Source organism: Aurantiacibacter sp. MUD61, assembly GCF_027912455.1.
In the GTDB taxonomy this organism is placed as follows: domain Bacteria; phylum Pseudomonadota; class Alphaproteobacteria; order Sphingomonadales; family Sphingomonadaceae; genus Alteraurantiacibacter.
Genome location: NZ_CP115446.1, coordinates 1,988,720 through 2,213,640 on the forward strand (window position 1 = coordinate 1,988,720; position 224,921 = coordinate 2,213,640).

Below are 224,921 nucleotides of genomic sequence, written 5' to 3' on the forward strand. Positions count from 1 at the left end.
AATCGAGACATCCGGACCGTTCTGGACATAATGCGGCGACATCACCGGCACATAGACCCCTTCCGACGGGCCAAGCTTGAACGGCAAGCCGGCGCGTTCGTGATTGCGATGCCACGGCAGTTCGCGCGGCCCACCACGATGGTATGCTTCGTGGCTCTTGTCCGACGCAAAGCGCCTGTCGCCAGCGGGATAGACCGTCATCGTCTTCGTGCCGCGCAACTGCATCAGTATGTTGTGCTCCGGATCGAAATGCAGCGGCGTGACGGCATCGGGGCTGGAGATGAAAATATAGGCTTGCGGCGTCAGCAGCGGGCCGGTGCGCTCTTCGATCGTGGGCCGCAATTCCTCCAGAAGTTCGCTCAGAAGGCTGGCAAAGGGTTTCTTCTGCTCGACATTTTTCAGCACGGCCCAGCTTTTGGTCGTGTCGATATTGCGGATGGTGTCGCCAATGGACAGGCCATTGCCTTCGGGCTTTCCATCGACGCCATACGGCAGATCACCGCGGTTATATTCGACACTCTCTTCAGGCAGAGATTCTGCCAGAAGCGCGATCTTGTCAATTTCCAGCAAGGGATGATCGATCAGATTGTGTTCAATCTTGAGCGCGCCCTCAGGATAGGATGTGGCGAGAAAGCTCTGCACGGCCGAGGGGAAGATCCGCCTTCCGCCAAGTTGTCGCCCATGAAAATTCGTATACTGGCGCGTCATGTAATCCCCCCGGACGCGGCGCCAGCTTCGAGCCGGACCGTTTGCGCAAATGTCATCTGGCGCAATGAGCCCCCGATCGCAATCGAATATCGTGCAATCGACCGGCGCTCGCGCCAGAGATGATTGATCATCGGGTGGTCGGGTGCCGCACAAGAGTCCATCCAGTCAATCTTTGAATTGTAAAGAATTTCCAGATTCTCGTGCTGCAAAAGCACGCCGGGGGAATAGCGCGCATACTCTTCGTCGAATGTGGTCTTGAATGAAAAACCGCCGGGCGGCGTGAGGAAGTTCGCCAGCATCGCAATCGCGCGGCCATCGAGGCGCAGTGTGAGGCATTCGAGCCTTCCGCGCCGGGCGGCACCGGAAAGCGCGCGTCGGAACATCCGCTCGGTACGGCGATCGCTGGCGAGGGCGGATTGCTGCGAGCCTTTCCATCCGCGCGCTTCCAGCTCGAGAAATTCCTGGCACCAGTCGCCGAGGGTGTCGCTGTCGGTCAGGCGAGTGGCTTCCAGCTTGCCGAGTTCGCCGAGGCGACGGTGCTGGCGGCGCAACTCTTTGCGTTTCTTGGTCGAGAGTGCGTTTGCATAATACTCCTCTGGCCCAAGCGAGCTCGCCAGCATCGCGCGTTCTTCGTGCATCACTTTGGCTGCAGGGCGATCCTGCGCAGCGACAGTCTCCGCCAGAGCCGCGTGCAGGGGACCCTCGGTCGGCATGTGGACCAGATGCAGGAAAAGGGAGAGGCGCGGGGTCCTGTCCGCCCAAGCGAGCAGATGTTCCCAAAATGCTTTTTCAAATCCGCGCGCCACAAGCGGTGCGCCGAGGAAGCAATTGTCATGTGTCCAACCGCGAATGTTGGGCAGCGGGTATCCGTAATACTTGCGATCGCGGTGGAGCGGCATCAGGCCGACGAGCCCGCCATTCGCCTCCAGCGTGAAAATCATCACACTGCCCTGCGGATCGAATTGCTCCAGTACCGGGAGCAGGAACCAGCTTTCGTAGAAAGGATTGGGCTCGCTCGCCCAGCTCGCCAGCATGTCCCACGCAGCAACCCGGTCACCCCGGTCAAGATCGCGCCAGTCGCGTACGCGGGCAGTCAGTGCGCTTTGCGGAAATTCTGCGGTTTTCGGGCGCGGGTTAGCAATCGCTCCGCCAAGGGGCCTTTGCGTATCCGTGAAGGGGAAAACCTTACCCAATCCGTTTGTTAACCTGCGCTAGCTTTGCCCGGTTTGGGCGAGGCTCGTTCTAGGAGGCAGGGGGACAAAGATTGGCTAAGGCAATGGGTAAACAAAACCCTGCCAGGCGCGAACCTGGCAGGGCTGTGTTAACCAATATTGGCTGGTGGGATCAGGCGGCTCCGTGTCCGGCCAGTGCCGCGAGCAGCAGCAGCGCGACAATATTGGTGATCTTAATCATCGGGTTAACGGCAGGGCCGGCAGTATCTTTGTAAGGATCGCCAACCGTATCGCCGGTCACTGCGGCCTTGTGGGCTTCAGAGCCCTTGCCGCCGTGATTGCCGTCTTCGATATATTTCTTCGCATTATCCCATGCGCCGCCACCGGCGGTCATCGAGAGCGCGACGAAAATACCGCCAATGATCACGCCGAGCAGCAAAGCGCCAACTGCTGCAAACGCGTTTTCCTGACCTGCAAGAAGCAGGATCGAGAAATAGACGACGATTGGAGCGAGCAGGGGCAGCATCGAAGGAATGATCATCTCCTTGATAGCAGCCTTGGTCACCAGATCGACCGTCCTTGCGTAGTTCGGCTTGGAGGTACCGGCCATGATGCCCGGATCGTTCTTGAACTGATCACGCACATCGACAACCACGTCGCCCGCAGCGCGGCCCACGGCGGTCATGCCCATCGCACCGAAGAGGTACGGGAGCAGTGCGCCGAGCAGAAGGCCGACAATGACGTATGGGTTCTCGAGGCTGAAATCGACGTCAGCATCCGGGAACAGCTTCGCCAAATCGGTCGTGTATGCCGCGAACAGCACCAGCGCGCCGAGCCCCGCCGAACCAATGGCATAACCCTTGGTCACAGCCTTGGTGGTATTGCCGACCGCATCGAGCAGGTCGGTCTTTTCCCGAACGCTGTCATCGAGGCCGGACATTTCGGCGATACCGCCGGCATTGTCCGTCACGGGACCGTAGGCATCGAGAGCGACGACCATGCCAGCGAGAGCCAGCATTGCAGTTGCCGCATAGGCGATACCCATAAGGCCAGCGAGCTGGAAGGTGGCGATGATACCGGCAACGATGACGATCGTCGGCAGCGCCGTCGATTCAAGGCTGATGGCGAGACCCTGGATGACATTGGTGCCGTGGCCCGTTTCCGAACTCTTGGCGATCGAGCGGACCGGGCGGTAATTCGTGCCGGTGTAATACTCGGTGATCCAGATGATGAGGCCGGTGATGGCAAGGCCGATGAGCGAGCACCAAAACAGGTCCATGCCGGTAAAGCCGGTGATCTGTTCTGCGGTGCCTTCTTCCGCCAGCGGAGCACCCGGGTCCACACCCGCCACAGCCGCACCGATTTCCGTACCCATGCCGCCCAGCGCATAGCTGATGACGAAATAGATGAGCGGAATGGCGAGAACGGCCGAGACGATGAAGCCCTTGTACATCGCGCCCATGACATTCGTGCCGCCCTTGGAGAGCTTGACGAAATAGGTGCCGATGATGCTGGTGACGATGCACGCACCGCCGATCAGCAGCGGCAGCGCCATCATGGGCAGCAGCAGATCGCCCAAGACCTCGCTGAAAAGTAGCGCTGTCAGGACCATCGTGACGCCCACGGTCACCACGTAGGTTTCAAACAGGTCGGCGGCCATACCGGCGCAGTCGCCGACATTGTCGCCCACGTTGTCGGCGATGGTCGCCGGATTGCGGGGATCGTCTTCCGGGATACCGGCTTCGACCTTGCCGACCAGGTCGGCACCGACGTCTGCGGCCTTGGTGAAAATACCACCGCCAAGGCGCGCGAAGATCGAGATCAGCGAAGCACCGAAGGCGAGGCCGACGAGGCCGTAAACAACTTCATCGCTGTCTGCCGCAAATCCGGCCGTTGCGACGAGCACATAGAAGAACACGGCGATTGCCAGCAGCGCGAGGCCAGCCACCAGCATGCCGGTGATGGCGCCAGCGCGGAAAGCGATGGTGAGGCCCTGCTGCAGGCCTTTCTCAGCCGCAGCAGCGGTCCGCACGTTGGCGCGCACCGAAATGTTCATGCCGATATATCCGGCAACGCCCGACAGGATAGCACCGATCAGGAAGCCGATTGCCGGAACGAGACCGAGAAAAACGCCGACCAGGATTGCCACCACTACACCCACGATACCGATCGTGGTGTACTGGCGGTTCAGATAGGCCTGTGCGCCTTCCTGAATGGCTCCGGCGATTTCCTGCATCTTTTCGTTGCCGGCAGATGCGCCAAGCACCTGTCGGCTGGTAATAAAGCCGTACACGACGGCAAGCGCACCAAGCGCAATACTTATGAGAACGAGTTCCATGACCCCGTTATCCCCTCTCTCCAAAATGAAACGACCCGGTTTGCCCGGGTTCGTGTGGAAAGCAGGATTAACGAGCTTGAACCTTTCTACAAGCGTAAATGCGGGGTTTTGCCGCCTTTGAAAGCGACACCCCTGTTATTCGTGCAAATATCCGAGGCCTTCTGCGTTCACCAGCGGCTCTCCATCCAGAAACAGCGGCGCGAAACCGCGTGGCTCGACAGCGCCGATGCAGGTGGCGGGCACGGGAGGCAAAGTGCCATCGGGCAGGGTGAAGAGCAGTTCGTAATCATCGCCCCAGCGCAAGGCATCATCGCGCCGATCAACTTCGGCGACAGGCACCTTGGCGCTATCTATGGCGAAACTGACATTGCTCGCCTCTGCCATGCGGAATGCGTCGAGCAGTAGGCCGTCCGAGATATCCATCATGGCGTTGGCAAGCGGCGCGAGGTCAATGCCTTCCATCACGCGCGCCATCGGGCGGGCATAGGCGGTGTCATCGCCGTCTGTCCCGTCGCGCAGCGCTTCAAAGCCGAGCATCGCCGCGCCGAGAGTGCCGGTTACGAAGATAGCGTCGCCGATACGCGCGCCTGCGCGGGAAGGAACCGGGGTACGGTTCGCGCGGCCAATCGCGGTCAGGCCGAAGGCGCGCGGCGCATCGCCGGACACGGTATCGCCTCCGAGCAAAGGAACGCCGTAGTGCGAAAGCACTTCTTCCAGCCCTTCGACAAAGCGCGCGTCGTCTCCGCCGAGCATGTGTCCCAAGACTACGCCCAGCGGTTCCGCACCTTTCGCGGCAAGATCGGAGAGATTGGTCGCAACCAGCTTCCACGCGACATCGGCCATGTCCTGCTGCGGAAGGAAGTGTCGCCCCTCCACGAGCATGTCATGGGTGATGATCAGCGTTTCGGAGCCGACCTTCAGGACCGCGGTATCATCGGCAAGTCCGCGCGCACCCTCGTGCAGGGGAAGCTGGCGCAGCGCTGCGATAAAGTCCGCCTCGTTCAATCCCGAACGTCCTTTGCCACGGCATCGAGAATGCCGTTTACGAATTTCGCCTCACGCTCATCGAAGAATGCATGGGCGACATCGACATACTCGCTGATCGCCGTGGCCTTGGGCACATCGGCGCGCGCCATCAGCTCATAGGCGCCGCAGCGCAGGATTTGCAGCATCGTCTTGTCAAGGCGGGCGAGCGTCCAGCCCTCGGCCAGTTTCTCGGTCAGCTTCTCGTCGATTTCGTCCTGCCGCGCGGCGACGCCGGACACCACATCGTCGAAAAAGTCGACTTCAGCATCTTCATACTGGTCCTCTTCGATTTCCTGTCCAAGCCGATGCTGGTGAAATTCATCGAGCAGCTTGGCGAGCGCGGTCTTTTCCATGTGCCGCTGGTAGAGCGCCTGCACGGCGGCAAGACGCGCGGCGGAGCGCTGACGGGAACGGGAGGATGCGGTCATTTCAAACGTACTTTCACACTGGCGGCATGGGCAGGAAGCCCTTCAATATCGGCGAGGATGGCCGCGGCCGGACCGATCGCAGCGAGCGCATCGGCGTCGGCTTCGAGGAAGCTGGTGCGCTTCATGAAATCGAGAACGGACAGACCGCTGGCAAAGCGCGCACGGCGACCTGTCGGCAACACGTGGTTCGGCCCGGCAACATAATCGCCGACAGCTTCCGGCGTGTGACGGCCGAGGAAAGCGCTTCCGGCATGGCGAATCCTGGCGAAGAAGGTGTCGGGTTCATCGACCATCAGTTCGATATGCTCGGCAGCCAGGCGATTGGCGAGCGGCGGTGCATCGCGCAGCAAATCTTCCACCACGATCAGCACGCCGTGATCGTCCCAGCTCTTGCGCGCGGTTTCCTTGGTGGAAAGCTGCGCGCAAAGGACATCGACGGCATCTTCCACCATTTCGGCAAAGGTGGCATCGTCGGTGATCAGAATGCTCTGCGAGGTCGGGTCGTGTTCGGCCTGGCTCAGCAGGTCGGCTGCCACCCAATCGGGATCGGACTTGTTATCGGAGATGACGAGGATTTCGCTCGGCCCGGCGACCATGTCGATGCCGACCACGCCGTAAAGCTGGCGCTTCGCCTCTGCCACCCAAGCGTTGCCGGGGCCGGTGATGACATCGACGGGACGGATTTTCTCGGTGCCATAGGCCATCGCGCCAACGGCATGGGCACCGCCGACACGCCAGATTTCATCGATTTCGCACAGATGGGCAGCGGCCAGTACCATGTCGTTGACTTGGCCATTGGGCGTCGGTGTGCAGACGACCATCCGCTCAACGCCCGCGACCTTTGCAGGGATCGCATTCATGAGCAGGCTGGACGGGTAGGCCGCGCGGCCACCCGGAACATAGAGCCCTGCCGCCTCGACAGGAAACCACTTCGCGCCCAGCCGCACATTGGCATCGTCGCGGAAATCCCGGTCCTGGGGCAATTGCCCTTCGTGATAGGCGCGAATTCGGCTTGCGGCGAGTTCAAGCGCGCCGCGCGCTTCATCGCTGAGCGCGTCAAAAGCGGCGGCGCAGCGGTCCTTGCCGATCGACCACGTTTCCGGGTCATCGGTCAGCGCATATTTGTCGAACCGCATGGTGAGATTGCGAAGGGTGTTGTCGCCATCGCGGCGCACTTCGGCGAGGATTTCCTGCACATCGCGCGCCACGCCCGCGTCGCTTTCGCGCCGGTCGCTCACAATGCGCGCGAACTTTGCCTCGAAATCGTCAGCTGTGGAGGACAGGCGCTGCATCACGCGGCATCCTTCATCATTGCGAGCCGGAAGCGCTCGACCAGAGCAGCGACGCGCGGGTCTTTCTTCAGCGCCGCGCGATTGACGATCAGGCGGCTGGTGACCTGCATGATCTCCTGCTTCTCGACGAGGCCATTCGACTTCAGCGTCTGGCCAGTGGAGACAAGGTCGACGATCCGCCCGGCAAGCCCGCTATAGGGAGCAAGCTCCATCGCACCGTTCAGCTTGATGCATTCGGCCTGGATGCCCTGCCGCTCGAAATGGCGGCTGGTGATATTGGGGTATTTGGTCGCCACGCGCAGATGGCTGGCATTGCCATATTTGTATTCGACCGGCTCTTTCGGCTCCGCGACCGATAGGCGGCACGCCCCGATGCCGAGATCGACCGGAGCATAGAGCTCCGAATAGTCGAATTCCTCGATGACGTCGGAACCAACAATGCCTGCCTGCGCTGCACCGAAAGCAACGAAGGTGGCGACGTCGAAAGCACGCACGCGGAAAATGCGCATGTCACCGCTGGTATCGGCAAAGCTGAGTGAGCGGTCTTTCTTGTCGTGAAAGGCCGCTTCGGGCACAACGCCCGCGCGTTCCATCAGCGGCACCGCTTCTTCGAGAATGCGGCCCTTGGGAACAGCGAAAATCAGCGGTCCGAGATCGGGTGTGGCACTGGCGTTTGTCATCGCCGCGCGATGTAGGGGCAAGCAGGGCAAAGGGCAATGTATATGGCCGCAGCAAAAGGCAGTGATGGCGCGATTATGGAAATCAGCAGTGTAGAAGAAGCGATTGCGTGGCAGGCCGACCATGCCGATGAAGCAGGCGCGCCCAACACTGCCCGCATGGTTCGCGCCCTCCTCGCGGTGCTGCAGACCGACACGACAATTGCGCGGCGGCTGGGCAGTTGGCACGGTCTTACGCTGGAAGACGCGGTGCCCTTGCGCATCGCTGCAGGTTTTCACTGGCTGTTTCTTACCGGCGAAGAGCCGCGGCTGGGCGAGATCTACCAAGGTTTGATGACCGATCAGGGGCAGGTGGATGCGCTGGTTTCAGAGACCGCACAGAAATTCGATCACGTATTGCTGCCATGGTTCGACAGCCCTCCGCAGACCAATGAAGCGGGCCGTTCTGCCAGCGTGATGGCGGCATTGATGTGGTTATCGGGAAAGCTCGGCCCCAAATTCGCGCTGCACGAAATCGGCGCGAGCGCTGGCATCAACACGATGATGGGACGCTTCGCCTTCGGCCTTGGCGGCGTGCAGGCTGGGCCTTCGCTCGGCTCGCTCAAGCTGGTGCCTGAATGGCGCGGTGATGCGCCGCCCGCCAATCCCGTCGAGATCGTCGATGCGAAGGGCTGCGATGTCGCGCCGGTGGACCTGACCGATGAAGCGCAGGCGCTACGCCTGAAAGCCTATATCTGGCCAGAGGCGACCGAGCGGATGGCGCGGCTCGACACGGCAATTTCGCTTGCGGAGCGGATGCCGCCAGAGATTGCGCGGCAGGATGCGGGTGCATTCGTGACAGAAATGCTCGCCGCCCCGCAGGATGAAGGCATCACCCGCGTGCTGTTCCACACGATCATGTGGCAATATCTGCCTGAGGTAACGCGCGAGGCGATTACGCAGGCTATGGAAGAGGCGGGATCGGCTGCGACGGCGGAAAAGCCGCTGGCGTGGATCAGCTTGGAAACCAATCGCAAGACTTTCCGCCACGAATTGCGCGTGCGCTATTGGCCAGGCGGCGAAGGGACCAATTTGCTGGCGGAGGCGCACCCACATGGCGCGTGGGTGGAGTGGAAGGGCTAACCCCCGAGGAATTCGTCCAGCGCGGCGTTCACCGGCTCCGGAGCTTCCCACGGAATGAAATGACCCGCGCCTTCGACGCGCGCGATAGTCAAATCCTGCACCCAGTCGTCCAGCCTATCCAGATTGGCCGGTAGCAGCGCTTCATCGCCCGTGCCCCAGATGACCAGCGTCGGGAGGGTCAGCGGCGGGAAGGGCGGATCGCTGTAGCCCTTGGGCAGGCCGAAGGGCTCTTCCATCGGCGGCACGGCGATACCGCTCGCGCGGTACCAATTCAGCATGGCAAAGGCATTGTCCGGATTGGCCCACTGCGCCGCCAGTTTAGCCATTTCTTCCGGCGCGTAAGCCGGGCGGTTTTCCCAGCTGAGCGCGCTCTGCAACAATCCGACAAGACCGGCTTCGCGGATTACGCCGTCATGCGCAGGATCGCGGAAGGTCCGCATATACTGGCTGGCAGCGCGCTGCGCCTCGTCTTCGAACAGCAGGCGCTGGAAGATCGCGGGATGCGGCGCATTGGCGATCACGAGCCGCTCGACAACGCCCATCGCCTGGCCGAATGCGGCAACGCCCCAAGCGAGCGCGCCGCCCCAATCATGGCCAATGATCGTGAATTTCGCGACGCCCAGCTCCTTCGCGAGCGCAAAGATATCGCCGATCAGCGATTGCGCGTCGTAATGTTCCACGCCTTCGGGCTTCGACGAATTGCCGTAGCCGCGCTGATCCGGCGCGATGCAGCGAAAACTGGTGTTGAGATGCTCGATCTGATGCCGCCACGTGCGGTGGTTTTCCGGGAAACCGTGCAGGAAGATGAGCGCAGGCGCATCTTCCGGGCCGCTATCCCAGACATCCAGCGTGATACCGTTCGGGAGCTTGACTGGCGTCAGATCGGACATGCTCACACTCCTTCGCTGGGGATGCCAAGCAGTTCGATCGTGAACAGAAGCGTTGCGCCGCCGGGAATGGGCCCGCGCCCCTGCAGTCCGTAGGCGCTGGTCGCGGGGATGACGATTTCCGCCGTATCGCCCACGCCCATGTATGGAATGGCGATCTGCCATCCGGTGATGAGGCGGGACAGCGGGAAGGTGGCGGGCTCGCCGCGCTCGACCGAACTGTCGAACACCTCGCCGTCAGGAAAGGTGCCTGTGTAATGGATGGTAATCTCGTCAGAGACTTCAGGCGCGGGGCCGGAGCCATCGCCTGCAGTGCGCCGAAACATCACGCCGCCATCGAGCCGATACCAGCCATCTTCAGCCGAAAGCGAATGCAGGGCCTGTTGCTGTGCGTTGTGCCATTCGATCGTTCCCGGGGAGCCGGGTACGGGCGCGGCAGATGTATCCTGCGCGATGGCGGGGTTGGCGATGAAAAGGGCGGCGATGGGGAGCAATGCGTTTTTCATGGCCCCCTTCATAACCAATTCTGGACCTAGGGATAGCTCACAGTTTTGGGCTCGCCATCGGGCAGGGGAATCCATTCCGCATCATCACCCGGCACCTTGGCGAAGCGGCCTTCGCGCCAGTCTTCCTTGGCCTGATTGATACGTTCGCGATCGCTGCTGACGAAGTTCCACCACACATGGCGCTTGGTCTGGAAAGCTTCTCCGCCAAGCAGCATCGCACGCGCGCCGCTGCGGCTCGAAAGCGTCATCGCCTCGCCGGGTTTGAGCACGACGAGATCGTAAAGCTTCAAGGCTTGACCATCGAGCGAGGCGTCGCCGCCGACAAGCATCACCGCGCGTTCGTCGGCCTCCGCATCGATGGGGATTGAGCCGCCTTCCTGTAGCACGATCTCGGCGTAAATGGTCTCGGCGTGGCAAGTGGTGGAGGCCCGCTCGCCCCACAGCTCGCCCATGATGATGCAGGCACGCGCGCCATCGCCATCGATCCACGGCAAATCGCTCACTGCTTCGAAAGCCGGGTTGATTTCTTCCTTGCCATCGGGAAGCGCGAGCCAGGTCTGCATGCCGTAGAGTGAAGGACCCTTCTCACGCTCGACCATAGGGCTGCGCTCGGAATGAACGATGCCCGTTCCGGCAGTCATCAAGTTCACCGTACCCGGTCGAATAGTCGAAAACGTACCGAGGCTATCGCGATGGTCGATCGCACCATCAAACAGCCATGTTACGGTCGCGAGATTGATATGCGGGTGCGGACGCACATCCATGCCGCTGCCCAGATCGAGCTGGGCCGGACCAAACTGGTCGACGAACACGAAGGGGCCGACCATGCGGCATTCCTTGCTCGGCACAGCGCGGCGAACGGTAAATTCGCCAAGGTCATGAGAAACGGGCGTGACGGTCTTGATAATGCTCATGCCCAATCAAGCCCCTACTGCTCGTCCAGTTCCTCATAATGGCGGAAGATGCCGTCTTCGTTGAAATCCATCCGCTGTTCGCTGGCGAGGTACTCGGCGAGCCCTTCTATCTCGGGCACTGCGCCCTGCAGACCTTCGAGATAAGTCCACGTTCCCTGCATTTCCTTCATGTAATTGGGGAACATATAATCCAGCCCCTCCATGATCTGGAACAGGCTGGTGTCGACATGGCTGGGCTGCTGGCCAAGGGTGAACGGGCCGCCATTGGCAGCGATCGCGTTGTCGAAATGGATCAGGTATTTGGGGATGCGCTGGGCGCGGAAATAGCCGGCCTTCTCAAAAGCTGAGTCCATCTGATCAGCATAATAGAGTTCGCTCGCGATGGGATGGTGGACGCTGTGCACTTCCTCCACGAAATCGGCGATGTCGAGCTGGAGCTGGAGCAATTGCAGGTCGGTTTCCATCTCGCCCGAACCATGCCCCTCCTTGTCGGAGAGATATTGCAGGATCAGCGGGGTCTGGCCGATCGTGACATCACCATCGACGATGTAAGGCGGGGCGAAGGGGCGGATGCCCTCAAGGCCATGCATATGCTCGACCAGCGCATCGGCGCTCTGTTCGCGCGCCATGTCGGTGTAGTCGATCTGGAAAGCCTCGCAAAACAGGCGGATGAATTCGCCGCGACCGGGGATGTTCGGCCAATACCACAGCTCAACGCTCATGGCGCTTCTCCCCCTGGGGCTTCACCTGGCGCATAGCATTTCATGGCAAAGGCGTGGACCCGCTCGCCCGGAATATTGCCCAGGGCGGCCAGCACCATGCGCTGGCGGGCGAGGCGGTTCTTGCCTTCGAATTCGGGGCTTTCCACGATGACTGTGAAATGGCTTTCGCCGCTGCCGTCATCGCCCGAGTGGCCCGCGTGATGCGCGCTATCGTTGATGACTTCGAGCCGTGTGGGCTTGAGAGCATGGGTAAGGAGCTGGGTGATTTCGTTTGCAACTGGTCCGGTCATGCGGACCAAATTGGGGGTTTCCAACAGCCGGTGCAATCCCCATTTGTGGGCGCTCATGCGAAACGAGAGATTTCACGGCCGGTATGAGAGCGAGGGAAGGGTGTGCGAGCATCCCACCTGCCGCGAACCCGGAGAATTCCGCGCACCCGGCGGGGCCGGCAACTCATTTGACGGTCCGGGCGAATGGCGCTGGTTCTGCCTCGAGCATGTGCGCGAGTTCAATGCCGGATACGACTGGTTCGAAGGAATGAGCGCGGACGAGATTTACAGGGCGCAGGCCCCCGGCTCGGGCTGGCAGACAGAATCCCCGGCATTTAAACCCACCGCGGGTGTCGATGGCATGCCGCGCTGGGCTGACTTTGCCGATCCACTCGACGCGATCGGCGCGCGGGCGGGGGACATCAAGCGCGCCGCAGCCGGGCGCAAGCATGAGAATTTCAGCCGTTTCACCCCGCGAGAGCGCGAGGCCCTGCAAATCATGGGGCTTGGACCGAAGACGGACAGGCCGGAACTTCGCCGTCGCTATTCGGCACTGGTCCGGCGCTATCACCCCGATCGCAACGGCGGAGACCGCGCGCATGAGGCGCGGCTGCAGCGCGTGGTCGAGGCCTATCAGCTGCTGCGGCGCGCAGCGGCTTTCGCCTGATCTATCCGCGCGGTTTTTGCTGGAACGCCCAGCGCATCGTGCCGCCCAGCGCCCCGGTGACAAGCTTTGACGGCAGGGCCGAAAGGCCCGGCGCATCGAGATCGAGCATGGTGCGCGCAAAGGGCGGCAGAAGCGATACTGCCGCATTCGCCATAAACGGCTGGATCGTGCCCGCTGCACCCGGCGGGCGATGCTCCAGCACCAGTTCGGCGACTTCGCGCGCTTGCGGCGTCGCGCGCAGGTCAGACCGCAAGGTGCGGAACACCGCTTGTGCCTCGGCCTTCGTTTCCGGCACCGGATCGGCGCCAAGTTTACGCGCGATTAAAGCAAACTGCCGGAAATACTCGTCCTGTTCGGAAAGCGGCATTTCCGGCCGGACATGGACGAGCCATGCTTCGAGAAACATCAGCGCTTCGGTGACATGCACCCAGGCCAGCGTGCGCGGGTTGCTCGCTTCATAGGCGGACCCATCGGGAAGCGTGCCTGTCACCTTCGAATGAATACGATTGACCCGCGCAATCGCCGCCTCCGCATCATCACGGTGGCCGTAAGTCGTCACCGCGATGAAGCGCGCTGTGCGGCGAAGGCGGCCGTGCATGTTCTCACGAAAATTGGAAAAATCGAGCACGCCTTGCAGCGCATGTGGATGGAGCATCTGCAACAACAGCGCGGACATCCCGCCCACCATCATGCTGACGAGATCGGCATGCACCATGCGAATGGGCGTATTGGCGGCGAAGAACGCTTCATCGGAAGGGGGGATCGGCGCTTCGCCTTTGGACGCGTCGTTGAACGCCGCGCGCACTCGCTCGACCAGCTTCAGCCGGGTAAATTCGACCGGATCGGGGAAAGGGCGGCGCGCCATATCTTCAATTTAGGCGCATTGCCGCCGAATGCGAGTGCCCTAAAGGTCAGGCGGGTTCATCGCAGCGGCATAGGTCGGGCGCGAACGCAGCCGCTCCTGATAGGCCTTGAAGCTATCGCGCTCTGCCAGGGTTCCGAAGGTGATCCCCCAGTCGACCTGTGCGCCAACATAGACATCCGCCATGGTGAAGCGGTCACCGCAAACATAATCGTGTGATTTGAACCACGCATCGAGTGTGTCGACCACACGATCGTAGCTTCCGAAACCTGCGGTCATCTGCTCCTTGGCACTCTTGGGCTCCCAGCCAAGCGCTCTATTGGTGATTGCGGCTTCCGCCGGGCCCGATGCGAAGAACAGCCAGCGGAAATAGTCAGCCTTCTCTTCGGGCCGAGGTAGAAGGTCCGGCGCATCCATTTCCGCCAGATAATGGCAAATCGCTGCAGCCTCGGTCACCACATGGTCATGGCCTTGGTGGTGGTGAATGATCGTCGGCAACTTGCCCATGGGATTGGCATCGAGCAGCCACTGCGGCTTCTTCTCCCACTCGACCATAACAAGCTCCGGCTCAACGCCAGCCTCGGCGAAAGCCCATTTGGCAATCATCGCCCGGCTCATCGGGTTGAAGAAAAGCGTGTAGCTGCTCACTGTTTGTCTCCCGGCGATCCGATGATGGAGAACATCGCACCCTGCGGGTCCATCGCATTGATACACATGTCACCGCCGGGCACTTCCATGGGGCCGTTGAGGATCTCGCCGCCCCTGTCTTTCACATAGTCGGCAGCGGCGTGAATGTCCGGCACGCGGAAATAGAATGTCCACATCGAGACCGGCATCGCCGGTGGCCGGGCCATCATGCCGCCGAACATGAAATCGCGATCCGCACCGCACTTCAGCATGTCGTAAGTACCCATCGGTCCCATATTCATCGTCTCTGCTACGCTCCAGCCGAACTGGTTGCTGTAGAAGGATATCTCGGCTGCTTTGTCGCCCGCCATCAACTCGTTCCATGCGCAATGGCCCACTTTCGGTTCGTGCGTTGAGAAAGCGTGGCTTTCCTCACCTGACTGGTCATCGATAATGTAATAGAATGCGCCTTCGGGATCGTGCAGCATGGCAAACGGGCCGACGCCCGGCACTTCATTGCCTTCCATCAGCACAGTCGCGCCCGAAGCGCGGGCTTTCTCGAGAGCTGCGGGCACATCGTCCACGCGGATATAGCCAACCCAGGCCGGGCGTGCGCCATGTTCGACCATGGGCGGCGTAAGCTGAAGCTGACCACCGATCTGCGCCTCACCAGCCGAGAACATCCGATAATCGACGCCGTCTTGTCCGGATTCCGCATAATTCCAGCCGAGCAGCCCCGAATAGAAGTCCTGCGCCGCGTCCGCATCGCTGGTCATCAATTCATACCAGACAAAATCGCCGTGTTGGTTGGCCATCACTCTTCCCCTCTATGGCATAGCGCCGAGTCCCGTGGGAACGTTACGTGAACAAATGTAATCGGTCAATTCTTCGCGCGACGCGTGAGGGGCTGGGGACCAGCGCGAGCGGCCTCCCACCTCTACCGTCACAATACCTTGTTGCAGCGCACCTCTCGCGCGTCTAGGCACGCTCGCGAGATGAATGAGATGACAAACAGCACCGAAACCGGAACCACCGTGATGGCCGCGCCCGACACCGAAGTCGATGTGCGCGAGACCTTTGGCATCGATATCGACATGAAAGTGCAGGCCTTTTCCAAGGCCGATGAACGCGTGCCCGATACCGACGAAAGCTACGTTTTCGATCCGGACACGACGCTGGCGATCCTGGCTGGCTTTGCCCACAATCGCCGCGTGATGATCCAGGGGTATCACGGCACGGGTAAGTCGACTCACATCGAACAGGTTGCCGCCCGCCTCAACTGGCCGACTGTTCGCATTAATCTCGACGCGCATATCAGCCGTATCGATCTTATCGGCCGCGATGCCATTGTGCTGCGTGACGGCTTGCAGGTGACTGAATTCCGCGAAGGCCTTCTGCCGTGGGCTTTGCAGCATCCAGTCGCATTGGTGTTCGACGAATATGACGCTGGCCGACCGGACGTGATGTTCGTGATCCAGCGTGTGCTGGAACAGGCGGGCAAGCTGACTTTGCTCGACCAGAACCGCGTGATCCGCCCGGACCCGCATTTCCGCCTCTTCGCGACCGCCAACACCGTCGGTCTCGGCGATACCAGCGGCCTTTATCACGGCACGCAGGCGATCAACCAGGGCCAGATGGACCGCTGGAATATCGTGGTCGGCCTGAATTACCTGCCTGCCGAAACCGAGCGCGAGATCGTGGGCGCGAAAACGACGCTGGGTGCGGATCTGGTGGCGGATATGATCCGCGTGGCAGACCTCAGCCGTCAGGGCTTCATGAACGGCGATATCTCAACCGTGATGAGCCCGCGTACGGTGATCACCTGGGCGCAGAACACCGAAATCTTCGGCGATCCTGGCTTTGCCTTCCGGCTCAGCTTTCTCAACAAGTGTGATGAGGCAGAGCGGATGCTGGTCGCAGAATATTACCAGCGCGTATTCGGCACCGAATTGCCTGAAAGCGTCGTCTCCAAAGACTGAGGCGTTCCCCGCCGATGCGGGTAAATCCCGGCGTGCCCCTTGCGCGCCGGATGCGGTCGTGTAGCACTCTGCGCTCAATACCAATTGCGCAGATGGGCATCGCGATTCCTATGAAAAAACTGACTGTTCTGGCCACTTTGGCTGCATCATTGCTGGCAACGCCGCTCGCCGCGCAGGACGCGCTTTCCGATCGCGCGACGCTGGAGAATGATGTTCGCATCCTTGCCGATGATGACATGGAAGGGCGCGAAGCGGGCACTCCCGGATATGATCGCGCTGCGGAGTATGTCGCCGGACGTTTTGCCGATATCGGCCTGCAGCCGGGCGGGGATGACGGCAGCTGGTATCAGAATTTCGAGCTGGTCCGCGTCCGTCAGGCGCGCGACACCAGCGTTGCCATCGTCGATGCGGACGGCAATTCGCGCAAAGTGGATTACGGCACGGATATTGTCGGCGGCGGCCTGCCCAATGCGGGTAGTGGCCGATTTGAAGCCGAAATGGTCTTCGTCGGCTATGGCTATGACCGGCCCGACCTTGGCTTTGACGATATGTCGGGTGTCGATCTGGAGGGCAAGATTGCCCTTTGGGTTTATGGTTCGCCCGAAGGCCTCGATCCGCTCGAAACGCGCATCCTGCAAAATCAGGCAACCGCGCGCCTTGCAGAGCGCGGTGCGATCGGTGCGATCATGCTGTGGACGCCCGAACTTTCGTCGCGCATTCCCTTTGAACGTGGCGCGCCATTCTTTGCTGGCGTGGGTGGGCTGACCTGGCTCGGCCCGGATGGTGTACCGGGTCATCTGGTTGAAGGCCCGCAGGTCTCGCTCGTGGCATCGGAAGAACTGTCGCGTGCCTTGCTCGAAGGTGAGCAGATTTCCATCGATGAAGTGTCCGCATCGCAGGCCAATGGCATGACGCCGCTGCCGAGCTTTGAAATTGGATCGCGCGCACGGATCAGCTTCGCCAATGAAATCGAGCCCGCGCTCGAAACCTCCAATGTCATCGGCATGCTGCCCGGTACCGATCCGGCGCTGGCAGACCAATATGTTGTGGTGACCGCTCACCTCGATCACGAAGGCATTTCGCGCTATCCGACCGAGGATGGGGACCGCATCTTCAATGGTGCGATGGACAATGCGACCGGCGTCTCGGCGTTGATGGAAATGGCCCGATTGATGCGCGCAGAGCCGGGCCGTCGCCCGCTGCTGTTTGTCGCGCTTGGCGCAGAAGAACTGGGCCTGATCGGATCATCCTACCACGCTGCAAATCCCGGCTTGGAGCAGGGCGAATTGGTGGCGAATGTGAACGTCGACATGCCTGTGCTCACATGGCCCTTCAGCGACATTGTGGCCTTTGGTTCGGACCGATCCAACCTCGGCCCGCATGTCGCATCTGCGGTGAGCGAATACGGTCTAGAACTCGTCCCCGATCCGAATCCGGGTGAGGCATTCTTCTTCCGTTCGGACCAGTATTCCTATGTCGAGCGCGGCATCCCGGCTGTCTATGTGGAGCTCGGCTTCGGCAACGATGGGGAGGCTGCGCAGACGTCCTTCCTTTCGACCCATTACCACCAGCCTTCGGACGAAGCCGATTTGATCGAGTATGAGCAGCTCGGCCGCTTTACCGACATCGCTTATCTGGTGCTGCGCAATGTCTCCAACATGGATGCACGCCCCGGCTGGCTGCCGGAAGAGTATTTCGGTCGGGCTTTCGGCGGGCATATCGCAGAAGGCGAATAGTCGCGGATCAGGGTGCATTCAGCTTCGTCCGTCGATGGATCACGCTTCCGCTGGACGGGGTTGCTAAAGAGAATGGCCAGAAACTGCTCGCAATTGCTGTATTGCATCGCTAATACAGTTCAGTGATGGGTATGTTTCGAAAGCTGTTTGCGCGGAGCGAGCCGGAAGACCGCTGGTCAGAGCGCGATCTCGCGCTGGAAAATGCGCCGTGGAGCCCTCTGCACGGGCTGGACGATGATGACGATTTTCTGGCCCGATATGACGATCGTGGCTTTACCCGTCCCCAGCGGAAATACAGCCAGGGGTGGCGGCGGATCATTCCGTCGCGCTGGCAGGACAAGAGCTGGTTGTGGTGGATCAGCCGATGGACGGCGGCGTTCCTTGCAGTTTTCATCCTGCTGGTCGGTTATCTCGCGATCACCGCACCGCTTTCCAAAAGCCTCGAGCCGATCGCGCCGCCGCAGATCACGCTGCTCGCCGCTGACGGCACGCCGATCGCGCGCAACGGCGCGGTGGTGGATGAGCCGGTGCAGGTATCGGAGCTGCCCGACCATGTGATCGAGCCGTTCCTCGCGATCGAAGACAGGCGCTTCTATTCGCACTGGGGTGTCGATCCGCGCGGCATTGGTCGCGCGGTCTTCACCGGCGTGGGCGGTGGATCGACCATCACCCAGCAGCTGGCAAAATTCACGTTTCTCACCCCCGAACAGACTTTGACCCGCAAGGCACGAGAGGCGCTGATTGCATTCTGGCTGGAGGCTTGGCTGACGAAGGATGAGATCCTCGAACGCTATCTCTCCAACGCCTATTTCGGCGACAATATGTACGGCATTCGCGCTGCCAGCCTGCATTACTTCTATCGCCATCCGGAGAATTTGCGGCCCGAACAGGCAGCGATGCTGGCCGGGCTGTTGCAAGCACCAAGCCGCCTCGCTCCCACTCGCAATCCGGACCTTGCCGCCGCGCGATATGGGCTCGTGAAGAATGCCATGGTCGCGGCGGGGTATCTGACGCAGGAAGAGGCCGATGCAATGGCAGTGCCCACGCTCGATGTGCGCACGCGCAACGATCTGCCGACAGGTACCTATTTCGCCGACTGGGCGCTGCCTGAAGCGCGCGAGATTTCCGGCATGTCCTATTCGCGCGAAACGTTGACCACTACGCTGGATTCGCGGCTCCAGAACATCGCACGGCGCGTTGTGGAGCGGGCGCCATTGGGAGAAGCGCAGGTCGCGCTCGTGGCCATGCGCACAAATGGCGAAGTCGTGGCGATGATCGGCGGGCGCGATTATTCGGAAAGTCCCTTCAACCGTGCGACGCAGGCGCGCCGCCAGCCCGGATCGACTTTCAAACTATTCGTGTATCTCTCCGCCCTGCGCGCCGGGTGGAGCCCAGGCGATACGATCGCGAACACGGAGTTTACTTCGGGCAGCTACCAGCCGGGGAATTCCAACGACCGGTATTCCGAAGTGATCACGTTGCGCGATGCCTTTGCGCAAAGCTCCAATGTCGCAGCCGTGCGCCTGTTCAACGAAGTGGGCAGTGAAGCCGTAATCGAAACCGCGCGCGAGCTTGGCATCACCACGCCCTTGCCCGATGGCGATCCGTCGCTGGCGCTGGGAACGTCGACCATGAGCCTCCTGGAACTTACTGCCGCCTATGCCGGGGTGGCAGGCAATTCCTTCCCTGTGAGCCCACGCGCTTTTCCGCAGGAGGAAGAAGGATGGTTTGAATGGCTGACGAATGGCCGTGGCAGCCTCAACGCCAGCGATCATGAGGATATGCAGGACATGCTGCGCGCCGCCATCAACGATGGCACGGGTAGGGCGGCTACACTGTCGGTTGCCAACTACGGCAAGACCGGCACCACGCAGAACAACCGCGATGCGCTGTTCGTCGGCTATGCAGGCGATCTGGTGGTCGGCGTGTGGATCGGGAACGATGACAATTCGCCGCTCGATGGCGTGACGGGCGGCGGACTGCCCGCACGCATCTGGCGCGATTTCATGCGCGGCGCGCTGGGCGCAGAGGCAGCTCCGCCCCGCGCTACGCCTTCGCCCGATCCCAGTGGGCCGGTGGAACCGCTGGACGTGCCCAATCTCGAAGACATTCCGATGGGCGAGCGCAGCCGCCTGTCGATCCGCGACGGCGAAGCTGTGTTCTCGACCGATGTCGAAGGCGTGCCGCTACAGATCGGTGTGCGCGATGGCGAATTGACGCTGGACGTGGATGAGGAAGCCGCCCAGCGCAGGCTGGAGGAGGCTAGCGGCCAACCTTCCGGGCAGGAGCGCTAACTCGCCTCGCTGTCGTTCTCTTCCGGTGACTGCTTTGTCCGGGGCAGCAATTCCAGCACAATGACCATCGCGGTCCACACGGCGAAAGTCGCCTGCAATTTGGGTGGCACCGCTATGGTGGCCATCTCAAGCATGGTCGGCAGCGCGGCCACCACGATAATAGCCATAACGCCGTAGAACAGTTTGTATACGCTTGAACCAAGATACAGGATGATCACGACAAGCGTAGCCGATACCAACAAAAGCAGCGCGAAATCATAGTTTTCCAGCGAGGTGCTGTCCGCCAGCACAAAGCCCAGCACCGCCCCGAAAACGACATTCAGCCCGCGAATATTCGCATGGTATTCTTCCTCCGTCACGGCGGAGGTCATGGGGATGTGATACCATTTCGGCTTGGATGGCGTCTTAGCCATGGGGGGTCACCAGATATTTCTCGCCCGTCTTCATCTGCGCATAATCCATGATGGCATCCTTGGTGAGCATTTCTTCCAGCCCGACACGCTCTTTGTAAGAGCTGGCGAAGGTGGTTGTCAGCCCCTGCTGCACACGCTGGCGCAGGCGCATCATGGTTTCCATGTCGCAGCTGCCGAGGAATGGGGTGAGCAGCCAGCCGGATACCGTCCAGCCGAAGCCGTAGCTGGGCGTAAGGATCGTGGGCGAGAGATCGAGGCGGCCGTAGATGTACATCTTCTTCGCCTGATTGGAGCCGTAGCGGCTGTATTCGGTCATTTTCGACGCCGCGACGCGCTCCATGGCGCGCAGGCAGGTGTCGGTCGTCTTGCCGCCGCCGATGGGATCATAGCCAAGGTATGCGCCGGTGTCGGAAATCGCGGAGGCCAGCTGCTTTTCGAAATCGTCCTCGGACGAGTTCACCACTTGGCTGGCACCAATGCCTTTCAGCAGGTCCACCTGTTCCTGCTTGCGCACGATATTGACCAGACCCATGCCGTCTTCCTGGCAAATCCGATTGAGCATCTGGCCAAGGTTGGATGCAGCAGCCGCATGGATGATCGCATCGTGACCTTCGCGCTTGGCGGTTTCGACAAAACCCAATGCGGTCAGTGGGTTGACGAAGGAACTTGCGCCTTCCTCTGCTGAGTGATCGCCCAGCGGCAGGCACATCATCGCATCGGCCAGCGCATATTCGCCATAGGCATGGCCGGGAACGCAGGAAACGCGCTGACCCATCAGTGCCTGCGCCATCTCGCCGTCGCCCGCAGCGATGACTGTGCCGGCGCCTTCATTGCCAACCGTCTGCGGCTTGTCATGTCGCGCCGCTTGGGTAGCGGCCATGCGCGGATCCATCTGCGCCACGATCTTGCCGGGCGAGTAGTCGGCATTTTCGAGGTCGACCCCGGTGATCATCAGCGCAAGATCGGAGGGATTGATCGGCGCCGCCTCCATCTTGACGAGCACCTGATTGCCGGTCGGTGCGGGGAATTCCTTTTCCTCCAGCGCCAAAGTCAGCGTTCCGTCGGAAGTGAGTGTCGATTTGAGCTGGCGTCCGGTGGTCATGTCTTTCTCCTAATTCTCGTTTGGCCTAATTCTCGTCTGGATATTGTGCGGCTACGAAATAGAGGCCTTCGGGCGGGGCGTTCAGGCCCAATGCCGAGCGATCTTTTGCCTCCAACGCCTCGGCCACCTGTTGGGTCCGCCATTGCCCCTGGCCGACAAGCGCCAGCGTGCCAACCATGGAGCGGACCTGATGATGCAGGAAACTGCGCGCGGCGGCACGGATAATCACGGCATCACCTTCACGCGTCACATCGAGCTTGTCGAGCGTTTTGACCGGGCTGGCGGACTGGCAGTGAGCACTGCGAAAAGTCGTGAAGTCGTGGTTCCCCACCAGCAGCTGCGCCGCCTCATGCATGGCATCGCTGTCCAGATCGCGGGCGATGTGCCAGGCGCGGCCCTTTTCGATCGTGAGCGGCGCGCGGCGATTGCGGATGCGATATTCGTAAGAACGGCCAGTGCAGGAAAAGCGCGCATGCCAGTCATCGGCTTTCTCCTCGCAGCCGATGATTGCGATGGGATCAGGGCGAAGCTTCGCATTGAGCGCCTCCATCAGCCGGAATGGCGCGATGTCCTTCGCGATATCTACATGGCTGCGCATCGCGAGTGCATGCACGCCGCTATCGGTGCGACCGGCGCTGTGCAGCGTTACATCCTCGCCGGTGACCGCATGGGCCGCTTCCTCGATCGCTTGCTGTACCGATGGCGAATGCTGCTGCCGCTGCAGTCCGCAGAACGGCCCGCCGTCAAATTCGATAGTCAGCGCAAAGCGGGTCACGAAAGCTGCGTCCCCTCACGCACGGGATTGCCGCGCAGGAATTGCTCGCGGCCCATGGTCGGCTTGCCAGCCTTTTGCAGCGTGACGGGGCGCAAGGCACCGTGCCCGCAAGCGATGGTCATTTTGTCGTCGATCAGAGTGCCGGGTTTGCCCGATGCATCGACCACTTCGGTCCGCAGCAATTTGACGCGGACATTGTTCAATTCAAACCAGGCACCGGGGAAGGGGGCAAACGCGCGGACATTGCGCTCGATATCCTCGGCCGGCTGGGCGAAGTAGATCCGCGCCTCGGCCTTTTCGATTTTGGGCGCATAGGTCGCGAGGCTGTCGTCCTGCTCCTCAGGCTTCAATTCATCGAGACGAGAGAGAGCCTCGACCATCAGCCGCGCACCCATTTTCGCCAGTTCATCGTGCAATTCGCCGGTCGTCTTGCAATCGATTGGCGTGCATTCTTTCAGCAGCATGGGGCCTGTATCGAGGCCCGCTTCCATCTGCATGATGGTGATGCCTGTTTCCTCATCGCCCGCCTGGATCGCCCGGTGGATCGGGGCGGCGCCGCGCCAGCGCGGCAGCAGGGAGCCGTGGACATTGAGACAGCCGTGCTTAGGCGCATCCAGCACCGCTTGCGGCAGGATCATTCCATAGGCGGCAACCACCGCCACATCCGCGCCAAGCGCGGCCAGAGCTTCCTGCTCCTCCGCACCCTTAAGACTGGTCGGGTTGCGCACTTCGATGCCCAGTTTTTCGGCCCGCGCGTGGACGGGGGAAGGGCGCTCCTGCTTGCCGCGGCCAGAACGGCGCGGCGGCTGTGAGTAGACCGCGACCACATCATGCCCCGCCTCCACCAGCGCTTCGAGCACCGGCAAGGCAAAATCGGGCGTTCCCATGAAGATTATTTTCATCGCAAAAGCCCCTAACCGTTCACCCTGAGCTTGTCGAAGGGTCGTTCTTTCTTATTTCACGCGGTGAAAAGGAAAAGCGATGCTTCGACAAGCTCAGCATGAGCGGATAGTGAGACAAAATGGCCTCCACCGAAATCGAAAATCTGGCAGCAGCCTTGGCACGGCTTCCCGGGCTCGGACCGCGATCCGCGCGGCGGGCGGTGCTTTGGCTGGTCAAACACCGTGAGACGGCCTTGAAGCAGGTTCTGGATGCTCTGGGCGCCGTTCAGGACAAGCTCGTCGAATGCGACACCTGCGGCAATGTCGACACGCAAAATCCCTGCACGATCTGCGCCGACCCGCGCCGCGATGCGAAAAGCATTTGCGTGGTGGAGGATGTCGCGGACCTGTGGGCGCTTGACCGCGCGCGGCTGTTCACCGGCAAATACCACGTGTTGGGCGGGAGGCTTTCCGCGCTTGACGGCGTGCGGCCAGAAGACCTGACTATCGACCAGCTGCTCGGCCGCGTGGCAGAAGGCGGTGTGGACGAAGTCGTCCTTGCAATGAATGCGACGCTCGAAGGGCAAACGACCGCCCATTATATCGCTGAGAAGCTCGAAGATCGCCCCGTTCGGATCACCCAGCTCGCCCACGGTCTACCGGTCGGCGGGGAGCTGGATTACCTCGACGAGGGAACGCTTGCGCAGGCGCTGCGGGCAAGGAGGCCGTTGGGTTAGCCCACCCCGCTGCGACTAGCTCGCTGCGCTCGGCAAGTCTCGCTCCCCTCCCGCAGGCGGGAGGGGGTGGGGGTGGGCCGGCAACGTTGAATACTTCGTTCAGCGGAACTATATCTCACCCCATGGCTATCAGAGAAATCCTTGAAGCGCCGGATCCCCGGCTCAAAACCGTGTCCAAGCCCGTCGAGACTTTCGATGCGGAGCTTAAGACGCTCGTCGATGACATGTTCGAAACTATGTATGCAGCGCATGGGATTGGCCTCGCAGCGATCCAGGTGGGCGAACCCATTCGCCTGCTCGTGATCGACCTGCAGGAAGAGGACAAGGACGCAGAGCCTGTCGAATGCGAGCATGACGGCACGAAGCACACCCACCAGCCGGTCATTAATGACCCGCGCATTTTCGTGAATCCGGAAATCCTCGATCCCAGCGACGACATGGGCACCTATCAGGAAGGCTGCCTGTCGGTCCCCGATATCTATGCCGATGTGGAGCGCCCGTCCCGCTGCCGCGTGCGCTATCAGGATCTCGACGGCAACCAACATGAGGAAGAAATGTCCGGCATGCTGGCCACCTGCATCCAGCATGAAATGGACCATCTGAATGGCATCCTCTTCATCGATCACCTCAGCCGCCTGAAGCGGTCAATGGCATTGAAGAAGCTGAAGAAGATGCGCGAAGCCGCGTGAAGGGACCGCTGAGCCTGCGAAGGGCTGCGCTCGCCGGCGTTATCTATGCAGTGGTGATGTGCATCTGGCGCTATGTCAGCTCTGATGACACGCTGGACGAGCTGAGCGTCAAATTCGCGGTCTATTTCGTGTTCTTCACGACCGGCTTCTGGATACTCTACAACCTCTTTGCCACGTGGAAATCGCGCGGCGAGGATTGAAACGAAAAAGGGCCGCTCCATCGGGTGCGGCCCTTTTCCTTTATCAAGTGTCGGCTTGTCACCCAGCGCCGGTCACCTGCGGGCGGACTTTGGGGATCAGCGCGAAGGCGAGCAGGTAAAGCGCACCCACCACGATCAGCAGGTTGTTGTAACCAGTGAACAGCGCGGCATACTCCAGGCACCCGCCAAGGATCGTGCCGAGCAGGTTCACTGCAAAGGCACTGCGCGTATCGCCGCTTTCACGGAAGCGCTTGGAGAAGGCCACATTCGCGATGAAAATCGGAATGAAGGCCAGCAGCACCGCAGCCACGACGCGCGGCCAGAACGGCATGGCGAGCAGCCATTCTTCAGGGATGAAGAACGCAGCCAGCAGTGATGCGAGCATCGCTGCATAGCACCAGCCGATCGGCGGGGTCTTGAACTTGCGGGTGTATTCGACTGCCGCCAGCACCACGATCAGCACGCCGCCGAACACCAGTGCATTCACGAACCATGTCGTGCCGAACAGCAGAGCGAAAGTGGCGATGTTTTTCGTTTCCAGCAGCATGAAAGCCGCGCCCATGAAGAACAGGTCTGCATAGGGCCGCATTTCCTTCAGCGGACCGCCGAGCGTGCGCACGGTGATCAGCGAAGCGAGCAGGATCAGCCCCAGCGTCACGATGTAGAGCGGCGGGAAGTTATCACCTTTGAAGTAGATGAAAGGCGAATTGTCATTGGCAGGCTGCATGTCGGCTTCGGCGCTGACAGGCTGCCACACGCCCTGACACGCCTGGTCAGCAGGAGTCAGTCCCACAGTGATGACAGCCTGTTGGTCATCGAACGTGTCGACACAGGGCGCATGGCCGAAAGCCGCAGCGGTTGTGTTGGCCAGACGGTCGATCAGCCAGTCTTCGCGATAATAATTGTACATCGCAAAGGTGCCGCCGGGATTGAGGCGATTGCGAACCGATTGCATGGCCTCTTCGGTGAACAGGAAGCTCTCCAGGCGGATCTGCGATGCACCGTTTACCAGCGTCAGGCTGTCCGGCAGGGCGAACAGGATGAAATCGTAGGTTTTGTCGGTGCCTTCCAGGAATGCGCGCCCATCGTTGATATGCCGCGTGACGCGCGGATCCTGATAGGGGCGATCGATATTCTGTTCGATCCCGACTTCCATGATACGCGGATCGATATCGACAGCGTCGACACTGCGCGCACCACTATCGAGCGCAATTGCCAGGTCCGAGCCCGATCCGGCCCCCACGATCAGAACATCGCCAAGCTCTGCAGACGCCCGACGCTCGTAAGGAGTGAAATAGATGTCGTATTGCATCGCCCGCCGAAGCTCGAGCGGAGCCATGATCTGGTGGGGTACGCCATTGGCGCGGATATTGACCACGCCATCGATTGGGGGATCGGAATCGAGCGTCTGGATCTTGTAATAGGGCGACCAGCTTATGTTCTCATCGGTGCTCTCATTGAACAGGATCACCAGCAGCGGCAGCGTCCAAGCCACCGTCGCAAGGCGGCGCTTCTTTTCCGACAGGGCGACGTAAAGCACGCCCGCAAGCATGCCCCAGACGAGGCTAGGTGCATGCATGAAGCTGAGCGCTGAAAAGGCGACGATGCCTGCGAGTGAACCGATCAGGTCCCAGCGATAGGCTTTAAGGGCAGGCAGCTTGGCAAAGCAGCGGCCTACCAGCTCCGCAGGGCCAGCCAGGATGACGGCGACGAGGCAAAATATCAGCGGCAGGGCGAGCCATGCAGGCGGTCCGCCCAGTTCCAGCGCGGTCCAGTAGAGTATCTCTCCGCCCTCATGCTGGATGCTCATCGGGTAACGGATCACGCCGACGGTCAGCAGGGTGAGCAGCGGCAGCGACCACGGCCAGATCGACCAGCTCTTGCGGCTGATCAGGAAGCCCGCACCGATGCCGAGAAAGCTGCCCAGCAGCACGAAATTGGAGAAGTAGGAAAGGTGGATCACATTCGATCCGAGCCATCGGATCAGCGCCAGCTCCACAAACAGCATCAGCGTGGCCGACGCGACCAGCCGCGTGGCAACTCTGCCCTCACTATCGGTGCGATGGCTTGTCTGCGATGCTTTCTCCGGCGCGTCGGTCAGAGCGGCCGGATTGTTTTCTGCAATGTCCACGTAGACGTCCCCTGTAACTCGATCAGGCCGAGCTACAGGGGACGCGTTAAAAAGGTTTTAACCATAAGAGCCGCGCTTCGAGGCGGCTTTGCACGGGTTTGATCAGGCGGTCGCTGCGTCGACCATGCCGTCCAGCGCCTTCATGCAATCTTCCATGCATTCGCGGCACATTTTCTCGCAGCGGCGGCAGTGATCGTTGTCGTGCTTGGCGCATTCCTCGGCGCAGACCTTGCAGGCGATGATGCAGGCTTCAAGCAGCGATTTGATGACGACAGTGTTGCCGTGCGTGCGGCGGGCGGCAACGGTGCTGACGGCCTGGCAGATGTCCGAGCAATCCGAGCATTTGCGGATGCATTCCGACATATCGCCGGTTTCGGCATTGCACGCATCGGCGCAGGAATTGCAGATCGCCGCGCAATACATGGCATATTTCACCGCCTGCGCCAGCTGCTCGTTGTAATCGTCACCCACACTGGGATGCTCGCTAATCATTTCCTTGATCGACATGGCTTTTCTCCTTGGTTGCCAGATCAGCGAACGGGGCGGGGGATTGGTTCCGACTGGGGATAACTTCGATGTTGGGTTGCGAGCGGCGCCTACAAAGAGAAGTTTATCTAGTCGGGAATTTTTTGGAGCGACCCCGAATCGAATAAATCCTTAGCTGGAACTGTAACTTTGCGACGTGACGGCATCCCTCTACCAGCCACAAGAAGCTGGCGAGACATAACCGGATCAAGCCAACGGCAGACAGCGACGGTATCGAATAGCTCGGTAGATACGGAGAATGACCATGCCTTACTGGCGTGTAAGAATCCGTGCGCGTTGCGAAGGTTGGTACTGGGAATGCCGTGATCCAAATGGCAATTTCATTTGCAGTTCACCCATTAGCTTTGCGCATCGGTGGCAGGCGGTTCAAAATTTCGAGCGAATGTTCGCGGATCATTGGGCCACAAACGACTCTCGTGAAATAGACGAGGCGCGAACAGGTACTGATTGGGGATGTGAGCTTTAGCTCATGTCCCTTTTCAGGGAGAACTCGAATGCAAATTGAATATATCGTACTCATCTCTGTCACGATCGCGCTGGTAATCGGCGCTGGCCTCGGCTGGTTCTTTGGATCGCGACCCGTGGCCGATTGGAAAGCCCGCCATGCCGAACGCGATGCGGAGGCGAAGGCGCTGGATGAGAAATTCCGCAAGGCGATTGTCGATCTGGAGAACGCCACTGTTCGTGCGGAACGCGCGGACGGGCTCGAAAAGCGGCTGGATGAAGCGCGCGAAGAGCTTACCGGGCTGAAGGCTCAGGCGGCAGGTTTTGCCGAGCAGAAACGTTTGCTCGAAGAAAGCCGTGAGAAGCTGCTGAAGGAATTCGAGAACACCGGCGCTGCGGTTCTGGGCAAGGCTCAGGAGGCATTCCTCGCCCGGGCGAACGAACGCTTCGCCCATTCGGAAAAGGCCAGTGCGGAGAAGCTTTCGACGCTCCTGAAGCCCGTCGATGATCGGCTGAAGAAATATGAGGCCCAGGTCGAGCAATTGGAAGCCAAGCGCGTCGATGCCTTCGGCCAATTGACTGGCCTTATCGAGAATATGCGGCGCGGGCAGGAAGAGGTGCGGCGCGAGGCGCAGCGTCTCGGTAACTCGCTCACCAATGCTCCCAAGGCGCGCGGGCGCTGGGGAGAGCGGGCGCTGCAGAATGTGCTCGAGCAGTGCGGCCTGTCCGAACATACCGATTTCCAGCTGGAGCAGTCGGTCGATACCGAAGGCGGGAGGCTGCGGCCCGATGCCATCGTGCATGTGCCGGGGCAGAAGAAACTGGTGATCGATGCCAAGGTCTCGCTCAACGCCTATCAGGCCGCGTTCGAGGCGGATGACGAGGATGAGCGCGCACGGCAGATGGGCCTGCATGCGAAGTCGATGCGCAACCACGTGCAGACGCTGGGTGCCAAAAGCTACCAAAGCCAGTTCGACGATGCACCCGACTATGTGGTGATGTTCGTGCCGGGTGAGCACTTCGTAGCCGCCGCGTTGGAAGCCGATCCAGAGCTGTGGGATTTCGCCTTCAAGAACGGCGTGCTGCTCGCCACGCCGACCAATCTGGTCGCCATCGCCCGAACCGTCGCGCAGGTCTGGCGGCAGGACAAGATGGCCGCCGAAGCGCAGGAAATCGGCAAGATGGGCGCAGAGCTCTACGACCGGCTCCGCGTGGCTGCCGAACACATGAAGCGCGTCGGTGGCGGGCTCGAAACGGCGGTCAGCAATTACAACAAATTTGTCGGCAGCTTCGAACGCAACGTCCTCACGTCAGGCAAGCGCATGGCCGAAAAGGGTCTCGAAATTTCCAAGGAAATCGAAGACGTCCCGCTCGTCGAAGGCGCGCCGCGCTATACGGCGGAAGACATTTCGGAGGATGATCCCGCACTGCTGTTGCAGGGCGATGGTGAGAAGAAATAAGCGGCGGCTTCTGCCAAACTAGCGATCAAGACTCGCAAGCACTTCGTAGCCGAGCACCGCTGCCGCCACCGCAGCATTCAGGCTGTCGGCGCGCCCCTTCATCGGCATGGTGACACGCAGATCGCAGGCCGCTTCATAGGCTTCGGGCAGGCCTTGGGACTCGTTCCCCACCATCACAAAGCACGGCGCAGCATAGGGTGCTTCGCGATAGGGCACGGCATCGCGCAATGACGCGGCCACCAGTTGCCCTTCACCTTCGCGCAGCCAGTTGTGGAATTCACTCCACGGTGCGCGAGCGATGTTTTGTGTGAATATGGCGCCCATGCTGGCGCGAACGGCCTCCACACTGAAGGGATCGGCGCAATCGTCGATCAGGATCAAGCCGCCTGCGCCGATTGCATCGCCTGTACGCAGCATCGTGCCGAGATTGCCAGGGTCGCGCAGCGCTTGCGCCACCAGCCAGATTTTCGCGCTGGTCCGGTCCAGTGCGCCCAGCGACGTATCGAACTCGGCAAAGACGCCGGCCACGCTTTGCGGATTGTCCTTACCGGTGATTTTGCCGAGAATGTCGGGGCTGGTGGTGATCACCTCCCCACCGGCGCTTTCGACGGCGTTTTCCAGCGCGCTGAGCAGCGGATGGTCATCGCGCCGCTCTGCCATCACCAGCACTTCGGGCACACGCCCGCTTTCGCGCGCATCGGTGAGCAATCGCAGGCCTTCGGCGAGGAATTTGCCCTCGCGCTTGCGATGCTTCTTCTCGCGCAGGCTGCGCAGATATTTGACGGTGGCATTGGAAAAGCCGGTGATGTGCTTGCGCATGGCGCTTCTACTCGCCGCGCGGGCGGCGCTCCATTCAGTCTTCGCCGAAGCCGGTTTCCACCAGCTCGACAAGCTCGGCGAGCCGTGCTTCGGCATTTTCTCCCTCGACGGAGAGAACGACGGTATCGCCCTTGGCCGCGCCCAGCATCATCAGGCCGAGGATCGAGGTGCCGAGCGCATCATTGCCATCCTTGGCAACTTTGACCGTGCTGCCTTCCATCTCCGCCGCTGCGGCGACGAATTTGGCGCTGGCACGGGCGTGCAGGCCGCGCTTGTTGACGATCAGGACTTCCTTGCTGTTGCCGCTCAACCCCAAAAACCCCTTTCAGGCATCCTGGCCGAGAAACTCGGATGCCATCGTAATGTAATTGCGCCCCGCATCGCGCGCCGCTTCGGCTGCCGCCGCCAAAGGCATTTCCTTGCGTGCACCGGCGAGGCGGATCAGCATCGGCAGATTGATGCCGGCGATTACTTCAGTCTTGCCCGGTTGCAGCAGCGAAATCGCGAGATTGGAGGGCGTGCCGCCGAACAGATCGGTCAGCAGGATCGCGCCTTTTCCGGAATCGACGGTCTTGATAGCCTTGGCGATATCCGCACGGCGCAGCTCCATATCGTCATTGGGGCCGATGCAGATGGTGGCGACGCCTTCCTGCTGCCCCACCACATGTTCCATGGCGGCAACAAATTCATCGGCCAGCTGGCCGTGCGTCACGAGTATGATCCCGATCATCGACGATTAAAGCTCTTACGGGGCGACCAGCTTATTTGCGGAAACATCACACTCATCACGATTGCTGCGTGCCTTCTACCAGTTCCGCAGCGCGGGACCCCAGATTGCGATGCAGGACCGTGGGCGAAAAGCCGCCCTCGCGCAAGACCTGCGCCATTTTCTCAGCCGTGTAGACGCTACGGTGTCTCCCTCCGGTACAGCCGAAGGCGATGTTGACGTAGGCCTTGCCTTGCTCGGCATAGCGCGGGAGGAGTTCCAGCAGCAGCGATTTGATCTTGTCGAAGGTGGAGGCGAAAACCGCGCTCTTCTCGATGAAATCGCCGACATCGCTGTCTAGCCCAGTCTGCTCTTTCAGGCCCGGCTCCCAATGTGGATTGTCGAGATAGCGCATGTCGAACACCAGATCGGCTGTGGGCGGCTTGCCGCGCGCAAAGCCGAAGCTGGAGACGGTGACCGTCATTTCGGTCGGCGCGGTTTGCGCAAATTGATCGCGAATCGTCTGCTTCAGATCGTTGACCGTGAAATCGGTCGTGTCGATCAGCACATCGGCCCAGCGCCGTAGCGGTGCGAGCAGTTCGCGCTCCGCCGCGATGCCGGATACGACCGGCAAATCCTGCGCCAGAAAATGGCGCCGCCGTGTCTCGTTGAAGCGGCGTTCCAGCTCATTGCCCGCGCAATCGAGGAAAAGCGTGGTGATCGGAATATCATCGTCTTCAAGCCAACCTTTGACCTGTTCGATGACATCCTCCGGCACGAAACCGCGTGTACGGCAGTCAAACCCGATAGCGAGCGAAAACGGCTCATTGTCATGGCCCACCAGCCTATCGAGCAGGCGGATGGGGAAATTGTCGATCGACTCCCAGCCTAGGTCCTCCAGCTCGCGAAGGGCGGTGGATTTGCCGGCTCCCAGCATGCCGGTGACCAGCAGGATTCGTTGCGGCTTGGGACGGGTAGGATCAGCCATGATGTGCGATGTGCGCCTTCATTCTGCAAAAGGGAACACTAAACCTTAGGCGGTATCGGGGATTTGCCCGTAAATCTCGAGCGCAGCTTCGGCGCGCAAGGGCAGGGCGGGGGTGTCCGGATAGAGATCGACCTGCGGCACCGGCTCGCCCAGCAGCAGCGCCTCATTGGTCCCCAAAGGCAGTCGCTCGGCCTCAGCGGTCAGATGGATCACGATAGAAATGGGCGCGCTGGTGGTCGGCACTTCCAGCAGGCCGACATTACGGATTTCGATCAGACCTTCGGTATTGGGCGGGGGCGAGGCGACGATCCGGCCATTGTCCTTGGTCAGAACGACCCCGTCATCGCCAACGAGCTCCGCCCCGCGATCAAGGAGGGCGAGTGCCAGGCTCGATTTTCCGCTGCCCGGTTCTCCGGTAATCAGCATGCCGCGCCCGCGCATCGAAATGCAGCTTACATTGGCCATCACATCAGTCATGATCGTGTGTCGTCATCCTTCAGGCAGCAGGGAGTTCGAGCATCAGGCGAGCGCCGCCGAGCTCGCCGCTCTCATCATCTACGCTGAGCGATCCGTCATGCGCCTCGGCAATAGTGCGACCGATGGCGAGCCCAAGCCCGCTGTGATCGCCGAAAGTCTCCGCATCGGGGCGGTGCGAGTGGAAGCGCCGGAAGACTTTCTCTCGTTCGTTTTCGGGGATGCCCGGCCCTTCATCGCACACGCTGGCCTGCACGCGGCCTTCGCTGTGGCGTATCTCCACAAGGATGCGCCCACCATCGGGCGAGAAGGATATGGCGTTGTCGAGCAGGTTTTCGGCAATCCGTTCCAGCCGGATGGGCACGCCCATGACGGTCGCCCGCTCACTGGGACAGCGCATTTCAATCGAGCAGCCGCTCGCTTCGCCGCGATCCTTTTTGCGCGCGACGACATTCGCGAAGAGGTCACACAAATCGACCGGCTCGAAAGTCGCGCGGCTCAGCTCTGCATCGATGCGGCTGGCTTCGGAAATTTCGGTGACGAGGCGATCGATGCGGCGCACATCATGCGCGGCGACATCGACCAACTGCGCTCGCAACTCCGGATCCTCAACCTTGCGCAGGCTTTCGGTCGCGCTCCGTAGGGAAGCGAGCGGGTTCTTGATCTCATGCGCGACATCGGCGGCGAAGGTTTCCACGGCATCGATCCGCTGGCGAAGTGTTGCGGTCATATCGGAAACGGCACGGGCGAGCAGGCCGATTTCATCGCCACGCTCCTGCATGCGCGGCACTTCGATGTCGCGCTCGCGGCCCAATCTCACGCGCTGGGTCGATTGCACCAGCCGCCGAAGCGGTTCGATGATTGTGTTCGCGAGGTAGAGCGAGAGGATGGTGGAGACCACCAGCGCCAGCAGGATGATCGTCATGAGACTGGTGCGCGCCGCGCGCACGGCCTGGGTGATATCGACGGCATTGCGCGTGGTGAGCAGGCTGGCGCCGTTCACACCCACCGGCGCGGCGGCGTTGATCACCGGCGTGCCATCGGGCGCACGGCGGAGTTCGATCTGCGATAGGCCCTGTTGCCGCACACGGGCGAGTTCAGGCCAGCTGTCTGCCATTGTGTCGGCAGGCTCTGCATAGGCTGGCGGGGAGGGCGCGCCCACCACGATATTGACCGCATCGTCGGTCCAGCGGGCGAGATCTTCGAAGAATGGTTCGGCGACCGGGTCGTCAAAAGTGAAGCTGGGCTCGTCCAGCGCAAAGCTGTCTGCAACCAGCGCGCCCGAGGCATCGTACATGCGCAGCCGCATGCGCTGCTCGCGCCCGATCTGGCTGAGAAGCGCCTCTTGCCGTTCCACCGTCGCCCCTGCCAGCGCCTCAGCCGTGATCTGCGCTTCGATGCGGGCGAGCTTGAAGCGTTCGTCGAGCAACTGGCGGCGGTAGGAGTCGAGAAAGAACAGACTTCCCGCCAGCACCAGCAGCGGAATGAGGTTCACCATAAGAATGCGCGTGGTGAGCGAAACGCCAAGCGGGAAGGCGAGCCGTTCGAAACGCGAAGATGCCTGATCGGTATCAGCCATGATCAGCCATCGGAAAAGCTGTATCCCGCGCCATACAGCGTTTCGATCGCGCCGAACTCCGGGTCTGCCTTGCGGAATTTCCGGCGCAGCCGCTTGATGTGAGAATCGACCGTGCGATCATCGACGAAGATATCGTCAGGATAGGCGGCATCCATCAGCTGGTTGCGGCTTTTGATGACGCCAGGACGCTGGGCGAGCGCTTCCAGGATCAGGAATTCAGTCACCGTCAGGCTGACGGGATCGCCCTGCCACGTCACCTGGTGGCGCGCCGGGTCCATGACCAATCGGCCGCGCACCATCATGCCGTTCTCTGGTGTCGCGGTGGTAGTAGAGCCCTCGCTCGCAGGCTCCAGCGGAGCGGCACGGCGCAGGATGGTGCGAATGCGGGCGAGGAGCAGTCGCTGGCTGAACGGCTTGGCGATATAATCATCCGCGCCCATGGCGAGGCCAGCTTCTTCGTCGGCTTCCTGATCCTTGCTGGTGAGGAAGATCACCGGCAGGTCCGATGTCGCGCGCAGTTTCTGCAGCAATTCCATCCCGTCCATGCGCGGCATCTTGATGTCGAATACGGCCAGATCAGGCGGATTGCTCTGCAAGGCCGCGAGCGCCGCTTCGCCATCCGAATATACCCGTGTGGCATAACCTTCTGCCTGCAGGGCGATGGAAAGCGTGGTCAGGATATTGCGATCATCATCCACCAGAGCGATGACCCGCTGGCTCGCTTCACCTTGCGCGTCGCCACCTAGCGCAGCCTCGCCAACGGGTGGGGTTTCTGCATTGTCCTGATCTGGATGCGTCATTGCGTGCCTCTCTTGCGATGGGCCTAACTTTTCGCTGGCCGATAGACAACTTTCTTGCGCCTGCACGCATGGGAAAACCCGGATTTCGTATATGTGAACGATAACAATGCGGACATGCCGGGTGATCGGCATCCGCGTAAATTGACGCAGGCCTTTTCGGCTCCTATGCGGACCCTCAACCGCTTACGCATACGAATGCGCAGCTTTCCGGATTCGCCCTATATTGAGGAGCTTAGACTTGTCCGTTTCGCTTTCCGTGCCGCTGTCCCAACAGGGCATAGCCACTTCCGCCACGATCCACGCCAATCTCGGCACGCCCGCTCTGGTCGAGCATGCGATTGCCAATGGCGAAGGCCGCCTCGCCAAGCAGGGGCCGCTGGTGGTGGAAACCGGCAAGCACACCGGCCGCAGTGCGAAGGACAAGTTCATCGTCCGCGATGGCGAGACCGAGGACACCGTATGGTGGGATAACAATGCCAGCATGAGCCCCGAGCATTTCGCCAAACTAAAGGAAGACTTCATGGCGGCGCTGGGTGAAAAGGACACGCTTTACGTCGCCGATCTGTTCGGCGGCAGCCAGCCGGAGCATCGCGTCAAAGTGCGCGTGATCAACGAATTCGCCTGGCACAACATGTTCATTCGCACGATGCTGTGCCGTCCCACGGCAGAAGAACTGGACGGTTTTACGCCCGAATACACGGTGATCGACCTGCCGAGCTTCAAAGCCAATCCGGACCGCCACGGCACTCGCAGCGAGACTGTGGTTGCGGTGAACCTGTCAGAAAAGCTGATCCTAATTGGCGGCACGCAATATGCGGGCGAAATGAAGAAGAGCGTTTTCGGCATTCTCAACTATTTGCTGCCGGTGAAGGGCGTGATGCCGATGCACTGTTCGGCAAATACCGGCCCAGACGGCAAGACGGCGGTGTTCTTCGGCCTGTCCGGTACGGGTAAAACGACGCTGAGTGCCGATGCCAGCCGCACGCTGATCGGCGATGACGAGCATGGCTGGAGCGATCAGGCGGTCTTCAACTTCGAGGGCGGCTGCTATGCCAAGATGATCCGCCTGTGCGAAGAGGCCGAGCCGGAAATCTTCGCCACCACACGCATGTTCGGCACAGTGCTGGAAAATGTGGTTATGGACCCGGATACGCGCGAGCTCGATTTTGATGACAACTCGCTCGCCGAAAACAGCCGCGGTGCATACCCAATCGATTTCATTCCCAACACTTCGGAAGAAAATCTGGGACCGGTCCCAAGCAATGTCATCATGCTGACTGCCGATGCTTTCGGTGTGCTGCCTCCGATCGCGCGGCTGACGCCCGACCAGGCCATGTATCACTTCCTGTCGGGCTACACCGCGAAAGTGGCGGGCACCGAAATCGGCGTAACCGAGCCTGAGGCAACCTTCAGCACGTGCTTCGGCGCGCCTTTCATGCCGCGTCATCCCAGCGTCTACGGCAATCTGCTGAAAGAGCGCATCGCCAAGGGCGGTGTGCAGTGCTGGCTGCTCAACACCGGCTGGACCGGCGGCAAATACGGCGTAGGCAATCGCATGCCCATCAAGGCGACGCGCGCGCTTTTGAATGCTGCGCTCGACGGCAAGATGGACGATGTCGAATACCGCAAGGATGCGAATTTCGGCTTCGAAGTGCCGGTGAGCGTGCCTGCTCTCGAGGAAGCGGGCATCGATCAGGGCATTCTCGATCCGCGCAGCACCTGGACCGACAAGGACGAATATGATCGCACCGCCGAAAAGCTGGTGCAGCTCTTCGTCGACAATTTCGAGCCCTTCGCAGCCCATGTCGATGAGAGCGTCCGTCAGGCCGCTCCGCAACACGCATAGGGGCCTGCATAGACGCGGCGCGACACAATTTTACAGTTGGAGAGGAGGGCCCCGTTCGGTTTATGCCGGACGGGGCCTTTTTCTTGCAACTTTCATCCGCTAGCCTTGTTCTGTTTTCGGATACGCAATTGCACAGGAGAGAGTACGATGAGCATTTTCGACCAGATCAAGAACATGGCCCACAACCACCCGACGGTTAAAAACATGGCGGACAAGCTGGGCATCGATCAGGAAACCGCAGAAAAGGCCATCGCCGCGCTCACCGAAGGCCATCAGGCCGAAGGCGACACGGTGGATGTTGCTGCCGACAAGAGCGGCATCGACAAGGGGATTTTGAGCCAGGTTATGGAGCATGTCGGTGGTGAAGGATCGCTCAACGGCTTCATGCAGATGCTGGACAAGGATCACGATGGCAATCCGCTGAACGATGTTGCCGGCATGGCGGGCAAACTGTTCGGGAAGAACTAAGCCATGAGCCTTGCACAGATCCTGCAGCAGACCGGCGTCATCGATAGCATGGCGCGTGAACTCAATATCGATGAACAAACCGCGCGTGCTGGCGCCGGCGCGCTATTGCCCGCAATCGTCGCCGGGATGGGGCGCAGCTCGACTTCGGGCGGCGGCTCCGATCCGCTCGGAGGATTGGGCGGTCTGGCAGGAGCTGTGCTGGGCGGTTCTGGTGGAGGGGGCGGCCTACTCGACATGGTGCTGGGCCAGCAGCCTACGCCAACGCAGCCGGGTAACGACATTCTCGGCAACATCTTCGGTTCGAAAGATGTGAGCCGGTCGGTGGCAGGCGAAGTCGCGGCGGTCACCGGGCTCGATGAAGGTCTGCTGAAACGCATGCTTCCCATCCTCGCGATGGCGGTCGTCGGATATATGACCCGGCAGGCGAGCGAAGGCGCTCCCGCTTCCCAGAGTGGCGGGCTTGGCGGCATCCTCGGTTCGATCGTCGGCGGTCTCGCCCGGCGATAGGGCTTCATCCGGCAGACAGTCGGACCGTGCGAAGGGGCGGCTATGACAAACTGGTTCAAGCATGTGTCCGCTCCCGCAGCGCTGGTGGCAGCTTTCGCCATGGGGGCCTGTGCGCCGCTGGCTGCGCAGACCGAACCCGTTGCTGCCACTCCCGCCGCGGTCGCAGAACAGGCCGTGCCTGCGGATCCGATCGAGTTGGGCATTGAGGTGGTCGCCGAATATCCGCACGATGCCGCCGCATTTACGCAGGGCCTGCTGTGGCACGACGGGTATTTGTATGAGAGCACCGGGCGGCTCGGCACGTCGCAAGTCCGCAAGGTCGATCTCGAGACCGGCAACGTCCTTGCGGCGAGCGACATTCCGGCCGACCAATTTGGCGAAGGGCTGACCGCTTGGAACGATCAGCTTGTCAGCCTGACCTGGACGCATGGCATCGTCCACCGCTGGAACATCGCCGATCTGTCACTGATAGAAAGCACGGATGGCTTCCCTTACGAATTCTGGGGCCTGACGACGCTGGGTGATCAGCTCGTCTTTTCCGATGGCTCTTCTACCCTGCGCTTCGTCAATGCCGAGACCTTCGCGGTCGAACGCGAATTGGACGTGGAGTTTTTCGGCGAGCCCCTGGAAGATATCAACGAGCTGGAAGTGATGGGCGGGCTGATCTGGGCGAATGTCTGGTTCACGCGCTACATCGCCGGCATCGACCCGGAGACCGGACAAGTCGTGCAATGGGCAAATCTGCGCGAAATCACCGATCGCATCACCATGTCAGAGCAGGGCGCTGTCCTGAACGGCATCGCCTACGATGAGGACAACGATCGCCTGTTCGTGACCGGCAAATTATGGCCGAGCCTGTTCGAAATCAGGCTGGTTCCGCTATCGCAAATCGGCGAAGTTATTGCCGAAAGTGAGGACGGCGAAATCGCGCTCCCGTAACACCGGCTTTAGCTGCCTGCGCTCCGCACATAGCGCTCCACATTGGCAGCAAGCACATCGAGCGGTGCGTTGCCGCCTTCGACCACTGCCATGTTGAAATCGCGCAAGTCATAGGCTCCGCCAAGAGCCGCGCGCGCCATTTCGCGTTGGCGCAGGATTTCTAGCTTGCCGACCATGTAACCGGTCGCCTGACCCGGCCAGCTGCAATAGCGGTCGATCTCATTGGTCGTTTCGGCCACGCCCACGCCGCTATTGGTATGGAAATAGTCGATCGCCTGCTGGCGACCCCAACCCTGCGCATGCAGGCCCGTGTCCACGACCAGCCGGATCGCGCGGTAAGCCGCTGCCTGATGATAGCCCAGCCGCCAAGCCGGATTGTCGCTGTAAGCGCCCATCTCGTCGCCCAATTGCTCGGCATAAAGCGCCCAGCCTTCGCTGAATGCGTTGAAGGCGAGGATCGCACGGATCAGCGGTAGCTGGTTCGAATATTCGCCTTCCCACACATGGCCGGGAATGGCTTCATGATGGGTGAGAGTGACCAGATCATATGTGCGGTGCAGATCGGTATCGCGCAGATTGATCCAGAAGGTGCCGGGGCGCGAGCCGTCGACGGCAGGTGCGCCGCCATAGGCTGTGGGAGCACCCAGTTCCTCATTGGGCGGAATGCGCTTCACCTGTACCGCGGGGTCGACAACGCGGGCAAAGGCGCGCGGCATTTCACCGCGGATCCATTCGATGCGGTCTTCAAGGAAGCTGATGATTTCCGCGCGGCCGGCATCGCCCTCTGCAAATTTGAAGCGGTCATCCTGCGATAGTTGGATCATACGCTGACCGGGGTTGCCCTCGGTATAGCCAAGATCGCGGAGGATCGGGTCCATTTCGGAATGGATGTCTGCCAGGGTATCCATGCCCAGCTGATGGATTTCTGCAGGCGACATATTGGTGGTGGTGCTGGATTTGAGGCTCCAGCGATACCACTCGTCGCCCTCCGGCTGCGCATCCATGCCCGGCGCGCTGCCCGCCATGCCGCGCTGGAGGCGCAATTCGGCGAGCTGGCGTTCCAGCGCTGCGGCGACATCGGTCGTAACGATGGCATTGGCGCGGTCCTGCCAGCTTCCGGCGATCCCTTCCTCAGCCGTCCGGCGGACGAGGGATTCGACCAGAGAGCCCCCCTGCATCGCGTCTGTCAGCTGGCGCTGCATTTGATCGAGCGCGCGGTCGAGCAGGAAGTCGGGCGGCACAACGCCCATTTCGCGGCCCGCCTGCATCCGCTCGAGCTCACCTTGAAGCACGCCCGGATATTCTTCGAGCCGCGCGATATAGGCTTCCGCATCGGCCTCGTCGCGGATCGGATGGTCGCTATCGAGCGCACGGGGAAGGTCGATATAGGCACCGACATTCTGGATCACCGGATAGGGCGCGGTGCGCCAGCTGCCTACGGGAATATCGCCATAGGGAAGTGCGAGGCCCTCCAGCGCGGTTTCATAGGCGCTCTCGACGACTTCGAAGCTGGTGCGTGTCGCCGGATCGAGCCCGCCTTTCGGGAAGGCACGGGCACGTTCCAGATCGGCGGCAAGCGTCGCCGCCTTCGCATTTTGCCCAGCTTGCGAGGCATCACCCAACTGGCTACGCAGCGCAGCGTGCTCACCAGTATCGACGCCAAGGCTGCTGGCCCGCAAAGGCTCGTGGCGCAGCAGGTTCCATGCAAAATCGTCGAGCAGTGCCTGCCCGGCGGCCTCTCCAGCTGCGGGAGTGGTCCCGGCAATCGTGCCAGTGGCACATCCGGGAAGCACGGTGAGGGCAGTGGAAGCGCCCAGCGCCCCTATGAACTGGCGGCGGGAAAGCGAAGCGTCGATGGGATTTTTCATGGGGCAATTGGTCGCGCAAGCAAGTGCTTCCGTCAAGCCATAGCAAAGGCTAGGGAAAGCCCATGTTCGATATCGTCATGTCCGTCATCGTTTTGGCAGCCGTCGCGCTGGTGGCAGGAGCCGTAGCCTTGCTGCGCCGGGGCAATCGCAAGCAGGGCATGCTGATGCTGCTGCTGGCCGGAGTGATGGTGGCGAATGTGGCGATCTGGTTGATCCCGACGGCAAGCGGCGACACCCTTGCGGATGCCGCCGCCAGCTCCGGCGATTAGGCCTGTCGGTCCGGACGACCCGTTCGCGGAGCTTCGGGTAGGCCGTTGGAGAGAGCCTATTCCGGGATCTGCCAGGTCACGACGCCTGTGTAGGTGCCCACCACTTCCTCGCCGCGATTATTGGTCGCCGGATTGAAGCGCGCGCGGCGCTCGATCAGGCTGCAGGTCGAACGGTCGAGCGAGCTGTGACCAGTGCTCGAAGTGATTTCGCAGGCATCGACGCGGCCATCGCTGCCGATGACGAGACGGTAGCGCGCCGTCCCCTCATTCCCACGCCGCAGATCGCGCCCCGAATAATCATTCGCGGTGATCCAGCTGCTCATATTGTTGCGCGGCACCGGAGCTGCGGGCGTGAATGCAGGCGGCGGTGGCGGCGGGGACTCCGCCACAACCGGGGCTCTGACCGGCGGATCGACCGGAACGCGCGTGGTGATCGGCGGCAATGTGAAGTCCGGCTCCGTCACCTGAACCGGGTTGTTGGAGGGGATCTCGATCGGCGGCATGGGGGCTGCCGGCGGAGTGCTGGGCACCACCGCATCTGTCGGTACCGGCTCAGGCGTCGGCGGGGGTGGTGGCGGATCGATCGGGATGAGCACCCCTTCCACGCCGTCATCCTTATCGACGATCGCCGTCGTGACAGCGAGACCGGCGACAAGACCGAACCCGATCAGGGCGTGGATACCAATTACCGAGGCGGCGGCTTTTGCGCGCTCTGCCGGGGAAACGGTTGCGTTTGCATAAGACATGAGGCTCTCCTCTTCCTGAGTCATGTTATACTATAACGTCACAAAAAAAGAGAGAAGTCAAGGCCATGCCACATTGGCTGCAATCGCGCGGGCAGACTAGGGCGGGCAACGCATGCCGCACGCAAAGCAAAACGCGCTCCCGCCTTGGCAGGAGCGCGCTTGGTTTCTACGCCGTGATTGGCGAGACGATCAGGTGATCGGGCAGCTCGGATCGAGGCGGAAGTCGAGGTAATTGTCGACCGACTTCATCAGCTCTTCCTGCTCGTTCTCGAAGAAGTGATTGGCGCGCGGAATCTCATCGTGGTGGATGGTGATGTGCTTCTGCGTACGGAGCTTGTCGACGAGCTTCTGCACGGCCTGCGGCTGCACCACCGTGTCTGCCGTGCCCTGCACAAAAATGCCCGAAGCGGGGCAGGGCGCAAGGAAGCTGAAATCATACATGTTCGCCGGCGGCGCAATCGAGATGAAGCCGCGGATTTCCGGGCGACGCATCAGCAGCTGCATGCCGATCAGCGCGCCAAAGCTCACACCGGCAACCCAGGTCACCTGCGCTTCCGGGTGGATCTGCTGCACCCAGTCGAGCGCGCTTGCGGCATCGGAAAGCTCGCCAATGCCATTGTCAAAACTGCCCTGACTGCGGCCGACACCGCGGAAGTTGAAACGGAGCGTGGCGAAACCACGGTTGACGAAAGTCTTGTACAGCCGCTGCACAATCCGGTCATTCATGGTGCCGCCGCCCTGCGAATGCGGGTGCAGGATCATGGCGACGGGCGCGCGCGGGCGCGGACCGGGAGAGAAACGACCTTCAAGACGGCCTTCGGGGCCGGGAAAAATGACGTGCGGCATGGGCGGGTTGGGCCTTCGCAAGAATGGTTGAAGCGCGCGCACTGGCGCTGCGCAAGTGGGCGGCTATATAGGCATTATGCGCGAATTCGCAATCATTCTCGAAGGGTGCGTCCGTATATGAGCCGCATCTATCTGGACCACGCCGCCACCAGTCCGCTCCGCCCCGAAGCCAGGGCCGCCATGGAAGAGGGTTTTGCCATCTGGGCAAACCCGTCTTCGCCCCATGCGGAAGGGCGCAAAGCCAAGGCCGCGCTGGAGGATGCCCGCGAACGGTGCAAGGCCGCACTTGGCTGGGATGGCGAGCTGATTTTTACCAGCGGCGCGAGTGAGGCAGCGCGGATCGCTTTCGATAATGCTGATGTGATGCACGAGGCGGTGAGCGCGATTGAGCATGACGCTATCCACGGCTTCGTGAAAGAGCGCGCCGTTGCCGAAATTCCGGTAGGGAATGATGGCCAAGTCAACTTGACGTCCGTGGCACAAGAGGCCGGACCATCCGCCATTGCAGGCGAGGTGGTCGAGAACCGGTCACTCATTGCGGTTCAACACGTCAACTCCGAAACGGGCACAATGCAAAACATCGCGCAAGTTGCCGAGGTGGTTCACGGTTCCGGCGGTCTCCTTCTCGTCGATTGTGCGCAAAGTGCGGGCAAGATGGAGATTCCGAAAGAGGCGGACATGGTCATTGTGGGCGCTCACAAATTTGGCGGTCCAATCGGGATTGGCGCATTGCTAGTCAAAGAATTCAATATGCTCACACCGTCCGGTGGGCATGAGCGCGGCTATCGGCGTGGGACGGAGAATATGCCTGCTGCGCTAGGAATGGCAGCAGCTTTGGAGGCAGATCCCTGGCCGAATTTGGATTTCTCTCATATCAGCCGGTTTGGGGAGAGGTACGAAGAGCAGCAGCCTGCCACCGGGCAAAGTCATGCGCATCACATTCTTGCACTTGAGCATCCCACCATGTCCGCGCAGGCGCTCCTTATTCGCCTCGATGCGATGGGTTTTGCCGTTTCGGCAGGCAGCGCCTGTTCTTCGGGCACGCTCAAGAAGAGCCGTGTGCTCGATGCCTTCGGTGTGGATGACGATACCGCGAGCCGCACAATCCGCGTTTCTCTAGGCTGGAACACCACGCCAGAGGAGCTCGATGCCTTTGCGGAAGCGTGGAAGAGCCTGTCCTAGATCGTCATTGCGAGGAGCCGCCAGGCGACGTGGCAATCCAGCTCCCAGCACAAAGAATGTCGTGGACATCGGGACTGGATTGCATCCGACGGATCAGGTCCGGGGTCGCAATGACGGGGAGAGGGTATTAAGGGGCTTCACATGATCTATCTTGACAACCAGGCGACGACGCCGCTGGCGCCCGAAGCGCGCGATGCGATGCTGCAATGGCTGGACGGGCCTGATGGGTCGGGCTTTGCCAATCCGCATTCGCCGCACCGCATGGGACGGCAGGCGGCGGCTGCGATCGAGCTGGCGCGCGAGCAGGTGGCTGGCCTGCTGCCACCGGGCGGAACCGTCCATTTCACCGGCAGTGCGTGCGAGGCGATCAATCTGGCTATGCGCGGCGCACCGGGTGACGGACCGATTTCGGTCAGCGCTATCGAGCACGCAGCCGTGTGGGACACAGCGAGAGCGCTTGGCAAACGTCACGTCCTGAATGTCGCCGCCAATGGCCAGTGCAACACCAATCAGGATGTGCCTCAAGGCACCAAGCTGGTCTGCGTGATGCAGGTGAACAATGAAATCGGCACGATCCAGCCGACGGTCGAATGGCACCGCAAGGCTAGGTCAGAAAACGCGCTTTTCCTGTGCGATGCGGTGCAAAGCTACGGCAAGATGGAAGTCACCGGCGCGGATATGATCGCCATTTCGGCTCACAAGATTTACGGGCCGAAAGGCATCGGCGCGCTTTGGGTGCGAAACGGGTTGGAACTCGATCCGCAGATCACCGGCGGGCTGCAAGAAGGGGTGCGCTCGGGAACGCTGTCTACCGCTCTGGTCGCAGGCTTCGGGGCAGCGGCTGCCGAGGCAAAGGACCGGATGGAACAGGATGCCGAGCATGCCGAGGAACTCTGGCAAGTGGCCCGCGACATGTTCCAGGACAATTGGGCGCTCAATGGCGATGAAGACACGCGGCTGCACAGCAATCTGAACATCCGGCGCAAGGGCCTCGATGTGAGCCGCTTGATGAGCGATTGCCGCAATGTGATGTTTTCCGCAGGCTCGGCATGCGCCAGCGGATCGGGCAAGCCCAGCCATGTGCTGAAAGCCATTGGCCTCTCCGATGAACAGGCGAAATCCTCTATCCGCATCGGCTGGGGCCGCTATACGACGCGCAGCGAGCTGGAGGATGGTGTGCAGCAAATTCTCGATGCGGCGAACGCCCAGTGAAAGTGACATTCATCACCCGCGACGGCGACAAGGTCCAGGCGGAAGCTTCGGCTGGCGACCGGCTCCTCGAAGTCGGGCAGGCGGCGGGCATGCCGCTCGAAGGAACCTGCGAAGGCCAGATGGCCTGTTCGACCTGCCATGTCATCGTGGCGCGCGATTGGTTCGGCAAATTGCCCGAGGCGGTGGAGGAAGAAGAGGACATGCTCGATCTCGCCTCCGATGTGCAGGCCACCAGCCGCCTGTCCTGCCAGATCGTGCTGACCGAGGAACTGGACGGGCTGACCATCCAAATCCCCGATGACAGCGTGAATGCGCAGGGCTTTTAGGGAAGGAATGTCGCCGTGCGCGAGGGGGTAAAGCGGCTGGTTTCTTCCAGCTGGTTCGAGAAATTCATCATCGCGGTCATCGTGATCAATGCGATCGGGCTGGGACTGGAAACTTCGCCCGCGATCATGAGCCGGTTCGGCGATATCGTCTCTATCCTGGACCGGATCGCGCTCGCCATCTTCGTGGTGGAACTGGCGCTCAAGATGTTCGCTTATCGCTTCGCCTTCTTCAAGAATGGCTGGAATATCTTCGACCTGGTGATCGTAGGCGCGGCGCTGTTTCCGGCCTCTGCCGAATTCTCCGTCCTGCGTGCGTTGCGCATCCTGCGTGCATTACGGCTCGTGTCCGTCGTACCGAGTATGCGCAAGGTCATCGCCGGACTGTTCCGCGCGATCCCCAGTATCGGCACGGTCATCGTGATGCTGCTGCTGCTGTTCTACATCAGCGCGGTGATGGCGACCAAGCTGTTCGGCGAAGCTTTCCCGGACTGGTTCGGCGACCTCGGCCTTTCGCTCTATTCGCTGTTCCAGATCATGACGCTGGAAAGCTGGAGCATGGGCATCGTGCGCCCGGTGATGGAAGTCTACCCTTACGCCTGGGCCTTCTTCGTGCCCTTTATCCTGCTCACCAGCTTCATCGTCCTCAACCTCTTCATCGGTGTGATCGTCAACGCTATGAGCGAGGCGACCGATGAAGAAGCGCACAGCGAGCGCGAGATGATCCTCGGCGAATTGCGGGGCCTGAAGGACGAGCTTGCCGGAATGCGAAAGGACATGGACGCAAATCGCACTCCCCTTAGCTAGATCGAGCCGCTCTTGGCTCGTGCCCCGCTACCTCGCCTCGTCCATTCGCACTTCGCGTTCGCGCGAGAGATAGGCGGGCACGGGTTCATGGCCCGCTGCTGCGTCCATCTCAGAGATCTTTGCCAGCATGAATTCACGCATCCGGCAGTGCATGTCCCAGCCGCATTTCGGGTCTGAAGCGCGCGCCATGAAGCGAACGATCATGGCTTTGGCATTCTGCGATATCACTTCGACGACGGCATCTTCCGGATCGATCACGTCTTCATCATTCTCGACAAAATCGCAGAAAACCGGCCGCAGGGCTTCGATATCGGCGCGGTTATCCAGTTCCAGTTCGACATGGACCATCAGGCTCGGATCCTGTTTCGTCCAGTTCTCGAAACTTTCGCTGGTAAAGGCGCTGACCGGCGCGATTACGCGGCGCTCGTCCCAAGTGCGCAGGCGTAAATGGGTGAAGCCGATTTTCTCGACGTAACACCACTGGCCGTCGAAATAGACGGCATCGCCGATGCGTGCGGTCTGTGCGAACGCGATCTGAACGCTCGACATGATGTCGCCCAGCACTTTGCGCGCGGCAAAAACAAGGACGAGGCCGAGAACGCCTGCAGACGCCATGATCGAAAAGCCGAGCGTGTCGGAAATATTGCTCGCTACCAGCACGAAGCCCGCCCCTGCCAGCAGGATGATCGCGGTGACGATCCGGCGAATGGCGCTCATTTTCGTGTAGAAATTGCGATCCGGATTGTTTTCGGGCGCTTCGAGCTTTTCGGTCCTGCGATTGGTCGCAAAATCGAACAGGGCTTCGATAACGGAGAGCATGATCCCGATTAGGGCCGCGATGATCAGGATCAGCTGCAGCGGGTCGAGCACGTCGCGAACCGGGCCGGAGAGCCGGAAAAATGTTGCGCGCACCAGAGCGAAAGTTCCGGCGAACGCCAGTAACGTCGCAGGCAGGTGGATGGCCTCGAGTACCCCATAGAGCTTGGATTCCTCATCCAGCTGTGAACGCCACCGGTCGATCGCCTTGTAAGTGAGCGCAGCGGCGAGCGCGGCGGCAAGGAGGATCAGCGGCAGGGCGATGATTTCCCACCAGGCGAGCGTCCAGAACGCCTGTTGGCGGAGGGCCGCGGGAAGCGCCTCTTCAAATCGTGTCGGTCCATAGGTCTCGTAAAGACCGCTCACACTGGCTACGCTCTGCCGACTGAATACCCAGACCGGTTCTGCGCCGGGAGCCTGCACCCGCGCGATGCGGATGGAGTAGGGGCGTCCGTCGGTGGAAAGGCTTGCGATCGCGATAGATCGGCGTGGCTCACCTGCCATCGGATTTTCGGAACTGGACTGCGTATCTACGGCATCGGGCCTGTCCGACAGCCCGGCCCAATCGATCTGCACCGAACGATGCATGAGATCATAAAGCTGTGCTGTGATTTCCTGCCGGTCCGCATCGGGCACATCGGTGAAATCAAGCGCGGCGGAGGCGTCGTTCCACCGCCGCTCCTCGCCTGCAGCCATGAAGCTCTCCACCATGCCCCGCGGCGTTTCGAGATCGAGTGACGATGTGCTGCCGCCGTTTTCGAGTTGCTCGACCTGGAACACGTAAGGCTCTGATCCTTGCGCGACAGAGCGCTCTTCCTGCGCCGCAACCGGCGAAAGGATACCGAGGAAAAAGACAAGAATGGCGGCAAGAGCGAAAAATGCGCCGCGGACGAAGACGGGATATCGGGAAGCAGTCATATTCTGGCCAATGCATGGACATAGCCAAAGGTCCGCATTCGCAGGGAAAAAGCCGCGACGCCGCCAATCGAACGGCCTGTCGAGTTGTGTGACGAGGCTATTCCGAACCGTCGGAGAACTACACCTTTCGCTCTGCTCGCTGTTTCAGATCATGAGCCCGAATTGCAGTGCATTATCGTCCTGCCGCCTCTATGCCTGCGTTGCTTCAGAAGAGCGTTCATTGGAGACGGACTTTCGAGCCTCTCTCCATCGCCGCGTGCGTCGCCACAGCCACCGTAAGCCAAGGATAAACGCGGTAATCGGTATCAGGGCCACGGCGACGTAGATCAGCGCAGCGATAGTGACGCCAAGGGTGGTGGATATCGCCCCAAAGGCATTGGCGATCGGAGCCCAGAAGCCGACATTGTATTCGCCAAGCTGCGGATCATACTCGATCGAGACGCTCGAATAGGCGACGCGATTGCGCATATTCTGGAGCCGCGATGCGGCTGCATCGATCTCTTCGTTTACCTCTGCAACACCACGTTCGGCCTGAACAAGATCGTTCACCGAACCCTGGCGATTGCGCAGCACTCCCATGAGCCGATCGCGGAGTTCCGTGCGTGCTTCAAGCCGCGCTTCAGTATCGGTAATATCGTCGGTCAGGTCCTCGCCTGAAATGGCAAAGGATATCTGTTCGGCATCGAGATCGTCTCCGGCAGCGGTAAGCGCCTCGCCGAATTCCTCCGCCCGATCTGCGACGACCTGCATACGCACCCGGCCATAGGCGTAATCGCCATTTCCCGATTGCGACAGCGAGATGACCCGGCATCCTTCCTCGAAAGACGAGCACAGCGCGCGGTGCCGTTCCTGCAGCACAGGGAGTTCTTCGGCGCTGACCTGAAAACCCCAGGAATAGGAATAGGCAATCTGAGTGTCTGGCGCAGACTGCGTATCTTCGCCGATTGTGGATCTCGCAGCTTGTTCCGCTGCGGTGCGTGCGGCATCCGCGCCCGATCCGATCAGGACGGGTTCCTCCATCGCCTGCGCAAAGCCGAATTCTGTCTGCGGAGCCTCTTCGGAATAATTGTCCCACTCCATCTCTTCCACTTGCTGGCGGGCAGAGCGTTCTTCTGCGCACCCGGCAGCAAGAAGCAGGGCAGCGGCAGGAAGAAATAGGTGTATTCTCATGTGTTTCCCCTCGCGCGGAAACATGCTGGAGCGGCGGTGCAGCGTCAAGGCGGGAATGCCTTGGCATTTGCAAGGAGGTTGAGGCCGCTGCGCAAAAGAAACGCAGCGGCTTCAAACCGTTACGCCTCGATCGCTTCGCTCTGCAATCTGCGCTTGGCCAGCCGCGCGGCGTAGACAACACCGCCGATCGGAATGGCTACAGTCGCCAGCAGGATCGCCAGAGCGAGCATATAGCCGAGGATCGTCCCGATGGCGCCAACGGCTGAGGCAACCGGCGAGAGGAAATCGCTGCTGGGTGCAGTTGCGCTGGAATAGGTGATGTTGATGCGGGTGTAGGCGACGCGCTGGCGCATTTCCTCCAGCCAGCTGCGCGCCCGGTCGATCTCCTCATTGATCTGCGCGACCGAGCGTTCGGCTTCAACAAGCTCTTCCACGCTGCCATTGCGGGTGCGCAGCACTTCCATCATCCGGTCGCGTAGCAGGATGCGGCTGCGCAGCCGGGCTTCGGTATCGACCATGTTGCGGGTGAGGTCTTCGCCGGTGATTGCGGAGGACACCTGCTCGCCGCCAGCGGTTTCTGCGGCGCCGCCCAGCCGTGCGCCAAACGCGCGCGCCTGATCGGCGACCACGGCGAGTTCCAGTCGGCCGGTTGCATAATCATCGTCCGTATAGCCGGACTGGCTCTGGGACACGATCTGGCAGGTGTAGGGGCCAGCGGCTTCGCACATGTCGGCATGGCGATCCTGGAGATCGGCAATCCCCTCAGCTTCCAGCCGGAAACCGTAGTCATAGACATACGCCATGCGCGGAAGGTTCACCGGGATATCCGGGCGCGCCTGGATCGCGGAATCGACGCTGTCCTCTGCCGCTACTTCGGCGCTCGCTTCGCTATCGGCGAAGACGCTTTCGGTGGCGGAAGCGTCTTCATACGACTCGCCCATTTCCGCCGTTTCGGCGTAATCTGCATCCTGACTGCATGCCGCTAGGGCAAGGCAACTTGCTGGAATACCTAGATAAAAACCTCTCCGTCTCATTTTGGCCTCCTTTTTGCCATAATTTGGCCATAATTGAGGCAGTTTGTGGCAAAAGGCAAGCGGCAACACGTTCCGTGCATTTCCGCCTAAGCGGAAGGGATGGCGTAAGTATCTGCTTTGTCGAGTTTTTATTGGTATTGAGCGCGGGGTCTTGGAGCAGTTCCAGAGCGCGCACGAAAAAGCCCCGCCGCCATTCGATCTGGCGACGGGGCTCTGGTGAACGAAGCAATTCGATCAGAAGGGCAGGACTATCCCCGCATAGGCGCTCAACGCCTGACGATCTTCGCGCGCGAATTCGGCCGCTGCCCCGGCGCGGATCGACACGGGGCCGATGGTGCCCGTTATGCCCGCTGCGACCTCGCCATAATCGCGGTCGCCATAGGCATAGCTGGAGCTGTAGGAGACAGGCGCTCCCGTCGGCGTGACGGTGAAAGCGATCGGATCATCCTGAAACTCGCGGACATAGCTCAGCCGCGCGAAGAAACCGGTTCCCGACGCGAGCGGGGCAGAAGCCACCAGACCGGCACGACCGGTCAGGCTTTCATACTCCAGTCCGTCCATCGCAAGCGATGTGGAGAAGCCGCCATCTTCGGTGAAGCCGTCGACTTCCACACGCTCATAAGCAACGCCGATTTCCGGGCCGATGCGCACAGGTGCATTCACGAGGTCGAAGCCGATGGCACCGCGCACACCGAGCAGGTCTGTATCTGTCTCGCTGGTCTGACGGCGCAATGCCGGGCCGAGAGGGATCACGCGTTCCAGCTCAACATCTCCCTGGCCGTAGGTGACATCTGCCATGGCGCGAACCGGGCCGAATGCCGCGCGCGCATATCCGCTGAGCGTCCATGTGTCGCTGTCCAGGTTGGCAAAATCGCCGCGCCCCGCAATTCTGCCATCACCGCTGCGGTAGCCAGCGACCACGCCGAGACCGAGACCCGCAGGCGTATCGTAAGCCACGCCGATGCTACCGCTCACCGCATCCTGCTGCAGGCTGCCGGCGCCGTTTTCGTCAATCCGGTCATAGGCGGCCTGTCCGAAGAAGGAGATGCCGCCATTGGGGTTCATGCCGTTTCGCTGCGCACCTTCATATTGCACCCGCTGATTACGGATCGCGCGCTGCCCTTCGCGGGCGATCACGCCGGGTAGGGTGAAACCGGAAAACAGGCTGGCCATCGCCTGACCCTGAATTTCCTGCGTGATGCCTGCGGGGTGGACATCGTCTGCCAGCAGATAAGTCCGGTTGGCATTGGGCTCGACAAAATCTTCCGGCCCGCATGACAGTGAGGAGCCGGTGCAGGCGGTATCGGTGATGTTGTTGATGCCATAGGTGGCGGGGCTGGCGACGATTTCATTGAACAGCAGCGCGGTGTCGAAAAACAGCACGTTGGATCCGTTCGCAGCCAACGCAGCCTTGTACGTGTCGTTGAAGAGGTCGAGCCCGGGGCTGTCGGACTGGATGGCGAGTGTCACGATGCGCTGCGCGCCTGCATCTTCCAGTCGCCGAACCTGGTCGGCCAGCGCATTGGCCGCATCGGTCAGGATGCTGGGATCGGTGCCGCCGCCGGTCAGGAAGTTGAAGTAATCATTGCCGCCACCCTGGATGTATACGACATCGTTCGGGCCGAAGGTGCCGCCAGCTGCCAGAAAATTGTCGATCTGTGTCGCCACAGGAATTGCCAGCGGCGAAAGGGCGTTCGGCAGAGCGACGCGCGCGCCGCCAATCCCGTAATTCGTCCCGCCCGTGGTGTAGACCGGATCGAGATCGTAGCCGAGCAGCGCGGCGAGTACCTCAGGCGCGACCGGATCGGGGTTAGTGGTGAAGCTGCCTTCGCCCGGGGAAGGGGGAAGAATTGCAGGTAATAGCCACCGTCCGAAAGACTGTCTCCGAACACGATAACGCGTTCAGGATTGGCGCCGGCCTCTTCCTGTGCGGCTGCCTGCGTGGCCAGGCCGGGGCTGAGAGCAAGCGCTGCAGCCAGCGCCACGCGCGACACGATTTTCTTCATTTTTCCTCCCGATGGTATTTTATATACCTTTGACAAACCGCGTTAAAAACGGGAATTCAAATCTGCGGTATTTAACCGCTAGCGGCAAGAGAAAAGTCGTTTTTGGCTACCAAATTGTCATGGCCGGGGGCCGACATGATAAGGGCCCCGCGATCGTTCTGACCGCGAAGCCCTTGAATCACCGTTGAAAAACGGTTTGTTCTACCTTTGCTCAGGCATCTTCGAGCGACTTTTCATTCGCCAGCTGCGCTTCAAGCTGCTTGACCAGCTCTGCCGTGAATGCCGGAATATCGTCCGGATTACGGCTGGTGATCAAGTTACCATCGACGGCAGCTTCCTGATCGACGACGTTACCGCCTGCGTTCTTGAGGTCGGTGCGAACGCTCGGCCAGCTGGTGACGGTCTTGCCATCCACAAGTCCTGCTTCGATCAGCATCCACGGTGCGTGGCAAATTGCGGCGATCGGCTTGTTCTCTGTAGCGAAATCACGGACCAGCTTTACGGCCTTGTCATTCATGCGCAAAATATCGGGGTTGATCTGGCCGCCTGGCAGCACGAGTGCGTCGAATGTGTCGGTCGTTGCTTCGTCCAGTGTCAGGTCTACATCGACCGGATCGCCCCACTCACCGTCGGAAAAGCCGCGGATCTGCCCGTCTTCGGGGCTGACGACGACCGTTTCGTAACCTGCCTTTTCAAGGCGTGATTTGGGTTCTTCCAGTTCCGACTGCTCGAAACCGTTGGTGGCGAGGATCATAATACGTTGGCTCATCTGATGTGTTCCTTTCGCGTGTTTGCGTTTGAATATGTAACGACTGGGGAAACGCCTTCGTTCCGCGCTGTCCGATGAGCTGAGGCGGTGATAGGGCGGATCGTATGTCCGAAATTGACGACAATCCCGATTCTGAAAAAGGCATCACGCGCGAACCGTTCGAAAGCGCGCTGTCAGAGCGCTATCTTGTCTATGCGCTATCCACGATTACCGCGCGTTCGCTGCCCGATTTGCGCGATGGTCTGAAGCCGGTTCACCGCCGCCTGCTCTGGACGATGCGGCAGCTGCGCCTGTCTCCGGACAACGCCTTCAAGAAGAGCGCCCGCGTCGTTGGCGATGTCATCGGCAAGTATCACCCGCATGGCGATGTCGCGGTTTACGATGCGATGGTCCGCCTCGCGCAGGACTGGACGCTGCGCTATCCGCTGGTGGAGGGACAGGGCAACTTCGGCAATATCGACGGGGATAATGCCGCCGCCTATCGTTACACCGAGGCTCGTCTGACGCGCACCGCGATGCAGCTGATGGCGGGGCTGGATGAAGGCACCGTCGAATTCGTCCCGACCTACAATGGCGAAGAGCAGGAACCGGAGCTCATGCCCGGCCTGTTCCCCAATCTCCTCGCCAACGGCGCGAGCGGGATCGCGGTGGGCATGGCCACCAATATTCCCAGCCATAATGTTGCCGAGATTCTCGATGCGGCAGAGCTGGTCCTGTTTAACAAGGACGTCACGCACGAAGAGCTGATGGGCGTGTTCCACGGCCCGGACTTTGCCACCGGCGGCCTGATCGTGGACGGGCCGGATGCGATCTCCAAGGCTTATGAAACCGGTCGTGGTAGTTTCCGGGTGCGCGGGCGTTTCCACGCCGCAGAAGCGGATAATGCAGAAGATCGCGATGCCGGGATCGAGCGCCAGAAGGGCGGCGGATACCAGCTCGTCATCTCGGAAATTCCCTATCAGGTGCCCAAGGGCAAGCTCATCGAGCAGATCGCGCAGGCGATTGCCGATAAGAAGCTGCCGATCCTCGACGATGTGCGCGACGAAAGCGACGAAAACATCCGTATCGTGCTTGTCCCGCGCAGCCGCAATGTCGATCCCGACCTGCTGAAGGAAAGCGTCTACAAGCTCACCGATCTGGAAACGCGTTTCGGCCTCAACATGAACGTGCTCGATCACACGCGCACGCCGATGGTGATGGGACTGAAGGAATTCCTGTCGAACTGGATCGTCCACCAGATCGAGATCCTGCAAAAGCGCACGCAGCACCGTCTGGACAAGATTGCCGATCGACTTGAACTGCTCGAAGGCTACATCATTGCCTTCCTCAACCTCGACCGGGTGATCGAAATCATCCGTTACGAGGATGATCCCAAGGCCGAGCTGATGGCCGAGTTCAAGCTGACCGATCGACAGGCCGAAGCGATCCTCAACATGCGGCTGCGCAGTCTGCGCAAGCTGGAAGAAATGGCGCTGCGGACCGAAAAGGACGAGCTGCTCAAGGAACAGGAGGAGCTACAAAAGCTGCTCGACAGTCCCGCTCGCCAGAAAACGCGCCTAAAGAAAGACATGGCCGCGCTGCGCAAGGAATATGCACCGGACACCGCCTTGGGTGCCCGCCGCACGACCATCACCGATGAGGCGCCTGCGGTCGAATTCGATCCGAACGCCATGATCGAGAAAGAGCCTGTCACTGTCATTCTCAGCCAGAAGGGCTGGGTGCGCGGCGCGAAGGGCCATGTCGATTTCGGCAAGGATGGTGCGGGCGATTTCAAGTATAAGGAAGGCGATGGTCCGGCCTTTGCCGTCCATTGCCAGACGACCGACCGCGTGCTGCTCGCCTGCGATGACGGACGCTTCTTCACACTGGGCGCGGACAAGCTGCCCGGTGCGCGCGGCTTCGGCGAACCGCTGCGCAACACGCTCGATATCGAGGCCTCGGCCAAGATCATCGCGGTCATCGTGCATGAGAAGGACAAGCAGGTCCTGCTCGCCAGCACGCTGGGCAAAGGCTTTGTCGCAGTGACGGACGAACTGCTCGCCGAAACGCGTAAAGGTCGACAGGTGGTAAACCTCAAAGGCGATGCCGTCCTGACGGTCGCTCGCCCAATCGCGGCCGAGCACGATCATGTTGCCGTGGTGGGTGAGAATCGCAAGCTGGTGGTCTTTGCGCTCGAAGAAATGCCGGTGATGAGCCGCGGGCAGGGCGTCATGCTCCAGCGCTACCGCGACGGAGGCCTCTCCGATGCGACGACCTTCACTTTGGAAGAGGGGCTAAGCTGGGCCATGGGCGGCGACACCGGTCGCACTCGCACCGAAAACGAGATTGGCATGTGGAAAGTCGCGCGCGGCGCCGCTGGCAGGTTACCGCCGCAGGGATTTCCTAAAACGAATAGGTTTTAGGAATGTTTGTTTTTCGCTCACGCCTCCGCGTGAGCGTCCTCGCTAGATGCGCAGACAAGCTGCGCCCGCTGCGGGCGGCCGTTCGGCCTTGCCCTCGGCTGGTCGCCGAGCGTGCTCCGCGACACCGTAGTCAGGAAGCGCCGGGATCGAGAGCGACCAGCGACCGACCTAGGGCGAATGCCCGCCCGCAGCGGGCGCGTAGCGGAGCGAAGCGCGTCTAGCGAGGACGAAGCCGCGGATGCGGCTTCGCAAAACAACAACTCCAAAGAAAAACCCGGCGGATCGCTCCGCCGGGTTCTTCAATTCGATAAGCTGAAAAAGCTTAGCCAGCCTGCGCTTCGAGAGCGGCCATGATGTCGGCGTGGTTGGCGAGCACGATCAGTGCGCCTTCAGCGTCCAGCGCGAACAGGTTGAGCGGCAGTGCGATGCGCTCTTCACCGTCGGCGAGAAGAACGGCATCTTCGCCCACTTCTTCGATCACGCCGAGCGTCTGTGCGTCAGCGGTGGCAACGGCGGTGCCCGGAACCAGAGCGGCGGCAAGCGCTGCTTCAGCTTCGGCAACGATCTGGCCGTAGGCGGTTTCGAGTTCGGCCTTGGTGGTGTTCAGCGTCCACACTCCATCGGTTTCGGCGAAAGCATCGGTGCCCAGCGGAACCTGATAGGTGCCGGTGTTCACAACCACGGTGGTGCCGTCGTTCTGCTCGACAGTGCCGATCACGGCATCATCATTGCCCACGATGTCGGTGCCGACGTCCTGAGCCATGGCGGGGGTGGAAAAAGCGATTGCTGCAGCTGCGGCAGCGAAAGCGATACGCATAAAAGTTTCCCTTCATTCGGACGACGTGCGAACGCCGTCCGGCTATTAAAATTCGTCCGACCGGATTGCTCCGATAAATGCCGGATTGTTCAAGCGGGTGGCACACCCCGATGGGGGTAGACACTCTGCACGCCCAAAGGCGCGCTCCCGTTAACAAAGGTAATAGACGATACCTTCTGAATGTTCCCTGACCAATTTCGTGACTGATTTCAACCTATATGCCGCACATGCGAACAGGTGGGATTCAGCGCGAAAGCTCTTCATCCAGCAATGCGTCGACACGATCGGCGGATGGGAAACCCTCGGCAATCCAGCGCCGTTCGACCGCCTGGAGAATGCGCGCGACTTCCGGCCCTGCGCCCACGCCGCGCGCCACAATTGCGCCGCCTTTCAGAGGAAATTCAGGAACTTCCCAATCGTCCAGCGGGGCGGGGGAAACACCGTTCAGAAGCAAGAGATCGCGCGCCTGATCGTCCCCCTCGCGATAGGCGAGGGCGCGCACGGCAGCGGCGTCTGGCGACCAGTCCGGAAGCCCGTCAGCCAGACGCGCGAGCGTTTTGCGATTTGCGTTGGAAAGACGCAGACGTGCGGCGACCTGTTCTGCCAGCTTGCGATCGGGGGGCAAAAGCGCAGCAAGTCGGCGCAAAGGATCGCCAACCGCCTTTTGCGCATTTTCGAACGCAATCAGGGTTTCGAGACGATCGATTTGCTCCGCTCCCGTTTCGGGCAGAACCTCGGCCAGCACTCCGCGATCATACATGCGGTGCACTGTGTCTGACGGGTCGGGCAAAGCCAGCAGGGCGAGCATTTCCATCGCCACCCGTTCGCGGCTGAGGCCTTTCAGAGTGGAGGCGAGCTCGGCGCAGGCGTTCTCCGCTTCCTCATCCAGAGCTGCGCCGAAGCGAGCCTGGAACCGGTAATATCGCAGGATGCGTAGGTGATCCTCGCGGATGCGCTCGCGTGCATCGCCGATAAATCGCACCCGCCGGTCCGCCAGATCCTCCAGCCCGCCGAAGTAATCGGAGATTTCCAGCGTATCGGGATGGGCGAACAGCGCATTGATGGTGAAATCGCGCCGCGCAGCGTCATCCTTCCATTCGCTGGCAAAGGCTACGGTCGCACGGCGGCCATCGGTCGCCACGTCCTTGCGCAGCGTCGTGATTTCGACATTGCCTTCGGGCAGCACTGCGGTGACTGTTCCGTGATCGATGCCGGTGGGAATGGGCTTGATCCCTGCCGCTTTAAGCGTTTCCATCACGGCATCGGGCAGCAACGTGGTCGCGGCATCGACATCGCGCACATCTGCGCCCAGCAGCGTATCGCGCACCGCGCCGCCCACCCAGCGCATATTCTCCGCGCCGATCACGCTGACGAGCTGCGCGAGGTCTTCGCGCTGTGTCCAGTCTGCTGCGGGCAGCTTAGTCACCGATCAATTCCTCCCACGCCAGCCGATGCGACAGATTTGCGATAATCCCGGCGGTAATGCCCCAGATGCGATGACCCTCCCATGTGATTTCGGTGTAGGGCAATTCATGCCCGCCAAACAGGCCGGTCTTGGCGACATGATTGCGCCGATCGAGCACGTAGCGAAGCGGCGCTTCGAACCAGCCATCGACTTCGCGCGGGTCAGGAGTGATTTCCAGATCATGCGGGACGAGGCCGAGCACCGGGGTGAGGTTGAAGCCGGTCCCCGTCATGAAGCGATGGCCCGCGCCGACCACGCGCACGGATGACGGCGGAATGGCTAGCTCCTCCTCCGCTTCGCGCAGGGCAGCGGCGATAACGTCCTCACCATCTTCCAGCTTGCCGCCGGGGAAGGACACCTGCCCCGGATGTGCAGCCATGGTCTTGGGGCGATGCGTCAGCAGCAGGCCGGGCTCATCGCGATCAGTCACGGCCATCAGCACCGCCGCATCGCGGGGTTCGCGGGTCACCCACGCGCTATCGTCGCGAATGCCTTCGATGCCGATATGCTCGGTTTGCCCGAACAAATGCGTCAGGCGATCGAAAAGTGCGCTCATTCTGGAAGCAGCGAGAAGCTCTCGCCTTTACTCGTGACTGTGGTGCCATCGCCCTGGGCAAGTGCGATTCCGGCCAATTGCAACCATGTGGAACGATCGATCCGCGCTTCGCAGCCATGCCGATATGCCAGGTAGATGGCAGGCGTCTCCAGATCGCCCGATGCGCGCAAGGGGTGGTTGGGCCCGGCCAGAATCGTCTCATCGATATTGATCCTGAAGGCGAGAACTTCGCCATCAATCTCCTTGCAGTCGACCGCCATAAAGGCTGCGTCCTCAACCTCTATTTCCTGCTTGTAGTGGGGCGTGACGAGGAAATAGCGCCCGTCTTCCTCACGCCGCAGCAGGCTGGCAAAGGCGCGGACCATCGCGTGGCGCGTGATGCGGCCGCCATCGTGATACCAAGTGCCGTCATCGGCGATGCGCATCTTGCTGTGATCGGTTTCGGGTGGATCCCATTCATCGATTGGCGGCAATTTGTGCGACGCGCTCAGCTCGGCGATTTCGGCCAGAGACAGGCCTGCAAGATCGGGAGGAGGAGTGTAAGGCATCTGGCGACAAGCGATGCCAGAGAGTGTCAGCCAATCCAAGGCCCAAGCGTGCCCTTATCGGGCAATATCGCCGGATTCGTGGCCCGCACCAGCAGGCGATGCTGTTCATAGGGCCCGGGTACGGACCAGTCCTTCGTCGGCGCGGCGGTGAAACCGAAGCGACCGTAATAGTCCGGATCGCCAATCATGACCTGCGGAAGATTGGCACCTTCATCCATCGCCTGCGTCATCGCGGCGATCAGGGCGATCCCAAAACCTTCATTCTGCCTTTCGGGCACAACGGCAACCGGGCCAACCATCAGCATCGGATGCCGGCGGCCTTGCGGATCGGTAAGCGCCACGGGCCACACCTGGATGGTGCCGACCAGCATTTCCTTATCGTCGAGCGCGGCGAAGCTGAGTGCGGGAAGCCAATCGATCCCCTCGCGCACCTTGTATGCGGTCCGGCCGTGGCGATCCGGGCCAAAGGCACGGTCGAGCAATTGCTCGATCATATCGGCGGGCACCGCTTCGAGCGGGATCAGCTTGGCATTGTCACGCATAACCGGCGCGCCGATAGGGGCACATGCGGGCGAGCGCAAATGTTTCGCGAGAAAACGGTTGGAATGTGCCGACTGCGGGGGCGAGTTGGAGCTCAGCCTTCCGGCGTCAGCCTCAGCAGGCGGCCATTCTCGCCATCTTCGATCACCCAGATCGCGCCATCGGGAGCGATGGCGATATCGCGCAGGCGGTTGGGGAAGGCATAGCGCGCTGCCTCATCGGCGCTGTTCGCGCCTGCATTCACGGTAACGCGGCTTATCGATTGGGTGCGCAGATTTGCGATAAGCAAATGGCCGTTCCAGTCGGCGAACATTGGGCCTTCGTAGAATTGCATGCCGCCCGGCGCGATTACCGGGGTCCAGTAGATTGCAGGCTTGGCAAAGCCATCATCTTCCGTGTGGTCGGGGATGGGGTCGCCATTGTAATTCTCGCCGTAGGAGCGCGTTGGCCAGCCGTAATTGTTGCCCGCTTCGACAAGGTTCAGCTCGTCGCCGCCAGCGGGGCCATGCTCCAGCTCCCACAGATTGCCTTGGCTATCGAAATCGAGACCGAGCAGATTGCGCTGGCCATAAGTCCAGATCTGGTCCTGCGGCGATCCCTGTCCGGCGAACGGGTTGCCCGCTGCGGGCGTACCATCGAGATTCAGGCGCACGATCGTGCCGAGATTGTTCGAGAGGTCCTGCGCCGGTGTCTGTTCCTGACGGTCACCGCTGGAAATGAACAGATATTGGCCATCGGGAGAGAAGGCCATGCGGTGCGAATAGTGCCCGCGGCGCTCTCCGCCACGGCTCTGCTGCCAGATTTCGGTCAGGCCTTCGACACGGCACTGCGTATCGCTGTCACAAACCAGCGTCCCGCGACCGACCGCAGCGCCGGTCAGATCATCGCCCATGTCCTTCGCCCAGCTGATGTAAATGGTATTGCTGGTCGCGTAGTCAGGGGCAAAGGCAATCGCGCCAAGGCCACCTTGGCCTTCGTAAACGACATCGGGCATTCCGGAGACATCACCGAACGAGCCTGTCGAAGGATTGAAGAACGTCATTGTGCCTGACTGTTGGGTTATGAACAGATTGCCCGTAGTCGGCTCAAAGGCGAGTGCCCAAGGGTTGGTCAACTCGCCGAAGCTCTCTGCCGCGAAGGGTGAGGGGCTCTGCAATTCCACCATTTCACCAGCTACGATAGCACTGGAAGAGGATGCGGAAGGCGCGGGAGTTTCCCCCGATTGCGCGCCCGAGCAACTTGCGAGCAGAATGGCGAGTGGGGATAGGGCGGATGCGAGGAGATGCTTTGTCATGCTGTCAGGAACGCCTTCTGCCGATTTTTGTGCCCGCCTGGGCAAAAATCCGCTGGTCGCTGGCGTGGACGAGGCCGGGCGCGGCCCTTTGGCAGGACCTGTCGTCGCTGCCGCGGTGGTCCTGTGCGAGCCTGTGCCCGAGGGCGTGAACGATTCCAAAAAGCTCTCCGCCAAGGCGCGCGCCGCCGCCGAAACGCGCATCCGTGAAACCTGCGCCTATGGCATCGGCGTAGTCGATGTTGAGACTATCGATCAGCTCAATATCTTCGGCGCGACAATGCTCGCGATGAGCCTCGCGATGGAGCGCTTGTGCGAGGAGCTGGGTGAAAGCGGTCTCCACACGCTGATCGACGGTAATCTGACGCCAGAGGGTCGCTGCACCCGCTGGCGCTGGCCTGCGACACCCATCGTTGGCGGGGACGGCAAAGAGGCCTGCATCGGCGCTGCCAGTATCATCGCCAAGGAGTATCGTGATCGCCTCATGCTGGAGGCGGCGAAGCGCCATCCGCACTATGGCTGGGAGCGAAACAAGGGCTATGGATCGAAGGAACATATGGAAGCACTGCGCGTCCATGGTCCAACACCTTTCCACCGGAGGTCTTTCGCCCCGGTGGCGCAAATGGAATTGAGCCTCTAGACCGCCGCCATGTTCATTCTCATTGCAAGCATTATCGGCGGTCTTGTCGCGCTGTTCGTCGGCGGGGAATTGCTGGTGCGCGGGGCGGTTTCGATTGCCGAGCGGCTGGGGCTTTCACACCTGGTGACCGGCATCGTGATCGTCGGCGCGGCAACTTCCATGCCCGAAATGGTCGCCAGCGTTGAGGCCGCATTGCGGGATTCGCCCGGTATCGCATGGGGCAATGTCGTCGGCTCCAATCTTGCCAATTCGCTGCTGATCCTCGGCGCGACCGCGCTGGTTGCGCCCATCGCCCTGCACGGCGTGGGTAAGCGCGATGCGGTGGTGGCGCTAGCGGCAACGGCGCTGCTTTACGCACTCACCATCTGGCAGGGCGCAAGCCCGTGGATCGGCGCGGCGCTGCTGGCTTTGCTCGTCGTTTATGTCGTGTGGCGCGTGAAGCATCCGCCAGAGAACCTTGATGACGACGACTCACCGCCGCCGCTGGGCCTGCTGCTTGCCATTGCACTGTTCGCAGGCGGTGTCGGTATCCTGATCGTGGGTGGGCAATTGCTGGTTGCAGGCTCGATCGAGCTGGCGCAGCTTGCCGGCGTCTCCGACGCGGTGATTGGTCTCACCATCGTTGCCGTCGGCACATCCTTGCCCGAACTTGCCGCATCGCTCGCTGCCGCGCTGAAGGGCAGGGCGGAGATGGCGGTCGGCAATGTCGTTGGCTCCAATATCTATAACATCCTGCTGATCGGCGGCGCGACGATGAGCATCGCACCGCTGCCGATCTCGGCGGAGCTGATCGATATCGAGATGCCGGTGCTGCTCGCATCGGCTGTGTTCCTGCTGCTGCTGTGCCGCTATTTCAGGAACATCAGCCGCTGGATGGGCGTCGCTCTGCTCGGCGCATTTGCCGCGAATACGGCGCTCGTTTTCGCCTGATCCGGAACGGGGTGCACCGCCAGCGCATTGCCTAGGCATATCCCTCCCAAATGGAGCCTATGGCCACATGACCGATTTCACTTTCGCAGACATTCCCGAACAGACCGGCAAGACGACTATCGTCACCGGGTCCAACACCGGTATCGGTTTCGAGATCGCCCGCCACCTTGCACGCAAGGGCGCCCGAGTGATCCTCGCCTGCCGCGATGGTGACAAGGCGGCCGAAGCGGCAAACGAAATGAAGGAAGGGCCGGAGCGGCTGGAGGTGGACACGCTGCACCTCGATCTCGCCAATATCGCGTCGGTGCGCGAAGCCGCCGAAACCGCGCAGAAAGAAAAGCAGATCGACCTGCTGATCAACAATGCCGGCGTGATGATGCCGCCGCTTTCCCACGCCACCGCCGGGACGGAGCTGCAATTCGCGGTCAACCACCTCGGCCACTTCGCTTTCACCGCGCTGCTGCTTGGCAAGCTGGCGGAAAACGGCGGAGGCCGCGTCGTCACGCAGTCGAGCATTGCGCACAAGAGCGGCGATATCGACTTCGACAATCTCGACGCGAGCAATGGCTATGCGAAGAGCCCGTTCTATTCGCAGAGCAAGCTGGCAAACCTGCTGTTCGCGCTGGAACTGGACCGCCGCCTGCGCGCGGCCAATTCACCAGTCGCTTCGATTGCCTGCCACCCCGGTGTCGCCGCGTCCGAGTTGACGCGTCACCTGAAGGGCGGGGCATTCTTCCAGCCGATCATGAAAGTTGTGCTCAACACGTCCGAGCAGGGCGCATTGCCCGCCTTGCAAGCGGCGACCGATCCCAACGCGGAAGGCGGCGACTACCTCGGCCCGCGCGGCCTGATGGAAGCGCGCGGCAATACCTCCGGCCGCGCATACAAAAGCGAGCGTGCCCGCGATGAAGCCCTGGCCAAGCGCCTGTGGGAGAAATCCGAAGAGCTGACCGGGATCAATTTCTCGGTCTGACAGCGGGTTGCGGCCGATCAGCCGAACGCACCGGCTTTCAGCTGGTCGATATATCCGCCTGCAAAGGCTTCCAGCTGCGCCGGGTCCGATGGCAGGCCGCCCTGTTCATCCGATGCGCCGCCAAGCTCGTCCCTGCTGTTCACGCGGGGGAAGGGCTCTGGCGGCACCTGCACGCCGAGAAATTCGCATAGCGGTTCCCAACCTTCCTTAGGATGGAACACCAGCAGCCGTTCTGCGGGGATGGTGTCGATCACACTCTGGTTATGGCGCGCATACCAATCGGTCATGAACGCGCGGTCGTGCACCCTGTCCCCATAGGGCTTCAGGTAGGTGCCTTTGAACATGCGCATCAGCGGGCTGCCCTCGAGCGAGCCGAGCATGCGTTCTGACATGATGGTCTCGCTGACGGAATCGAACCAGCTTTCGGGATCGCGCACCGTCAGCAGCACCTTTGCATCGGGGTAGTATTCGGCCAGTTCCCGCCAGTATGAGCTTGCCGGAAAATCGGTGGTGGAATGAAAGCCTTCGAAGATCGAGTCCCAATCGGGATTACCGTCGGCGACGTCCTGCCACAGCGCGATATTGCGGCTCGCATGGCGGAAAACCTCTGCCATGTGATAGCACGGCCCGAAGCCGAGATGCTCCAGCGCGAACTTAGTGGAAAACGTCGCAGTGCGCCCCGGACCGGCGCCAATTACCTTCAATGCCATCGAAAATTCCCCCCTTTGGCCTGCAAAATCCGCAGGCGAGTCCTTGCGGCCACACCCCATCATATCGAGTCCTTCGCTGTTGGACAGACTCAATATCTTGTGGCGGACTCGTTTCGTTCTCCCCAAAGCCTTGGGGCTTGCGATAAATTTGCCGCTTGACCCCGGACTCCTGCGGACTCTACCCCCTGTGGATAAGTAGAGGGGAACCTTGTGGGCCAATTGACGAAAATCCGCTCGCCTAAGGCGAAAACGCGCACTCCGACGGTCGATCAGGCCGCGGTCCGTGCGTCCCTGCCGCTGGGCCAGATCCTGGCGGGCGACTGCGTGGAGGAGATGCGCAAGCTGCCCGACGCGAGCATCGATCTCGTCTTTGCCGATCCGCCCTACAACCTGCAATTGGGCGGCGATCTCAACCGCCCCGATGGCAGCCATGTCGATGCGGTGACGGATGATTGGGACCAGTTCGACAGCTTCCAGATTTATGACAATTTCACAAGGGATTGGCTGACGGAGTGCAGGCGCGTCCTGAAGCCCGATGGCGCGCTATGGGTGATCGGCAGCTATCACAATATCTACCGCGTTGGCGCGATCCTGCAGGACCTCGGCTTCTGGATCCTGAACGACATTGTGTGGCGCAAGACCAACCCGATGCCGAACTTCCGCGGCACCCGCTTCACCAATGCGCATGAGACGCTGCTGTGGTGCTCGCAGGGCGAGAAATCCAAATATCACTTCAACTACCGCGCGATGAAAACGCTCAATGATGAGCTGCAGATGCGTTCGGACTGGACCTTCCCGATCTGCTCTGGCGGCGAGCGTTTGAAGGACGAGGCGGGCCACAAGGCGCACCCGACGCAGAAGCCCGAGGCGCTGCTCTACCGCGTGCTGCTGGCAACCACCGAGAAGGGCGACGTCGTACTCGACCCGTTCTTCGGCACCGGCACCACCGGCGCGATCGCCAAGCGCCTTGGCCGCGAATGGATCGGCTGCGAACGCGAGGCGGATTACCGCAAGGTCGCCACCGCACGCATCGAGAAGGAACTGCCGCTCGATGAAAGCGCGCTCACCACGATGCAAAGCCGCAAGACCCAGCCGCGCGTGGCCTTCGGCGCAGTGGTGGAAGCAGGACTGCTCAAACCCGGCACCGAAATCTTCGACAAGAAGCGCCGTTGGAAAGCGACCGTACGCGCGGATGGCTCCATCGAATGCGTCCATTCGACAGGCTCAGGACAGGTCAAGGAAGTGGGCTCAATCCACGGCGTCGGCAAGACGATCCAGGACGCACCCAGCTGCAACGGCTGGACCTTCTGGCACTATGAGGCTGGCGGCGAAGTGAAGCCGATTGATGCGGCAAGAGGGCTGTATCTGCTGGCGAGCGAGGATTGAGTTTATTGGGTTTCGCTGCTCCAAGTTCGCCTAGAAATAATCGGAAGCTCAAGAAGCGTCGGCTGCTGTGGCATAAGCCCTCGACTCCATTTGCTTCCCGGAATGCTGGATCGTAAATTTCGCTCCAAGTAGGTTCTTCGCCTGGCATCGAGACCTTCCCACCAGCTTGGTTTCACAAAAAGATTCTCGCTGGTGTCAAAGCCGAATTGAATTAGCACTGAAGCCAATTGATGGTCAGGAACCTGATGGAGCGAACTTATGAAATCTCGATTAGGCTCTTTGGCGTCGATCCATCCAAAAATGGCGCATGTCTTTCCGTTGATCGGGAGTATGTTGAAACCCATCATAGCTAAGGAACCTGCAGGAGCGTCCAGACTTTGAAGATTCCTCCCTTGGAAGTCGTATTCTGGCAGAAAAACGCCTGAAGTGGAAATGGGAAGAAGGCCGTCGAATTGTATAAACGACCATTCGAGTGAGCTAAAGTCTCCGTTTAATAGGCTAGTGTCCCAATCTCGCTTGAACCTGCGGTGCTCATCATACCCTAAGGATAGACCAAAGATACCAGCTGCGATTTCTTGTTGACTTTCACACTGCTGTTCAAATTCTAGACCTCGATCAATGTGGTCCCTTGCAAATTCAAGCGTCTTAATTGCCACCATTTTCATATAAATTTCAAAGCTCAAAGCTCTATAACTTAGTAGAAAAGCTACATTGCGATTTGGCTCTTTTGCGGTTTCTGCTGGTTTGAACGTTTCACTGTCATGATGTGAGCAGAAGCCGTAAAAGGTCGAAGCAAGATTAATTCCAATGCTGGTCAGACCACCAGAGATATCACGGGGGTCATCATTTCGACCCGATAGTATGTGGTTTTGTTCTGCTAGCACCGCGAGACCGGTACGTTTTTGAATTGTGTGCGCTGCTGAGAAGACACTCGAACATTTTTCTTCTGCTTCTGGGTGAAAGCAAAGCTTTGTTTTCTTCGCCTCTCGATAAAATTGTGAGAAGATAGCGCTAAGTGGAAGTGGTTTCATTTGAGCGCGTCTAAGGTGGCAATTCTTCCATTTCCGACCAGATTTGCACCAGCACAACTCATTTCTTCCCATTGATCGTTTCGGCTCGAGAGGCCGAAACCGACTAAGCGGGGTATCTCCGAATGGCATGGTTTTCTCACTTCACTTAAAAAGAACTCAAACAACTTTTTGATTAGTTCAAAAATCTTGCAGCCAAACACCCGCCTCTTGCAACAATGGGATTTCCGAGCAGGTCTTTAGTCAGCACGATAGATTGCGGTGGTAGCGCACCAGCATTTACCTTTCCTACAACTCCCCCGCCACGCTCAATCCGGTGCATGACCCACGCTCAGCCCTTGATCGCAGGCCGGTTGCCCGCTTCAAATGCGCCAACTTTTACGCCCAGAAATTTCTTCGCCAGAACACTGTCACACCTGTCACACCCCCCATCGTTACGATGCGCTAAGTTACTGAAAGCAAAGCCATGAGCCAGAGCGTCTACATCCAGCCGATCACCATGGTCACCGGGCCGCAGGCGGTCGAGGGGGATGCGATTCGGCTGGCGGGCGGCATGGCCTATGCACGCGAGTTTGCGGTGATCGTGCGTGAGGGCGGGGCGGTTGTGTCTCGCCGGATTGCGACCAAGGCGAGCATGGCGGAGGCGCTTGCGGCTCTCCCGGGAGAACTTGGCGCGGACGGCGAGATGCAGTGGTCCAACCTGCAAATGGCGCATCCGCCGATGGAGCTTGGCGGGCGCACCATCCGGCTCGACCAGCCGCAGGTGATGGGCATCCTCAACGTCACGCCCGACAGCTTCAGCGATGGCGGCGAGTTCATGGACGATCCCGACGCCATGAAAGCGCACGCCGCCGCCATGCACGAGGCGGGCGCGGCCATCATCGACATTGGCGGCGAAAGCACACGGCCGGGCGCGAAAGCGGTGTGGGAAGGCGAGGAGGCCAAGCGCGTCGTCCCCGCGATCGAGCATTGCGTCGCCATGGGCGCGGCAGTGAGTGTCGACACGCGCCGACCGGCGGTGATGGAAGCGGCGCTGGAAGCAGGCGCGCACGTGATCAACGACGTGTCGGCGCTCCGCTACGATCCGCGCAGCCTCGGGTTTGCAGCGGCGAGCGGGAAGCCCGTCATCCTGATGCATGCTCCGGGCACGGGCGAGGATTTGCACGCCGATCCCGACTACAGCGCGGTGGCCTTCGACGTATTCGACTTCCTCAAGCAAGCGCGTGACCGGGCGGTTGGGGCAGGCATAGCGGCGGAGCGCATCGTCCTCGATCCGGGCATCGGCTTCGGCAAGTCGCTGTCGGACAACCTCACCATCCTCAACCACCTGCCCATGTACCACGCGCTCGGCTGCCCGCTGCTGCTGGGCGTAAGCCGCAAGCGCATGATCGGCGCGCTGAGCAATGAAGTCCCCGCGCACAAACGTGTCGGCGGCTCGCTAACACTGGCGCAGCTCGGCATGGATGCAGGCGTGCAATTGCTGCGCGTGCATGACGTGTTCGAGACGGTGCAGGCGCGCAATGTGTGGCGCGGGTTGAGGGATGCGGCGCTGACCGATTTCAGCGGATTGGAGCCTTAGGGCTTGCCTACGGCTACCACATCGCGTGAACGCCCTTCGACAAGCTCAGGACGAACGGAGGAGGGGGAAAGCAGGAAACCAAGCCGAAGGCGAAGGCAAGGCCGAACGGCCGCCCGAGCTTTTGCGAGGAGCCAAGCGCACGGATGTGCGCGCCCGGCGCTTGAGGGCTAGAATCAGGCCGCGTTGTCGATGCCGAGGTCGCTGAGCTTGCGATAGAGCGTTGAGCGCCCGATCCCGAGGCGGCGGGCGACTTCGGTCATGCGGCCGCGGTAGTGGCCGATGGCGAGGCGGATGACGTCGGCTTCGATGTCTTCGAGCGGGCGGAGGTTACCGTCCTCGCAATAGAGCTGTACCCCAGCGCTCTCACGCATCGGTGTAGCGGGGGCCTCGCATTCGCCAACGATCTCGCGCAGTTGCGGAAAGTCTTCGGTGGTCAGCGCATCACCATCGCAGAACACGGCGGCTCGGAAGAGCACGGCCTGCAGCTGGCGGACATTGCCCGGCCAGTCGAAGGCGGAGAGAAGGCGCAGCGCGTCGTCTGTGATCCCCAGCGGGCGCAGGCCCGGCTGCTCGCCGATACGGCCCAGGAAGTGCCGGGTGAGGGCAGGAACGTCCTCGCTCCGCTTGCGCAGCGGCGGCAGTTCGATGGAGGTGCGGGAAAGCGCGGTCAGCAGCTGCTCGCGGAAATGCCCGGTCGCGACAAGATCGGCGAGCGGGAGGTTTGACGCAGCAATGATACGGATATCGACCTTGAAGGCGTATTGCGCGCCGAGCGGCTTGACCTGGCCGGTCTCGATCACCTCGGCAAGGCGGTCCTGCAAATCCATCGACAGACGGTCGATTTCGTCGAGCACCAGCGTGCCGCCATCGCAATTCTGGATCGCGCCGGTCTGCTGCTCGAAAGCACCGGGAAAGGCGCCCTTCTCATGTCCGAACAGGACCGATTCCAGGCTGCTCGCCGGGACGCCGGCAATGTTGAGCATGCGAAACTCGGTCTTGGCGCGGGGGGAGGCTCCATGCATGGCGCGCACCAGCATCTCCTTGCCCGTGCCGCTTTCGCCTTCGATCAGCACATGCCCATGGCCGCGCGCAGCCTTCGCCGCCTTTGCCAGCGCATCGCGGAACGGTGTGGCGGTGCCGACCATCGCGTCAAAATCAAGGTCGCCGTCAAACTTCTCGGCGAGCGGCGTCAATTCATCGCGCGGCGTCTCCCGCGTCGTCGCATTGCGCAGTGCCTGCATCAGGCGATCGGGGGCGACAGGTTTGACGAGGTAATCTGTGGCCCCGGCACGCATCGCTTCGACAGCAAGATGCGGGCTGGTGCTGGTGGTGAGCATGAGGATCGGCAGCGCAGGGCGGCGTTCCTTGAGCTCGGCAATCAGCTCACAGGCGCGTTCACCGGGCACCCATTGGTCGAGGATGATGGCGGAAAGCTGCATGCCCTGCCGCGTACCGAGCGTGGCGATGGCGGTCTCGCTGTCACCGACAACGAGCGTGCGCCAGCCTTCGCGTCCCGCAAGCGCGGAAACGAGCCGGCTTTGCGCCGGTTCATCGTCAATCAGCATCAGCAGGCGCTGTTCAGCCTCGGCCATTCATTTTCACCCAAAAAAGGGGCCCGACAACGGGCGTTGAACGATCTTGCTATCAGCGATTTGTAAAAAGGCGATTAAGCGCGTTCGACAAGAAATGGGCGGGCTTGAGCGGAGCGGACTTGCCCTTTAGGCACTTCGCCATCTAAGGAATTGGCCAACATCTCTTGGCTCCCAGAAAGGCTACAGGAATTACAATGAGCAATCCGCACGATATGAAGGCCGCAAAAGGCACCTATGCGAGCTTCATCAGCATGACGAAGTGGTCGATCCCGGTGATCGCGATCATCGTGTTCATCGTCGTCCTGCTGATTTCCTGAGCCGGACTGAAGAGAGCGGATGCGGATAGCGGTTCTGAAAGAGCAGGCAGCAGGCGAAACCCGCGTCGCTGCCACCCCGGAAACGGTCAAGAAACTGAGCGCGCTTGGCGCGACGGTGGCCGTTGAAGAAGGCGCCGGTATCCGCGCCACCATTACGGACGATGCCTATCGCGATGCGGGCGCGGAGCTTGGCTCTGCCGCTGCCGTGGTGAAAGACGCGGACATCGTGATGGGCGTGCAGGCGCCCGATGTTGCGGCACTTTCCGGCGCGAAAAAAGGCGCGTGGGTCGCGGCGACTTTCGATCCCTTCGGCCAGAAAGACCGTGTCGAGGCCTATGCCAAGGCAGGTCTCGAGGCGCTGGCGATGGAATTCATGCCGCGCATCACCCGCGCGCAGAGCATGGACGTTCTCTCCAGCCAGTCCAACCTGTCCGGCTACAAAGCGGTGATTGCCGCAGCGGATCTTTACGGCCGCGCCTTCCCGATGATGATGACCGCCGCTGGCACCGTCAGCGCGGCAAAGGTCTTCGTCATGGGCGTCGGCGTTGCTGGCCTACAGGCCATCGCCACGGCCAAGCGCTTGGGTGCGCAGGTGAGCGCGACGGATGTCCGCTCGGCCACCAAGGAACAGATCCAGTCGCTGGGCGCCAAGCCGATCTTCGTCGAGAATGTCGAGGGGATCGAGGGTGAGGGCAGCGGCGGCTATGCCACCGAAATGAGCGAGGAATACCAGAAGGCGCAGGCCGAGCTGGTCAGCAGCCATATCGCAAAGCAGGACATCGTGATCACTACTGCGCTTATCCCGGGCCGCGCTGCGCCGCGCCTGATCAGCGATGCGCAGATCGCGACCATGCGCCAGGGCAGCGTGATCTTCGATCTTGCCGTCGCGCAGGGTGGCAATGTTGAAGGCAGTGTTGCCGACGAAGTGGTCGAACAGCACGGTGTGAAAATCATGGGCTTTTCCAACACGCCCGCGCATCTGGCCGCCGATGCGAGCGCGCTGTTCAGCCGGAATTTGTTCAACTTCCTCAACGCCTTTTGGGACGAAGAGAAGAAAGCACCTGAACTCGATGAAGAGATCGGCGACGCGATCCGCCTGACCAAGGACGGCGCGATCGTGAATGAGAGGCTGCAGGGGTGAGGGGGGCATTCCTCGCCTTTGCTCTCGCGCTGAGCACTGCGCCTGCCGTGGCGCAGGATGAGGGCGAAGGAGAGCCACCACACCCGATGGAAGGCCAATGGACCGTTGACCTGCGTTTGAACCTTGGCGACGAGCCTTATTCGCAGCCAATGGTGCTTCGCTTTTCACATGCGAACCAGGTGACCGGCGAGTTCTATGGATCGGCAATCGAGGCAGGGCAGCTCGGCAGCGGGCAGGGGCGTGACTGCATAGCGTTTCGCACAAGCGACAATTCCGGAGTGTATCAGCATTCAGCCTGCTTGATTGGCGCGGTGCTGGTGGGGCAAAGCTGGTCGGAGGGGCGGGGTTTTGTCCTGCCATGGACCGCAACAAAGGACTGACATGGACTTCATTTCGATCCTCTCGATTTTCGTGCTGGCGTGTTTCGTCGGCTATTACGTGGTCTGGTCGGTCACGCCCGCGCTGCATACGCCGCTGATGGCGGTGACCAATGCGATTTCTTCGGTGATTATCGTTGGCGGGTTGATTGCGGCTGCCGCAGCGGAAGTGGCTTCGGCGAAATGGCTTGGGCTTGCGGCCGTGGTGCTCGCCAGCGTGAACATCTTCGGCGGTTTCGCCGTCACAGAGCGGATGCTCGCCATGTACAAGAAGAAGGATAAGTGATGACCTTTTCCTTCCTTGCCATCGCCACTGCTCCCCAGCCTGATGCCCCGACACTGGCAGATTGCACGCCCGAAATGAGCGCTGCGGAATGCAACGACATGCTGACCTGGTATGATGATGCAAGTGTCCAAGTCGCCGACGGCGCTGCCGCTCATGGTGCGGTGAACCCTTGGGTGGCGCTTGCTTATCTCGCGGCTGGGGTCTTTTTCATTCTCGCGCTGCGCGGACTTTCCAGCCCGCAAACTAGCCGCACGGGCAACCGCTTCGGTATGATCGGCATGGCCATCGCCGTCATCACGACCTTGGTGACGCACGATATCGCGAATATCGCAGAGATCGGAATAGCAATTGCGATCGGCGGGATCATCGGTTTCACGATCGCTCGCAAGATCGCCATGACGGCGATGCCCGAACTGGTTGCGGCGTTTCACTCGCTTGTCGGCCTCGCGGCCGTGCTGGTGGGGTGGGCTGCCTATCTCAACCCGGATGCCTTCGGACTGCTGTTGGGTGACAGTATCGGTGCGGTTAGCAAGGTCGAAATGGGCCTCGGCATCGCCATCGGTGCAATCACTTTTTCGGGCTCTGTCATCGCTTTTGCCAAGCTGAGCGGAAAGATGAGCGGATCGCCGATCCTGCTTCCCGCACGCCACCTGATCAATCTGGGCGCGCTGGCAGCAATCGTGGTACTCACCGCAATGTTCGCCATGGCGACCGGGCCGGAAGAGACGTTCCCGCTGATCGTTGCGATCACGGTGCTTGCCTTCGCGATCGGCTTCCTGCTGATCATCCCCATCGGCGGAGCGGACATGCCGGTCGTCGTGTCCATGCTGAACAGCTATTCTGGATGGGCGGCGGCTGCGATGGGCTTTACGCTCGGCAATACCGCGATGATCATCACCGGCGCGCTGGTGGGCGCATCGGGCGCGATCCTCAGCTACATCATGTGCAAGGCGATGAACCGCAGCTTCATCAGTGTGATTGCCGGCGGATTTGGCGCGGATAGCGGCGGAAGTGATGGCGGCGAGCCGCGCGAACAGCGCCCCTATAAACAGGGCAGCGCAGCGGACGCCGCCTTCATGCTGGAGCAGGCTGAAAAGGTCATCATCATTCCGGGGTACGGTATGGCGGTGGCGCAGGCTCAGCATGCCTTGCGCGAAATGACGGACCTGCTGGAAGAGAAGGGGGTAGAGGTCAAATTCGCCATCCACCCCGTTGCCGGACGTATGCCGGGGCATATGAATGTGCTGCTGGCCGAAGCTTCTGTCGATTATGACAAGGTCTTCGAATTAGAGGATATCAACAGCGAGTTCTCGCAGGCCGACGTCGCGTTCATCATCGGCGCGAACGATGTGGTGAATCCGGCGGCCAAGTCGGACAAGTCCAGCCCCATCTACGGCATGCCGGTGTTCGATGTGGATAAGGCCAAGCAGGTTTTCTTCATCAAGCGCAGCATGGGCGGTGTCGGCTATGCCGGGGTCGACAACGATGTGTTCTACATGGACCAGACGATGATGCTGCTCTCCGATGCCAAGAAGATGGTCGAAGAGATCAACAAGGCGCTGGATGATTAGGGTTAAGTGGCTGGTGTCGCCGACGCAGCCTCGCTAATCGCCTGTCGAACAGTGATCACAGGGGCAGAACTTTGCGCAAGCTAGGCATGATTGGCGGGATGAGCTGGGTCTCGACCCACCGCTATTACGAACGCATAAACCGGCAGATTCAGCGCGATGTCGACCCGCGCGCTTCTGCGCCGCTGCTGATCGAAAGCCTGGATTTTGCGCAGATCTACCAGTTGGACACATCTGAAGACTGGCAGCGCGGTGCGAAAGTTCTGATCGATTCCGCCAAGCGCCTCGCCAATGCCGGGGCGGAGCAGCTGATCATCTGCGCCAATTCCATGCACAAGGTCTATCGCGAAGTGCAGGCGGAGGTCGACGTGCCGATCCTGCATATTGCCGAATGCGTGGGGGAGCGCATGGCGGCAGATGGCGTCAAACAAGCCGCGCTGATCGGCAGCCGCAATGTCATGACCGAAGGCTTCTACCGCCGCAGGCTGGTGGCGCATGGCGTCGACTTGCTGCCGCCCGAAATGGGCGATGCCGATGAGCTCAACCGCATCATTTATGAAGAGCTGATGGTGGGCAAGGCGCGCAAGGATTCGGAGCGCACGCTCAAGAGCATGTTCTCCCGGTTGGAGAATGACGGCGCCAAGGCCATCGTTCTCGCGAATACGGAGCTGGAACTGCTCGTCGACGTGAATGCCAATGTCTTGCCCATTTACGATTGCATGCGCATCCATGCCGATGCCGCGGCGAAATGGATTATCGGCGGATAAGCGCGGCCAGATGCGCCGGTGATGCGGCAATTCTGCGGCGTTCCTGCCCTGTTCCCGTTGTCAGATAGCGGCCATTTGCTTAGCGAGCATGGCCATGTCACGCGCGCCCTATGCAGCCGATCCCGCCGCCAGTCGCGGGCGCGAATTTCTCCAACCCGGCCACACCGCACGCGGTCCGCGCAGCGCCTTCCAGCGCGACCGGGACAGGATTATCCACTCGATTGCCTTCCGCCGCCTGGCGGGCAAGACGCAGGTCTTTATCGCTCCCGATGGTGACCACTATCGCGTCCGTTTGACGCATAGCCTTGAAGTCGCGCAGATCGGCCGCGTCGTAGCGCGCAACCTCGGCCTCGACGAGGATCTGACGGAAGCTCTGTGCCTGGCGCATGATCTGGGTCATCCGCCTTTCGGCCATTCGGGCGAGGAGGCTCTGGATGCAGCGCTGAAACCGCGCGGCGGCTTCGATCACAACTGGCATACGCTGCGCACCGTGATGCGGCTCGACAGCCCATATATCGGGATTCAAGGGCTCAACCTCAGTTGGGAAGTGCTGGAAGGGCTCGCCAAACACAATGGCCCGGTCGATAATCCGCAATGGGCTCTCGCCGAACTCAACGCCGCCGTGCCGCTGGATCTCTCGCTCTGGCCCTCGCTGGAGGCGCAGGTCGCTGCGCTGGCGGACGATATCGCCTACGATAATCACGATATCGATGATGGCGTGCGGGCCGGCCTTCTCGATCTCGACGATTTGCTGACGCTCGATTTCCTCGCCGATCTTTGGCGCGAGGTGGAAGGTCGCTTCCCCCGCGCAACGCAGACCGAATTGTTGCGCGAATTCACCCGCACGCAGATCGGCGTGATGGTCAATGATTTGCTGGAGACGACCCGCGAAGGGCTGAAGGGCGTGGACACCATAGAACAGGTGCGCGGCGCGGGCGGTCCCATCGCGCGCTTCTCGCCCGAAATGGCGCAGCAGGAACGACAGCTGAAACGCTTCATGTATGACCGCCTCTATCACCACGAAGAGCAGATGCGCACTGCCGACAGAGCCAAGGATGTAATCGCGCGGCTCTATGCCGCCTATGACCAGCAGCCTGACCTGATGAATGCCGAGTGGCACGGCAATCTGCCCGGTGACCAACCCGCGCGTGGTCGCCACATCGCGGACTATATCGCGGGCATGACCGACTATTTCGCCATCCGCCAATATGCGAAGATTTTCGGCAACGTACCGGAGGGCCTCTCAAATGTCTGAAGCGGTTGCCACGAGAAAGCGCGTCCTGTTGGTCGGCGCGACCGGCCTTGTCGGGCGCAATGTCATCGCGCGGTCGATCGATATGCCAAAGCTTGCGCTGCAGGGTCTCGCGAGAAGCGAAATGCAATTTCCCGACGGTGCGCGGATGGAACTGGTGCTTGCCGATAGCGAGGACTGGGGCGAAGTCGTGAGGATGATCGAGCCGGATACCGTGATTTGTGCGCTCGGCACCACGATCAAGAAGGCGGGTAGTGAAGAGGCGTTCCGCGCCGTCGATCATGATCTTGTGATGGACGTCGCACGCGCGGCCAAAGCGGGCGGGGCGACGGGCTTTGTGCATGTTTCATCGGTCGGTGCGGATACCGGAACGCGCAATTTTTACCTGCGCACCAAGGGCGAGGTCGAGCGGGACCTGAAGGCGCTGAAATTCCGGCGGCTCGATATCCTGCGGCCCGGTCTGCTGCGCGGAAAGCGGCAAGGAGATACGCGTTTCCTTGAAGGCCTCGGGCAATTGCTCGCCCCTATCATGGACCTGTTTCTGCAGGGCTCCTGGAGCAAATATCGCTCCATCCGTGCAAGCGATCTGGCCGCGGCGGCCCTGCAATGCGTGTGGGAAAAACCTGCCGGGCAATTCGTCCATGAGCACGAGGGGCTAAAGCGCCTGATCGCAAAACTTGAGAAATTTGAAGGGGGCGGGAAATGAGCTGGGACACAATCTTCCAATTGGCAAATGGGTGGGCATTGCTGATGTGGCTTGTGCTCATCCTCCTGCCGCGAAAGCCGTTCCCCTTGGCATTTGTGTTCTACGCCGGTGTCGGGCTGCTCTGCCTTGCCTATGCGTCGATCATGGCGCTGGTGGTGAGTGGCTCCGTCGACCCGGTGCCGGTGACCGAAAGCGATGTGAGTGGCAGCTTCACCAGTATCGCGGGCGTGCGCGCTCTCTTTACGAGTGACGGTGGCATTGTGATCGGCTGGATTCACTATCTGGCGCTAGACCTCTTTGCCGGACTGTGGATCGCCAAGGATGCCGATGCGAAGGGCTTTTCGCGCATCCTTCAGGCGCCTGTGCTTGCGCTCACCTTCATGGCGGGCCCTGCCGGATTGCTCTTGTGGTTCATCATTCGCGAAAGGCGGGCACGCGCAGCGGCTGGCCTGCGCAAAGTCAATTGAAACGCCACGCTCCTGCTACTGAGCGCAATCGGGACGCGATTGCCGCGGTATTGCAGGCCGAGTTGCCCGATGCAGGTACTGTTCTGGAGATCGCCAGCGGCAGCGGCGAGCACGCTCTCCATTTCGCGCGCATGTTCCCGAAGTTGGGCTGGGTGCCGAGCGACCCTGACCCGGAAGCCGTGGCATCGATCTCCGCCTATCGGCAGGATGCTGATTTGCCCAATCTGGCCGCTCCGGCTCACTTCGCTACCACGGACAGCGACTGGCCCGTAGAAAGCGCCGATGCGATATTCTGCGCCAACATGGCTCACATCAGTCCTTGGGAATCGACTGAGGCGCTCTTCCGCCATGCGGCGTCGCTTTTGGAAGAGGGCGCGCCGGTGATCCTCTACGGACCCTTCATTGAAGCGGATGTTGAGACAGCCGCATCGAATATCGCGTTCGATCAAAGCTTGAGGATGCGCAATCCGGATTGGGGCCTAAGACGTCTCGGCGACATCGATGCGACCGCGAAGGCTTCCGGCTTTTGCCGCGTTGCGCGACACGAAATGCCCGCCAACAATCTCACGATCGTCTACCGCCGCACGTAAATGAAAACGCCCGCGAATTGCTTCGCGGGCGTTTCGCTCTCCCCGTGGGAGTTGATGGTCTGGTTGGATTCAGATCGCTTCATCCGCATCGTCTGCAACATCTTCCAGATCCTGGCCGATGCCGCGCACCGTGTTGCAAGCCGTGGCGGTAAGCATGAAAACGCTCGCGGTGAGCGCGATAACAATCTTGCGTGCCATAAATGGTCCTTTCACGTCCCGAAGGTGGGACGTTAGCAGGGAATCAAATTCAGCAAAGCCCTGCAGGTTCCCCGTCACGGCGCATCTGCGACAAAGCGTTGCTTGCGCAGGACGTTTTCTCGCCACGCGATAGTGACACCCGCAGCAACCACCAGCGGAGCGCCAAACCACAGGCTGGTGGTGGGTAGAACCGCGAAGAAAAGCCAGCCGTAAAGCGTCGCCCAGATCAGGCTGGAGTAATCCATCACGATCACGCTTGAAACCTTGCCGAAGCGCAAGGCCACGGTGATCAGAACCTGTCCCCAGGTTCCGGTCAGGCCAACGCCCAGCAACAGCAGCCATTGGCGCTGCGTCAGCGGCTCATGCACAAAAAACAGCGCGGGCAGCATCACCAGAACAGTCGCAAGGCTGAACCAGAAGACGATCACGATCGGCTTGTCAGTCCGCCCCAGGTCGCGGATCTGGATGGAGATGAGCGCGATCATGAAAGCAGCGCCCAGCGCCACCAGCGCGCCTTCCAAGGGGATCGCTCCGCCGCCCGGCTGCGCAATGATCACAATCCCGGCAAAGCCCGCCAAAACAGCCGACCAGCGCCATATTCCGACGCTTTCCTTGAGAAGGATCGCTGAGAGGATCACGGCGAAGATGGGCGCGGTGAACCCAATGGTAGTCGCTTCGGCCAGGGGCAGGAGGATCACTGCTCCGAAATTCAGCACCATTCCGGCGATGCCATAGATCGCACGCATGGCATGCGCCCTTGGACGCTTCGTCGCAAATTGTGCGAGCCCGCCTGTCGCGAGGGCAAATCCCATAAGCAGTGGCAGCGAGACGAATTGCCGCCAGAACACGATTTCCAGCAAGTGGACGCCGCTTTCGGAAGCAAGCTTGATCAGCGCCGCCATCAGCGCGAAACCAGCAATGCCCAGCAGCCTGATCAGCAGGGCCAGAAGCGGCCGGTCATTTGCATCTTCGCTCACGCATCTGCCCATAGGCTTGCGCGCGGCGCGATCAAGCATTGTCGGTAGGCGAGGGCACCTCCATATGGCGCAAAATGCACTGGCCCGACTTCATCCTGTTTGCGAGCGATGCGACACGCTACGTGATGGCAGGCGCAGCCTTGCTGACGCTTTCGGCGATCTCCGCACTTGGCGATCGCAGGCGCTCACGCCGCAAACATCCCGATGCGGTGGGCATCATGCCATGGCGCGATATCGGCGCGCTGAGCCTGTTCGCAGGGCTGGCGCTCTGTGCGTTCGGTGTGGTCGGGTGGATCCGGGGGTGAATAGTTGGGTGAGTTTGTCTCATGCGACCACATCCGTGGTCGCGTCCTCGGTGCTGTTCGCTCCGGCGGGACTGCGTTCCGCCTGCGCGGCACCTGCGGGCTTCGCGTTTGCTCGCTGTCGCTAGCCTGCGGCCAGCGAGACTAGCGCTCCATTTGATCGGCGTCGCGGAGCACGGGCGACCAGCCCGCAAGGCCGAACGGCCGCCCGCAGCGGGCGCGTAGCGGAGCGAAGCGCATCTAGCGAGGACGAAGCCGCGGATGCGGCTTCGAAAGAATTAGAGACAAGCCTCGAGATAGGCTTGATCGAAACCGAACTGACGGGCTTTTTCGAGCGTGTAGGGGCGCAGCCCGGACGAGCGGTGCTCGCCGATGATCTTGCCGTCTTCGCTTTCATCGAGATATTCGAAGCTGAACAGCTCCTGCGTCACGATCACATCGCCTTCCATCCCGATAACCTCCGTGATGTTGGTAGTGCGGCGTGAACCGTCGCGCAGACGCTTCACCTGAACGATCAAATCGACCGATTCAGCGATCTGGCGCGAAATGGCTTCTTTCGGGATCTTGATGTCGCCCATCAGGATCATGTTTTCCATACGGCCAAGGCACTCACGCGGAGAGTTGGCGTGAAGCGTACACATGGAGCCATCGTGGCCGGTGTTCATGGCGGCGAGAAGGTCGAAACACTCCGCGCCACGAATCTCACCCAGGATAATGCGGTCAGGACGCATACGCAGGGCGTTCTTCACGAGGTCACCGATGGTGATGGCACCCTGGCCCTCGAGGTTCGGCGGGCGGGTTTCGAGCGGCAGCCAGTGCGGCTGCTGCAGGCGAAGTTCGGCGGCGTCTTCAATCGTCAGCACACGCTCGCCCGGGTCGATCATTTTCGACAGCGAGTTGAGCATCGTCGTTTTACCCGAACCCGTACCGCCCGAGATGACCACGTTCATGCGGCAGGCACCGGCGATTTTCAGCGCGGTGCACATCTTGTCGCTCATCGAGCCCCAATCGCGCAGGTTATCGAGCGTGATCGGCTTCTCGGAGAACTTACGAATGGAAATCGCGGTGCCGCGCAGCGAGAGCGGGGGCACGATGACGTTCACACGTGAGCCGTCTTTCAAGCGGGCGTCGGCCAGCGGCGTGGTCTGGTCGACACGGCGGCCGACCTGGTTCACGATGCGCTGGGCGATCTGGAAAAGGTGGCCTTCATCGCGGAATTTGATCGGCGCGATGGTCAGCTTGCCCTTCTTTTCGATGTAGGTCTGATCGGGCCCGTTGACCATGATATCGGACACGTCCGGATCGTTCAGCAGCTCTTCGAGCGGACCGAAGCCGAGCAGCTCGTCAATCAGCACCTTTTCCAGCGCGAATTGTTCGCGGCGGTTCAGCGTGACTTTCAGCTCGGCCAGCACTTCCATGATGATCGGGCGAAATTCTTCGGACAGCTCTTCCTTGGTGAGCGTCGCGGCGGCTTCCGGGTCAACACGTTCGAGCAGGCGCGGCAGCACCTGTTCCTTGATCTTGTGGACGCTCTGTTCGAACCCGCCAATTTCCTGCTGTTCGTGAATGGCATTGGCACGTTCGGAGAGGCGATTCATCGCATCGGCATTCTTGCCGGTCGCCGGATCTACAGCCTCGCCTTCAGCCGGGACGGGCGGGAATTGCTCGCCGCCATTGTCCTTTTCCGCATCTTTGTCGCCAGAGGAAGGCGTAGCCGCACCGCCACGCATCGGTTTAGCAACACCAAAGCTCGGGCGTGCGCCCTGACCCATGCCACCAGCTCCGTTCTTGCGTCCGAAAGCGCTCATGCGATGCCTCTCACTTCATACCTTTAGGGACCCCAAAGAATTTGGTCTCCCGCGTCGGAACCCTCTTTCGCGGAGTTTGGTAAACAAATCGCAAATTTCCGTGAGGTTCTGCCGGGGCGAAGCATTGGTTCGGTGGCGAGAGGTGAATCGGGCGTTCACCATTCCTGCGGTATTGATACCGTTACGGGAGATCGAGCACAGCGGAGGCCATGTGGTTCCACCCGGTGACATCGGGCTCGGCCATCTCGCTCGCAAGAGCAGCACAGTTTTCGCGCGAAATCTCGCTTTTTAGCAGTTGCGCCAGTTCTGCCGCGTCGCCGGTCTCAAAGCACCAGCCGAGTTTGTCGCGCTCAATCGGCTGCTCAAGCGCGGGTAGGTCGCTTGCGACTACGGGCAATCGATAGTGCTGTGCCATCGCCAAAACACCCGACCCTGTGATCGTGCGATAAGGAAGCAGCAGGGCATCGGCTCGCGAGAAAAGATCGGCTGCATCCTGATCGGACTGATAGCTGTTACGAAATTCGACTTTTCCGGCGAGGCGCGGATCATTTGCGAGCCGGCGCAGATTGTCTTCGCCGTCCCATATTTCGCCAGCGATAGTCAGTCGGACGTCGGGCAAGTCTGCTTCTGCGAGGCCTGCCAGAGCAATGTCGACACCCTTGTAAGGGCGGACCAGACCGAAACATAGCAATTCCAGTGCTTTCTCCTGCGGCATGCTACCGGTAGCGGGCGGAAAATCGCTATAAGGCGGGTGGGGGACGATGGTGCACGGCTGATTGAGCCCCGCGGCGCGAAGTTGGGAGGCCAGCTGTGGAGTGTGGGTGACGAACCTGTCCGCGCCCGCCAATTGCCAGTGTGTGAGATAGTTTTTCCAAGCCGCGCCTTCATGGTCGCCAACATTATGCACGAGCATCACGACTTCGACACCGGTTTTGCGCAATTGCCGCGCGATCCAACCGAGGCACGGGGCGGCGAAGAAAGTCCAGCATGGGATTACTGCAACGTCGCTTCGGTCTGCAATCCTTCGCGCAAGCGTGCGCCAGGTTAGCGGATTAAGCACATCGAGATCGAAGCGGCCTGCGCGGGCTGGCGAAGAAGGATCGGTCCCGTCGTAAGGGCTCTCTCCCGGATAAAAGAATGCCGGATAAAGCCGCTGAAAGGACTCGATTTCGAGCTCGCACTCGGGAATGGTTCCCAGGCCGCCGGCGAGCGCCGCGCTGTGATGCGCAATGCCCCCTCTGAAAGGAGGAACGGGCGCAATCATCGTGACCTTCTGAGACATGACTCAGCCTATAGACGAATTGCCTGCAGCCAATCCATTGCCGGCATCGGGTTATGCCGCGCGCAATGCTGTGCACGCGGGATATCGGGACATCTCATGCATCCCTATTGTATTTTCACCGCGTGACAGGAAAGTCGGTGCATGGCCTTCGACCGTCTCATCAGCCTGTCCGCTGCGCTTCGTGCGTTTTCCGCGCGTAATCGGATCGCGTTGACGGTCATTGCCGTCCTGCTGTTTGGCGGGGGAATGGTGTGGGCGGTCGGCCAGCTCGATGTGACGCTGGCAAGCTTGGAGTGGCGGCCGTTGCTGGTTGTCGTTCTAGTTTTCGTACCGCTCGATATTGCTCTGTCAGCACTCAACCTTTCCCTACTCGCGAAAATCGTGGACACGCGTATCTCCGCAAAAGACAGCCTGGTGGCGACGGTTATCGGGCGGGTGGCGGAGGTTTTGCCGATCCCTGGTGCGGCTCTGGTGCGCGGCGCGGCCTTGCTTCGCTCAGGCGCCAGCTTCAAAGCCATGATTGGTGTCCTTGCAGTATCCTCGCTCATGACACTCGCGCTCGCGGGAGTGTTCGCGGCCATTCCATTGCTGCCGAGGGAGCCGTGGTTGGCCTATGTACTGCTGGCAGGCTCAGTGCTCGTATTCATCGGCTCGATGGGATGGGTTGCTCGCAAGGCCGGAGCGGCGATTGTCAGCGCCATGCTGGCCCTGCGGCTTGGTATCCTCGCCCTTACGACGCTGCGCTTCGTCGCCTGCTTCCTCGTGATAGGTTCCATCGTGCCGGTTCGCGATGCGCTGTTGTTCGTTGTTGGTGGGACCGTCACCACATATGTCGGTATCCTGCCCGCAGGGCTGGGCGTGTCCGAAGGGATCAGCGCCGCTTTGGCGTTGCTCATCGGAGTGCTTCCGGCGGCGGCATTCCTTGCTGCCGCCATCAATAGGTTGTGCGGGCTTGGGGTTGGCGGCGTGATTGCACTTGCGATGATCGCCACCGGTGCATACCAGCCGCGGCCAGCAACATGAGCAAGGATCTCGTCTTCATCGCCTCCGGTGGCCGCACCGGAACGACCTTTTTCGGCGAAAGGCTGGAAGAGGTCATCGACAATTGCTGGTCAGAGCATGAGCCCGACGTGCTGGTTCGCGATCCTAGGGTAAGTTGGCCGCGCATTCGGCGGTTCGGACTCTACCACATGGTCATCGGACGGCTGTTGGGCCGTTCGGGCCTCCGCGCGATCGGTCACAAGCTCATGGCGGGCGAAATCAGTGAGGAGACGGCCATTGCGCGGCTGCAGGATCAACGCGCCGATTACATCGCCTCGATCACCGAGCCGCTGCTTGTCGAAAGCAGTCTGCGCTATTGGATGGTCGCGCCGGTCCTTCACAAGGCATTCCCTGGCAGCCGTTTGATCGGCGTGGTCCGCGATCCTCGCGACTGGGTGGAAAGCTGGGTGCGCCACCAGCCGGACCGGCATACCCCCGGGTTCGTGCAATGGTTCCCGCTCGGCCCGTTCACGCCAAAGGAAATCGGCGATGATGAGTGGGTGGAGGAATGGCCATCACTCGATCGGTTTGGTCGACTGGCATGGGACTGGCGCTGTATCACGCAGCGACTGGAAGAGGCTGCTGCACTGTCGAAGGATGTCCGTGTGTTCCGCTTCGAAAGCCTTTTCGGTGAAGACACGAGTCATGTTGAAGAGCTGGTCGATTTCGCCGCTTTCGACGGGAAATATCCGGTCGGCGATCTGTCTGGTTTCACCGGGAAAGTTGCCAATGCGAGTAGGGGTCCTCGACGCGATTGGCCCGACTGGCCCGACCGCGATGTCATGCTGATCGAGCGCCTTTGCGGGGACCAGATGCGGCGGTACGGCTACGGGCTTGAACCCGAATGGCAAGAGCGAGTGGCGCAGGCGCAAAGTGCTGCTTCAGTCTAGAAGCCGACAAAAATCGGGCCCTGTGAGAGCGGCTCGCGCGGGCCGCCTGCCGCGCTTGACCACACCAGGCTCGCATCGGCCGAAGCGTCGACTTCCACAGCGTATTTTCCGCGATCAATCTGGACGCGTTCGCCGATCTCATGCCGCTGGCCATCGAGGGTTATCGCATTGTCAAGAACAGAGTATTCTCCGGGAACAAGGAATTCGACTTCGCTGAGCGAGGCACCAGCATCGAATTGCTTTCCGGCGGCGTAGATGAACGGCGAAACCGCCACGTAATTCTCGCGCAAGGCAGCCGTATCGGGCGGCAGAAGAACGCCATCGTCACCGTGCTGCATGAAGGCATGAATACCTTCCCAATTGCCCAGCAGCAGCGGCACCGTCTCGCGCTCCATCGCCATGCGATAGACAGATTCTCCTCCGCTACGGTAGCGATGCATGCCCCATGGCGTCATGAAGCGATTGGCCTTGGGCCAGCTTCCCATCATGAAGTTATGGTCGAAATAGGTGACCGGTTGCGGGAACAGCTCGCGCACGTTGCTTTCCAACTGGCGCTGACGGTCGATGATTTGCCGATCCTCAACCGCGAAAACGCTGAGAGCTATTCCCGCGAGCGCAGCTGTGATGAGCACGCCTGAAAGCCTCCGTCGGGCCCACTCCAATGCCGGGACACAGCCAACGGCGACCGGTGCAAGGATGTAAGCATACAGATAGGCGGCGGAATTCGTATAGAAAAAGGGGGTGAACACCGGAAACCAAAGGCCCAAGAGCGCGATCTTTTCAGGCAGCGACCTCTCGGAGCGTTTGAGCAGGAAAGGCGCTGCGATCACCGCGATCGTGAAGATTGGCGCAAGCATCATCGCCTTCACTGCCATACTTCCATAAGGGGGCAGGCCGAGGAAGAACATCCAGCTTAGCGAATCGGCCAGCAGGGACGGCGGAGCGTTTACGGACTGCGAACCGCCGGTAACTGCGCTGCTGTGCCAGAAGAACAGCGCTGCGAAGCAGGCGAGGGCCGCAATCCCGCACGCTGCGATCCGCACAAATGTGCCGCGTTTTTTCTGCGCATTCAGCAATCGCATGGTGGCGATCGCGGCGAAAGCAGGGAGGTAAAGAACTGCCTTGATCGTCACCATACCAGCGATCCCGGCGAACAAGCCGAACAGCACAATGCTTTTCCAGTCCAGTTTACTCCGGACAAGAACCGCGAGCGCTCCGACCAGCAGGCATGCTGCCATCGGATCGACCCGGAACGACATACCGTGTTGCAAGACATATCCAGCGGAAAGATAAAGCAGTGGGACGAACACGGCAGTCGCGCAGTCGGTAAAGCGGCGCGCGATCACATAGAGCCCCGCCAGCGTGCCTATTTCAAAGAGCATCATTACCAAGCGCGCGGCGACGATATGATCGACATTGCTGCCGAAAAGGCCGGGCAGCCAAAAGAATATGCGCGTGTTGAACGTTTGCAACGGGCTATCAAGCTCGCCTTCGGCGAATGCAGCGACCTGATGGTAAAAGAAAAATTCGTCCCAATTTATCGCGCGGGTAAATGTCATGCTCGCCTGCACCACCAGCAAGACGACGAGCGCGACGAGTGGCCAAAACCGCGCATCGGATGATGCTGACGAAGCCGCGGGTGCCGTTTCGGGCAGCGTCGCTGCCATCGCGGCGCTGCTCACGAGGCGCGCTTTCGGCTCGTTTGCACTTCATCCATGCGGCTCGCCTGCAGATCCGAAATGCGGTCTTCCAGGGCGCGTGTCCGCGCGAGGTTATCTTCGATCAGCTTGCGGTTGGCGGCGATGAGATCGGCGACCATGCCAAGGATGGCGACCAGCGTGCCGAGCACCAGCAGCGCACCGCCGATGACGAGCGACTGGATATGTCCGCTCCCGTCTCCTTGGGCGACAAACCATAGGAAACGCAGGATCGGCAGCAGTCCGATAAAAGCGATCAGCGATCCCGTGCCAACAAAGGCGCGCAGCGGTTTGTGCGCGGTAAAGGCGCGGGCCATCGTGATGCCGGTTTGCACGATAAAGCGCGGGATCGACTTGAAGAGGCGGCTAGGACGAACGGCGGCATGGGTGCGCACCGGCACCGTCAGGATCGCCATCTTCTTGCGACCCGCCTGGATCAGCATGTCGGTGGTGTAGGAGAATTCGGTGGTTATATTGATGCGCTGCGCAGCTTCGCGGCTGATGGCGCGAAAACCGCTGACCGCATCGGTCACTTTCGTGCCTGCGAGCGATTGCACCACGCCCGATCCCACACGCTGCATGAGGCGCTTGGCACGCGAGAAGTGCGCATTGTCTGCAACGCCGCGGTCCCCGATCACGATGTCCGCGCGGCCTTCGACCACCGGAGCGACAAGCGCAGCGATATCCGCGCCCTCATATTGTCCGTCACCATCCGTGTTGACGATAATATCCGCGCCTTCAGACAATGCCTTGTCCACGCCCGAGCGGAAAGCGGCAGCCAAGCCGCGATTGCGCCGATGGCTCACCACGTGATGCGCGCCGAACTGACGGGCGACCACGGCCGTCCCGTCGCTGGAGCCATCGTCCACCACCAGAAATTCGATCACATCGACGCCCGGAATGCGTCGTGGAAGCCGCGCGAGCGTCTCTGGCAGGCTTTCCGCCTCGTTCAGACACGGGATCTGGATGATCAGTTTAACCACGCTGTCTCCACGCAAAAACGAACCCCTGCGGGGCCGTGCATAGGTTTCTGTTAAGCATGACCGTTTAAGGCTTCGTAAACTTGGCGAGAGCGCATCGGGCGGATTATTCGTTTGATGCGCGCTGCCAGCGGGCCTAGTGGCCAGCGGCAATCATCGCGGCAGGGTTCTCATCGCATGCAACAATCGGACAAGGCCGGACTGGTCTTCGCACTGGCGGGCTTCGTCCTGCTGTCGATTGGCGACGCGATCGTGAAAAGCATTGCCGATGAATGGACGCCCACGGCGCTTGCCGCTTTCCGCTACTCGCTGGGCTTTGCCGCGCTGTCTGGTCTGCTGGCCTATAAGGAGGGCGGGGCACCGTTTCGCACCATTCCGAGGCCCGCCATCCAAGCGATGCGCGGACTGGGCGTGGGGATCGCGACGCTCGCCTTCTTCGGCAGCGTGTGGCTGATGCCACTGGCAGATGCCGTCGCGATCACGTTCACCCAGCCGATGATCACAGCGCTGTTGGCGAGCGTATTTCTGGGCGAACGCCTGCGCGCCTCCACCATCATCGCCACCATAGTGGCCTTCATCGGTGTGCTGATCATCCTGCGGCCCAATTTCGCGGAAATCGGATTTGCAGCGCTTTTGCCGGTGCTCTGCGCTTTTGGAATGGCGGTGCTGATGACGGCAAACCGGGCTGCACGGGGAGCAGGGAGTTCGCTCGCGGCGCAAGTCTATGTCGCGGGCGGAGCGGCTGTCGTGCTGGTGAGCGCAGCGGTGCTGGGCGAGGCGAGCGGATATGCTGCTGTCGATTTCTACTGGCCCGAATGGCACGTGATGGCCCGCGCAGCCTGCGTGGCGGTAACGGCAACATGCGCGCACTGGCTGATTTTCATGGGCACGCAGCGCGCCGGTGCCGCCACCATCGCGCCAATGACCTATGTGCAGATCCTCGTCGCGACGACGCTCGCATGGATTTTCTTCAACGAAGCACCGGACGCGATTGCAATGGGCGGCGCGGCGCTCATCATCGGGTCGGGATTGTGGCTCTGGTATTTGGGCAGGCGGCGGGACGCGGCTTCCAGCACGGTCAGTCGCGGCGTATCCAGGCGGTAAGCGTCCGATCATGCATTTCGACCGAAAGACGCTGTTCATAGTCACTGGCAAGCGCGGCTTCGACCAGCGCCGTTGCCTCTTCATTCTGGATGGTCATCGGGCGACTGGCGGTAACTATCGCGCCGGGACGGTTAGCCAGAATGCGTGCGACTTCCTCGCTCTGCGAAACCTCCACCGCATTTACCTCGAGAGCATTGTTCAAATGGTCGGGATAGACATAACGCGTGGGCACACAGCTATTCGTCATCCGGTAGAGCGCGGTCGGGCCATCCCAGAGCCACAGGCAATTGCTCTCGGCATCCACATGCGGAGCGATGACGCTGGCGAGCTGCTCAGCCGCGGCGCGTTCTTCCAGCGACGTCTGTCGCCGGTCGGGAATGGAAAGCAGCGCAAGAAAAGCCATGGCTAGCAGGATGCCGGGCACCGCGCGAAGCGGGCTCTGGCGATCCAGCATGGGAAGCGCGACCAGCGCGGCAGGCGCTGCCATCGCCGCGTAGTAATAGAGGTACACCGTCCCCGGAAGAAGGACGCTGGCAAGGCTCGACACTGCCCAGCCGCAAAAGAACAGCCAGTCGCGAAACGGATCGGGCGCGCGCATGCGGAATGCGCCATAAATACCGCCGACGACCAGCAGCGCGATAGGAAGGACACCCAGCGCGTGATCACCGCCCCAGCGGCCTTGCGGTGCAGGTGTGCGGTCGAAAAAGGACAGGAAGTTGGCGAACATGAATGCGTCGAAATCGCCAACAGCGGCATAGAATGCGGCGACCAGCAGCGTCGGCAAGAGCCCCATGAGTGCAAAACCCGCGCCAAGGCCGATCAGGCGAGGCAAGGCCGTGCCGCGCTTGTGCTCTACCCACAGCGCGTAAAGGCCGAAGAACAGGCACTGCGGCACCACGGTGTATTTGACCTGCAGCGCGATACCGCCGAGCAGCATGGCCATCATCGCGCGCCGCGTGAAATGCGGGTGATCGGCATCGATCAGCAGCGCCACCATGCCCAGCATCAGCGGCAGGAAGAAAACTTCGCTTTGCCCGGAATAGCTGGCGTAAGCGCACAGCAGCATGGTCGAAATGGCGGCGGCAAGCCATGCGGAGAGGCGACCGACAAGCCGGCGCGCTAGCATGTAGACCAGCGCGGCACCAGCAAAGGCGAACAGCGTGGCGACAATCTGATAGGCGAGGGGGCCGGGGCCGAACAGCGAATGCGCCACAGCGAAAATGGCAAACAGGCCAAAGGGCTTGCGATCCCACCAGTCGACGAACGGCAATTCGCCTTCGGTCATGCGCCAACCGATGAAGCTGTACAGCTGCTCATCGAAATCGGCGACCGGATCGCCAAACCAGATGCCGCGCGTCAGCAGCACCAGAGCGCCGAGCAGCACAAGCGCCAGCGCATCGCCGCGCAGCAACGCCGCAATATTGCCGGTCTTGCTTGCAGTTGTGCTGGCTGCCACCACCGTCATCGTGCAGAGTCTTTCATCGCATCCGCTTTGGCCAATCATGGTTAAGAAAGCTTTATGAAGCTCGGACCGTATCGGGGTTTCGATGCTGAAGCGGCTGTCGAAAGTCCGCTTAAATACCTGCGCAAAATGATTTCACGCGAAGGCGAGCGAAGGTAAGGTGTCAGTATTGTGCTCTCCAGACTACGACGTTCGATGATTGTCCTAGCTAGCGTAGCTTTCGCTCTTGCGGCTACGCTCATACTCTTCTCTGCCTGGGCAATCGCATCGCACTCCGGCCGGCCCGGAGACATTGCGCGCACGGCCCTTCATCTGGTGAAGGCACCACTCGCGCGGCAAATGGTCATCGGGGACAGCCGCGTGTTTCAGGCACCCGAGCCCGCAACTGCCCAATTCGTTGGCTATGGCGGCGCAACATTCGAAAGCGTCAGCCGAATCAGCCGCGTGCTGTGTGCAATCCATGATGGGCCGGTTACGATCGCGCTTGGCGTAAACGATGCAAACACAAGGCATATCGATATCGCGGCAAGCGAGGCGGCGATGGCGCAGCTTGTTGAAGACTGCGCGAGACCCGGCCTAACCTTGGCGAAAATTTGGCCTATCGAGGTGGATCGTCGCCCACATGGCAGTAAATTCGATGTAGAAGCGATCACCAGATTGAACGAAACCATGAGTGAACTGGCCCAAAGCAAGGCGCTTGATGTCTTGCCTGCGCCCAGACTTGAGACTGGCTTCACCGAGGACGGAATTCATTTCACGCCGCAAGTGTCCGCCTCCTTTGGGCGATGGTTGATCGGCGAACCGGCCGAGTGACTGGCACGAAAAAGGGCGCCGAATCCGGCGCCCTTTAATGTGTTGAAGCCGTAACGACTACGGCCCGACATTTTCTCCTGATGGATCAATCATCCATCAGCTGCTGCATCAGGTAGACGATCTGCATGGCGCGCAGGCGGGCGCGCTGTTCGTTGTCCACCCCGCCGGAGTGGCCACCGGTCATGTCCTCATAATAGAGATACTCATCGCCATTTGCTGCCATGCGCGCGGCAGCTTTGCGGCCGTGGCTCGGGTGGGTGCGGTCATCGGCGGTGGAGGTGACGTAGAAAACGCGCGGAAAATCCTCGCCTGAATTCAGTGCCTGATAGGGTGAATAGCCTTCAATCCACTCGCGCTGTTCGGGAATGCGCGGATCGCCATATTCGCCGATCCACGAAGCACCGCGACCGATATACTGATAACGGAGCATGTCGAAGAGCGGGATCTGGACGATAGCAGCATCGAACAGGTCGGGGCGCTGGGTGAAGGCTGTGCCCACCAGCAAGCCGCCCTGACTGCCGCCCTGGATGCCGAGGTGATCCGGGCTGGTGAAGCCGCGCTCCACCAAGTCTTCGGCAACGGCGATGAAATCGTCCCATGTGCGCTGCTTGTTCTCGCGGATGGCGCTCTGATGCCATTCGGGGCCGAATTCGCCGCCGCCGCGCAGGTTTGCGAGCACATAGGCGCCGCCGCGCTCAACCCACATGCGACCGGTGGTGCCAAGGTAGCTCGGCACCTGCGAGATCTGGAAACCGCCATAACCGTAGAGCAGCGTCGGCGTGCTGCCACCATCTTCCATGCCTTCGGGCCGAACGATGAAGTAGGGGATCTGAGTGCCGTCAGCGCTCGTCGCCTCATACTGCTCGATCTGCATGCCCGTCGCATCGAAGCGCTCGGGCGATTCCTTCACCGGTTCTGGCGTTACGCCATCGGCAGCGTAGTAATAGGTTCCGGGCGACAGGAAGTCGGTCGAATAGAACATGATCTGATCGGTCTCGTTCGAAGCCGTCGAGACGCCCACACTGGCATTCTCCGGCAGGTCGATCCGCTCGGATACCCACTCGCCATCGACATAGTCGAATTTGAGGACCTGACCGCGCACATTGTCGAGTAGCGTCACGTAAAGCGAATTTGCTGTGGTGGATGCTCCGCGCTTAGTCTGCCGCTCCTGCGGGGACCAAACGAGCGTGCGATCCGTCGTGTTCGGATCAGCTTTGAAGGCTTCAAGGTCGACAGCGATGATCGAGTCAGCGGGAAAAACCTGTTCGCCATCGTTCCATTCGACATCGGTGGAGAAGAGCAGGTGGCCATCGACGATGCCATAGGGGTTGGCCTTCGCCGGAATTTCCAGCGCGACCCATTCACCATCGACTTCGAAGTAATAGGCGCGTTCGTGGAAGGAGATGCCGCGGTAGGCCATGCGGCCGTGCACCGTGCCGGATGCATCGCGCAGCAGGTAAGCGCCGGCCGACACGTCAGTCGCTTCGCCGCGGAAGATTTCGGGTGCTTCCTCGATCGATGTGCCGCGCGTCCAGAGGCGGGTGGTGAAAGGATAGAAGCTTTCGGTCAGCGTTCCGTCGCCGAAATCGCGACCGACCAGCAGGGTGTTCTCATCCACCCAGCTCGCGCCGCCCTGGCTTTCCGGAAGCTCGAAGCCGCCTTCGACGAAGCTAAGCGTTTCGAGGTCGAATTCGCGCATGATGCTGGCGTCTTGCCCGCCGTCCGACAGCGAGACGAGGCAGCGCGTTCCATCAGGCGGAAGGCAATTCATGCCCTGATAGACCCAGTCGCGCCCTTCGGCCTCGGCGAGAGCATCGACATCGAGGATCGTCTCCCAGGTCGGATTATCGGTCCGCCAGCTTTCCAGTGTGGTGCGGCGAACAATGCCCTTGGGATTATCGGCATCCTGCCAGAAATTGACCATGCCATAATGCGTGAAGCTGACGCCGGGGATGCGGTCATCGGCATTGTAGATGGCGAGGGCTTCTTCTCGCAGTTCTTCAAACCGTGGATCGGTTTGCAGCGCGGCGATGGTAAGCTCATTCTCATTTTCAACCCATGCCATGGCGCGGTCGCTGCGGGTTTCTTCCAGCCAGATGAAGGGATCGTTTTCGGCTTCGAATTCGGTATTCGCCACTGTGTCGGCATCCTGTGCGAGTGCTGGTCCGGACATTGTCATGCCGGCTGCCAGGGCAAGAGAAAGGGCGATGGCCCGTGTGGAAACGCTTTTCATGATTTTCTCCCGGGAGTCGGATTTATGACGCGGACTGTTTCACTCCGGCGCGCGACGATCAAGGCGTTTTATGGGCGGTACTGCCTGTTACGAGAGGACTGCGCGGAACATGCCGTTTGCAGATCGGTTGATTGGACAAACGGAGTAACACGTCATGCTGAAGAAAATAGCCATCGCCGCCGCTGGTCTTGGCGTCCTAGTCGCCGGAAGCGCGTTCGCTTATGATCGATATATGGAAAGCATCGAAGGCCCCGAATATACCGTGCTGCGCAGCGATGGTGACATCGAATTGCGCGAATATGCGCCGATCATCGTTGCCGAAGTGTGGAGCGAAGGGACGCGAGAGCAGGCAAACGGGCAGGGCTTTCGCCGCCTGGCCGCCTATATCTTCGCCGAGGATCGCGGCGGTGAGGAGATCGCGATGACCTCTCCGGTGATGCAGGATGCAGAGGAACGGGAAGAGATCGCGATGACATCGCCTGTCATGCAGGATGCGGGGGGCGAGGGCCGCTGGCGCACGCGTTTCGTAATGCCCGCCGAATACACGTTGGAGACGCTGCCACCCGCGCCGGATGATATCACGCTTACCGAAGTTCCGGCTCGCCGCATGGCGGTGGTGCAATTCTCCGGCAATGCGCGCAACGCCGACTTGGCTGAGCGCGAGGAGCAATTGCGCAATTGGATGGCAGAGAACGGCTTGGAGGCAGCACGGGGCGCCGAATATGCCTTCTACGATCCGCCTTCGGTGCCCGGCGTCATGCGCCGCAATGAAGTGATGATCCCGGTCGAATAAGTTCGGATCGTCAGGACACAAAAAAGGGCGCCGCAGAGGGCGCCCTTTTCGTATCAGATGCGAGAAGCGATTAGGCTTCGACGTGCTCGGCTAGAACCGTGAGGCCCTTTTCGCCGACTTCGGCAAAGCCGCCTTTGACCACGATGCTCTCAGGCTCGGCGCCCTCGGTCTTGTAGACCTGCACCGCGCCGTCCCGGATGGTCGACATGAAAGGTGCGTGGCCTTCCAGCACGCCAAACTCGCCTTCGCTGCCGGGCACGACCACCATGTGGACGTCTTCCGAACGGACGAGCTTGCTCGGCGTGACGAGTTCGAAGTGCAGTGCCATCGTCCTTAGGCGTCCTCAGCCATCTTCTTGGCCTTCTCGACAGCTTCGTCGATGCCGCCGACCATGTAGAAGGCAGCTTCCGGCAGGTGGTCGTACTCGCCTTCGACGACGGCCTTGAACGACTTCACCGTGTCTTCCAGCTGCACGAACTTGCCCGGGATGTTGGTGAAGACCTCGGCAACGTGGAACGGCTGCGAGAGGAACTTCTGGATCTTGCGGGCACGCGCCACGGTGAGCTTATCTTCTTCCGAAAGCTCATCCATGCCGAGAATGGCGATGATGTCCTGCAGGCTCTTGTACTTCTGCAGGATTTCCTGGACGCGGCGAGCGGTGTCGTAGTGCTCCTGGCCGACGACGCGCGGTTCGAGAACGCGGCTGGTCGAGTCCAGCGGGTCCACTGCCGGGTAGATGCCCAGCTCCGAAATGGCGCGGTTCAGCGTGGTCGTTGCGTCAAGGTGAGCAAACGAGGTTGCAGGCGCCGGGTCGGTCAAGTCGTCCGCAGGCACGTAAATAGCCTGCACCGAGGTGATCGAGCCCTTGGTGGTCGAGGTAATGCGTTCCTGCAAATTGCCCATGTCGGTCGACAGGGTTGGCTGGTAGCCCACAGCCGAAGGAATACGGCCAAGCAGCGCGGACACTTCCGAACCTGCCTGGGTGAAGCGGAAGATGTTGTCGACGAAGAACAGCACGTCCTGGCCTTCCTGGTCGCGGAAGTATTCGGCCATGGTCAGGCCGGAGAGAGCAACGCGGGCACGCGCGCCCGGAGGCTCGTTCATCTGGCCGAAGACGAGGGCAACCTTCGAGCCTTCGGAGATGGCGTTGCCATCGTCATCCTTGGCGATAACGCCGGCGTCGAGGAATTCGTGGTAGAGGTCGTTACCTTCACGGGTACGCTCACCCACACCGGCGAACACGGACACACCACCGTGACCCTTTGCGATGTTGTTGATGAGCTCCTGAATGAGCACCGTCTTGCCCACGCCGGCGCCGCCGAACAGGCCGATCTTACCGCCCTTTGCGTAAGGTGCGAGCAGGTCGATCACCTTGATGCCGGTCACCAGAATGTCGGCTTCGGTCGACTGGTCGACGAAGGCCGGTGCTTCTGCGTGGATCGGCGAGGTCATGTCGGCGCCGATGGGGCCGCGCTCGTCGATCGGCTCACCCACGACGTTCATGATGCGGCCGAGCGTCTTCGGGCCGACCGGAACGGAGATCTGTGCGCCGGTGTTGATCACCTCCTGACCACGCGTAAGGCCGTCCGTGCCGTCCATCGCGATGGTGCGCACGGTGTTCTCACCAAGGTGCTGCGCCACTTCGAGAACGAGCGTCTGGTCGCCATTCTTCGTTTCGAGCGCGGAAAGGATCGGCGGCAGTTCGCCTTCGAAAGCGACGTCGACGACGGCGCCGATGACCTGGGCAATCGTGCCGTTGGTCGTCTGGTTCAGTGCGGGTGCGGTGGCCATGTTGGTTTCCTGTGGCGTTCTAATGAGTTGAAAGTCTTGAAACTTATTGCGGGCAGACGGCGTCGCCCTCGGTGAGCATCCAGGCATCGCCTCCTTCGTTCACCGCGATGGTGGCGGCGTTGCGGAGGTATTCGTCATCGCCCAGGCCATATTCGCAAACGGCTTCATCCGCACCCATGGCGCGGCTGCAAACGGCGGTGTTCACCGGTTCTGCGCCCGGGCACTGCTCTGCCAGCAGACTGGCGAAGAGAGCCTGATCGGGTGCAGGCAGCTCAACAGTCTCTTCGACCGCAGGCGCAGCTTCAGAGGTGGGCTCGGGAGCGGGCTCTTCACCGCAAGCAGCGAGAGCGAGGATCGGGAGAAGGAGGGGGGCAATTTTCTTCATAATTTCCTCGGTTACCTTACAGCGCTTCCGCACCGGCAATAATTTCGATGAGTTCAGTGGTAATCGCGGCCTGGCGACTGCGGTTGTACTGGATGGTCAGCTTGTCGATGAGTTCGCCGGCGTTGCGCGTTGCGTTGTCCATTGCGGTCATCGATGCGCCCTGTTCGGAAGCTTCACGCTCCAGCAGGGCACCGAACAGCTGGGTCTTCACGTAGCGCGGCAGCAGCTCGGCGAGGATTTCTTCCTCATCGGGCTCATATTCGACGGCTGCGTCCGATTCCTCGGCGGTGTCGGGCGAGGGCACGGGCAGCAGCTGGACCGTTGTCGGGTCCTGCGCCAGCGCGCTCTTGAAGATCGGGTAGATGAGATGGGCGATATCGAATTCGCCTTTCTCGAAACGCGCAACCAGATCGTCTGCAATCGCTTCGGCTTCTTCGAAACCGATGTTGCGAACGCCCGAAGTGTCGAAGTGGTGGCCGATACGATCTTCGTAGGTACGCTTGATCGGCGCGCGGCCCTTCTTGCCGACGAGGTAGAAAGTCACGTCCTTGCCAGCAGCAATCAGCGCTTCGGCCTGTTTCTTGGCTTCCTTGACGATGTTCGAGTTGAGACCACCGCACAGGCCCTTGTCCGTGTTCACGACCACAAGCAGGTGCTTCTGGTCCGAACCCGTACCGCGCAGCAGCAGCGGGGCGCTGTCGCCGCTCACCTTGCTGGCGAGCGAGCCCATGACATCGGCGAGGCGATTGGCGTAGGGACGCGCAGCTTCCGCCGCCGCCTGCGCCTTGCGCAGCTTCGCCGCGGCGACCATCTGCTTCGCCTTGGTGATCTTCTGGGTCGATTTGACCGACCCGATCCGATCCTTGAGTTCCTTCAAAGAGGCCATGTTGGCTCCCTAACCGTCTCGTTCCTGACTTACGCGAACTGCTTGGCGAACGTGTCGAGCGCGCTCACCACGGCAGCCTTGGTGTCGTCTTCAAACTTGCCGGTGTCGCGGATCGTCTTGAGGACGTCTGCATGCTCGTTACGCATATAGCTGAGCATCGCGGATTCATACTCGGTTACGCGGTCAACGGCGACATCGTCGATATAGCCATTGGTACCAGCGAAGATCGAGACGACCTGCTCTTCCACCGGCATCGGCGAGAACTGCGGCTGCTTGAGCAGCTCGGTCAGACGCGCACCGCGGTTCAGCAGGCGCTGGGTCGAGGCGTCGAGGTCCGAACCGAACTGCGCGAAAGCAGCCATTTCACGGTACTGTGCGAGGTCCAGCTTGATCGAGCCGGCGACCTTCTTCATCGCCTTCGTCTGGGCGGCACCGCCCACGCGGCTAACCGACAGACCCACGTTAATGGCCGGGCGGATACCCTGGTAGAACAGGTCGGTTTCGAGGAAGATCTGGCCGTCGGTGATCGAAATCACGTTGGTCGGGATGTAGGCCGACACGTCGCCAGCCTGCGTTTCGATGATCGGCAGCGCGGTCAGCGAGCCGCCGCCTTCTGCCTTGTTCATCTTTGCCGCACGCTCAAGCAGGCGTGAGTGCAGGTAGAAAACGTCACCCGGATAGGCTTCGCGGCCCGGAGGACGACGCAGCAGCAGCGACATCTGGCGGTAAGCCACAGCCTGCTTCGACAGGTCGTCGTAAACGATCACGGCGTGCATGCCGTTGTCGCGGAAGAATTCACCCATGGCAGCGCCGGTGTAGGGGGCGAGATACTGCAGCGGAGCGGGCTCCGAAGCGGTAGCGGCTACGACGATGGAATATTCCATCGCGCCGTTTTCTTCGAGCTGCTTCACGATCTGCGCGACGGTGGAGCGCTTCTGGCCCACAGCGACGTAGATGCAGTAAAGCTTCTTGCCTTCATCATCGCCGGCATTGACGCCCTTCTGGTTGATGAAAGTGTCGATGGCGACGGCCGACTTACCGGTCTGACGGTCACCAATGATCAGCTCACGCTGGCCACGGCCAACCGGAACGAGGGCGTCGATGGCCTTGAGGCCCGACTGCACAGGCTCGCTCACCGATTCACGCGGGATGATGCCGGGAGCTTTTTGCTCGACGCGCGCCTTGGTAACGTCGGTCAGCGGACCCTTGCCGTCGATCGGGTTGCCGAGCGCATCGACCACGCGGCCGAGCAGGCCCTTGCCGACGGGAACGTCCACAATCGTGCCGGTCCGCTTGACGACGTCGCCTTCCTTGATGTCCTGGTCCGAACCGAAGATCACGACACCGACGTTGTCCGCTTCGAGGTTCAGCGCCATGCCTTCTACGCCATTGGCGAACTTGACCATTTCACCGGCCTGCACCTTGTCGAGGCCGTGGATACGGGCAATACCGTCACCGACGGAGAGAACGGAGCCGACTTCGCTGACTTCGGCTTCAGTACCGAAATTGGCGATCTGGTCCTTGATGACCTTGGAGATTTCTGCGGCGCGGATTTCCATTGCAATAAGCCTTCTTGGTGTGTGGCTACTCAGGCGCTCTTCATGGCCTGGGCGAGGGAGTTGAGACGGGTACGGATCGAGCTGTCGATGCGCTGAGATCCAATGGTGACGACGAGCCCGCCCAGAAGGTCAGGATCGACGCGTGATTTCAATTTCACGGTGCGGCCTTCGCGGGCGCGCAGCTTGCCTTCCAGCGTGGCGATCTGCTCGTCGGTCAGCGCGTGGGCGCTGGCGACTTCGGCCTGCACTTCGCCGCGTTGGGCAGCAGCGATGGTGGTGAAGGCGCGGATCATGCCGGGCAGCGCGGACACGCGGCGGTTTTCCGCAAGCACGCCGAGGAAGTGTCTCGTCAGCTCGGTCAGGCCGAGGTGATCGCCGAGACCCGCCATAACGCTACCGATCTGGTTGCGGCTGATTTCAGGGTTGGTGATCAGCGCACGCAGCTCTGCCGATTCGCTGAGAGCAGCGTCCAGCTTGTCGAGATCGGACTCGACGGCGGTCACCGTGCCAGCTTCACTGGCAAGATCGAAAAGGGCAGATGCATAACGCCCTGCCAGGCTGGCCTTGATACCGGCGGAAAGCTCCACGCGCGAATATCCTCTTGGGTCCGAGAAACGGTAAAATTCGAATGCCTTGGAATCGGATGCACGAAGCACCCTTCAAAGCTGGCGCGCGCCTAGCATCGGGTGGCAAGGGATGCAAGCCGCGTCCCCAAGACTTTCGCCTCTACCTTGGACCAAGGTCTATAAGGTGCGAAACAGCCAGTTGAATACGATAATGGACAATAGCGCGTAGCCAACCGCGATGAGCCACCACCTGCGCGCGAAAATCAGCATGATCATAACGAGCAGCGGCGGGAGTTCCGACCCCAGATAGGGAAGCAGCTCGCGCAGATTATTCGAACGCGTAAAGCCAACGAAAATCCAGTTTATCGCCAGCGGGCCGAGGACCAGCACGTAAAGCCCCCACATATATCGCCGGTTGTCCTGATAATATTGTGCGAGATCGAGGCCTTCTTCGGGGACATTGTCCGGCAGGGAGACAGCGGCGAGCAGGTTCAGCAACACCAGGACCCACATGATGGGAAGGAAACGCAGCAGCGAGATTTCACCTTCGAACCGCCCGCTGGCGATCATCCACCAGAAGGACATGATCGTCATCAGGACAAACAGCGCAAACAGCGGCTGCGCCCAATGCCATTTCACATTTCGGGAGCGCAGAAGCGTGTTGAGATGCTGCAATTCAAACGCAACAGCAATGCCGAGCACGATGGAAGCGAAGACGAGAGCTTGTTCCATTTAGACTCTACTCGCCGCTCTCGGTGTCCAGCGTGCAGCTATAGACCAGCCGTTCGTTCGGCATGTCGGGCAGGCTGGAAAGAATGGAGTTCTGCGATCCGCCAAGCTGGAGAGCAGCATCCTGCCCCGCGCCGCAGCTCGGGGCTTCATATTGCGCGCGGGCGGAGCGGGCGGTCGTCATCGGCGCGCGGGACAGCAAATATCGCTCCATCACGAATTCGCCTTCATCGGGATCAAAGCTGTTCACCGAAACGGCGGCTTCGCTGCCGGGCACGAACACGCGCGTCCACTGGCCATTGTCCAGTCCATACTGCGTCCGTCCATTGACGCAGCCATCTTCGCTCCAGTCGATGTTGAGGTCCTCCGTCGGATCGCCAACAAAGCGGCTGCGCGCCGCCTCGAGGACGCAAGTGTATGCGCCGGTACTGGACGCAATGGCGATGGGCCCCGAGCCAGAAGTGTCGGGCATCTCATCGCGCAAGGCCTGTTCCACCCGCTCGTCGATTTCGGAGAAGGCGGGGCGCGTGAGCCAGGCGATGGCAGCACCCACCACGGCAACCAGCGCAATTGCGCCGCCAATCGAGCGCATGCGATAATCCTGCCCGTGATGCGCGAAAGCCGCCAGCCCGCCGGCACCGGTGCCGATCAGCAGCAAAAGGAAAGTGAAAGCCAGCTTGTTGGAACGTTCGTCCATCACTTCATAGCTGACGTTCCGGCGAAGCTCTGCGGTGCGATCCTCAAGCGCGGCTGCGGCGGCGAGCGTCCGTTCTTCCTCTGCAGCGCGCTCGGCCAGTTCGCGTGCCCGCTCCTGCGCGTTCAGATCTTCCATGCTGCGACATTCGGCGGAATTGATCCGCGGCGTGACGCCATTGGCGCGCAGGAACGGCAGCAGTTCGCGGGTCGAGACGGCAAAGAAGAATTCCGCATCGGACCCTTCGCTTTCCGCGCCGAAGGAATTGACGCCCAACACGCGGCCGCATTCATCCACCAGCGGTCCGCCGCTGTTCCCCGCTGCGATGGGTGCTGTATGCAGCAAGGTATCGAAGTCGCGGCTTGGTCTGCGGCCTGACAGGAAGCCGGTGGCGGTCACCGGTGGCTGCGCGCGGAACATGTCGGAGAAGGAAAGGCCCTGCGCCCGGTCTACATTCAGCGGATAGCCGATGGCGGTCACCGGTCCGCTCTGCGCCGGATTACCGGCTATTGTCATCGGCGGCAGGCCAAGCGGTTCTGTCGTGGCGAGCAGGGCCAGATCATTGCGCGGGCTGATCGCCACGATACGCGCGTAGACGGCCTCATCGCCGTCGGCAGGCACGATACCGATATCCAGCCGATCGTCGCGCACCGCCTCTGCCACCACATGGGCATTGGTGACGATGCGTTCCTGATCCACGGCAAAGCCGGTGCCATGCGAGATCGGGAAGATTTCCGGCCCGTCATTGCCGATGATGACTACACGCACGACGCCTCGCGAGGCCGCGTCGATATCCGCAGGGTCGGCAACAGCCGGTGAGGGCAGCAACAGGCTGGTGAACAGCGCGCACGCGATCAGGATGAAAAACCGAACCATCGGCGCTATCTCTACTGCCCATTACATTGACCGCAAGCTTCGGGACGCGCAGCAATGTGAAAAGCGTAACATGGGCGCCATGACGACACACAGCCTCACCGATGATGATCGCTGGCAAATCGCGCTGGCCAAGGACCGCCGTTTCGACGGCGTCTTTGTTACCGGCGTGCATTCGACCGGCATCTATTGTCGCCCAAGTTGCCCGGCGCGAAAGCCGCTGCGCAAGAATGTGCGCTTCTATCCCGGCGCGGCTGAAGCAGAGGCAGCGGGCCTGCGCGCTTGCAAGCGCTGCTCGCCCAATATGCAGAGCGCAGAGGAAGCCTGCGTCCTTGCCGCAATCGCCGCAATCCGCGCGGACGGCGCGATGACGTTGGACCAGCTGGCCGATCTGACCGGCTATTCCCCCACCCATTTCCAGCGCCTTTTCACTCGCACCGTCGGGCTTTCGCCTGCCGCCTTCGCTCGCGCGCTGCGTGAAGAGCGGGTGCGGGAGGCCTTGGCAGAAGGCAACAGCGTCACCGATGCGCTCTATGCGGCAGGCTATTCATCCCCCTCACGCTTTTACGAAGAAACGAAAGACAGGCTCGGCATGACGGCAAGCGACTGGACAGATGGCGGCAAGGGCAGGGTGATCCATTGGAGCGTGGTGGAAACCTCGCTTGGCCAGATGCTTGTCGCGGCGACCGATGTGGGGGTGTGCTGCCTTTCCTTCGGCGAAGGCGAGGCTGAATTACGCGCGCGCTTCCCCAAAGCCGAACTGGTGCAGGGCGGGGAGGCATTCCGCGAATTGCTCGACCAGGTCGTCGCCGCTGTCGAACAGCCGGGGCAGGACAATTCCGCCATCCCGCTCGATGTCAAAGGCACCGCTTTCCAACAGCGCGTGTGGCAGGAGCTCCGCCGCATACCGGCAGGCGAAACGCGCAGCTACGGAGATCTCGCCGCAGCGCTTGGCAATCCTAACGCGAGCCGCGCAGTGGGCGGGGCAAATGGCGCGAACAATATTGCCGTGCTGATCCCGTGCCACCGCGTCGTGCAGTCCGATGGCTCTATCGGCGGATACGCTTACGGACCAGACATAAAAGCCGAACTGCTGAAACGCGAAGGACAATAGTGACATGACTAAGCAAGAATTTGCGGCGCTGCATACCAGCGCCGAACCCCTCGTGCTGTTCAACATCTGGGATGCAGGCAGCGCGGTTGCCGTTGCCAATGCAGGGGCCAAAGCGATTGCGACGGGCAGCCTCTCGCTTGCAGGGGCGCAGGGCTTCGATGATGGCGAGCATTTGCCATGGGAAAGACTGCTGGAGACGGTACGTCAGATTGCGGGTGCCAACGACCTGCCGCTCAGCGTGGACATTGAAACCGGATATGCTTCAGATTGCGAAACGCTCGCCGCCAATGGGCGGGCGCTGTGTGATCTTGGCGTCATCGGTTGCAATCTGGAAGATCGGCTCCTTACCGGCGGATTGCGCGATGTTGGCGAGCAGAGCGAACGCATTGCCGCTCTGGCGGAGACCGGCCTCTTCATCAATGCGCGCACCGATGTGTTCCTTGGCCCGTTAATGGCGGGGAATGATCCGAACTCGGCCGATCTGGTCGAACAGGCCCTTGAAAGAGGTGCGGCATACAAGAGAGCAGGCGCAGACGGGTTCTTCGTGCCAGGATTGAGCGATAGCGGTCTGATCGAGAGGCTGTGCGCGGGAACTCCGCTTCCCGTAAACGTGATGCGCCTTCCCGGAATGCCGACCAATGCCAAGCTTGGCGCTTTGGGGGTCGCGCGGATCAGCCACGGGCCCGGCCCCTGGAGGGATGCCATGGCCGCGCTGGAAGCGTCTGCCCGGGCGGCGCTTTCAAGCTGAAGCAGTTCTCCATAAGCCTATTGCCCTGATTTCTTGCCAAATTGCTGCACGCGCCTAGGGTGCGGCGGGCAAGGAAGAAGGGACGCGTAATGATTGGTGGTGCGCTGATACCGCAGCTGGGATGGCTCAAGGAGTATGGCGGCCACAAAGCGGTCAAGGATGTGATCGCCGGTCTGATCCTTGCGATCCTGCTCGTGCCGCAAGCCATGGCTTATGCGCAGCTTGCCGGACTGCCCCCGCAAACCGGCCTGTTTGCTGCGCTCGTCCCGCCGGTTCTCTACATGCTGTTCGGCACCAGCAACTTCGTGTCCATGGGGCCGGTCGCACTGGTATCTTTGATCGTGGCGGAGGCGGCATCGGGCGGCGATCCGGCGCAGGCGGCGATGATTATCGCGGTCGAGGCGGGGATATTACTCGTCCTGCTTGGCGCATTGGGGCTTGGGCGCTTGGTGAATTTTGTAAGCGAGCCTGCCTTGCTGGGTTTCACTGCCGCTGCTGCGGTCCTGATTGCTTTCAGCCAATTGCCAACGCTCTTGGGGCTCGACGTTGCGCGGGCGGGCGATTTGCCGACGGCACTGTCGGCGATCTTGGGCGAGATCGGCAATATCCAGACGCGTACGGCGGTGATCGGCGGAGTTGCCGTGGTCGTGCTCCTCATCCTAAATCGTTTTGCCGCGCCTGCCTTGTGGAAGCTCGGCCTGCACCCGCCTTACCGTCAGGCGGTCGCCAAATCGCTGCCGTTGCTGGTCGTCGTCGCGGCGGCGCTCTTCGCCATGGGCGCGCCCGGGGTCGAGACGGTAGAGCCTGTGGCTGCCGCCCTCCCGCCAATTACCGTTCCCACGATAGATATGGCACTCTGGACATCGCTGCTGCCGAGCAGTGCCGCCGTTGCAATCATCGTTTTCGTCACCGCGACCGCTGTCGCGAAATCGCTCGCCGGGGCGGATCGCAGCCATCTCGACACCAGCCGAGAGGCTGTCGGGCTGGGCATGGGCAATATCGCTGCAGCCTTCACCGGCGGTTATGCGGTGGGCGCGAGCCTCAGCCGGTCGGCGCTGGTGGAGGAAAGCGGGGCAGCCTCCCGCGTCGCATCGGTCGTCGGTTCGGCCGTGGTGCTGGCCGTGCTGCTGTTTCTCGCGCCGCTCCTTGCGTATCTTCCCAAGACTGCACTGGCGGCGCTGGTGATCTCGGCAGTCTTCGGCCTGATCAAGCTCGCCGATATCAAGAACGTCTGGTCGCATGATCGGCTGGAAGGCGCGATTATCGCCATTTGCTTCATCGCCACGCTGATGCTGGGCGTACGGCTGGGCCTCGCGGTCGGCGCGGGCATCAGCATCGTGCATTTTCTGTGGTTCTCCTCGCTGCCCAGAGTCACCCGCATCGGCACAGATGATGGCGGCAAGTCGTTCCGCTCGGTGGCGCGCGAAGACGTCAAAATGCTGGATGAGCCGGTGCTCGTCGTGCGTATCGACCGGTCGCTCTATTTCGCCAATGCTGCCTTCGCCGAAGAGCAGATCATGGAGCGGGTAAGCAGGCATAACAATGTGCATTGCCTTGTGCTCGACATGCGATCGGTAAACGCCGTCGATGCGAGCGGAGCCGCCATGCTGCGCCGCCTGTGCACCCGCCTCAACCTGCAAGGCATCAGGCTGCACTTCGCTGCTTTGCATGAGCCGGTTGCCGAAAGCCTGCAATCCATCGACACCAGCGAGATTGCCTTCCATCGCACTGTGGGGCAGGCGATGGAGTATTGCTCTGCCGATCGGGAGGATGAAAATGACCGCGACTGAGCCCACGACGAGTGATCGCTCACTTTTGGTAAAAATCTGGCAGTTCCCGCTTGTCGCGATGGTGGTGGGCGTGGTGCTTATTGTCGCAGCGGTGGCGCTGGTTTCGGTGTTCATGCGCTTCGTCGTGGTTCCCAATCTGGCAGAGGCATGGGTGGACATTATCGGCGCTGTGCTGATCGTTGTTGTTACCGGCCTGGTCTACAAACTGCTGGTACGCAGGCTCGGCCGCAAGAAGCATGACGATCTGCCGTTCGATGCGCGCGCTTTCACCGATACGGCGAAGGGCTTCGGGATCGGCGCTCTGCTGATTTCGATCTGCGTTGCACTGGCCGCCGTGTTCGGTGCCTATCGCATTACGGGCACAGATGGCTTTGGCGACTGGGCGATGATCATCTTCGTGTTTGGGTTATATGCAGGTTTTTTCGAGGAATTGCTGATCCGCGGCATCGTCCTGCGCTGGCTGGAGGAATTCACCGGCACATGGATCGCGCTGGCGATCAGTGCGCTGGTTTTCGGTTTCCTTCATGCGGGCAATGACAATGCCACTTTCTTTAGCTCGCTCGCGATTTCGATCGAGGCCGGGATTTTGCTTGGCGCCGCCTATATTCTCACCCGCTCGCTCTGGCTGGCAATCGGGATCCATGCAGGCTGGAATGTCGTGCAGGCGCTGTGGGATGTACCGGTGTCTGGCAATCCGACCGAGGGCCCGATTGCCGCGACGCTGGAGGGGCACTGGCTGCTCGCTGGCGGAGGTTTCGGGCTGGAAGCGACAATATTCGCGCTGATCGTGGCGACCAGTGCAGGGATATGGATGCTTTACAAGGCGCAGGCCGTGGGCCGCATCGTGAAGCCGATGTGGAGCCGCAAGGGAACCGAAACCACCGCCTACTGACAGCGCTCCAGATAGGTGTACATCTGATCGTACATTTCATCTGCCGCATCCATTTTCGCACGTATTTCGGCGATGACTTTCGTCGCGCGGAGCTTTTCTTCGGCTGAATAGGTAGACGCCTGCGCTTCGATCAGAGCGATGGAATCGCGCAAATCCTCGCGAAAGCGAGCGCGTTCCTTGGCGACCAGGTTGCGCAATTCGCCGCAAATCTGCGCATCGTTCATCTGTAAGGTGGTCATTGTGGCGGGCTCCTGGATCGCAGGATCGGCTAGGCGCCTATTGCCCCCACCGCACAATGATTGGTCGACGAGCGTCAGCCGCTGCTCTGCCAAATGCTACTCCGCACGCGCCCAGCTGCTGTCTGCAGGCGTCAGCGTGCCGAGAAAGCTTTCGGCCCGGTCGAGATAGGCTTGCTTCTTCTCGTCATCCATCCGGTCCCAATTGGCATAGACCCGGCCGATGCGCGGATTGCTGCCGAAGCGGTCGCGGTGACGGTCCATGAAATACCAGTAGAGCGAATTGAACGGGCACGCGTCCTCCTCGGTCTTCTTGCTGACCGAGTATTTGCAGTCCTTGCAGTAATTGCTCATCTTGTTGATGTAATTGCCGGAGGCCGAATAGGGCTTCGAGGCGAGCTTGCCGCCATCGGCGTAGAGGATCATTGCCGCGACATTGGGCAGTTCGACCCATTGATAGGCATCGGCGTAGACGACCAGATACCAGTCCTGCACTTCGCGCGGATTGATCCCGGCGAGCAGGCAGAAATTGCCCAGCACCATCAGCCGCTGGATGTGGTGCGCGTGGGCATTCTCTTTCGTCGAGCGGATGCTGTCCGAAAGGCAGCGCATATCCGTATCGCCAGTCCAGAAGAATTCGGCAAGCCCGCGCTGCGCGTTCAGCTTATTGTCGCTTTCCAGCCCCGGCATGAAGCGCCAGTAAAAGCCGCGGACATATTCACGCCAGCCGATCAACTGCCGTATGAAACCTTCGACCGAATTGATCGGCGCGGTGCCATCTTCGTAGCATTTCTCCGCCCGCTTGCAGAGTTCGAGCGGATCGAGCAGGCCGAGGTTGATGCTCGTCGAAAGCATCGAATGGTAGAGGTCATCCTGACCATAGACCATCGCGTCCTGATACTTGCCGAACTTCTCGATCCGCTCCTTGAAAAAGGCATCGGCGGCTTTCTCTGCCTCGTCGCGCGTGACTGGCCAGCCGAAATTGTCGAGATCACCGAAGTGGTCGCCAAACTTCTCTTCGACCAAAGCAATGCATTCCTGCGTGATGTCGTCAGGCTCGAACAACGGACGATCGGGAGGGCTCATTTCCTCCTTGGGGGAAGCGCGATTGTCTTCGTCGTAATTCCAGTCGCCGCCCTTGGGCTTGCCGTCCTCGGTCATCAGGATGCCGGTGCGCTTGCGCATTTCGCGGTAGAAATTTTCCATCCGCAGCGTGTCGCGATCCTCCGCCCATTCGTTGAAGTCGGAGAGCGGGCAGATGAAGCGATCATCGGGCAGGATTTCTACCTCGCAATCGAATTTGTCGGGCCATTCCTCGATCGCCTGCTGTACGCGCCATTCGCCTGCTTCGACCACGTGAATGGCGCGGGGCGAGTGCCGCTCCACCGCGCGCGCAATCTCGCCGGTGAAGCTGCCTGCGTTGTCGTTATCCGTCAGCTTGACGTAATCGACCTGCCAGCCGGCATTATCCAGCTCGGCGGCGAAATGACGCATGGCGGAGAAGATCAGCGCGATCTTTTGCTTGTGGTGTTTGACGTAAGTCGCCTCGTCCCAGACTTCCATCATCAGGATGACGGTATCATCTTTGGTGCGCCCCCGGATCGATGCCAGATTGCGGGTCAGCTGGTCCCCGAGGATAGGGACGAGCACCGGGCCGGAATTGTCATTTGCCATAGGCCCCAAATGGCTGCGGGCGGCCTGCGGTTCCTGAGAACCACGGGCCGCCCGCATCATCCGATAGGCTTGAGGTTAGGTCGGTCGCTTAGTCGACTTCGCAACCCAGCGCTTCGGCTTCCTCGCGGAACTCGTCACGCAGCGCCTCGCGGGCGTCTTCGTCGAGATACTCACCCGGGTGATCCGGACGAATTTCTTCCATCAGTTTTTCGCGATTGCCGTTCCGATATTCTTCGAAATAGTGGCGGTAGACGCATGGGCCGATGCCGTTGCCGGTGATGTACTCAGCACCCACGACGCGGGCCGCATCATCGCGCTCTTCGGTCAGCAGCATGTGGACCAGCGCGCGGCGCACGCCGGTGTCGAATGCGGCATAGGCGAAGGACGTTTCCAGCGCAGCCTTTGCACCTTCAGGCACCTCATCCACGCTCGGATCGAGCAAATAGCTGAGGTAATAGCCGTACAGCGGATAGGGGTGGTCGTTTTCCATCAAATTGGCATCGATGAAACGATCACGCGCTACTGCATATTGCGACGGATCTTCGAAAGACCGGCGCAGGGCCACGTCGGCATAATAATAGGCCGCAGTGGTGTTCTCCGCATCGATTTCGAGCACGCGCTGGGCAAGGCTTTCAGCCTCGTCATAATTGCGGGCATCGAATTCGGCTTCGAGCGCGGCGAGCAATACCGCTGTGCTGTTGGGATATTCCGCAACGAGGCTGCGTGCCTCGCGAACCAGTCGCTGCGCTTCGTCTTCATCGACACCGCGCTTCGACCGGATCATCAGGCTCATGCGAGCTTCTTCAGCTTCGTCGAGCTGGCGGATTTCGACCTCGGGTTCGGCCTGTACGGCATAGGGAACGCGCAGGGTTCGCGCACGACCGGTGCGGAATTCCTCTAGTTCGTCATACAGGACGTCAAGATCGCCGAATGCCCGCTCAGCCGCTTCCATGACCGGCGCACCTTCTGCGATCGCCTGCATGTAGGTGGTCATCTGGCCACGACGATCAGCGTTCAGGTTGAGGTGGCTCGCGATCAGCCAGCCGTGCGCATAGGTGCGACCGACGGTGTAACGATCGCCGCGTGCCGGCGGATCGAACGTTGCTTCGAGATCGAGAGGAATCGATGTGAGCGATGCGCTACGCCAGGTCGGCACATCGCCAATGATGAAGTAGTCTTCTTCGAACTGCAGATTGGAAAACAGCTCTGCAAAGCCTTCACTGTACCACAGTGGGTACGGCGCATCGGCATGCTGGAACATGAAATAGTGCACATATTCATGAAAGAGCACGGCCTTTGGCTCGAGCTGCATTGCACTATCAATGTCCTGCGCGCGGCTGCGACCACTGCGCGAATTGCGCTGGCGCGGCACGAACGCCACGGCGCCGGTGGCGCGTGGAATGAAGAATCCGCCGATGCCGGCATTGCGATTGCCCACGGCGAGCGATGCCATGTCACGCGTCTGGCCGTAACGGAACACCGTCACCTTCGTTGAAGGCGGCAGGCTGCCGTCATCGGCGCCGACACCGGTCATCAGGCGCAGCACTTCATCGAGGCGCTCCAGATCCTGCACGTAGTCGATCGTCGCTTCTTCGGAATCTTCCGAATAAAGAATGAAGTGCGCGCTTTCGGCGCGATACCAATCGCGTGCAGCGGCTGTCTGAGCCGTCAGGCCCAGCGCAAGTAAAACGGCGGTAAATCCGCCAAGAATTCGTTTGAACATTCCAGTGCCCGTCCCGTTAGCTATCTGGTGGTGAGATTCGCCACACTATTGATGGGTTTAACAGGACGCAAGTGGCCCTTGGCACTAATCCAGATTGGGTCGCAGCCAACGCTCCGCCTCTGCCAGCGGGATGCCGCGGCGATTGGCGTAGTCCTCCAGCTGATCGCTCCCCACGCGGGCCACGCCGAAATACTGGCTTTCGGGATGACCAAAGTAAAAGCCGCTCACCGCCGCAGTTGGCAGCATGGCAAAGCTTTCGGTCAGCTTCAACCCGACGTTTTCCTGCGCATTCAGCAAATCGAACAGGATGGGCTTGAGCGAATGATCGGGGCACGCCGGATAGCCCGGTGCAGGGCGAATGCCGCGATATTCTTCCTTGATAAGCTGTGCGTTGGTCAGGTTTTCATCGGGCGCATAGCCCCACAGATCGATGCGGGTGTGCTGGTGCAGCCGTTCGGCAAAGGCTTCGGCCAGCCGGTCTGCCAGAGCTTTCAATAGGATGTCCGAATAATCGTCCTTGTCGGCCTGGAAGCGCTCGATATGCGGTTCGATCCCGTGGATGCCCACGGCAAAGCCGCCGATCCAGTCGCCCGCGGGATCGATGAAATCGGCAAGGCACATATTCGCCCGCTCGCGCGATTTGCGCACCTGCTGGCGCAGGAAGGGTAGCAGGACATGCTCTTCCTGATCGGCGAGGTGAACAGTCACATCGTCGCCATCGCGCGCGCACGGCCAGAAGCCGGCTACGCCCCGGGCGGTGAGCCATTTCTCGCTCACGATCTGGTCTAACATCGCATTGGCATCGGCAAAGAGCTGGGTCGCGGTTTCGCCCACCACTTCGTCCTTCAGGATCTTGGGATAGGTGCCGTGCAATTCCCACGCGCGGAAGAAAGGCGTCCAGTCGATACATTCGCGCAAGTCCGCGAGGTCCCAATCGTCGAAGACATGGATACCCGGCTTTGCGGGCGGGGCGGGCTTGTCCGACAGATAGGCGTCGTAATAATTGGCGCGCGCGTCTTCGATGCTCAGCAGCACGCTCGGCGTCTTGCCTTCGCGGGCGAGACGGACTTTTTCATATTCGCCTGCAACTTCGCCGACGAATTCGGGCTTGGCCGTGTCGGAAAGGAGTTTGGAGGCGACACCAACCGCGCGGCTCGCATCGAGCACGTGGATCACCGGACCATCGTAATTGGTGTCGATTTTCAGCGCGGTGTGGACCTTGCTGGTGGTGGCCCCGCCGATGAGCAACGGTATGTCCATCTCGGCATTCTGCATCTCTTCGGCCACCGTCACCATCTCGTCGAGCGACGGAGTGATGAGGCCCGACAGGCCGATGATATCGGCTTTTTCCACGCGCGCGGTTTCGAGGATATTGCTCCACGGCACCATCACCCCAAGGTCGATGACATCATAGCCGTTACACTGCAGCACGACGCCGACGATATTCTTGCCGATATCGTGCACGTCTCCTTTCACCGTCGCCATGATGATCTTGCCCTTGGACTTGCGCTCCTCTTCGGGAAGCAGGTCTTTCTCCGCCTCGATGAAGGGGATGAGGTGGGCGACGGCTTTTTTCATCACGCGCGCGGATTTGACGACTTGCGGCAGGAACATCTTGCCGCTGCCGAACAGGTCGCCAACGACATTCATGCCGTCCATCAGCGGGCCTTCGATGACCTCGATCGGGCGATTGGCGGCTTGGCGCGCTTCCTCGGTATCTTCGACGATATGCGCATCGATGCCTTTGACGAGCGCGTGTTCGAGCCGCTTGGTGACGGGAAGCGAGCGCCATTCCTGTGCGGCTTTCTCGTCCTTTTCAGTGGTTCCGCGATAGCTTTCGGCGAGATCGACCAATCGCTCTGCTGCGTCCTCACGGCGGGCGAGGATCACGTCTTCGCAAAGCTCGCGCAATTGCGGGTCGATGGCGTCGTACACATCGAGCTGTCCCGCATTGACGATCGCCATGTCGAGGCCGGCGGGGATCGCGTGATAGAGAAAGACCGAGTGCATCGCGCGGCGCACGGTCTCATTACCCCGGAAGCTGAAGGAGAGGTTGGAGAGGCCGCCGCTGGTCTTCGCGTGTGGGCAGCGCTGCTTGATCTCGGCCACCGCCTCGATGAAGTCGAGACCGTAGCGATCATGCTCGGCAATGCCGGTGGCGACTGCGAAGATGTTGGGATCGAAAATGATGTCTTCTGGCGGAAAACCGTTTGCGACCAGCAGTTCGTAGGCGCGTGAGCAGATTTCGACCTTGCGTTGCTTGGTGTCCGCCTGGCCGACCTCGTCGAACGCCATAACCACCACGGCAGCGCCGTAGTCACGGCATTTTTTGGCTTGCTCGAGGAATTGCTCTTCGCCTTCTTTCATCGAAATGGAGTTCACGATCGGCTTGCCCGAAACGCATTTCAGCCCCGCCTCGATCACATCCCACTTCGACGAATCGATCATGATCGGCACGCGGGCGATGTCCGGCTCCGCTGCAATCAGCTTGAGGAAGGTCGTCATTGCCTTTTCAGCGTCGAGCAGGCCTTCATCCATGTTCACATCGATGATCTGCGCGCCGTTCTCGACCTGCTGCCGCGCGACTTCGACGGCCGTCGCATAGTCGTCGCCCATAATGAGCTTCTTAAACCGTGCTGAGCCGGTGACATTGGTGCGCTCACCGATATTGATGAAGCGGGCGGTGGAATTGTCGGTCATTGTGTGTCCGTAAATCAGGCGGCGACGACGAAGGGCTCGAGCCCTGCGAGCCGCATCTTGGTGTCGCGTTCGGGCACTTTGCGCGGGGCAACGCCCTCGACGCGCTTGGCCATCGCGGCGATGTGATCGGGAGTGGAGCCGCAGCAGCCGCCGAGGATATTCACGCGGCCATTGTCGGCCCAGATGCCGGTGAGTTTCGCGGTGGTCTCCGGCAGCTCATCATATTCGCCCAGCTCGTTCGGCAGGCCTGCATTCGGATAGGCGAGCAACAGCGTATCGGCGATGTCGGAGAGGACCTGCACATGCGGGCGCAGCTGGTCGGCGCCGAAGCTGCAATTCAGGCCGATCGTGACGGGGTTGGCGTGACGCACGGCGTTCCAGAATGCCTCGACCGTGTGGCCTGACAAATTGCGGCCCGACAGGTCGGTGAGCGTCATTGAGAGCATGATCGGCACATCACGACCCAGCTTTTCGGACAATTGCTTCACCGCCATGATCCCGGCCTTGGCGTTGAGCGTGTCGAAAATCGTTTCGATCAGGATGAAATCGACCCCGCCTTCGACTAGCGCCTCTGCCTGGTCGAGATAGACCGAGGTCAGGTAATCGAAGTCGATCTCGCGGTAGCCCGGATCCTCGACATCGGGGCTAAGCGACAGGGTCTTGTTGGTCGGTCCGATAGCTCCTGCAACAAAGCGCGGGCGGCCATCTTTGGCGGCATATTCGTCCGCACATTTGCGCGCGATCCGGGCGGAGGCGATATTGATATCGCGCACCAGCGCCTCTGCCGCGTAATCGGCCTGGCTGATCGTGTTGGCGGAGAAGGTGTTGGTCGAAACCACATCCGATCCGGCTTCCAGATAGGCGCGGGTGATGTCGGCAATCACATCCGGGCGGGTGAGGGCGAGGATGTCGTTATTGCCCTTCTGGTCGGCTTTCAGGCCAAGGTCGCCCGCGTAATCCTCTTCGGACAGCTTGCGCTCCTGTATCTGCGTGCCGAACGCCCCGTCGAAAATCAGGATGCGCTTGGCGGCTTCCGCATCGAGTTGTTCGCGGGCGTTCATGATGAGGTCCCCACAGGTCGGCGACCGAGCATATGACAAATCGCATAGGCAAGGTCGGCACGGTTCAAAGTGTAGAAATGGAACTGGCGCACACCGCCAGCATAGAGGCGGCGGCAAAGCTCCGCAGCGACGGTTGCCGCGACCAGCTGGCGCGAGGCGGGGCGTTCATCGAGCCCTTCGAACAGTCCGTCCATCCAGTCGGGGATCACTGCGCCGCATTGTCCGGCAAATTTGCGCGCCTGCGCGACATTCGTCACCGGAAGGATACCCGGCACCATCGGCGCGTCGATCCCATTGGCTTTGCAATTGTCTGAAAAGTCGAAGAATTTCTCTGCCGAGAAGAAGAACTGGGTGATCCCGCGCGATGCGCCTGCATCGATCTTGCGCTTGAGATTGTCGAGATCGGCCTGCGGGCAATCGGCATCGGGATGGGTTTCCGGATAAGCGGCGACCGAAATCTCGAAATCGGCCACTTCCTTCAGACCGCTGACCAGTTCCGCTGCATTGGTGTAGCCATCGGGATGCGGGACGAAAGGCGCGCCCGGCTCGCCCGCATCCCCGCGCAAGGCGACGATATGGCGCACGCCAGCTTCCCAATATGCTTCTGCGATTTTCTGCGTTTCCGCCTTGCTGGCATCGACACAGGTCAGGTGCGCGGCAGCGGGAATGCCGGTTTCCCGGATGATGCGCGCCACGGTGTTATGCGTACGTTCCCGCGTGGAGCCGCCTGCGCCATAGGTGACCGAAACGAATTCCGGGGCGAGCGGGGCGAGTTCCTGCACCGCGTCCCACAATTTCTCTTCCATCTTCTCCGTCTTGGGCGGGAAGAATTCGAAACTTACGTCGATGTCGCCGGGCAGTCCGGAGAACAGCGGCGTCTCGCGCGAGCGGCGCTTTTCATGCGCTTCATCCAGCGTAACGGCACCGGGGAAAGGTGTGATGGGAGGGGCGGCGCTCATCAGGCGATCTCTCTTTCTTGAGGGGCTGGGTGCGCGATACGCGTCGCGGACCAGATTTTGACTGTCAATTCTCGGCCCGGCACTTCTACCGGGTCGGCCGGATCGAAGCCGGCTTCGGCCAGCAATTTGGCCATGGTGGCATCGGCAAAGCCAAGGCGGGCATGGGCGTGGCGGGTGCGCAGTTCGTCAAGCTCGTGCCGCGCAAGATCGACGACGGCGATACGACCCCCGGATCGCGTGACGCGCGCAGCCTCTTTGAGCGCCAGTGCGGGGTCGTGCGCGAAATGCAACACCTGGTGCAGCAGCACCGTATCGAAGCTGGCTGCGGGGAAAGGCAGGTTCGTAAAATCGCCCTGCGCCAGCTCGACCTTGTCCGGCGCAATCGCCTGCAGGCGGGCGCGGGCGACACGTAACATGTCGAGGCTTTTGTCGAGCGCAACGATATGGCTCGCATGGGGTGCCAGCAATTCGGTTATGCGCCCGGTGCCGGTGCCGATGTCGAGCAAATGCCCGATCGGAGCATCGGCGAGGGCGGCAATCAGGGCCTCTTCGCTAGCCTTCTCCGGCCCATGGATTTCGCGCAAAGTGTCCCACTCGTCCGCATGGCGAGCGAAATAGCGGTCTGCCTCTTTCTCCCGCGCATCGCGAATGGTGGCGAGGCGATTGCGATCGGCTTCGGATTGCTCGGAGAAATCTGCATCTTCGCGCTCGGCAGTGGCGAACAGTCGGTTCAGCGCATCGCCGATGGGGCAGGGTGAGGCCTCGCGCAGGAAGACCGAATTGCCTTCCTTGCGCCGCTCCACCAGCCCGGCATCGACAAGCCGCGCCACATGTTGGGAAACGCGCGGCTGGCTCTGCCCAAGCACCTGCGCGATCTCGCCGACCGACAATTCCATCTGCGCAACCAGCCGCATCACGCGCAGGCGCGAGCTGTCCGAGAGGGCACGAAGGGCAGGTTCGATCTGCATTGATATAAGCATATAACGAAATTGTTATATGCTGAAAGAGGGCAATGCGGTTTCTTTGGAAACCTTCTTTCTTTCTATGCGTCGGCTTTTGCGCGTTTCGGCTGTATTGAGCGGGCTGGGATGCTCAGTGTGACATTGGTGCCGTCGTCACCTGTCTCAACGTTGATTTCGGCATTGAGCCGTGATGCCAGATCGCGCACGATCCGCGCACCTAGATTACCTTCTTTTGGCCACGCTGAATCTTCAGGCAGACCAGAACCGTCATCGCTGACCGACAGGCAAATGGTATCCCCATCGGACTGCCAAAGTCGAACTTCGACAATACCTCCATCTTTTTCATCAAAGGCGTGCTGTAGGGCGTTGGTGAGCAATTCGGAGACCAACAGGCCAACTTGAGAAGAGGCATCGAGCGAGGCATTCAAGCGTTCAGTCTGCATGTTGAGACGAACTTCGCTCTTGCCATCAAGCATGTTCAGGGCGCTGCATACGCGCGAAACGTACGCACCCAAGGCGATGCTTCCGCCTTCGAATTTACCGGTTCGCGTGAACTCGTCATAAAGAAGGTTCAGCGCTTCCACGCGATTGGCGAGCACTTCAAGAGCCGACTTCGCGTCGCGAGTTTGCTTGGCCTCCATACGGATCAGCGCGAGCAGCATTGCAAGGTGGTTCTTCACGCGGTGCTGAACTTCTCGCAGCGATTCATCCAGCTTGGCGGCTCGTGCTGTGGCGCTGTTTTGTTCGGGACAAATCGTTTGGATGCCCATGAAATGGGTCACTTTTCCACCATCGTCCTGCAAAGGAACGATCATCAGGCGATTGATGAACTTCTCACCATCGGAACGGTAATTGACAATGTCCGTCGTAACCTCGCGGCCCTTTTCCAGAGCTTCCCTAATCTCCTCCCTCGTTGCCGGATCGGTATCTTCGCCCTGGAGGAAACGGCAGTTCTTCCCGATAATGGCTTCGCGGTGGAAGCCGGTCATCCGTTCGAAGGCGCTGTTGACATAGATCAGCGGCCGGTCTTCCAGCTGCGCATCTGCTATCACCAGCGAAATGGGGAGGTCTTGCATCGTGCGTGCGGAAATTCCCGCAGGCAGGTGCTCAGCCGCGCTTTCTGCGCGGGCTACGCGTTTCGAATTCTCTGACATCACGATCCCTTATTTCGTCCGCCATAAAATAAATGGAACAGCCCTAAAAACGAAGCATAGTCTTTAGACTAAATTAGACAAAGCTGTAAGGGTCGATATCGACCCCCACGCGCACTCCCGGCGGATGATCCACCTGCCGCAGCCAATCGCGGATTACCGCCTGCAAATTCGCCGTGCGCCGCGCATTGAGCAATAGCCGGTAGCGGTAGCGATTGCGCAACAGCGCGAGCGGCGCCGGTGCCGGGCCAAGGATCATCACATCATCCAGGAAGGGCCGCGTCGTGCCGATGCGGTTTGCGGCTTCGCGTGCCTCCGCATCGTCCTCGCTTGAGACGATGATGGCGGCCCAGCGCCCGAATGGCGGCGCGCCTGCGTGGCGGCGGGATTCCGTCTCGGCCTCGTAAAAGGCATCGCGATCCCCGGCTTCGAGAGCGGCGATAACCGGCGCATCGGGATGGCGCGTCTGGATCAGGACCTCTCCGGGTTTTGAGCCTCGCCCCGCGCGCCCGGCGACCTGCGCCACCTGTTGGTAAGTCCGCTCCGCCGCGCGCAGATCTCCGCCTTCGAGGCCGAGGTCTGCGTCGATCACCCCCACCAGCGTCAATTCGGGAAAGTGAAATCCCTTGGTGACCAGCTGCGTCCCGACGATGACATCGATGGCCTTTGCCTCGGCCTGCGCGACGAATTCTGCCGCCTTCTCGGGTGAATTGATCGTGTCCGACGTGACGAGTGCGACCCGTGCATCGGGGAGAATGTCGGCGACTTCATCGGCAATGCGTTCAACACCCGGACCGCAGGCGACGAGGCAATCCTCTTCGCCGCATTCGGGGCATTTTTCAGGCGGTTTGGTCTCATGCCCGCAATGGTGGCACGAGAGGCGTCGGCTGAGCCGATGCTCGACCAGCCACGCGCTGCAATTGGGGCACTGGAAGCGGAACCCGCAGTTCCGGCACAACGTCAGCGGCGCATAGCCGCGACGGTTGAGGAAAAGCAGCGATTGCTCGCCTTTCTCCAGCCGGTCTTCCAGTGCCGCGCGCAAAGGTGCCGCGATCCATGCGCCTCGGCCGGGCTGTTCTTCCGTAAGGTTGACCAGCTTGATCGTCGGCAGAGTTGCGCCGCCATAGCGGCTGGGGAGCACGAGTTTTTCGTAGGTTCCGCTATCCGCCATATGCAGGCTTTCGAGCGCGGGGGTGGCGCTGGCGAGCACGACAGGGATCCGCTCGAAATGGCTGCGCATCACCGCGACATCGCGTGCGTTGTAGCGCACGCCGTCTTCCTGCTTGAAACTGATTTCATGCGCTTCATCGACCACGATGAGGCCGAGATTGGCATAAGGCAGGAACAGCGCCGACCGCGCGCCGACCACCACCTGCGCCTCGCCGCTCGCAATCGCGCGCCATGCACGGCGGCGCTCGGTCGATTTGAGGCTGGAGTGCCAGACGATGGGCGCGGTGCCGAAACGGTCCTCGAACCGGCTGAGGAAAGCTTCGGTCAGCGCGATTTCGGGAAGCAGGACGAGTACTTGCCGGTCCTGCCTCAGCGCCTGCGCCACAGCTTCGAAATAGGTTTCGGTCTTGCCCGATCCGGTGACCCCGTCGAGCAGGAAAGGCGCGAATTCCTCGGCCTGCACCGCCTCCACCAGCCGCGCCGCGACGCTTTGCTGGTCTTCGCTGAGGTCGACTACCGCATGGCCCGGCGCGGCGCGGGGGTAGGGGCGGTCGACATCGACTTCGACCGGCTCCAGCACGCCCTGGTTGACGAGGCCGCGCAGTACGCCCTCCGATACACCTGCAATTCCTGCAAGCTCCCGGATAGTCGCCTGCTCGCCTTCGAGTGCTTCCAGAGCCGCTTCGCGTTGCGGCGTCATCCGCTCTGGCATGCCGCCGGAAAGGCGATACTCGGTCATCGTGGCCGGACCACGCAGCGCGCCGCCGCTGGAGATCACCATCCGCGCAACCGCTGCCATCGGGGCGATGTAATAGTCTGCGGTCCATTCGATCAGCCGTCGCAGTTCCGCGCGGATCGGCGGCACGTCGACCAGTCCCAACAGCGGGCGCAGCTTCGCATCGGGCACCGAGTTCGCCGGAAGTTTCGCCTCTTCCCACACGATGCCCATGATCTGCCGCGGCCCCAGTGGCGCAACGACCACGCTGCCATATTCGACCGACATTCCATCCGGCATGCGATAATCGAGCGGACCAAGCGCGGCGTTCATCACCAGTAGTCGGGCACGGTTTATGGACATTGGCGTTATATGGGCAACGCCCCCACGTGGCGGCAAGAAGAGGAATGGGATTATGACCGAATTCGACATCGACAATGCGAAAACCAGCCGCCGCCGGTTCATGGCAGGTGCGGGCGCGAGTGGCCTGCTGCTGGCGCTGCCGGCATGCCAGGGCTTTGGCGGTTTCAGCCTCGTCGATGCGGTGCGCCGCCTGCTCTACCTCTCCAGCGAGCGTGCCTTTGCCCGCATGCTGCAACCGGGCGGTTTCTGGGACGAGCAGGTCGCGACGATCGGCCTTGAAAATCTGATCGGATCACGTGGCGGCGTGGTCGCCAATATCCTGACCTCCACCCTGTTCAAGGACCGGCTGGAAGATGCCTTTGCAGATATCGCCATCGAAGGGGCGGAGCGCGCTGCGCCCATCGTTACCGATGCGGTGCGGGTGATCGGCATTCAGAACGCCGTGGCGCTGATCAATGGCGGCCCGCGCGCAGCAACCGGCTTCCTGCGCGATGAAATGGGTGTGACGCTGATCGATGCCATGATCCCCGAACTTGGCCAGGCCATGCGCATCACGCAGGAGCCGCTGGTGGGCGAATTGCTCGCCGGCATCACCGGCGTCGACGTTCGCGGCGTGGCGCAGAATGTCTCCAACCGCATCGATAATGCGATCTGGAACGAGATCGGTTTCGAAGAAGCTGCCATTCGCGCCAATCCGCGCGCGACCAATGATCCGCTGCTGATCGGCGTGCTGGGCGGGGGGAGCCTGCTGTAACAGGCTTTCTACCCCCTTGCGCCGCGCGCTGCGTGCTTTAGCTAGCCCCTGCACATGGCCGATGATTCACCACTCGACGATTTCAAGCTCGCCCTGACCGGCGCGGCGCGTGCTCTTGCGCGCGATGCGGAGGTTGAGGTGGGCTTCACCGCCGATGCCGCGAGCGAGCAGGGCAAGAGCGCGCGCGTTCCCATGCCGGGGCGCAATGTGCCTCCCGCCGATGCCGAACTGGCGCGTGGCTATGCCGACAGTTTCGCGCTGCGCCTGCGCCATCACAACGCCGCGCTGCACATGCGATCCCGCCCTGCAGAGCCCGATGCGCGCGCATGCTACGACGCGATCGAACGCGCCCGCTTCGAAGCCATCGGAGAGCGGGACTTCGCCGGGATGCGCGGCAACCTCGCCGCCATGCAGGATCGCCGTGTTGCCGCCAGCGAGATTTCCCGCGCGCAAAGTTTCGAAGACGTGCCGATGCATACCGCGCTAGGCCTGATGCTGCGCGAACAGCTGACCGGCCAGCCGGTGCCCGAAGCGGCGCAGGCCGGCGTAGATCTGGTGCGCGAACATATTGAAAGCCGCACCGGCGACGACTTTGAACGCCTTTCCGAACTGCTCGACGATCAGACCGCTTTCCAGAAGCTCGGCCTCGATATGCTCCGCCATCTCGACATGGTGCCGCAGGAAGCCGATCCCGAAGACGGTTTCGACGATGACGAGGGCGACGAAAGCGAAGGCGCCGACGAAGACGAAACGCCCGAAGACCAGGACGGCGACAACGACGCTTCCGACCAGCCCGAAACCCGCGCCGAAGGCGCCGATGGCGAAGAAGGCGACGGCGAGGAGCAGGACGAGGCCACCGGCGATGAGAACATGGCCGAAGGTGAGCCGGGCGATGATGGCGAGGAGTTCATGCTCCCCCAGCGCCGCAACGCGCCGTGGCAGGATCTGCCCGAAACCTTTGAATACAAGGCTTTCACAACCGAATTTGACGAAGTGGTTGAAGCCGAAGACCTGTGCGATGTCGAAGAACTGACGCGGTTGCGCGCCTATCTCGACAGCCAGCTCGCCGGGCTGCAGTCCGTGGTGACCCGGCTTGCCAACCGCCTCCAGCGCCGCCTGATGGCGCAGCAGAACCGCAGCTGGGATTTCGATCAGGAAGAGGGGCTGCTGGACGCTGCTCGCCTTGCGCGCGTAGTCGTCAGCCCCGGCCATTCGCTCAGCTACAAGATGGAGCAGGAGCAGGATTTCAAGGACACGATCGTCACCCTGCTGATCGACAATTCCGGCAGTATGCGCGGCCGCCCGATTTCCATCGCGGCGATCAGCGCCGATATCCTTGCGCGCACGCTGGAACGCTGCGGCGTGAAAGTCGAAATCCTCGGCTTCACCACCCGCGCGTGGAAGGGCGGGCAGGGTCGCGAGAAATGGCTGGCCAATGGACGCCCGCCCAATCCCGGCCGCCTCAATGATCTGCGCCACATCATCTACAAAAAGGCCGACGAGCCGATGCGCCGCGCGCGCCGGAGCCTCGGCCTGATGATGCGCGAAGGCCTGCTGAAAGAGAATATCGACGGCGAGGCGCTGCTCTGGGCCCACGAACGCCTGCTCGCCCGCCCCGAAGACCGCCGCATCATGATGGTCATTTCAGACGGTGCGCCGGTGGACGATTCAACGCTCAGCGTGAACACCGCCGGATACCTCGAAGGGCACCTGCGCAAGGTGATCGAATGGATCGAGAGGCAAAGCCCCGTCCAGCTCGTCGCCATCGGCATCGGTCATGATGTGACGCGCTATTACAAGAAGGCTGTGACGATCATGGACGCCGAACAGCTGGGCGGCACGATCATCGAGCAGCTGGCGGATTTGTTCGAGGTGGAGTGATCGAAACTCCAGACTTTCCTCCCGGCTTCGACCTAGCCGAATTCGCGAAATCGACGATTGAGACCCATAGACGCATACGACGTCAGCGATCCGACCCCTACTTGGGCTGGCTGGCGATAATCGCCGAATTGCGGATGCGCGATAACTGCAGCATCTTCGAAGCAGAGCGAACCGCGATTTCCAACAAGCATCTACGCCGATGGGTCGAACGTGCAATCAATGCGGGCAACCCTGCTCGGAAGTACGCGCTCGCTCATATTCGATTTAATGGCGCAAAATCGCTGATTGAGTGCCAAGGTGACAGCTTCATCTTCAGGATACCGCCGCCGTGAAAAAACTCCTCGCCCTCGTCTTCCTCGTCGCGCTCGTTTTCGGCGGCTGGTATCTCGCCTCGCCGTGGTTTGCGATGAAATCGCTCGCCGATGCGGCACAGGTGGGGGATGCCGCCGCGCTGGAGGAGCAGGTGGATTTTCCCGCTCTGCGCGCCTCGGCCAGCGAACAGCTCAATGAAGCGGTTGCGCGGCAGCGCGGCCAGAATGGCGCGCTGGGCGATCTTGGCGCGGCGATTGCCGAGCGTTTGGGCAATGCAGCGATTGACCGCTCGCTAACGCCGGGGGCGGTCAGCGGTCTGGTCGCATCGGGCGCATTCGTTGCCGGCATGTTGCCGGAGCGGCTGCGTGGGCAGCAATTGAGCTGGGATGTGGAACGCGAAGGCTTCGATCACTTCCGCGCGGAAGGGACGTTCGAGGATGGATCCACCGGGCCGGACCTGATCTTCCGCCGCGAAGGGCTGGGATGGGTGCTTACTGGCTTCGAGCTGAACGATCCGAACGAGCCGCGCGCATAATTCTTCTTCGCTGCTGCGATTGACGATATCGCTTTCCTACAAATACGGTTTTCAGACACCGTCCACTGGATGCGTCACCAATCGCCCGAACCCGCAGAAAGCCGCGCTCTACAGGCGGATTATGCAGCCCCTGAAAATTCTCGTCAGGACACTGTCACACCTGTCACACCCCGCAGCGATTTGACGCCCTCGGAATGCTCAGTTGGACTCGCCCGGGCGGGTGTAAATCAGCCACGCCACCACGGCGAACCAGCCGACCATCAGCACGGCGAGGCCGCGCTCGTAGAGGCCGTCCCAGCTGGTGGGGATCACGAACAGCAGCGGTCCGGCGATCAGCCACACCACGGCGAGAATGCGCATGGCGGGCTTGATCCAGTCGCGCCGGTCGGCAAGCCCGTCGGACGTCAGCCAGACGGTCGCGGGAAAGAGCGCGCCGATGGCATAGACCAGATAGCGGTGGATGTCCGGCAGACCGAAGGGGCGGTTATACGCCTCGTAACCGGCGACCAAAGCGATAACGATGGCGAGAGCGAAGAGGGTGATTTGGCCCAGCCGCCAGTCCCATCCATCCGCTTTCCAGCGCCACAGCCCGGCAGCGATCAGGATGGCAGATGCGGCAAAGGCATACAGGCCTGCATCCACCAGCCAGTCATACTCGCCGCCGGCCGCGGAATCGCTGATCGTGTCGCGGATCATGCCGACATGGCCGCTCAGCAGTGTGCCCGACAGATCGGCAATGATGACGAGGATGCAGCCCAGTAGGCCGATCAGTCCGAGCCCCTTCGCAAGATCATCGTCGCGCCTATCGGCTTCGGTCTGTTGCATGGGCTATGTCTCCGGTTGAAATGGATGCGGTCATGGAGCAAGAGCGCCTGCATGAGTGACACTGACCTACGCCTGTTCAACTCCCTAACGCGCGAGATAGAGCCTTTTATCCCGGTCCATCCCGGTGAGGCGCGCGTCTACACCTGCGGGCCGACGGTCTATAACTACCCGCATATCGGCAATATGCGCGCCTATGTCTTCGCCGATGTGCTGGGGCGCACGCTGAGCTGGAAGGGTTACAAGCTCACTCATGTGATCAACATCACCGATGTCGGCCATCTGACCGATGACGGGGATGCAGGTGAGGACAAGATGGAGAAGATGGCTGCGGAGAAAGCGCAGTCGATCTGGGACATCGCGAAGCATTACACCGAGGCCTATTGGGCGGACGTGAAGGCGCTCAACATCCGGGAGCCTGCGAAGTGGTCGGTCGCGACGGACTACATCGAGGAAATGCTGAAGTTCGCCAAGAGCATTGCGGACAAGCACTGCTACGAACTCGAAAGCGGTCTCTACTTCGATGTCTCGACTGTCGAGGATTACGGGCGGCTGGCCCGCGCTGTCACCGAGGAAGGCGAGGGCCGCATCGAGACTGTCGAAGGCAAGCGCAATGCGGCCGACTTCGCGATCTGGCGGAAGACGCCTGCTGGCGAAACGCGGCAGATGGAATGGGACTCGCCCTGGGGCAAGGGCGCGCCCGGCTGGCATCTCGAATGCTCGGTCATGGGCGAGAAGCTGCTTGGTTTCCCCTTCGACATCCACACCGGCGGGATCGATCACCGCGAAATCCATCACCCGAACGAGATCGCGCAGAACCAGGCCTTCTGCGGCTGCGGCGGCCTTTCAGAGGCGACCAATTCGGGCGCGAAGATCTGGATGCACAACAACTTCCTCGTCGAACGCAGCGGCAAAATGAGCAAATCGAGCGGAGAGTTCCTCCGCCTCCAGCTCCTCATCGACAAGGGCTATCACCCGCTGGCCTACCGCATGATGTGCCTGCAAGCGCACTACCGCAGTGAGCTGGAGTTCAGCTGGGAGGGGCTGGAAGCGGCACTTACCCGGCTGAAGCGCATTGTGATGGCCGTGGAGCGGCTGGCCGATGCCGAAGCGCAGCCCGAAGCCGAGCATCCCAAATTCGCGCCCATGCTCGCCAAGTTCGAGGAGGCTATGGCCGATGACCTCAACACGCCGATCGCGCTCACCGCGCTGGAAGAGGCGCTGGCGGTCAAGAAGGTCGATACCGGGATCAAACGCGCTGTGGTGGAAGCGATGGACGCCGTGCTCGGCTTCGACCTCTTCGCGCTCACCCGCGCCGACCTTCGCATCCGCCCCAAGTCCGCCAGCATCACGGAGGCCGAGATCGATGACAAGCTCGCTCGCCGCAAGGAGGCGCGAGCGGAGAAGGACTTCGCCACGTCCGATGCGCTGCGCGATGAGCTCGCGGCCAAGGGTGTCGACGTGATGGATGGCGATCCGCTGGGCTGGGAGTGGAAGCTATAACCAAAGCTGCATTATCCGCCCTGATCCGCCCGCTGGTCGAACCGCGCCTGCCCGACTGGGTCGAGCCGCATTGGTTTACCTCGAGGGAAGAGGCGCTCGAAATTGCGCCTTCCGCCGAAATCGGCTGGTTCGATTTCAACGATAAGCAGCCGATGATCGAAGCGGTCCGTGCTGCCGAAAACCTGAAATGGCTCAACTCGATCTATGCCGGGCTCGACTTCCTGCCGCTGGATGTGTTGCAAGAGCGCGGCACGGTCGTCACCAACGGCGTCGGCATCAACGCGCTGACCATTGCCGAATACACCGTGATGCTGATGCTCGCGCACGCGAAGGGCTACCGGGATGTCGTCCGCGCGCAAGACAGGAACGAGTGGTTGCTCGACAGCCCCGGCAAGCGCGAACTCGCGGGCGAGCGTGTGCTGCTGCTCGGCCTCGGTGCGATCGGCTCGCTGGTCAAGACGCGGCTCGAAGCGTTCGACATGGAAGTCGTACCGGTGCGGCGTTCGGGTGGCGAGGGTGCCTTGCGACCCGACGAATGGCGCGATCGGCTGGGCGAGTTCGGCTGGGTTATCCTCGCCGTGCCTTCGACGCCCGATACCAGGCATATGATCGGCGCGGCGGAGCTTGATGCGATGCGAAGCGATGCGGTGGTTGTAAACATCGCGCGTGGAGACGTGATCGATCAGGCAGCATTGGTCGAAGCGCTGCACGCCAAGTCGATCGAGGCTGCACTGCTCGACGTCACCGAGCCCGAGCCGCTGCCCGAGGATCATCCGCTCTGGTCGCTTGAGAATGCGCAGGTCACGATGCATCTTTCGGGACGGGCGCAAACCAAGATGTTCCAGCGCAGCGCCGACCGCTTCATCGAGAACCTCGCCCGCTGGCGCGCAGGGGATCCGGTGACACCGCAAATGGACCTCGAACACGGCTACTGACTCTTCCAGCGCTACCTGTTAGGCATTCGGCCGAAGCCGAGAAAACTCGGGTCGCAAAACCGGATGGTGGTGCTCGCCGAAGCGCCAAGGGGGAGTAGCGAATGTCCGACACCACAAAAGCATCAGACCTGTTCATCGAGTGCCTAGAGCAGGAAGGCGTCGAGTACATCTTCGGCGTGCCCGGGGAGGAGAATCTCGACTTCCTCCAAAGCTTGTCCAAGAGCGACAGCATCAAGCTGGTGCTCACACGACATGAGCAGGGCGCAGGCTTCATGGCGGCGACCTATGGTCGGCACACGGGCAAGACCGGCGTCTGCCTCGCCACGCTCGGGCCGGGGGCGACCAATCTGGTGACGGCGGGTGCCTATGCCCAGCTCGGCGGCATGCCGATTCTGATGATCACCGGGCAAAAGCCGATCAAGAAGAGCAAGCAGGGCCGCTTCCAGATCCTCGACGTGGTGGAAATGATGGGGCCGATCACCAAATACGCTCACCAGCTTGCCGCCGGAGAGAACATCCCCAGCCGCGTGCGTGAAGCCTTCCGCTTGGCCGAGGAAGAGAAGCCGGGTGCCGTGCATATCGAGTTCCCCGAGGACATTGCCGAAGAACAATGCTCGTCCCGCCCGATAGCCGCATCCGTGGCGCGACGCCCTTCTGCCGAACACAAGGCGGTACGGCAGGCGGTCAACGCTCTCGAAGAAGCCGAGCGCCCGGTGCTGGTCATCGGCGCAGGGGCCAATCGAAAGATGACGAGTCGGATGCTGCGCCAGTTCATCGAGAAAACCGGCATACCCTTCGTCACCACACAAATGGGCAAGGGCGTTATCGACGAGCGCCATCCGCTGTTCCTCGGCTGCGCCGCACTCTCCTCGGGAGACTTCGTCCACCGCGCGATCGAAGCGAGCGATTGCATCGTCAACATCGGCCATGACGTGATCGAAAAGCCTCCCTTCTTCATGCAAGCGGGCGGGGCGACGGTGATCCATGTCTCCTATCGCACTGCCGAAGTGGACCCCGTCTACTTCCCGCAGATCGAGGTGATCGGCGACATCGCCAACGCTATCTGGCAGATCAAGGAAGACATCGTCCCGCAGGGCAAATGGGACTCCGAAACGCTGACCCATTATCGCCGCGCGGAAGAAGAGCATGCGAACAAGCTCAAGGAGGATGACCGCTTCCCGATCTTCCCGCCGCATCTCGTTCGCAAGGTGCGCGAAGCCATGCCGGAAGACGGAATCATCTGCCTCGACAATGGCGTCTACAAGATCTGGTTCGCGCGCAATTACACTGCCTATCTCCCCAACACCGTGCTGCTCGACAATGCACTCGCGACCATGGGGGCAGGGCTGCCATCGGCAATGATGAGCGCCATGCTTTACCCCGATCGCAAGGTCATGGCGATCTGCGGCGACGGTGGCTTCATGATGAATAGTCAGGAGCTGGAGACGGCAGTGCGGCTCGGCCTCAACCTGACTGTGCTGATCTTGCGCGACGATGCATATGGCATGATCCGCTGGAAGCAGGCGAATATGGGCTTTGCCGACTACGGCCTCACCTTCGGCAATCCCGATTTCGTCGATTATGCCAACAGCTACGGCGCCATCGGCCACCGCGTGGAGTCGACGCCGCACCTTGCTGAACTGCTCGCCCATTGCTGCGAAACGCCGGGCGTGCACGTGATCGATTGCCCGGTCGACTACTCGGAAAACGACCAGATCCTCAATCACGACATCAAGGAACTCAGCAAGAAGCTGTGACTTGAAGGGGAGAGGAGATCCCATGCCCCAGCTCAAAGACACTTACCCGCTCTATCTCAACAACAAGGCCGAGCGGCCGAACACCGATCTGGAGGTGATCGACAAATATACCGGCGAAGTCGCCTTCCGCGTCGCGCAGGCCGATCCGGAGATCATCGACAAGGCCATTGCCGGCGCGGTTGCTGCGGCAGAGCCGATGGCGCGGATGGCAAGCTATGAGCGCAAGGCTGTGCTCGATCACTGTGTGAAGCGGTTCCGCGAGCGGTTTGACGAGCTGGCCTATGCCCTTTGCGTCGAAGCGGGCAAGCCGATTGGCGACAGCGAAGGCGAAGTTACAAGGCTGATAGATACCTTCCAGATCGCCGCCGAGGAATCGACCCGTATGTATGGCGAAGTCATGCCGCTCGACATCAGCGAGCGGGCCAAGGGTTATCAGTCGATCTGGAAACGCTATCCGGTCGGACCGTGCAGTTTCATCTCTCCCTTCAACTTTCCGCTGAACCTCGCTGCGCACAAGGTCGCCCCTGCCATCGCAGTCGGCTGTCCCTTCGTGATGAAGCCGGCGAGCAAGACGCCTTTGGGAGCGATCATCATTGGCGAAGTGCTTGCCGAGACTGATCTGCCCGAAGGCGCCTTCAGCATCCTGCCCGCAAGCCGCGATGGCGCAGATCTGTTTACCGAGGACGAACGCCTCAACCTCCTGAGCTTCACGGGCTCTCCCGCCGTGGGTTGGGAACTGAAAGCCAAGAGCGGCAAGAAGAAAGTCGTGCTCGAACTCGGCGGCAATGCTGCAGTGGTGGTCGATCATGATGCCGATCTGGAAGACGCGCTTGAGCGAATCGTGTTCGGCGCGTTCTACCAGTCCGGCCAGAGCTGCATCGGGGTGCAGCGCATCCTGATCCACGAAGATGTGTATGACCGCTTCAAGAACATGCTGGTCGAGAAGACGAAGACGCTGAAATCGGGTGACCCGAAAGACCGTGACACTTTTATCGGCCCGATGATCTCCGAAGGCGAGGCGCAGCGCCTCAAAGGCTGGATTGACGAGGCTGTAGCGAACGGAGCGACGCTGCTGTGCGGTGGCGGGTGCGAGGGCAATATGCTCGAGGCAACGCTGCTCGAAGGCGTCGACAAGAATGCGCGCGCCATGAATGACGAGGCTTTCGGCCCGCTCGCCATCCTCCAGCCGTTCGACTCGATGGACGAAGCGCTGGAAGAGGTGAACCGCAGCGAGTTCGGCCTGCAGGCCGGCATCTTTACCCGCGATCTGTTTCATATGTTCGACGCGTGGGACCGGCTCGAAGTCGGCGGAATCGTCATCAACGACGTGCCGAGTTACCGCGTCGACAACATGCCCTATGGAGGTGTGAAAGATTCGGGCCTCGGCCGCGAAGGGATTCGCTTCGCGATGGAGGACATGACCGAGATCAGGAACCTGGTAATCCGGCGGACTTGAGCCTCCTCTCCCGTCGGGGCGGGCTCATCCTTCCTCCAGCAGCAATATCTCGCACGTCACCGCCATGCGCGGCGGATCGAGCACGTGATCGACTTCTGTAATGGCCGCGTCGGCAACCAGCTGGCCGGGGATCGCGAATTCGTGTTCGGGCAGGAATGCGATGAAGCACTCACCCGCATCGACCGCATCTTCGCCTACGAACTCCATTTCCACCCGGTGGCGGGCACCGGCGAATGTGATGCTGGCCCAGCTTTTTTCCGAGTGAGAGAGGATCGTCCCGTGATCGCTGGCGAGTGCGCACAGCGCAGCGGCCAGTTTCTCGCGCGGACCCTTGCGCGTGCGCGGTGGTTTCGGTGGCTTGCGATCAGTATGCACCCGTAGTCTCCCGATATGTGTTCATGAAATGTTCCACCCGTTCTTCTGTGCGAGAACGGGGAATGCGGCCGTTGCGGAGATCGAGCACGAAACGCGGATCGCGCGCGGCGAGGCGGCCAAACTTTGTCGGCGGCATTCGGGTGTGGCGGAGAAAGACTTCGATCTTGCGGATGAGCATGCGTGTGACCCCTCACAGCTGACGTTGAACTACTCTGCCAGCGACTCAGCGCCGACTCGATGGATGTAAAACAGCGCGTGAAATCCTACTTGTCTAGGAAAAATACATCGTGTAGGAAGAATTTGTTCATCACGATAGGAAATTGCCATGAGTTCACGCGAGAAACTGGCCGCCGCGGCCAAGGCAAAGGGCAGCAGTCTTGCCGCACTTTCCCGCATGATCGGGCGCAATGGTACCTATCTTCAGCAATATATTTCAAAGGGTAGCCCGAAGAAGCTGGAGGAAGAGGACCGGCGCAAGCTGGCTGAATTTCTTGGGCTGGCGGAGAGCGAACTGGGGGCTCCCAAGGATAAATCCTATACACCAGCGAATCGCGGGGATTGGGTGGAGGTTCCCCGGCTTGAGGTGGATGCATCCGCGGGGCCGGGCGCGGTCGCTTTGCAGGAGGATGCCTTCGACGCCTTCCGCTTTTCGAAGAAATGGCTCGCCGAACAGGGCCTCGACGGCGCGCAGCTATCGGCGATCCGCGTGGTGGGCGATTCCATGGAACCGCTGCTGCGCGAAGGCGACGAAGTCCTCGTCGATTGCCGCAAACAGCCCTTTCGAGACGGCGTCCACGTCGTGCGGCTGGACGACAGCCTGCTCGTCAAACGCGTCGCCAACCAGGGGGCAGGACGCTTCAGCTTGCTCAGCCAGAATCTCGCCTACCCGCCAATCCAGGTGAAGGCAGAAGATTTTGAGGTGATCGGCCGCGTGGTTTGGAAAAGCGGGCGGGTTTAAGCCCAGCCAGCCTGCCTATAGGCGAAATCATCGTTCCAAATCTTCGACATGTGCGAGATCTTGTCGCCTTCAAACTGAATGTAATAGGTGAAGTCGGTGGCAACGGCCTTCCCTGTAGGCGGAACCGGGCCTCCGTCTTCCGTATGGGTACCCGTGAAGATCGCGGACGCAGAGACCGCATTGCGTTCTTCGTCCACGCCGAACGCTAGCATTTCATATCCAGAGTCCGGCATGATGGCGCCGATGCCGCCCATCCAGTCCGTGTAAGCCTGAAGCGTTTTGATCTCTGCAAGTGAATCGCACTGTGCAGAGAATGTCGCTTCCGGATGGCACCACTGCTGGCAAACTTTCCAGCCCTTGGATGTTTCGCATGCTTCAAAAAAGGCGAGTGCGGTTTTCTTTATGCTCATATTTCCCCCCAAGACGTGGCCATTACAGGACCACATTCATGGCGTGAACCGGCCGCGCGGCGCTGTCCATCCAATAATTCGCTCTAGCCCAATTTCAGCTTAAACCCCGAATGGCTCGCCTCGAACCCCAGCCGCTTGTAAAACCTGTGCGCGGCTTCGCGTTGGCGATCGCTGGTGAGTTGAATAATGCAGCAGCCGCGCGCTTCGCACTGCGCAATCGCCCAGCGCATCATCTCTTCACCAATGCCCTGGCTGCGGGATTCGGCGGCGACGCGGACGCTTTCGATCTGGCCACGCCATGCACCGCGGCGCGAGACGCCGGGAATGAAGCTCAGCTGGAAGCTGCCGACACGGCCGCCATTCCTCTCTGCAATCAACAGGCGATGGTTCGGGTCGGAAGTGATCGCCATAAAACCGTCGCGCATCTGTTCGGCGTGGTCGTTGCGAAGGGGATCGCGAGCCGCTGCCACCTCGTCCGCATCGCAGAGCGCGGCGATGAATTGGAGGTCGTCCAGCGTCGCATCGCGAATGATCAGGGCACTCATGACGTTGCTTCTACGCTTGCAAGCGCGCCGCGTCACCGCCATTTGAACCAGCATGAGTAATCAAGCTGCCATCAATGCCGCCATCGTGCCTGTCACACCCTTTCAGCAGAACTGCTCGCTGGTCTGGTGCACCAAGACCATGCGCGGAGTTCTGGTCGATCCGGGCGGAGAGCTGGAGAAGCTGAAGGTGGCGGTCGCGAAGGCCGGTGTGACGCTGGAAAAGATTATCCTGACCCATGGCCATGCGGATCACTGCGGCCAGGCAGGCATGCTGGCTAAAGAACTGGGGCTGCCTATCGAAGGGCCGCATGAAGCCGATCGCTTCTGGATCAGCCGCCTCGATGAAGATGGGCCACGCTTCGGAATGCAATGCGAAGTATTCGAGCCGACGCGCTGGCTCGATGATGGAGACACGGTGAGTTTTGGCGAGGTGACGCTGGAAGTCATCCATTGCCCCGGCCACACGCCCGGCCATGTGGTGTTCTTCCACCGCCCGACCAATTTCGCTTTTGTGGGCGACGTGATCTTCAACGGCAGCATCGGCCGCACTGATTTTCCGATGAGCGATCACCAGAGCCTGCTCGATGCGATCACGCAGAAGCTTTGGCCGTTGGGAGATGGTGTGACTTTCGTACCCGGCCACGGCCCGACCAGCACTTTCGGCAAGGAGCGCCAGAGCAATCCCTTCGTCGGCGACGCTGCGATGGCGAATAATTAATTCGGACAGCTGGCCGCTAGATTTCAACCCAAATCATGACGCATTTGCATTTCGCAACCTTATACTCTAGTAATTTCGGAAATTACAGAAATTACTAGAGAGGGCGTTTATGCGGATGCGTCGTGAAGCACAGTTAGCAACCAGAGACAGGTGCGAAGTAAACTGGATAGCATCCGACAGCGGTGCCGATGCTGTTAAGGGGAAGGTGCGCTGGGATCCCGCTCACTCCCTATGGAATGGCGGGATGCTGGTCGTTGCTGTGGCGTTCGGTGCGCAGACGTTCAGCTGGGGCGCATTCGCTGTTTTCGTCCTGCTTTCCGGCGCGTTCATCTTACTTGGCCACTCGCTCGGCTTTCACAGACTGCTGATTCACCAGAGTTTTCAGACGCTTAGACCGCTTCGCTATTTCCTGATCTGGTGCGGAGTAATGGCAGGGATGAGTGGCCCGCACTGGATCATCAAAACCCATGATTTGCGAGACTGGGCCCAACGCCAGGCAAAATGCCATCCCTACCTTTCGCATCGCTCGGCAATCTGGAAAGATGCTTGGTGGCAGTTACACTGTCGCCTTCAATTGAAGCGGCCCCCGCAATTCGATCTTGGCGAAGTCGGCAAAGACCGCTTCCTGCGTTTCCTTGAAGCCTCATGGATGCTCCATCAGCTACCGCTGGCACTCATCTTGTTCGCTCTTGGTGGATGGGGTTGGGTCGTCTGGGGAATCTGTGCCCGCGTCGCATCGACCGTCCACGGCCACTGGTTCGTTGGCTATCTCGCTCACCGAAGAGGGCCGCAAAGCAATCTTGTCCGCGATGCTGGCGTTCAGGCGCACGATGTCCCGTGGGCCGCGATCCCGACGATGGGGGAGGCCTGGCATAACAATCACCATGCCTATCCGGGGTCAGCAAAGATCGGCGTTTATCCGGGTCAAAGCGATTGGGGCTATGCCTTGATCGCGCTTCTGCAGAAGTGCGGTCTTGTCTGGGACGTTTGCCTCCCGAGAGATATGCCTGACCGTAAGCGCTCTCTCGAATCCGTCCTTTAAATCACCTTCACGCCTGCAAGGATCGCCGCGACCGCCACCCCCAGGGTCGGCAGGAGGGTGCACAGCATTCCAATCATCCGCAGCATGCCCGGCTTGTCAGAATTCAGGCCAATCGCATGAAAGACGCGCCCGACCAGAAACAGGCCTGCCGCCACACCCAGTAGCCAGCCCGAATGGTCGGTGATTTCCAGTACGAAGACCAGCAGCAGGAATAGCGGGGTGTATTCGGTGAAATTGCTATGTGCGCGCATCGCCCGCTGTAAGGTCACATCGCCGCCATCGCCATGCGCGATATTGCCTTTTTGCCGCGCGCGGCCGCAGCGCCAGAAATGCCACAGATTGATGAGCGCCGCGATCCCTGCGCTCAGCAGTGTGATATGAAGGTCCGCCATTGCGTTCTCCCGATTCGATCCCATTTGCAGCCTTAGCGGGGTGCACAGCGCTTGCAACGCACAGAAAAATCGGTATAGCGCGCGCCTTCGCCGTATCCTGCGAGATTGTTCTCCGCCGCGCTTGCGCGGGTGGAAGCCATCGCCTAGGGCGGCATCCAACAGTTTTTATCAAATTACAGGAACAGGTGCCGCCATGGCTGTCCCTAAGAGAAAAGTTTCACCGCATCGCCGGGGCAATCGCCGGGCTCACGATTCGCTCAAGGTTGAGGCATTCCACGAATGCTCCAACTGTGGCGAGCTGAAGCGCCCGCACATGCTTTGCAATGCCTGTGGCCACTACAATGGTCGCCAGGTTATTGAGCCCAAAGGTCTTTAAGACTTCGGCATTGGATAGGAGCGTTAGCGCATGAGTCTGCCGCGTATCGCGATTGATGCGATGGGCGGCGATGAAGGCGTGCGCGTAATGGTGCATGGCGCTGCCGAGGCGCGCCGTGACCATGACAAGTTCCGATTCCTGCTGGTGGGTGACGAAGCGCGGATCAAGTCTGCGCTCGACGAGCATCCCGGCATGGCTGCGGCCAGCGAAATCCTGCATTGCGATGAGGTTGTGGAGGGCGATGAAAAGCCCAGCCGCGCCATTCGTCGTGCCAAGACTACAAGCATGGGTCTGGCCATCAATTCCGTGAAGGAAGGCGTGTGCAGCGCTGCGGTAAGCGGTGGCAACACCGGCGCGCTGATGGCGATGAGCAAGCTTGCCTTGCGCACCATGCCCGGTATCGATCGCCCGGCGCTTGCGGGCCTTATGCCCACCCTTGGAGAGAATGACGTGGTCATGCTCGATCTGGGCGCGAACACCGATTGCGATGCGCGCAACCTCATCCAGTTCGCGATCATGGGCGCCGCCTATTCGCGCATCGTCACCGGCAAGGCAGAGCCACGTGTGCGCCTGCTCAACATCGGGACCGAGAGCATCAAGGGCACCGATAATCTGCGCGACGCAAGCCAGCGCCTGCGGGATGCGACCGGTCTGGCGATGGAATTCGACGGCTTTATCGAAGCGGACAAGATCAATCGCGGCGAAGTCGATGTCGTTGTGACCGATGGCTTTTCGGGCAATATCGCGTTGAAGGCAATCGAAGGATCCGCGCGTTTCGTGACCGATTTGCTCAAGACCGCCTTCACCAGCTCGCTGCGCTCGAAGATCGGCTTCCTCGTCAGCCGCCCGGCGACAGAGCTGCTGCGCCACCACCTCGATCCCAATAATCACAATGGCGGGGTGTTCCTTGGCCTTAACGGTGTGATTGTGAAATCGCATGGCAGCGCTAATGCCAAGGGCGTGGCCAATGCCGTGCATGTGACCGCGCGCCTGCTGGAGGATGACATTACGACCCGCATTGCCGCCGATCTCGCCGAAATGGGGGAAGACGCCTTGCGCGAAACCGGGAACGGAAACGGCGCTGGCGAAGAGCCAAAGGTATGATCCGATCCGTAATTCTAGGCTCCGGCTCGGCCCTGCCGAAGCGCTGCGTAAGCAATGCAGAGCTTGCCGAACAGGTCGACACTAGTGACGAATGGATCCGCGAGCGTACGGGAATTACCCAGCGCTACATCGCGGGCGAGGGTGAAACGACCGGCACGCTGGCGACCGCCGCTGCGCAGGCCGCGCTCGATGATGCAGGCGTTGCTATTGCCGATATTGATCTGATCGTTCTCGCTACAGCAACTCCCGATCGCACATTCCCGGCGACCGCTACGCAAGTGCAGGCGGCGCTGGGGGGCAAGGGCTTTGCGGCCTTCGATGTTGCAGCGGTTTGCTCGGGCTTTCTCTATGCGATGGGCACGGTGGATTCGATGCTGCGCGCCGGCATGGCAAAGCGGGCAATTGTGATCGGCGCCGAAACCTTCAGCCGTATCCTCGACTGGGAGGATCGTACTACCTGCGTTCTCTTCGGTGATGGAGCCGGCGCGATGGTTGTCGAGGCGCGGGACGTGGCAGAAGATGGCCCGGGCCTGCTCGCCACGCGCCTGCACGCCGAGGGCGAACATTGCGATTTGCTCTATGTCGATGGCGGCCCTTCGACCACCGGCGAAGTCGGCAAGCTTCGCATGAAGGGGCGGGAAGTCTTCCGCCATGCCGTGACCAACCTCTCCAGCGTGCTGGCGGAGGTGCTGGAGGATGCAGGCCATGTGCCGGACGACATCGACTGGGTCGTGCCGCATCAGGCGAACCAGCGTATTCTTGACGCGACTGCCAAAAAGCTCGGCCTGCCGCCGGAAAAACTGGTCGTGACGGTGGGGCAGCATGCCAATACGTCCGCAGCTTCGGTTCCACTCGCCTATGATGTCGCGCGCAAGGACGGCCGCATCAAACAGGGCGATCTGGTGATGCTCGAAGCCATGGGTGGCGGCTTCACCTGGGGCGCCAGCCTCTTAAGAGTGTAAAATCTCTGCGAGTGTAGGATTTTTCCCGCTTAATTCCTGCCTTTACCTTGCTTTCATCCTGCGACGGGGCCATAGAAGTGGCTGTGGGTCGCTAGTGTTGGGAAGGAATAGTCATGGATTCCATGCGCTCCGTTGGTACTTTGACGCGCGCCGATCTGGCGGAAACGATCAACCACAAGCTCGGTTTTTCGCGGGCCGAAAGCCTCGATCTCGTAGAAGCCATTCTCGCCAAGATGTGCGACGCCATGACCGATGGCGAAAACGTCAAGATTTCCGGCTTCGGCAGTTTTGTTCTCCGCGACAAGAAAGAGCGCATTGGCCGCAACCCCAAAACAGGCGTTGAAGTGCCGATTACTCCGCGCCGGGTGATGACATTTCGCGCCAGCCACAAGCTGAAAGACCGGATCGCCAACGCCGGATGAGCGGACCCTCGTCCTCCGGGCCACTGTTCGAAGACGGCAAGGCCGAAGGTGCGATGCGCACCATCGGGGAAGTGTCGGCCGCCTTTGGTATCAAGGCGCATGTTTTGCGCTATTGGGAACAGCAATTTCCAAGCCTGAACCCGCTGAAACGCAGCGGTGGCAGGCGGCTTTACCGCGCCGAAGATGTCGCGATGGTCGAAACGATTAATCGCCTGGTCAATGAAGAAGGCTACACGCTGAAAGGCGCGAAGAAGGCGATCGCGGCAGGAGATTCTGGCCCGAAAACCTCGCGGTCAGAGCCGACTGACGCGCAGCCCGTGCGGCGCGAGGTCGAAGCGGATAGTGATGCTGGACAAGCGGGCGGCGAAGAGGCTGAGGTGACACAGCAATTGCGCCAGATCAGGGATCGTCTGGCGGCCGCGCTCGACTGATCCTGTCGTACCACCCCGACCCAAACTTTCAGATCTAGGCAGAAACCGCGTCGAACATGGCGGCGAGGCTTGGCTGTGCATGAAGAATGCGGCGATGGCCGAGGCCATCGAGTGGGCGCAGCGTCACTTTCTCACCAAGATTGGCGTATTTCTCCGCCGCGTCGAAGCCGACCTCGCGGTCATCGCGAGAGTGGAGGACAGTAAGGCGATTGGGGCAGTCGGCAAGCAGTAGATTCCCGTCCATCGCCTCCAGGTCGACACCGAACGGCTCCACCAGGCGATCCTCAAACCATCGCTGCGCCGGGCGAGAGATGCCAATCCAGCGCGAGAACTGCTCCGTGACATCGGCTAGCCTGTTGGGCGATGCGATAAACAGCAGCTGAGTCGCATCGGTCAGGCCACGCGAAAGTCCGCTCGCTATCGCCAAGGTCGTGACAGGTCCGCCAAAACTGTGCGCGATGACCTGATCGATGGGGCCGTAGCGATCGGCGACAGCGATCATTGCCAGCACGCAGTCCATCAGTTCCGCGCGTCGCCCGCTAGACTTGCCGTGCGCCGGCATATCGAAAGCTACGACATCGAACCCGCGCTGCTGCAGTTCTTCGACCGGTGCAGTCATGAAGGCCGCATTGCTCGTCCAGCCATGAACCAGGAGAACAGTTCCGCGCGAATTCGATGTGGCAGCTCTGAAACGATAGCTCGCGATGCGATAGCCGTTCACGCGCAAATCGCTGCGCTCGGCCTCATCCAGCTTCGCTTGCGCTTTGCGCGCAAGTCGCTTCTCTGCCTCCGTGTGGATGGCTGGCGGCAGCGGATGGGTGAACAGGAACAGCGCGGCACGGCCCGCAGTCACCGGGCTGGCGGCCGACAGATTTTCAAAAAGGCGAGCGATGTTGGTCACGGCAGGTCTGCTTGCAGTCTCTGATAACGCTGTTATCACATTGCGCAACGGAGCGTATTCGTCAAGAGCAACTGCACAGGTCGGTGGCCGGACCGCCTGCCGAGGACAGGGCATGGAAAACCGCAATTCACTCATCACAGCCGCGGCGATTGCCATCGAGGAAATGTCCGTCGAAGGCCTGACTGTGCGTGAAGTCGCCAAGCGGGCCAAGCAGTCGACCATTGGAATCTATCGCAATTTCGCCGGGAAGGCTGGCTTGCTGGACGCGCTATTCATGCAGGGTTTCGAGCGGTTGGGTGCCGCCGCCAGGGAAGCGGGCGAGCGTGGGAGTGATCCGCGCAAGGCAGTTCTGGCAGCGGTTCAGGAATATCTGCTGCTCGCACGCAAACAGCCGCAGCACTATCGCCTGATGTTCAATCCGCAGACGACGGGATATGTGCCTTCGTCAGAGGCGCGGGATATCGCTCTTGCCAATTACGAATTCTTCGTCGCTTTGGTCGCTCGGCTGGAAGACGTCGGCACTGAGGCTCGGCGAATTGCCGCCGATCTTGTCGCCATGGTTCACGGACATGTCTTGCTGCGCAGCCAGAATTTCGGCCCGGATATGCAGCCCGAGGAATGGTCTTCCCAGATTATGCGCAGAGTGGAGCGCCAGCTCGATTTGCTGACACGGCACTGATCAGCCCGCTTCCGGTCCCAGTTCTGGATCGAGGTCACGGGGCCGAGCGAAATGCACGAGTTTTCCGCAACCGCTTTCAAGCTCCGACCAGTCATCGATATCGAGCTCAAACACCGCAAAGGCAGCGGTCGGATATTTCCGCATCACTTCTTCGAATAGCTCATCCTCGCCTTCGGTCGGCACGAGTGTCAGCGCTAATTCCTGAAGACCCGGATTGTGCGCCGCGACCAAGACCGCACCGGCATCGTCAGCATTCTCGCTGACCAGCGCCATCAGCGTCGCGGCGTCTCCCAGATAAGCCTTTTCCTTGAAAACGGTGCTGATCTCTAGCTCACTAGCTTCAAGCGTCCGCTTCACCCGTTCTGCCGGGCTGGCGACGATCAGATCCCACTTTGCGCCATGTTGCCGAATGTGATCACCCATGAGTTTTGCGCCCTTGCGCCCGCGATCGTTCAGCCCGCGATCGAAGTCGCGCAGGGACAGATCGTCCCAATCGGATTTGGCATGACGCAGCAGGCCTAGGCGTTTCACGCTGGACGTTCCTCTCGTTCGATCCCCGGCTCGCACGAAACACCCGCTGCCACGCGTTGTAAAGCCTCATCTAGCGAAAGCCGGGTGATGGTCACACCTGTAGGAAAAGCGGTGAGCAGGCGGCTCGGGAAAGCGGGTGAGAGCACGATGAAGTGACCGCGATCATCGCGGCTGCGGATCAGTCGCCCGAAAGCCTGCGCCAAACGGCCACGAATGATCCGGTCGTCGTAGGAAGAGCCCCCTTGGGCAGCACGACGTGCGCGGTGGAGAATACTGGGCTTGGGCCAAGGCACCTGCTCCATCACAACGCAGCGCAGCGACTCGCCCGGCACGTCCACACCATCGCGCAGGGCATCGGTGCCGAGCAGGCTGGCGCGCGGATCATCGCGGAAGATATCGACCAGAGTGCCGGTATCGATAGGATCCACGTGCTGGGCGAACAGCGGCAATCCTGCCCGCGCCAGCCTGTCTGCAATCCGTCCATGAACCGCGCGCAGTCGCCGAATGGCGGTGAACAGGCCGAGCACGCCTCCGCCCGACGCCTCGACGATGCGCGCGTAAGCTCCCGCAAGCCCCGCCAGATCGCCTTTCTTCACATCGGTCACGATCAGCACTTCAGCATTGCTGGCGTAATCGAACGGACTTTCGGCTTGTGCGACCTTTGGCTGCACTTCGATATGCGGCGCGCCGGAGCGGGCAATGGCGCTTGACCAGTCGCGCCCCTCGGCGACCCGATCCGTCAGGGTGGCGCTGGTGAGCATCACGCCATGAGCGCCATCCAGCACGGTGTTGGCGAAGGGCTTCATGGGGTCGAGGAAGTGCCGGTAAAGGCCGATATCGAACTCGCGAGCATCGCCGCGTTCGACTGCCAGCCAGTCGACGAATTCCGGATCGGCGGGGCCGCCCAATCGTCCTAGCAGCGATTCCCACGCAGCCAGCGTGTCAATGCGCCAGCTGAGAGAGAAGCGCGCACCTTCGATCCGCGCCCGGCCTTGTCCATCCAGCCAGTCGGGGGCGTCCTCCAGCATCGCCTCCAGCCGCACGCCCAGCTTGATGAGCGGCTGTCGGATTGCGGCGAGAGCCTGCGCGGCGGCCTGTGCCAGCTCGACGAAATTGCCTTCCAAACCCGCGGCCTCGGTCTGTATTCCATATCCTGCATCCGCAGCGCCGCTCTCGTCACGGGCGTAGGTTATCGCGCGCACGGCTGCGAGCAGCGTTTCGATCTCTCCCGATGGCGCGTTTTCAGCGATACGACCGAGCCACCCGTCGGAGGGGAGGGCGTGGGCGGCTTCGCGCGCGGCTTCGATCGCTTCCCCGCCTGCCTCGTCATAGCTTGCGACATCGGCGAGCCGCGCGGAGAGACCGCGCCGCCGTCCTTTTGAGCCGCGTTCGGGCCCGATGATCCAGCGGCGCAGCTCGATAGCTTCCTGCCCGGTCAGCGCGGCAGAAAAGGTGCTGTCGGCGGCATCGAAAACGTGATGGCCCTCGTCAAAGATAATGCGCGTCGGGCGCTGCGCATGGTCGCGCCCGCGTGCGGCGTTGACCATCACCAGCGCATGGTTCGCGATCACAAGATCGGCCTGCGCGCTCGCCCGTGCGGCGCGTTCGATAAAGCATTTGCGGTAATGCGGGCAACCCGCATACACGCACTCGCCGCGCTGATCGGTCAGACTCTTGATGGCGCGGTTGCGGAATAGCGTGCCCAGCCATCCGGGCAGGTCGCCGCCAATCATGTCACCATCCTGCGTAAAGGCGGCCCACCTTGCGACCAGCTGCGCAAGGATCGCCGCGCGGCCACCAAAGCCGCCTTGCACGGCATCCTCCAGATTGAGCAGGCAGAGGTAGTTTTCGCGGCCCTTGCGCACAACGACCGGACGCGATCCATCGGGCCGCTCTTCCGGCCAGGCGCGGCGGCTTTCCGCGCGGAGTTGGCGCTGCAAATTCTTAGTGTAGGTGCTGACCCAGACTGTGCCCTGCGCCTCCCGCGACCAAAGCGAGGAGGGGGCAAGATAGCCCAGCGTCTTGCCAATCCCCGTACCAGCCTCGGCCAGCAGGACATGCGGCCGCGCCTTCTTTTCACGCGGAGCGAAGATGGTGCCGACTGCGCTGGCGTAGTCGCGCTGACCTTCGCGCCGCTCCGCAGCAGCGCCCGTAAGCTCCTCCAATTGGCCGAGGATTCGATCCTCGCCTAATGTCAGCTGGGCAGGCTGCGGCCTTTCGGGTGCTTCCTGCCACTCGGGCAATTTGGAAAAGAGCCATTTCTCTGCCGTTTTGGGCTGGCGGATATGCGGCGCGACCACGGGCGCCCATGCCCAGCGCAATTTGGCGAGCGATTGCAGGACGCTCCATGCCCCCTCGCGCTCTGCCCAGTCTTCGGCTTCACAATGCTCAAGCAATTGCGTGGCGGCCAGTTGCAGGAATTCGGGGACCTGCGCACCGTCCTCCGGCTCCTCAAGATCCAGCGCATGGGCGAGGCCCTTGGGCGTCGGAACGCAGAATTTCGCCGGATGTACAAAGGCGAAGAGCTCAAGCAGATCGAGACCGGACAAATCCGGATAGCCAAGCCGTGTGGCGATTAGCGGAGCGTTCACGATCAGATGCGGGGTATCGGCAGCAGCCATCACCGCCTGGCCTTTGGAAAGGCCTTCGGTTTCGCCATTGGCCGCACGATACCAGCTGCCGGCGTGGCTGGCGTGCAAAGCGGGAAGGGGAAGCGGCTGTAGCGGCATCGAATCCACTATCGGCGATGAGAACGAATTGTAAACATTGCTCTGCCAGACAATCGGTGAACAGATCTGGCGAGGAGGGATCGGCCATGCGGAAATTCGTGATGTCTTTTGTGGCCTTGGCCGTGCTTTCGGTTCACGCTGCAGCTCCGGCAAAGGGTTTTGAGCAGCGCTCGCCCGAGCAGGTGATTGCGAGCGCCACTGCTGCCTATCAGGCGCGGGATCGTGCGCGATTTGTTGCCCATTTCGCGGACGATGCGATCGTCGATGCCAATGGTTTCACCTTTCAGGGCAGGGCGCAGATTGCCGAAGCCTATGCGCAGAACTTCCGCCCCGATGCGCCAACAGTGCGCGTGGTCGACCGGGAGGCTTATGCCAACCGCGTGATCGATACGATTGAGTACACCGAACGCGGGCAAGTCTATTGTTGCACTGTCACCGCCTATTTCGTGGAAGACGGCCAGATCACCTATGCCCGCGTGACGATGTAAAAAGGCCGATTGTCGCAGCACAGGCGCTATTCATCGCACCTGTTGGGGGCCGCCCTCGGCGGATGAATATTCGTTCAGGATATTCTCGGCTCGCTGCGCTATGGCGGTCGCCATGAGTTTGCGACCACTATTCTGGGCAATGATCGTTGCAGTCATGCCAATCGCCGCGATGGCGCAAGACGCGCCTGCTCCGCAGAGCAGCGCGACGCCTATAACGCCCGCAATTCCGAGCGATTTTCAATTGCCGCCGGGGGAAGGTGAGTCTCAGCAACAGCCTCAGGCAAGGCCGAGCGCAACGGCAAATCCGATTGTGCAGGAATTGCCGGTTCAGCCGACACCGACACCGACAGCGAATCCTTCGCCCGCCGCGAGTAATCCTGAGCGCGAGCAGTCAGAGCAGCGACGCGTCGCCGAACCTGCCGGGACACCGGAATTGGTCGAGGTGGAGCCAGCGGAGAGCGAAAGCTCGACGCCATCAACGGAATTGCAGCCGGAGATTTCTACGCCATCCGCAGATTTAACCGATGGCCCAGCCACCTCCGAAACGGCCGAAGCCAGTGGAAATTCGCTCTGGTTCGCGCTGATTGGCTTGTTGGTGGTCTTGGCGCTTGCGGCTTTCGCATTCATGCGGCGCAGGAGTACGGGTGAAAAAGCTCCTATGGTCGAAGCTGAGGCGCCTCTACCCGAAGCCCCTAAGCCCGCTCCCGCCGCAAGCGAAAATGAGCCTGCACCGCCGGCTAAGCGCCAATATGATCCAGCCACCCTGGTATCGATCAAGCCGCGGACATCGCAGCCTCCTCAGAGAGCTCCTGCGCCCACGCCGAAGCCGGCCACAGACGGCCTGGTCTCCACCAATCTCGCAGCTAAGCTTCGAGAGCAGCGCGCAGCTTTGGAAAGGGCAGAGAAAGCGCAGAAGGAGCGAGCCAAGCCCGCTCCCCCCGCAGTGAATCGATCAATCTCTTTCGATTGGTAGCGATCAGCTCGCGCTTTTTTCTCCGTCACCCACCTGTTCGATACGCAAGGGTTCCGGGAACATGTTGGTGACGATCGGGAAGGGAATGCCGATTTCCGCAGCGTCGAGGCTCTTCTTGATGGCCTTGATCGCCTCGCTCTTGGTCTGCCGCAGATCGCGTGCTGCGGACTGTGCATACCACTGGACGAGGAAGTTGATCGAGCTGCCGCCGAATTCCTGCGCGTAAACAATCACGGGGCGATCTTCGACGACGGCATCTACGGTAGCCATCGCATCGTAGATCGCCTGCTGCGCTTTTTCGAGGTCGGCATCATACGAAACGCCCACAACAACTTCGTTCCGGCGTACGGTGTCGTCAGTCAGTATTTCGACCGGGTTCTTGAACAGCATTGAGTTTGGCATGACCGTCAGCTCGTTGGACAACTGGCGAATATAGGTTTCGCGCAAAGTGATCTTCTCGACCTTACCCATCACGCCTTCGCACTCGATCAGATCGCCTATGCGCATCTTCTCGCGCAGCATGATCAGCACGCCCGCGAGGAAGTTTTCGAAAATGTCCTGAAAGGCAAAACCAATCGCCAGTGCGCCGATGCCGAGGCCTGCGATCAGTCCGGCGGGGGTGAAGCCCGGGATCGCGACGATCAGTGCGAGTATGATGCCGCCGATCCAGATCAGCAGGCGCACAAGCGTCTGGATAAGCTGGCGCAAATCTTCGCGCAGTTCTGTCTTTCCGATGATTGCATTGGCGATGCGCAGCGCGAATTTCGTGACGATCCATGTGATCAGAAGAACGACAATCGCGATTGCGAGATTGGGCAGCATAGCGACGGCACCATTCCACATGTCCATCACATTGCTGCGCAGAATTTCGATGTAATCCAAAGGAGACCCCATTCATTGTCCTGTTTTGCGATTAACGTGAGTTGGTCGCTAGGGTTCCGAAACGTTTCGCACTTGCGAAATCGCCGCCTTTGGGCAATGCGCAACGGATGACTTTCAGTACCGATCTCATCACCGCTGCTCGCAATTCCAAGGCCTGGCCTTTTCAGGAGGCGCAGCGGCTTTTCAAACGGTATCGCGATTGCAAGCCCGGCGGCGAAACGGTGTTGTTCGAAACCGGTTATGGCCCTTCGGGTCTCCCGCATATCGGCACGTTTCAGGAAGTGCTGCGCACCACGCTCGTGCGCAAGGCATACGAGATCGTCGCCGCCGATGAGGACGGCAATCCCGCGCCCACTCGGCTTGTGGCATTCAGCGACGATATGGATGGCCTGCGCAAGGTGCCGGACAATGTCCCGAACAAGGCCCTGCTTGAGGAGAATCTCCACAAGCCGCTGAGCCGCATTCCCGACCCCTTCGAGAAGTACGAAAGCTTCGCCGCGCACAACAATGCGATGTTGCGTGTATTTCTCGATCGCTTTGGCTTCGACTATGAATTCATCGCGGCGAGCGACAAGTACAATTCGGGCGCTTTCGATGATGCCCTGCGCGGTGTCCTGCGCAACAACCAGGCTATCCTCGACATTATGCTGCCGACCCTGCGGGCCGAGCGTGCGGCGACCTATTCGCCGATCATGCCGATCAGCCCGGCCACAGGACACGTGCTGCAAGTGCCGGTCGAAGTCGTCGACGCCGATGTGGGCATGATCCGCTTCACCGATGAAGACGGCGCGGTGATCGAGCAGAGCGCACTCGGCGGCATGGCCAAGCTGCAATGGAAAGTCGATTTCGCGATGCGTTGGGTAGCGCTCGGCGTCGATTACGAAATGTATGGCAAGGACCTGACCGACACAGGCATCCAGTCCGGCAAGATTGCGAAGGTATTGGGCGGTCGTAAGCCTGAAGGCCTGATTTACGAGCTCTTCCTCGACGAGAAGGGCGAGAAGATCTCCAAGTCGAAGGGCAATGGCCTGACGATCGAGGAATGGCTGACCTATGGCACTGAAGAGAGCCTGGGCTTCTACATCTTCCCCAATCCCAAGAGTGCGAAGCAGCTCCATTCCGGCGTGATCCCGCGCGCGGTTGATGATTACTGGCAGTTCCGGGAGCGCATTCCGGAGCAGGATATCGACAAGCAGCTCGGCAATCCGGTGTGGAACCTGCTGCGGATCAAGGACCCCAGCGGGTCGCAGCCTCCGGTCGGGTCGGGCGATACGCTGCCGGTGACCTATGGCCTGCTGCTCAATCTGGTCGGCGTGCTGGGGGCAGAGGCGGACAAGGATCAGGTGTGGTCCTACCTTGGCAATTATGTCGAGAACGCCGATCCCAAAGCGCATCCCGCTCTCGATGTGCTGGTGGAGAGGGCGCTCGCCTACAACCGCGATTTCATCGCCCCGACGATGGTCAAGCGCGCGCCGGAAGCCAACGAGGCCGCGGCGCTCAAGGCGCTCGATGCTCGGCTCGCTGAAGTGTCCGCCGATATGCCTGCCGAGGATTTGCAGACCATCGTCTACGAGATCGGTAAGGATGAGGCATTCGGTTTCGACAATCTGCGTGACTGGTTCAAGGCGCAGTACGAAACGCTGCTCGGCTCCTCCCAAGGACCCCGCATGGGCAGCTTTATCGCGCTCTACGGTGTCGAGAACACGCGCAAGCTGATCGCCGAGGCGCTGGCCCGGTAGTTCCGGTCACACCCAGTTCTTGGTGCGATACCACTTGGTGATGATGTATTTGCTGCCCTGCTGAACGGGGCGGCCGGCGTGCATCGTCATCGGGTTGGTCGTTCCATCAGGCTTGGCATTGTTCCATGCGAGCAGCACGCCGGGTTTGGGCTCGATCGAGATGCCGATATCGATGAAATCGGTGGTGCCGCCAGCTTCCACATCATTGAGGAACACCATCGTGGTGTAGCTACGCTGGCCGCCACGGCTCATTTCGTGTTCCCAATAGCTGGTGTCCGGATGGAACCAGTCATGGTGTGGCTGGAATTCCTGCCCCGGCATGTAGCGCTGGCCCTGGATCGTCTCGCCGAATTCGGATTCCACGCCGATCAGATCGTCGATCCGGCGGCTGATCTTCTTTACGAAGGGATCGTAGGGATCGACGTCGCCGGAATAGCTGGTGCGGTATCCTGCCGAATAATCGATATCGAACACGACGCTGGGCCGCGCCGTGGCATCAATCAGTTCCATCATCTTCGCGCATTCGGCGGGCGTCATGAAATCGCCAATAGCGTATAGCTCGATCTCGTCTGAGGGCACTTTGTAGGCAGCCGGATTGTCTGACAACCGTTCACGCACGCGCTTGCCGATGCTCTTGAGACCAGCCTGATCGGCATTGGGCGGAAATTTGCTCTGCTTCGTATCGCTCATCTTGCTGCCAGCCATTCCATTGCCGCCGCCTGTAGGCAAGCCCCAATTGGCGGGAGCAGGCGAGCCCTGACATGCGAAACCCCCCGCCACTTGCGTGACGGGGGGCTATTGCCGGCCACTCGCTCCGGCAATCGGTTGATCGGGCTTACCAGAAGAAGTCGTGGATCACGTCGACCACTTCGCCGGTGTAGATGTCCACCAGCAGCACATCGTCATAGTAGCGCACCCAGCGATAGGGGCCGTAGACATCGGGCAGACGGTACGTCCACGGATCGTTGATCCAGTAGCGGCTGCCGAAGAACAGCGTATCGAGGTAGAAGCCGATGTTCAGCCGGCGATAGCGATACCCGCGATAGGGCGCGTAATACCGGCCGAGGCGATAGTGGCTGCGGTTGTTGTAGCGGTGACGGTTCCAATTGTACCGACTGTCCCGACGCCAATTCTGCCTGTTCCACCGGCGATAGTCGCGCCGCGCTTCACGGCGACCCTCACGGTAGCCATCGCGATAGTTGTAGCGATCCCGGCGGTAGTCTCCGCGCTGGTCTCGGTAACGGTCGCGGCGGTCTGTACGCCGATCACGACGGTAATCTCCGCGCTGGTCCCGATAGCGATCGCGACGATCCGCACGGCGGTCACCACGCTGGTCGCGGTAACGATCGCGGCGGTCCGCACGGCGGTCACCGCGTTGGTCGCGATAGCGGTCACGGCGGTCGGCCCGGCGGTCTTGACGCGCATCGCCGCGGTTCGAGCCTACGCTCTCACGGACACGTTCGCCAACGGCGCGCGCCGGAGCGACAGCAGCGGGACGCCTTACGTCCGGCTCTGCTGCCCGGGCACGTCCGCCACCATTGCTGTCTGCACGGCGTGGACGGGGAGCGGCGCGTTCTTCTCCGCCTCCACGCCTGCCATTGCGGGCATCCCGATTGCCACGCCGGCCTTCACCGCGCGCACGATCACGTCGCCTGTCCTGACGATCAGCACGATCACCGCGCTGTTGTTCTGCAGCGCTCTCGGCGCCCGCAGCGGAAGCCGCAGTCGCCGGAGCCATAGGCGCCAGCATCATTGCAGCGATAGCGGCCAGGCCGCTCGTTTTCAGTAAGTCAGCGAGTCGCATTGCAACATCTCCTGTGTTGACCAATGCCGCCCGAGTGATGCGGCCCCAGTGCTATTGAGTTACGTTTGTCTTGTGTTGTCGCTATTTGTAGCAAGCTGTCCTGACCCGTAACTGAACCACGCTGTTGGGCTTCTGTTCATCTTCGCGGCGACTTTCCTGAACCACATCGCGTCTTGCCCTGCGCTGCGCCAAAGGGCAGGTGTCGCTGTGTGTACGAGACATTCGATCAGATCGCCGATGACATTGCAGGGCGGCTCGAGGAGGCCGCAAACAGCCGTCACAGCCCGATGCACACGCCCGTTGTCGCGACACGCGATGCCGATGCGCGGGTGATGGTACTCCGGGCCTATGACCGGGCCACACGGACCCTGCGCTTCCACACCGACGCGCGCTCGCTCAAATGCGATGTTATCGGGGAGGGCGCACCCGTTGGCGTGCTGCTGTACGACCAAGCGGCCAAGATCCAGCTGCGGTGCCGCGGCACAGGCCGGATCGAGCGCGATGGGCCCATTGCCGACGCCGCATGGGAAGCGAGCACCACTTTCGCACGTCGCTGCTACCTTGGCGATGGTCCGGGCACCGAAGTCGAACAGCCATCGAGCGGCCTGCCCGAATGGGTTGAAGGCAGGCAGCCGACGGAGGAAGAGGTCGCCCCTGCGCGCGAGCACTTCGCGGTTTTGCTGGTGGAGCTTGCCGTAGTCGACTGGTTCTTCCTCAGCAACGATGGCCACCGCCGTGCAGTGATCGACATGGTCACCCGTGTAGGACGCTGGATCACGCCTTAATGCACTGAGATCAATGGCTTGGTGCTTGGGGGTGTGACAGGTGTGACAGTGTCCAAGTGCAAAAATCAACGCCCCGAATTTCGGCGTGAAAATGGGGCGATATGGCGCGAGTTGAGAAGGAGCGATCGGCATGCCGCGCACTTTGCAGGCACGCCCGAGCTGTAGGAAAGCGCGAAGCTCCGGCTACTTCCTGCTGTCTTCCTCATCCCAGCGGTCGACTGCCTCGTCGACCACATCGAGCTTCATGATCTGGAGAAACTCCAGCACTTTGACCGCCAGCCCCATTGCCAAAAACCCCGCGATCACCGGGCCGATAAAGCGCCACAAAGTCGAAGAGCCCTCAAGCCCGTTCCACGACTGGATGCCCACCCAGATCCCGAAAGCGAAACACACCACCATCAGGAAGATCTGAAACTTCGGATTGCCCCTCATTTTGCCCCGTCTCTTACATCAAACCTTATCGCCCGGCGTCACCACAGTGATCACTCCGCGCACGGTGCGGTATAAAACAATTACCGTCGATGCGATCAACCCCACCATCAGCACGCAGGCAGTGAAGAGGCCATCATACATGCGCACATACCAGTTCTGCGGCATCTCCTCGAACTCACCAACCGGCAGGGTGAAGGCAAGCAGGACGATCAGGCTTATCATCATGGAGGCGGTCGCCAGTTTCGCCACCATATCAATGCTGCGATAGGTATTGTCGTCAAAGTCGCGATCGATCTTGCGGATCATTCCGATCAGCGTCAGCATGAGCGCGAGCGTGGTCGCGGATGCGGTTGTGATCGCGCTGCCCAGATACAATCCGGCGCGGCTCAGCGCCTCGATCAACTGCGTGGCTTCCGCCCCAGAATAGACATCGCCGATTGCCCAGCGCGCGCCCAGGCCGATCAGGCAGATGGCAATGAAAGTGCCACTGGCCCAAAGGTGATTGCGAATAGTATTGGTGAACCCCATGACTGCCCAACAATCAAAACCCCTTCACGTTTCAAAAGAATTGCTGGCTGCTTGCCAACCGCCGAGAGGCACGGGATAGAGGCAGCGGATATGGAACGGGCTTTCGAACAATGATCGATGAAACCGAAAGCGGCGGCTTTGGCAAAAAGGCGCTGGGCGTTGTTGCTGCGGCGGTGGTGACGCTCGGTGTCCTGTTCGCGGGCGTCTACCTTATCGATCCGAACGCGGTGCGAGAGCGGCTTGGCATTATTCCCGAACTCGACGTGCCCTATGTCTCCTCCCGGCCGCCCACTGTGCAGGCCATGGTGGAGATGGCCGATATCGGGCCGGACGATTACGTCATCGATCTTGGCGCGGGGGATGGGCGCATCCTGCTGGCCGCTGCCGTGGATCGCGGGGCAAGCGGGCTGGGCGTCGATCTCGACCCGGCGCTGGTGGAAGAGGCAACGGATGAGGCAGAGCGCTTGGGCCTGTCGGGCCGGGTGACCTTTCGTCAACAGGACCTGTTCGACACGCCGCTCAATCAGGCCGATGTCATCACCATGTTCCTGCTGCCCAGTGTCAATATGCAACTGCGCCCGCGCTTGCTGGATCTTGCGCCCGGCACCCGCATCGTCAGCAATCGGTTCGATATGGGAGACTGGGAAGCGGATGGGGAACGCCGGGTAGCGGGTTATCCGGTGTACCTATGGGTTGTCCCCGCTGCGGTGGAAGGTGACTGGATCGTCGAGGTTGGAGGCAGGGAAATTGAGCTCAGCCTGCAACAGACCTTTCAGCAGGTGCGTGGCACTGCGACAATCGATGGTGAGCCCGTCGCGCTAACAGCCAAGCTGACTGGCTCCGATCTTCGCGTGGAATTTCCCTCACCCTATCGAGGCCAGAATTTCCGCGCGGTGGTGCGGGAGGACTGGCTCGAACATCCGGATACGGCGGAAGTGCTGGGCGAACGCGCAGAACCGGAAGAAAGCCCCGAATGAAAAAACCGGCGGAATGCGATGCACTCCGCCGGTCTTCATGTGTCGATTGCGATGGGATCAGGCGGCAGCCTTGATCTCGCGCAGCGTGACATCGAAAGTGATGTCTTCACCGGCGAGCGGATGGTTGCCATCGGCCTTCACCGTTTCGTCGCCAACTTCGAGAATGGTGAGGATCACCGGCTGGCCGTTGGGGCCCTGCGCCTGAAGCTGCATGCCCGGCTGCGGGGCGGGCTCTGCCGGAAGATTGGTGCGCGGCAGGTCGACGATGGCGTCGTCACGGCGCGGGCCGAATGCATTGTCGGAAGGGATGGTGACCGTCTGCACGTCACCCACGCTCATCGAATTGAGAGCTTCTTCCACCTGCGGGAAAATCTGGTTTTCGCCGAGCTTGATGTCCTGCGGACCCGTCTGCTCGGTATTGCCGACAACGGTGCCGTCGGTCTTCTTCACGGTGTAGTCGATAGTTACGGTGTCGCCATTGCTTGGGGTAGTCATGGAATTCCTTCGGATTTGGTGTTCGCGATGCTGAAAAGCACCGACAGATACACGCGCCCGCGAACCGGGCGCCTCACCACGCTATGTGGGGACGGGGGCGGGGGGAGTCAAATTTGCCCTTTGATAGCGTAAGTTCGTCTGCAAACCGAAGATTGGTAGTTTCTTGCGGCGAAATCGAATGCCCATTGACGGCTCGTGGAGTGGCGACCTACATTTCTGACACTGCGGCACGAGGGGAACAACATGGAACTCGATTTTCTGCATGCGGGAGTCGCTGCTGTCTTGATCGCAGTCGCGGTCTTTTTGATCCGCCGGAATGATGAGCCGGGTGCTCATCGCAAATGGGATTGGCGGATTTTCTTCGCTACACTGCTAATCGTTGCCGTCCTCAACATCATTTGGCCCAATCTTCCGTGACGTCGTTTCTGGCGAAGGGTTTGCGGACAGGAGCGAGTTAGGTGGACGGGATGGTTCAGGCCACCGTTACGCTGCTGGCGCTCGTCAATCCGGCCATGTGTGTTGCGCTTTTCATCAAAGGGCGAGACCCGCACAAGTCCGGCCGAAATGTATCCGAAGCGATTGGTGCCGTGCTGGCCATTGCGCTTATTCTGTGCGTTGCCGCTTTCGCCGGGCGAAACATTCTAGCGTTGTTCGGCATCAGCTTGCCGGCATTTAGCGTTGCTGGTGGATTAGTGCTTGCGGCAATAGGAACGCGCATGATGGTTTCCGTTCAGGCGGCACCGGACCCCGAAACAAGCTATGCCGATGCCTCGATCACGCCACTAATCCTGTTCGCGGCCAGTCCGGGAACAATCACGGGCGTTATTACGATAGCGGCATCGCACAAGAACGGCAGCATACCCTTGGTTACCCTGATTGCCATCGGGATTGTGATGGGCATCTTGCTGGCAGTTTTGCTTGCCGCAGCGAAATTCAGCAAAAACGCGAAAAACGGCGGGCTCGCGAGACAGGTAGTAACAAGTTACATGGGCCTAATCGTAATCGCTATGGGCGTACAGTTTGCATTGACCGGCTTCAAGGATTTCATGCAAGCCTGACAGCACCTTGTTGGTTTCAGCAATCGATGAATGCTCTCCCACCAGAAAATTCCAAGCGCGGGTTGGTGCAAATCTCACGTCTCTGGCCATCCTCCACAGTGAACCCCGTTAGCGGCCCTGCCGACCGGAAATCATAGACTGGCCCCGTGATGTCGCTGATCGAACAGCGGATCGTGCGTCCTTCGATGACCGGATTTTCGCACAACGGTGAGCCGGATACCCGCAAGACATACCCGTCGAGCGTGCCCAGCCGACCGGCTGGCGTTCCGCTTCCGAGCTGGACCACACGGTCATCGGAACCGTAAGCCGGAGCTTGGTCGGTTGCGCAAGCACTAAGGCCGACTGCGGCGACGCCAATGATAAATTTTCTCATGCCGCGAGTATTCGCTGCTCACCTACAAAGATCAAGGCCTCGCTCTCTGTGAAATGCAATCAGATCGCGGAGAGGAGAGCCGAACAGGAAGTCACCTAGTCAGCTTCTTATACTGCACCCGGCTCGGACGATCGGCTGCATCGCCCAGGCGGCGGCGTTTGTCTTCCTCGTAGGCTTCGAAGTTACCCTCGAACCACTCAACATGTGAGTCGCCCTCGAACGCAAGGATGTGCGTCGCGAGGCGATCGAGGAAGAAGCGGTCGTGCGAGATGACCACGGCGCAGCCGGCGAAGTTTTCGATGGCGTCTTCCAGCGCGGAAAGGGTTTCCACGTCGAGGTCGTTGGTCGGTTCGTCCAACAGCAGCACGTTGCCGCCTTCTTTCAGCATCTTGGCCATGTGCACGCGGTTGCGTTCACCGCCGGACAGCTTGCCGACGTTCTTCTGCTGGTCCGGACCCTTGAAGTTGAACGCGCCCACGTAAGCGCGGGTGCTGGCGTCGTGGCCGTTGACCTTCATGTAATCGAGCCCGTCGGAGATTTCCTCCCACACGTTGTTCTTCGGGTCGAGGTGGTCGCGGCTCTGGTCGACATAGCCAAGGCGCACGGTGTCGCCCACTTCGACGGTGCCGCTATCGGGCTCTTCCTTGCCGGTCAGGATCTTGAAAAGCGTGGATTTACCCGCGCCGTTAGGGCCGATCACGCCGACGATGCCGCCCGGGGGCAGCATGAAGGACAGGTCTTCGAACAGCAGCTTGTCGCCATAGGCCTTGGTGATGTTCTTCGCTTCGATCACCTTGCCGCCGAGGCGTTCGGGCACCTGGATAACGATCTGCGCCTTGCCCGGCTTGCGGTTGCCCATCTCGTCCTGCAGCTGGTCGAACTTGCGAATACGCGCCTTGCTCTTCGTCTGGCGCGCGCTGGGCGTCTGCCGCATCCATTCGAGCTCGCGCTGCAGCGCCTTCTGCTTACCAGATTCCTCGCGGCTTTCCTGCTCGAGACGCTTGGCCTTCTTCTCGAGATAGGTCGAGTAATTGCCTTCATACGGATAGTAGGAGCCGCGATCGAGTTCGAGGATCCATTCCACCACATTGTCGAGGAAGTAGCGATCGTGGGTGATCATCAGCACGGCGCCGGCATATTCCTTGAGGTGGTTTTCCAGCCACTGCACGGATTCGGCGTCGAGGTGGTTGGTCGGTTCGTCCAGCAGCAGGATGTCCGGCTTCTGGATGAGCAGGCGGGTGAGGGCGACACGGCGCTTTTCACCGCCTGAAAGGTTTTCGACCGAGGCATCGGACGGCGGGCAGCGCAGCGCTTCCATTGCAACTTCGAGCTGGTTGTCGAGCGTCCAGCCATCGACCGCGTCGATCTTGTCCTGCAGCTCGTTCATTTCCTCGCCGAGCTTTTCGTAATCGGCATCGGGCTCCGCCATTTCGGCGGCCACTGCGTTGTAGCGATCGACCAGGTTCGCGGTTTCGCGCGCGCCGTCCTTGACGTTTTCGAGCACGGTCTTGCTCTCGTCGAGCTCGGGCTCCTGCTCGAGATAGCCGACGGTGATGTTTTCGCCCGGCCACGCTTCTCCGGAGATATCGGTGTCGATACCCGCCATGATCTTGATCAGGGTCGATTTACCCGCACCGTTCGGCCCGACGATGCCGATTTTCGCCCCGCGATAGAACTGGAGGTTGATGTTGGAGAGCACCGGCTTTTGCGCGCCGGGGAAAGTCTTGGTCATGTCCTTCATGACAAATGCGTATTGGGCGGCCATCGGGCGGGTCCTTAATTCGTGTAATCTGGTGGGATGTGTGTTGCAGCCGCAGATAGGGATAAGCGCGGCGGTGGGCAAGTTTGTTTGGAACGCATGCACCGCGGCGAAGGTTCAACCTTCATGTTCCTTGAAAACAGCACACTCGACCTGATCCTGCGCGGCCTCGTGCTGGGCATGATCGCCCTCACTTTTGTGATCGTGCAGATCCGCATCGTGGGCCTGAGATCGCTGTCCAAAATGACCAGTTTCGACTTCGTGATGACGGTGGCGCTGGGCAGCATCGTGGCAGGGGCGGCGCAAGCGAGCGAATGGACCGGCTTTTCCCAGGCCCTGCTGGCGATGGCGGGCATTTTCCTCTTCCAGCTCGTGGTCGCGCGCCTGCGCAAAGATAGCGACATCGTAGAGGACGTGCTGCATAACGAGCCGGTGCTGCTGATGCGCGACGGGAAAATCCTGCGTGATGCCCTTAAAGCGACGCGGGTTGCCGAAAGCGACCTCATCGCCAAGCTGCGCGAGGCCAACGTCCTTCGCATGGACGCAGTGCGCGCCGTGGTGTTGGAGACCACCGGCGATATCTCCGTGTTGCACGGCGAGCACCTGCAAGACGAATTGCTTCGCGATATCGGCGATGACTACTAAACCTGGGTTTTTGTAAAATCCCTTAGTATCCCTTTAAAACTATTGGGCTAGGTCCGCCTCGGATGGAGATCTGGGGTTGATACGCGATTTTATCGTAGGACTGGTTTCGCCGACTATGGCGCTGCTTTTTGCGGTGGTATTCCTGCTGCTGTGGTGGCGTGGGCGGATCGGCCAGCACGCGCTGGCCTTTGCCGTGGCCTACGCTCTGCTGACGCTGGGCCTCATCACCGTCCACTTCCAGCTGCTGCCGGAATTCCTTCTCTTCCATACCACCCAGCTGTTTTATTCGGCAGGCTCCTTCCTGCTGATCTGGGGCTCGGCGAAGCGCGTGGGTGCCCGGTTCGACTGGCGCCTGCTCGCCATCCCCTATGTCTGCTCCGCCCTCGCGCTAATTGTGTTGATCAACCATTCACCGGTGGCCGGACCGCAGCTGATCATGACCAATATCGGCTATGGTGTCATGTTCGTGATCGGCGCGATGATCCTTGCCAATGCTCCGCGGCAGGGCCCGTTCGACATGCTGGTGATCGTGATGCTGGTGCTGAACGCCATCGATTTCCTCATCCGCCCGACGCTGACAACGCTCACAGAAGAAGCCTTCTTCGTCTCCGATTACCGGCAGTCGCTTTATTACTCGGTCATCAACCTTGCGTTGTCTGTAAAGACCGTGACGACGGCCTTCGTCCTGATCGGCGCGTGCCTGCACGACATGGTCGAGAACATGCGCGCCGATTCCGCGCGGGACAGCATGACAGGCCTGCTCGCACGCCGCGCTTTCGAAGAAGAGGTGCGCACAAAGCTGACGCTCGCCGCAAAGCTGCAGAAGCCGGTGAGCCTGGTCGTGGCGGACATCGACCACTTCAAGCAGGTCAACGATATCTGGGGCCATCAGGCCGGCGACAAGGCGATCACCAGCTTCGGCAAGCTCATCCACTCCATGGTTCGCGAACACGATGTGTGCGGGCGGATCGGCGGCGAGGAATTCTGCATCCTCGTTTGGGATTGCGACGAGGCACCCGCCGTGCAGCTGGCCGATCGCATCCGGATCAAACTCGCCAAAACCGAGCATACGGAGCTGGGCGACAATATCAGCCTTACCGCCAGCTTCGGTGTTGCCAGCGCGCAGGCAAGCGAGAATTATCACAGCCTGTTCGCGCGCGCCGATGCCGCGCTTTATTCCGCCAAGGAGGGCGGGCGAAACCGGGTTGCCACCGCTGCCCCGGACCGCCGGATGCGCAAGCGCCGTTCGGGCCAGTCGGACGAAAACCCGTTCTCCCGCGAGGCGGCCTGAGCCCGTTTCGGAACGCCCTCCGCTCTGCGCGATTGGGTGACTATGGATATTGCAATAATCGGGGCCGGTATGGCCGGCCTGTCCTGCGGGGCTTCACTTAAAGAGGCGGGGCACCGCGTTTCGCTATTCGACAAGGGGCGCGGCCCCGGCGGTCGTATGGCGACGCGGCGCGCTGAAGTGGATGGCGAACTGCTTCGCTTCGATCACGGCGCGCAATACTTCACGGCACGCGATCCACGTTTTGTCGCTCAAGTCGACCAGTGGGAAAGCGAAGGCGTGGTTGCTCCGTGGCCAGCCGCCAAAGAGGGCGCATGGGTGGGCACTCCGGGCATGAATGCGCCGATCAAGGCTATGGCTGATGACCAAGACGTTACTTTCGGGGTGCGGATCGAAGAGATCCGGCGTGAAGGTAAGGCCCTCTGGCTGCTCGACGAGAATGGAACCGTTGGCAGCGCGTTCGACGCGGTGATTATCGCAGTCCCGGCTGAACAAGTCGCCCCTCTGCTCTACGCGCATCAGCGCGAATTTACGCAATTGTCTGAAGAGACGGTTTCCGAGCCGAACTGGACAGTGATGGCCACCTTTGCGACCCGCATCGATCACGGCGACACGCTGCATGATGTCGGCGCGATCGGTTGGGCCGCGCGCAATTCTGCGAAGCCCGGCCGTGATGAGGGCACCGAATGCTGGGTGATACAGGCCTCGCCAGAATGGAGCGAGACGCATCTGGAAGAGGAAAAGGGCGCGGTCGCCAAACAACTCCTCGATGCCTTTGCCGAGCAAGTCGGTGCGCTTCCCGAAGTGCTCCACAGCGATGCACATCGCTGGCGCTACGCACGCAGCGGCGCATCTGGCGAAAAGGCATTGTGGGACGCCGACGAAAAGATTGGCGTATGTGGTGACTGGCTGATCGGTCCCCGCGTCGAGAGCGCATTTGTCTCGGGCGTCGAACTGGCTGATCGAATTTTCAAAGATGGCTGACGTCATCGTCTGGTATGATGGCGCATGTCCGCTGTGCCGCCGCGAAATCGCGGTGATGCGCAGGCTCGACAGGCGCGGCGCGATCAGCTTCGTGGATGTGAGCGAAGGAAAGCCGGAAAGCTGTCCCATAGCGCAGGACGAGCTGCTGGCCCGCTTCCATGTGAAAGAGAATGGCCGCATTTATTCGGGCGCGGAGGGTTTCGCCGCCATGTGGCGCGCGATCCCGCTACTCCGGCCCTTTGGCCAGCTTGCGCGACTGCCGGGGCTGCGGCAGGTTTTCGAGATGCTCTACAAGGGCTTTCTGCGGGTTCGCCCGCGCCTTCAGAGGATGATGAGCGATTGATGCAAAAGCCCAAGCCCGATCCCGCAGGTCCCGGACAGGAAAGCGTCTGGAACTATCCGCGGCCAGCCGTGGCAGAGCTCACCGATGCGCGGATCGTGATCGAGCATAACGGGCTGACCATCGCCGATACGACCAATGCCGTGAGGGTGCTGGAGACCAGCCACCCGCCCAATTACTATATCCCGCCCGCCGATATCGCAGAGGGCGCGCTTCGCCGTGCGGCCGGCTCCTCCTATTGCGAATGGAAGGGTGCAGCGAAATATTGGGACGTGGTGGCTCGAGACGATCTGCTCGAACGGGTGGGCTGGTCCTATCCCAATCCGACGGAAGGATTTCGCCTCCTGCGCGATTTCGTGGCCTTCTATGCCGCGCCCTTCGATCGCTGCCTGGTCAATGGCGAAGAGGTGCGCCCGCAGCCGGGCGAATTCTACGGTGGATGGATTACCAACAACATCGTCGGCCCGTTCAAGGGCGTGCCCGGCAGCCGCTTCTGGTAGGGCTTGGCAGGCGCAGGCGGTTGCAGTAGCCCTTCGCGCCATGAAGAAACCGATCCTCGCGCTTGCTGCGCTTTCGCTCGCCATTCCCGCCACCGCTGCCGCTCAGCGCTATGATCATCGTTATGGGCTGGAGCCCGGCGCGCATGACGAAGTGGCGTGGGATTTCCTCGAAGGTATCACCACCGAAATCGGCCCGCGTCTCGCTGGCACGGAGGCTGAAGCGCGTGGCCGCGCATGGGCCATGGAATGGCTGATCGAACACGGCTTTGTGAATGTCGCGGATGAGCCGTTCATGCACAATACCTGGGTACGCGGCGAAGAGCGCGCGCGGCTGATCGGGGCAGGGGCGCAGCCGCTGGTCCTCACCGCGCTCGGCTATAGCGGAGCGACGCCCGCCGACGGCATTACGGCGGAAATCGTCCAATTCGCCACTGTCAATGATCTGCGCGAGGCAGACCCGGCGGAAGTTGCAGGCAAGATCGTCTATATCGGCAATCCCATGCAAGCGACGCAGGATGGATCGCATTACGGCATGTTCGGATCGCCGCGTCGGCAGGGGCCGGGGATTGCCGCTCGAAAGGGCGCTGCGGGCATCATCATCCGCTCGATCGGTACAGACAATGATCGCCTTCCGCACACCGGCGCGACAAGCTGGCCCGATGGCGTCGACCCGATCCCTGCGGCTGCGCTGAGCAATCCAGACGCGGACAATGTCGAGCGACTGCTCGAACGCGGCGAGACGCTGACGCTGGAAATGGTGCTCACCCCGCAATTCCTTGGCATGACGCAGAGCGGCAACGTGGTCGGCGAGATTGTCGGCCGTGATCCCTCGCTGCCGCCGGTGCTGCTCGCCTGCCATCTCGACAGCTGGGACAATGGCACAGGCGCGATCGACGATGCCTCGGGCTGCGCCATTGCCGCCTCCGCCGCGCTCCACGCCGCCGAAGATGGCCAGCCGCTGCGCACCATTCGTGTGCTGTTCGCAGGCGCAGAGGAAACCGGCCTGTGGGGCAGCCGCGCCTATTCCGAAGCGCACGCCGATGAGGAAATCGGCGTCGGTCTGGAAAGCGATTTCGGTGCTGGCCTCATCTGGCGGCTGGAAACGAATTTTACCCAAAGCAACCCGGCGCTGTTCCAGCAGCTGGCCGATGCTGTGATCCCCTATGGCGTGCTGCCCGCACCGCAGATCACCGCGACCGGCGGCGCCGATCTCAACATCATGCGCGATCAGGGCGGAGCGATTATCGACCTGCAACAGGATGGCAGCCGCTATTTCGACCTGCACCACACCGCGAACGATACGCTCGACAAGGTCGATCCGGGCGAGCTGGCGCAGAATGTCGCCGTGTGGACGGCGGTAACGCGCGTGCTGGCGAACCATCGCGGCAGCTTCCTCGGTGCGCCGATCATGCTGGAGAACTAAGACTGCTTGAAGACGCGCGCAGCCCGGTTTAGGGGCGAGCGCGCACGAAGGATTGGTGCGGGCCTGTAGCTCAGTTGGTTAGAGCTGGCCGCTCATAACGGCTAGGTCGCGGGTTCGAGTCCTGCCGGGCCCACCATCCTTCGGGCAGCTTACCTAAATGCTCTGCGATGCGGCGAGGGTGGGGCAATCCGCCGCCACCAGCCCATCATCATCCCAGCGCGCCACGTAATAGGCTTGCCCGGCGGCAAGCTGCGCGCAGGCTATGTTCTGCCCATCAGCGTACACGACACCGAGTGTTCGGCCATATCGATCCTCTCCCAGCCGCACGATGGTGAGCGCGGCATCGGCGACTATCGCCTCCATCGCGCGAGTCGAGGCGTGTCCGTCACCATCAACGCAGCGCCGTCCAACGCGGCAGGCCCTTGTCTCCGGCGCATCGATGCCGGTGATGCGGATACGCTCGTCCCCGCAACGAATGGTGTCGCCATCGGTGACGGTGCAATTGCCCAGCGGTGAGGCAGCAAGGGTGAGGGCGGTAAGAGCGGTCGCAAGATAGGGCATGGGCGCGGCCTAGAAGGCTTTGGCCACGTCCTACCTGCGCCAGTATCTCCGTTCCGGAGCGGTAATCATACGTGAAAACACGCACATTCTTAGTCGTTACGGGTGAAAGGCACGTTTTGCACTTGCGCCGGAGTGGCGCAAAATCTAGGGGCCTCTGCGGTCCGGGGAGTGGCGCAGCCTGGTAGCGCACCTGTTTTGGGTACAGGGGGTCGCAGGTTCAAATCCTGTCTCCCCGACCAGATATCGGCCGGAATTACCTGCGTGGTGGTTCCGGCCGTAGTTCTTTCCAGCTTAGGTCGCGGTCCGAACGCTTGCGCGCTCAACCAGCCGCACAGGCGCACGACGGCGCTCACCGCTTTTGGTGAGGCCAAGCGCGGTATCGACTAGCAAGACCCCAGCACGGGCGAAGTCGGGCTCCACAGTCGTGAGCGGCGGGCTGGAGTGGGCGCCGCTGCCAAGCCCATCGAAACCAATCACGCTTACGTCTCCCGGCACATTCACGCCGCGTTCGCGCAGCATTTCGAGCACGCCAAAAGCCATCGCATCGCAGGAACAGAAGATACCATCGAACGCGCGGCCACTTTCGATCAGCGCGCGGGCGGAGCGGCGACCCTGCTGACCGCGCGTTTCGCCGTCTTCGAAAATCGCATCGCCGCCATCGATACCGGCTTCCCGCGTCACATCGCTGAAGCTTTCAAAGCGCTCTCGAAACTGCGGCTGCGTTTCTCGGGTGTCGCCGATAAAAACGATGTTGCGATGCCCGGCATTGATCAGGCGTTCGACAGCGAGGCGGGCGCCCGCGCGATTGTCCGAATCGACGCGGCGATGATCCACATAGGGTGAGCCCCAACTCGCCACATCGTCGCGCTCCAGCAGGGCCCGGTGATGCGCCCAGGCGGCATCATTGGTGCTGGTGCCGATCAGGATGACGCCATCCGCCTGCCGTGTCTCGACGAAATCGCCGTAGAATTGCTCTTCCACCGACTGGAAGGACACGAGCGATTGATACCCCTTTTCAGACGCTGCGGCGCAGACACTGCCGAGCAAATTGTAATGAAAGGGATTGATCTCGGTCGCTTCGATGTCCGGCTTGGTGATGACGACGATCGCGATCGTGCGCGTCTTGCCGCTGCGCAGCCGCGCGGCGCGGGCGTCCACACGATAGCCGAGCTCATCGGCGGCACGGCGCACCTTTTCGCGGGTCGCGTCGGTGATCGAGCTGTCGCCGGACAGCGCACGCGATACGGTGGACTGGTTGACCCCGGCACGCTCGGCAACTTCAAAAGACGTCACCCGGTGGCTTGGGGTATTCTGGTTCGGCATCCCTGGTCCTGCATTGCTGTTTTCAGCTTCTGTCCGACTGCATAAGCGAGCTTGCGAAGGGAAGCGAGAGGCTTGTGACGCGCGAAACCTCAGCGCTCGACCGACAGCATCACATCTTTCACGCAGGACGGCTTCACACCGCGCTGCTTGAGATAGGCGAAGACGCGCCGCCACCAGTCGTAAAGCCCGTCCAGATCTTCTTCCGTGCGCACGTAGGGCGTATCGCCGGGGCGCAGCGATGGGCTGTGAAAGGAGAACACGAGCATCGGCGCGCCTTCATCGAGCGCCATATCGATCCCGCGTATCGCTTCTTCGACACTCACGCCTTCGGGTGTGAGCGGCACGCGTTCGAGCATGTTCAGCCGCGAAAGCACGCCGCGCAGCGAAGGCGCGCGCCAGAGCCGCGGATAGATATATTCGCCCTGCTTGCGCAGCATGCCCCAGAATGTCGTTGTCAACGGCAGCTCGAGAAGCGTGCGCTCATCATCGAGCCAATAGGGGGCGATAGGGAAAGTCCGGAAGTTGGGCCCGCCGACCGACGAATAATCGAATTTGGGCCTGACTGATGTGTCTATTGCGATCCCGTGTTTTGCCAGCATGGCCGCGCTATTTTTGCCCACGCCGTAGCGTCCGGCCCGATAAATCAGCGGAGCGACTCCGAAATTCTGCTCGATCGTTTCGCGCAATTTGGCAAATTTCGCCTCTTCCAGATCGCGTGACAGATTGCCTGCGAAAGAGTTGTGCTGCGTCACATCCTCATCGTACGGAGGGTTCACCCAAGGGTGCAGTTGGACGCCGATTTCAGCACGGCCAGCCGCCAGCGGCTCGCGCAGGATTTCACCCGCCAGCCGGGAGTTGGCGATGGGCCAATCGACCAAGTAAATCGGCACAACCTTCTGATGTTCGCAGAATTCCTGGAACTTGGAGAGGCGCCCGACATGATCGATGCCGTGGGTTTCGCGGGTGAGCGGCTTCTCCCAGTCGAATTCCTCTTCGGTATCGACTGTCAGCATGAAGCGCGGAATACGGTCGCGAAAGCGGGCGCGGCTGTCTTCCGGAGGCGGATCGAGCAGGCTCCGCATCACCATGGTATCTCCAACTTCAATGCGGGCTGTTACCCGTTCGCGCGTCCCTGTTCCGGGCTATGATCGACACCAGTGGCGGTCAAGGCCGGAAGTACGAGCGTTACCCGGTCTTCTTTACATTTTAGATAACCGCCTGCCGCTTCGGCCTCTGCCTGCGCAAGTTTGAAGGAGAATTTGGGGCCAAACATGCCCGCGCTGATCGCTTTTTCACGTTGCGCGTCGGATCGCGCGGCGGTTTTCGGCACGGTGCCATCGATCAGCGACGGCGGGATTTTCATGCGCAGCCGCACGCGTTTTTCATTCCCCGCGAGGCGCAGGGCGACCGTTTCGCCCGGTCCCATCGCGCCTGCTGCAGTGGCGAGAATGCGCCAGCACAGGCCCATAGCTTCCGAACGTTGCAGCCCGACAAGGAATGGCGAGCCTTTGACCCGCAATTCGAATGAGGCGTTGCGCGGGCGGAGCACGGCCTGCAGTCGCTGGACCGTGTCGGAGACGACGTGGCGCATATCGCTTTCGCCCTCTTCCAGCGTCAAATCGCCCGAATCGAGCTTCACGAGCCGATCGACCTCGTCAAATCCGGCGAGGAGTTTGGCAGCGTCGACAGAGATGCCGGCGGCATGCGCGCGGTATTCATGCGGGGCAGGGCCGAAAAGCTGCTGCTGGATGATCTCGGCAAAACCTTGGATTGCGTTCACCGGCGTGCGCAATTCGTGCAGGACCTGCCGCATGGCATCGCCTTCGCTGTCATCATTGGCAGCATCATCGGCCGAAATGACGGGGCGGCGCAGGCAGCCGCGGTATCCGGTGAAGCGCCCATCCTTCGGATCGAACAGCGGCGCTGCATCCATGCGCCACTCGCCGCTGATTTCGGGCGCAGCGGTAAGGCCGAGCCGCGCGGTCGTGATCGGCTGCTGTGCGGCCAGCCGGGCGGCAATCCGCTTGTCGATATCGATAAGCACGCCGGGCATGGGTGCAGTCAGGCGCAGGCCAACGGCAAGCGGAGCGATCGGGCCGCTCGCCCAAATTACCGTACCAGCCGTATCGGTGGCGAATTCGAAACCGAGAAGCGGGCTGGCGGATAGCTCTTCCTCTTCCAGCGGGAGACGCGGGGCGACCGCCTTGCCCTGGCGCTCTTCCCGAAAAGCTTCGATGCGGCGGAGGAGGGCGCCGATGCCTTCGGATTGGTCCTTTTTCGCGCTCGCAGTGTCACCGGGTTGAGTGATCGGAGGAGCGGGGATCGGTGCCGCCGCAGGAGCGGCTGCGGTTGCATTTTCAACGAGAACTGCGCGATCACTCGCCGCATCGGGCAATACCAGGTCCTGCACACCCAAGCGCGCCAGTAGGTCCTTCACATTCGGCGACAGGTCCCCCCGATGCCGAAGGAAGCCACGTGCGTTCACAGGTAGTGTCGGGATCAAGTCGAGCCATTGTGCGTCGGTCAGCCGCGCGGTCGCCATAGCTGATGCGGAGGGCTTCGCTGGCCCTTGAGCCAGGAACGCGACAAAGTCCGGATTGCGCAGTCGTGTGCCCGGCTCACGCAGAATGCTGGACTGTTCTTCGGGGGAAATCGTCTTCTGTAGATCTCCCAGCACCAGATAGGCGGCGCTGCCCACGATGCCCTCCACCGGCTCGCGCGATGTGCCTAGCAGGTCGATCAATTGCCGAAACTGCGTTCGGCGTGCGCCTTCACTGTCTACGCGCAGGCGCAGCACAGTACTGAGGCGATCGTCGATTTGCATGCAGGCTCCGGCGCTCAAAGGTTAAGAATTTCCAAAAATTCCAATAGCGGGGAGTGGGGCTGCGCACATGCGCGCTTCTGCGTGCGTTGCAAAAAGGGACAATTGCGTGCATATGGAACAATCATTCGGTCAGCTGATAGAAAGCGTGCCGGATATTGCCTGCTTGTGTAAGCAGGTTGCTCGAAACAATTGCAGGGGCACGGGTGATGTCGACGCTCGACTCAATCGACCGTAAATTGCTGGCAGAATTGCAGGCCGAGGGCCGCGTGACGAATGTCGATCTGGCGCGCCGCGTCGGTCTGACCGCGCCGCCATGCCTTCGCCGCGTGCGCGCGCTTGAGGAAGAGGGCGTCATTCGCGGCTATCACGCCGACCTCAACGCATCCAAGCTTGGTTTTGCGATCACCGTGTTCGCGATGGTCAGCCTGCGAAGCCAGGCCGAGGAAGACCTGCGCGCCTTCGAAGAGCATATCCACCAGCTGCCCGAAGTGCGCGAGTGCCACATGCTGAATGGCGAAATCGACTTCATCCTGAAGATCGTGAGCCGCGATCTGCAAAGCTTCCAGGAGTTTCTGACCAGCAAGCTGACGCCGGCCCCTAATGTGGCGAGCGTGAAGACATCGCTGACCATCCGCACGGCCAAGCATGAGCCGGGCGTGCCGCTGGGATGACCGGCTGATCCGCAGCCCTCACAGGACGCTGCGTTTACCTTTTCCGCTTCGTCAAAAGTAACCATTCGCCGCAATATGCGCTCGCTCGATCCGTAAATCGGGAACGGGCGTGTAAAATGTTCATCTGCGAGACAGGCAGGGGCGTAAAAGCGCGGGGCAATCCACGGGCCGGGTGGAATTCCTTCGCTTGGCTCATGGGACTGGATGGATAGTCCGGTGTGTCCGGCTTCTTCGTGAAGCCTAGCCGCTATGAAATGGCAGCAGGCACCGGGCGAATGAAGGAGTAAGAATATGAGTATCACACGTAAATATTCCGCCGCTCTGGCGCTTGGTGCTGCGATGGTCCTGCCGTTTGGCGGCGTGTCCGCACAGGAACTGCCGCCTGCCAGCGCGCAGCAAAACATCAATGTTTACGGCAATCTGCCCAGCGATCTCGATGGTCTGGCAGAAGGTCCCGAGCTGGATGGCTTTATCTCCGCCCGCACGGGCAATGAAATCACCGTGACCGAAGCCAATGGCAACGCGACGACAGTTGCAGTCGGCGAAATCACCGACATCCGCGCACGCGGCGGTTTCCTCGGCCTTGGCCGCACGGAGCTGAGCACCGGGTCGCTTCTCAACGGTATCCCCGTGACCGTGGAAACCGTTCAGTGGGCGGACGGCCTGCTCGCCAGCCGCATTCGTTTCTCGGCTGACGACCTTGAAACCGCGGAAATGATCCGCACCGGCACTGAACAGCGCTTTGCCCTGAATGAAGAGGCGATCGAAGAGAACGCCGCTGCAGCAGAAGCTCTGCGTGGCCGCGTTGCCAATATCGATCAGTACAACGTGACCGGCGTCACCAATGTCTATTTCGACACGGGCCGCCACAACATTTCGCCCGTCGCGCAGCGTGAACTGTGCGAGTTCGCGACGCAGGCGAGCGCCACCGACGGCGCGCAGCTGCTGGTGGTCGGATATACCGATTCGGTTGGTAACCAAGACTACAACCAGGTGCTGAGCGAGCGCCGTGCCAGCGGTGTGGTGAACTATCTGCAGCAGCAGTGCGGCTGGGCCCCTTGGCGCATGATGACGCCGACCGGCATGGCCGAAGCCGATCCTGCGGCTGACAACACGACCGAAGCCGGCCGCGCGCAGAACCGCCGCGTTTCGGTGAATATCCTCGTCAGCAAGGCGCTGGACGAAGGCATGGGCGGCTAAACCGCTTCACTCTGACAAGAATGCGAAAGGGGCGAACCGGGACGGTTCGCCCCTTTTGTTTGCGCTGGCTCAATCGAGCGCGAACAGATCGGCGAGGATGGTGCCTTTCTCGCTGTCGATACGCGCCGGGTTCGGGCTGTCATAGCAGACGAGCAGGCGTTCATTGCCTTCATCGTCGGTCCAGAAATCGACACCTTCGGGATGATCGGCGTGCAGCTTCACCGGCAAATCGAATAGACGCTCGGGACGGTGCAGGCGCACTTCCTCTTCATGTTCTGGCGGCTCGTCTGCCCAATCCTTCCAAAGATACATGGCGCAGCGTCCGTCGAGATCCTGCGTTGGCCCTGCGAGAATCCAGAGGTCGCGGCCTTTCACCACCAAATCGCGCACACCAAGCCCGCCTAGATCCACCAGCCGCTTGTGCGGTTTGCCGGGGAGGTGGAGCTTGCCCTTTTTCTTCGGTTCGATCTGCGGCTCCACGATCACGGCATAGGTCTGCAACACCGGACCGCGAAGACCCAACGCAACGCGCGTCTCGTCGGCCACGGCAATGCCTTCTATATCGAGCCCGCCTTCTTTCGCAGCCATCGCCATCGATGGGCCGATGAGTGCATCCTTCGCGAAATACCGGCCGAGCTTGCTCCCGTGATCCTTCTTCTGCGCAACCAGACCGGCGCGGCGTTTGCCCGCTTTGCGTACGAGAATCGGGAGGCCGTCCTGATCGAATACAACAGGTATACGTGCGAGGACGCAGCGGGGGCGCGTGTCTTTCAAGTCGGCGAATTTGGAGATTTCGATCCTGTCGGGTTCATAGCCATCATCGCGCGGATCGTGGCGCGTGCGCGAATGGCTTCCGGTGATCCACAGCCAGCCGTCGCAATAGGCGAGGCCCTCGATATCCATTTCCTCTTCGGGATCGCGCAGTTCGATGAAGTCGAGCAGTTTGTAAGTCTGGTGATCGGTCAGCCAGCCGTGCTTGCCGAGCGTCAGCCGTTCGACCGCATGCGCCTCGTCGCCCGCGACGAAGAGAGAGTTCTCAACTCGCGCGCAGGCGGAGAGATCGTGGATCGGATGATCACCATCCTCCGTGTCTCCCGTAAAGTTGAGCTTGATATGGCCGACAGGCGCGCGCGGGGCGGGCAGATCGTCGGCTTCGGTGAACGGCTGGGGCTGAAGTGTCATGGCAAACCAACGGCTTGGACGCCGATTGGTTCACCCCGACTTTCACATCAGTCCTCGGCGTCGCGCTCCTTGAGCCATTCTTCCAGCCATTTGATTGTGTAATCGCCGCTGATCACATCGGGCTGGCGGATCAGTTCCCGGTGCAGCGGGATCGAGGTCTTCACGCCTTCCACGACCATTTCCTCCAGCGCGCGGCGCAGGCGCATCAGGCAGCCTTCGCGATTGCGACCGTAAACGATCAGCTTGGCGATCATGGAGTCGTAATAGGGCGGGATCGAATAACCGGCATAGAGTCCGCTATCCACGCGCACATGCATGCCGCCTGCCGGGTGATAATAGGTGATTTTGCCGGGGCTTGGGGCAAAAGTGAACGGGTCTTCCGCATTGATGCGGCACTCGATCGCATGGCCGGTGAAGCGGAGGTCTTCCTGCGCTACCGATAGCGGCTTGCCATCGGCGACACGGATCTGCTCGCGCACCAGATCGACACCGGTAATCGCTTCGGTGACCGGATGCTCGACCTGCAGACGCGTGTTCATCTCGATGAAGTAGAACTCGCCGTCTTCCCACAGGAATTCGATCGTGCCTGCACCGCGATAGCCCATTTCGGCCATGGCCTTGGCCACGATACCGCCCATACGGTCCCGCTCTTCAGCGGTGATGACGGGCGAGGGGGCTTCCTCGAACACCTTCTGGTGGCGGCGCTGGAGCGAACAGTCGCGTTCGCCCAGATGGATGGCGTTGCCCTTGCCATCGCCGAAGACCTGGAATTCGATGTGGCGCGGATTGCCGAGGTACTTTTCCAGGTACATCGTGTCATCGCCGAACGCGGCCTTCGCCTCGCTCATGGCGCGCTTGACCAGCGGCTCCATCGATTCCGCATCGGGAATGACCTGCATGCCGCGGCCACCGCCGCCAGCTGCGGCCTTCGCGATCACCGGATAGCCGATCTCGTCGGCAATGCGGCGCATCTCGTCATAGTCGGAGATAGCCCCGTCGGATCCGGGCACCAGCGGCAGACCAAGCTTGCCAGCCGTCTGCTTGGCGGCGACCTTGTCCCCCATGGTGCGGATGTGTTCGGGTTTGGGGCCGATCCACTTGATATCGTGCGATTCGACGATCTCGGCGAACTTCGCATTCTCCGACAGGAAGCCATATCCCGGATGGATCGCATCGGCGTCGCTGATTTCAGCGGCAGAGATGATCGCCGCGACATTGAGATAGCTCTCGGATGCCGAAGGCGGGCCGATGCAGATCGCGTGATCCGCCAGCCGCACATGCATGGCATCGGCATCAGCGGTGGAGTGCACCGCGACTGTCTCAATACCCATTTCGTGCGCTGCACGGTGGATGCGCAGAGCGATCTCTCCGCGATTGGCGATCAATATGCGTGAAATGCCCATGCTGTCAGCGCGGCCTTACGAGATGACAACGAGTGGCTGGTCGAACTCGACCGGCGAACCGTTCTCGACCAGCATTTGCTTCACCTGCCCATCGGCAGGCGCGGTGATCGGGTTCATGACCTTCATGGCTTCTACGATCAGCAGCGTGTCGCCCTTCTTCACCGAGTCGCCGACGGAGACGAAGTCAGCAGCACCCGGCTCCGGAGCGAGATAGACAGTGCCGACCATCGGCGATTTTACGGCGTTGGCCACGTCTTCCGTGGCTGCGCTTTCGCCAGGAGCGTCTGCAGCAGACGGCGCGGCGGGAGCCGTAGAGGGGGCCGGGGCAGGCGCAGGCGTCGGCGCCATCATCGCAGCAGGCGGCGGAGCGGCAGTCACGTTGCGCGCAACGCGAATGCGCTTGTTGCCTTCTTCGACCTCGATCTCGGTCAGGCCGGTGTCGCCCAGCATTTCGGCCAGTTCGCGGACCAGTTCAGGATCGACGGTCATGCCGCTTTTGCTGGCGGCGGAGGTCTTCTTGTCAGACATGCATTCCCCGATGCAGTGGTAAAGGATGGCTTGGGGGCTAGAACCAGTCCGCCCCCAAAGCAAGGGTTAGCAATCGCTTTGCCGGAATGCGGCGTTACAGCTTTGCTGCGGCTTCCAGCGCCAATTCATAGCCATATCCACCGAAGCCGGAGATGGTGCCGAGCGCGCCCATCGCGACATAGCTCTTGTGGCGATAGGCCTCGCGCGCGGCGGGGTTGGAGATGTGGACTTCAATCACCGGCGTGCGGATCGCGCGGATCGCATCATACAGCGCCAGGCTGGTGTGCGTGAGCGCGCCAGCGTTCAGGATGACGGCTTTCGCGCCATCGGCCTGCGCTTCATGCAGCCAGTCGCACAGATGGCCTTCATGATTGGACTGGCGCATGTCGACTTCGAGGCCGAGTTCCTTGGCCTTCGCCTCGCAGCGGGTAGCGAGATCATCCAGAGTGTCTGCGCCGTAAACCTCAGGCTCGCGCACGCCGAGCAGGTTCAGATTGGGTCCGTTCAATACGAATACTTTGTCAGTCATGCGCGTGCCTTTAGCGGCAATCGGGGGGTGCCGCCAAGGGCAAAGGCGCGGCTTTTTTCAGGCCTTTCCAAAAAGGGTGTGACAGGTGTGACAGTGTCCTGACGCTTATTTGTCGACGCCCTTCACTTTGCCCCACTGGCGCGCAGCGGTGTAGCCGAGATAGCCTGTGCCAAAGAGCGCATAGAGCGGTTCGGGCAGCCCGCCCAGATAGGCATTCATTCCCGCACCGATATTGCGCGCGACCGTGGGGTTGAACGCTGCGAGCACACCCATCGGCAGCGCGCACAGGATCATCGTGTACATCACATAAAGGAAACTCGGCCGGGCGCGGCTCGTCCACGGATCGGTGCTTTCAGCCTCTGCGATGATAGCGGAAAGCCGCGACTCGATCTGCGCCATCTCCTGCGTGCCTTCGAGCGCGATCAGCTCCAGCTTCGCCCGTTCGCGCGCTTCTTTGTCGGGAATGATCTTGTCGATGATGGAAGCGATGGGGCCGATAAGGGATTCAAGAATTGCCATTGGGGGTGCTCCGTTGCGGTTGGATTCGCGAACGGGCGTGGCGGAGAGGCAAAGCTGTAGGAAAGGGGAGAGTTCTTAGTTAAGTTGGTCATATGAAACTTGGCGAGAACATGACCAGAGAATGGCAGGAGGAAGATCGCGGAGAACAGCTTTTGGTGGTTCTTCACCGAATTCGCGACTCCGACGCAACTGCACACAAAGAACTCGAGCAGCTCGCAGAATCAGGATCGCGACTAGCGATGCATTATCTTGGCGAGTTCCAGGCCAATGGAAAGCATGGCTTTGAGCCTGATGTCGAGAGCGGAATTAGATGGCTTTCATTGGCTGCGGAAAAGGGATCAATCGAGGCGGCATACGAATTAGGTTATGTATACTACCGAGAGGGGCGTATCTCAGAGGCCACAGAAGTCTATCAGAGCATCGCGAAACGAGGCTATCCACCAGCCTTCTTTCGGCTGGGACAGCTAGGACTCAAAGACGCTGAGGGAAATGAAGAGAAGATTGCAGCGCTTCGATACTTTGAAGAAGCGTGGGAGTCAGGCCACCTCATATCATCAGGTCTCGTGCTTTGGCTCCGACGAGATCTCGGCCTTGATCGGACACCTTTTCTGCTCACTATTCCTAAGAGAGCGAAGGTGGCGCTCCAAATTCTCTTCAAGAATTGGCGGAATCCTTCAAGCGACACATTGCGGAGCTAGTCCGGCGCGCAAATTGCAGCGGTGTGATTGATGGATGTCCACTGGTCGGGAAGACAGGATTCGAACCTGCGACCCCCACACCCCCAGTGTGATGCGCTACCAGGCTGCGCTACTTCCCGAGACCAGTGGAAGCGCGCCTATAGAAAGGGTGACGCGCGATAGCAAGCGCCTAGCGGAGCAGAATTTCACGCGCGGCTGGGGTGCCGATCTATTGCAAAACGGCCCTCAATTGCCACCTATCCGCAATGCTGCTAGGCGCAGCGCCCATATGTCGGGGAGGAGGCTGGTGAATCGCGGTTTGCGCCGCGGGTTTGCCGGGTATTTTCTGACACATTCGGTTTTTTGATTCACCGCTCCTGAATGGAACGAACACATGCTTGATTTTCTCGCGGCCACATCTGGCCAGGCTGCCCCTCCGGGATGGGTGCAATTCCTGCCGATCATCGGCATGATTGCCATCTTCTGGTTCCTGCTTTTCCGCCCGCAGATGAAGCGGCACAAGGAACATCAGGCGAAGATCGCCAGCGTGAAAAAGAACGACAAGGTCGTGACTGCAGGCGGCGTCATCGGCAAGGTGACCAAGGTCGACGACGACTATGCCGAGATCGAAATTGCGCAGGGCACGCGCATCAAGGTGGTAAAGAACACCATCGGCGACATCCTGCCCCCCGGCGGCAAGCCCGCAAACGACTGACACAGATAGGCATCAGGTCACACCGCCATGCTCGATTTTCCGCTCTGGAAGCGCATTTCGCTTTGGGCAGTAACGCTCGTACTGGCCGTTCTGGCCGTGCCGTCGATCCTCTCCATGACGGGGGCAGATCGCCCGCAGTGGATTGAGGATGCGCCGCATATCAATCTGGGTCTCGACCTTGCTGGCGGCAGTCACATCCTGCTCGAAGCCGATCCGGCGCAGGTGGCCGAACAGCGGCTGGAAACGATGGAGGAATCGGTCATCCAGCTGATGGGCGATGCCGATCCTGAAATCCAATTCAGCGAGCTGAATACGCTGGGCGGCCAGGTGTCCTTCATGCTTGAGGATGCCGCCGACATCGACCGTGCGCGCGAAGAGCTGCTGCCGATTATCAACGGCACCGGTCTTGTTGCCGAATGGCAGCTGGAAGTGATCGATGGCCGCCGGATCGTCCTCACCCAGACCGAGCAGGGCATCGACAATGCCGTCGACGATGCGATGGAAAGCGCGACCGAAGTCGTTCGCCGCCGTATCGATGCGCTCGGCACGCGAGAGCCGACGATTATCCGCCAAGGCGACAATCGCATCGTGGTGCAGGTTCCCGGCCTCGAAGATCCCGAAGCGCTGAAGGCGCTGCTGGGTGAAACGGCCAATCTCGAATTCAAGCTGGTGTCCCCGCGCCGCCAGAATGAAATGACCGAGGAAGCCGCGCGCGCCGATCCCCTTCCGGGCACCGAAATCGTCCCTTACGCGGAAGACACGGTCTATGCCGGCTCCGTACTGGTGGTGAACCGGCTTGGCGGCATCAGCGGCGAAAGCCTGACCGGTGCGCAGCAGGGCTTCAGCCCCGACACGAACGAGCCGGTCGTCAACATCCAGTTCGATCCGCAGGGCGGTGCGACCTTTGCACGCCTTTCCACCGAAAACGTCGGTCGCCGCTTCGCCATCATCCTCGACGATGAAGTGATTTCCGCGCCCAATTTCAACGAGCCGATTCTTGGTGGTTCGGCGCAGATTTCGGGCAGCTTCACGGTTGAGAGCGCGAACAATCTCGCCATCCAGCTGCGTTCGGGTGCGCTGCCTGTCGATCTGACCGTTATTGAAGAACGCACCGTTGGCCCGGATCTTGGCCGCGATTCGATTATCAAGGGCGGGATCGCCATGGGTATCGGCTCGCTGCTCGTCATCCTGCTGATGATCGCCAGCTATGGCCGCTTTGGTCTCTATTCGACCGCGGCGCTGGTGCTGAACGTGCTCATGATCCTCGGCATCATGGCCTTTATGAACACCACGCTGACATTGCCTGGTATCGCCGGCTTTGTGTTGACCGTCGGTGCGGCAGTGGACGCCAACGTGCTGATCAATGAGCGCATACGCGAAGAGCGAAGGCGAGGGCGGCGCGTCATCGCGGCGGTGGAAACGGGCTACAAAGAAGCCAGCCGCGCGATTTATGACGCCAATATCACCAACTTCATCGCCGGTGTGCTGCTGTTCCTGTTCGGCTCCGGTCCGGTGCGCGGTTTTGCCGTCGTCCTGATCATCGGCCTGTTCACCAGCGTGTTCACCGCTGTTACTCTCACCCGCATGTGGGTCGCCGGTTGGCTGAAAGCCAAACGCCCCAGCGACCTGACGATCTGAGCGGGAGGACCAACCCATGAAACTTCTCAAGCTCGTTCCCGAAACGACCAACATCAAGTTCCTGAAATGGCGCGTGCCGTTCTATATCGTCAGTATCCTGCTGATCGCTGCGAGCTGGGCTCTGGTGCTGACCAAGGGCCTCAATTACGGCGTCGACTTTGCCGGTGGACAGGAAGTTCGCGTCACCTTTGTGGAGCGGGAAGAAGCCCCCATTGTGGAGCTGCGCGATCAGCTTGGCGATCTGGGATATGGCGAGCCGACTATCCAACGCTTCGGTGATCCCAACTCGGTCTCGATCCGCGTGCGCCTGCCAGAAGGCGCTGAGGACCAGCCCGGTGCCGCCACGGCGATTGGTGAGGAAGTGGTCAGGACGATCCAGAGCGAGTTCGAGAACGTCCGTCAGGACGCGAACGAGACGGTGTCGGGCAAGGTCGCAGGCGAGTTCCGGCAGACCGCTCTTTATGCGCTGCTCTTCGCTATGCTCGCGATTGCGGCCTACATCTGGATCCGTTTCGAATGGCAATTCGGCGTGGGCGCTCTGTTCGCATTGTTCCACGACGTGTCGCTGACACTGGGCATGTTCGCGCTGTTCCAGCTCGAATTCAGCCTGCAGATCATCGCCGCGATCCTTGCCATCATCGGTTATTCGCTGAACGATACGATCGTGGTCTATGACCGAATCCGCGAAAATCTGAAGAAATTCCGAAAGATGCCGCTGCCCGAACTGCTCGATCTGTCGGTGAACGAAACGCTTGCGCGTACGGTGATGACCAGCCTGACGCTGTTCATCGCGCTGCTGCCGCTGCTGTTCTTCGGCCCCGCAAGCCTGTTCGGCCTTGTCGCGGCCATCGTGCTTGGCGTGTTCGTGGGTACCTACAGCTCGGTCTACATGGCTGCGCCCATCCTGATCTGGCTTGGTGTCACATCGGACAGCTTCGTGCCCGAAGAAACCATCGCCGACCGTCAGGAAAAGAAAGCCCGCGGCGAGATTTAGCCGATCAGTCCGCTATAGTAATCCGCCAAGGCCGCTGCATTAGCTTCCCAGCTGAACTGCGCGGCGTTGGCGGCAACATCATATTGCGGGTAGTCGGCGTCGAGCACTTGGCGGATGGCTCTCGCAAATACGCTCGGCTCGTTTTCCGGATCATAGTCCACGATGCGCCCCGCGCTATCGCTCTGCACCAGTTCGCGCGCGCCGCCGACATCGGTGATGACCACCGGCGTCCCGCAGGCGAGCGCTTCCACCCACGCATTGGCGAGGCCTTCGCTCGCTGAATTCAGCGCCATTGCATTGCTCGCGGAAAGCACGATGGGCAATTCCGTATGATCGAGGCTGCCGAGCATGTGGACGCGCTTAGCAACTCCCAGTTGGCGTGCTTCGGTGGTCAATGCCGTTCGATCATCGCCGCGCCCGACCAGCGCGAGATGCACATCGGGCATGTCGGCCATCGCCTGAACCAGTAGCGACTGACCTTTGCGCGGAATGAGCGCACCGACCGACGCGACGAGCTTCTCATTTTCGCCCAGATGGATACCGTGATTTTCCGCCAGCCAGCCGCGACATTCCGCGCGGTTGAGCGGCTTGAAAAGCGTGTGGTCGAGACCGGTGTAGTGAACCGTGATTTTCTCCACCGGCATGCCCAGATCGCCCATGTCGAGCCGCAAGGCCTTGCTCACCGCGAGCACGCCGCGCGCCGCATTGGCAGCCTCCAGCATCGCTTCGCAGGCATAGGGTATCGCGCCCCAGTGCGAGATATCCGCCCCGCGCGCCTTTATGCTGAAAGGCAGATTTAAAGCATCTGCAATCTGCGCAACGGCAGGCCCGTCGGGGTAGAAGAATTGCGCATCGAGCAGGTCGAAGGGCCGCTCTGCATGAAGCCTGCGCGCCAGTGGCAGCACCGCGCGCGCGATCATCGCGGGATTGAAGCGACCGCCGAACTTGGGGAACAGGGTGAAGCGTGGACGGTAAACCTGCACACCATTCTCCACGCCATCCACTGCGGCCTTGGCGATGGGCTTGTATCGACCTGCCGCGATGGGCGGCACGCCGATCGGATTGATCACGGTCACATCCCAATCGGGCCTGGCCGCCAGCGCCTCCATCTGCCGGGCGACGAAAGTGCCGAAGCGCGGCGTGTGCGCGTTGGGAAAAAGGGTGGAGAGCGAAAGGACGCGGGGCATGGCTGAGCGGGCCGTTACAGCTTACGCACCAGCATCTCGGCCACGGCGAGCCATGCGGGGCTGTCGATCACAATCTGCCGCTGTCCGATGCCGGGAGGAAGCAGGCCGACTAGCGATCCCTGCCGGTCTATCAGCCGCCCGAAGGCAAAGCGTCCGCCGGAGCGCGGGGCGAGAACATCGCGGTTGATCAGATTGCCAGCATCTTCGGGCGACACCTGCCGCATCCAGAGCTGGTCTCCGCCGCGATACTCGCCCTGACCGGTTTCGATTTCGAGGCACACGAGCGATCCGCCTTCGAGTAATTCGGTCGGCAGGATGGCATCGCGCGGGGAGGGGAGGCTTTCCGCGCCGGCATCGGTCAGCCTGGCGATCACTTGCGGCTGGCTCTCGCTTTCCGCCTTCACCAGCGTTTCCGGATCGACGCCGAGCGCGGCTCCAATCCGGTTCATCCAGACAAGCGAGAGATTGCGCATGCCCGTTTCCAGCCTGCCAATCGTCTGTGCTGTGGTGGGCGGCTCACATGCGGCGGCGACTTCGGCGAGAGTAAGGCCCTTCTGCCGCCGGATGTCGCGAATGCGATTGATCATGCTCTCACCCCTCAATTAACCGAATTGGTTGCAAAAACAGCTTTCCTACAACCGATTCGATTTTGCAAGGGGTGCGCGTCGCCAGAAGGGGAAAAGCATGCAGCATCGCAAACTCGTCGAACGGGAACTGACATCGGAAGGGCCGCGCCGTACGGGCGGGGCCAAGCGCAGGGGCCGCAGCGCCACGGTGAACGTCGGGGAGAGCCCGCTCGGCTGGTTGCATGCGCACGGCCATCTCGATGAACGCCTGTTCGACGCTGGCGAGCGCCTGCGCGCCGATTATGAGCGCGCGGCGCTCGGCCCCAATGTGACGATGCGGTGGGACCCGGTGCGGGTCAAAGGCGGGCCCGGCGATGGTCTCTCGCCGACCGAACGCCAGATTGCTTCGAAAAGCCGGTTTGACGGAGCGTTGCAACAGGCGGGCCGGGGGCTGGAAGATATCCTCTGGCGCGTCGTATGCGCTGGAGAGACCCTGCCAATCGCTGAGAAAGCGCTCTCCTGGCCAGCGCGCAGCGGCAAGCTGGTGCTCAAGCTGGCCCTTGACCGTGTAGCGGATTTTTATCGGATCGGTTGATCAGCCGAACAGGCCGCGCAACCAGTTCCAGAAGCGCGTGACCAGCGAATTGCTTGCCCGCGACTGGCGAGCGGCTTCTTCGGCAGCCTCGCGCTCCGCATCGCGCAGCAGCTTGGCACGCAGAGCGCTTTGACGACCTTGCGGCGCGGCAGCGATTGCCGAGCGACGGGACCGCGGATCGCGCATGAACGCATAGCCATCGACATTGTCGTCGTCGGTCAGGGTGTAGCTGCCATCAGCCTCGTCTTCGTTTTCACTAGCAATATTCTCTGGCGCGGCGTGATCGGACGGCGAAGCGGGCGGCGCAACCGGTTCAGCTTCTTCCCAGCGATCAGCGTCGCTGTTCTGCGGTGCAATTGGTGCAGAGTCGCCATCGAACGCGGCCGACTCAGGAGCAGGCTCAGGCTTAGGCTCAGGAGCAGGCTCTGGCTTGGGCTCAGGAGCGGGGGTGGGCGCTGGCGCGGTTTTGCGTGGGTTGAAATCGACCGGAGGCGGCGGCGTAAAGCTTTCGGTCGGCGCAGGGGCGGGCCTTGCGGGTTCAGGCCGCGGCTCGACAGGCTCCGGTGTAGCGGCGCGCGCGGGGCTTTTCTGCGGCTCGTCCTCAGCAGTATTGTGTGCAGCCTTTTCAGCCTGCCAGTTCTCATCCGACCAAGCCTGCAACTCGCGCTTCTCGACATCGTCGCGGTCAAGTTCGAACCAGTCCTTGCTGTGGCGCTGGCGCACCTCTTCGACATCTTCGGGCAAGGCCGCAAAATCGCTCGCCGGGGTTACCGGTTTCGGCGCTGGCTCTGGCTCCGGCTCCGGCTCCGGGTCGTGCGCGTCAAACGCAGGAGTTTGTTCGGCAGCACGTTCCGCCAGCCGGGCTTGCAGGCTGCCAAGCGAGGACAGCTTGGCTGGCTCGTCGTGCGAGACTGCTGGCTCTTCCGGGGAGGCCACTTCCGGTTCATCTGCAAAATGCGTGTCTTCGACGGGCCCTGCTGCCTCCACCTCTTCAATCTGCTCAAAAGCCTCTTCCTCGGGCTCGGCCAGTTCCGGCTGGACCGGGAGCGAGGGGAAGATACGGTTTTCGAGATCGATATCGTCGTCGAGCGGACCGTTCGGATCGGCATAGCCACCAAAGTCGTAATCGCCCTCGGACGAGTCTGCACCGCTCGCAGCAATGCCGGCGGCATCGGGCACATCCATGCCGAAATCATTGGCGATCGCATCGTTGAGACCGTGATCGAGTATCGGAGCAGATTTGCGGCGTGTCAGGCTGAGCACGTCTTCTGCATTGGGCACGGCGTCATCTTCTTCGACGTCAGCCTCATCCGATTGGCCCATTTCTTCCGCATCGTCATCTTCCATCGGCGCAAGGCCAAGGATGGTGGCGGGACGCTGAGGCCGTTCGGCTTCTTCTCCGATCAGCTCGGCCGACGCATCCTGGAACATGGCATGCGCCTGGGCGAGCTCGTCCGGATCCAGCACGAGAACCGGCTTTTTCTTGGGTTTCGTCCGTGCACCGAGCGTTTCGAGACTGCCATAGGCAGGCCCGTTGCCGGCGTTTTCGTCACGCAGTGCTGATGAAGAGGCGATGCCCATGCCAAGGGGTTTGCCGCGCTTTGGTGCAAACGCCGTGAGCAAACGTGGTAAACGCGATGCTAACGATTTGCGCAGCGATCTTACAGAGGCTTAGCTCTCAGCCTGCTCGGCAAGCTCCAGCCAGCGTTCTTCCGCCTCGTCCTTTTCATTGCGGGCCAGTTCGAGCGACTTGCTGATGCGCGCGAATTTGTCCGGGTCCTTGCTGTAGAGCTCGGGATCGGCGAGCGCGCTTTCGCCTTTGCCGATCAATACTTCCAGCTCCTCGATCCGGGCGGGCAACTGCTCGTAATCGCGCTGGTCTTTGTAGGACAGCTTGCTCGATTTGGGCGGCGGGGGAGGGGGCGGCGCAGGCTTCTCACTCGCCGGCTTATCGGCCTTGGCTTTCTTCGCGCTGCGCTCCTTGCGCTTCGCCTGCCAGTCTTCATAGCCGCCTGCCACGATATCGACCGTGCCGCTGCCATCGAGGCCGAGCGTGACCGTAACTGTGCGATCGAGAAAGTCGCGATCGTGGCTGACGATCAGGACTGTGCCTTCATAATCCGCGATGACTTCCTGCAGCAGGTCGAGCGTCTCAAGGTCGAGATCATTGGTCGGCTCATCCAGAACCAGCAGGTTGGACGTGCGCGAAAACTCGCGCGCAAGCAGCAGGCGCGATTGTTCGCCGCCCGAAAAGGTGCCGATCTTCGCATCGATCAGGCTGGGATCGAACAGGAAGTCCTTCAGATACGCCTGCACATGCTTGCGATGCCCGCGCACATCGAGCCAGTCACCGCCCTCAGCAAGCACCTGCCGCACGGTGAGTTCGGGCTGGAGCAGCGCGCGCTGCTGATCGATGGAGACGCCGGAAAGCGTTTTGGCGTGGGTCACGCTGCCCGTATCCGGCTCGATCTCCCTGGTCAGCATTTTGAGCAGCGTCGTCTTGCCCGCGCCGTTCGCACCGACAATACCGATCCTGTCGCCGCGCTGGATGCGCAGGGAGAATGGCTTGATGACCTGCCGGTCACCATAGGTCTTGGATATATCCTCTGCGACGATCACCGACTTGCTCTTGAATTCCGCGTCACTTGCCAGCTTCAGCTTGGCTGTGCCGCCGGGCGTGATCATGGCGGCGCGGGCGGCACGCATTTCGAAGAGCTTTTCGAGACGCCCCATATTGCGCTTGCGCCGCGCGGTGACGCCGCGTTCAAGCCAATGCGCTTCGATCTTCAGCTTTGCGTCGAGCTTTTCGGCCGCGCGGGCCTCCTCGGCATAGACCTGCTCTTCCCATGCCTCATAGCCGCCAAAGCCCACTTCCTTGCGGCGCATGCTGCCGCGATCGAGCCAGAGCGTGGCGCGGGTCAGGCGCTTTAGAAACGTTCGGTCATGGCTGATCACGATGAACGCGCCTTTGAACCGCTCGAGCCATGTCTCAAGCCAGTCGATCGCTGCGAGATCGAGGTGGTTTGTCGGCTCATCGAGCAGCAGTAGATCGGGCTCCTGCGCCAGCGCGCGGGCGATGGCGGCCCGGCGTCTTTCCCCGCCGCTGGCGGTCGCCGCCTCGGTCGTCATTTCGATGCCGAGCTGGCCGGCGATTGCCTCCACGCCGTGTTCGGGCGGGGCGTTATCGCCAGCGAGGGCGAAGTCCATCAGCGTATCGTGAGCGGAGAAATCCGGTTCCTGCTCCAGCCAGACGATATTGGCATGCGCCTTCACTTTGCGCACGCCGCGATCCGGCTCGATCTCGTCCGTGATAAGGCGCAGGAGCGTGGTTTTGCCGACACCGTTGCGGCCAATCAGCGCGAGCCTGTCACGCGGGCCGATGTGCAGGTCCAGCCCCTCGCCATGTCCCGAGGAGGGATCGCCGAAAAGCCAGCGGCCGCCCTGTTGCAGGCCAATGCCTTCGAGCGAGAGGATGGGAGGTTCTGCCATGGTCCGGCGCAGTTAGGCGCGCGGTGATCCGATAGCAAGACGGGCGCGACCCAGTGGATCGCGCCCGCCTGTAGATTTGCGATATCAGATGACCAGAACAATCAGTTGCGTGAAGGGAAGATACCCGTCGTCGCAATGCAATAATTCATCGGCAGCACCGGCTGCACGACAGAGAATGGCTGATTGCCTCCATTGTTCTGCACGACAACGGTCTGCGCATGCATGAAGTTGCCGCTGGGTGTTTGATCAGAATAGGTATTCGTACCTGGCGTCTGAGCGAAAGCATCCGATTGGGGGCTGGTTGTATCACCGGGTGCGGCGACAGTTTGTATGCCGGCCTGGTGGTTATGCGAAGGCATTTGCTGGACAGTCAGCGTCACCTGTTCGCGACCGGCTGGGATGCCAAGCTGATAATTGGTATTCCCAGGGCTCGAGCCGTAGCCAATGGGCGCGCGGCTGCGTAGGTCTGGCAGAGCGAAAGTCGTTCTGCCATCTCCGCCAAAAGTGGTTCCAAGAAGCGAGAAGAGAGCTGTGTATTGGCTGATCGGAAGCAAGGTGCCATTGGCCTGTGCAAAGCCACGCGGGCACCAGTTCGTCCCGAACATACGCACTTCACCAAGATACTGCTCCTGCGCGCTTGCTGGTGCAGGTGTTGCCATTGTCGTGGCAGCCGCAGTAGCGAGTGCGGAGACCGCAAGAATAAATTTGGTTTTCATTGAAATTCCCCCTTCGTTTTGTCGGTTCAAGTCACCGGCCGCTTGTGCGGCTCTTCCGGTTGCGACACCGAATGTAAACTGGAGACCTGTTTGGCGCTTTCGTCAATGCGTGGAGAAATTAATTGTCGCTAATGCGAAATTTACCGAAACGTTCGACTCCACGGCCGTGAAGAGGCTTCAAGTCGTTCACATCCCTGAACGGCTGGCGGCGAGTGAATTCACTTCTTGTTCAACGGCGCGTTGTTAGGCACACAGCCATCATGTTGAAGCCCATTGCCCTTTTCGCCGCTGCTGCCTGCGCCCTTTCGGCGTGGAGCGCGCCTGCGTCTGCGCAGTCTTTCGACCGCGAACGCGGTGATCAGAATTCCGCGCGCGCCGAAATGCAGGCGGGCCGCAACATGCCCATTCGCGAAATCGAACGCCGCATCATCCCGCAAATGCGCGATGATGATGAGTATATCGGCTTCGAGTACGATCCCGTCGCGCAGGTGTATCGCCTCAAATTCATTCGCAATGGCCGGATGATCTGGGTCGATGTGGATGCGCAGACCGCGCGCGTCCTGCGCGTTTCGCGCTGAATATCTCCCCATTGGAAACTTGCCGCTCGCTTGACGCGTTCATGTTGTAAGCGCAACCATCCGGCGCAACACAGTACAGGGAATATTCGATGCGCATTCTGATTGTTGAGGACGAGCCTACTCTCGGCCAGCAACTCAAATCGACACTTGAACAGAACGGTTACGCGGTCGATCTCTCCACCGATGGAGAGGACGGCCATTTCCTCGGCAGCACGGAAGAATATGATGCTGTCGTGCTCGACCTTGGCCTGCCGGAAATCGACGGGCTGACGGTGCTGGGCATGTGGCGCAAGGAAGGCCGCAATTTCCCGGTGTTGGTGTTGACCGCGCGAGACAGCTGGTCCGACAAGGTTGCAGGGCTGGATGCAGGCGCGGACGATTATCTCGCCAAGCCCTTCCAGACCGAAGAGCTGATCGCTCGCCTGCGCGCGCTCATCCGCCGCGCATCGGGTAATGCGTCGTCCGAACTCACCGCTGGCGATGTGCGGCTTGACACGCGCTCTGGCCGCGTAACGCTGAACGGTGAGCCGGTGAAGCTCACGGCGCAGGAATACAAATTGCTCAGCTATCTGATGCACCACAAGGGCAAGGTGGTGAGCCGGACTGAGCTGATCGAACATATTTACGACCAGGATTTCGACCGCGACAGCAACACGATCGAAGTTTTTGTCACCCGCATCCGCAAGAAGCTTGGCGCAGACGTTATAACCACCATCCGTGGCCTCGGTTACAGCCTCGACGACCCCGCAGACGCTCCCCGCGAATAGCGGTAGCGATGATGGCGATGTCTCTGCGCTAGACGCGGAAACGCTTCCGGCCGAAGCGGAGGACGAGCACGTCTATCATGAAGAGGACGAACAGGGTGCAGCGGTAGCGCACACCGGCAGCCTGTCGCGCCGCATGATGATGATCGCGGCGGGGTGGATCCTCATCCTGCTGACCCTCGGCGGCGTCGCGCTCGACCGTGTCCTGACGAACCAGTTGCAGGCCGAATTCGACAACCGGCTGACGATCCCGCTCAACTCCATGCTGCGTTCAGCAGAGCTGGATCCCTTCGGTGAAGTGAAGTTCAACTCGATCCTTGGGGACCAGAATTATTTGGAGCCGGGGTCGGGTTCCTATTGGCAGATCAGCGCTGAAGGGTACCAGCCGCTCCCTTCGCGCAGCCTGTGGGACGACCGGCTGCAGGTGCGTGACGAGATCGCTCTGGAGCCGATTTTCTATGACTCCGTGCAGTTTCGCGACGAGACATTGCGCATGGCGCAGCGCACGATCCAGCTTCCCGGTAGCGATGTGCAATGGCAATTCGTGGTGGCGCAGAACCGCGAAGAGATCGACAACCAGATCGCGCAGGTTCGCCTCACTCTCATCTGGTCCTTCGCCATTCTCGGCATCGGCCTCTTTCTGATGGCGATGGCGCAGACCTGGTATGGTCTTGGCCCGCTGCGCCGTGTGCGCCAGGCGATTGCCCGCATCCGCACCACCGGCACCAACCGCGTAACAGAGCCACTGCCGCTCGAAGTGCAGCCCATGGTGGAAGAGCTCAACGCGCTACTCGAACATTCGGAAAAGCAGGCGGAAGAAGCGCGCACCCATGCCGGCAACCTCGCCCATGCGCTGAAAACGCCGCTCACCGTGCTGAACAACGCGGCGCATGCGCAATCGCCGGACTTGCCCGAAGCCGTTTTGCGCGAAGCCGATGTGATGCAGCGCCATGTCGACCACCATCTTGCCCGTGCGCGAGCGGTGGGGCGCCGTGCCACGGGCCTCTCCCGCGCCAGCGCCATGGAAAGTGCGCAGGGCGTCGAACGGGCCGTGTCTCGCCTCTATCAGCACGTCCGCTTCGATATCGCGGGCAAGGACACGGATGTCGCGATGGAGCGGCAGGACCTTGATGAATTGCTCGGCAATTTGATCGAAAACGCCGCGAAATATGGTGGCGGCAGTGTCTTCATCACCATCGATGCAGAGCCGGATGCGAGGCGCTGCGTCATCTGGATCGAAGACGATGGCATGGGCATTCCCGAGAAGGAGCGCGATGCCATCTTCGGGCGCGGCGCGCGGCTGGATATGAGCAAGCCCGGCACCGGCCTCGGCCTCGCCATCGTGCGCGATGTGGCGCAGATTTATGGCGGCACGGTCTCTCTGCATGAAAGCGAGGATCTGGGCGGATTGCTGGTAAAGCTGAAGCTACCCCGCGCAGGCTCAGCCCCCCAATAAAGCTTTCAATACCACAACGGGCTCGTTCAGATTGGATGCACAGCTCATCGTCCATAAAGCACGTATTGAAGGATTTCGTGGGAGAATAATTATGTCCCCCCGCATTTTAGGGGTAATCGCCATTGCGGCGTCATCACTGGGCCTTGGGGCCTGCTCTACATATTATGACGATTACGGATACGGCCATTCCGGCGTGAGCGTCGGCGTGTCTGTCGGCTCGTCGCCATATTACGGCTGGTATGACGACTATTATTATCCGGGCATCGGCTATTATGTTTATGACCGCTGGGGCCGCGAATATCGCTGGTCCCGCCGCCATCGGGACTATTGGTACGGTCGCCGTCAGGGCCACCGTGATTTCCGTGCGCACTGGCGCGATTATGGCTACGAAATTCCGCACCGCTATCGTGACCAGCGTCGCTATCGCGACCAGCGTGGCTACAATCGGGACCAACGCCGTGACCGACCGCGCTATCGTGATCGCCGTGATCGCGATGACCGGTACGATGGTCGCCGTGGTGGCCGGGTAGACCGCGATCAACGCAGAAGCGGTGACCGCTATGACGGTCGCCGAGATCGCACCGATCGCGACAGGCGTGATGGCCGGGTGGACCGCAATCGCGATCAGCGACCGCGCGCAGAACGTCCACGCCGCGACGACCGGGTAGACCGGCCGCGCCGCAACGATCGGGCGGATCGTCCGCAAAGGACACCGCGCGCCGAGCGACCGCAGCGTCCGCCACGCGCCGAACGGCCAAATCCTCGGCAAAATGCAGATCGTCCGCAAAGGCCACCGCGCGCTGAGCGCCCCGCACGTCGCAATGACCGTGCGAACAGGCCCGAGCGACGCCAGCCGCAGGCCCAGAGGCCAGAGCGTCGCGAGCGTGCCGAGAGGCCACAGCGCCGCGAACGTGCCGAGCGTCCACGGCGGAATGATCCACAGCGGCCAGCACGCAGCAGGCGCGATCGGGCTGATCCGGAACGTCGCGGCCCGGATTGATCGGTAAAACAGATTTCCCTTGGACGGGACAGGAAGCGCGCGGGTAGTCTAGTCCCCGCGCGCTTTTCTGTGGTGCCGGATCACTTCGTCGATGATGAAGCGTAGCAGTTTCTCACTGAATTCGGGATCTAGATCGGCTTCGACCGCCAGCGCGCGCAGCCGCGCGATCTGCTTCGTCTCACGCTCGGGATCGGCAGGGGGCAGGGCGCTCTTCGCCTTATACTCGCCCACTGCCTGCGTGATGCGAAACCTTTCCGCCAATATGTGAATGAGCGCAGCATCGATATTGTCGATGCTTTTGCGGAAGGCGGCGAGCTGCGGATCGGTCGATTCAGTCATTGCGCTAGGTTTAGCCTTTCTGAAACAATATTGCACGTGCGAATGCGGCTGAAATGCCACCTTGCCAAGGGGAGCGCTTACCCCCATTGAGAGCCGCATGAGCGACAACGTCGTCCCCCTGAAGCGCACGAATGGCGGAGAACAGCCCAGCCTTTCTCCCATCCTGTCGCTGACAGCTACGCCTATGAACCAGGTCAATTCGATTATTCTCGATCGGATGCAGAGCGAAATCCCGCTGATCCCCGCGCTTGCCGGTCATCTGATCGCGGGCGGTGGCAAGCGGATGCGGCCCATGCTGACGCTCGCCGGGGCAGAAGTCGTCGGCTATCAAGGCACGCGCCACCACAAGCTCGCCGCTGCGGTGGAATTCATTCACACCGCCACCCTGCTACATGACGATGTCGTCGACGGCAGCGAAATGCGCCGCGGCAAGGAAGCGGCGAACATTGTCTATGGGAACCCGGCCACCGTGCTGGTGGGCGATTTCCTGTTCAGTCGCGCGTTCGAGCTGATGGTGGAAGACGGCAGCCTCAAGGTGCTTAAAATCCTTTCGGGCGCCAGCGCGATCATCGCACAGGGCGAAGTCGACCAGCTCGTCTCGCAGCGCAAAATCGAAACTTCCGAAGAGCGTTACCTTCACATTATCGGTGCCAAGACTGCGGCGCTGTTTGCAGCCGCCAGCCGTATCTCCGCCGTAGTGGCCGAATGCGGTGAAGAGGAAGAGGAAGCGCTAGACAGCTACGGCCGCAACCTCGGCATTGCTTTCCAGCTGGTGGACGATGCCATCGATTACGATTCCGAAGCTGCGGAAATGGGCAAGGATCGGGGCGACGATTTCCGCGAGGGCAAAATGACGCTGCCGGTGATCCTCGCCTACCAGCGCGGCAATGATGAAGAGCGGCGCTTCTGGCAGGATGCTATCGCCGGTTTCACGACCGAAGACGAGGATCTCGCCCATGCAGTCGACCTGATCCGCAAGCATGATTGCGTTTCGGCCACGCGTGAACGCGCGCGCCATTTCGCCCAGCGGGCCTGCGATGCGCTCAACATCTTCCCCGATTCCGCCGCGCGCCGCGCCATGGTGCAGGCCGCGCAATTCGCGGTAGCCCGAGGGTATTAGAAAAAGAAAAGCCCCGACCCTCCGTTGAGGGTCGGGGCTGTTCCTTTCCGCTGCTTTTGCGCTTTACTCGCGCGCAGCAGTCCAGCGCACTACGCCGCCGTTGCTCATGTTCGTATTGACGCCAGAAAGGCTGTCACCGTCGACAGTCAGCTCAGTAGTGGAAAGCGTTTCGCCATCGCGAGAATTCGTGATGAGATAAGAATTTTCGCCGGTCGACTCCACCGCCGCCATATTTCCGGCATTGCTGCCTTCGACGGGCACAGGCTCGCCACCAATCGTAGCAGTGTAACTGAAACCGTTACCGGATGTCGTGAACTGGTCGCCCTCTACCGCGTAAGAGACGGTGAGCCCAGCATCGCTGATCCCGGAAACGCCTTGGGTTTCCCATTGTCCCGAAAGCACATGCGAGCCTTCGGGTCCATCACCCGCCCGCGTCATCATTTGCGAACCTGTGACAACCTCATCGCCAGACGTATCGGTGAATTCGATCGTTACAGTTTGGCCGTCTTCACTCACAGTCCAGACAGAAGAACCCTGCTCTTCACCGCCGAAGCTGCCTGCCGTCCTGACGCTGTTGTCGTCGACAACTTCGACCATCAATGCGTCTGCTCCTGGCAGATCGACATCCTGCCATTCGCCATTGGCCGTGACTGAATATGGCGGATTGCAGCTCATGCACTCGTAAGTGCCATCGGCCAGCAGGATTTCCGTTGTCGCGCCTTCGAACTCTGCGGTGTCCGCATCGATCAGCCACGTGCCGGTGATCGTGCCGTCGCTTGCCGCCACGTCGGTATCGGCATCGCCATTATCGCCGCAGGCGGTTACGCCCAAGGCAAGCGAAATTGCGGCAAAAGCCGTCATCATATTTTTCATAGATTTTCCCCCCAGCAGGAACGCATCCAACAGCGAACTGATCGCAACCGGATGCATGGTTTCTGCGGCCCTGTGCGGAAGGATAGCCAGACTCATGGCGAATTGCAAAATTCGGCACCGCTTCGGGGCTGCAAGCTTGCCTGCATTGTGCAATGGAGGGCTGCGTGTCGGAAAATCTCCCCATCCATGCCGTGCTGCCGGACCTGCTCGCTGCCTTGCGGGCGGGCAATTCCGCCGTGCTTGTGGCTCCGCCAGGAGCGGGCAAGACCACGGCGGTGGCTCCCGCTTTGCTCGATCAGGAATGGTGCAACGGCCAGATCATCATCACCTCGCCGCGCCGTGTAGCAGCACGCGCCGCGGCGGAGCGGATGGCGCAATTGTTGGGCGAGACAGTAGGTGAGCGGGTCGGCTATCTGACCCGGCTCGACAGTCGCAAGGGCAGCCGGATCAATGTCGTGACCGAGGCAATTCCGGTCAATCGCCTGCTCGAAGACCAGGAATTGGACGGCGTTTCAGCCCTGCTGTTCGACGAGGCGCATGAGCGCTCGCTCGATAGTGACCTAGGCCTCGCACTCGCGCTCGAAACGCAGGGGATCCTCCGTGAGGACCTGCGCGTCTGCGTCATGTCCGCGACCATCGATGGTGCGCGGTTTGCGCGCCTGATGGGCGATGCAACGCCGGTGATCGAGAGTGAAGGCAAAGCCTATCCGCTCGATATCAAATGGCTCGGCGCGTCGCCGGAAAAACGGCTGGAAGATGCCATGACCTCCGCGATCCTGACGGCTTGGCGTGAGGAGGAGGGGGACATCCTCGCTTTCCTTCCGGGCGTCGGAGAGATTGCGCGCGTTCAGGAGCGGCTGGAAGCGAAGCTGCCGAACACGCCGGTACTGCCGCTGCATGGCCAGGTGCAGCCCGCCGACCAACGCGCCGCGATCCGGCGTGATCCTGAGGGCAGGCGGCGCATTGTCCTTGCCACCAGCATCGCCGAGACTTCGCTCACGCTCGATGGCGTTTCGGTAGTCGTCGACAGCGGACTTTCCCGCCGGGCTGAATTCGATCGTGGGGCAGGCACCACGCATCTTGTCACAGCGCGCGCCAGCCAGGCCGCAGCAGCGCAGCGGGCAGGGCGTGCGGCGCGGCAAGGGCCGGGTGTCGCTTATCGCCTGTGGGAGGAGGCCGGACATGCGGGAAGGCCAGCCTATGACACGCCCGAAATGCTTTCCAGCGATCTCGCGCCGCTCGTGCTGGGGCTGGCGAAATGGGGTGTCGGCGATCCGCTCAGCCTGCAATGGCTCGACCCGCCACCGGAGGCGTCGGTCAGCGCGGCGCGCAGGCTGCTGACGGCAACAGGCGCGCTGGACGAGAATGGGCAGATCACGGCATGGGGCGATAAGATCGCTTGCCTTCCGATGGACCCTACCCATGCATCGGCGCTGCTTCTGGCGGCGCGATCGTCGCAGGCGGACGAAGTGGCGCGGAATGTTGTTTTGCTGCAGGAGCGAGGCCTTGGCGGGAGGAGCGAGAACCTCGTCGATCGCAGCTTTCGCTGGAAAGGCGATCGCGGCAAGAGAGCGGATGCGGCGCGCAAGCTCGCTGCGCGGTGGGCGGCAGCAGCTAAGCGGCTTGAACCCGGCGAAGACACGCGCGGCCTTAACCCTGCCATTTACCTTGCAAAAGCGCGCCCCGATTTCGTTGCGCGTCGCCGAGACAAAGCGGGCGAAAACTGGATCAGTGCAGGGGGGCGCGGCTATGTGCTCGATCCCGCATCGCGCCTGACACACGCGGAATGGCTGGTGATCGCAGACGCGCAGGGACAGGCGAGAGGCGCGCGCATTACTGCGGCGGCAGAACTGGATGCATCGGAGGTGGAGGATCATCTCGCGGATCTCATCGAAAGCCGCACGGTTGCGCGCTGGAATGAGAGCGAGGGGAGGGTAGAGGCGCGGCTCGAACGACAGATGGGCGCGATAACCCTTTCGAGCGGTCCGGACCCCGATCCCGATCGTCAGGCGCTTGTTGATATCCTTGTGGAGAAAGCTGTTGAGCGTCTGGGGGCATTGCTGCCGGCAGGGTTTCTTGCCCGCGCGCATTTCGCCGGGATTGACGCGCTAAGCGAAGAGCAATTGAGCGCGCGGGCTGAGGAATGGCTTGCGCCGCTGCTGTCCGGCAGGCGGGATCTCGACCTGTCACCGGGGCGATTTGCCGCAGCCGCGCTGAACTTACTGTCATGGGACGAGCGTCAGCAACTCGATACGCGTGCCCCGCGACAGTTCACCAGCCCTGCGGGTACCAGCCACGATATCGATTATGCGAGTGAACATGCGCCGAGTGTCGAGGTGCGCGTGCAGGCACTATTCGGGCTAGACCGGCATCCGATGATCGGCACCACGCCGCTGCTGATTCACCTCACCAGTCCGGCAGGCAGACCCATCCAGGCGACCCGCGATCTGCCCGGTTTCTGGCGCGGCAGCTGGGCGGATGTGTGCAAGGACATGAAAGGCCGTTACCCGAAACACCGCTGGCCGGATGAGCCTTGGACGGAAAAGCCCAGCCTCAAAACCAAGAATGCTTTCAACAGATGACTCCCCTCCCGCCTGCGGGAGGGGTTGGGGGTGGGCTTCTCTTACTCAATCACACGAAGAATTGCCCACCCCGCTGCGACTAGGCAGCAAGCTGCCAAGTCTCACTGCCCCTCCCGCAAGCGAGAGGGGATTGAGCGTCGCGCGAATCCGCTTTAAGGGCTCTCCCATGGCAGACGCACGTATCTACAAGCGCCCGCAAAGCGCGATGCAATCCGGCAAGGCTCTCACTGATCAGTGGGTGCTCGATTTCGTTCCGGCAGAGGCGAAGAAGCCTGATCCGCTGATGGGATGGGCCGGCAGCGGCGATACGCGTCAGCAGGTGCAGCTGAAATTCCCCAGCTGCGAGGCAGCGCAGGCCTATGCCGAGAAATATGGCATCGCGGCCCGCGTGCACTCTGTCCCGCCGAAGAAGCTGAAGCTTCAGGCCTATGCGGACAATTTCCGGTAAACCTCCGCTTTAGTAGCTGGAGCTTTCCAGCTCATCCAAGGTAACTCCGTATTCCGGCGTTGCGGTGGCACCCTGCCAGCGCGCCTCACCTGACTCGACTGCCGCGCGGCAATCGCTAGCATCGTGGCCGATATTCTCCGGCAGATAGACCAGATTGGGCGCATATTCGCCGGTAAAGCGAATGTCGTCGCATTCATCGTCATTGGGATACATGCCCTCGTCATCGCCGAAATTAATGGCGGCATCGCTGGCAGGCTCGGCGAAATAGGGGTTCAGCTCTATATCGCCCGCCTGCATCGCGGCTTCGCAATCGGAAGCATCCTGTCCAATGTTGTCGGTGTTGAGCACGCTCGCCATGGCATCGCCCTGAAAGCGCGCATCATCGCATTCGCCGTCGTTCGCCCATTCGCTGTTATCGTTGCCGTAGACGAGGGTGAGTGATGAGCCGGTTTCCCCGCCATCACCAATCAGCGTCGCCGCTTCACCATCTGCGCCCATCTCTCCGCAAGCGGACACGAGCAATGCCGTCGCTGCAACACTTGCGATCATCGAATGTCTAATCATTGTTTCCCTCCGTTTCAGCCCCGCATTAATGCAGCCCCGGCTGTCTCTTGCAATGCATAACATTAGAAGCCATATGCGCCGCGGGAGTCGGGTGGACGTTCGCGTTTGCTCACCGGGTCAGGTCCGGAAGGAAGCAGCCCAGGTAAATGGCAGCGGGTCGCTCGGCTCCTTTTCACAACATCATCTGGCAAGCGCGATGACATTCGCGCGGTGAGCGCCTAGTCTTGCGCGCATGAGTGATTCCCCCGAGAATTCTGACACTCCGCCCTGGGCTGACAATGGCGGCGATGCGCCTGCCGAGCAGGAGGCCGAGAACCAGCCCTCCGCTGCGGAGCTGGAGGCGGCTGGCCAGAATTCGATGTTCGGCCAAGCTCCGGAAGAGGTGCCTGCGTCGGCAACTCAGCCTCCTGCCGAGCCGGAAGTCGCCCCGCCAGCCGCCGCACCAGCGGTCGTGGCACCCGATCCCGCGCAGCCCTACCGTGTGCTGGCGCGCAAATATCGCCCGCAGACCTTTTCGGAGCTGATCGGTCAGGAGCCGATGGTTCGCACGCTCGGCAACGCCATTGAGCGGGACCGGCTGGCGCATGCCTTCTTGATGACTGGCGTTCGCGGGGTCGGCAAGACCTCCACCGCGCGCCTCATCGCCAAGGCTTTGAATTGCGTGGGGCCGGACGGGCAGAGCGGACCGACTATCGACCCTTGCGGCCAGTGCGAGCCTTGCCTCGCCATCGCAGAGGGGCGGCATATCGATGTCATCGAAATGGACGCGGCCTCTCACACAGGCGTCGATGATGTGCGCGAGATTATCGAGGCGGTGCGCTATGCGGCCGTGTCTGCGCGCTACAAGATCTATATTATCGACGAAGTTCACATGCTTTCGCGCAATGCTTTCAATGCCTTGCTCAAGACTCTTGAGGAGCCGCCTGCGCATGTGAAATTCCTCTTCGCCACCACCGAAGTCGACAAGCTTCCGGTCACCGTCCTCAGCCGCACGCAGCGTTTCGACCTGCGCCGTATTCCGTCAGATTTGCTGCACAAGCATTTCGCCTGGGTTTGTGAGCAGGAAGGCGTGGGCGCGGATGACGAGGCGCTGGCGATGATTGCCTCGGCTGCCGAGGGTTCGGTGCGAGATGGGCTTTCGATCCTCGATCAGGCGATTGCTCATGCCGATATGGAATCGGGCGATGGCTCCACCAAGGTCAGCGTGGACAAGGTCCGCGATATGCTCGGCCTGGCCGATCGCGGGGCGCAGCGGCGGCTTTTTCAGCATGTGCTCGAAGGTGAGCCGCAGAAACTTCTCGCCGCGATTGCAGATCAATATTCGCTGGGTGTCGAGCCGCTTTCGCTGATGCGCGCGCTGATGGAATTCACGCATCGCGTCGCCGTCGGCCAGATTGGCGAGCCTGACGCGCCGACGGAGGAAGAGCGCGCGGCAATCAGCGAATGGGCGCAGCGCCTGTCCGCCGGGCAAGTCCATCGCCTGTGGCAATTGCTGCTCAAAGGCCATGATGAAGTTCGCACCGCGCCCGATCCGCTGGTGGCAGCGCAAATGGCCCTGCTGCGTGCGATGCATGCGGCCGACATGCCGGACCCGGGTAAGCTCGCCAAACAGCTGAAGGATTTCGCCCTGACCGGCGGCGCGACCGGCACGCCTTCCGAGGGCGGGGCACCTGCGGCAGGTGGCGGAAATCCGGCAGCGCATTGGCGCGATCTGGTTGAGCAGATCGAGAATTCAGGCATCGAAGGCGCGTGGACGATGGGCAGCCTGCTCAAGGGGCAGGTGCGGGTCATTTCGCTCGCGCCCGGTCGCCTCGAATACACGCAGCCGCCCGGATTCGACGATAATATCACGCCGCAGATCAGGCAGGCATTCCAGAACGCATTTGGCACGAAATGGGAAATCATTCGGGGAGAGGGTGAGGGCGCGCCCACTCTGGTCGAGCAGGATGAAGCCGCGCGGCAAGCCGAAGCCGAACGCGTGCGCAACCATCCGCTGGTGCAGGCCGCCTTCGCCGCCTTTCCCGATGCCAAACTGGTGGAGGACCAGCAGCCCGCTCGCGGGCGCGAAGACTGGAGCCGCAGCGCCTGACATCTGGTGTGCTATTGCACTTGAATAGCTGGCGATCGTCCCAAGCTAGAATATACAAGCGAATTACAAACTGATCAGCCGAGGAGCCCTCCGATGCAGAACATGGAAGAGATGATGAAAGCCGCGCAGGAAGCTGCCGGCAAGATCCAGCAGCAGATGCAGGATGCGCAGGTGAAGCTCGACACGATCGAAGTCGAAGGCACCGCAGGTGGCGGCCTCGTCAAAGTACGCGCCAGCGCGCGCGGCCGGATGATCGGCGTGGAAATCGACGAAAGCCTTATCAAGACCGAAGAGAAGCAGATCCTCGAAGATCTCGTGACCGCCGCTTTCAACGATGCGCGCGACAAGGCCGACCGCAAGGCTGGCGAGCATATGGCCGAAATGCAGCAGGGCCTCGGCCTTCCGCCGGGTTTCAACCTGCCGGGAATGGGGTAAATACGCCTGATAAAATGGAGAGGTCGCGAGTCTGCTGGCTGCAATTGAAAAGGTGAAATGATGGCGAGCGTCATGAATGACCAGTCCGCAGCAACCGACATGGATGTTCGCAAGAACGTATCGGAAGAGGAATGGGCCGTCCGTGTGGACCTTGCAGCAGCTTACCGGCTGGTCGCGATGTATGGCTGGGATGATCTGATCTTCACCCACCTTTCCGCCCGCGTGCCGGGGCCGGAGCACCATTTTCTCATCAATCCATATGATATGATGTTCGAGGAGATTACCGCATCCTCGCTGGTCAAGATCGATGTCGAGGGGCAGCCGGTCCTGCCGACTTCGCATCTGGTCAATCCGGCGGGCTTCGTCATCCATTCCGCCCTGCACATGAATTGCGCCGATGCGCATGCGGTGATGCATTTGCACACGCCGGATGGCCAGGCAGTGAGCGCCATGCGCGACGGGCTGCTGGAGCATACGCAAACCGGCATGATCGCGCGCAGCGACATTGCCTATCACGAGTATGAGGGCATCGCGACGGATCTCGAAGAGCGCGAGCGGCTGGTGCAGGACATGGGCGACAAGCATGCCATGATCCTGCGCAATCACGGAACGCTCGCCATCGGAAGAACCGTGGCAGAATGCTTCCTGCGCCTGTACTTCATCGAGCGCGCTTGCGAAGCGCAGGTCAAGATGCTCAGCGCCGGCCGGGAAAATCTGAACAATCCGCCGCAGGGCACTCCCGAGAAAGTGAAGTCGCAAACGCCCGCTGAAGGCGTTGCCATGCTCGCCAACGGTCTCGCGTGGCCGGCACTTCTGCGCAAGCTCGACAGGGTGGATCCGGGTTTCCGTGAATAGGTTGGATTGAAGGCTATAAATTGCTGAGAGCAGATGCTCGCCGACAACAACCCGTCCGGTTTGACAGGTCTGATCCAGCAGCGCACTGTGGCGCTATGGACTGGAAAAAATTAGTACTTTCAATGAGCTGCGGGGTGACGGCAGTCGCCACTTCTCCCTCTGCCGCGCAAGATGGCGGTCTGGTTTTGGAACCGACCAGCGAGTGGACTCTCGAAGCACTGGAAGACAGCTGCGCGGTGCGCAGGGAATTCTCTAGCAGTCAGGCGTCTGTCACTTTGGAAATGCGACAGTTTGACCTGACTCGCGGGGTCCAATTCATACTTTATGGCAATGGACTCGACGAAGGGCTGACGCGGGCGACGTACCGTGTGCATGCGGAAGAGCAAAGGCGGGAGGCCATGCCGCTATTTGACTTCGAAACCATCGATGGTCGCATCGGAGTGGGTTTCTTCTCTGAACATGGCGTATCCGGATTTAACGGTCGGCACATCGATGCAACCATCGATCAAGGATACGAAGCTGGGGTCGAAGATCTAACGTTCTACCGGGCCTTCCGTCAGCAAATTAGCTTGCAGACAGGGCCTCTTCACGAAGTGTCTGCCGAAATGCGCGCTTGCGTAGAAAGAGCGATGGTAAATTGGAATATTGATGCGGAATCACATCGTTTGCTCGCTCAGGCAACGCGCCCCAACAAAATTGGCGGATGGGTTGAAGACGAAATTTCTGGGACATGGCCGCGATGGGCATTTCGCACCCGACCGCGCGCCTTCCTGCACGCGCGTATGATCGTGAGTGAGGATGGCGAACCGCTTTCATGCGAGATTGTCCATGCGATAGGCTCTGATGAATTGCATTCATGGGCTTGCGAGCGTCTTATGGAGGAAGCGCGATTTCATCCTGCCCTTGGTGCAGAAGGCCAGCCAATTCGCAGCTTCTGGACCACTTCCCTTGTTTATCGGCTCGATTGATTGGCCCGCTAACTCCCCCATCCACACTTACTAATCCACACATGTTGCGATGCGGCGGGGGTGCCCCCATATCTGATACCAAGTGATTGCGGCTGCGCGAACGGCCGCCAGACCAATGGATTTTGATATGAACGCCTACCCCCTTCTTCCCCTGCGCGACATCGTCGTTTTTCCCGGCATGGTCGTCCCGCTGTTTGTCGGTCGAGACAAGTCGGTGGCGGCGCTGGAAGCTGCGATGGAAGCCGATCGCGACATCTTCCTCGTTGCGCAGCTCGATCCGGCGACAGACGATCCGGAGCGCGGTGATCTTTACGACATCGGTACGGTCGCGCAGGTGCAGCAGATGCTGAAACTGCCGGACGGCACCGTGCGTGTGCTGGTGGAAGGCAAGGTTCGTGCGAAAATGAGCGAGATGCGCGTCGATGGCGATTTCGTTCTGGCGCAGACAGCTGCTCTCGATGAGACCAGCGCCAGCGGCACCGAAGTCGCCGCCATGATGCGCAGCGCGCTCGAGCAATTTGCCGACTATGCCCGCACCAACAAAAAGCTGCCCGAGGATATCGAGGCGGAACTGTCCGATATCGACGATGCCGGCCGTCTGGCCGATGCCATCGCGGCGGCGCTTTCCGCCAAGGTCGATACAAAGCAGCAATTGCTCGCTGAAACCGATGCGCTGAAGCGGCTGGAAATGGTCTTCTCCGTCATGGAAGGGGAGATTTCCGTCCAGCAGGTGGAGCGCAAGATCCGTGGCCGGGTGAAACGGCAGATGGAGAAGACCCAGCGCGAATATTACCTCAACGAACAGTTGAAGGCGATCCAGAGCGAGCTGGGCGGCGGTGACGGCGAAGACGGTGACGAACTCGCCGAACTGCAGAAAAAGATCGAGGAAACCAAGCTTTCCAAGGAAGCCAAGACCAAGGCCGAGAGCGAGCTGAAAAAGCTCAAGAGCATGCAGCCGATGAGCGCCGAGGCAACCGTGGTGCGCAACTATCTCGACATCCTGCTCGGCCTGCCATGGGGCAAGAAGAGCAAGCTGAAGAAGGACATTGCGAAGGCGCAGGAAGTGCTCGATGCCGATCACTACGCGCTCGACAAGGTCAAGGATCGCATCGTCGAATATCTCGCCGTGCAGGCGCGCACCAACAAGCTGAAGGGGCCGATCCTGTGCCTCGTCGGCCCTCCGGGCGTCGGCAAGACCAGCCTTGGCAAGAGTATCGCCAAGGCGACGGGCCGCGAGTTCATTCGCCAGTCACTGGGCGGCGTGCGCGATGAAGCCGAAATCCGCGGCCACCGCCGCACCTATATCGGCTCCCTGCCTGGCAAGATCGTATCGAACCTCAAGAAGGCCGGGACGAGCAATCCGCTGTTCCTGCTCGATGAGATCGACAAGCTTGGTCAGGACTTCCGCGGCGATCCCGCTTCGGCTCTGCTCGAAGTGCTCGACCCGGAGCAGAACAACAAGTTCCAGGATCACTATCTGGAGCTCGATATCGACCTCAGCGACATCATGTTCGTCACAACGGCGAACAGTCTCAACCTGCCGCAGCCGCTGCTGGACCGGATGGAGATCATCCGGCTGGAAGGTTACACGGAAGACGAGAAGGTCGAGATCGCCCAGCGCCATCTCATCGCCAAGCAGGTCGAAGATCACGGCCTGAAGGATGGCGAGTTTGAGCTGACCGAAGAGGGCCTGCGCGACCTCATCCGCTATTACACCCGCGAAGCCGGCGTGCGTACGCTGGAGCGCGAGATCGCCAATCTGGCGCGTAAGAGCCTGCGCAAGATCCTCGAGAAGGAAGTCGAAAGCGTCACGATCACGGCGGACAACCTCGGCGACTTTGCCGGGGTGCGCAAATTCAAGCACGGCATGGGCGAGGAAGAAGCGCAGGTCGGCGCGGTCACCGGACTCGCGTGGACGTCGGTCGGCGGCGAACTGCTCACCATCGAAAGCGTCACCACGCCGGGCAAGGGCGAAGTGAAAACCACGGGTAAGCTGGGCGAAGTGATGAACGAATCCGTTGCCGCAGCCTTCAGCTTCGTGAAGGCGCGGGCGCCTGCCTATGGCATCAAGCCGAGCATCTTCCAGCGCAAGAATGTGCACATCCACTTGCCCGAAGGCGCAGTACCCAAGGACGGGCCGAGCGCAGGTATCGGCATGGTCACTTCGATCGTCTCGACGCTAACCGGCGTGTCTGTCCGGCCCGATGTCGCGATGACGGGCGAGGTCACGCTGCGTGGCCGCGTTCTGGCTATCGGCGGGCTCAAGGAAAAGCTGCTCGCGGCGCTTCGCGGTGGCATCAAGAAGGTGCTGATCCCTGAAGAGAATGAGAAAGACCTCGCCGAGATCCCGGACAATGTGAAAGAAGGACTGGAGATCGTGCCGGTCAGCCACGTCGACCAGGTGCTGGAGCATGCGCTTACAGCCATTCCCGCACCCATCGAATGGACAGAGGCGGACGATCTCGCCAGCCAGCCGCAAGGTCAGCCGGGCGGAAATCCGCCTGTAACCACCGCGCATTGATTCGCTTCGATAGCGATTAGCTACTGAAAATTGTCCGCTGCAGCCCTCACGGAATTTCGGAGAGGCGCCGCTTCGGGCAATTTTTGGCTAAGCGAATGCCCGATTGCTTCACACGGTCTTAAAAAAGAGCGATTTTTGCGATGAATGCCTTTGACAGCGGCTCCGAAAGCCGCTCAATTTGCGCGCTCATCTGATGATTCAGATTCACAAAATTCGATAAATTCCAGTGAGGGGGTTTTCCAGACAATGAACAAGAACGAAATGATCGGCGCAGTAGCAGACGCAAGCGGACTGTCGCGCAACGATGCGACAAAGGCTGTCGAGGCTGTGTTCGACACAATCACGAGCACGCTTTCCAAGGGTGATGAGGTGCGACTGGTTGGTTTCGGTACGTTCTCCGTCGCCAAGCGCAAGGCATCAATGGGCCGCAACCCGCGCACTGGTGAACCGATGCAGATCAAGGCATCCACCCAGCCCAAGTTCAAGGCAGGCAAGGGCCTTAAGGACGCGGTCAACTGATCCGTGAGAGAGGGGGCTTCATGCAGCCACCGCGTTGCATGAAGTAAGAAGGGCCACCCGAACGGGTGGCCCTTTCTTCATCTGGCAGGGAGCAAGGCGAGTTTTCAGCCGCGCGTCGCAATGGCGTATAGCGCGATGGCTCCGGCGTTGGAGACATTGAGGCTTTCCATCTCTTCACTGATCGGCAGCTTGGCGAGAGCATCGCAATGCTGGCCGACATTGTGTCGCATGCCTTCACCTTCTGCGCCGAGAACGATCGCGACTGGCCCCGCGGGTAGCGCTTCTGCCAGCGTTGCCTCTGCTTCACCTGCCAGACCGATCCGCCAGTATCCGGCATCCGCCATTTCTTCGAGCGCGCGCGCCAGGTTGACGACGCGCACCCAAGGCACTGTCTCCAGCGCGCCCGATGCGCTCTTGCCGATCACGCCGCCTTCGGGCGGGGCATGGCGATCCTGTGTGACGATCGCAGCAGCGTTGAACGCAGCGGCAGAGCGGAGGATAGCGCCGACATTGTGGGGATCGGTGACCTGATCGAGCACGACGATTGGCCGCGAGGGATCGGAATCCATCACGTCGGACAGGTGCAGATCGTCGAGCGGCGCACATTCTAGCACCAGGCCCTGGTGCGGCGCATCCTTGGCCACCAGCCGCGCAAGGTCGGCAACTTCGGCTCGCTCCAGCGGGAAATCGGGCGGAAGCTCTCCATCGAGCGAATCGATGCCTTCCAGGGTTGCCCACAGCTTGATGTGCTCGCGCCTCGGGTTCTTCAGCGCCGCTTCGACCGCATGTCGGCCCCAAAGGCGCACATTACCCTTCGCCGCGCGGCCCGAACCGCGCCCGCCCTGCATGCGGCCAGCGCGCCCGCGCAGACCCTTTTTACCTTTGCCTTTGGCCATAATTTCTCGCCTGCCGATCAGTTTCTGCGTGCCTCCTGCCAGCAGGCCTGTTGACAGGCAAGCGGTGCTTCGCCAAAGGGGCGCCTCTCGGCAGGAAAGTGCTTGTGACCAGGCGCTTCATCCTAGTGAGCCACGGCTCACATCCGGCACTGTGTGGACAGGTGGCCGAGTGGTTAAAGGCAGCAGACTGTAAATCTGCCCGCGCAAGCGTACGCTGGTTCGAATCCAGCCCTGTCCACCACCGCCATTCTCCAGATCTTTGTCGCCCAACGCGGAATACGTCAGGCAGCGCAGGCCGCCTTCGCTCGGGCGCGGGCGCGGTGCAGGACGGGTTCGGTATAGCCGGACGGCTGCTGCGCGCCTGTGATGATCAGCTCGCGTGCGGCGGCGACGGCAATGCTGGTCCGCATGTTAGGTGCCATCGGCGTGTAGGCGGGATCGCCTGCATTTTGCGCATCGACCTTCGCCGCCATTTCGTGCAGCGCCTCATCGATCATCAGGCGATCGACAATGCCATGCTGCAGCCAATTGGCGATGTGTTGGCTGGAAATGCGAAGGGTCGCGCGGTCTTCCATCAGGCCGACATCGTGAATGTCGGGCACTTTGGAGCAACCGACGCCCTGATCGATCCAGCGCACCATATAGCCGAGGATGCCCTGCACACTGTTGCGCAATTCTTCGGCGATGTCCTCGTCAGACCAATTCGCATCTTCGGCGAGTGGCACGGTCAGCAGCTTGCCGAGCGGCACCACGGTTTCATCCGCGCGCTCACGCTGGCGTTCTGAGACATCGCAAGCGTGATAATGCGATGCGTGAAGCACGGCCGCCGTGGGTGAGGGGACCCAGGCGGTGCTGGCTCCGCTCGCAGGGTGGCCCGACTTTTCGTTGAGCATTTGCTGCATCCGGTCAGGTGCGGCCCACATGCCTTTCCCGATTTGTGCCCGCCCGGCAAAACCGCAGGCAAGGCCGATCTGCACATTGCGATCTTCATAGGCCGCGATCCATTCGGCCTGTTTGATCTCCGCCTTGCGCGCCATCGGGCCGGCCAGCATCGAAGTGTGGATCTCATCGCCCGTGCGATCGAGGAAGCCCGTATTAATGAAGAAGATGCGATCCTTCACCGCGTGGATGCAGGCGGCGAGATTGGCACTGGTGCGGCGTTCCTCATCCATGACGCCAACTTTCACCGTGTCGCGCGCAAGGCCGAGCATATCCTCGACCGCGTCAAAAAGATCGTTCGTGAAGGCGCATTCTTCGGGCCCGTGCATCTTGGGTTTGACCACATAGATGCTGCCCGCGGTCGAGCTTTGCAGCGGGCCGAGCGATTTCAAATCATGGAGGCCGATCAGCGTGGTAATGGCGGCATCGAGAATGCCTTCGGGCATTTCGGAGTCGTCGGGCAGCAAAACCGCGGGAGTGGTCATCAGGTGCCCGACATTGCGGACGAGCAAAAGACTTCGCGTGCGAAGGTCCTGAGCGTTGCCCTCCATATCGGTGAAGCTGCGATCCTCTGCAGGCTTGCGCAGCACTGTCTCGCCGTTCTTGGTGAAGCGCGCGCGCAGATGGCCTGTCATCGCGCCGAGCCAGTTGCGATAGGCGGCGACCTTGTCCTCCGCATCGACAGCCGCGACCGAGTCTTCAAGGTCGACGATGGTGGACACCGCCGCTTCGAGGCGAATGTCGGCGATGCCCGCGGGGTCCGTTTTGCCGATGGGGTGTTCTGGGTCGATCACCACTTCGATATGCAGGCCATTGTTGCGCAGAATCAGATTATCCCCTGCCGTCCCGCGCAGTTGGTCTGTATTGGCGAGGGTGGGTACGCCGCCCGTCCACTCGGCCCAGGATCCCTCGGCCAGCGGCACTGAGTCATCCAGAAAAGCCTTGGCCCGCGCGATAACCTGCGCGCCGCGATCGGTGTCGTATTGACCCGCCGGAGGCGTGGAGCCGTCCAGCGCATCCGTGCCGTAAAAAGCGTCATACAGACTGCCCCAGCGCGCATTGATCGCATTCAGCAGAAAGCGGGCATTGAGCACTGGCACCACCAATTGCGGCCCAGCGATGGTCGCGATTTCTGCGTCCACATTGCTGGTGCCGATCGTGAATGGCTCCGGCTCGGGCACCAGATAGCCAATCTCGCGCAGGAAGCTTTCGGGCGCACCGCGATCCGCCTTGGGATTATCGCGATGCCAAACGTTTACTGCGTCCTGCAGCCGCGCACGGGTGAGCAAAAGCTCGCGATTGCGCGGTGCATATTCCGCTGCGATGGCAGCAAGGCCCTGCCAGAATGCTTCGGTGTCGACACCAGTGCCGGGCAGCACTTCGTTTTCGACAAATGCCGCGAGCTCCTCTGCGACCCTGAGGTCAGCGCGAAGGGTGTATCCCTCCGCGCTGCCTTCGGAGTGCTCGGGCCGATCTATTTCTGCCAGGGCCTCAGTATTCATCGTGCGAAACGTCCCAAACGGTGGTGCAGGTTAACGAGCTTGCGTGTCTCTGCATTGTCTTCACCGTTGCGGATAGCGACGGCGAGAGCGTTGCGGATCAGTCCGAAATCCTCGGTGGAGAATACGGGGCGGGCCATTGTCGGTTGTGCCATCTTTCAGTCTCCTCAAAATCGATTGCACTATTGGGTTACTTGGGGGGTAGTTCGCGGCGCGGAATTACGCCGCGAACTGGTCTGCCGCAGCCACTAGGCTGCGAATTGGTTCATCGTGTTGTCCTTGCCGCCTGCCTTCAGGGCAGCTTCGCCGGCGAAGGCTTCCTTGTGATCATCGCCGATGTCCGATCCGGCCATGTTCTGATGCTTCACGCAGGCGATGCCCTGGCGGATTTCCTCGCGCTGGACCTGCTTGACGTAGCCGAGCATGCCCTCTTCGCCGAAGTAGCGCTTGGCGAGGTTGTCCGTGCTCAGCGCAGCCGTGTGATAGGTCGGCAGCGTGATGAGGTGGTGGAAGATGCCAGCTTCGCGAGCAGCGTCGGCCTGGAAGGTGCGAATGCGTTCGTCGGCTTCCTTCGCCAACTCGCTGTCATCATAGTGCTGGCTCATCAGGCTGGTGCGATCGAAATCGGTCAGGTCGCGGCCTTCTTCCTCCCACTTGTCATAGACTTGCTGGCGGAAGTTGAGCGTCCAGTTGAAGCTCGGCGAATTGTTGTAGACGAGTTTGGCATTCGGAATGACCTCGCGAATGCGGCTCACCATTCCGCCTATCTGGCCGATGTGCGGCTTCTCGGTTTCGATCCACAGCAGGTCCGCTCCGTTCTGAAGCGCAGTGATGCAGTCGAGCACGCAGCGGTCTTCGCCGGTGCCAGCGCGGAACTGGTAGAGGTTGGAGGGCAAGCGCTTCGGGCGAAGGAGCTTGCCCTCGCGGCTGATCAGCACCTCTCCATTGCCGATCGCCGCAGTGTCCACTTCCTCGCAATCGAGGAAAGCATTGTACTGGTCGCCGAGGTCGCCGGGCTCTTTCGTGTAGGCGATCTGCTTCGTCAGGCCTGCGCCGAGCGAGTCGGTGCGGGCAACAATGATGCCATCGGGAACGCCGAGTTCGAGGAAGGCGTAACGGATCGCGCGGATCTTCTGCAGGAAGTCCTCATGCGGAACGGTAACCTTGCCGTCCTGGTGGCCGCACTGCTTCTCGTCCGAAACCTGGTTCTCGATCTGCAGGGCACAGGCGCCCGCTTCGATCATCTTCTTGGCGAGCAGGTAGGTTGCCTCGGCATTGCCGAAACCTGCATCGATATCGGCGATGATCGGCACGACATGCGTCTGGTGGTTGTCGATCGCCTGCTGGGCGCGGGCGGCGGCTTCTTCGTCACCAGCTTCGCGGGCTGCATCGAGATCGCGGAACAGGCCACCCAGCTCGCGGGCATCGGCCTGGCGCAGGAAGGTGTAAAGCTCTTCGATCAGCGCGGGAACGCTGGTCTTTTCGTGCATCGACTGATCGGGCAGGGGGCCGAATTCGCTGCGGAGAGCGGCCACCATCCAGCCCGACAGATAAAGGTATTTGCCCTTGGTCGTCCCGAAATGCTTCTTGATGCTGATCATCTTCTGCTGACCGATGAAACCATGCCAGCAGCCGAGCGACTGGGTGTAAGCCGCCGGATCCTTGTCATAGGCATCCATGTCTTCGCGCATGATCTTTGCCGTGTAGCGGGCAATGTCGAGGCCGCTCTGAAAGCGGTTCTGGACGCGCAGGCGAGCGGCGAATTCAGGGTCGATAGCTTCCCAGTTCTGTCCGCTCTTTTGCTTGATGCCGGTCTGGCGGTGAATTTCTGCAAAGTAAGTCATGTTGGCTCCATCCAAAGCGCGTGTTCGTGATGAAGCGGGTTTCGCAGGTGCAGCAGAGCACGTCGCGCCTTTCGGTGTAATGTTGTCAAACTTTACAAGAAATGCTTGTAATGCTGTAAAGGTGAGTAGGTTACGGAGGAAACCATGGCAGGCAAGGCGCTGTATCTTGGGCCAAGATTGAAGAAGCTGCGGCGCGATCTCGGCCTGACGCAGGCGATCATGGCGACCGATCTGGATATTTCGTCAAGCTATATCGCCCTGATGGAGCGTAATCAGCGGCCCGTTACGGCCGAAATGCTGCTGAAGCTCGCCACCACCTATCGTATCGATGTGGGTGAATTGGCGGATGAAGATGCGGATGAGACGGCCAAGCGCCTGCAGGGCGTGCTGAAAGATCCGATCTTCGCCGACATTGCGATCGAACCGCTCGACATCGAGGATATCGCGACGAGCTATCCCGGCATGGCGGAAGCGCTACTGCGGCTGCACACCGCTTTCGGTGAAGAACAGCTCGCTTTGGCAGAGCGGCATGAGACAAGCGCCATCCCGGGCGCCAAGGCAGAGGAGGGAGCAGGACGATCCGATCCTGTTGGAGAGGCGCGCGCGTTTCTGGCGGCGCGGCGCAATTGCTTTCCTGAACTGGATGACACAGCCGCACAGGCGGCGCGCGCGCTCGATTCCTACGAAGCGATGCGCGATCATCTGGCGCAGCAGCATGGGCTGGAGCTGCGCCTGACCGACGATGGCCTGCTGCGCGGCGCACTGCGGTGGCACGATTATCACCGCCGCCGCGTCTATATTGCTGAGCGGCTCGACCATGCGGGGCGCCGCTTCCAGGCTGCACTGCAGATCGCGATTCTCGAACAGGAAGCGCCGATTACCGAACTGGTGGCGGAAAGCCGCCTCGCCAGCGATGACGGCAAGCGACTGGTGCGGCGCGCGCTGCAATCTTATTGGGCGGCAGCACTGCTGATGCCATATCGCAGCTTTAAGCGGGCAGCCGAGGATCTTCGCTATGATGTGGAGGCGCTGGGCTCGCGCTTCACCGTCAGTTTCGAGCAGGTTGCGCATCGGCTTACGACTTTGCAGCGGCCCGGCGATGAAGGCGTGCCGTTCTTCTTCCTGCGGGTGGACCGGGCCGGCAATGTCTCCAAGCGGCTCGACGGAGCAGGCTTTCCGTTTGCCCGGCACGGCGGGGGTTGCCCCTTATGGAATGTCCACCGCGTGTTCGACCGTCCGGCCGAAGTGGACGCGCAGCTGATCGAATTGCCCGACGGCGAACGCTACGTTTCGATTGCACGCATGGTGCGGGGAGGGGGCGGCAGCTTTGGCGCGAGCAGTGTCAATCGCGCCGTCGCCATCACCTGTTCGGCGAGTAATCTCGATATGCTGGTCTATGGCGATACGCTGAAGGATGCCGAGCCAACGCCCATCGGGGTCGCCTGCCGCATGTGCCATCGCCCGCGCTGCGTGGCGCGATCCGCGCCGCCCATGGGCCGTGAAATCGTGCCCTCGCGCTTCCGCGAAAGCGGTGTTCCGTTCGATTTCTCGGTGGATTGATCGCACGGCGCTAATCCACCACAGGGCTGCGGTATCGGCTTGTTCGCCCCTGCGCTTGCCCCTAGGTTGTAAAGCATGGCTGGTGAACTGAAAGACAATCGCGGTCGCGGTGAGGCGGAATGGGGCTTGCCCGCAATCCACCCCGAAGGCCGCAAATATGGTGTTATCGCGGTCGGAATTTCGCTGATTTTCCTGCTGCTGCTGGATTGGGAAATTATCGGCTGGCCGCTGCTTGCCCTGTCGGCGGGCGTATTTGCCTTCTTCCGAGATCCTGAGCGTGTCGTGCCGCAGGATGACCGGGCGATCATTTCCCCGGCAGACGGGCTGGTCACACTGATTTCGCAAGTGCCGCCGCCCCGCGAATTGCAGGGCAGCGACGGCGATGGCTCGGAGGGATTGGGCGCTGAGCCTGTCACCCGTATCTCCATCTTCATGTCGGTGTTCGATTTGCACATCAATCGCGCGCCGATTGCGGGCACGATTCGGCGCATCGTCTATGTGCCCGGTACGTTCATGAATGCCGATCTCGACAAGGCGAGCGAGGATAACGAGCGCCAGCACATGCTGGTGGAGCGCGCCGATGGAACGCGCATCGGCTTTACCCAGATTGCCGGTTTGATCGCGCGGCGCATCGTGCCGTTCGTGAAGCCGGGAGACATTGTCGCCGCCGGGCAGCGGGTCGGCCTGATCCGCTTCGGCAGCCGGGTGGATGTGTATCTGCCTGCCGGTACTGATCCAAAGGTGCTGCTGGGTCAGCGCGTGGTGGCCGGTGAAACCGTGCTTGCAGAAATCGGGACCCAAGCGCTGCTTGAAGGCGTTAGCCAGTAATGGACACCCCGAAAGACGAATTCGACGAAGACGCAACTGCGACACCGGGCCCTGCGTGGCTCGGGCCCAAGGCCAGCGAGCATGAGCATGTGACACGCTCTCGCGCCGGTCGCGGTCTGTCGATGCGCGCCGTATTGCCCAATGCGATTACGGCGGCTGCGCTGTGTTCCGGCCTTACTAGCATCCTGTTCGCTGTCGGTGGACAATGGGACCGGGCGGTCTTCGCCATGATCATTGCTGGCATCCTCGACATGATGGATGGCCGCGTCGCCCGCTTGCTGAAGGCACAGTCGCGCTTCGGTGCAGAGCTGGACAGCCTGTCCGATTCGGCGAGTTTTGGCATTGCGCCCGCGCTGGTGCTGTACCTTTGGTCGCTAGTGGAGATGCCGCGCTTCGGCTGGCTGGCGGCGCTCGCCTATGCGATTTGCTGCGCACTGCGCCTCGCGCGTTTCAATGCCCAGATCGATGTCGATGACCAGCCGCACAAATCGGCAGGCTTCCTCACCGGTGTTCCGGCACCGATGGGAGCGGGCTTTGCCTTCATGCCGGTCTATCTCTGGCTCGCGACCGATGAGCCGATCTTCCGCGATCCGCTTCTGGTCGGCCCTTGGCTGATGTTTGTGGCCCTGATGATGGTTTCCAACGTTGCGACGCCCAGCTGGAAGTCCTTAAATCCACCGAACAGCCTGAAGTTGGCCTTCATTGCCTTGGCCGCACTTCTTGTTGGCGGTTTGCTAATCGAGACCTGGTGGACTTTGATACTGATCGGCGTCGTCTATCTCGCGCTCATCGCTTGGTCGATAATGTCCTATGAGAAGGTGAAGCGCGCTCGCCATGCGAAGTCGGCTCCTAAGCCGGACACGCCAGCGCCCGAGCGAAAGCCTCTTGCGGTTGACGAAGTGGAACGGTCACTGTCTGCGGAGCGCGATCAATAGCGGCCAGCTCTGCCCGTATTGCGCGAAACTGACGCAAGGCAGCGCGAATGGAGGAATGGCATGACGCAAGCGACACTGCGGCCACGAGGCCGAAGAAAAGCGAAATTGCGATTGCGAGTGTCATATCCGTAAATCCTCGTAGTGCTGCCAAAGCGCCAAAATGGGACATTTGTTCCCGTTTCCCGCTTCGATACAGCGTTTGTTCCACCTCTGTTCCGCGGGGTCAAGCATTTTGTTCCGCTTGTGTTCTCATCGGGTGCCGCGCACAAGATTTGGTGGCTGGCGGGGCAGATAGTGCTGGATTTTGCGCCAAGGCATCGCTAAGTGCGCGCCCGTCGATAGGGAAACCGGCGAATCAACGCCCGGTCTTCCAAATCGGCAAATTCACATGGAAGGCATACATACCGGTGCCATCCGCGGCTGATCGAAGCCGAGGACGGTTCCCCGCTTTCCAGAGGAACAACCGGAAAGGAATTTACCTATGGCGGCACCTACCGTCACGATGCAGCAATTGATCGAGGCCGGCGCACACTTCGGCCACCAGACCCACCGCTGGAACCCGCGGATGAAGCCGTATATCTTCGGCGACCGCAACGGCGTTCACATCATCGACCTGTCGCAGACCGTGCCGATGTTCGCGCGCGCTCTCGATTTCGTGCAGCAGACGGCCCGCGCAGGCGGCAAGGTCCTGTTCGTCGGCACCAAGCGCCAGGCACAGGAGCCGATCGCTCAGGCAGCTCGCGCATGTGGCCAGCACTTCGTCAACCACCGCTGGCTGGGCGGCATGCTCACCAACTGGAAGACGATCTCGGGCTCGATCCGCGAACTCAAGTCGCTGGAAGAAAAGCTTTCGGGCGACACCAGCCTTCTCACCAAGAAGGAAGTTCTGCAGCTGACCCGCAAGAAGGACAAGCTGGAGCTTTCGCTCGGCGGCATCCGCGACATGGGCGGCGTTCCGGACGTGATGTTCGTGATTGACGCTAACAAGGAAGATCTCGCGATCAAGGAAGCCAACGTGCTTGGCATCCCCGTCGTCGCTGTGCTCGACACCAATGTCGATCCGGAAGGCATCGCTTTCCCGATCCCCGGCAATGACGATGCTTCGCGCGCTGTCCGCCTGTATTGCGACGCGGTCGCCCAGGCTGCGATGAGCGGCAAGGGTGAAGGCGTTGTGGATTCGGGTGCCGATATCGGTGCCATGGACACGCCGCCGGCAGAAGCTGCTGCTGAAGAAGCTCCGAAGGCAGACGCCTGATCGCGTGAGCGGCACTGTCGCTCATACGTCAAAATTTGCGATTACGGCGCCGCCCCAGGCTGCTCTTGGAGCATCGGGGCGGCGCCCTTAATTCCATAAGAAGGATCAAAACCATGGCTGCATTTTCCGCATCCGACGTGAAAGCCCTGCGCGAGAAGACCGGCGCGGGCATGATGGACGCCAAGAAGGCGCTCGAAGAAGCAAACGGCGACATCGAAGCTGCCGTTGACGCTCTGCGCGCCAAGGGCCTCGCCACCGCACAGAAGAAGTCGAGCCGCACCGCTGCGGAAGGCCTCGTTGGCGTTGCCGTCGAAGGCACCAAGGGCGTTGCCGTCGAAGTGAACTCGGAAACCGACTTCGTCGCCAAGAACGACAAGTTCCAGGATTTCGTGCGCAAGACCACCGAAGCCGCGCTCAACGTGGACGGCGACGATGTCGAAGCGCTGAAGGCTGCTTCGTACCCCGACGGCGGTACGGTTGCTGACAAACTGACCGACAATGTTGCGACCATCGGTGAAAACCAGCAGGTCCGCCGCATGAAGACCGTTTCGGTCGAAAACGGCGTTGTCGTGCCCTACATGCACAATGCTGCTGCACCGAACCTCGGCAAGATCGGCGTGCTCGTTGCGCTTGAGTCGACTGCTGATGCCGCTGTCCTCGAAGGCCTCGGCAAGCAGCTCGCCATGCATATCGCAGCGGCATTCCCGCAGGCTCTGACTGCTGAAGAACTCGATGCTGAAGTGATCGAGCGTGAGCGCAAGGTCGCTGCCGAAAAGGCTGCCGAAAGCGGCAAGCCTGCTGAAGTGCAGGAAAAGATGGTCGACGGCGCGATCAAGAAATACGCCAAGGAAAACGCCCTGCTGAGCCAGGTGTTCGTGATGGACAACAAGACCCCCATCGCAGACGTCGTTGCCAAGGCTGGCAAGGACGCCGGCACCGAAATCGTGCTGAAGGACTATGTCCGCTTCCAGCTCGGTGAAGGCATCGAAAAGGAAGAAAGCGATTTCGCAGCGGAAGTGGCTGCTGCCGTCGGCGGCTGAGTCAGGCCTCGAATCCGACGAGAATGGGCCGCCGAAGTTCGCTTCGGCGGCCTTTTTCGTGCCCGCTGCGCCGGTCGAAAGTGAAACACAGCAAAGCTGACACAGATGAGCGCTGCTGGAACCTGATGATGCCCCACCACGATTTGAAAGAGCCGTTGCGAGGCTAACGGGCGGTCTACATGATCGATGCGCGTTACCGGGACAAGGTGCTTTTGGAGCGGGAATTAACCACGACGTAAATAATCCGCGGCACTGCAGTGTTCTTTTCTAGAGACCCGCTCATGCCGACATCATCTCCGATTTTCCTGAAGCCGCGAATTGAACCCCTCCAGCCCGCCACCGCGATCGGTTGGATCGGAGGGGCGGCCTATGTGCCGAAAAGCTTCACATATCCCACAAATCAGGGTGCCGATTACCAATTCCTTTTCCAGGTGAATTGCGAGCGACTGCCGGACAGTGCGTGGTCCGGTCTCGGGCCGCGGAAGGGGTGGCTCGCAGTGTTCATGTCTACCATCGACGAATTTGACATACAGCTGCGACATATATCCGATCCCGAAATCGTGATGGCCAGGCCCGATGCGTGGAGCCGCATTACGGATTCCCTGGCGTCTTTCGAAGACAAGCATGCGGTCCACCTCTCAGCTCCGACAGGTTGGCCACTGTGTATAGATCCGCAGTTGGAGCGTCCTGCACAAACACTGCAAGCGACCTCCACCAAAGATCAATTCCCCATCGGCAATCCTGCCAACCATCCACTGGATTGGGCCACCCACATTCTGTTGCTGGAAGAAGTGGTCCGGGCGTTGGACGATCGCGTTGAAGGATATGAAGTTGCAGCCCGGCAGCGATCTGCACAATCCAAGCCACCGTCCGAAAGACTGGTGCAGCTTCTCGAAGAGAAGAAGTTAATTGCGCAGAAGCTTCTCGCTTTCGCGGAACGCAGGTCGCGCTGGCGCCAGTTTTCCACCCGAGCTTGGCTGCGGCGCAGAGCCAAGCTGATCCGCAGCCGTGTGCTGACCGACGAATGGATAATGGAGAAGGATCAAGGGTTCCATCAGGTGTTAGACCTGACTTTCATCGAACAGGCCAATAACCTTGGGTCGGGATCGTCTCGGCCAGGGGCTGGGGGCAAAAAGCTTTCGTCCCCGATGTTTCCGGAAACTTCTAAGGAGGGAGCCAGGCATGCTGCAATTCTCGAAAATGCACGGGAAATCGCAGCAATGTTGCAAGATCTGCCCGAGGTTCCACTTGCAGTGAAGCGTTCCGGTATGCCGGATTACGCTGCCTGGGCCAATTTTCGATCAATCCACCCGCAACGCTGGAGCGAGATGACACAGCGAATTCTCGCCGTTCGCGCGGAATTCTACGCTTTCTGGCTCGATAATCGTTTGCAGGTCGATCAGGCCATGCGCGGCTACAGAAAGTTTGCTGTCCCGGAAAGTTGGGATGAAGCTATGAAGATGCAGCATTCCACCATCTCCTGGGTCGATGAGCAGTTTGCTCAATTGGCAATGGGCGTGAGTGCCGAGGATAAGGCTTTCATACGGGAGCGCGGGGCGATCGCGCGTCTTGCCGCAGAGACTGCGTCGATGGTTCGAGCCGAGCTCGAGCGTGCAAAGGTTGCCGCCAGGAACGAGCCGTATTCGAGCGACGCGCACGAGACGTTGTTCCGAGCGATCGACAAGGCAGTCGATGCAGGACAAATGTCCAACTCATGGCATATCAATTACCAGGTCATCCGCTCGAATGCTGCAAAAGGGCTGTTCTCCGCTGGCAATCTGACCGCACCGAGAATTGTCGTCGACAACTTACGGGACCGGTGGGAACAAGAAGCGGGACCTGCAGTCGTCCAACTCGGCGGGAAGCCGCGCGGAAACAGCTACGAGTATCGCGAAGACGGGGAAGATGCCGTCATGCTGTTCCAGATCCCGAGCAATCACCTCACGAGGCTGACGCTTTCGGATAGTAGGGATATCGTCGTTTCAATCACAGCCGACGACTTGCGAAACGGACGGTTCGAGAGAGCAAAGGGCGGTATTCCAAGCTGGGATTTTTGATTGGCGGCGCTACACTTGGCAATAGCAGCGATGCACTCTAAAGCCGCGCAAACGCCCGATTGAGAGGACATTCCGAAACATGCTGCTACCCGACACCAAGCGTATCCTGCTGAAGCTTTCGGGCGAGGTGTTGATGGGGGAGCAGGAATTCGGGATCGACCCCTCTTATGTCATGCGCCTCGCGGAAGAGGTAAAGGCGGCGAAGGAAACGGGCCTCGAGATCTGCCTCGTCATCGGCGGCGGCAATATTTTCCGCGGAATGGCCGGCGCAGCGCAGGGCATGGACCGGGCGCAGGCCGATTACATGGGCATGCTCGCCACGGTGATGAACGCGCTGGCGATGCAGAGCGCGCTCGAACAACTGGGCGTCGATACCCGCGTGCAGAGCGCCATCCAGATGGACCAGGTGTGTGAGCCGGTGATCCGTCGCCGCGCAGAACGCCATCTTGAAAAGGGCCGCATCGTGATTTTTGCCGCCGGTGTTGGCGCGCCGTATTTTACCACCGATTCCGGCGCTGCCCTGCGTGCTGCGGAAATGCGCTGCGACGCCCTGCTCAAGGGCACCAGCGTGGACGGGGTCTATGACAGCGATCCCAAGCGCAACCCCGATGCGACCCGTTTCGATACCGTCAGCTATGATCAGGTGCTGGCGAGCAACCTTAAAGTTATGGATGCCTCCGCCGTGGCATTGTGCCGCGACAACAATATCCCCATCGTGGTCTTCTCGATCCGCGAGCGGGGCAATGTTGCGCGCGTGCTGGCGGGTGAAGGCGTGCAGACCATTGTGAAAGAGGACCAGTAAGCGATGAAATACGACAAGAGCGACATCGAGCGCCGCATGGATGGCGCCGTCGAAAGCCTGAAGGGTGACCTTTCGGGCCTGCGCACGGGCCGCGCGAATACCGCGCTGCTCGATCCGGTCGTGGTTGAAGTTTACGGCGCGATGATGCCGCTCAGCCAGGTGGCTACGGTTTCCGCCCCTGAAGCGCGCATGCTCAGCGTGCAGGTGTGGGATAAGGGCAATGTCTCCGCAGTGGAGAAGGGCATCAGCAAGGCCAACCTCGGCCTCAACCCGATGTCAGATGGCCAGACCATCCGCCTTCCCATGCCGGACCTCAATGAAGAGCGACGCAAGGAACTGGCGAAGCTCGCGGGCGAATATGGCGAGAAGGCGAAAGTCGCCATCCGCAATGTCCGCCGTGACGGCATGGAAGCGCTGAAGGAAGACGAGAAAAAGAAAGAAATCTCCGAAGACGATCGCAAGCGTCTGGAGGACGAAGTGCAGAAGGCGACCGATTCCCACGTTTCCGATGTCGATGACGCCGTCGAAAAGAAGATCCAGGAAATCCTGACGCAGTAAGCGCCAGAGCCTGTTAGCCGTGCCTTCAGAAAACTACCCCCGCCATGTCGCCATTATCATGGACGGCAATGGCCGCTGGGCGAAGAAGCGCGGCCTGCCGCGTGCGCTCGGCCACAAGGCGGGCGGGGATGCTGTGAAGCGGGCGGTGCAGGCGGCCGAAACGCTGGGGCTGGAATGCCTGACGCTTTACGCGTTCTCATCCGAGAACTGGAAGCGTGAGGAAGAGGAAATCTCCGACCTGATGAACCTGATGCGCAGGTTTATCGAGGCCAACCTCAAGGACATGATCGAACGCCGTGTGCGGCTGAAAATCATTGGCGATTACAAGGCTTTCGCGCCCGATATTGTCGCCAAACTTGAAGATGCACTGGAGCGGACGAAGGATGGCGACCGGATACTCGCAGTGGCGCTGAATTACGGCGCGCAGCAGGAAATCGCCCGTGCTGCCCGGCTGGCGGCTGAAGAGGGCTCGATCGAGCCTGAAAGCATTGAGAAGCACCTCTACACCGCCGATTTGCCGCCTCTCGATCTGCTGATCCGAACCAGCGGCGAAGTGCGCCTGTCCAATTTCCTGCTGTGGCAATCGGCCTATGCGGAAATGCTGTTCATGGACCTGCTCTGGCCCGATTTCGACGAGGAATGCCTGCGCGACGCCTGCGAGACTTTTGCCACACGGGAGCGCCGCTATGGAGGGCGATAATCTGGAGCCTACCGAGCGCAAGCGCGACCGGTTGAGGCGCCTTGCCACCGTACCGCTTTCGGTGCGCACCAGCGACTTGCCAAAGCGTGCGGCGAGTGCGCTGGTCATGGTGGCGATTGCCGGTACGGCGCTTTGGTTGGGGGGGCTTTGGTGGAAGCTGTTTGTTGGTTTTATTGCTGGTGTCGGCATCGTTGAACTTCGTGGGATCGCGCGTCGCATTAGTAGAAATCTATGGCGGCAGCTTGTCATCCTGATGGCTGGTGCGATCTATATCGGGTTCGCGATAAGCGCACTGTTCAATCTACCCAAGGAAGTTGTGCTGGGCGTGGTCGCCATTGTCATCGCGACCGATACGGGTGCCTATTTCTCGGGCCGGGCGATTGGCGGCCCCAAGATCGCGCCGAGCATCAGCCCGTCCAAGACATGGGCTGGCCTCGCAGGCGGAGCGACGGCCGCGGCGCTTGTATCGCTGGCCTTCTTCTATTCGAATGTCGGAGAGCGGGCGTTCTCGCTCATGGGATTGGCGGCACTGGGCATCGGCGCGGTGCTCGCCGTCGTGGCACAGGCGGGCGACTTTCTTGAAAGCTATTTGAAACGCCGCGCGGCGGTGAAGGATTCGGGCAATCTCATTCCCGGCCATGGCGGCGTGCTGGACCGTGTGGACGGCATGCTGCCGGTTGCCATTGTCGCCGCACTTTTGTGGTATAACGTGCATCCGTCATGACCCGCAGCATTTCCATATTCGGGGCGACCGGCTCCATCGGCGACTCAACTCTCGACCTAATCCGCGGTGACCGGGACAAGTGGAAGGTCGTCGCACTGAGTGCCAATTGCTCGGCAGAAAAGCTGGCGAAGCTGGCGATCGAATTCGATGCCGAGATCGCTGTTGTCGGCGATGAAAATTGCCTCGCTGAACTGCGCGAACACCTGTCCGGCACTTCCATCGAAACTGCTGGCGGCGCGCAGGCGCTGGTCGAAGCGGCACGTCGTCCTGCCGACCTGACCGTCGCGGCGATCGTAGGCTGCGCAGGCCTTGCACCCACTATGGCATCGATTGAGCAGGGGAACACGGTCGCGCTCGCCAACAAGGAAGCGTTGGTCTCCGCAGGTGACGTCATGACGGCAAAGGTCGCCGAACACGGCACCACGCTGCTGCCCGTCGATTCGGAGCACAATGCGATTTTCCAGTGCCTCCAGGGCAACGATATCGATGACGTTCGCTGGATCACACTTACGGCCAGCGGCGGCCCTCTGCGCACCAAAACGCTGGCAGAACTGGACGCTGTCACCCCCGCGCAGGCCATCGCGCACCCCAATTGGGACATGGGCGCAAAGATCAGCGTCGATAGTGCGACCATGTTCAACAAGGGCCTTGAATTCATCGAGGCGCATCACTTGTTTCCCGTCGGTCTCGACCGGCTGCGTATCATCGTCCACCCGCAGAGCGTCATCCACTCCATGGTCGAATACCGCGACGGATCGACGCTCGCGCAACTCGGGCCAAGCGATATGCGGGTGCCTATCGCATCTGCCCTCGCGCACCCGAAGCGCATGGACACGCACTGCAAGCCGCTCGACCTGGCAGCCATTGGGGAGCTGACCTTTTTTGCGCCCGATGAAGAGCGTTTTCCCTCCACCAAGCTGGCGCGCGAGGCTGTTTACGCAGGTGGAGGGGCGCCCGCTGTCCTGAATGCCGCGAATGAAGTCGCGGTGGCGGCTTTCCTTGACGGTCAGATCAGGTTCACCCAAATTTCGGCAATAGTGGCCAGAACTCTCGAAAAATACGCTCCAGAAGCGCCTCAGGATCTCGATGCCGTTCTGGCTGTCGATGCCGAAGCGCGGATGCGTGCGAAAGATATGATGGAGCTTGCCTGAGTTGGAAATTACCTCGCTACCATGGTGGATGTATGCCGTCGGCTTCTTGCTGATGCTGGGGCCGTTGGTGGTCGTGCATGAGCTGGGTCACTATCTGGTCGGCCGGTATTTCGGCGTAGGGGCAGAGGCGTTTTCGGTCGGTTTTGGCAAGGAATTGGCCGGCTATACGGATAAGCGCGGCACGCGCTGGAAGCTTTCGGCCCTGCCTTTCGGTGGCTATGTCCAGTTCCGCGGCGACATGAACCCGGCGAGCATCCCCGATCCCGACAATCCGCCGCCGGCCGATGCTTTCCAGACGAAGCCGCTGTGGCAGAAATCGCTGATCGTGGCGGCTGGTCCGGTGACCAACATTCTTGTCGCCATAGCGATTTTTGCGGCCTTTTTCATGGCCTTCGGTAAGCCGCTTGCCGCCGATCCGAGTCAGGAAAACTACATCGCCGCCATTTCCGAAGACTCGGGCGCTGAGGCTGCCGGGTTGGAAGTGGGCGACCGGATCGTCGCTATCGATGGCGAGGAACTGGCCGATTTCCGCGATTTGCAGCGCACGGTCATGCTGTATCCCAGCCGCACATGGGACATTACGGTGGAGCGCGATGGCGGCGAAGTCATTCTGCCCGTCACCTCCCAGCCTTTCGAGATCACCGACGAATTCGGCAACACTTCGATTATCGGGCGATTGGGCGTCGAAACCCGTCCGACCGAGCGCGCGTTCGAGGATGTCGGAGTTTTCGAATCCATCGGCCTGGCGACTGCCGAAACCTGGGATATGTTCGAATTGATCGTCCTCGGGATCAAGCAGATCATCGTCGGCGATCGCTCGGTCGACGAGCTGGGCGGACCGATTACCATTGCGAAAGTTTCGGGCGAACGCCTCAGCCTCGGATGGCTGGAATTCGTCAGCTTCGCCGCGCTGATCTCAATTAACTTGGCATTCATTAACCTCCTGCCAATCCCTGCACTCGACGGTGGGCATCTGGCGTTTTACGCGGTCGAGGCAATCCGCCGTCGTCCAGCCAGTCCCCGCAGTCAGGAGCTAGCGTTTCGCGCCGGCATCGCCGTAGTTTTGGCGTTGATGGTGTTTGTGACGTTGATTGATGTCGCCAAATTGCCGGTCTTCGGCAGCTAGGCGGGGAAAGGTGACAGTTTCAGCGTGAAATCCCGGATGGTCGCTTGATTGCCGTGCTGGCATCGGGCAAGGGCGCACTTCGCGCTATTGACCCTTGAGAGACGACCGGGTTTTGGCCCACACGGGGGTTGGGCTTTACAGTCTGATCTTCAGGGCGCTGTTGTCGACTAGAGTGGACGGATAATGGGTTCCAAAACACGGACAATCACTGCATCGCATTACGCAACGGCTCTGCTGGGCTGCACCATGCTGGCCGGGCTGCCTACCGCAGTCGCCGCGCAAGACGCTGCGCCTGCGCAGCAGCAGGAAGCTCAGCCACAGGAAACTGGGGCTCCGCCCGCTTCAGCCCCTGCGCCGCAGGCACAGGCTCAGGTCATTCGGCAGATTTCGGTATCGGGTGCCCAGCGTCTCGAGCCGGAAACGATCGTCAGCTATATCCAGCTGCGTCCGGGTAGCGAATATTCGGCAGCTGCGGCTGACCAGGCGCTGATCGCTCTGGCCGAAACCGAGCTGTTTGCCGATTTCAGCATCGATTTTAATCCCGCCAGCGGCGTGATGACGATCAATGTGGTCGAGAACCCGATAATCAACCGGATCATCCTCGAAGGGAATAACCGGGTCGATGCGGAAGAAATCCTGCCCGAGATCAACCTCTCGCCGCGCCAGATCTTTACCCGCAGCCGCGTGCGTGCAGACGTCGCCCGCATTATCGAGTTGTATAAGCGCCAGGGCCGTTTTGCCGCGACGGTAGAGCCGCAGATGGTCATGCTGGACCAGAACCGCGTCGACGTGATTTTCGAGATTTCGGAAGGCCCGCGCTCCAAGGTCCGCCAGATCAATATCATCGGTAACGAGGTCTTCTCTGACGGAGAGCTGCGCGGCGCGATGGTGACGCGGGAAGACAGCCTGCTCGCCTTCCTGAGCTCGAACACCAGCTACGATCCTGACAGGATGGCGTACGACCAGCAATTGCTGCGCGAATTCTATCTGACCGAAGGCTATCCCGATTTCCGCATCATCTCGGCCGTTGCCGAGCTTACGCCGGACCGCCGTGACTTCATCATCACCTATGTGGTGGAAGAGGGCGAGCGCTTCCGCTGGGGTGACGTTGAAGTCATCAGCCAGCTGCGCGACTTCTCGAGCGAAGCGCTGACGTCTCAGCTTACGATCGAAACGGGCGACTGGTTCAACTCAAGCCAGATCGAGGACGTTGAAGAGGGCCTCGCCGAGACAGCCGGCGCTTTCGGCTACGCCTTTGCCAATGTCGATGCGCGCGTTGTCCGCAACGCTGAAGATCGCACGATGGATGTGACGTTCACCGTCGCCGACGCACCGCGCGTCTATGTCGAGGCGGTCGAGATCAACGGCAACACGCTGACGCAGGACAAGGTGATTCGCCGCGAATTCCGTATTGCGGAAGGCGATGTTTTCAGCAGCCTGCAGGTGCGCCGCTCCACCGCGCGCATCAACTCGCTGGGCTACTTCCAGGAAAACTTCGAAGTCGAGCAGGTCGAAGGCTCCTCGCCGGACCGCATCATCCTGCAGGCCAATGTGCAGGAAGAACCGACTGGCGAGCTTTCGCTGTCGGCCGGCTTCTCCAGCCTTGAAAGCTTCATTTTCAGCGGCTCGATCCGCCAGAACAACTTCCGTGGGCGCGGGCAGACGGTTGGCCTTTCGGTCAACTATTCGCGCTTCTCGCAATCGGCGAATATCAGCTTCACAGAACCCAAGGTGTTCGACCGCGACATCGCACTCGGCTTCGATGTCTATCGCCAGGATTTCAACAACGGCTTCTTCGATCGCGATCAGGCGACCTATGAGCAGACGACCACAGGTTTTGGCCTGCGCGTCGGTGTTCCGCTGACCGAATATATCAGCCTGCTGGGTCGCTACACGCTGAACTATCAGGAAATCACGCTGGATGAGCAGCAGTTCTTCCGCGATTTCGATGGTGATGGCGTTGCCCAGTGTGAACCGCTGGTTGCAGGTCGTTATCTTTGCGACGCGCTGGGTGATCGCCTGCAGTCGATCCTCGGCGTTTCCTTCAACTACAACACGCTGAACAGCCGCCTGCGCCCGACGCGCGGTACCAACGCCAGTCTCTCGCTCGACTTCGCAGGTCTGGGCGGCGATACGCAATATGCCCGCGCCCGGATCAACGCAGCGCGTTACTGGAACCTTGGCAGCGGTTTTATCGGTTCGCTCTCGGTCGAAGGTGGCTACATCTACGGCTACGGCGATGAAGGCGTGCTGCTGAACGAGCGCTTCTTCCTCGGCGAAGGCCAGATTCGCGGCTTCGACATTCGCGGTGTCGGCCCGCGCGTCGTGCGACGCTTCTATGAAGATGCCAATGGCGACCGCATCCTGACCGAAGACGAGCTGCTGGATATCGGTAATGAGCGTAATCAGGACGATGCGCTGGGCGGCAATGCCTATTATCTCGCCCGCGCCGAAATCGAGATTCCGCTCGGTTCGGGTGCGCGTGAACTTGGATTGCGGCCTTCAGTATTCATCGACGTCGGTTCGGTGTTCGATGTGGAAACACCGCAGCTGACGCAGAGCCCGCTGCCGACAGGCCTTTTCATTCCGCAATTGGAAGGTGGCCTTCCGACCTTTGCACAGGCCCAGCGTGATGCGGCCGGCAATCCGCTCCTTGGCGACAATGGCCTGCCTTTGCCGGCACTTGTCGTCACTTCACCTATCGCGCCGGATGGCTCGCAGAACGCGCCGATCGGCACGCAATTGCCGCCATTTGTCGAAGAATTCGTCGGTAACTCGGCGACCCCGCGTATCTCCGTGGGTGTGGGCGTGAACTGGAATTCGCCCTTCGGCCCCTTCCGGGTCGACCTCGCCACTACGCTGCTCGATCAGCGGGGCGATGAAACCAAACTCTTTTCGTTCAATGTAGGAACACAATTCTGATGAAGACTCTTTTCAAGCGCGCTCTTGGCGCCGCTCTCCTCGCTGGTGCCATGGCTGCACCGCACACCGCCGCCGCTCAAGTCAATGGTGTCGCCACTGTCGATCTGCCCGCAGCTGTCGCCAGCTCGCAGGCTCTGCAGAACGGCTATCAGCAGATTGCCACGCAGTATCAGGCACAGCGCACCACGATCCAGCAGCGTCAGCAGCAACGTCAGCAGCTGATCCTGACCTTCGACACCAATGGCAACGGCCAGCTGGACGAGGCAGAAGTGCCCGCAACGCAGGATCCGAACAACGCTACCGTGCAGCAGATCCAGGCGATCGATCAGGAAGTTGCAACGCTGCAGCAGCCGATCAACCTCGCCCGCGTGTTCGTGGTGCAGCAGGTCGCGCAGCAGTATTCGGCCGCTGTCCAGCAGGTGATCACCGATCAGAACATCCAGTTCATTCTTGATCCCAATGCTGTGGTTTACGCTGCTGAAGGGTCCAACGTGACGCAGGCCGTGATCGACGCGCTCAATACCCGCGTTCCCGCCGTGAACATCGTGCCGCCGGCCGATTTCCAGCCGAGCGAGGCTTCGGTGCAGCTGTTCCAGCAGATCCAGCAGCTGCTGGCCATGGTTGCCATGCAGCAGCAGGCCGCCGCGCAGCAGACGCCTGCTCCGGCAGCTGAAAGCGGTCGCTAAGACACGAATAAGGGGGCAGGGCCATGAGCGAAATATACGACATCACGCGCGTGCTCAAGGCTCTGCCGCACCGCTATCCCATGCTTCTCGTCGACCGGGTCGAGGAGATCGTGAAGGGAGAGCGGATCAGCGCCATCAAGGCGGTGAGCTTCAACGAAAGCTTCTTCCAGGGCCACTTTCCGGGCCGCCCCATCATGCCGGGCGTGCTGCAGATCGAGGCGCTGGCGCAGGCCGCGGGTATCCTTGGCATCGAAACGATGGACCTCGCCGATAGCGGCAAGCTCGTCTATTTCATGGCGATCGAGAACGCGAAGTTCCGAGCGCCGGTCGAGCCGGGCTGCCTGCTCAAGCTTGATGTCGCCTTCACCCAGCAGCGCAGCAAGATCTGCAAATTCGAAGGCAAGGCGAGCGTCGACGGTAAAGTGACCTGTGAAGTCAACTTCACTGCAATGATTGCCGATCCGCCTGCGTAACTCGTCATTGCGAGGAGCCGTAGGCGACGCGGCAATCCATCTCTTTCGGCAGGATTAGCGAGCACGGTCGGTGCTGGATTGCTTCGCTCCGCTCGCAATGACGAAACTGAGGTTGCAATTCGCGAGAATTCGCACTAATTGCGCGCCTTTCCCACAACAGCTGGACCGGTCGGAACCGATCCGAAGCTCAAAGGACATATGCCATGAAGGCCGATACGCATCCCGATTACCACATGATCAACGTCAAGATGACGGATGGCACCGAATTCCAGACCCGCAGCACGTGGGGCAAGGAAGGCGACACCATGAACCTCGAAATCGATCCGACCAGCCACCCGGCTTGGACGGGCGGTCCGCAGCGCATTCAGGACGGTGGCCGCGTTGCCAAGTTCAACCAGCGTTTCGGCGGCATCAAGCTGGGCGGCAAGAAAGCCGACTGAGCCCGCGCCATTCGCGAGATTCAAAGGGGCGGTCCTGCTGGGCCGCCCTTTTTGATTCAGCTTTCGGTGCGTTTCAGCGTCAGCACGCCGATATACTCATACTGACCGGTATCGGCCGGATGGTTCTGCCCGTCGAAAACCGGGACCTCTGGCAGTTCGTAAATCGAAACATCGTCGATGCAGGCATAGCTCACCGCCACATTGTCCGGTTCGGAGCGCAATTCCTGCAGCACATGGATGCCGCATTTCGAACAGAAGTGATGTTTAGCCACTCCCGATCCGAAGGTGTAGGTGGATAATGCGTCTTTGCCCTGCGTCACCTCAACGTCGGTCTTGGGCACGTCGAGCATCACGATGCCCTTCATCGCGCAAATCGAGCAATTGCACCGCCGGATGAGCGGCTCATCCGGCATCGCAAAGGAAAACTGCACTGCGCCGCAATGGCAGCCGCCTGATATTGGCCGGATCATGACTAGTCCTCGTATTGGCAATCACTGGTTACGGAAATGGTATCGCCCATGTGGCCTGTCACATAACCGCCTTGGAAAGATCGTCCGCCTTCGCAATTCACGAGGAATCCGGAGTCGCCTTCAATTGACGCGTAATACCAGCCGAAACCAATATATTGCATCGGTTCCCTCCCGACAGAGCTATCAAGGTAGGCAGCTTCAACAATGTTGTGAGGATCATGAACGAGGGCAGTATTCATCCATTCCAGAATAAGGACGGGGATCAGAATAATTATTGCTGCCGCGACGATGAAAATCTTGACGGTTCCTGACAACCTCATCCCCAATGCCTCTCGCGATACCATTTGGTGATTACATATTTCACGCCTTTGCGCACTTTCATGCCGTGATGGAGCGTGGCGGGATTAAGTGAGCCGTCCGCGCGGCGATTGTCCCAACAGACCAGCTTGCCGACCTCGGGCTGGAACATCTTCTTCAGCACTTTGAACCGTGTGGCTCCGCCGGATTCGACCTCGTTGAGATAAATCATGAAGGTCCAGGTGCGATTGCCTGCGACAGAGCAGAATCGCTGAAAATCGGCGCCGTTGGGTTCGAAATAATCGGTGTGCGCCTTGAACTCCTGCCCTACGTCGTAGCGCTGGCCCTGCACCGGCTCACCATGCGCCGGATCGATCCCATTCAATTTGAACAAGCGCGCTTCGAGGTCCTGGACCGCAGGCTCGCTCGCCTCAAGGTCGCAGGTTTCGCTGGTGCGGAAGTAATTGTCGCCATTGGCATCGGCGATGGTGGAGGGGCGGCGATCCTTGTCGATCAGGCGGACAAGTTCCGCGCACAGGTCTGGCGGAAGGAAATTCGGGCAGTCGAGCACGATGGCGCGCGGCGAGGGGAGGCGGCGTACACCTGCGTGCTGCAACAGATATTCGGGGCTGGTTGCGCCCGGATTCGCGGCGAGACTCGACATGGCTCTGGCATAGAGCGCCCACGACTTCGCGAAAAGGCCCGTGAAATAATCTTGCGTCTGCGGCCCTGATGCACACTTTTTGCTTTGCATGAAAAGCAAGTTGTGCAATTGGCTCGCCCCCGCGCTGATAGCCGCTTGACCGGCCAGCGCAGGCCCGTAAAGCGCCAAGCCTTGGCACGCGTTTGCGGATTGTGTGGCGATCGTAGCTCAGTTGGTTAGAGCGCCGGTTTGTGGTACCGGAGGTCGGGGGTTCGAGACCCCTCGATCGCCCCATTTTCTCTCCGCATTGCTGCCAGTCACACAAGTGATGAGGGGCGCGACATGCCAGCATTGTGGAACGAAGCCGACTGGGACGAACACGAACGCGTCGAGGTCGTGCATGACCGCGCCAGTGGCCTGACCGCAATTATCGCTCTCCATTCCACCCATCTCGGCCCCGGCGCCGGCGGCACGCGCTTCTGGCATTATGCCGAGCCCGAAATGGCCATGCGCGATGCGCTGCGCCTGTCGCGCGGCATGAGCTTCAAGAATGCGATGGCCGGCCTTCCCATGGGCGGCGGCAAAGCTGTTGTCGTGCTCGACAAGGATGGCACCAAGACCACCGAAATGCTCCACGCATTCGGCGATGCGGTCGAGGCGCTGGGCGGCAAGTATGTCACCGCAGAAGATGTCGGCGCGAGCGAAGCCGACATGGTGGAGATTTCCAAGCGTACAGCCCATGTCTGCGGACTTCCCGCGGGTGATGGCGAAGCCGGCGGCGATCCCGGACCGTTCACCGCCCACGGCATCTATCTTGGCATCAAGGCCGCTGTCGCCCACAAGCTGGGCAAGGACAGCATGGACGGCGTGCGCGTTGCGGTGCAGGGCTGTGGCTCTGTCGGTGGCGGCGTTGCCCGACTGCTCGCCAAGGATGGCGCACAGCTGATCCTCGCCGATATCAACGCCGGAACTGCGCAGGACCTTGCGCAGGAAACGGGCGGCGAAGTCGTGGACGTCAACGCGATCATGTCGACATCCTGCGATGTACTCAGCCCGAACGCGCTTGGTGCAGTGCTTAATGAAGACAGCATCGCAGCGCTCGATTGCGCCATCGTCGCAGGCGGGGCGAACAACCAGCTGGCGCGGCCTGAACATGGTAAGCAGCTGCACGCGCGCCGCATCCTCTACGCGCCTGATTACGTCATCAATGCTGGCGGCATCATCAATGTCAGCTGGGAATATCTCTGCCGTCAGGCGGGCAAGAAGTGCACGATCGAACAGGTCAATGACCGCATCGCGCAGATCCCCGGCCGCCTGCAGTCGATCTGGGAAAAGAGCGAAGCCGACGGTCGCCCGTCCAACGAAGTGGCCGATGCAATGGCGCGCGAGCTGATCGGACGCGGGTGATTGTCCAGCCGTCTGGTCACATGGGCGGCAAAATGTGGCGGCAAACTCCTTCGGGGACGGTCTTTGGTTTGGCTTGCCGCCGCGCCCCGCAAGTGCCATTGATGCAGGCAACGGATCGTAACTGACGAAGCATGCATCTCTACGCCAATCCCGCCCGCTTTCTGAGGATCGCCAAGTGGCTCACGCCGCTGCTCCTTGTATCAGGCCTTTTGCTGACGGGCGGCGCTTTGCTTTGGGGATTTTACAACGTGCCGCCCGATCGTTTGATGGGCGATACCGTGCGTATCCTCTTCGTGCATGTGCCCGCTGCATGGCTGGGGATGGGGGGATGGACGGCGATTGCAGTTGCCAGCCTTGTTGAGCTTGTCTGGCGGCATCCGCTGGCGGCCATCGCGGCGCGTGCGGCAGCTGTGCCGGGCGCAGTCTTTACCTTCATCTGCCTCGTCACCGGATCCATCTGGGGCCGCCCGACCTGGGGTACCTGGTGGGTATGGGATGGTCGGCTGACCTCCATGCTTGTCCTGCTGTTTCTGTATTTCGGCTATATCGCGCTTTCCAGCTCTCTGGCGCGTGAAGGGCAGTCCAGCCGCATCGCTGCGATCTTCGGTCTGGTAGGCGCGATCAATGTACCGATCATCAATCGCTCGGTCGTGTGGTGGAATTCGCTGCACCAGCCACCCAGCATCACGACCGGCGGCAGTGCGATCGACGGCGTGTTCCTCACCCCGCTGCTGACCGCCGTGCTGGGCTTTTCACTGCTGTTCGGTGGAGTGGTGCTGGCCCGCATGCGCACTATTTTGGCCGATGTGCAGGCCGAAGCCCGCTTGCGGCGAAAGGCGCAGAAGGCAGAATTCGCCGCTGAAGGAGCTGCCGCGTGAGAGAATCGCTCGACCAGATGCTGTTCGTTTACGCTGCCTTCGCGGTGACTATCATCGCAACACTCCTACTGGTCGGCCAGAGCTGGCTTGCCATGCGCAAGGCGGAAGCGCGCAGAGACAAGGTAAAAGGCAAATGAGTGCTGACGGGGCCAAGGGCGGTCTGAAACCCAAGCATCAGCGACTTGTGCTGATTGTTCTCGCTGTCGCCGCGCTGATCGGCGCGACGCTGCTCGCGATGGTCGCTCTGCGCGATCAGGCGAGTTACTTCTACATGCCCGCCGATATTGCCGCGAACCCGCCCGCACCGGGCCAGGCTATCCGGCTTGGCGGCATGGTGGAGCAGGGCTCCATGCAGATGCAGGATGACGGGGTCACCGTCGAATTCGTCGTCGCTGGCGATGGAGAGCGGGTGCAGGCGGTGTATACCGGTATCAAGCCCGATCTCTTCGTCGAAGGGTCGGGCGTCGTGGCGGACGGCCGGCTCAATGCAGAGGGCGTCTTTGTCGCCGATACGCTTCTTGCCAAGCATGATGAGAATTACATGCCGCGCGAGCTGGAAGGCATGAGCAGCGAGGAAATGCGCGCCGAATTGCAGGATAGCGTGGCGGGTAACGGCCAGTGATCCCTGAAATCGGTCTTGCAGCCTTGTGGCTCGCCGCTGCGCTCGCCGCGCTGCAATTGCTGGCGGGTCTTGCCGGCGCACGGACCGATAACGCGGAAATTGCAGCCCTCGCGCGGCCTGCGGCTGCATTGCAGGCATTTCTGTGCGCGATTGCCTTTGGCTCGCTGCTCTATGTTTTCGCGGTCACAGATCTTTCGGTGAAACTGGTCGCGACCAATTCTCATTCGATGAAGCCGATGATTTTCAAGCTGTCGGGTGCGTGGGGCAATCACGAAGGCTCGATGCTGCTGTGGATCACAGTCATGGCGATCGCTGGCGGTGCGATTGCCCTGATCGAGCGGCGGCTGCCTGAAAAGACGATGATGGCAACGCTGGCCGCGCAGGCCTTCGTCGGTCTCGGCTTCTATGCCTTCCTGCTTCTCAGCTCGAACCCGTTCGAACGGCTTGCGGAAACCCCGCCAGAGGGCAATGGCCTCAACCCGCTGCTGCAGGATGTCGGTCTCGCCTTCCATCCGCCCACGCTTTACATCGGCTATGTCGGCCTTTCGATTGCCTTCAGCTTCGCGCTTGCCGCTTTGCTGACGCGCAATGTGACGCCCGAATTTGCCCGCGTGATGCGCCCTTGGGTGCTGGCGGCGTGGATTTTCCTCACCATCGGCATCACCGCGGGTTCCTATTGGGCCTATTATGAACTCGGCTGGGGCGGCTGGTGGTTCTGGGATCCGGTGGAGAATGCCTCGCTCATGCCGTGGCTGGCAGCGACCGCATTGCTGCATTCGGCAAGCGTGCTCGCGGCGCGCGATGCCTTGCGCACATGGACAATCATGCTCGGCGTGATTGCCTTCTCCATGAGCATGGTGGGCACGTTCCTTGTGCGGTCCGGCATTTTGACGAGTGTCCACGCCTTCGCGGTCGATCCTGAGCGGGGCAGCTTCATTCTCGCGCTTCTGGTCCTCTATATCGGCGGCGCGCTCGTGCTCTTCGCCCTGCGCGCAAATACGATTGCCGAAGGCGAGCGGTTCAGTCCCTTGAGCCGAGAAGGCGCGCTGGTGGTCAACAACATCGGCCTCACCGCGATTCTTGGCGTTGTGCTGATCGGTACGCTCTATCCGCTGTTTACCGAGGCATTCGATGTCCGCGTTTCGGTCGGACCGCCGTACTTCAATCCGGTGAGCGCGATCTTCTTCCTGCCGATGATGCTGGTGCTGATGGTCGGCCCGCTACTGCGCTGGCGCAATGACAATGCCGGGCGGATAGCCAAACCACTGGCGCTGGTCGGCGCGGTGATGGTGACGGTTCTGATACGCTCGCTTTTCTACGACGATATCGGGCTTCTTCCGTTTCTCGGCCTTGTGCTGGCAGCCGGCGTTGCCGTGGCGAGCTTTGCGCCGCTTTTCGGCCGCACATTGCGCCGTACGCCGCTCGCGATCTGGGGCATGTGCATTGCGCATTTTGGCATTGCGGTGGCCATGTTCGGCATGGCAGCGGACACGGCTTTCCAGAAAGAGCGGCTGGTCGCAGCCAATATCGGCGACATGGTCGAAGTCGGCCCATGGACCGGCCAACTGGAAACCGTGAACGCAGTCGCCGGACCCAATTGGACGGCGATGCAGGCCAATCTCACCATGTTCTATGAAGGCGGTGAGGGGCAGGAGGCGCATCCGCAATCGCGCAATTTCTGGACGCCCACGATGGAAACCAGCGAAGTGGCTCTGCTCACGCGCTGGAATGGCCAGTTATACGTCGCTGTCGGCAATCAGGGCGAAGACGGCCGCTGGCAGCTGCGCCTGTGGTGGAAGCCGTTCGTGACCTTCATCTGGTATGGCGGACTGCTGATTGCGCTCGGCGGCGGACTTGCACTGATAGGCCGGGTGGCGGGCGATCTGCGCCGTCGCCGCCAGCAGGCTTCGGGTGAAGAGGTCGACGGGGAATCACACGAGGAGGCGCTGGCATGAAGCAGCTGCGCATCACCCTCTGGATTATCGTCGTCATCGCCGGGTCGCTCTTTGGGCTGTTCGCGTATCAATTGTCTCAACCCAAGGACGAATTCGTGCGCAGCGCGATGGTCGGCCAGCAGATACCCGAATTCGATCTAGAGCCCGCTTTCGCGGATCGACCGGGCCTTTCCTCCGCCGATTTCGCCAATGGAGAGCCTGCGCTGCTCAATCTGTTCGGCAGCTGGTGCATTCCCTGCCGTGTCGAAGCGCCACAACTCGAAGCGCTTGAACGGCAGGGTGCGACCATTCACGCTATTGCCCTGCGCGATCGTGAGGAGGACATTGGGCGTTTCCTGAGCGTCTACGGAAACCCATTCACCCGCATCGGGCGTGACGACATTTCCGAAACCCAGTTCGCACTGGGCGCATCGGGGGTGCCGGAAACCTTCGTAATCGATGGCAGCGGGCGCATTACCTACCAGCACATCGGCATCGTGGCCGAAAGCGACGTGCCGGTATTGATGGAAGAATTGCGCAAGGCGGGGAGCGGATCGTGACACGTTTGACGCACCTTTTCCTGTTCGCGCTGTTGGCTCTCTCCAGCTTTGTCTCACCGCTCGCCGCGCAGTCGAACATGCCGCCTGCACCCTATGCCTATAACCAGCTCGACGATCCCGAGCTGGAGGAGACCGCGCGTGAGCTGATGCACACACTGCGCTGCCTGCAATGCCAGAGCCAGTCGATTGCCGATAGCGATGCGCCGGTGGCCGGCGACATGCGGCATCAGGTGCGCACACGCATCGCTGCCGGCGAAAGTCCGGATGAGGTCCGCGCGTACCTGATTTCGCGCTACGGT

The 224,921-nt window shown here is 60.9% G+C and carries 229 protein-coding genes, 5 tRNA genes, 1 other RNA gene and 2 pseudogenes (2 of these 237 running past the window's edge); 122 read left to right on the forward strand and 115 right to left on the reverse strand.

What is annotated here, in order from left to right; translation table 11 throughout:
• From O2N64_RS09490 to hisG, 7 genes are all read right to left on the reverse strand, one after another.
• Positions 1-708: the 5' portion of a cupin-like domain-containing protein gene (locus tag O2N64_RS09490; protein WP_271077368.1), read on the reverse strand. The gene continues 177 nt to the left of window position 1, outside the view; only the first 708 of its 885 coding nucleotides appear in the window; the start codon lies at positions 706-708; the stop codon falls past the left edge of the window.
• Complete coding sequence (locus O2N64_RS09495) at positions 705-1,901, reverse strand: GNAT family N-acetyltransferase (protein ID WP_271077369.1); 1,197 nt, start codon at positions 1,899-1,901, stop codon at positions 705-707. Before O2N64_RS09495 ends, O2N64_RS09490 begins: the two co-directional genes overlap by 4 nt.
• Before the next feature lie 151 nt (positions 1,902-2,052).
• Positions 2,053-4,218, reverse strand: a complete 2,166-nt coding sequence (locus tag O2N64_RS09500) for a sodium-translocating pyrophosphatase (RefSeq protein WP_271077370.1) — start codon at positions 4,216-4,218, stop codon at positions 2,053-2,055.
• Between the two features lie 135 nt (positions 4,219-4,353).
• A complete protein-coding gene (thiL, locus tag O2N64_RS09505) occupies positions 4,354-5,223 on the reverse strand; it encodes a thiamine-phosphate kinase (RefSeq protein ID WP_271077371.1) in 870 nt (289 codons plus the stop codon).
• Positions 5,220-5,672 carry a transcription antitermination factor NusB gene (gene nusB, locus O2N64_RS09510; protein ID WP_271077372.1) on the reverse strand — a complete coding sequence of 151 codons (453 nt, stop codon included), beginning with the start codon at positions 5,670-5,672 and terminating at the stop codon, positions 5,220-5,222. The genes thiL and nusB overlap by 4 nt, the downstream gene beginning before the upstream one ends.
• On the reverse strand, positions 5,669-6,964 hold the full coding sequence (gene hisD / locus O2N64_RS09515; RefSeq protein WP_271077373.1) for a histidinol dehydrogenase: 1,296 nt from the start codon (positions 6,962-6,964) through the stop codon (positions 5,669-5,671). The genes nusB and hisD overlap by 4 nt, the downstream gene beginning before the upstream one ends.
• The gene (hisG, locus tag O2N64_RS09520; RefSeq protein WP_271077374.1) at positions 6,964-7,644 is read right to left on the reverse strand and encodes an ATP phosphoribosyltransferase; all 681 of its coding nucleotides are present in this window, start codon (positions 7,642-7,644) and stop codon (positions 6,964-6,966) included. Before hisG ends, hisD begins: the two co-directional genes overlap by 1 nt.
• Before the next feature lie 42 nt (positions 7,645-7,686).
• Between hisG and O2N64_RS09525 the strand changes: the two genes are divergently transcribed.
• Positions 7,687-8,763: a DUF2332 domain-containing protein gene (locus tag O2N64_RS09525; protein ID WP_271077375.1), complete on the forward strand. Its 1,077-nt coding sequence runs from the start codon at positions 7,687-7,689 to the stop codon at positions 8,761-8,763.
• Here the strand turns inward: O2N64_RS09525 and O2N64_RS09530 are convergent.
• From O2N64_RS09530 to O2N64_RS09550, 5 genes are read right to left on the reverse strand one after another with little or no spacing between them, the layout of a single operon-like run.
• The gene (locus tag O2N64_RS09530) at positions 8,760-9,653 is read right to left on the reverse strand and encodes an alpha/beta fold hydrolase (RefSeq protein WP_271077376.1); all 894 of its coding nucleotides are present in this window, start codon (positions 9,651-9,653) and stop codon (positions 8,760-8,762) included. The genes O2N64_RS09525 and O2N64_RS09530 overlap by 4 nt on opposite strands.
• 2 nt (positions 9,654-9,655) lie before the next feature.
• Complete coding sequence (locus tag O2N64_RS09535; RefSeq protein WP_271077377.1) at positions 9,656-10,156, reverse strand: FKBP-type peptidyl-prolyl cis-trans isomerase; 501 nt, start codon at positions 10,154-10,156, stop codon at positions 9,656-9,658.
• Positions 10,157-10,182: 26 nt separating this feature from the next.
• The gene (locus O2N64_RS09540; RefSeq protein ID WP_271077378.1) at positions 10,183-11,070 is read right to left on the reverse strand and encodes a pirin family protein; all 888 of its coding nucleotides are present in this window, start codon (positions 11,068-11,070) and stop codon (positions 10,183-10,185) included.
• Positions 11,071-11,084: 14 nt separating this feature from the next.
• Positions 11,085-11,792, reverse strand: a complete 708-nt coding sequence (locus tag O2N64_RS09545) for a glutathione S-transferase (protein ID WP_271077379.1) — start codon at positions 11,790-11,792, stop codon at positions 11,085-11,087.
• Positions 11,789-12,082: a BolA family protein gene (locus tag O2N64_RS09550; RefSeq protein WP_271077380.1), complete on the reverse strand. Its 294-nt coding sequence runs from the start codon at positions 12,080-12,082 to the stop codon at positions 11,789-11,791. Before O2N64_RS09550 ends, O2N64_RS09545 begins: the two co-directional genes overlap by 4 nt.
• 55 nt (positions 12,083-12,137) lie before the next feature.
• On the opposite strand from O2N64_RS09550, the gene O2N64_RS09555 reads away from it, so the two are divergent.
• Positions 12,138-12,728 (forward strand): J domain-containing protein, encoded by a 591-nt coding sequence (locus O2N64_RS09555; protein WP_271077381.1) that lies wholly within the window; start codon positions 12,138-12,140, stop codon positions 12,726-12,728.
• Position 12,729: 1 nt separating this feature from the next.
• On the opposite strand, the gene O2N64_RS09560 is transcribed toward O2N64_RS09555, so the two are convergent.
• From O2N64_RS09560 to O2N64_RS09570, 3 genes are read right to left on the reverse strand one after another with little or no spacing between them, the layout of a single operon-like run.
• Positions 12,730-13,593 carry an oxygenase MpaB family protein gene (locus O2N64_RS09560; protein WP_271077382.1) on the reverse strand — a complete coding sequence of 288 codons (864 nt, stop codon included), beginning with the start codon at positions 13,591-13,593 and terminating at the stop codon, positions 12,730-12,732.
• Positions 13,594-13,632: 39 nt separating this feature from the next.
• Positions 13,633-14,238 carry a glutathione S-transferase family protein gene (locus O2N64_RS09565; RefSeq protein ID WP_271077383.1) on the reverse strand — a complete coding sequence of 202 codons (606 nt, stop codon included), beginning with the start codon at positions 14,236-14,238 and terminating at the stop codon, positions 13,633-13,635.
• Complete coding sequence (locus tag O2N64_RS09570; RefSeq protein WP_271077384.1) at positions 14,235-15,032, reverse strand: VOC family protein; 798 nt, start codon at positions 15,030-15,032, stop codon at positions 14,235-14,237. The genes O2N64_RS09565 and O2N64_RS09570 overlap by 4 nt, the downstream gene beginning before the upstream one ends.
• A 180-nt stretch (positions 15,033-15,212) precedes the next feature.
• Here O2N64_RS09570 and cobS point away from each other — a divergent pair, with 180 nt between their 5' ends.
• From cobS to O2N64_RS09585, 3 genes are all read left to right on the forward strand, one after another.
• The gene (cobS, locus tag O2N64_RS09575) at positions 15,213-16,196 is read left to right on the forward strand and encodes a cobaltochelatase subunit CobS (protein ID WP_271077385.1); all 984 of its coding nucleotides are present in this window, start codon (positions 15,213-15,215) and stop codon (positions 16,194-16,196) included.
• Positions 16,197-16,306: 110 nt separating this feature from the next.
• On the forward strand, positions 16,307-17,932 hold the full coding sequence (locus tag O2N64_RS09580) for a M28 family peptidase (protein WP_271077386.1): 1,626 nt from the start codon (positions 16,307-16,309) through the stop codon (positions 17,930-17,932).
• Positions 17,933-18,057: 125 nt separating this feature from the next.
• Positions 18,058-20,226 (forward strand): transglycosylase domain-containing protein, encoded by a 2,169-nt coding sequence (locus O2N64_RS09585; protein ID WP_271079634.1) that lies wholly within the window; start codon positions 18,058-18,060, stop codon positions 20,224-20,226.
• Here O2N64_RS09585 and O2N64_RS09590 read toward each other — a convergent pair.
• From O2N64_RS09590 to fmt, 4 genes are read right to left on the reverse strand one after another with little or no spacing between them, the layout of a single operon-like run.
• Positions 20,223-20,639: a hypothetical protein gene (locus tag O2N64_RS09590; RefSeq protein WP_271077387.1), complete on the reverse strand. Its 417-nt coding sequence runs from the start codon at positions 20,637-20,639 to the stop codon at positions 20,223-20,225. The two genes, O2N64_RS09585 and O2N64_RS09590, sit on opposite strands and share 4 nt — an antisense overlap.
• Positions 20,632-21,741, reverse strand: a complete 1,110-nt coding sequence (locus O2N64_RS09595; protein WP_271077388.1) for a zinc-binding dehydrogenase — start codon at positions 21,739-21,741, stop codon at positions 20,632-20,634. Before O2N64_RS09595 ends, O2N64_RS09590 begins: the two co-directional genes overlap by 8 nt.
• A gap of 25 nt (positions 21,742-21,766) precedes the next feature.
• A complete protein-coding gene (gene truA, locus O2N64_RS09600) occupies positions 21,767-22,516 on the reverse strand; it encodes a tRNA pseudouridine(38-40) synthase TruA (RefSeq protein WP_271077389.1) in 750 nt (249 codons plus the stop codon).
• Entirely contained in the window at positions 22,513-23,418 is a 906-nt protein-coding gene (gene fmt / locus O2N64_RS09605; RefSeq protein ID WP_271077390.1) for a methionyl-tRNA formyltransferase, read from the reverse strand. Before fmt ends, truA begins: the two co-directional genes overlap by 4 nt.
• A 119-nt stretch (positions 23,419-23,537) precedes the next feature.
• Here fmt and recR point away from each other — a divergent pair, with 119 nt between their 5' ends.
• The 3 genes from recR (at position 23,538) to O2N64_RS09620 (ending at position 25,023) form a co-directional block, all read left to right on the forward strand.
• On the forward strand, positions 23,538-24,134 hold the full coding sequence (recR, locus tag O2N64_RS09610; protein ID WP_271077391.1) for a recombination mediator RecR: 597 nt from the start codon (positions 23,538-23,540) through the stop codon (positions 24,132-24,134).
• Positions 24,135-24,256: 122 nt separating this feature from the next.
• Positions 24,257-24,823, forward strand: a complete 567-nt coding sequence (gene def / locus O2N64_RS09615; RefSeq protein WP_271077392.1) for a peptide deformylase — start codon at positions 24,257-24,259, stop codon at positions 24,821-24,823.
• The gene (locus O2N64_RS09620) at positions 24,820-25,023 is read left to right on the forward strand and encodes a hypothetical protein (RefSeq protein WP_271077393.1); all 204 of its coding nucleotides are present in this window, start codon (positions 24,820-24,822) and stop codon (positions 25,021-25,023) included. Before def ends, O2N64_RS09620 begins: the two co-directional genes overlap by 4 nt.
• Before the next feature lie 58 nt (positions 25,024-25,081).
• On the opposite strand, the gene O2N64_RS09625 is transcribed toward O2N64_RS09620, so the two are convergent.
• Positions 25,082-27,154: a spermidine synthase gene (locus tag O2N64_RS09625; protein ID WP_271077394.1), complete on the reverse strand. Its 2,073-nt coding sequence runs from the start codon at positions 27,152-27,154 to the stop codon at positions 25,082-25,084.
• A 102-nt stretch (positions 27,155-27,256) separates the two neighbouring features.
• A complete protein-coding gene (locus tag O2N64_RS09630; RefSeq protein ID WP_271077395.1) occupies positions 27,257-27,661 on the reverse strand; it encodes a four-helix bundle copper-binding protein in 405 nt (134 codons plus the stop codon).
• Positions 27,662-28,194: 533 nt separating this feature from the next.
• Here O2N64_RS09630 and rmuC point away from each other — a divergent pair.
• Entirely contained in the window at positions 28,195-29,604 is a 1,410-nt protein-coding gene (gene rmuC, locus O2N64_RS09635; protein WP_271077396.1) for a DNA recombination protein RmuC, read from the forward strand.
• A gap of 18 nt (positions 29,605-29,622) precedes the next feature.
• Here rmuC and O2N64_RS09640 read toward each other — a convergent pair whose 3' ends face one another.
• From O2N64_RS09640 to O2N64_RS09670, 7 genes are read right to left on the reverse strand one after another with little or no spacing between them, the layout of a single operon-like run.
• A complete protein-coding gene (locus O2N64_RS09640; RefSeq protein WP_271077397.1) occupies positions 29,623-30,423 on the reverse strand; it encodes a TrmH family RNA methyltransferase in 801 nt (266 codons plus the stop codon).
• Positions 30,424-30,457: 34 nt separating this feature from the next.
• A complete protein-coding gene (locus tag O2N64_RS09645) occupies positions 30,458-30,733 on the reverse strand; it encodes an HPr family phosphocarrier protein (RefSeq protein ID WP_271077398.1) in 276 nt (91 codons plus the stop codon).
• A 15-nt stretch (positions 30,734-30,748) separates the two neighbouring features.
• Positions 30,749-31,153 (reverse strand): PTS sugar transporter subunit IIA, encoded by a 405-nt coding sequence (locus O2N64_RS09650; protein WP_271077399.1) that lies wholly within the window; start codon positions 31,151-31,153, stop codon positions 30,749-30,751.
• A 55-nt stretch (positions 31,154-31,208) separates the two neighbouring features.
• The gene (gene rapZ / locus O2N64_RS09655; protein ID WP_271077400.1) at positions 31,209-32,117 is read right to left on the reverse strand and encodes an RNase adapter RapZ; all 909 of its coding nucleotides are present in this window, start codon (positions 32,115-32,117) and stop codon (positions 31,209-31,211) included.
• 45 nt (positions 32,118-32,162) lie between these two features.
• Entirely contained in the window at positions 32,163-32,594 is a 432-nt protein-coding gene (locus O2N64_RS09660) for an HPr kinase/phosphorylase (RefSeq protein WP_271077401.1), read from the reverse strand.
• Positions 32,595-32,613: 19 nt separating this feature from the next.
• The gene (locus tag O2N64_RS09665) at positions 32,614-34,170 is read right to left on the reverse strand and encodes a sensor histidine kinase (protein WP_271077402.1); all 1,557 of its coding nucleotides are present in this window, start codon (positions 34,168-34,170) and stop codon (positions 32,614-32,616) included.
• Between the two features lie 2 nt (positions 34,171-34,172).
• The gene (locus tag O2N64_RS09670; RefSeq protein WP_271077403.1) at positions 34,173-34,970 is read right to left on the reverse strand and encodes a response regulator transcription factor; all 798 of its coding nucleotides are present in this window, start codon (positions 34,968-34,970) and stop codon (positions 34,173-34,175) included.
• 238 nt (positions 34,971-35,208) lie between these two features.
• Here O2N64_RS09670 and O2N64_RS09675 point away from each other — a divergent pair, with 238 nt between their 5' ends.
• The 4 genes from O2N64_RS09675 to O2N64_RS09690 all read left to right on the forward strand — a co-directional run bounded on the left by O2N64_RS09675 (position 35,209) and on the right by O2N64_RS09690 (position 38,730).
• Positions 35,209-36,816, forward strand: coding sequence for a phosphoenolpyruvate carboxykinase (locus O2N64_RS09675; RefSeq protein WP_271077404.1), 1,608 nt, complete (start codon positions 35,209-35,211; stop codon positions 36,814-36,816).
• Positions 36,817-36,963: 147 nt separating this feature from the next.
• The gene (locus O2N64_RS09680) at positions 36,964-37,284 is read left to right on the forward strand and encodes a hypothetical protein (protein ID WP_271077405.1); all 321 of its coding nucleotides are present in this window, start codon (positions 36,964-36,966) and stop codon (positions 37,282-37,284) included.
• A gap of 3 nt (positions 37,285-37,287) precedes the next feature.
• The gene (locus O2N64_RS09685; RefSeq protein WP_271077406.1) at positions 37,288-37,791 is read left to right on the forward strand and encodes a DUF937 domain-containing protein; all 504 of its coding nucleotides are present in this window, start codon (positions 37,288-37,290) and stop codon (positions 37,789-37,791) included.
• A 42-nt stretch (positions 37,792-37,833) separates the two neighbouring features.
• The gene (locus O2N64_RS09690) at positions 37,834-38,730 is read left to right on the forward strand and encodes a glutaminyl-peptide cyclotransferase (RefSeq protein ID WP_271077407.1); all 897 of its coding nucleotides are present in this window, start codon (positions 37,834-37,836) and stop codon (positions 38,728-38,730) included.
• Positions 38,731-38,738: 8 nt separating this feature from the next.
• Here O2N64_RS09690 and O2N64_RS09695 read toward each other — a convergent pair whose 3' ends face one another.
• A complete protein-coding gene (locus O2N64_RS09695) occupies positions 38,739-40,598 on the reverse strand; it encodes a DUF885 domain-containing protein (RefSeq protein WP_271077408.1) in 1,860 nt (619 codons plus the stop codon).
• A gap of 62 nt (positions 40,599-40,660) precedes the next feature.
• On the opposite strand from O2N64_RS09695, the gene O2N64_RS09700 reads away from it, so the two are divergent.
• Positions 40,661-40,867 carry a hypothetical protein gene (locus tag O2N64_RS09700; protein WP_271077409.1) on the forward strand — a complete coding sequence of 69 codons (207 nt, stop codon included), beginning with the start codon at positions 40,661-40,663 and terminating at the stop codon, positions 40,865-40,867.
• Positions 40,868-40,923: 56 nt separating this feature from the next.
• Here O2N64_RS09700 and O2N64_RS09705 read toward each other — a convergent pair whose 3' ends face one another.
• Complete coding sequence (locus O2N64_RS09705; protein ID WP_271077410.1) at positions 40,924-41,613, reverse strand: energy transducer TonB; 690 nt, start codon at positions 41,611-41,613, stop codon at positions 40,924-40,926.
• Positions 41,614-41,802: 189 nt separating this feature from the next.
• A complete protein-coding gene (locus O2N64_RS09710; RefSeq protein ID WP_271077411.1) occupies positions 41,803-42,459 on the reverse strand; it encodes an alpha/beta hydrolase in 657 nt (218 codons plus the stop codon).
• 117 nt (positions 42,460-42,576) lie between these two features.
• Between O2N64_RS09710 and O2N64_RS09715 the strand changes: the two genes are divergently transcribed.
• From O2N64_RS09715 to O2N64_RS09730, 4 genes are all read left to right on the forward strand, one after another.
• Positions 42,577-43,641, forward strand: a complete 1,065-nt coding sequence (locus O2N64_RS09715; RefSeq protein WP_271077412.1) for a cysteine desulfurase family protein — start codon at positions 42,577-42,579, stop codon at positions 43,639-43,641.
• A 141-nt stretch (positions 43,642-43,782) separates the two neighbouring features.
• Entirely contained in the window at positions 43,783-44,853 is a 1,071-nt protein-coding gene (locus O2N64_RS09720; protein ID WP_271077413.1) for a cysteine desulfurase family protein, read from the forward strand.
• Positions 44,850-45,179, forward strand: coding sequence for a 2Fe-2S iron-sulfur cluster-binding protein (locus tag O2N64_RS09725; protein ID WP_271077414.1), 330 nt, complete (start codon positions 44,850-44,852; stop codon positions 45,177-45,179). The genes O2N64_RS09720 and O2N64_RS09725 overlap by 4 nt, the downstream gene beginning before the upstream one ends.
• A 15-nt stretch (positions 45,180-45,194) precedes the next feature.
• On the forward strand, positions 45,195-45,983 hold the full coding sequence (locus O2N64_RS09730) for an ion transporter (protein ID WP_271077415.1): 789 nt from the start codon (positions 45,195-45,197) through the stop codon (positions 45,981-45,983).
• Positions 45,984-46,010: 27 nt separating this feature from the next.
• Here O2N64_RS09730 and O2N64_RS09735 read toward each other — a convergent pair whose 3' ends face one another.
• From O2N64_RS09735 to O2N64_RS09755, 5 genes are all read right to left on the reverse strand, one after another.
• The gene (locus O2N64_RS09735; protein ID WP_271077416.1) at positions 46,011-47,717 is read right to left on the reverse strand and encodes a mechanosensitive ion channel family protein; all 1,707 of its coding nucleotides are present in this window, start codon (positions 47,715-47,717) and stop codon (positions 46,011-46,013) included.
• 189 nt (positions 47,718-47,906) lie between these two features.
• Positions 47,907-48,887, reverse strand: a complete 981-nt coding sequence (locus O2N64_RS09740; RefSeq protein ID WP_271077417.1) for a DUF4349 domain-containing protein — start codon at positions 48,885-48,887, stop codon at positions 47,907-47,909.
• A gap of 119 nt (positions 48,888-49,006) precedes the next feature.
• Positions 49,007-49,828, reverse strand: a complete 822-nt coding sequence (locus O2N64_RS09745; protein ID WP_271077418.1) for a DUF4349 domain-containing protein — start codon at positions 49,826-49,828, stop codon at positions 49,007-49,009.
• A gap of 327 nt (positions 49,829-50,155) precedes the next feature.
• Complete coding sequence (locus O2N64_RS09750) at positions 50,156-51,772, reverse strand: autotransporter domain-containing protein (RefSeq protein ID WP_333781581.1); 1,617 nt, start codon at positions 51,770-51,772, stop codon at positions 50,156-50,158.
• 366 nt (positions 51,773-52,138) lie between these two features.
• Entirely contained in the window at positions 52,139-52,696 is a 558-nt protein-coding gene (locus O2N64_RS09755) for a type 1 glutamine amidotransferase domain-containing protein (protein ID WP_271077419.1), read from the reverse strand.
• A gap of 104 nt (positions 52,697-52,800) precedes the next feature.
• On the opposite strand from O2N64_RS09755, the gene parC reads away from it, so the two are divergent.
• Positions 52,801-55,098, forward strand: coding sequence for a DNA topoisomerase IV subunit A (gene parC, locus O2N64_RS09760; RefSeq protein ID WP_271077420.1), 2,298 nt, complete (start codon positions 52,801-52,803; stop codon positions 55,096-55,098).
• A 322-nt stretch (positions 55,099-55,420) separates the two neighbouring features.
• Here the strand turns inward: parC and O2N64_RS09765 are convergent, their stop codons facing one another.
• The 6 genes from O2N64_RS09765 to O2N64_RS09790 all read right to left on the reverse strand — a co-directional run bounded on the left by O2N64_RS09765 (position 55,421) and on the right by O2N64_RS09790 (position 60,318).
• Entirely contained in the window at positions 55,421-55,915 is a 495-nt protein-coding gene (locus tag O2N64_RS09765; RefSeq protein WP_271077421.1) for a hypothetical protein, read from the reverse strand.
• A 244-nt stretch (positions 55,916-56,159) separates the two neighbouring features.
• Complete coding sequence (locus tag O2N64_RS09770) at positions 56,160-57,341, reverse strand: CCA tRNA nucleotidyltransferase (RefSeq protein ID WP_271077422.1); 1,182 nt, start codon at positions 57,339-57,341, stop codon at positions 56,160-56,162.
• The gene (locus O2N64_RS09775; RefSeq protein ID WP_271077423.1) at positions 57,334-57,936 is read right to left on the reverse strand and encodes a CoA pyrophosphatase; all 603 of its coding nucleotides are present in this window, start codon (positions 57,934-57,936) and stop codon (positions 57,334-57,336) included. Before O2N64_RS09775 ends, O2N64_RS09770 begins: the two co-directional genes overlap by 8 nt.
• Positions 57,933-58,484, reverse strand: coding sequence for a DUF1285 domain-containing protein (locus O2N64_RS09780; RefSeq protein WP_271079636.1), 552 nt, complete (start codon positions 58,482-58,484; stop codon positions 57,933-57,935). The genes O2N64_RS09775 and O2N64_RS09780 overlap by 4 nt, the downstream gene beginning before the upstream one ends.
• Positions 58,485-58,510: 26 nt before the next feature.
• Positions 58,511-59,026: a GNAT family N-acetyltransferase gene (locus O2N64_RS09785; protein ID WP_271077424.1), complete on the reverse strand. Its 516-nt coding sequence runs from the start codon at positions 59,024-59,026 to the stop codon at positions 58,511-58,513.
• Between the two features lie 92 nt (positions 59,027-59,118).
• On the reverse strand, positions 59,119-60,318 hold the full coding sequence (locus tag O2N64_RS09790) for a PQQ-dependent sugar dehydrogenase (RefSeq protein ID WP_271077425.1): 1,200 nt from the start codon (positions 60,316-60,318) through the stop codon (positions 59,119-59,121).
• Here O2N64_RS09790 and O2N64_RS09795 point away from each other — a divergent pair.
• The 3 genes from O2N64_RS09795 to O2N64_RS09805 all read left to right on the forward strand — a co-directional run bounded on the left by O2N64_RS09795 (position 60,317) and on the right by O2N64_RS09805 (position 62,858).
• On the forward strand, positions 60,317-60,955 hold the full coding sequence (locus O2N64_RS09795) for a ribonuclease HII (RefSeq protein ID WP_271077426.1): 639 nt from the start codon (positions 60,317-60,319) through the stop codon (positions 60,953-60,955). The genes O2N64_RS09790 and O2N64_RS09795 overlap by 2 nt on opposite strands.
• A gap of 9 nt (positions 60,956-60,964) precedes the next feature.
• Positions 60,965-61,885, forward strand: coding sequence for a calcium/sodium antiporter (locus tag O2N64_RS09800; protein ID WP_271077427.1), 921 nt, complete (start codon positions 60,965-60,967; stop codon positions 61,883-61,885).
• A gap of 67 nt (positions 61,886-61,952) precedes the next feature.
• The gene (locus tag O2N64_RS09805) at positions 61,953-62,858 is read left to right on the forward strand and encodes an oxidoreductase (protein WP_271077428.1); all 906 of its coding nucleotides are present in this window, start codon (positions 61,953-61,955) and stop codon (positions 62,856-62,858) included.
• 17 nt (positions 62,859-62,875) lie between these two features.
• Here the strand turns inward: O2N64_RS09805 and O2N64_RS09810 are convergent, their stop codons facing one another.
• Positions 62,876-63,568, reverse strand: coding sequence for a sulfotransferase family protein (locus O2N64_RS09810; protein WP_271077429.1), 693 nt, complete (start codon positions 63,566-63,568; stop codon positions 62,876-62,878).
• A gap of 228 nt (positions 63,569-63,796) precedes the next feature.
• Here O2N64_RS09810 and O2N64_RS09815 point away from each other — a divergent pair, with 228 nt between their 5' ends.
• On the forward strand, positions 63,797-64,954 hold the full coding sequence (locus O2N64_RS09815; protein ID WP_271079637.1) for a site-specific DNA-methyltransferase: 1,158 nt from the start codon (positions 63,797-63,799) through the stop codon (positions 64,952-64,954).
• Between the two features lie 2 nt (positions 64,955-64,956).
• On the opposite strand, the gene O2N64_RS09820 is transcribed toward O2N64_RS09815, so the two are convergent.
• Entirely contained in the window at positions 64,957-65,985 is a 1,029-nt protein-coding gene (locus O2N64_RS09820) for a hypothetical protein (protein ID WP_271077430.1), read from the reverse strand.
• A gap of 33 nt (positions 65,986-66,018) precedes the next feature.
• A pseudogene (locus tag O2N64_RS14425) lies at positions 66,019-66,114 on the reverse strand (SEC-C metal-binding domain-containing protein); the annotation flags it as partial.
• A 334-nt stretch (positions 66,115-66,448) separates the two neighbouring features.
• On the opposite strand from O2N64_RS14425, the gene folP reads away from it, so the two are divergent.
• Positions 66,449-67,561 carry a dihydropteroate synthase gene (gene folP / locus O2N64_RS09825; protein ID WP_271077431.1) on the forward strand — a complete coding sequence of 371 codons (1,113 nt, stop codon included), beginning with the start codon at positions 66,449-66,451 and terminating at the stop codon, positions 67,559-67,561.
• Positions 67,562-67,734: 173 nt separating this feature from the next.
• On the opposite strand, the gene O2N64_RS09830 is transcribed toward folP, so the two are convergent.
• Positions 67,735-69,153 (reverse strand): sigma-54-dependent transcriptional regulator, encoded by a 1,419-nt coding sequence (locus O2N64_RS09830; RefSeq protein ID WP_271077432.1) that lies wholly within the window; start codon positions 69,151-69,153, stop codon positions 67,735-67,737.
• A gap of 194 nt (positions 69,154-69,347) precedes the next feature.
• On the opposite strand from O2N64_RS09830, the gene O2N64_RS09835 reads away from it, so the two are divergent.
• The 10 genes from O2N64_RS09835 (at position 69,348) to O2N64_RS09880 (ending at position 76,624) form a co-directional block, all read left to right on the forward strand.
• Positions 69,348-69,470, forward strand: coding sequence for an aa3-type cytochrome c oxidase subunit IV (locus O2N64_RS09835; RefSeq protein ID WP_271077433.1), 123 nt, complete (start codon positions 69,348-69,350; stop codon positions 69,468-69,470).
• A gap of 19 nt (positions 69,471-69,489) precedes the next feature.
• The gene (locus tag O2N64_RS09840) at positions 69,490-70,611 is read left to right on the forward strand and encodes an NAD(P) transhydrogenase subunit alpha (protein WP_271077434.1); all 1,122 of its coding nucleotides are present in this window, start codon (positions 69,490-69,492) and stop codon (positions 70,609-70,611) included.
• Positions 70,608-70,991: a hypothetical protein gene (locus tag O2N64_RS09845; protein WP_271077435.1), complete on the forward strand. Its 384-nt coding sequence runs from the start codon at positions 70,608-70,610 to the stop codon at positions 70,989-70,991. Before O2N64_RS09840 ends, O2N64_RS09845 begins: the two co-directional genes overlap by 4 nt.
• 1 nt (position 70,992) lies before the next feature.
• Positions 70,993-71,274 (forward strand): NAD(P) transhydrogenase subunit alpha, encoded by a 282-nt coding sequence (locus O2N64_RS09850; protein WP_271077436.1) that lies wholly within the window; start codon positions 70,993-70,995, stop codon positions 71,272-71,274.
• Between the two features lie 98 nt (positions 71,275-71,372).
• Complete coding sequence (locus O2N64_RS09855) at positions 71,373-72,845, forward strand: NAD(P)(+) transhydrogenase (Re/Si-specific) subunit beta (RefSeq protein ID WP_271079638.1); 1,473 nt, start codon at positions 71,373-71,375, stop codon at positions 72,843-72,845.
• Between the two features lie 71 nt (positions 72,846-72,916).
• Positions 72,917-73,609, forward strand: a complete 693-nt coding sequence (locus O2N64_RS09860) for an aspartate/glutamate racemase family protein (protein ID WP_271077437.1) — start codon at positions 72,917-72,919, stop codon at positions 73,607-73,609.
• 94 nt (positions 73,610-73,703) lie between these two features.
• Complete coding sequence (locus tag O2N64_RS09865; protein WP_271077438.1) at positions 73,704-74,864, forward strand: deoxyguanosinetriphosphate triphosphohydrolase; 1,161 nt, start codon at positions 73,704-73,706, stop codon at positions 74,862-74,864.
• On the forward strand, positions 74,857-75,567 hold the full coding sequence (locus O2N64_RS09870) for an NAD(P)H-binding protein (RefSeq protein ID WP_271077439.1): 711 nt from the start codon (positions 74,857-74,859) through the stop codon (positions 75,565-75,567). Before O2N64_RS09865 ends, O2N64_RS09870 begins: the two co-directional genes overlap by 8 nt.
• Positions 75,564-76,034: an ABA4-like family protein gene (locus O2N64_RS09875; protein ID WP_271077440.1), complete on the forward strand. Its 471-nt coding sequence runs from the start codon at positions 75,564-75,566 to the stop codon at positions 76,032-76,034. The genes O2N64_RS09870 and O2N64_RS09875 overlap by 4 nt, the downstream gene beginning before the upstream one ends.
• The gene (locus O2N64_RS09880; protein WP_271077441.1) at positions 76,031-76,624 is read left to right on the forward strand and encodes a DUF938 domain-containing protein; all 594 of its coding nucleotides are present in this window, start codon (positions 76,031-76,033) and stop codon (positions 76,622-76,624) included. Before O2N64_RS09875 ends, O2N64_RS09880 begins: the two co-directional genes overlap by 4 nt.
• 69 nt (positions 76,625-76,693) lie before the next feature.
• Here O2N64_RS09880 and O2N64_RS09885 read toward each other — a convergent pair whose 3' ends face one another.
• Positions 76,694-76,822: an Entericidin EcnA/B family protein gene (locus tag O2N64_RS09885; RefSeq protein ID WP_271077442.1), complete on the reverse strand. Its 129-nt coding sequence runs from the start codon at positions 76,820-76,822 to the stop codon at positions 76,694-76,696.
• A gap of 74 nt (positions 76,823-76,896) precedes the next feature.
• Positions 76,897-77,799 carry a DMT family transporter gene (locus O2N64_RS09890; RefSeq protein WP_271077443.1) on the reverse strand — a complete coding sequence of 301 codons (903 nt, stop codon included), beginning with the start codon at positions 77,797-77,799 and terminating at the stop codon, positions 76,897-76,899.
• A 74-nt stretch (positions 77,800-77,873) separates the two neighbouring features.
• Here O2N64_RS09890 and O2N64_RS09895 point away from each other — a divergent pair, with 74 nt between their 5' ends.
• On the forward strand, positions 77,874-78,104 hold the full coding sequence (locus tag O2N64_RS09895; RefSeq protein WP_271077444.1) for a hypothetical protein: 231 nt from the start codon (positions 77,874-77,876) through the stop codon (positions 78,102-78,104).
• 275 nt (positions 78,105-78,379) lie between these two features.
• On the opposite strand, the gene O2N64_RS09900 is transcribed toward O2N64_RS09895, so the two are convergent.
• Positions 78,380-79,909 carry a CpaF family protein gene (locus O2N64_RS09900; protein WP_271077445.1) on the reverse strand — a complete coding sequence of 510 codons (1,530 nt, stop codon included), beginning with the start codon at positions 79,907-79,909 and terminating at the stop codon, positions 78,380-78,382.
• 181 nt (positions 79,910-80,090) lie between these two features.
• Entirely contained in the window at positions 80,091-81,191 is a 1,101-nt protein-coding gene (locus O2N64_RS09905) for a glycosyltransferase (protein WP_271077446.1), read from the reverse strand.
• Between the two features lie 141 nt (positions 81,192-81,332).
• Between O2N64_RS09905 and O2N64_RS09910 the strand changes: the two genes are divergently transcribed.
• Positions 81,333-82,214 carry a hypothetical protein gene (locus tag O2N64_RS09910; protein ID WP_271077447.1) on the forward strand — a complete coding sequence of 294 codons (882 nt, stop codon included), beginning with the start codon at positions 81,333-81,335 and terminating at the stop codon, positions 82,212-82,214.
• Positions 82,211-83,122, forward strand: a complete 912-nt coding sequence (locus O2N64_RS09915) for a hypothetical protein (RefSeq protein ID WP_271077448.1) — start codon at positions 82,211-82,213, stop codon at positions 83,120-83,122. Before O2N64_RS09910 ends, O2N64_RS09915 begins: the two co-directional genes overlap by 4 nt.
• Here O2N64_RS09915 and O2N64_RS09920 read toward each other — a convergent pair.
• Entirely contained in the window at positions 83,119-84,804 is a 1,686-nt protein-coding gene (locus O2N64_RS09920; protein WP_271077449.1) for an ArnT family glycosyltransferase, read from the reverse strand. The two genes, O2N64_RS09915 and O2N64_RS09920, sit on opposite strands and share 4 nt — an antisense overlap.
• On the reverse strand, positions 84,801-85,802 hold the full coding sequence (locus O2N64_RS09925; protein ID WP_271077450.1) for a glycosyltransferase family 2 protein: 1,002 nt from the start codon (positions 85,800-85,802) through the stop codon (positions 84,801-84,803). The genes O2N64_RS09920 and O2N64_RS09925 overlap by 4 nt, the downstream gene beginning before the upstream one ends.
• Positions 85,803-85,976: 174 nt before the next feature.
• On the opposite strand from O2N64_RS09925, the gene O2N64_RS09930 reads away from it, so the two are divergent.
• The gene (locus O2N64_RS09930; RefSeq protein ID WP_271077451.1) at positions 85,977-86,903 is read left to right on the forward strand and encodes a DMT family transporter; all 927 of its coding nucleotides are present in this window, start codon (positions 85,977-85,979) and stop codon (positions 86,901-86,903) included.
• Here O2N64_RS09930 and O2N64_RS09935 read toward each other — a convergent pair.
• A complete protein-coding gene (locus tag O2N64_RS09935) occupies positions 86,878-88,368 on the reverse strand; it encodes an ArnT family glycosyltransferase (protein ID WP_271077452.1) in 1,491 nt (496 codons plus the stop codon). The two genes, O2N64_RS09930 and O2N64_RS09935, sit on opposite strands and share 26 nt — an antisense overlap.
• Before the next feature lie 312 nt (positions 88,369-88,680).
• Between O2N64_RS09935 and O2N64_RS09940 the strand changes: the two genes are divergently transcribed.
• Positions 88,681-89,178 (forward strand): SGNH/GDSL hydrolase family protein, encoded by a 498-nt coding sequence (locus tag O2N64_RS09940; RefSeq protein ID WP_271077453.1) that lies wholly within the window; start codon positions 88,681-88,683, stop codon positions 89,176-89,178.
• 85 nt (positions 89,179-89,263) lie between these two features.
• On the opposite strand, the gene O2N64_RS09945 is transcribed toward O2N64_RS09940, so the two are convergent.
• Positions 89,264-91,411, reverse strand: a complete 2,148-nt coding sequence (locus O2N64_RS09945; protein ID WP_271077454.1) for a prolyl oligopeptidase family serine peptidase — start codon at positions 91,409-91,411, stop codon at positions 89,264-89,266.
• A 154-nt stretch (positions 91,412-91,565) separates the two neighbouring features.
• On the opposite strand from O2N64_RS09945, the gene O2N64_RS09950 reads away from it, so the two are divergent.
• Positions 91,566-92,204 (forward strand): SOUL family heme-binding protein, encoded by a 639-nt coding sequence (locus O2N64_RS09950; protein WP_271077455.1) that lies wholly within the window; start codon positions 91,566-91,568, stop codon positions 92,202-92,204.
• A 70-nt stretch (positions 92,205-92,274) separates the two neighbouring features.
• Here the strand turns inward: O2N64_RS09950 and O2N64_RS09955 are convergent, their stop codons facing one another.
• The 8 genes from O2N64_RS09955 to O2N64_RS09990 form a co-directional block, all read right to left on the reverse strand.
• Complete coding sequence (locus tag O2N64_RS09955; RefSeq protein ID WP_271077456.1) at positions 92,275-92,532, reverse strand: ATP synthase F1 subunit epsilon; 258 nt, start codon at positions 92,530-92,532, stop codon at positions 92,275-92,277.
• Positions 92,533-92,537: 5 nt separating this feature from the next.
• Complete coding sequence (gene atpD, locus O2N64_RS09960; protein WP_271077457.1) at positions 92,538-93,995, reverse strand: F0F1 ATP synthase subunit beta; 1,458 nt, start codon at positions 93,993-93,995, stop codon at positions 92,538-92,540.
• A 43-nt stretch (positions 93,996-94,038) separates the two neighbouring features.
• Positions 94,039-94,380 carry a hypothetical protein gene (locus O2N64_RS09965; protein ID WP_271077458.1) on the reverse strand — a complete coding sequence of 114 codons (342 nt, stop codon included), beginning with the start codon at positions 94,378-94,380 and terminating at the stop codon, positions 94,039-94,041.
• 16 nt (positions 94,381-94,396) lie between these two features.
• Positions 94,397-95,266 carry a F0F1 ATP synthase subunit gamma gene (locus O2N64_RS09970; protein ID WP_271077459.1) on the reverse strand — a complete coding sequence of 290 codons (870 nt, stop codon included), beginning with the start codon at positions 95,264-95,266 and terminating at the stop codon, positions 94,397-94,399.
• Positions 95,267-95,295: 29 nt separating this feature from the next.
• Positions 95,296-96,825, reverse strand: a complete 1,530-nt coding sequence (atpA, locus tag O2N64_RS09975; protein WP_271077460.1) for a F0F1 ATP synthase subunit alpha — start codon at positions 96,823-96,825, stop codon at positions 95,296-95,298.
• 29 nt (positions 96,826-96,854) lie between these two features.
• The gene (locus tag O2N64_RS09980) at positions 96,855-97,412 is read right to left on the reverse strand and encodes a F0F1 ATP synthase subunit delta (protein ID WP_271079639.1); all 558 of its coding nucleotides are present in this window, start codon (positions 97,410-97,412) and stop codon (positions 96,855-96,857) included.
• Positions 97,413-97,568: 156 nt separating this feature from the next.
• Entirely contained in the window at positions 97,569-98,123 is a 555-nt protein-coding gene (locus O2N64_RS09985) for a hypothetical protein (protein ID WP_271077461.1), read from the reverse strand.
• 7 nt (positions 98,124-98,130) lie between these two features.
• Entirely contained in the window at positions 98,131-99,690 is a 1,560-nt protein-coding gene (locus tag O2N64_RS09990) for a S1C family serine protease (protein WP_271077462.1), read from the reverse strand.
• Between the two features lie 79 nt (positions 99,691-99,769).
• On the opposite strand from O2N64_RS09990, the gene ada reads away from it, so the two are divergent.
• The 4 genes from ada to O2N64_RS10010 all read left to right on the forward strand — a co-directional run bounded on the left by ada (position 99,770) and on the right by O2N64_RS10010 (position 104,231).
• Entirely contained in the window at positions 99,770-100,801 is a 1,032-nt protein-coding gene (gene ada, locus O2N64_RS09995; protein WP_271077463.1) for a bifunctional DNA-binding transcriptional regulator/O6-methylguanine-DNA methyltransferase Ada, read from the forward strand.
• Positions 100,802-100,805: 4 nt separating this feature from the next.
• Positions 100,806-101,549, forward strand: a complete 744-nt coding sequence (locus O2N64_RS10000) for an isocitrate lyase/PEP mutase family protein (RefSeq protein ID WP_271077464.1) — start codon at positions 100,806-100,808, stop codon at positions 101,547-101,549.
• Between the two features lie 89 nt (positions 101,550-101,638).
• Positions 101,639-103,339, forward strand: coding sequence for a SulP family inorganic anion transporter (locus O2N64_RS10005; protein ID WP_271077465.1), 1,701 nt, complete (start codon positions 101,639-101,641; stop codon positions 103,337-103,339).
• Positions 103,326-104,231: a CPBP family intramembrane glutamic endopeptidase gene (locus O2N64_RS10010; RefSeq protein ID WP_271077466.1), complete on the forward strand. Its 906-nt coding sequence runs from the start codon at positions 103,326-103,328 to the stop codon at positions 104,229-104,231. Before O2N64_RS10005 ends, O2N64_RS10010 begins: the two co-directional genes overlap by 14 nt.
• On the opposite strand, the gene O2N64_RS10015 is transcribed toward O2N64_RS10010, so the two are convergent.
• From O2N64_RS10015 to O2N64_RS10055, 9 genes are all read right to left on the reverse strand, one after another.
• Positions 104,225-104,470, reverse strand: a complete 246-nt coding sequence (locus O2N64_RS10015; protein WP_271077467.1) for a hypothetical protein — start codon at positions 104,468-104,470, stop codon at positions 104,225-104,227. The two genes, O2N64_RS10010 and O2N64_RS10015, sit on opposite strands and share 7 nt — an antisense overlap.
• A gap of 96 nt (positions 104,471-104,566) precedes the next feature.
• Positions 104,567-106,141, reverse strand: a complete 1,575-nt coding sequence (locus O2N64_RS10020; RefSeq protein ID WP_271077468.1) for a cryptochrome/photolyase family protein — start codon at positions 106,139-106,141, stop codon at positions 104,567-104,569.
• Between the two features lie 88 nt (positions 106,142-106,229).
• Positions 106,230-107,864, reverse strand: coding sequence for a hypothetical protein (locus O2N64_RS10025; RefSeq protein WP_271077469.1), 1,635 nt, complete (start codon positions 107,862-107,864; stop codon positions 106,230-106,232).
• Between the two features lie 84 nt (positions 107,865-107,948).
• Entirely contained in the window at positions 107,949-110,564 is a 2,616-nt protein-coding gene (metH, locus tag O2N64_RS10030; protein ID WP_271077470.1) for a methionine synthase, read from the reverse strand.
• A gap of 14 nt (positions 110,565-110,578) precedes the next feature.
• The gene (locus O2N64_RS10035; protein WP_271077471.1) at positions 110,579-111,625 is read right to left on the reverse strand and encodes a homocysteine S-methyltransferase family protein; all 1,047 of its coding nucleotides are present in this window, start codon (positions 111,623-111,625) and stop codon (positions 110,579-110,581) included.
• On the reverse strand, positions 111,622-112,584 hold the full coding sequence (gene metF, locus O2N64_RS10040) for a methylenetetrahydrofolate reductase [NAD(P)H] (protein WP_271077472.1): 963 nt from the start codon (positions 112,582-112,584) through the stop codon (positions 111,622-111,624). Before metF ends, O2N64_RS10035 begins: the two co-directional genes overlap by 4 nt.
• Positions 112,584-113,564, reverse strand: a complete 981-nt coding sequence (locus O2N64_RS10045) for an ArsR/SmtB family transcription factor (RefSeq protein WP_271077473.1) — start codon at positions 113,562-113,564, stop codon at positions 112,584-112,586. Before O2N64_RS10045 ends, metF begins: the two co-directional genes overlap by 1 nt.
• 62 nt (positions 113,565-113,626) lie before the next feature.
• Complete coding sequence (locus O2N64_RS10050) at positions 113,627-114,622, reverse strand: PAS domain-containing protein (RefSeq protein ID WP_271077474.1); 996 nt, start codon at positions 114,620-114,622, stop codon at positions 113,627-113,629.
• Positions 114,623-114,773: 151 nt separating this feature from the next.
• Complete coding sequence (locus tag O2N64_RS10055; RefSeq protein WP_271079640.1) at positions 114,774-116,939, reverse strand: primosomal protein N'; 2,166 nt, start codon at positions 116,937-116,939, stop codon at positions 114,774-114,776.
• Between the two features lie 58 nt (positions 116,940-116,997).
• Here O2N64_RS10055 and O2N64_RS10060 point away from each other — a divergent pair, with 58 nt between their 5' ends.
• The 4 genes from O2N64_RS10060 to O2N64_RS10075 are packed head-to-tail and all read left to right on the forward strand — an operon-like array spanning position 116,998 to position 120,427.
• Positions 116,998-117,699 (forward strand): DUF4197 domain-containing protein, encoded by a 702-nt coding sequence (locus O2N64_RS10060; RefSeq protein WP_271077475.1) that lies wholly within the window; start codon positions 116,998-117,000, stop codon positions 117,697-117,699.
• Between the two features lie 54 nt (positions 117,700-117,753).
• A complete protein-coding gene (gene cobT / locus O2N64_RS10065; protein ID WP_271077476.1) occupies positions 117,754-119,580 on the forward strand; it encodes a cobaltochelatase subunit CobT in 1,827 nt (608 codons plus the stop codon).
• Positions 119,577-119,912, forward strand: coding sequence for a hypothetical protein (locus O2N64_RS10070; protein ID WP_271077477.1), 336 nt, complete (start codon positions 119,577-119,579; stop codon positions 119,910-119,912). The genes cobT and O2N64_RS10070 overlap by 4 nt, the downstream gene beginning before the upstream one ends.
• A complete protein-coding gene (locus O2N64_RS10075; protein WP_271077478.1) occupies positions 119,909-120,427 on the forward strand; it encodes a DUF2939 domain-containing protein in 519 nt (172 codons plus the stop codon). The genes O2N64_RS10070 and O2N64_RS10075 overlap by 4 nt, the downstream gene beginning before the upstream one ends.
• 198 nt (positions 120,428-120,625) lie before the next feature.
• Here the strand turns inward: O2N64_RS10075 and O2N64_RS10080 are convergent, their stop codons facing one another.
• On the reverse strand, positions 120,626-121,252 hold the full coding sequence (locus O2N64_RS10080) for a DUF998 domain-containing protein (RefSeq protein ID WP_271077479.1): 627 nt from the start codon (positions 121,250-121,252) through the stop codon (positions 120,626-120,628).
• Between the two features lie 51 nt (positions 121,253-121,303).
• On the opposite strand from O2N64_RS10080, the gene cysS reads away from it, so the two are divergent.
• From cysS to O2N64_RS10100, 4 genes are all read left to right on the forward strand, one after another.
• Positions 121,304-122,752, forward strand: a complete 1,449-nt coding sequence (cysS, locus tag O2N64_RS10085) for a cysteine--tRNA ligase (protein WP_271077480.1) — start codon at positions 121,304-121,306, stop codon at positions 122,750-122,752.
• Complete coding sequence (locus O2N64_RS10090) at positions 122,749-123,687, forward strand: D-2-hydroxyacid dehydrogenase (RefSeq protein ID WP_271079641.1); 939 nt, start codon at positions 122,749-122,751, stop codon at positions 123,685-123,687. The genes cysS and O2N64_RS10090 overlap by 4 nt, the downstream gene beginning before the upstream one ends.
• A 101-nt stretch (positions 123,688-123,788) precedes the next feature.
• A complete protein-coding gene (locus O2N64_RS10095; protein ID WP_271077481.1) occupies positions 123,789-125,444 on the forward strand; it encodes an acetolactate synthase large subunit in 1,656 nt (551 codons plus the stop codon).
• Positions 125,445-125,466: 22 nt separating this feature from the next.
• Complete coding sequence (locus tag O2N64_RS10100) at positions 125,467-126,900, forward strand: aldehyde dehydrogenase family protein (protein ID WP_271077482.1); 1,434 nt, start codon at positions 125,467-125,469, stop codon at positions 126,898-126,900.
• A 24-nt stretch (positions 126,901-126,924) separates the two neighbouring features.
• On the opposite strand, the gene O2N64_RS10105 is transcribed toward O2N64_RS10100, so the two are convergent.
• Together O2N64_RS10105 and O2N64_RS10110 are read right to left on the reverse strand one after the other, a co-directional pair.
• A complete protein-coding gene (locus O2N64_RS10105) occupies positions 126,925-127,275 on the reverse strand; it encodes a hypothetical protein (RefSeq protein WP_271077483.1) in 351 nt (116 codons plus the stop codon).
• Complete coding sequence (locus tag O2N64_RS10110) at positions 127,265-127,453, reverse strand: hypothetical protein (protein WP_271077484.1); 189 nt, start codon at positions 127,451-127,453, stop codon at positions 127,265-127,267. The genes O2N64_RS10105 and O2N64_RS10110 overlap by 11 nt, the downstream gene beginning before the upstream one ends.
• 147 nt (positions 127,454-127,600) lie before the next feature.
• On the opposite strand from O2N64_RS10110, the gene O2N64_RS10115 reads away from it, so the two are divergent.
• A complete protein-coding gene (locus O2N64_RS10115) occupies positions 127,601-128,233 on the forward strand; it encodes a S24 family peptidase (protein WP_271077485.1) in 633 nt (210 codons plus the stop codon).
• On the opposite strand, the gene O2N64_RS10120 is transcribed toward O2N64_RS10115, so the two are convergent.
• Together O2N64_RS10120 and O2N64_RS10125 are read right to left on the reverse strand one after the other, a co-directional pair.
• On the reverse strand, positions 128,230-128,643 hold the full coding sequence (locus O2N64_RS10120; RefSeq protein ID WP_271077486.1) for a nuclear transport factor 2 family protein: 414 nt from the start codon (positions 128,641-128,643) through the stop codon (positions 128,230-128,232). The genes O2N64_RS10115 and O2N64_RS10120 overlap by 4 nt on opposite strands.
• Positions 128,644-128,726: 83 nt before the next feature.
• Positions 128,727-129,188 carry a GNAT family N-acetyltransferase gene (locus tag O2N64_RS10125; RefSeq protein ID WP_271077487.1) on the reverse strand — a complete coding sequence of 154 codons (462 nt, stop codon included), beginning with the start codon at positions 129,186-129,188 and terminating at the stop codon, positions 128,727-128,729.
• Positions 129,189-129,240: 52 nt separating this feature from the next.
• Between O2N64_RS10125 and O2N64_RS10130 the strand changes: the two genes are divergently transcribed.
• Complete coding sequence (locus O2N64_RS10130) at positions 129,241-129,906, forward strand: MBL fold metallo-hydrolase (protein WP_271077488.1); 666 nt, start codon at positions 129,241-129,243, stop codon at positions 129,904-129,906.
• A 109-nt stretch (positions 129,907-130,015) separates the two neighbouring features.
• Entirely contained in the window at positions 130,016-130,948 is a 933-nt protein-coding gene (locus O2N64_RS10135; RefSeq protein WP_271077489.1) for an acyl-CoA desaturase, read from the forward strand.
• On the opposite strand, the gene O2N64_RS10140 is transcribed toward O2N64_RS10135, so the two are convergent.
• The gene (locus O2N64_RS10140; RefSeq protein WP_271077490.1) at positions 130,945-131,340 is read right to left on the reverse strand and encodes an MAPEG family protein; all 396 of its coding nucleotides are present in this window, start codon (positions 131,338-131,340) and stop codon (positions 130,945-130,947) included. The two genes, O2N64_RS10135 and O2N64_RS10140, sit on opposite strands and share 4 nt — an antisense overlap.
• Positions 131,341-131,533: 193 nt before the next feature.
• Here O2N64_RS10140 and rpmF point away from each other — a divergent pair, with 193 nt between their 5' ends.
• The 5 genes from rpmF to O2N64_RS10165 all read left to right on the forward strand — a co-directional run bounded on the left by rpmF (position 131,534) and on the right by O2N64_RS10165 (position 134,635).
• Positions 131,534-131,716, forward strand: coding sequence for a 50S ribosomal protein L32 (gene rpmF, locus O2N64_RS10145; protein WP_197921703.1), 183 nt, complete (start codon positions 131,534-131,536; stop codon positions 131,714-131,716).
• A 30-nt stretch (positions 131,717-131,746) separates the two neighbouring features.
• Entirely contained in the window at positions 131,747-132,820 is a 1,074-nt protein-coding gene (gene plsX, locus O2N64_RS10150; protein ID WP_271077491.1) for a phosphate acyltransferase PlsX, read from the forward strand.
• Positions 132,817-133,782, forward strand: a complete 966-nt coding sequence (locus tag O2N64_RS10155) for a beta-ketoacyl-ACP synthase III (RefSeq protein ID WP_271077492.1) — start codon at positions 132,817-132,819, stop codon at positions 133,780-133,782. Before plsX ends, O2N64_RS10155 begins: the two co-directional genes overlap by 4 nt.
• 122 nt (positions 133,783-133,904) lie before the next feature.
• On the forward strand, positions 133,905-134,204 hold the full coding sequence (locus O2N64_RS10160) for an integration host factor subunit alpha (protein WP_271079642.1): 300 nt from the start codon (positions 133,905-133,907) through the stop codon (positions 134,202-134,204).
• Positions 134,201-134,635 (forward strand): MerR family transcriptional regulator, encoded by a 435-nt coding sequence (locus O2N64_RS10165; RefSeq protein ID WP_271077493.1) that lies wholly within the window; start codon positions 134,201-134,203, stop codon positions 134,633-134,635. Before O2N64_RS10160 ends, O2N64_RS10165 begins: the two co-directional genes overlap by 4 nt.
• Before the next feature lie 34 nt (positions 134,636-134,669).
• Here the strand turns inward: O2N64_RS10165 and O2N64_RS10170 are convergent, their stop codons facing one another.
• Complete coding sequence (locus tag O2N64_RS10170; protein ID WP_271077494.1) at positions 134,670-135,536, reverse strand: alpha/beta hydrolase; 867 nt, start codon at positions 135,534-135,536, stop codon at positions 134,670-134,672.
• 112 nt (positions 135,537-135,648) lie between these two features.
• Between O2N64_RS10170 and O2N64_RS10175 the strand changes: the two genes are divergently transcribed.
• Entirely contained in the window at positions 135,649-136,215 is a 567-nt protein-coding gene (locus O2N64_RS10175) for a TetR/AcrR family transcriptional regulator (RefSeq protein WP_271077495.1), read from the forward strand.
• Here the strand turns inward: O2N64_RS10175 and O2N64_RS10180 are convergent, their stop codons facing one another.
• Complete coding sequence (locus tag O2N64_RS10180) at positions 136,216-136,746, reverse strand: SixA phosphatase family protein (RefSeq protein WP_271077496.1); 531 nt, start codon at positions 136,744-136,746, stop codon at positions 136,216-136,218.
• Entirely contained in the window at positions 136,743-139,475 is a 2,733-nt protein-coding gene (locus O2N64_RS10185) for an ATP-dependent DNA helicase (RefSeq protein ID WP_271077497.1), read from the reverse strand. Before O2N64_RS10185 ends, O2N64_RS10180 begins: the two co-directional genes overlap by 4 nt.
• A gap of 86 nt (positions 139,476-139,561) precedes the next feature.
• Here O2N64_RS10185 and O2N64_RS10190 point away from each other — a divergent pair, with 86 nt between their 5' ends.
• Complete coding sequence (locus tag O2N64_RS10190) at positions 139,562-139,963, forward strand: nuclear transport factor 2 family protein (RefSeq protein ID WP_271077498.1); 402 nt, start codon at positions 139,562-139,564, stop codon at positions 139,961-139,963.
• A 30-nt stretch (positions 139,964-139,993) separates the two neighbouring features.
• Here O2N64_RS10190 and O2N64_RS10195 read toward each other — a convergent pair whose 3' ends face one another.
• The 3 genes from O2N64_RS10195 to O2N64_RS10205 all read right to left on the reverse strand — a co-directional run bounded on the left by O2N64_RS10195 (position 139,994) and on the right by O2N64_RS10205 (position 141,830).
• Complete coding sequence (locus tag O2N64_RS10195) at positions 139,994-140,119, reverse strand: hypothetical protein (protein WP_271077499.1); 126 nt, start codon at positions 140,117-140,119, stop codon at positions 139,994-139,996.
• Between the two features lie 171 nt (positions 140,120-140,290).
• Positions 140,291-140,590, reverse strand: a complete 300-nt coding sequence (locus O2N64_RS10200) for a hypothetical protein (RefSeq protein WP_271077500.1) — start codon at positions 140,588-140,590, stop codon at positions 140,291-140,293.
• A 349-nt stretch (positions 140,591-140,939) separates the two neighbouring features.
• The gene (locus tag O2N64_RS10205; RefSeq protein ID WP_271077501.1) at positions 140,940-141,830 is read right to left on the reverse strand and encodes a mechanosensitive ion channel family protein; all 891 of its coding nucleotides are present in this window, start codon (positions 141,828-141,830) and stop codon (positions 140,940-140,942) included.
• Positions 141,831-141,925: 95 nt separating this feature from the next.
• On the opposite strand from O2N64_RS10205, the gene O2N64_RS10210 reads away from it, so the two are divergent.
• Positions 141,926-143,557, forward strand: coding sequence for a lysine--tRNA ligase (locus O2N64_RS10210; protein WP_271077502.1), 1,632 nt, complete (start codon positions 141,926-141,928; stop codon positions 143,555-143,557).
• A 6-nt stretch (positions 143,558-143,563) separates the two neighbouring features.
• On the opposite strand, the gene O2N64_RS10215 is transcribed toward O2N64_RS10210, so the two are convergent.
• On the reverse strand, positions 143,564-144,262 hold the full coding sequence (locus O2N64_RS10215; RefSeq protein WP_271077503.1) for a prolyl hydroxylase family protein: 699 nt from the start codon (positions 144,260-144,262) through the stop codon (positions 143,564-143,566).
• A gap of 130 nt (positions 144,263-144,392) precedes the next feature.
• Positions 144,393-145,361, reverse strand: coding sequence for an RcnB family protein (locus O2N64_RS10220; RefSeq protein ID WP_271077504.1), 969 nt, complete (start codon positions 145,359-145,361; stop codon positions 144,393-144,395).
• A 209-nt stretch (positions 145,362-145,570) separates the two neighbouring features.
• Between O2N64_RS10220 and O2N64_RS10225 the strand changes: the two genes are divergently transcribed.
• Positions 145,571-146,146 carry a pyridoxamine 5'-phosphate oxidase family protein gene (locus O2N64_RS10225; RefSeq protein ID WP_271077505.1) on the forward strand — a complete coding sequence of 192 codons (576 nt, stop codon included), beginning with the start codon at positions 145,571-145,573 and terminating at the stop codon, positions 146,144-146,146.
• A gap of 183 nt (positions 146,147-146,329) precedes the next feature.
• Here O2N64_RS10225 and O2N64_RS10230 read toward each other — a convergent pair whose 3' ends face one another.
• Both O2N64_RS10230 and O2N64_RS10235 read right to left on the reverse strand, forming a co-directional pair.
• Complete coding sequence (locus O2N64_RS10230) at positions 146,330-146,578, reverse strand: hypothetical protein (protein WP_271077506.1); 249 nt, start codon at positions 146,576-146,578, stop codon at positions 146,330-146,332.
• Between the two features lie 18 nt (positions 146,579-146,596).
• On the reverse strand, positions 146,597-147,106 hold the full coding sequence (locus tag O2N64_RS10235) for a hypothetical protein (RefSeq protein WP_271077507.1): 510 nt from the start codon (positions 147,104-147,106) through the stop codon (positions 146,597-146,599).
• A gap of 110 nt (positions 147,107-147,216) precedes the next feature.
• On the opposite strand from O2N64_RS10235, the gene O2N64_RS10240 reads away from it, so the two are divergent.
• Positions 147,217-148,083: an SAM-dependent methyltransferase gene (locus O2N64_RS10240; protein WP_271077508.1), complete on the forward strand. Its 867-nt coding sequence runs from the start codon at positions 147,217-147,219 to the stop codon at positions 148,081-148,083.
• Positions 148,084-148,140: 57 nt separating this feature from the next.
• Here O2N64_RS10240 and O2N64_RS10245 read toward each other — a convergent pair whose 3' ends face one another.
• Positions 148,141-148,578, reverse strand: coding sequence for an FKBP-type peptidyl-prolyl cis-trans isomerase (locus tag O2N64_RS10245; RefSeq protein WP_271077509.1), 438 nt, complete (start codon positions 148,576-148,578; stop codon positions 148,141-148,143).
• A gap of 243 nt (positions 148,579-148,821) precedes the next feature.
• On the opposite strand from O2N64_RS10245, the gene O2N64_RS10250 reads away from it, so the two are divergent.
• A complete protein-coding gene (locus tag O2N64_RS10250) occupies positions 148,822-148,995 on the forward strand; it encodes a hypothetical protein (RefSeq protein ID WP_271077510.1) in 174 nt (57 codons plus the stop codon).
• 50 nt (positions 148,996-149,045) lie between these two features.
• Positions 149,046-149,636: a MarC family protein gene (locus O2N64_RS10255; RefSeq protein WP_271077511.1), complete on the forward strand. Its 591-nt coding sequence runs from the start codon at positions 149,046-149,048 to the stop codon at positions 149,634-149,636.
• Between the two features lie 16 nt (positions 149,637-149,652).
• On the opposite strand, the gene O2N64_RS10260 is transcribed toward O2N64_RS10255, so the two are convergent.
• Together O2N64_RS10260 and ettA are read right to left on the reverse strand one after the other, a co-directional pair.
• Entirely contained in the window at positions 149,653-150,009 is a 357-nt protein-coding gene (locus tag O2N64_RS10260) for a hypothetical protein (protein ID WP_271077512.1), read from the reverse strand.
• A 91-nt stretch (positions 150,010-150,100) separates the two neighbouring features.
• A complete protein-coding gene (gene ettA, locus O2N64_RS10265; RefSeq protein WP_271077513.1) occupies positions 150,101-151,774 on the reverse strand; it encodes an energy-dependent translational throttle protein EttA in 1,674 nt (557 codons plus the stop codon).
• Positions 151,775-151,894: 120 nt separating this feature from the next.
• Here ettA and O2N64_RS10270 point away from each other — a divergent pair, with 120 nt between their 5' ends.
• The 7 genes from O2N64_RS10270 to O2N64_RS10300 all read left to right on the forward strand — a co-directional run bounded on the left by O2N64_RS10270 (position 151,895) and on the right by O2N64_RS10300 (position 157,084).
• Positions 151,895-152,413 carry a DUF421 domain-containing protein gene (locus O2N64_RS10270; protein ID WP_271077514.1) on the forward strand — a complete coding sequence of 173 codons (519 nt, stop codon included), beginning with the start codon at positions 151,895-151,897 and terminating at the stop codon, positions 152,411-152,413.
• Between the two features lie 115 nt (positions 152,414-152,528).
• On the forward strand, positions 152,529-153,704 hold the full coding sequence (locus O2N64_RS10275) for a GGDEF domain-containing protein (RefSeq protein WP_271077515.1): 1,176 nt from the start codon (positions 152,529-152,531) through the stop codon (positions 153,702-153,704).
• A 42-nt stretch (positions 153,705-153,746) separates the two neighbouring features.
• On the forward strand, positions 153,747-154,685 hold the full coding sequence (locus O2N64_RS10280; protein WP_271077516.1) for an NAD(P)/FAD-dependent oxidoreductase: 939 nt from the start codon (positions 153,747-153,749) through the stop codon (positions 154,683-154,685).
• The gene (locus tag O2N64_RS10285) at positions 154,678-155,028 is read left to right on the forward strand and encodes a thiol-disulfide oxidoreductase DCC family protein (protein ID WP_271077517.1); all 351 of its coding nucleotides are present in this window, start codon (positions 154,678-154,680) and stop codon (positions 155,026-155,028) included. The genes O2N64_RS10280 and O2N64_RS10285 overlap by 8 nt, the downstream gene beginning before the upstream one ends.
• Entirely contained in the window at positions 155,028-155,525 is a 498-nt protein-coding gene (locus O2N64_RS10290; RefSeq protein ID WP_271077518.1) for a DUF427 domain-containing protein, read from the forward strand. The genes O2N64_RS10285 and O2N64_RS10290 overlap by 1 nt, the downstream gene beginning before the upstream one ends.
• A gap of 40 nt (positions 155,526-155,565) precedes the next feature.
• A complete protein-coding gene (locus tag O2N64_RS10295; RefSeq protein ID WP_271077519.1) occupies positions 155,566-156,948 on the forward strand; it encodes a M20/M25/M40 family metallo-hydrolase in 1,383 nt (460 codons plus the stop codon).
• Between the two features lie 59 nt (positions 156,949-157,007).
• Positions 157,008-157,084 (forward strand) — tRNA-Ile (locus O2N64_RS10300).
• Positions 157,085-157,101: 17 nt separating this feature from the next.
• Here O2N64_RS10300 and O2N64_RS10305 read toward each other — a convergent pair.
• Positions 157,102-157,509, reverse strand: coding sequence for a thermonuclease family protein (locus O2N64_RS10305; protein ID WP_271077520.1), 408 nt, complete (start codon positions 157,507-157,509; stop codon positions 157,102-157,104).
• Between the two features lie 162 nt (positions 157,510-157,671).
• Here O2N64_RS10305 and O2N64_RS10310 point away from each other — a divergent pair.
• Positions 157,672-157,748 (forward strand) — tRNA-Pro (locus O2N64_RS10310).
• Between the two features lie 52 nt (positions 157,749-157,800).
• Here the strand turns inward: O2N64_RS10310 and O2N64_RS10315 are convergent.
• The 3 genes from O2N64_RS10315 to O2N64_RS10325 all read right to left on the reverse strand — a co-directional run bounded on the left by O2N64_RS10315 (position 157,801) and on the right by O2N64_RS10325 (position 161,656).
• The gene (locus O2N64_RS10315) at positions 157,801-158,832 is read right to left on the reverse strand and encodes a LacI family DNA-binding transcriptional regulator (RefSeq protein WP_271077521.1); all 1,032 of its coding nucleotides are present in this window, start codon (positions 158,830-158,832) and stop codon (positions 157,801-157,803) included.
• A gap of 89 nt (positions 158,833-158,921) precedes the next feature.
• Complete coding sequence (locus O2N64_RS10320; protein WP_271077522.1) at positions 158,922-159,920, reverse strand: polysaccharide deacetylase family protein; 999 nt, start codon at positions 159,918-159,920, stop codon at positions 158,922-158,924.
• Between the two features lie 26 nt (positions 159,921-159,946).
• A complete protein-coding gene (locus tag O2N64_RS10325; protein ID WP_271077523.1) occupies positions 159,947-161,656 on the reverse strand; it encodes a sensor histidine kinase in 1,710 nt (569 codons plus the stop codon).
• A 206-nt stretch (positions 161,657-161,862) separates the two neighbouring features.
• Here O2N64_RS10325 and O2N64_RS10330 point away from each other — a divergent pair, with 206 nt between their 5' ends.
• Together O2N64_RS10330 and O2N64_RS10335 are read left to right on the forward strand one after the other, a co-directional pair.
• Positions 161,863-162,327 (forward strand): Lrp/AsnC family transcriptional regulator, encoded by a 465-nt coding sequence (locus tag O2N64_RS10330; protein WP_271077524.1) that lies wholly within the window; start codon positions 161,863-161,865, stop codon positions 162,325-162,327.
• Between the two features lie 291 nt (positions 162,328-162,618).
• Positions 162,619-163,527, forward strand: coding sequence for an OmpA family protein (locus O2N64_RS10335; protein ID WP_271077525.1), 909 nt, complete (start codon positions 162,619-162,621; stop codon positions 163,525-163,527).
• A 69-nt stretch (positions 163,528-163,596) separates the two neighbouring features.
• Here O2N64_RS10335 and O2N64_RS10340 read toward each other — a convergent pair whose 3' ends face one another.
• The 5 genes from O2N64_RS10340 to O2N64_RS10360 all read right to left on the reverse strand — a co-directional run bounded on the left by O2N64_RS10340 (position 163,597) and on the right by O2N64_RS10360 (position 167,688).
• Complete coding sequence (locus O2N64_RS10340) at positions 163,597-164,709, reverse strand: DUF3616 domain-containing protein (RefSeq protein WP_271077526.1); 1,113 nt, start codon at positions 164,707-164,709, stop codon at positions 163,597-163,599.
• 47 nt (positions 164,710-164,756) lie between these two features.
• Complete coding sequence (gene accC / locus O2N64_RS10345) at positions 164,757-166,112, reverse strand: acetyl-CoA carboxylase biotin carboxylase subunit (protein ID WP_271077527.1); 1,356 nt, start codon at positions 166,110-166,112, stop codon at positions 164,757-164,759.
• Between the two features lie 15 nt (positions 166,113-166,127).
• The gene (gene accB / locus O2N64_RS10350) at positions 166,128-166,640 is read right to left on the reverse strand and encodes an acetyl-CoA carboxylase biotin carboxyl carrier protein (RefSeq protein WP_271077528.1); all 513 of its coding nucleotides are present in this window, start codon (positions 166,638-166,640) and stop codon (positions 166,128-166,130) included.
• A 94-nt stretch (positions 166,641-166,734) separates the two neighbouring features.
• Positions 166,735-167,169 (reverse strand): type II 3-dehydroquinate dehydratase, encoded by a 435-nt coding sequence (aroQ, locus tag O2N64_RS10355; protein ID WP_271077529.1) that lies wholly within the window; start codon positions 167,167-167,169, stop codon positions 166,735-166,737.
• A gap of 105 nt (positions 167,170-167,274) precedes the next feature.
• Positions 167,275-167,688, reverse strand: coding sequence for a holin family protein (locus O2N64_RS10360; RefSeq protein ID WP_271077530.1), 414 nt, complete (start codon positions 167,686-167,688; stop codon positions 167,275-167,277).
• 92 nt (positions 167,689-167,780) lie between these two features.
• Between O2N64_RS10360 and O2N64_RS10365 the strand changes: the two genes are divergently transcribed.
• On the forward strand, positions 167,781-168,386 hold the full coding sequence (locus tag O2N64_RS10365) for a tetratricopeptide repeat protein (protein ID WP_271077531.1): 606 nt from the start codon (positions 167,781-167,783) through the stop codon (positions 168,384-168,386).
• A 42-nt stretch (positions 168,387-168,428) separates the two neighbouring features.
• On the opposite strand, the gene O2N64_RS10370 is transcribed toward O2N64_RS10365, so the two are convergent.
• Positions 168,429-168,505: transfer RNA gene (locus tag O2N64_RS10370), tRNA-Pro, on the reverse strand.
• A gap of 254 nt (positions 168,506-168,759) precedes the next feature.
• Between O2N64_RS10370 and yajC the strand changes: the two genes are divergently transcribed.
• Genes yajC through secF form a run of 3 tightly spaced genes read left to right on the forward strand, consistent with a single transcriptional unit; the run spans position 168,760 to position 171,712 of the window.
• Positions 168,760-169,080: a preprotein translocase subunit YajC gene (gene yajC, locus O2N64_RS10375; protein ID WP_271077532.1), complete on the forward strand. Its 321-nt coding sequence runs from the start codon at positions 168,760-168,762 to the stop codon at positions 169,078-169,080.
• 27 nt (positions 169,081-169,107) lie between these two features.
• Positions 169,108-170,718 (forward strand): protein translocase subunit SecD, encoded by a 1,611-nt coding sequence (gene secD, locus O2N64_RS10380; RefSeq protein ID WP_271077533.1) that lies wholly within the window; start codon positions 169,108-169,110, stop codon positions 170,716-170,718.
• A 16-nt stretch (positions 170,719-170,734) separates the two neighbouring features.
• The gene (gene secF / locus O2N64_RS10385) at positions 170,735-171,712 is read left to right on the forward strand and encodes a protein translocase subunit SecF (RefSeq protein ID WP_271077534.1); all 978 of its coding nucleotides are present in this window, start codon (positions 170,735-170,737) and stop codon (positions 171,710-171,712) included.
• On the opposite strand, the gene O2N64_RS10390 is transcribed toward secF, so the two are convergent.
• Positions 171,709-172,899 (reverse strand): glycosyltransferase, encoded by a 1,191-nt coding sequence (locus O2N64_RS10390; protein ID WP_271077535.1) that lies wholly within the window; start codon positions 172,897-172,899, stop codon positions 171,709-171,711. The two genes, secF and O2N64_RS10390, sit on opposite strands and share 4 nt — an antisense overlap.
• Before the next feature lie 14 nt (positions 172,900-172,913).
• On the reverse strand, positions 172,914-173,486 hold the full coding sequence (locus O2N64_RS10395) for a helix-turn-helix domain-containing protein (protein ID WP_271077536.1): 573 nt from the start codon (positions 173,484-173,486) through the stop codon (positions 172,914-172,916).
• A 97-nt stretch (positions 173,487-173,583) separates the two neighbouring features.
• Between O2N64_RS10395 and O2N64_RS10400 the strand changes: the two genes are divergently transcribed.
• Positions 173,584-174,060 carry a DUF6456 domain-containing protein gene (locus O2N64_RS10400; protein WP_271077537.1) on the forward strand — a complete coding sequence of 159 codons (477 nt, stop codon included), beginning with the start codon at positions 173,584-173,586 and terminating at the stop codon, positions 174,058-174,060.
• On the opposite strand, the gene O2N64_RS10405 is transcribed toward O2N64_RS10400, so the two are convergent.
• The 3 genes from O2N64_RS10405 to O2N64_RS10415 all read right to left on the reverse strand — a co-directional run bounded on the left by O2N64_RS10405 (position 174,061) and on the right by O2N64_RS10415 (position 178,265).
• Positions 174,061-175,641 (reverse strand): hypothetical protein, encoded by a 1,581-nt coding sequence (locus O2N64_RS10405; RefSeq protein WP_271077538.1) that lies wholly within the window; start codon positions 175,639-175,641, stop codon positions 174,061-174,063. It lies immediately after the preceding gene.
• A gap of 90 nt (positions 175,642-175,731) precedes the next feature.
• The gene (locus O2N64_RS10410) at positions 175,732-177,549 is read right to left on the reverse strand and encodes an ABC-F family ATP-binding cassette domain-containing protein (RefSeq protein WP_271077539.1); all 1,818 of its coding nucleotides are present in this window, start codon (positions 177,547-177,549) and stop codon (positions 175,732-175,734) included.
• Positions 177,550-177,650: 101 nt separating this feature from the next.
• Positions 177,651-178,265, reverse strand: coding sequence for a phage tail protein (locus tag O2N64_RS10415; RefSeq protein WP_271077540.1), 615 nt, complete (start codon positions 178,263-178,265; stop codon positions 177,651-177,653).
• Positions 178,266-178,525: 260 nt separating this feature from the next.
• On the opposite strand from O2N64_RS10415, the gene O2N64_RS10420 reads away from it, so the two are divergent.
• The 4 genes from O2N64_RS10420 to O2N64_RS10435 all read left to right on the forward strand — a co-directional run bounded on the left by O2N64_RS10420 (position 178,526) and on the right by O2N64_RS10435 (position 182,063).
• Positions 178,526-178,843 carry a hypothetical protein gene (locus O2N64_RS10420; protein ID WP_271077541.1) on the forward strand — a complete coding sequence of 106 codons (318 nt, stop codon included), beginning with the start codon at positions 178,526-178,528 and terminating at the stop codon, positions 178,841-178,843.
• 89 nt (positions 178,844-178,932) lie between these two features.
• Entirely contained in the window at positions 178,933-179,610 is a 678-nt protein-coding gene (locus tag O2N64_RS10425) for a response regulator transcription factor (protein WP_271077542.1), read from the forward strand.
• The gene (locus O2N64_RS10430; RefSeq protein WP_271077543.1) at positions 179,561-181,063 is read left to right on the forward strand and encodes a sensor histidine kinase; all 1,503 of its coding nucleotides are present in this window, start codon (positions 179,561-179,563) and stop codon (positions 181,061-181,063) included. The genes O2N64_RS10425 and O2N64_RS10430 overlap by 50 nt, the downstream gene beginning before the upstream one ends.
• A 91-nt stretch (positions 181,064-181,154) precedes the next feature.
• Positions 181,155-182,063 (forward strand): hypothetical protein, encoded by a 909-nt coding sequence (locus O2N64_RS10435; protein ID WP_271077544.1) that lies wholly within the window; start codon positions 181,155-181,157, stop codon positions 182,061-182,063.
• A gap of 48 nt (positions 182,064-182,111) precedes the next feature.
• Here O2N64_RS10435 and O2N64_RS10440 read toward each other — a convergent pair whose 3' ends face one another.
• Positions 182,112-182,402, reverse strand: a complete 291-nt coding sequence (locus O2N64_RS10440) for a chorismate mutase (RefSeq protein ID WP_271077545.1) — start codon at positions 182,400-182,402, stop codon at positions 182,112-182,114.
• Between the two features lie 97 nt (positions 182,403-182,499).
• On the opposite strand from O2N64_RS10440, the gene O2N64_RS10445 reads away from it, so the two are divergent.
• Positions 182,500-183,522 (forward strand): polyprenyl synthetase family protein, encoded by a 1,023-nt coding sequence (locus O2N64_RS10445; protein WP_271077546.1) that lies wholly within the window; start codon positions 182,500-182,502, stop codon positions 183,520-183,522.
• A 63-nt stretch (positions 183,523-183,585) separates the two neighbouring features.
• Here O2N64_RS10445 and O2N64_RS10450 read toward each other — a convergent pair whose 3' ends face one another.
• On the reverse strand, positions 183,586-184,395 hold the full coding sequence (locus tag O2N64_RS10450; protein ID WP_271077547.1) for a hypothetical protein: 810 nt from the start codon (positions 184,393-184,395) through the stop codon (positions 183,586-183,588).
• A 152-nt stretch (positions 184,396-184,547) separates the two neighbouring features.
• Here O2N64_RS10450 and hrpB point away from each other — a divergent pair, with 152 nt between their 5' ends.
• Together hrpB and O2N64_RS10460 are read left to right on the forward strand one after the other, a co-directional pair.
• Positions 184,548-186,977: an ATP-dependent helicase HrpB gene (gene hrpB, locus O2N64_RS10455; protein ID WP_271077548.1), complete on the forward strand. Its 2,430-nt coding sequence runs from the start codon at positions 184,548-184,550 to the stop codon at positions 186,975-186,977.
• 166 nt (positions 186,978-187,143) lie between these two features.
• Positions 187,144-187,425: an ETC complex I subunit gene (locus O2N64_RS10460; protein WP_271077549.1), complete on the forward strand. Its 282-nt coding sequence runs from the start codon at positions 187,144-187,146 to the stop codon at positions 187,423-187,425.
• 9 nt (positions 187,426-187,434) lie between these two features.
• On the opposite strand, the gene O2N64_RS10465 is transcribed toward O2N64_RS10460, so the two are convergent.
• Positions 187,435-187,989, reverse strand: a complete 555-nt coding sequence (locus O2N64_RS10465; RefSeq protein WP_271077550.1) for a hypothetical protein — start codon at positions 187,987-187,989, stop codon at positions 187,435-187,437.
• An 80-nt stretch (positions 187,990-188,069) separates the two neighbouring features.
• Between O2N64_RS10465 and ffs the strand changes: the two genes are divergently transcribed.
• The 7 genes from ffs (at position 188,070) to O2N64_RS10500 (ending at position 195,376) form a co-directional block, all read left to right on the forward strand.
• An RNA gene (gene ffs / locus O2N64_RS10470) (signal recognition particle sRNA small type) lies at positions 188,070-188,164 on the forward strand.
• A gap of 57 nt (positions 188,165-188,221) precedes the next feature.
• Positions 188,222-190,078, forward strand: coding sequence for a DNA polymerase III subunit gamma/tau (locus tag O2N64_RS10475; RefSeq protein ID WP_271077551.1), 1,857 nt, complete (start codon positions 188,222-188,224; stop codon positions 190,076-190,078).
• Positions 190,079-190,171: 93 nt separating this feature from the next.
• Positions 190,172-190,513 carry a YbaB/EbfC family nucleoid-associated protein gene (locus O2N64_RS10480; protein WP_197921650.1) on the forward strand — a complete coding sequence of 114 codons (342 nt, stop codon included), beginning with the start codon at positions 190,172-190,174 and terminating at the stop codon, positions 190,511-190,513.
• A 60-nt stretch (positions 190,514-190,573) separates the two neighbouring features.
• Complete coding sequence (locus O2N64_RS10485) at positions 190,574-191,368, forward strand: class II aldolase/adducin family protein (protein WP_271079643.1); 795 nt, start codon at positions 190,574-190,576, stop codon at positions 191,366-191,368.
• Positions 191,369-191,463: 95 nt separating this feature from the next.
• The gene (locus O2N64_RS10490) at positions 191,464-192,336 is read left to right on the forward strand and encodes an energy transducer TonB (RefSeq protein WP_271077552.1); all 873 of its coding nucleotides are present in this window, start codon (positions 191,464-191,466) and stop codon (positions 192,334-192,336) included.
• Positions 192,337-192,463: 127 nt separating this feature from the next.
• Positions 192,464-194,857 (forward strand): endopeptidase La, encoded by a 2,394-nt coding sequence (gene lon / locus O2N64_RS10495; protein WP_271077553.1) that lies wholly within the window; start codon positions 192,464-192,466, stop codon positions 194,855-194,857.
• A 246-nt stretch (positions 194,858-195,103) separates the two neighbouring features.
• A complete protein-coding gene (locus tag O2N64_RS10500) occupies positions 195,104-195,376 on the forward strand; it encodes an HU family DNA-binding protein (protein WP_197921647.1) in 273 nt (90 codons plus the stop codon).
• A 104-nt stretch (positions 195,377-195,480) separates the two neighbouring features.
• On the opposite strand, the gene rlmB is transcribed toward O2N64_RS10500, so the two are convergent.
• On the reverse strand, positions 195,481-196,272 hold the full coding sequence (gene rlmB / locus O2N64_RS10505; RefSeq protein ID WP_271077554.1) for a 23S rRNA (guanosine(2251)-2'-O)-methyltransferase RlmB: 792 nt from the start codon (positions 196,270-196,272) through the stop codon (positions 195,481-195,483).
• A gap of 155 nt (positions 196,273-196,427) precedes the next feature.
• Between rlmB and O2N64_RS10510 the strand changes: the two genes are divergently transcribed.
• Positions 196,428-196,513: transfer RNA gene (locus O2N64_RS10510), tRNA-Tyr, on the forward strand.
• 40 nt (positions 196,514-196,553) lie between these two features.
• On the opposite strand, the gene O2N64_RS10515 is transcribed toward O2N64_RS10510, so the two are convergent.
• The 3 genes from O2N64_RS10515 to O2N64_RS10525 all read right to left on the reverse strand — a co-directional run bounded on the left by O2N64_RS10515 (position 196,554) and on the right by O2N64_RS10525 (position 200,554).
• Positions 196,554-198,713: a malate synthase G gene (locus tag O2N64_RS10515; protein WP_271077555.1), complete on the reverse strand. Its 2,160-nt coding sequence runs from the start codon at positions 198,711-198,713 to the stop codon at positions 196,554-196,556.
• Positions 198,710-198,865 carry a hypothetical protein gene (locus O2N64_RS10520; RefSeq protein ID WP_197921645.1) on the reverse strand — a complete coding sequence of 52 codons (156 nt, stop codon included), beginning with the start codon at positions 198,863-198,865 and terminating at the stop codon, positions 198,710-198,712. Before O2N64_RS10520 ends, O2N64_RS10515 begins: the two co-directional genes overlap by 4 nt.
• A gap of 93 nt (positions 198,866-198,958) precedes the next feature.
• Positions 198,959-200,554, reverse strand: a complete 1,596-nt coding sequence (locus O2N64_RS10525) for an isocitrate lyase (protein ID WP_271077556.1) — start codon at positions 200,552-200,554, stop codon at positions 198,959-198,961.
• 144 nt (positions 200,555-200,698) lie between these two features.
• Here O2N64_RS10525 and O2N64_RS10530 point away from each other — a divergent pair, with 144 nt between their 5' ends.
• The 17 genes and pseudogenes from O2N64_RS10530 (at position 200,699) to rpmE (ending at position 217,811) form a co-directional block, all read left to right on the forward strand.
• A complete protein-coding gene (locus tag O2N64_RS10530) occupies positions 200,699-202,114 on the forward strand; it encodes a helix-turn-helix domain-containing protein (RefSeq protein WP_271077557.1) in 1,416 nt (471 codons plus the stop codon).
• Positions 202,115-202,189: 75 nt separating this feature from the next.
• Positions 202,190-202,942, forward strand: a complete 753-nt coding sequence (locus O2N64_RS10535) for a phosphatidylserine decarboxylase (protein WP_271077558.1) — start codon at positions 202,190-202,192, stop codon at positions 202,940-202,942.
• Complete coding sequence (locus O2N64_RS10540; RefSeq protein ID WP_271077559.1) at positions 202,942-203,877, forward strand: CDP-alcohol phosphatidyltransferase family protein; 936 nt, start codon at positions 202,942-202,944, stop codon at positions 203,875-203,877. Before O2N64_RS10535 ends, O2N64_RS10540 begins: the two co-directional genes overlap by 1 nt.
• A gap of 481 nt (positions 203,878-204,358) precedes the next feature.
• Entirely contained in the window at positions 204,359-205,132 is a 774-nt protein-coding gene (rpsB, locus tag O2N64_RS10545) for a 30S ribosomal protein S2 (RefSeq protein WP_271077560.1), read from the forward strand.
• Between the two features lie 113 nt (positions 205,133-205,245).
• Positions 205,246-206,172, forward strand: coding sequence for a translation elongation factor Ts (gene tsf / locus O2N64_RS10550; RefSeq protein WP_271077561.1), 927 nt, complete (start codon positions 205,246-205,248; stop codon positions 206,170-206,172).
• A 281-nt stretch (positions 206,173-206,453) separates the two neighbouring features.
• Positions 206,454-206,633 (forward strand): annotated as a pseudogene (locus tag O2N64_RS14430) (DUF1963 domain-containing protein); the annotation flags it as partial.
• A 42-nt stretch (positions 206,634-206,675) separates the two neighbouring features.
• Complete coding sequence (locus O2N64_RS10555; RefSeq protein WP_271077562.1) at positions 206,676-208,229, forward strand: hypothetical protein; 1,554 nt, start codon at positions 206,676-206,678, stop codon at positions 208,227-208,229.
• A 79-nt stretch (positions 208,230-208,308) separates the two neighbouring features.
• Positions 208,309-209,031 (forward strand): UMP kinase, encoded by a 723-nt coding sequence (pyrH, locus tag O2N64_RS10560; protein WP_271077563.1) that lies wholly within the window; start codon positions 208,309-208,311, stop codon positions 209,029-209,031.
• A gap of 3 nt (positions 209,032-209,034) precedes the next feature.
• Positions 209,035-209,589: a ribosome recycling factor gene (frr, locus tag O2N64_RS10565; RefSeq protein ID WP_271077564.1), complete on the forward strand. Its 555-nt coding sequence runs from the start codon at positions 209,035-209,037 to the stop codon at positions 209,587-209,589.
• Positions 209,590-209,647: 58 nt separating this feature from the next.
• Positions 209,648-210,289, forward strand: coding sequence for a polyprenyl diphosphate synthase (gene uppS / locus O2N64_RS10570; RefSeq protein ID WP_271079644.1), 642 nt, complete (start codon positions 209,648-209,650; stop codon positions 210,287-210,289).
• On the forward strand, positions 210,276-211,013 hold the full coding sequence (locus O2N64_RS10575; RefSeq protein ID WP_271077565.1) for a phosphatidate cytidylyltransferase: 738 nt from the start codon (positions 210,276-210,278) through the stop codon (positions 211,011-211,013). The genes uppS and O2N64_RS10575 overlap by 14 nt, the downstream gene beginning before the upstream one ends.
• Positions 211,010-212,164, forward strand: a complete 1,155-nt coding sequence (locus tag O2N64_RS10580) for a 1-deoxy-D-xylulose-5-phosphate reductoisomerase (RefSeq protein ID WP_271077566.1) — start codon at positions 211,010-211,012, stop codon at positions 212,162-212,164. Before O2N64_RS10575 ends, O2N64_RS10580 begins: the two co-directional genes overlap by 4 nt.
• Positions 212,157-213,290: an RIP metalloprotease RseP gene (gene rseP / locus O2N64_RS10585; protein WP_333781558.1), complete on the forward strand. Its 1,134-nt coding sequence runs from the start codon at positions 212,157-212,159 to the stop codon at positions 213,288-213,290. The genes O2N64_RS10580 and rseP overlap by 8 nt, the downstream gene beginning before the upstream one ends.
• A 183-nt stretch (positions 213,291-213,473) precedes the next feature.
• The gene (bamA, locus tag O2N64_RS10590) at positions 213,474-216,212 is read left to right on the forward strand and encodes an outer membrane protein assembly factor BamA (RefSeq protein WP_271077567.1); all 2,739 of its coding nucleotides are present in this window, start codon (positions 213,474-213,476) and stop codon (positions 216,210-216,212) included.
• On the forward strand, positions 216,212-216,898 hold the full coding sequence (locus O2N64_RS10595; RefSeq protein ID WP_271077568.1) for an OmpH family outer membrane protein: 687 nt from the start codon (positions 216,212-216,214) through the stop codon (positions 216,896-216,898). The genes bamA and O2N64_RS10595 overlap by 1 nt, the downstream gene beginning before the upstream one ends.
• A 23-nt stretch (positions 216,899-216,921) precedes the next feature.
• Positions 216,922-217,371, forward strand: coding sequence for a 3-hydroxyacyl-ACP dehydratase FabZ (fabZ, locus tag O2N64_RS10600; RefSeq protein WP_271077569.1), 450 nt, complete (start codon positions 216,922-216,924; stop codon positions 217,369-217,371).
• Between the two features lie 203 nt (positions 217,372-217,574).
• Positions 217,575-217,811 carry a 50S ribosomal protein L31 gene (rpmE, locus tag O2N64_RS10605; RefSeq protein WP_197921631.1) on the forward strand — a complete coding sequence of 79 codons (237 nt, stop codon included), beginning with the start codon at positions 217,575-217,577 and terminating at the stop codon, positions 217,809-217,811.
• A gap of 56 nt (positions 217,812-217,867) precedes the next feature.
• On the opposite strand, the gene O2N64_RS10610 is transcribed toward rpmE, so the two are convergent.
• From O2N64_RS10610 to O2N64_RS10620, 3 genes are read right to left on the reverse strand one after another with little or no spacing between them, the layout of a single operon-like run.
• Positions 217,868-218,281, reverse strand: a complete 414-nt coding sequence (locus O2N64_RS10610; RefSeq protein WP_271077570.1) for a GFA family protein — start codon at positions 218,279-218,281, stop codon at positions 217,868-217,870.
• 2 nt (positions 218,282-218,283) lie between these two features.
• Positions 218,284-218,595, reverse strand: a complete 312-nt coding sequence (locus tag O2N64_RS10615) for a hypothetical protein (RefSeq protein WP_271077571.1) — start codon at positions 218,593-218,595, stop codon at positions 218,284-218,286.
• 2 nt (positions 218,596-218,597) lie between these two features.
• Entirely contained in the window at positions 218,598-219,242 is a 645-nt protein-coding gene (locus O2N64_RS10620) for a prolyl hydroxylase family protein (protein WP_271077572.1), read from the reverse strand.
• Between the two features lie 196 nt (positions 219,243-219,438).
• Here O2N64_RS10620 and O2N64_RS10625 point away from each other — a divergent pair.
• From O2N64_RS10625 to O2N64_RS10660, 8 genes are all read left to right on the forward strand, one after another.
• Positions 219,439-219,515 (forward strand) — tRNA-His (locus O2N64_RS10625).
• A 48-nt stretch (positions 219,516-219,563) separates the two neighbouring features.
• On the forward strand, positions 219,564-220,628 hold the full coding sequence (locus tag O2N64_RS10630) for a Leu/Phe/Val dehydrogenase (RefSeq protein WP_271077573.1): 1,065 nt from the start codon (positions 219,564-219,566) through the stop codon (positions 220,626-220,628).
• A gap of 131 nt (positions 220,629-220,759) precedes the next feature.
• The gene (ccmC, locus tag O2N64_RS10635) at positions 220,760-221,506 is read left to right on the forward strand and encodes a heme ABC transporter permease CcmC (RefSeq protein ID WP_271077574.1); all 747 of its coding nucleotides are present in this window, start codon (positions 220,760-220,762) and stop codon (positions 221,504-221,506) included.
• Entirely contained in the window at positions 221,503-221,643 is a 141-nt protein-coding gene (locus O2N64_RS10640) for a hypothetical protein (RefSeq protein WP_271077575.1), read from the forward strand. The genes ccmC and O2N64_RS10640 overlap by 4 nt, the downstream gene beginning before the upstream one ends.
• Positions 221,640-222,128, forward strand: coding sequence for a cytochrome c maturation protein CcmE (gene ccmE / locus O2N64_RS10645; protein ID WP_271077576.1), 489 nt, complete (start codon positions 221,640-221,642; stop codon positions 222,126-222,128). The genes O2N64_RS10640 and ccmE overlap by 4 nt, the downstream gene beginning before the upstream one ends.
• Positions 222,125-224,083: a heme lyase CcmF/NrfE family subunit gene (locus O2N64_RS10650; protein ID WP_271077577.1), complete on the forward strand. Its 1,959-nt coding sequence runs from the start codon at positions 222,125-222,127 to the stop codon at positions 224,081-224,083. The genes ccmE and O2N64_RS10650 overlap by 4 nt, the downstream gene beginning before the upstream one ends.
• Positions 224,080-224,622, forward strand: coding sequence for a redoxin domain-containing protein (locus O2N64_RS10655; RefSeq protein WP_271077578.1), 543 nt, complete (start codon positions 224,080-224,082; stop codon positions 224,620-224,622). Before O2N64_RS10650 ends, O2N64_RS10655 begins: the two co-directional genes overlap by 4 nt.
• Before the next feature lie 77 nt (positions 224,623-224,699).
• Positions 224,700-224,921 carry the 5' portion of a cytochrome c-type biogenesis protein gene (locus O2N64_RS10660; RefSeq protein ID WP_271079646.1) on the forward strand. The gene runs 123 nt beyond the window's last position, so only the first 222 of its 345 coding nucleotides appear in the window; it begins with the start codon at positions 224,700-224,702; the stop codon falls past the right edge of the window.

Coding starts and splice junctions, on each gene's coding strand:
- rlmB (WP_271077554.1), bottom strand. CDS start 196,272: ATGGCCAAAGGCAAAGGTAAAAAGGGTCTGCGCGGGCGCGCTGGCCGC.
- O2N64_RS09970 (WP_271077459.1), bottom strand. CDS start 95,266: ATGGCCTCTTTGAAGGAACTCAAGGATCGGATCGGGTCGGTCAAATCG.
- O2N64_RS10160 (WP_271079642.1), top strand. CDS start 133,905: ATGCGCTCCGTTGGTACTTTGACGCGCGCCGATCTGGCGGAAACGATC.
- O2N64_RS09775 (WP_271077423.1), bottom strand. CDS start 57,936: ATGAGCGCACTTTTCGATCGCCTGACGCATTTGTTCGGGCAAACCGAG.
- secD (WP_271077533.1), top strand. CDS start 169,108: ATGCTCGATTTTCCGCTCTGGAAGCGCATTTCGCTTTGGGCAGTAACG.
- O2N64_RS09870 (WP_271077439.1), top strand. CDS start 74,857: ATGTCTGAAGCGGTTGCCACGAGAAAGCGCGTCCTGTTGGTCGGCGCG.
- O2N64_RS10120 (WP_271077486.1), bottom strand. CDS start 128,643: ATGAGCATAAAGAAAACCGCACTCGCCTTTTTTGAAGCATGCGAAACA.
- O2N64_RS10240 (WP_271077508.1), top strand. CDS start 147,217: ATGATCGATGAAACCGAAAGCGGCGGCTTTGGCAAAAAGGCGCTGGGC.
- hrpB (WP_271077548.1), top strand. CDS start 184,548: ATGGAGGGCTGCGTGTCGGAAAATCTCCCCATCCATGCCGTGCTGCCG.
- O2N64_RS09830 (WP_271077432.1), bottom strand. CDS start 69,153: ATGGCCGAGGCTGAACAGCGCCTGCTGATGCTGATTGACGATGAACCG.
- O2N64_RS10415 (WP_271077540.1), bottom strand. CDS start 178,265: ATGAAAACCAAATTTATTCTTGCGGTCTCCGCACTCGCTACTGCGGCT.
- O2N64_RS10005 (WP_271077465.1), top strand. CDS start 101,639: ATGATTGGTGGTGCGCTGATACCGCAGCTGGGATGGCTCAAGGAGTAT.
- O2N64_RS10015 (WP_271077467.1), bottom strand. CDS start 104,470: ATGACCACCTTACAGATGAACGATGCGCAGATTTGCGGCGAATTGCGC.
- O2N64_RS10335 (WP_271077525.1), top strand. CDS start 162,619: ATGAGTATCACACGTAAATATTCCGCCGCTCTGGCGCTTGGTGCTGCG.
- O2N64_RS10270 (WP_271077514.1), top strand. CDS start 151,895: ATGTTCCTTGAAAACAGCACACTCGACCTGATCCTGCGCGGCCTCGTG.
- O2N64_RS10365 (WP_271077531.1), top strand. CDS start 167,781: ATGAAACTTGGCGAGAACATGACCAGAGAATGGCAGGAGGAAGATCGC.
- O2N64_RS10125 (WP_271077487.1), bottom strand. CDS start 129,188: ATGAGTGCCCTGATCATTCGCGATGCGACGCTGGACGACCTCCAATTC.
- O2N64_RS09700 (WP_271077409.1), top strand. CDS start 40,661: ATGTTCGATATCGTCATGTCCGTCATCGTTTTGGCAGCCGTCGCGCTG.
- O2N64_RS10255 (WP_271077511.1), top strand. CDS start 149,046: ATGGTTCAGGCCACCGTTACGCTGCTGGCGCTCGTCAATCCGGCCATG.
- O2N64_RS10195 (WP_271077499.1), bottom strand. CDS start 140,119: ATGACTGCAACGATCATTGCCCAGAATAGTGGTCGCAAACTCATGGCG.
- O2N64_RS09665 (WP_271077402.1), bottom strand. CDS start 34,170: ATGGCTGATACCGATCAGGCATCTTCGCGTTTCGAACGGCTCGCCTTC.
- O2N64_RS10630 (WP_271077573.1), top strand. CDS start 219,564: ATGCCAGCATTGTGGAACGAAGCCGACTGGGACGAACACGAACGCGTC.
- O2N64_RS09855 (WP_271079638.1), top strand. CDS start 71,373: ATGCTGACCTGGTATGATGATGCAAGTGTCCAAGTCGCCGACGGCGCT.
- ettA (WP_271077513.1), bottom strand. CDS start 151,774: ATGGCCGCCCAATACGCATTTGTCATGAAGGACATGACCAAGACTTTC.
- O2N64_RS10035 (WP_271077471.1), bottom strand. CDS start 111,625: ATGAACGCCCGCGAACAACTCGATGCGGAAGCCGCCAAGCGCATCCTG.
- accB (WP_271077528.1), bottom strand. CDS start 166,640: ATGTCTGACAAGAAGACCTCCGCCGCCAGCAAAAGCGGCATGACCGTC.
- O2N64_RS09850 (WP_271077436.1), top strand. CDS start 70,993: ATGGACTTCATTTCGATCCTCTCGATTTTCGTGCTGGCGTGTTTCGTC.
- O2N64_RS09900 (WP_271077445.1), bottom strand. CDS start 79,909: ATGAGCGCTTTCGGACGCAAGAACGGAGCTGGTGGCATGGGTCAGGGC.
- O2N64_RS10530 (WP_271077557.1), top strand. CDS start 200,699: ATGGCAGGCAAGGCGCTGTATCTTGGGCCAAGATTGAAGAAGCTGCGG.
- O2N64_RS09650 (WP_271077399.1), bottom strand. CDS start 31,153: ATGATCGGGATCATACTCGTGACGCACGGCCAGCTGGCCGATGAATTT.
- O2N64_RS10315 (WP_271077521.1), bottom strand. CDS start 158,832: ATGCCGAACCAGAATACCCCAAGCCACCGGGTGACGTCTTTTGAAGTT.
- O2N64_RS09785 (WP_271077424.1), bottom strand. CDS start 59,026: ATGCGTGACAATGCCAAGCTGATCCCGCTCGAAGCGGTGCCCGCCGAT.
- O2N64_RS10390 (WP_271077535.1), bottom strand. CDS start 172,899: ATGCCCCGCGTCCTTTCGCTCTCCACCCTTTTTCCCAACGCGCACACG.
- O2N64_RS10440 (WP_271077545.1), bottom strand. CDS start 182,402: ATGACTGAATCGACCGATCCGCAGCTCGCCGCCTTCCGCAAAAGCATC.
- O2N64_RS09820 (WP_271077430.1), bottom strand. CDS start 65,985: ATGAAACCACTTCCACTTAGCGCTATCTTCTCACAATTTTATCGAGAG.
- O2N64_RS09500 (WP_271077370.1), bottom strand. CDS start 4,218: ATGGAACTCGTTCTCATAAGTATTGCGCTTGGTGCGCTTGCCGTCGTG.
- O2N64_RS09840 (WP_271077434.1), top strand. CDS start 69,490: ATGCGGATAGCGGTTCTGAAAGAGCAGGCAGCAGGCGAAACCCGCGTC.
- O2N64_RS09965 (WP_271077458.1), bottom strand. CDS start 94,380: ATGAAGAAAATTGCCCCCCTCCTTCTCCCGATCCTCGCTCTCGCTGCT.
- O2N64_RS09695 (WP_271077408.1), bottom strand. CDS start 40,598: ATGAAAAATCCCATCGACGCTTCGCTTTCCCGCCGCCAGTTCATAGGG.
- O2N64_RS10210 (WP_271077502.1), top strand. CDS start 141,926: ATGACTTTCAGTACCGATCTCATCACCGCTGCTCGCAATTCCAAGGCC.
- O2N64_RS09740 (WP_271077417.1), bottom strand. CDS start 48,887: ATGAGAATACACCTATTTCTTCCTGCCGCTGCCCTGCTTCTTGCTGCC.
- O2N64_RS09875 (WP_271077440.1), top strand. CDS start 75,564: ATGAGCTGGGACACAATCTTCCAATTGGCAAATGGGTGGGCATTGCTG.
- O2N64_RS10475 (WP_271077551.1), top strand. CDS start 188,222: ATGAGTGATTCCCCCGAGAATTCTGACACTCCGCCCTGGGCTGACAAT.
- O2N64_RS10250 (WP_271077510.1), top strand. CDS start 148,822: ATGGAACTCGATTTTCTGCATGCGGGAGTCGCTGCTGTCTTGATCGCA.
- O2N64_RS10465 (WP_271077550.1), bottom strand. CDS start 187,989: ATGATTAGACATTCGATGATCGCAAGTGTTGCAGCGACGGCATTGCTC.
- O2N64_RS10060 (WP_271077475.1), top strand. CDS start 116,998: ATGACCGAATTCGACATCGACAATGCGAAAACCAGCCGCCGCCGGTTC.
- O2N64_RS10230 (WP_271077506.1), bottom strand. CDS start 146,578: ATGAGGGGCAATCCGAAGTTTCAGATCTTCCTGATGGTGGTGTGTTTC.
- cobS (WP_271077385.1), top strand. CDS start 15,213: ATGAATGAGATGACAAACAGCACCGAAACCGGAACCACCGTGATGGCC.
- O2N64_RS10165 (WP_271077493.1), top strand. CDS start 134,201: ATGAGCGGACCCTCGTCCTCCGGGCCACTGTTCGAAGACGGCAAGGCC.
- lon (WP_271077553.1), top strand. CDS start 192,464: ATGAACGCCTACCCCCTTCTTCCCCTGCGCGACATCGTCGTTTTTCCC.
- O2N64_RS09670 (WP_271077403.1), bottom strand. CDS start 34,970: ATGACGCATCCAGATCAGGACAATGCAGAAACCCCACCCGTTGGCGAG.
- ccmE (WP_271077576.1), top strand. CDS start 221,640: ATGAGTGCTGACGGGGCCAAGGGCGGTCTGAAACCCAAGCATCAGCGA.
- uppS (WP_271079644.1), top strand. CDS start 209,648: ATGGACGGCAATGGCCGCTGGGCGAAGAAGCGCGGCCTGCCGCGTGCG.
- O2N64_RS10420 (WP_271077541.1), top strand. CDS start 178,526: ATGTTGAAGCCCATTGCCCTTTTCGCCGCTGCTGCCTGCGCCCTTTCG.
- O2N64_RS09930 (WP_271077451.1), top strand. CDS start 85,977: ATGCAACAATCGGACAAGGCCGGACTGGTCTTCGCACTGGCGGGCTTC.
- rpsB (WP_271077560.1), top strand. CDS start 204,359: ATGGCGGCACCTACCGTCACGATGCAGCAATTGATCGAGGCCGGCGCA.
- fabZ (WP_271077569.1), top strand. CDS start 216,922: ATGAGCGAAATATACGACATCACGCGCGTGCTCAAGGCTCTGCCGCAC.
- O2N64_RS10135 (WP_271077489.1), top strand. CDS start 130,016: ATGCGGATGCGTCGTGAAGCACAGTTAGCAACCAGAGACAGGTGCGAA.
- parC (WP_271077420.1), top strand. CDS start 52,801: ATGTCCGAAATTGACGACAATCCCGATTCTGAAAAAGGCATCACGCGC.
- O2N64_RS10130 (WP_271077488.1), top strand. CDS start 129,241: ATGAGTAATCAAGCTGCCATCAATGCCGCCATCGTGCCTGTCACACCC.
- O2N64_RS09865 (WP_271077438.1), top strand. CDS start 73,704: ATGTCACGCGCGCCCTATGCAGCCGATCCCGCCGCCAGTCGCGGGCGC.
- O2N64_RS10340 (WP_271077526.1), bottom strand. CDS start 164,709: ATGACACTTCAGCCCCAGCCGTTCACCGAAGCCGACGATCTGCCCGCC.
- O2N64_RS10190 (WP_271077498.1), top strand. CDS start 139,562: ATGCGGAAATTCGTGATGTCTTTTGTGGCCTTGGCCGTGCTTTCGGTT.
- ccmC (WP_271077574.1), top strand. CDS start 220,760: ATGCATCTCTACGCCAATCCCGCCCGCTTTCTGAGGATCGCCAAGTGG.
- O2N64_RS09950 (WP_271077455.1), top strand. CDS start 91,566: ATGCTGAAGAAAATAGCCATCGCCGCCGCTGGTCTTGGCGTCCTAGTC.
- O2N64_RS09790 (WP_271077425.1), bottom strand. CDS start 60,318: ATGACAAAGCATCTCCTCGCATCCGCCCTATCCCCACTCGCCATTCTG.
- O2N64_RS09795 (WP_271077426.1), top strand. CDS start 60,317: ATGCTGTCAGGAACGCCTTCTGCCGATTTTTGTGCCCGCCTGGGCAAA.
- metH (WP_271077470.1), bottom strand. CDS start 110,564: ATGACCGACAATTCCACCGCCCGCTTCATCAATATCGGTGAGCGCACC.
- O2N64_RS09660 (WP_271077401.1), bottom strand. CDS start 32,594: ATGACTGATGTGATGGCCAATGTAAGCTGCATTTCGATGCGCGGGCGC.
- O2N64_RS09540 (WP_271077378.1), bottom strand. CDS start 11,070: ATGAGCATTATCAAGACCGTCACGCCCGTTTCTCATGACCTTGGCGAA.
- O2N64_RS10100 (WP_271077482.1), top strand. CDS start 125,467: ATGCCCCAGCTCAAAGACACTTACCCGCTCTATCTCAACAACAAGGCC.
- O2N64_RS10185 (WP_271077497.1), bottom strand. CDS start 139,475: ATGCCGCTACAGCCGCTTCCCCTTCCCGCTTTGCACGCCAGCCACGCC.
- O2N64_RS10655 (WP_271077578.1), top strand. CDS start 224,080: ATGAAGCAGCTGCGCATCACCCTCTGGATTATCGTCGTCATCGCCGGG.
- O2N64_RS09570 (WP_271077384.1), bottom strand. CDS start 15,032: ATGGCCAACCAACACGGCGATTTTGTCTGGTATGAATTGATGACCAGC.
- rapZ (WP_271077400.1), bottom strand. CDS start 32,117: ATGGCTGATCCTACCCGTCCCAAGCCGCAACGAATCCTGCTGGTCACC.
- metF (WP_271077472.1), bottom strand. CDS start 112,584: ATGAGCGCCGCCCCTCCCATCACACCTTTCCCCGGTGCCGTTACGCTG.
- atpA (WP_271077460.1), bottom strand. CDS start 96,825: ATGGAAATCCGCGCCGCAGAAATCTCCAAGGTCATCAAGGACCAGATC.
- O2N64_RS10360 (WP_271077530.1), bottom strand. CDS start 167,688: ATGGCAATTCTTGAATCCCTTATCGGCCCCATCGCTTCCATCATCGAC.
- O2N64_RS10520 (WP_197921645.1), bottom strand. CDS start 198,865: ATGGCACAACCGACAATGGCCCGCCCCGTATTCTCCACCGAGGATTTC.
- O2N64_RS10295 (WP_271077519.1), top strand. CDS start 155,566: ATGAAGAAACCGATCCTCGCGCTTGCTGCGCTTTCGCTCGCCATTCCC.
- accC (WP_271077527.1), bottom strand. CDS start 166,112: ATGGGCATTTCACGCATATTGATCGCCAATCGCGGAGAGATCGCTCTG.
- O2N64_RS09745 (WP_271077418.1), bottom strand. CDS start 49,828: ATGGGCGAGTCGTATGAAGACGCTTCCGCCACCGAAAGCGTCTTCGCC.
- O2N64_RS09905 (WP_271077446.1), bottom strand. CDS start 81,191: ATGTCTCAGAAGGTCACGATGATTGCGCCCGTTCCTCCTTTCAGAGGG.
- O2N64_RS10155 (WP_271077492.1), top strand. CDS start 132,817: ATGATCCGATCCGTAATTCTAGGCTCCGGCTCGGCCCTGCCGAAGCGC.
- O2N64_RS09590 (WP_271077387.1), bottom strand. CDS start 20,639: ATGGCTAAGACGCCATCCAAGCCGAAATGGTATCACATCCCCATGACC.
- O2N64_RS09530 (WP_271077376.1), bottom strand. CDS start 9,653: ATGTCCGATCTGACGCCAGTCAAGCTCCCGAACGGTATCACGCTGGAT.
- rmuC (WP_271077396.1), top strand. CDS start 28,195: ATGCAAATTGAATATATCGTACTCATCTCTGTCACGATCGCGCTGGTA.
- hisD (WP_271077373.1), bottom strand. CDS start 6,964: ATGCAGCGCCTGTCCTCCACAGCTGACGATTTCGAGGCAAAGTTCGCG.
- O2N64_RS09780 (WP_271079636.1), bottom strand. CDS start 58,484: ATGCCTTACACTCCTCCTCCCGATCTTGCAGGCCTGTCTCTGGCCGAA.
- O2N64_RS09705 (WP_271077410.1), bottom strand. CDS start 41,613: ATGTCTTATGCAAACGCAACCGTTTCCCCGGCAGAGCGCGCAAAAGCC.
- O2N64_RS09630 (WP_271077395.1), bottom strand. CDS start 27,661: ATGTCGATCAAGGAAATGATTAGCGAGCATCCCAGTGTGGGTGACGAT.
- O2N64_RS10050 (WP_271077474.1), bottom strand. CDS start 114,622: ATGCAAGACCTCCCCATTTCGCTGGTGATAGCAGATGCGCAGCTGGAA.
- O2N64_RS10025 (WP_271077469.1), bottom strand. CDS start 107,864: ATGTTCAAACGAATTCTTGGCGGATTTACCGCCGTTTTACTTGCGCTG.
- pyrH (WP_271077563.1), top strand. CDS start 208,309: ATGCTGCTACCCGACACCAAGCGTATCCTGCTGAAGCTTTCGGGCGAG.
- O2N64_RS09685 (WP_271077406.1), top strand. CDS start 37,288: ATGAGCCTTGCACAGATCCTGCAGCAGACCGGCGTCATCGATAGCATG.
- O2N64_RS10235 (WP_271077507.1), bottom strand. CDS start 147,106: ATGGGGTTCACCAATACTATTCGCAATCACCTTTGGGCCAGTGGCACT.
- O2N64_RS09640 (WP_271077397.1), bottom strand. CDS start 30,423: ATGCGCAAGCACATCACCGGCTTTTCCAATGCCACCGTCAAATATCTG.
- recR (WP_271077391.1), top strand. CDS start 23,538: ATGGCCTCCACCGAAATCGAAAATCTGGCAGCAGCCTTGGCACGGCTT.
- tsf (WP_271077561.1), top strand. CDS start 205,246: ATGGCTGCATTTTCCGCATCCGACGTGAAAGCCCTGCGCGAGAAGACC.
- O2N64_RS10080 (WP_271077479.1), bottom strand. CDS start 121,252: ATGCAACAGACCGAAGCCGATAGGCGCGACGATGATCTTGCGAAGGGG.
- O2N64_RS10450 (WP_271077547.1), bottom strand. CDS start 184,395: ATGAAAAATATGATGACGGCTTTTGCCGCAATTTCGCTTGCCTTGGGC.
- O2N64_RS10525 (WP_271077556.1), bottom strand. CDS start 200,554: ATGACTTACTTTGCAGAAATTCACCGCCAGACCGGCATCAAGCAAAAG.
- O2N64_RS09680 (WP_271077405.1), top strand. CDS start 36,964: ATGAGCATTTTCGACCAGATCAAGAACATGGCCCACAACCACCCGACG.
- O2N64_RS10500 (WP_197921647.1), top strand. CDS start 195,104: ATGAACAAGAACGAAATGATCGGCGCAGTAGCAGACGCAAGCGGACTG.
- O2N64_RS09545 (WP_271077379.1), bottom strand. CDS start 11,792: ATGAGCGTTGAGCTGTGGTATTGGCCGAACATCCCCGGTCGCGGCGAA.
- O2N64_RS09895 (WP_271077444.1), top strand. CDS start 77,874: ATGCACTGGCCCGACTTCATCCTGTTTGCGAGCGATGCGACACGCTAC.
- O2N64_RS10485 (WP_271079643.1), top strand. CDS start 190,574: ATGGCGAGCGTCATGAATGACCAGTCCGCAGCAACCGACATGGATGTT.
- O2N64_RS10280 (WP_271077516.1), top strand. CDS start 153,747: ATGGATATTGCAATAATCGGGGCCGGTATGGCCGGCCTGTCCTGCGGG.
- O2N64_RS10095 (WP_271077481.1), top strand. CDS start 123,789: ATGTCCGACACCACAAAAGCATCAGACCTGTTCATCGAGTGCCTAGAG.
- rpmF (WP_197921703.1), top strand. CDS start 131,534: ATGGCTGTCCCTAAGAGAAAAGTTTCACCGCATCGCCGGGGCAATCGC.
- O2N64_RS10620 (WP_271077572.1), bottom strand. CDS start 219,242: ATGTCGAGTCTCGCCGCGAATCCGGGCGCAACCAGCCCCGAATATCTG.
- O2N64_RS09990 (WP_271077462.1), bottom strand. CDS start 99,690: ATGGTTCGGTTTTTCATCCTGATCGCGTGCGCGCTGTTCACCAGCCTG.
- O2N64_RS09710 (WP_271077411.1), bottom strand. CDS start 42,459: ATGCCGCACGTCATTTTTCCCGGCCCCGAAGGCCGTCTTGAAGGTCGT.
- O2N64_RS09800 (WP_271077427.1), top strand. CDS start 60,965: ATGTTCATTCTCATTGCAAGCATTATCGGCGGTCTTGTCGCGCTGTTC.
- secF (WP_271077534.1), top strand. CDS start 170,735: ATGAAACTTCTCAAGCTCGTTCCCGAAACGACCAACATCAAGTTCCTG.
- O2N64_RS10110 (WP_271077484.1), bottom strand. CDS start 127,453: ATGCTCATCCGCAAGATCGAAGTCTTTCTCCGCCACACCCGAATGCCG.
- O2N64_RS09595 (WP_271077388.1), bottom strand. CDS start 21,741: ATGACCACCGGACGCCAGCTCAAATCGACACTCACTTCCGACGGAACG.
- O2N64_RS10490 (WP_271077552.1), top strand. CDS start 191,464: ATGGACTGGAAAAAATTAGTACTTTCAATGAGCTGCGGGGTGACGGCA.
- O2N64_RS10115 (WP_271077485.1), top strand. CDS start 127,601: ATGAGTTCACGCGAGAAACTGGCCGCCGCGGCCAAGGCAAAGGGCAGC.
- O2N64_RS10330 (WP_271077524.1), top strand. CDS start 161,863: ATGTCGACGCTCGACTCAATCGACCGTAAATTGCTGGCAGAATTGCAG.
- O2N64_RS09765 (WP_271077421.1), bottom strand. CDS start 55,915: ATGCGTATCGCTTTCGCTGCCGCAGCTGCAGCAATCGCTTTTTCCACC.
- O2N64_RS10205 (WP_271077501.1), bottom strand. CDS start 141,830: ATGGGGTCTCCTTTGGATTACATCGAAATTCTGCGCAGCAATGTGATG.
- O2N64_RS09985 (WP_271077461.1), bottom strand. CDS start 98,123: ATGGAACAAGCTCTCGTCTTCGCTTCCATCGTGCTCGGCATTGCTGTT.
- O2N64_RS09735 (WP_271077416.1), bottom strand. CDS start 47,717: ATGACTGCTTCCCGATATCCCGTCTTCGTCCGCGGCGCATTTTTCGCT.
- O2N64_RS10400 (WP_271077537.1), top strand. CDS start 173,584: ATGCAGCATCGCAAACTCGTCGAACGGGAACTGACATCGGAAGGGCCG.
- O2N64_RS10555 (WP_271077562.1), top strand. CDS start 206,676: ATGTCTACCATCGACGAATTTGACATACAGCTGCGACATATATCCGAT.
- O2N64_RS10425 (WP_271077542.1), top strand. CDS start 178,933: ATGCGCATTCTGATTGTTGAGGACGAGCCTACTCTCGGCCAGCAACTC.
- def (WP_271077392.1), top strand. CDS start 24,257: ATGGCTATCAGAGAAATCCTTGAAGCGCCGGATCCCCGGCTCAAAACC.
- O2N64_RS10405 (WP_271077538.1), bottom strand. CDS start 175,641: ATGGGCATCGCCTCTTCATCAGCACTGCGTGACGAAAACGCCGGCAAC.
- O2N64_RS09805 (WP_271077428.1), top strand. CDS start 61,953: ATGACCGATTTCACTTTCGCAGACATTCCCGAACAGACCGGCAAGACG.
- O2N64_RS09560 (WP_271077382.1), bottom strand. CDS start 13,593: ATGGCGCGCCGCCCTTTCCCCGATCCGGTCGAATTTACCCGGCTGAAG.
- plsX (WP_271077491.1), top strand. CDS start 131,747: ATGAGTCTGCCGCGTATCGCGATTGATGCGATGGGCGGCGATGAAGGC.
- O2N64_RS10305 (WP_271077520.1), bottom strand. CDS start 157,509: ATGCCCTATCTTGCGACCGCTCTTACCGCCCTCACCCTTGCTGCCTCA.
- O2N64_RS10140 (WP_271077490.1), bottom strand. CDS start 131,340: ATGGCGGACCTTCATATCACACTGCTGAGCGCAGGGATCGCGGCGCTC.
- rpmE (WP_197921631.1), top strand. CDS start 217,575: ATGAAGGCCGATACGCATCCCGATTACCACATGATCAACGTCAAGATG.
- O2N64_RS09835 (WP_271077433.1), top strand. CDS start 69,348: ATGAGCAATCCGCACGATATGAAGGCCGCAAAAGGCACCTATGCGAGC.
- O2N64_RS09935 (WP_271077452.1), bottom strand. CDS start 88,368: ATGACGGTGGTGGCAGCCAGCACAACTGCAAGCAAGACCGGCAATATT.
- O2N64_RS10610 (WP_271077570.1), bottom strand. CDS start 218,281: ATGATCCGGCCAATATCAGGCGGCTGCCATTGCGGCGCAGTGCAGTTT.
- O2N64_RS10325 (WP_271077523.1), bottom strand. CDS start 161,656: ATGCAAATCGACGATCGCCTCAGTACTGTGCTGCGCCTGCGCGTAGAC.
- O2N64_RS09720 (WP_271077413.1), top strand. CDS start 43,783: ATGATCTATCTTGACAACCAGGCGACGACGCCGCTGGCGCCCGAAGCG.
- fmt (WP_271077390.1), bottom strand. CDS start 23,418: ATGAAAATAATCTTCATGGGAACGCCCGATTTTGCCTTGCCGGTGCTC.
- O2N64_RS10000 (WP_271077464.1), top strand. CDS start 100,806: ATGACTAAGCAAGAATTTGCGGCGCTGCATACCAGCGCCGAACCCCTC.
- O2N64_RS09525 (WP_271077375.1), top strand. CDS start 7,687: ATGGCCGCAGCAAAAGGCAGTGATGGCGCGATTATGGAAATCAGCAGT.
- O2N64_RS10480 (WP_197921650.1), top strand. CDS start 190,172: ATGCAGAACATGGAAGAGATGATGAAAGCCGCGCAGGAAGCTGCCGGC.
- O2N64_RS09755 (WP_271077419.1), bottom strand. CDS start 52,696: ATGAGCCAACGTATTATGATCCTCGCCACCAACGGTTTCGAGCAGTCG.
- O2N64_RS10220 (WP_271077504.1), bottom strand. CDS start 145,361: ATGCGACTCGCTGACTTACTGAAAACGAGCGGCCTGGCCGCTATCGCT.
- O2N64_RS09885 (WP_271077442.1), bottom strand. CDS start 76,822: ATGGCACGCAAGATTGTTATCGCGCTCACCGCGAGCGTTTTCATGCTT.
- O2N64_RS10245 (WP_271077509.1), bottom strand. CDS start 148,578: ATGACTACCCCAAGCAATGGCGACACCGTAACTATCGACTACACCGTG.
- bamA (WP_271077567.1), top strand. CDS start 213,474: ATGGGTTCCAAAACACGGACAATCACTGCATCGCATTACGCAACGGCT.
- O2N64_RS10460 (WP_271077549.1), top strand. CDS start 187,144: ATGGCAGACGCACGTATCTACAAGCGCCCGCAAAGCGCGATGCAATCC.
- O2N64_RS09535 (WP_271077377.1), bottom strand. CDS start 10,156: ATGAAAAACGCATTGCTCCCCATCGCCGCCCTTTTCATCGCCAACCCC.
- O2N64_RS10175 (WP_271077495.1), top strand. CDS start 135,649: ATGGAAAACCGCAATTCACTCATCACAGCCGCGGCGATTGCCATCGAG.
- O2N64_RS10215 (WP_271077503.1), bottom strand. CDS start 144,262: ATGGCTGGCAGCAAGATGAGCGATACGAAGCAGAGCAAATTTCCGCCC.
- O2N64_RS10595 (WP_271077568.1), top strand. CDS start 216,212: ATGAAGACTCTTTTCAAGCGCGCTCTTGGCGCCGCTCTCCTCGCTGGT.
- O2N64_RS10045 (WP_271077473.1), bottom strand. CDS start 113,564: ATGCTTATATCAATGCAGATCGAACCTGCCCTTCGTGCCCTCTCGGAC.
- O2N64_RS10580 (WP_271077566.1), top strand. CDS start 211,010: ATGACCCGCAGCATTTCCATATTCGGGGCGACCGGCTCCATCGGCGAC.
- folP (WP_271077431.1), top strand. CDS start 66,449: ATGAGCCAGAGCGTCTACATCCAGCCGATCACCATGGTCACCGGGCCG.
- O2N64_RS09555 (WP_271077381.1), top strand. CDS start 12,138: ATGCGAAACGAGAGATTTCACGGCCGGTATGAGAGCGAGGGAAGGGTG.
- O2N64_RS10200 (WP_271077500.1), bottom strand. CDS start 140,590: ATGAATGCGAAAGCCGCAAGCGCCAAGACCACCAACAAGCCAATCAGC.
- O2N64_RS09715 (WP_271077412.1), top strand. CDS start 42,577: ATGAGCCGCATCTATCTGGACCACGCCGCCACCAGTCCGCTCCGCCCC.
- O2N64_RS10410 (WP_271077539.1), bottom strand. CDS start 177,549: ATGGCAGAACCTCCCATCCTCTCGCTCGAAGGCATTGGCCTGCAACAG.
- O2N64_RS10435 (WP_271077544.1), top strand. CDS start 181,155: ATGTCCCCCCGCATTTTAGGGGTAATCGCCATTGCGGCGTCATCACTG.
- hisG (WP_271077374.1), bottom strand. CDS start 7,644: ATGACAAACGCCAGTGCCACACCCGATCTCGGACCGCTGATTTTCGCT.
- aroQ (WP_271077529.1), bottom strand. CDS start 167,169: ATGACTGACAAAGTATTCGTATTGAACGGACCCAATCTGAACCTGCTC.
- O2N64_RS10540 (WP_271077559.1), top strand. CDS start 202,942: ATGGACACCCCGAAAGACGAATTCGACGAAGACGCAACTGCGACACCG.
- O2N64_RS09585 (WP_271079634.1), top strand. CDS start 18,058: ATGGGTATGTTTCGAAAGCTGTTTGCGCGGAGCGAGCCGGAAGACCGC.
- O2N64_RS09550 (WP_271077380.1), bottom strand. CDS start 12,082: ATGACCGGACCAGTTGCAAACGAAATCACCCAGCTCCTTACCCATGCT.
- cysS (WP_271077480.1), top strand. CDS start 121,304: ATGAGTGACACTGACCTACGCCTGTTCAACTCCCTAACGCGCGAGATA.
- O2N64_RS09910 (WP_271077447.1), top strand. CDS start 81,333: ATGGCCTTCGACCGTCTCATCAGCCTGTCCGCTGCGCTTCGTGCGTTT.
- O2N64_RS09810 (WP_271077429.1), bottom strand. CDS start 63,568: ATGGCATTGAAGGTAATTGGCGCCGGTCCGGGGCGCACTGCGACGTTT.
- ada (WP_271077463.1), top strand. CDS start 99,770: ATGACGACACACAGCCTCACCGATGATGATCGCTGGCAAATCGCGCTG.
- yajC (WP_271077532.1), top strand. CDS start 168,760: ATGCTTGATTTTCTCGCGGCCACATCTGGCCAGGCTGCCCCTCCGGGA.
- nusB (WP_271077372.1), bottom strand. CDS start 5,672: ATGACCGCATCCTCCCGTTCCCGTCAGCGCTCCGCCGCGCGTCTTGCC.
- frr (WP_271077564.1), top strand. CDS start 209,035: ATGAAATACGACAAGAGCGACATCGAGCGCCGCATGGATGGCGCCGTC.
- O2N64_RS10575 (WP_271077565.1), top strand. CDS start 210,276: ATGGAGGGCGATAATCTGGAGCCTACCGAGCGCAAGCGCGACCGGTTG.
- cobT (WP_271077476.1), top strand. CDS start 117,754: ATGGCCGATGATTCACCACTCGACGATTTCAAGCTCGCCCTGACCGGC.
- O2N64_RS10515 (WP_271077555.1), bottom strand. CDS start 198,713: ATGAATACTGAGGCCCTGGCAGAAATAGATCGGCCCGAGCACTCCGAA.
- O2N64_RS10285 (WP_271077517.1), top strand. CDS start 154,678: ATGGCTGACGTCATCGTCTGGTATGATGGCGCATGTCCGCTGTGCCGC.
- O2N64_RS09690 (WP_271077407.1), top strand. CDS start 37,834: ATGACAAACTGGTTCAAGCATGTGTCCGCTCCCGCAGCGCTGGTGGCA.
- O2N64_RS10020 (WP_271077468.1), bottom strand. CDS start 106,141: ATGGCAAATGACAATTCCGGCCCGGTGCTCGTCCCTATCCTCGGGGAC.
- O2N64_RS10395 (WP_271077536.1), bottom strand. CDS start 173,486: ATGATCAATCGCATTCGCGACATCCGGCGGCAGAAGGGCCTTACTCTC.
- O2N64_RS10320 (WP_271077522.1), bottom strand. CDS start 159,920: ATGGTGATGCGGAGCCTGCTCGATCCGCCTCCGGAAGACAGCCGCGCC.
- O2N64_RS09580 (WP_271077386.1), top strand. CDS start 16,307: ATGAAAAAACTGACTGTTCTGGCCACTTTGGCTGCATCATTGCTGGCA.
- O2N64_RS09945 (WP_271077454.1), bottom strand. CDS start 91,411: ATGAAAAGCGTTTCCACACGGGCCATCGCCCTTTCTCTTGCCCTGGCA.
- O2N64_RS09915 (WP_271077448.1), top strand. CDS start 82,211: ATGAGCAAGGATCTCGTCTTCATCGCCTCCGGTGGCCGCACCGGAACG.
- O2N64_RS10535 (WP_271077558.1), top strand. CDS start 202,190: ATGGCTGGTGAACTGAAAGACAATCGCGGTCGCGGTGAGGCGGAATGG.
- O2N64_RS10445 (WP_271077546.1), top strand. CDS start 182,500: ATGAGCGACAACGTCGTCCCCCTGAAGCGCACGAATGGCGGAGAACAG.
- O2N64_RS10010 (WP_271077466.1), top strand. CDS start 103,326: ATGACCGCGACTGAGCCCACGACGAGTGATCGCTCACTTTTGGTAAAA.
- O2N64_RS10260 (WP_271077512.1), bottom strand. CDS start 150,009: ATGAGAAAATTTATCATTGGCGTCGCCGCAGTCGGCCTTAGTGCTTGC.
- O2N64_RS10275 (WP_271077515.1), top strand. CDS start 152,529: ATGGCGCTGCTTTTTGCGGTGGTATTCCTGCTGCTGTGGTGGCGTGGG.
- O2N64_RS10290 (WP_271077518.1), top strand. CDS start 155,028: ATGCAAAAGCCCAAGCCCGATCCCGCAGGTCCCGGACAGGAAAGCGTC.
- O2N64_RS09955 (WP_271077456.1), bottom strand. CDS start 92,532: ATGGCACTGCACTTCGAACTCGTCACGCCGAGCAAGCTCGTCCGTTCG.
- atpD (WP_271077457.1), bottom strand. CDS start 93,995: ATGGCCACCGCACCCGCACTGAACCAGACGACCAACGGCACGATTGCC.